At 37.5% G+C, this 196,272-nt stretch carries 208 protein-coding genes, 1 tRNA gene, 1 other RNA gene, 9 pseudogenes and 1 riboswitch (1 of these 220 only partly in view); of the genes and pseudogenes, 70 read left to right on the top strand and 149 right to left on the bottom strand.

Going from position 1 to position 196,272, the window contains the following annotated elements:
- Both CD039_RS12015 and CD039_RS02070 read right to left on the bottom strand, forming a co-directional pair.
- Positions 1-418: NAD(P)H-dependent flavin oxidoreductase (locus CD039_RS12015; RefSeq protein WP_420853092.1), on the bottom strand; the 418-nt coding region annotated here is incomplete at its 3' end.
- A 15-nt stretch (positions 419-433) separates the two neighbouring features.
- The gene (locus CD039_RS02070; RefSeq protein WP_103370921.1) at positions 434-1,459 is read right to left on the bottom strand and encodes a hemolysin family protein; all 1,026 of its coding nucleotides are present in this window, start codon (positions 1,457-1,459) and stop codon (positions 434-436) included.
- A 414-nt stretch (positions 1,460-1,873) separates the two neighbouring features.
- Between CD039_RS02070 and CD039_RS02065 the strand changes: the two genes are divergently transcribed.
- Positions 1,874-2,788 carry a hypothetical protein gene (locus CD039_RS02065; protein ID WP_103370920.1) on the top strand — a complete coding sequence of 305 codons (915 nt, stop codon included), beginning with the start codon at positions 1,874-1,876 and terminating at the stop codon, positions 2,786-2,788.
- Between the two features lie 77 nt (positions 2,789-2,865).
- Positions 2,866-3,678 (top strand): hypothetical protein, encoded by an 813-nt coding sequence (locus CD039_RS02060; RefSeq protein WP_103370919.1) that lies wholly within the window; start codon positions 2,866-2,868, stop codon positions 3,676-3,678.
- Between the two features lie 410 nt (positions 3,679-4,088).
- Here the strand turns inward: CD039_RS02060 and CD039_RS02055 are convergent, their stop codons facing one another.
- The 10 genes from CD039_RS02055 to CD039_RS02005 form a co-directional block, all read right to left on the bottom strand.
- A complete protein-coding gene (locus tag CD039_RS02055; protein WP_103370918.1) occupies positions 4,089-4,709 on the bottom strand; it encodes a hypothetical protein in 621 nt (206 codons plus the stop codon).
- Between the two features lie 18 nt (positions 4,710-4,727).
- Positions 4,728-5,606, bottom strand: coding sequence for a hypothetical protein (locus CD039_RS02050; RefSeq protein WP_103370917.1), 879 nt, complete (start codon positions 5,604-5,606; stop codon positions 4,728-4,730).
- A gap of 553 nt (positions 5,607-6,159) precedes the next feature.
- Positions 6,160-6,672: a hypothetical protein gene (locus CD039_RS02040; protein WP_103370915.1), complete on the bottom strand. Its 513-nt coding sequence runs from the start codon at positions 6,670-6,672 to the stop codon at positions 6,160-6,162.
- Between the two features lie 453 nt (positions 6,673-7,125).
- Entirely contained in the window at positions 7,126-8,430 is a 1,305-nt protein-coding gene (locus CD039_RS02035; RefSeq protein ID WP_103370914.1) for a hypothetical protein, read from the bottom strand.
- Positions 8,431-9,130: 700 nt separating this feature from the next.
- Positions 9,131-10,528, bottom strand: a complete 1,398-nt coding sequence (gene sufB / locus CD039_RS02030; RefSeq protein ID WP_002471464.1) for a Fe-S cluster assembly protein SufB — start codon at positions 10,526-10,528, stop codon at positions 9,131-9,133.
- Between the two features lie 145 nt (positions 10,529-10,673).
- Positions 10,674-11,120: a Fe-S cluster assembly sulfur transfer protein SufU gene (gene sufU, locus CD039_RS02025; protein ID WP_002471460.1), complete on the bottom strand. Its 447-nt coding sequence runs from the start codon at positions 11,118-11,120 to the stop codon at positions 10,674-10,676.
- Positions 11,110-12,348 (bottom strand): cysteine desulfurase, encoded by a 1,239-nt coding sequence (locus CD039_RS02020; protein ID WP_002471458.1) that lies wholly within the window; start codon positions 12,346-12,348, stop codon positions 11,110-11,112. The genes sufU and CD039_RS02020 overlap by 11 nt, the downstream gene beginning before the upstream one ends.
- A gap of 151 nt (positions 12,349-12,499) precedes the next feature.
- Positions 12,500-13,807 carry a Fe-S cluster assembly protein SufD gene (sufD, locus tag CD039_RS02015; protein ID WP_103370913.1) on the bottom strand — a complete coding sequence of 436 codons (1,308 nt, stop codon included), beginning with the start codon at positions 13,805-13,807 and terminating at the stop codon, positions 12,500-12,502.
- A gap of 69 nt (positions 13,808-13,876) precedes the next feature.
- Complete coding sequence (gene sufC, locus CD039_RS02010) at positions 13,877-14,638, bottom strand: Fe-S cluster assembly ATPase SufC (RefSeq protein ID WP_002471459.1); 762 nt, start codon at positions 14,636-14,638, stop codon at positions 13,877-13,879.
- A gap of 383 nt (positions 14,639-15,021) precedes the next feature.
- Positions 15,022-16,233 carry a Fic family protein gene (locus CD039_RS02005; protein WP_103370912.1) on the bottom strand — a complete coding sequence of 404 codons (1,212 nt, stop codon included), beginning with the start codon at positions 16,231-16,233 and terminating at the stop codon, positions 15,022-15,024.
- A 269-nt stretch (positions 16,234-16,502) separates the two neighbouring features.
- Between CD039_RS02005 and CD039_RS02000 the strand changes: the two genes are divergently transcribed.
- The 6 genes and pseudogenes from CD039_RS02000 (at position 16,503) to CD039_RS01975 (ending at position 19,993) form a co-directional block, all read left to right on the top strand.
- Positions 16,503-16,868: a DUF1433 domain-containing protein gene (locus CD039_RS02000; protein ID WP_103371585.1), complete on the top strand. Its 366-nt coding sequence runs from the start codon at positions 16,503-16,505 to the stop codon at positions 16,866-16,868.
- A 190-nt stretch (positions 16,869-17,058) separates the two neighbouring features.
- The gene (locus CD039_RS01995; RefSeq protein WP_103371584.1) at positions 17,059-17,421 is read left to right on the top strand and encodes a DUF1433 domain-containing protein; all 363 of its coding nucleotides are present in this window, start codon (positions 17,059-17,061) and stop codon (positions 17,419-17,421) included.
- Positions 17,422-17,746: 325 nt separating this feature from the next.
- Positions 17,747-18,184 carry a DUF1433 domain-containing protein gene (locus CD039_RS01990; RefSeq protein ID WP_167386219.1) on the top strand — a complete coding sequence of 146 codons (438 nt, stop codon included), beginning with the start codon at positions 17,747-17,749 and terminating at the stop codon, positions 18,182-18,184.
- A 146-nt stretch (positions 18,185-18,330) separates the two neighbouring features.
- Positions 18,331-18,768 (top strand): DUF1433 domain-containing protein, encoded by a 438-nt coding sequence (locus CD039_RS01985; RefSeq protein ID WP_313955602.1) that lies wholly within the window; start codon positions 18,331-18,333, stop codon positions 18,766-18,768.
- Positions 18,769-18,941: 173 nt separating this feature from the next.
- Positions 18,942-19,373, top strand: a pseudogene (locus tag CD039_RS01980) (DUF1433 domain-containing protein).
- A gap of 158 nt (positions 19,374-19,531) precedes the next feature.
- Positions 19,532-19,993 carry a DUF1433 domain-containing protein gene (locus CD039_RS01975; RefSeq protein ID WP_167386218.1) on the top strand — a complete coding sequence of 154 codons (462 nt, stop codon included), beginning with the start codon at positions 19,532-19,534 and terminating at the stop codon, positions 19,991-19,993.
- A gap of 97 nt (positions 19,994-20,090) precedes the next feature.
- Here the strand turns inward: CD039_RS01975 and CD039_RS01970 are convergent.
- The 7 genes and pseudogenes from CD039_RS01970 to CD039_RS01940 all read right to left on the bottom strand — a co-directional run bounded on the left by CD039_RS01970 (position 20,091) and on the right by CD039_RS01940 (position 25,036).
- Positions 20,091-20,897, bottom strand: a pseudogene (locus tag CD039_RS01970) (MetQ/NlpA family ABC transporter substrate-binding protein).
- A gap of 20 nt (positions 20,898-20,917) precedes the next feature.
- On the bottom strand, positions 20,918-21,613 hold the full coding sequence (locus CD039_RS01965) for a methionine ABC transporter permease (RefSeq protein ID WP_103370911.1): 696 nt from the start codon (positions 21,611-21,613) through the stop codon (positions 20,918-20,920).
- Positions 21,606-22,631: a methionine ABC transporter ATP-binding protein gene (locus CD039_RS01960; RefSeq protein WP_103370910.1), complete on the bottom strand. Its 1,026-nt coding sequence runs from the start codon at positions 22,629-22,631 to the stop codon at positions 21,606-21,608. Before CD039_RS01960 ends, CD039_RS01965 begins: the two co-directional genes overlap by 8 nt.
- Before the next feature lie 288 nt (positions 22,632-22,919).
- Positions 22,920-23,025, bottom strand: a riboswitch (SAM riboswitch).
- Positions 23,026-23,081: 56 nt separating this feature from the next.
- Positions 23,082-23,381, bottom strand: coding sequence for a thioredoxin family protein (locus CD039_RS01955; protein ID WP_103370909.1), 300 nt, complete (start codon positions 23,379-23,381; stop codon positions 23,082-23,084).
- Positions 23,378-23,770 (bottom strand): toprim domain-containing protein, encoded by a 393-nt coding sequence (locus CD039_RS01950; RefSeq protein WP_103370908.1) that lies wholly within the window; start codon positions 23,768-23,770, stop codon positions 23,378-23,380. The genes CD039_RS01955 and CD039_RS01950 overlap by 4 nt, the downstream gene beginning before the upstream one ends.
- Positions 23,771-24,105: 335 nt before the next feature.
- Positions 24,106-24,486 carry a glycine cleavage system protein GcvH gene (gene gcvH / locus CD039_RS01945; protein ID WP_002472285.1) on the bottom strand — a complete coding sequence of 127 codons (381 nt, stop codon included), beginning with the start codon at positions 24,484-24,486 and terminating at the stop codon, positions 24,106-24,108.
- Positions 24,487-24,679: 193 nt separating this feature from the next.
- On the bottom strand, positions 24,680-25,036 hold the full coding sequence (locus tag CD039_RS01940; RefSeq protein WP_002472298.1) for an arsenate reductase family protein: 357 nt from the start codon (positions 25,034-25,036) through the stop codon (positions 24,680-24,682).
- Positions 25,037-25,181: 145 nt separating this feature from the next.
- Here CD039_RS01940 and CD039_RS01935 point away from each other — a divergent pair, with 145 nt between their 5' ends.
- Positions 25,182-25,502: a thioredoxin family protein gene (locus tag CD039_RS01935; RefSeq protein WP_103370907.1), complete on the top strand. Its 321-nt coding sequence runs from the start codon at positions 25,182-25,184 to the stop codon at positions 25,500-25,502.
- 103 nt (positions 25,503-25,605) lie between these two features.
- Here the strand turns inward: CD039_RS01935 and CD039_RS01930 are convergent, their stop codons facing one another.
- Together CD039_RS01930 and aroD are read right to left on the bottom strand one after the other, a co-directional pair.
- A complete protein-coding gene (locus CD039_RS01930) occupies positions 25,606-26,145 on the bottom strand; it encodes a nitroreductase family protein (RefSeq protein ID WP_103370906.1) in 540 nt (179 codons plus the stop codon).
- A gap of 66 nt (positions 26,146-26,211) precedes the next feature.
- Positions 26,212-26,928 (bottom strand): type I 3-dehydroquinate dehydratase, encoded by a 717-nt coding sequence (aroD, locus tag CD039_RS01925; RefSeq protein ID WP_103370905.1) that lies wholly within the window; start codon positions 26,926-26,928, stop codon positions 26,212-26,214.
- Between the two features lie 222 nt (positions 26,929-27,150).
- Here aroD and CD039_RS01920 point away from each other — a divergent pair, with 222 nt between their 5' ends.
- The 4 genes from CD039_RS01920 (at position 27,151) to CD039_RS01905 (ending at position 29,372) form a co-directional block, all read left to right on the top strand.
- Positions 27,151-27,576: an organic hydroperoxide resistance protein gene (locus CD039_RS01920; RefSeq protein ID WP_002472288.1), complete on the top strand. Its 426-nt coding sequence runs from the start codon at positions 27,151-27,153 to the stop codon at positions 27,574-27,576.
- A 502-nt stretch (positions 27,577-28,078) separates the two neighbouring features.
- Positions 28,079-28,594, top strand: a complete 516-nt coding sequence (locus CD039_RS01915) for a GNAT family N-acetyltransferase (protein WP_103370904.1) — start codon at positions 28,079-28,081, stop codon at positions 28,592-28,594.
- Between the two features lie 131 nt (positions 28,595-28,725).
- On the top strand, positions 28,726-28,977 hold the full coding sequence (locus tag CD039_RS01910; RefSeq protein WP_103370903.1) for a hypothetical protein: 252 nt from the start codon (positions 28,726-28,728) through the stop codon (positions 28,975-28,977).
- A 164-nt stretch (positions 28,978-29,141) separates the two neighbouring features.
- Positions 29,142-29,372 (top strand): hypothetical protein, encoded by a 231-nt coding sequence (locus CD039_RS01905; protein WP_049406523.1) that lies wholly within the window; start codon positions 29,142-29,144, stop codon positions 29,370-29,372.
- A gap of 3 nt (positions 29,373-29,375) precedes the next feature.
- Here the strand turns inward: CD039_RS01905 and CD039_RS01900 are convergent, their stop codons facing one another.
- Together CD039_RS01900 and CD039_RS01895 are read right to left on the bottom strand one after the other, a co-directional pair.
- Positions 29,376-29,588, bottom strand: coding sequence for a YozE family protein (locus CD039_RS01900; protein WP_103370902.1), 213 nt, complete (start codon positions 29,586-29,588; stop codon positions 29,376-29,378).
- Between the two features lie 318 nt (positions 29,589-29,906).
- The gene (locus tag CD039_RS01895; RefSeq protein ID WP_103370901.1) at positions 29,907-30,113 is read right to left on the bottom strand and encodes a TM2 domain-containing protein; all 207 of its coding nucleotides are present in this window, start codon (positions 30,111-30,113) and stop codon (positions 29,907-29,909) included.
- A gap of 273 nt (positions 30,114-30,386) precedes the next feature.
- Here CD039_RS01895 and tsaT point away from each other — a divergent pair, with 273 nt between their 5' ends.
- From tsaT to CD039_RS01880, 4 genes are all read left to right on the top strand, one after another.
- Positions 30,387-30,578 carry a type II toxin-antitoxin system toxin TsaT gene (tsaT, locus tag CD039_RS01890; RefSeq protein WP_070503074.1) on the top strand — a complete coding sequence of 64 codons (192 nt, stop codon included), beginning with the start codon at positions 30,387-30,389 and terminating at the stop codon, positions 30,576-30,578.
- A gap of 32 nt (positions 30,579-30,610) precedes the next feature.
- Entirely contained in the window at positions 30,611-30,862 is a 252-nt protein-coding gene (locus CD039_RS01885; RefSeq protein ID WP_103370900.1) for a hypothetical protein, read from the top strand.
- 741 nt (positions 30,863-31,603) lie between these two features.
- Entirely contained in the window at positions 31,604-31,774 is a 171-nt protein-coding gene (locus CD039_RS11820) for a hypothetical protein (protein WP_167386217.1), read from the top strand.
- Positions 31,775-31,989: 215 nt separating this feature from the next.
- A complete protein-coding gene (locus CD039_RS01880; protein WP_103370899.1) occupies positions 31,990-32,733 on the top strand; it encodes a poly-gamma-glutamate hydrolase family protein in 744 nt (247 codons plus the stop codon).
- A 342-nt stretch (positions 32,734-33,075) separates the two neighbouring features.
- Here CD039_RS01880 and isaB read toward each other — a convergent pair whose 3' ends face one another.
- Positions 33,076-33,597 carry an immunodominant staphylococcal antigen IsaB family protein gene (isaB, locus tag CD039_RS01875; RefSeq protein WP_103370898.1) on the bottom strand — a complete coding sequence of 174 codons (522 nt, stop codon included), beginning with the start codon at positions 33,595-33,597 and terminating at the stop codon, positions 33,076-33,078.
- A 247-nt stretch (positions 33,598-33,844) separates the two neighbouring features.
- On the opposite strand from isaB, the gene CD039_RS01870 reads away from it, so the two are divergent.
- The 5 genes from CD039_RS01870 to guaC all read left to right on the top strand — a co-directional run bounded on the left by CD039_RS01870 (position 33,845) and on the right by guaC (position 37,658).
- Positions 33,845-34,546, top strand: a complete 702-nt coding sequence (locus CD039_RS01870; RefSeq protein WP_103370897.1) for an AzlC family ABC transporter permease — start codon at positions 33,845-33,847, stop codon at positions 34,544-34,546.
- Positions 34,543-34,869 (top strand): branched-chain amino acid transporter permease, encoded by a 327-nt coding sequence (locus CD039_RS01865; RefSeq protein ID WP_103370896.1) that lies wholly within the window; start codon positions 34,543-34,545, stop codon positions 34,867-34,869. The genes CD039_RS01870 and CD039_RS01865 overlap by 4 nt, the downstream gene beginning before the upstream one ends.
- Before the next feature lie 175 nt (positions 34,870-35,044).
- Positions 35,045-35,578, top strand: coding sequence for a hypothetical protein (locus CD039_RS01860; RefSeq protein ID WP_142384368.1), 534 nt, complete (start codon positions 35,045-35,047; stop codon positions 35,576-35,578).
- Positions 35,579-35,884: 306 nt separating this feature from the next.
- Positions 35,885-36,478 (top strand): hypothetical protein, encoded by a 594-nt coding sequence (locus tag CD039_RS01855; RefSeq protein ID WP_103370894.1) that lies wholly within the window; start codon positions 35,885-35,887, stop codon positions 36,476-36,478.
- Between the two features lie 199 nt (positions 36,479-36,677).
- Positions 36,678-37,658, top strand: a complete 981-nt coding sequence (gene guaC, locus CD039_RS01850; protein ID WP_103370893.1) for a GMP reductase — start codon at positions 36,678-36,680, stop codon at positions 37,656-37,658.
- A 139-nt stretch (positions 37,659-37,797) separates the two neighbouring features.
- On the opposite strand, the gene CD039_RS01845 is transcribed toward guaC, so the two are convergent.
- From CD039_RS01845 to CD039_RS01830, 3 genes are all read right to left on the bottom strand, one after another.
- Positions 37,798-38,169 (bottom strand): hypothetical protein, encoded by a 372-nt coding sequence (locus CD039_RS01845; protein ID WP_103370892.1) that lies wholly within the window; start codon positions 38,167-38,169, stop codon positions 37,798-37,800.
- Positions 38,170-38,538: 369 nt separating this feature from the next.
- Positions 38,539-38,967, bottom strand: coding sequence for a DUF2335 domain-containing protein (locus tag CD039_RS01835; protein WP_103370890.1), 429 nt, complete (start codon positions 38,965-38,967; stop codon positions 38,539-38,541).
- The gene (locus tag CD039_RS01830) at positions 38,957-39,172 is read right to left on the bottom strand and encodes a hypothetical protein (RefSeq protein WP_103370889.1); all 216 of its coding nucleotides are present in this window, start codon (positions 39,170-39,172) and stop codon (positions 38,957-38,959) included. The genes CD039_RS01835 and CD039_RS01830 overlap by 11 nt, the downstream gene beginning before the upstream one ends.
- 165 nt (positions 39,173-39,337) lie before the next feature.
- Between CD039_RS01830 and CD039_RS01825 the strand changes: the two genes are divergently transcribed.
- On the top strand, positions 39,338-39,664 hold the full coding sequence (locus tag CD039_RS01825) for a magnetosome magnetite crystal formation protein family (RefSeq protein WP_103370888.1): 327 nt from the start codon (positions 39,338-39,340) through the stop codon (positions 39,662-39,664).
- Positions 39,665-39,838: 174 nt separating this feature from the next.
- Positions 39,839-40,210, top strand: a complete 372-nt coding sequence (locus tag CD039_RS01820; protein ID WP_103370887.1) for a GIY-YIG nuclease family protein — start codon at positions 39,839-39,841, stop codon at positions 40,208-40,210.
- 1,359 nt (positions 40,211-41,569) lie between these two features.
- Here the strand turns inward: CD039_RS01820 and ssrA are convergent.
- From ssrA to CD039_RS01755, 12 genes are all read right to left on the bottom strand, one after another.
- Positions 41,570-41,930: a transfer-messenger RNA gene (gene ssrA / locus CD039_RS01810) on the bottom strand.
- Positions 41,931-42,123: 193 nt separating this feature from the next.
- The gene (smpB, locus tag CD039_RS01805) at positions 42,124-42,594 is read right to left on the bottom strand and encodes an SsrA-binding protein SmpB (RefSeq protein WP_103370885.1); all 471 of its coding nucleotides are present in this window, start codon (positions 42,592-42,594) and stop codon (positions 42,124-42,126) included.
- Between the two features lie 22 nt (positions 42,595-42,616).
- Entirely contained in the window at positions 42,617-44,995 is a 2,379-nt protein-coding gene (gene rnr, locus CD039_RS01800) for a ribonuclease R (RefSeq protein WP_103370884.1), read from the bottom strand.
- A gap of 43 nt (positions 44,996-45,038) precedes the next feature.
- A complete protein-coding gene (locus CD039_RS01795) occupies positions 45,039-45,785 on the bottom strand; it encodes an alpha/beta hydrolase (RefSeq protein WP_103370883.1) in 747 nt (248 codons plus the stop codon).
- Between the two features lie 182 nt (positions 45,786-45,967).
- Positions 45,968-46,201 (bottom strand): preprotein translocase subunit SecG, encoded by a 234-nt coding sequence (secG, locus tag CD039_RS01790; RefSeq protein ID WP_002472922.1) that lies wholly within the window; start codon positions 46,199-46,201, stop codon positions 45,968-45,970.
- 68 nt (positions 46,202-46,269) lie between these two features.
- Positions 46,270-46,731 carry a hypothetical protein gene (locus tag CD039_RS01785; RefSeq protein ID WP_103370882.1) on the bottom strand — a complete coding sequence of 154 codons (462 nt, stop codon included), beginning with the start codon at positions 46,729-46,731 and terminating at the stop codon, positions 46,270-46,272.
- Between the two features lie 210 nt (positions 46,732-46,941).
- Entirely contained in the window at positions 46,942-48,246 is a 1,305-nt protein-coding gene (gene eno / locus CD039_RS01780) for a surface-displayed alpha-enolase (protein WP_070503092.1), read from the bottom strand.
- Positions 48,247-48,398: 152 nt separating this feature from the next.
- Positions 48,399-49,916 carry a 2,3-bisphosphoglycerate-independent phosphoglycerate mutase gene (gene gpmI, locus CD039_RS01775; protein ID WP_103370881.1) on the bottom strand — a complete coding sequence of 506 codons (1,518 nt, stop codon included), beginning with the start codon at positions 49,914-49,916 and terminating at the stop codon, positions 48,399-48,401.
- A 1-nt stretch (position 49,917) separates the two neighbouring features.
- Positions 49,918-50,679 carry a triose-phosphate isomerase gene (gene tpiA / locus CD039_RS01770; protein ID WP_049408547.1) on the bottom strand — a complete coding sequence of 254 codons (762 nt, stop codon included), beginning with the start codon at positions 50,677-50,679 and terminating at the stop codon, positions 49,918-49,920.
- 56 nt (positions 50,680-50,735) lie between these two features.
- The gene (locus CD039_RS01765; RefSeq protein WP_002472906.1) at positions 50,736-51,926 is read right to left on the bottom strand and encodes a phosphoglycerate kinase; all 1,191 of its coding nucleotides are present in this window, start codon (positions 51,924-51,926) and stop codon (positions 50,736-50,738) included.
- Between the two features lie 132 nt (positions 51,927-52,058).
- Positions 52,059-53,066: a type I glyceraldehyde-3-phosphate dehydrogenase gene (gap, locus tag CD039_RS01760; RefSeq protein WP_049408544.1), complete on the bottom strand. Its 1,008-nt coding sequence runs from the start codon at positions 53,064-53,066 to the stop codon at positions 52,059-52,061.
- A gap of 63 nt (positions 53,067-53,129) precedes the next feature.
- Positions 53,130-54,146 carry a sugar-binding transcriptional regulator gene (locus CD039_RS01755; protein WP_103370880.1) on the bottom strand — a complete coding sequence of 339 codons (1,017 nt, stop codon included), beginning with the start codon at positions 54,144-54,146 and terminating at the stop codon, positions 53,130-53,132.
- Between the two features lie 283 nt (positions 54,147-54,429).
- Here CD039_RS01755 and CD039_RS01750 point away from each other — a divergent pair, with 283 nt between their 5' ends.
- From CD039_RS01750 to CD039_RS01740, 3 genes are all read left to right on the top strand, one after another.
- A complete protein-coding gene (locus CD039_RS01750; RefSeq protein ID WP_103370879.1) occupies positions 54,430-54,696 on the top strand; it encodes a hypothetical protein in 267 nt (88 codons plus the stop codon).
- Between the two features lie 54 nt (positions 54,697-54,750).
- Positions 54,751-55,275, top strand: coding sequence for a hypothetical protein (locus CD039_RS01745; RefSeq protein ID WP_103370878.1), 525 nt, complete (start codon positions 54,751-54,753; stop codon positions 55,273-55,275).
- Positions 55,276-55,346: 71 nt separating this feature from the next.
- A complete protein-coding gene (locus tag CD039_RS01740; protein WP_103370877.1) occupies positions 55,347-55,595 on the top strand; it encodes a hypothetical protein in 249 nt (82 codons plus the stop codon).
- Positions 55,596-55,631: 36 nt separating this feature from the next.
- Here the strand turns inward: CD039_RS01740 and clpP are convergent, their stop codons facing one another.
- Positions 55,632-56,216, bottom strand: coding sequence for an ATP-dependent Clp endopeptidase proteolytic subunit ClpP (gene clpP, locus CD039_RS01735; protein ID WP_002472926.1), 585 nt, complete (start codon positions 56,214-56,216; stop codon positions 55,632-55,634).
- A 155-nt stretch (positions 56,217-56,371) separates the two neighbouring features.
- Between clpP and CD039_RS01730 the strand changes: the two genes are divergently transcribed.
- The 4 genes and pseudogenes from CD039_RS01730 to CD039_RS12220 form a co-directional block, all read left to right on the top strand.
- Positions 56,372-56,443 (top strand) — tRNA-Arg (locus CD039_RS01730).
- A 715-nt stretch (positions 56,444-57,158) separates the two neighbouring features.
- Positions 57,159-57,332: a helix-turn-helix domain-containing protein gene (locus tag CD039_RS12230; RefSeq protein ID WP_390612066.1), complete on the top strand. Its 174-nt coding sequence runs from the start codon at positions 57,159-57,161 to the stop codon at positions 57,330-57,332.
- Positions 57,333-57,365: 33 nt separating this feature from the next.
- Complete coding sequence (locus CD039_RS12225) at positions 57,366-57,584, top strand: hypothetical protein (protein WP_390612065.1); 219 nt, start codon at positions 57,366-57,368, stop codon at positions 57,582-57,584.
- A pseudogene (locus CD039_RS12220) lies at positions 57,575-58,101 on the top strand (IS30 family transposase); the annotation flags it as partial. The gene CD039_RS12225 and the pseudogene CD039_RS12220, both read left to right, overlap by 10 nt.
- A 1,431-nt stretch (positions 58,102-59,532) precedes the next feature.
- Here the strand turns inward: CD039_RS12220 and CD039_RS01720 are convergent.
- Positions 59,533-59,715 carry a hypothetical protein gene (locus CD039_RS01720; RefSeq protein ID WP_103370876.1) on the bottom strand — a complete coding sequence of 61 codons (183 nt, stop codon included), beginning with the start codon at positions 59,713-59,715 and terminating at the stop codon, positions 59,533-59,535.
- A 216-nt stretch (positions 59,716-59,931) separates the two neighbouring features.
- Between CD039_RS01720 and CD039_RS01715 the strand changes: the two are divergent.
- Positions 59,932-61,247: pseudogene (locus tag CD039_RS01715) on the top strand (ISL3 family transposase).
- A 1,499-nt stretch (positions 61,248-62,746) separates the two neighbouring features.
- On the opposite strand, the gene CD039_RS01710 reads toward CD039_RS01715, so the two are convergent.
- Complete coding sequence (locus CD039_RS01710; protein WP_103370875.1) at positions 62,747-63,667, bottom strand: cation diffusion facilitator family transporter; 921 nt, start codon at positions 63,665-63,667, stop codon at positions 62,747-62,749.
- A gap of 209 nt (positions 63,668-63,876) precedes the next feature.
- On the opposite strand from CD039_RS01710, the gene CD039_RS12140 reads away from it, so the two are divergent.
- The 5 genes and pseudogenes from CD039_RS12140 to CD039_RS11990 form a co-directional block, all read left to right on the top strand.
- Positions 63,877-64,005, top strand: a complete 129-nt coding sequence (locus tag CD039_RS12140) for a hypothetical protein (protein WP_260843939.1) — start codon at positions 63,877-63,879, stop codon at positions 64,003-64,005.
- Between the two features lie 316 nt (positions 64,006-64,321).
- A pseudogene (locus CD039_RS12010) lies at positions 64,322-64,564 on the top strand (IS3 family transposase); the annotation flags it as partial.
- A gap of 955 nt (positions 64,565-65,519) precedes the next feature.
- The gene (locus tag CD039_RS12000) at positions 65,520-65,816 is read left to right on the top strand and encodes a hypothetical protein (protein WP_240595078.1); all 297 of its coding nucleotides are present in this window, start codon (positions 65,520-65,522) and stop codon (positions 65,814-65,816) included.
- Positions 65,817-65,834: 18 nt separating this feature from the next.
- On the top strand, positions 65,835-66,017 hold the full coding sequence (locus tag CD039_RS11995; protein WP_240595064.1) for a transposase: 183 nt from the start codon (positions 65,835-65,837) through the stop codon (positions 66,015-66,017).
- Between the two features lie 323 nt (positions 66,018-66,340).
- Positions 66,341-66,493 (top strand): annotated as a pseudogene (locus tag CD039_RS11990) (transposase); the annotation flags it as partial.
- Positions 66,494-66,618: 125 nt separating this feature from the next.
- On the opposite strand, the gene potE reads toward CD039_RS11990, so the two are convergent.
- Together potE and speC are read right to left on the bottom strand one after the other, a co-directional pair.
- Positions 66,619-67,944 (bottom strand): putrescine-ornithine antiporter, encoded by a 1,326-nt coding sequence (potE, locus tag CD039_RS01695; protein ID WP_103370874.1) that lies wholly within the window; start codon positions 67,942-67,944, stop codon positions 66,619-66,621.
- Positions 67,945-67,957: 13 nt separating this feature from the next.
- Positions 67,958-70,132: an ornithine decarboxylase gene (speC, locus tag CD039_RS01690; protein WP_103370873.1), complete on the bottom strand. Its 2,175-nt coding sequence runs from the start codon at positions 70,130-70,132 to the stop codon at positions 67,958-67,960.
- Between the two features lie 333 nt (positions 70,133-70,465).
- Between speC and CD039_RS12215 the strand changes: the two genes are divergently transcribed.
- The 4 genes from CD039_RS12215 to CD039_RS12205 all read left to right on the top strand — a co-directional run bounded on the left by CD039_RS12215 (position 70,466) and on the right by CD039_RS12205 (position 71,872).
- Positions 70,466-70,636: a helix-turn-helix domain-containing protein gene (locus CD039_RS12215; RefSeq protein WP_103370872.1), complete on the top strand. Its 171-nt coding sequence runs from the start codon at positions 70,466-70,468 to the stop codon at positions 70,634-70,636.
- Positions 70,614-70,916, top strand: a complete 303-nt coding sequence (locus tag CD039_RS11765; protein ID WP_142384367.1) for a hypothetical protein — start codon at positions 70,614-70,616, stop codon at positions 70,914-70,916. Before CD039_RS12215 ends, CD039_RS11765 begins: the two co-directional genes overlap by 23 nt.
- Entirely contained in the window at positions 70,826-71,236 is a 411-nt protein-coding gene (locus CD039_RS12210) for an IS30 family transposase (RefSeq protein ID WP_142384374.1), read from the top strand. Before CD039_RS11765 ends, CD039_RS12210 begins: the two co-directional genes overlap by 91 nt.
- Before the next feature lie 483 nt (positions 71,237-71,719).
- The gene (locus CD039_RS12205) at positions 71,720-71,872 is read left to right on the top strand and encodes an IS3 family transposase (protein WP_103370871.1); all 153 of its coding nucleotides are present in this window, start codon (positions 71,720-71,722) and stop codon (positions 71,870-71,872) included.
- A 567-nt stretch (positions 71,873-72,439) separates the two neighbouring features.
- On the opposite strand, the gene CD039_RS01675 is transcribed toward CD039_RS12205, so the two are convergent.
- From CD039_RS01675 to CD039_RS01485, 40 genes and pseudogenes are all read right to left on the bottom strand, one after another.
- On the bottom strand, positions 72,440-73,651 hold the full coding sequence (locus CD039_RS01675) for a phage tail tape measure protein (protein ID WP_240595027.1): 1,212 nt from the start codon (positions 73,649-73,651) through the stop codon (positions 72,440-72,442).
- 27 nt (positions 73,652-73,678) lie between these two features.
- Complete coding sequence (gene gpGT / locus CD039_RS01670; protein WP_167693666.1) at positions 73,679-73,831, bottom strand: phage tail assembly chaperone GT; 153 nt, start codon at positions 73,829-73,831, stop codon at positions 73,679-73,681.
- A gap of 32 nt (positions 73,832-73,863) precedes the next feature.
- Positions 73,864-74,226, bottom strand: a pseudogene (gpG, locus tag CD039_RS12175) (phage tail assembly chaperone G).
- Between the two features lie 69 nt (positions 74,227-74,295).
- Positions 74,296-74,775 carry an Ig-like domain-containing protein gene (locus CD039_RS01660; protein ID WP_103370870.1) on the bottom strand — a complete coding sequence of 160 codons (480 nt, stop codon included), beginning with the start codon at positions 74,773-74,775 and terminating at the stop codon, positions 74,296-74,298.
- An 88-nt stretch (positions 74,776-74,863) separates the two neighbouring features.
- On the bottom strand, positions 74,864-75,493 hold the full coding sequence (locus tag CD039_RS01655; protein ID WP_103370869.1) for a major tail protein: 630 nt from the start codon (positions 75,491-75,493) through the stop codon (positions 74,864-74,866).
- 12 nt (positions 75,494-75,505) lie between these two features.
- Entirely contained in the window at positions 75,506-75,901 is a 396-nt protein-coding gene (locus CD039_RS01650) for a hypothetical protein (RefSeq protein ID WP_390614221.1), read from the bottom strand.
- Between the two features lie 14 nt (positions 75,902-75,915).
- Complete coding sequence (locus tag CD039_RS01645) at positions 75,916-76,320, bottom strand: hypothetical protein (RefSeq protein ID WP_186303057.1); 405 nt, start codon at positions 76,318-76,320, stop codon at positions 75,916-75,918.
- A complete protein-coding gene (locus tag CD039_RS01640; RefSeq protein ID WP_070503116.1) occupies positions 76,317-76,646 on the bottom strand; it encodes a hypothetical protein in 330 nt (109 codons plus the stop codon). Before CD039_RS01640 ends, CD039_RS01645 begins: the two co-directional genes overlap by 4 nt.
- A complete protein-coding gene (locus tag CD039_RS01635) occupies positions 76,633-76,965 on the bottom strand; it encodes a head-tail connector protein (RefSeq protein ID WP_103370868.1) in 333 nt (110 codons plus the stop codon). The genes CD039_RS01640 and CD039_RS01635 overlap by 14 nt, the downstream gene beginning before the upstream one ends.
- Before the next feature lie 71 nt (positions 76,966-77,036).
- Positions 77,037-78,377 (bottom strand): phage major capsid protein, encoded by a 1,341-nt coding sequence (locus CD039_RS01630; RefSeq protein ID WP_103370867.1) that lies wholly within the window; start codon positions 78,375-78,377, stop codon positions 77,037-77,039.
- Positions 78,378-78,417: 40 nt separating this feature from the next.
- Positions 78,418-78,972 carry an HK97 family phage prohead protease gene (locus CD039_RS01625; protein ID WP_103370866.1) on the bottom strand — a complete coding sequence of 185 codons (555 nt, stop codon included), beginning with the start codon at positions 78,970-78,972 and terminating at the stop codon, positions 78,418-78,420.
- Positions 78,965-80,197: a phage portal protein gene (locus CD039_RS01620; protein ID WP_103370865.1), complete on the bottom strand. Its 1,233-nt coding sequence runs from the start codon at positions 80,195-80,197 to the stop codon at positions 78,965-78,967. The genes CD039_RS01625 and CD039_RS01620 overlap by 8 nt, the downstream gene beginning before the upstream one ends.
- The gene (locus CD039_RS01615; protein WP_103370864.1) at positions 80,197-80,388 is read right to left on the bottom strand and encodes a hypothetical protein; all 192 of its coding nucleotides are present in this window, start codon (positions 80,386-80,388) and stop codon (positions 80,197-80,199) included. Before CD039_RS01615 ends, CD039_RS01620 begins: the two co-directional genes overlap by 1 nt.
- Positions 80,389-80,401: 13 nt before the next feature.
- Positions 80,402-81,781 (bottom strand): terminase large subunit, encoded by a 1,380-nt coding sequence (locus CD039_RS01610; RefSeq protein WP_240595021.1) that lies wholly within the window; start codon positions 81,779-81,781, stop codon positions 80,402-80,404.
- Between the two features lie 175 nt (positions 81,782-81,956).
- Entirely contained in the window at positions 81,957-82,814 is an 858-nt protein-coding gene (locus CD039_RS01605; RefSeq protein ID WP_167386216.1) for a GIY-YIG nuclease family protein, read from the bottom strand.
- 70 nt (positions 82,815-82,884) lie between these two features.
- On the bottom strand, positions 82,885-83,316 hold the full coding sequence (locus CD039_RS01600; protein ID WP_103370862.1) for a terminase large subunit domain-containing protein: 432 nt from the start codon (positions 83,314-83,316) through the stop codon (positions 82,885-82,887).
- Complete coding sequence (locus CD039_RS01595; protein WP_103370861.1) at positions 83,309-83,779, bottom strand: phage terminase small subunit P27 family; 471 nt, start codon at positions 83,777-83,779, stop codon at positions 83,309-83,311. The genes CD039_RS01600 and CD039_RS01595 overlap by 8 nt, the downstream gene beginning before the upstream one ends.
- A 140-nt stretch (positions 83,780-83,919) precedes the next feature.
- A pseudogene (locus CD039_RS01590) lies at positions 83,920-84,288 on the bottom strand (HNH endonuclease).
- A 564-nt stretch (positions 84,289-84,852) separates the two neighbouring features.
- Positions 84,853-85,296 carry a DUF722 domain-containing protein gene (locus CD039_RS01585; RefSeq protein WP_103370860.1) on the bottom strand — a complete coding sequence of 148 codons (444 nt, stop codon included), beginning with the start codon at positions 85,294-85,296 and terminating at the stop codon, positions 84,853-84,855.
- Between the two features lie 197 nt (positions 85,297-85,493).
- Positions 85,494-85,670, bottom strand: coding sequence for a transcriptional activator RinB (rinB, locus tag CD039_RS11755; protein ID WP_240595019.1), 177 nt, complete (start codon positions 85,668-85,670; stop codon positions 85,494-85,496).
- The gene (locus tag CD039_RS01575; RefSeq protein WP_103370859.1) at positions 85,654-85,845 is read right to left on the bottom strand and encodes a DUF1381 domain-containing protein; all 192 of its coding nucleotides are present in this window, start codon (positions 85,843-85,845) and stop codon (positions 85,654-85,656) included. The genes rinB and CD039_RS01575 overlap by 17 nt, the downstream gene beginning before the upstream one ends.
- 36 nt (positions 85,846-85,881) lie before the next feature.
- Positions 85,882-86,307: a dUTP diphosphatase gene (gene dut, locus CD039_RS01570; protein ID WP_103370858.1), complete on the bottom strand. Its 426-nt coding sequence runs from the start codon at positions 86,305-86,307 to the stop codon at positions 85,882-85,884.
- Positions 86,300-86,551, bottom strand: a complete 252-nt coding sequence (locus CD039_RS01565; protein ID WP_103370857.1) for a hypothetical protein — start codon at positions 86,549-86,551, stop codon at positions 86,300-86,302. Before CD039_RS01565 ends, dut begins: the two co-directional genes overlap by 8 nt.
- Before the next feature lie 9 nt (positions 86,552-86,560).
- Positions 86,561-86,731, bottom strand: a complete 171-nt coding sequence (locus CD039_RS11815; protein ID WP_167386215.1) for a hypothetical protein — start codon at positions 86,729-86,731, stop codon at positions 86,561-86,563.
- Between the two features lie 6 nt (positions 86,732-86,737).
- The gene (locus tag CD039_RS12200; RefSeq protein ID WP_103370856.1) at positions 86,738-86,932 is read right to left on the bottom strand and encodes an SAV1978 family virulence-associated passenger protein; all 195 of its coding nucleotides are present in this window, start codon (positions 86,930-86,932) and stop codon (positions 86,738-86,740) included.
- Positions 86,932-87,423 carry a nucleoside 2-deoxyribosyltransferase gene (locus tag CD039_RS01555; protein ID WP_103370855.1) on the bottom strand — a complete coding sequence of 164 codons (492 nt, stop codon included), beginning with the start codon at positions 87,421-87,423 and terminating at the stop codon, positions 86,932-86,934. Before CD039_RS01555 ends, CD039_RS12200 begins: the two co-directional genes overlap by 1 nt.
- Complete coding sequence (locus CD039_RS01550) at positions 87,416-87,877, bottom strand: DUF3310 domain-containing protein (RefSeq protein ID WP_103370854.1); 462 nt, start codon at positions 87,875-87,877, stop codon at positions 87,416-87,418. Before CD039_RS01550 ends, CD039_RS01555 begins: the two co-directional genes overlap by 8 nt.
- Positions 87,877-88,296, bottom strand: coding sequence for an SA1788 family PVL leukocidin-associated protein (locus tag CD039_RS01545; RefSeq protein ID WP_103370853.1), 420 nt, complete (start codon positions 88,294-88,296; stop codon positions 87,877-87,879). Before CD039_RS01545 ends, CD039_RS01550 begins: the two co-directional genes overlap by 1 nt.
- A 10-nt stretch (positions 88,297-88,306) precedes the next feature.
- Complete coding sequence (locus tag CD039_RS01540; RefSeq protein ID WP_103370852.1) at positions 88,307-88,522, bottom strand: hypothetical protein; 216 nt, start codon at positions 88,520-88,522, stop codon at positions 88,307-88,309.
- Between the two features lies 1 nt (position 88,523).
- On the bottom strand, positions 88,524-88,925 hold the full coding sequence (locus CD039_RS01535) for a RusA family crossover junction endodeoxyribonuclease (protein ID WP_390612061.1): 402 nt from the start codon (positions 88,923-88,925) through the stop codon (positions 88,524-88,526).
- A gap of 8 nt (positions 88,926-88,933) precedes the next feature.
- Entirely contained in the window at positions 88,934-89,164 is a 231-nt protein-coding gene (locus CD039_RS01530; protein ID WP_103370851.1) for a DUF3269 family protein, read from the bottom strand.
- Complete coding sequence (locus CD039_RS01525) at positions 89,161-89,358, bottom strand: hypothetical protein (RefSeq protein ID WP_103370850.1); 198 nt, start codon at positions 89,356-89,358, stop codon at positions 89,161-89,163. Before CD039_RS01525 ends, CD039_RS01530 begins: the two co-directional genes overlap by 4 nt.
- Complete coding sequence (locus CD039_RS01520) at positions 89,355-90,581, bottom strand: DnaB helicase C-terminal domain-containing protein (protein ID WP_103370849.1); 1,227 nt, start codon at positions 90,579-90,581, stop codon at positions 89,355-89,357. Before CD039_RS01520 ends, CD039_RS01525 begins: the two co-directional genes overlap by 4 nt.
- Entirely contained in the window at positions 90,574-90,936 is a 363-nt protein-coding gene (locus tag CD039_RS01515; protein ID WP_103370848.1) for a replicative helicase loader/inhibitor, read from the bottom strand. The genes CD039_RS01520 and CD039_RS01515 overlap by 8 nt, the downstream gene beginning before the upstream one ends.
- A 5-nt stretch (positions 90,937-90,941) precedes the next feature.
- A complete protein-coding gene (locus tag CD039_RS01510) occupies positions 90,942-91,670 on the bottom strand; it encodes a conserved phage C-terminal domain-containing protein (protein ID WP_103370847.1) in 729 nt (242 codons plus the stop codon).
- Positions 91,657-92,340, bottom strand: a complete 684-nt coding sequence (locus CD039_RS01505) for a putative HNHc nuclease (protein WP_103370846.1) — start codon at positions 92,338-92,340, stop codon at positions 91,657-91,659. Before CD039_RS01505 ends, CD039_RS01510 begins: the two co-directional genes overlap by 14 nt.
- A gap of 11 nt (positions 92,341-92,351) precedes the next feature.
- Positions 92,352-92,762: a single-stranded DNA-binding protein gene (locus CD039_RS01500; RefSeq protein ID WP_103370845.1), complete on the bottom strand. Its 411-nt coding sequence runs from the start codon at positions 92,760-92,762 to the stop codon at positions 92,352-92,354.
- Positions 92,755-93,381 (bottom strand): Sak single strand annealing protein, encoded by a 627-nt coding sequence (locus CD039_RS01495; RefSeq protein WP_103371579.1) that lies wholly within the window; start codon positions 93,379-93,381, stop codon positions 92,755-92,757. The genes CD039_RS01500 and CD039_RS01495 overlap by 8 nt, the downstream gene beginning before the upstream one ends.
- 29 nt (positions 93,382-93,410) lie before the next feature.
- Entirely contained in the window at positions 93,411-93,632 is a 222-nt protein-coding gene (locus tag CD039_RS01490) for a DUF2483 family protein (RefSeq protein WP_103370844.1), read from the bottom strand.
- 262 nt (positions 93,633-93,894) lie between these two features.
- Positions 93,895-94,206 carry a DUF771 domain-containing protein gene (locus CD039_RS01485; RefSeq protein WP_049408574.1) on the bottom strand — a complete coding sequence of 104 codons (312 nt, stop codon included), beginning with the start codon at positions 94,204-94,206 and terminating at the stop codon, positions 93,895-93,897.
- A gap of 55 nt (positions 94,207-94,261) precedes the next feature.
- Here CD039_RS01485 and CD039_RS01480 point away from each other — a divergent pair, with 55 nt between their 5' ends.
- Positions 94,262-94,486 (top strand): hypothetical protein, encoded by a 225-nt coding sequence (locus tag CD039_RS01480; RefSeq protein WP_049408449.1) that lies wholly within the window; start codon positions 94,262-94,264, stop codon positions 94,484-94,486.
- Between the two features lie 13 nt (positions 94,487-94,499).
- Here the strand turns inward: CD039_RS01480 and CD039_RS01475 are convergent, their stop codons facing one another.
- Genes CD039_RS01475 through CD039_RS01465 form a run of 3 tightly spaced genes read right to left on the bottom strand, consistent with a single transcriptional unit; the run spans position 94,500 to position 95,796 of the window.
- Positions 94,500-94,799 carry a DUF2829 domain-containing protein gene (locus CD039_RS01475; RefSeq protein ID WP_240595017.1) on the bottom strand — a complete coding sequence of 100 codons (300 nt, stop codon included), beginning with the start codon at positions 94,797-94,799 and terminating at the stop codon, positions 94,500-94,502.
- A gap of 14 nt (positions 94,800-94,813) precedes the next feature.
- A complete protein-coding gene (locus CD039_RS01470) occupies positions 94,814-95,551 on the bottom strand; it encodes a phage antirepressor KilAC domain-containing protein (RefSeq protein WP_103370843.1) in 738 nt (245 codons plus the stop codon).
- Positions 95,552-95,604: 53 nt separating this feature from the next.
- Positions 95,605-95,796: a helix-turn-helix transcriptional regulator gene (locus CD039_RS01465; protein ID WP_070503145.1), complete on the bottom strand. Its 192-nt coding sequence runs from the start codon at positions 95,794-95,796 to the stop codon at positions 95,605-95,607.
- A 160-nt stretch (positions 95,797-95,956) separates the two neighbouring features.
- On the opposite strand from CD039_RS01465, the gene CD039_RS01460 reads away from it, so the two are divergent.
- From CD039_RS01460 to CD039_RS01430, 6 genes and pseudogenes are all read left to right on the top strand, one after another.
- Entirely contained in the window at positions 95,957-96,289 is a 333-nt protein-coding gene (locus CD039_RS01460; RefSeq protein WP_070503146.1) for a helix-turn-helix domain-containing protein, read from the top strand.
- Between the two features lie 12 nt (positions 96,290-96,301).
- Positions 96,302-96,766, top strand: coding sequence for an ImmA/IrrE family metallo-endopeptidase (locus CD039_RS01455; RefSeq protein ID WP_103370842.1), 465 nt, complete (start codon positions 96,302-96,304; stop codon positions 96,764-96,766).
- Between the two features lie 15 nt (positions 96,767-96,781).
- Positions 96,782-97,333 (top strand): annotated as a pseudogene (locus CD039_RS01450) (Ltp family lipoprotein).
- A gap of 97 nt (positions 97,334-97,430) precedes the next feature.
- Positions 97,431-98,003 (top strand): hypothetical protein, encoded by a 573-nt coding sequence (locus CD039_RS01445; RefSeq protein WP_070503149.1) that lies wholly within the window; start codon positions 97,431-97,433, stop codon positions 98,001-98,003.
- Positions 98,004-98,114: 111 nt separating this feature from the next.
- Complete coding sequence (locus tag CD039_RS01440) at positions 98,115-99,152, top strand: tyrosine-type recombinase/integrase (protein WP_103370841.1); 1,038 nt, start codon at positions 98,115-98,117, stop codon at positions 99,150-99,152.
- Between the two features lie 919 nt (positions 99,153-100,071).
- Entirely contained in the window at positions 100,072-100,989 is a 918-nt protein-coding gene (locus CD039_RS01430) for a hypothetical protein (RefSeq protein WP_103370839.1), read from the top strand.
- A gap of 138 nt (positions 100,990-101,127) precedes the next feature.
- Here the strand turns inward: CD039_RS01430 and CD039_RS01425 are convergent, their stop codons facing one another.
- Together CD039_RS01425 and CD039_RS11810 are read right to left on the bottom strand one after the other, a co-directional pair.
- Positions 101,128-102,024: a TIGR01777 family oxidoreductase gene (locus tag CD039_RS01425; RefSeq protein WP_103370838.1), complete on the bottom strand. Its 897-nt coding sequence runs from the start codon at positions 102,022-102,024 to the stop codon at positions 101,128-101,130.
- A gap of 155 nt (positions 102,025-102,179) precedes the next feature.
- Positions 102,180-102,344: a hypothetical protein gene (locus CD039_RS11810; RefSeq protein WP_167386214.1), complete on the bottom strand. Its 165-nt coding sequence runs from the start codon at positions 102,342-102,344 to the stop codon at positions 102,180-102,182.
- Between the two features lie 227 nt (positions 102,345-102,571).
- Here CD039_RS11810 and CD039_RS01420 point away from each other — a divergent pair, with 227 nt between their 5' ends.
- On the top strand, positions 102,572-103,411 hold the full coding sequence (locus CD039_RS01420; RefSeq protein ID WP_103370837.1) for a DUF4887 domain-containing protein: 840 nt from the start codon (positions 102,572-102,574) through the stop codon (positions 103,409-103,411).
- Positions 103,412-103,755: 344 nt separating this feature from the next.
- Here the strand turns inward: CD039_RS01420 and sdaAA are convergent, their stop codons facing one another.
- From sdaAA to CD039_RS01385, 6 genes are all read right to left on the bottom strand, one after another.
- Entirely contained in the window at positions 103,756-104,655 is a 900-nt protein-coding gene (gene sdaAA / locus CD039_RS01410) for an L-serine ammonia-lyase, iron-sulfur-dependent, subunit alpha (protein ID WP_002472928.1), read from the bottom strand.
- Between the two features lie 15 nt (positions 104,656-104,670).
- Complete coding sequence (locus CD039_RS01405; RefSeq protein WP_103370835.1) at positions 104,671-105,348, bottom strand: serine dehydratase beta chain; 678 nt, start codon at positions 105,346-105,348, stop codon at positions 104,671-104,673.
- Positions 105,349-105,365: 17 nt separating this feature from the next.
- Positions 105,366-106,400 carry a PTS sugar transporter subunit IIC gene (locus tag CD039_RS01400; RefSeq protein ID WP_002472907.1) on the bottom strand — a complete coding sequence of 345 codons (1,035 nt, stop codon included), beginning with the start codon at positions 106,398-106,400 and terminating at the stop codon, positions 105,366-105,368.
- Between the two features lie 356 nt (positions 106,401-106,756).
- Complete coding sequence (locus tag CD039_RS01395; RefSeq protein ID WP_103370834.1) at positions 106,757-106,957, bottom strand: hypothetical protein; 201 nt, start codon at positions 106,955-106,957, stop codon at positions 106,757-106,759.
- Between the two features lie 260 nt (positions 106,958-107,217).
- Complete coding sequence (locus CD039_RS01390; protein WP_103370833.1) at positions 107,218-108,858, bottom strand: alpha-keto acid decarboxylase family protein; 1,641 nt, start codon at positions 108,856-108,858, stop codon at positions 107,218-107,220.
- Positions 108,859-109,111: 253 nt separating this feature from the next.
- Entirely contained in the window at positions 109,112-109,588 is a 477-nt protein-coding gene (locus CD039_RS01385) for a MarR family winged helix-turn-helix transcriptional regulator (RefSeq protein WP_103370832.1), read from the bottom strand.
- 153 nt (positions 109,589-109,741) lie between these two features.
- Between CD039_RS01385 and CD039_RS01380 the strand changes: the two genes are divergently transcribed.
- Together CD039_RS01380 and CD039_RS01375 are read left to right on the top strand one after the other, a co-directional pair.
- Positions 109,742-110,314: a LysE family translocator gene (locus CD039_RS01380; RefSeq protein ID WP_103370831.1), complete on the top strand. Its 573-nt coding sequence runs from the start codon at positions 109,742-109,744 to the stop codon at positions 110,312-110,314.
- Between the two features lie 21 nt (positions 110,315-110,335).
- A complete protein-coding gene (locus tag CD039_RS01375; RefSeq protein WP_103371578.1) occupies positions 110,336-111,112 on the top strand; it encodes an AraC family transcriptional regulator in 777 nt (258 codons plus the stop codon).
- A gap of 130 nt (positions 111,113-111,242) precedes the next feature.
- Here CD039_RS01375 and whiA read toward each other — a convergent pair whose 3' ends face one another.
- The 18 genes from whiA to fakB1 form a co-directional block, all read right to left on the bottom strand.
- Positions 111,243-112,187 carry a DNA-binding protein WhiA gene (whiA, locus tag CD039_RS01370; protein WP_002472940.1) on the bottom strand — a complete coding sequence of 315 codons (945 nt, stop codon included), beginning with the start codon at positions 112,185-112,187 and terminating at the stop codon, positions 111,243-111,245.
- Positions 112,188-112,220: 33 nt separating this feature from the next.
- Entirely contained in the window at positions 112,221-113,222 is a 1,002-nt protein-coding gene (locus CD039_RS01365) for a gluconeogenesis factor YvcK family protein (RefSeq protein ID WP_103370830.1), read from the bottom strand.
- 2 nt (positions 113,223-113,224) lie between these two features.
- Positions 113,225-114,130, bottom strand: a complete 906-nt coding sequence (gene rapZ, locus CD039_RS01360) for an RNase adapter RapZ (RefSeq protein ID WP_002472923.1) — start codon at positions 114,128-114,130, stop codon at positions 113,225-113,227.
- Between the two features lie 357 nt (positions 114,131-114,487).
- The gene (gene trxB / locus CD039_RS01355; protein WP_103370829.1) at positions 114,488-115,432 is read right to left on the bottom strand and encodes a thioredoxin-disulfide reductase; all 945 of its coding nucleotides are present in this window, start codon (positions 115,430-115,432) and stop codon (positions 114,488-114,490) included.
- A 64-nt stretch (positions 115,433-115,496) separates the two neighbouring features.
- On the bottom strand, positions 115,497-116,933 hold the full coding sequence (locus CD039_RS01350; RefSeq protein WP_103370828.1) for a tetratricopeptide repeat protein: 1,437 nt from the start codon (positions 116,931-116,933) through the stop codon (positions 115,497-115,499).
- A gap of 20 nt (positions 116,934-116,953) precedes the next feature.
- Positions 116,954-117,433, bottom strand: a complete 480-nt coding sequence (locus tag CD039_RS01345; RefSeq protein ID WP_103370827.1) for an acyltransferase — start codon at positions 117,431-117,433, stop codon at positions 116,954-116,956.
- Positions 117,433-118,278, bottom strand: a complete 846-nt coding sequence (lgt, locus tag CD039_RS01340; RefSeq protein WP_103370826.1) for a prolipoprotein diacylglyceryl transferase — start codon at positions 118,276-118,278, stop codon at positions 117,433-117,435. The genes CD039_RS01345 and lgt overlap by 1 nt, the downstream gene beginning before the upstream one ends.
- Before the next feature lie 3 nt (positions 118,279-118,281).
- Complete coding sequence (hprK, locus tag CD039_RS01335) at positions 118,282-119,223, bottom strand: HPr(Ser) kinase/phosphatase (RefSeq protein ID WP_103370825.1); 942 nt, start codon at positions 119,221-119,223, stop codon at positions 118,282-118,284.
- A 477-nt stretch (positions 119,224-119,700) separates the two neighbouring features.
- Entirely contained in the window at positions 119,701-122,535 is a 2,835-nt protein-coding gene (gene uvrA / locus CD039_RS01330; RefSeq protein ID WP_103370824.1) for an excinuclease ABC subunit UvrA, read from the bottom strand.
- 5 nt (positions 122,536-122,540) lie between these two features.
- A complete protein-coding gene (uvrB, locus tag CD039_RS01325; protein WP_002472937.1) occupies positions 122,541-124,523 on the bottom strand; it encodes an excinuclease ABC subunit UvrB in 1,983 nt (660 codons plus the stop codon).
- Between the two features lie 260 nt (positions 124,524-124,783).
- Complete coding sequence (locus tag CD039_RS01320; RefSeq protein WP_103370823.1) at positions 124,784-125,017, bottom strand: CsbA family protein; 234 nt, start codon at positions 125,015-125,017, stop codon at positions 124,784-124,786.
- A gap of 337 nt (positions 125,018-125,354) precedes the next feature.
- Entirely contained in the window at positions 125,355-126,347 is a 993-nt protein-coding gene (locus CD039_RS01315; RefSeq protein WP_103370822.1) for a CHAP domain-containing protein, read from the bottom strand.
- A 463-nt stretch (positions 126,348-126,810) separates the two neighbouring features.
- Positions 126,811-127,924 (bottom strand): peptide chain release factor 2 gene (gene prfB, locus CD039_RS01310; RefSeq protein ID WP_103370821.1). Its coding sequence is split into 2 segments (ribosomal slippage): positions 126,811-127,851 and positions 127,853-127,924, totalling 1,113 coding nucleotides; the frame shifts between segments, so codons are not numbered across the junction.
- Positions 127,925-128,115: 191 nt separating this feature from the next.
- Complete coding sequence (gene secA / locus CD039_RS01305) at positions 128,116-130,647, bottom strand: preprotein translocase subunit SecA (RefSeq protein WP_103370820.1); 2,532 nt, start codon at positions 130,645-130,647, stop codon at positions 128,116-128,118.
- Positions 130,648-131,104: 457 nt separating this feature from the next.
- Positions 131,105-131,689, bottom strand: coding sequence for a ribosome hibernation-promoting factor, HPF/YfiA family (hpf, locus tag CD039_RS01300; RefSeq protein ID WP_103370819.1), 585 nt, complete (start codon positions 131,687-131,689; stop codon positions 131,105-131,107).
- Between the two features lie 66 nt (positions 131,690-131,755).
- Positions 131,756-132,442, bottom strand: coding sequence for a ComF family protein (locus tag CD039_RS01295; RefSeq protein ID WP_103370818.1), 687 nt, complete (start codon positions 132,440-132,442; stop codon positions 131,756-131,758).
- Complete coding sequence (locus CD039_RS01290; protein ID WP_103370817.1) at positions 132,435-133,757, bottom strand: DEAD/DEAH box helicase family protein; 1,323 nt, start codon at positions 133,755-133,757, stop codon at positions 132,435-132,437. Before CD039_RS01290 ends, CD039_RS01295 begins: the two co-directional genes overlap by 8 nt.
- 143 nt (positions 133,758-133,900) lie before the next feature.
- Positions 133,901-134,764 (bottom strand): fatty acid kinase binding subunit FakB1, encoded by an 864-nt coding sequence (fakB1, locus tag CD039_RS01285; protein ID WP_103370816.1) that lies wholly within the window; start codon positions 134,762-134,764, stop codon positions 133,901-133,903.
- A gap of 229 nt (positions 134,765-134,993) precedes the next feature.
- Between fakB1 and CD039_RS01280 the strand changes: the two genes are divergently transcribed.
- Positions 134,994-135,632, top strand: a complete 639-nt coding sequence (locus tag CD039_RS01280; protein ID WP_103370815.1) for a YigZ family protein — start codon at positions 134,994-134,996, stop codon at positions 135,630-135,632.
- A gap of 142 nt (positions 135,633-135,774) precedes the next feature.
- Here CD039_RS01280 and CD039_RS01275 read toward each other — a convergent pair whose 3' ends face one another.
- A complete protein-coding gene (locus tag CD039_RS01275; RefSeq protein WP_103370814.1) occupies positions 135,775-136,833 on the bottom strand; it encodes a glycosyltransferase family 4 protein in 1,059 nt (352 codons plus the stop codon).
- Between the two features lie 496 nt (positions 136,834-137,329).
- On the opposite strand from CD039_RS01275, the gene gdpS reads away from it, so the two are divergent.
- The 4 genes from gdpS (at position 137,330) to pepT (ending at position 141,542) form a co-directional block, all read left to right on the top strand.
- The gene (gene gdpS / locus CD039_RS01270) at positions 137,330-138,400 is read left to right on the top strand and encodes a GGDEF domain-containing protein GdpS (RefSeq protein ID WP_103370813.1); all 1,071 of its coding nucleotides are present in this window, start codon (positions 137,330-137,332) and stop codon (positions 138,398-138,400) included.
- Between the two features lie 276 nt (positions 138,401-138,676).
- Positions 138,677-139,441, top strand: a complete 765-nt coding sequence (locus CD039_RS01265; RefSeq protein ID WP_103370812.1) for a threonine/serine exporter family protein — start codon at positions 138,677-138,679, stop codon at positions 139,439-139,441.
- A gap of 21 nt (positions 139,442-139,462) precedes the next feature.
- Positions 139,463-139,957, top strand: coding sequence for a threonine/serine exporter family protein (locus CD039_RS01260; protein WP_040806453.1), 495 nt, complete (start codon positions 139,463-139,465; stop codon positions 139,955-139,957).
- 340 nt (positions 139,958-140,297) lie between these two features.
- Entirely contained in the window at positions 140,298-141,542 is a 1,245-nt protein-coding gene (pepT, locus tag CD039_RS01255) for a peptidase T (RefSeq protein WP_103370811.1), read from the top strand.
- Between the two features lie 99 nt (positions 141,543-141,641).
- Here pepT and CD039_RS01250 read toward each other — a convergent pair whose 3' ends face one another.
- The 3 genes from CD039_RS01250 to CD039_RS01240 all read right to left on the bottom strand — a co-directional run bounded on the left by CD039_RS01250 (position 141,642) and on the right by CD039_RS01240 (position 144,764).
- On the bottom strand, positions 141,642-142,763 hold the full coding sequence (locus CD039_RS01250; protein WP_103370810.1) for a glycerate kinase: 1,122 nt from the start codon (positions 142,761-142,763) through the stop codon (positions 141,642-141,644).
- 588 nt (positions 142,764-143,351) lie between these two features.
- Positions 143,352-143,672, bottom strand: a complete 321-nt coding sequence (gene ytxJ, locus CD039_RS01245) for a bacillithiol system redox-active protein YtxJ (protein WP_002471822.1) — start codon at positions 143,670-143,672, stop codon at positions 143,352-143,354.
- 207 nt (positions 143,673-143,879) lie between these two features.
- Positions 143,880-144,764, bottom strand: a complete 885-nt coding sequence (locus CD039_RS01240; protein ID WP_103370809.1) for an EMYY motif lipoprotein — start codon at positions 144,762-144,764, stop codon at positions 143,880-143,882.
- Between the two features lie 114 nt (positions 144,765-144,878).
- Between CD039_RS01240 and CD039_RS01235 the strand changes: the two genes are divergently transcribed.
- From CD039_RS01235 to CD039_RS01225, 3 genes are all read left to right on the top strand, one after another.
- Entirely contained in the window at positions 144,879-145,409 is a 531-nt protein-coding gene (locus CD039_RS01235) for a GrpB family protein (RefSeq protein ID WP_103370808.1), read from the top strand.
- Positions 145,410-145,587: 178 nt separating this feature from the next.
- Positions 145,588-146,514 carry a UDP-N-acetylmuramate dehydrogenase gene (gene murB, locus CD039_RS01230; protein ID WP_103370807.1) on the top strand — a complete coding sequence of 309 codons (927 nt, stop codon included), beginning with the start codon at positions 145,588-145,590 and terminating at the stop codon, positions 146,512-146,514.
- 31 nt (positions 146,515-146,545) lie between these two features.
- On the top strand, positions 146,546-146,860 hold the full coding sequence (locus CD039_RS01225; RefSeq protein ID WP_103370806.1) for a CHY zinc finger protein: 315 nt from the start codon (positions 146,546-146,548) through the stop codon (positions 146,858-146,860).
- Positions 146,861-147,127: 267 nt separating this feature from the next.
- Here the strand turns inward: CD039_RS01225 and CD039_RS01220 are convergent, their stop codons facing one another.
- The 7 genes from CD039_RS01220 to nrdI all read right to left on the bottom strand — a co-directional run bounded on the left by CD039_RS01220 (position 147,128) and on the right by nrdI (position 154,867).
- Positions 147,128-148,165, bottom strand: coding sequence for a ferrated catecholamine ABC transporter substrate-binding lipoprotein SstD (locus CD039_RS01220; protein ID WP_103370805.1), 1,038 nt, complete (start codon positions 148,163-148,165; stop codon positions 147,128-147,130).
- A 96-nt stretch (positions 148,166-148,261) separates the two neighbouring features.
- Positions 148,262-149,050 (bottom strand): iron ABC transporter ATP-binding protein, encoded by a 789-nt coding sequence (locus CD039_RS01215; RefSeq protein WP_103370804.1) that lies wholly within the window; start codon positions 149,048-149,050, stop codon positions 148,262-148,264.
- The gene (locus tag CD039_RS01210) at positions 149,047-150,006 is read right to left on the bottom strand and encodes an iron chelate uptake ABC transporter family permease subunit (protein ID WP_103370803.1); all 960 of its coding nucleotides are present in this window, start codon (positions 150,004-150,006) and stop codon (positions 149,047-149,049) included. The genes CD039_RS01215 and CD039_RS01210 overlap by 4 nt, the downstream gene beginning before the upstream one ends.
- On the bottom strand, positions 149,996-150,988 hold the full coding sequence (locus CD039_RS01205) for an ABC transporter permease (RefSeq protein ID WP_103370802.1): 993 nt from the start codon (positions 150,986-150,988) through the stop codon (positions 149,996-149,998). The genes CD039_RS01210 and CD039_RS01205 overlap by 11 nt, the downstream gene beginning before the upstream one ends.
- Before the next feature lie 300 nt (positions 150,989-151,288).
- Complete coding sequence (gene nrdF / locus CD039_RS01200; protein WP_002471780.1) at positions 151,289-152,263, bottom strand: class 1b ribonucleoside-diphosphate reductase subunit beta; 975 nt, start codon at positions 152,261-152,263, stop codon at positions 151,289-151,291.
- Positions 152,264-152,400: 137 nt separating this feature from the next.
- Positions 152,401-154,506 (bottom strand): class 1b ribonucleoside-diphosphate reductase subunit alpha, encoded by a 2,106-nt coding sequence (gene nrdE / locus CD039_RS01195; protein ID WP_103370801.1) that lies wholly within the window; start codon positions 154,504-154,506, stop codon positions 152,401-152,403.
- Complete coding sequence (gene nrdI, locus CD039_RS01190) at positions 154,469-154,867, bottom strand: class Ib ribonucleoside-diphosphate reductase assembly flavoprotein NrdI (RefSeq protein WP_002471823.1); 399 nt, start codon at positions 154,865-154,867, stop codon at positions 154,469-154,471. Before nrdI ends, nrdE begins: the two co-directional genes overlap by 38 nt.
- A gap of 696 nt (positions 154,868-155,563) precedes the next feature.
- Here nrdI and CD039_RS01185 point away from each other — a divergent pair.
- The 5 genes from CD039_RS01185 to CD039_RS01165 all read left to right on the top strand — a co-directional run bounded on the left by CD039_RS01185 (position 155,564) and on the right by CD039_RS01165 (position 161,660).
- Positions 155,564-156,439: a DMT family transporter gene (locus CD039_RS01185; protein ID WP_103370800.1), complete on the top strand. Its 876-nt coding sequence runs from the start codon at positions 155,564-155,566 to the stop codon at positions 156,437-156,439.
- A gap of 12 nt (positions 156,440-156,451) precedes the next feature.
- Positions 156,452-156,952: a preQ(1) synthase gene (gene queF, locus CD039_RS01180; protein ID WP_049408375.1), complete on the top strand. Its 501-nt coding sequence runs from the start codon at positions 156,452-156,454 to the stop codon at positions 156,950-156,952.
- Between the two features lie 245 nt (positions 156,953-157,197).
- Positions 157,198-158,712: a peptide MFS transporter gene (locus CD039_RS01175; protein WP_103370799.1), complete on the top strand. Its 1,515-nt coding sequence runs from the start codon at positions 157,198-157,200 to the stop codon at positions 158,710-158,712.
- Positions 158,713-159,059: 347 nt separating this feature from the next.
- A complete protein-coding gene (locus tag CD039_RS01170; RefSeq protein WP_103370798.1) occupies positions 159,060-160,568 on the top strand; it encodes a peptide MFS transporter in 1,509 nt (502 codons plus the stop codon).
- A gap of 177 nt (positions 160,569-160,745) precedes the next feature.
- Positions 160,746-161,660 carry a diacylglycerol/lipid kinase family protein gene (locus CD039_RS01165; RefSeq protein WP_103370797.1) on the top strand — a complete coding sequence of 305 codons (915 nt, stop codon included), beginning with the start codon at positions 160,746-160,748 and terminating at the stop codon, positions 161,658-161,660.
- A gap of 110 nt (positions 161,661-161,770) precedes the next feature.
- Here the strand turns inward: CD039_RS01165 and CD039_RS01160 are convergent, their stop codons facing one another.
- The 6 genes from CD039_RS01160 to CD039_RS01135 all read right to left on the bottom strand — a co-directional run bounded on the left by CD039_RS01160 (position 161,771) and on the right by CD039_RS01135 (position 170,337).
- The gene (locus tag CD039_RS01160) at positions 161,771-162,301 is read right to left on the bottom strand and encodes a 5' nucleotidase, NT5C type (protein ID WP_103370796.1); all 531 of its coding nucleotides are present in this window, start codon (positions 162,299-162,301) and stop codon (positions 161,771-161,773) included.
- Between the two features lie 266 nt (positions 162,302-162,567).
- Positions 162,568-163,629 (bottom strand): histidinol-phosphate transaminase, encoded by a 1,062-nt coding sequence (hisC, locus tag CD039_RS01155; RefSeq protein ID WP_103370795.1) that lies wholly within the window; start codon positions 163,627-163,629, stop codon positions 162,568-162,570.
- Between the two features lie 197 nt (positions 163,630-163,826).
- On the bottom strand, positions 163,827-165,341 hold the full coding sequence (locus tag CD039_RS01150) for an ABC transporter permease/substrate-binding protein (RefSeq protein ID WP_103370794.1): 1,515 nt from the start codon (positions 165,339-165,341) through the stop codon (positions 163,827-163,829).
- Positions 165,338-166,309, bottom strand: coding sequence for an ABC transporter ATP-binding protein (locus tag CD039_RS01145; protein WP_103370793.1), 972 nt, complete (start codon positions 166,307-166,309; stop codon positions 165,338-165,340). Before CD039_RS01145 ends, CD039_RS01150 begins: the two co-directional genes overlap by 4 nt.
- Positions 166,310-166,639: 330 nt before the next feature.
- The gene (gene recQ, locus CD039_RS01140) at positions 166,640-168,427 is read right to left on the bottom strand and encodes a DNA helicase RecQ (protein WP_103370792.1); all 1,788 of its coding nucleotides are present in this window, start codon (positions 168,425-168,427) and stop codon (positions 166,640-166,642) included.
- Positions 168,428-168,441: 14 nt separating this feature from the next.
- Positions 168,442-170,337: an ABC-F family ATP-binding cassette domain-containing protein gene (locus tag CD039_RS01135; protein WP_103370791.1), complete on the bottom strand. Its 1,896-nt coding sequence runs from the start codon at positions 170,335-170,337 to the stop codon at positions 168,442-168,444.
- A 226-nt stretch (positions 170,338-170,563) separates the two neighbouring features.
- Between CD039_RS01135 and CD039_RS11920 the strand changes: the two genes are divergently transcribed.
- A complete protein-coding gene (locus CD039_RS11920) occupies positions 170,564-171,103 on the top strand; it encodes a hypothetical protein (RefSeq protein ID WP_186303056.1) in 540 nt (179 codons plus the stop codon).
- Between the two features lie 268 nt (positions 171,104-171,371).
- Here CD039_RS11920 and CD039_RS01125 read toward each other — a convergent pair whose 3' ends face one another.
- The 9 genes from CD039_RS01125 to CD039_RS01080 all read right to left on the bottom strand — a co-directional run bounded on the left by CD039_RS01125 (position 171,372) and on the right by CD039_RS01080 (position 182,131).
- Entirely contained in the window at positions 171,372-173,120 is a 1,749-nt protein-coding gene (locus CD039_RS01125; protein ID WP_103370790.1) for an ABC transporter ATP-binding protein, read from the bottom strand.
- 27 nt (positions 173,121-173,147) lie between these two features.
- Entirely contained in the window at positions 173,148-174,902 is a 1,755-nt protein-coding gene (locus CD039_RS01120; RefSeq protein ID WP_103370789.1) for an ABC transporter ATP-binding protein, read from the bottom strand.
- 276 nt (positions 174,903-175,178) lie between these two features.
- Entirely contained in the window at positions 175,179-177,122 is a 1,944-nt protein-coding gene (gene ltaS, locus CD039_RS01110) for a polyglycerol-phosphate lipoteichoic acid synthase LtaS (RefSeq protein WP_103370787.1), read from the bottom strand.
- Between the two features lie 629 nt (positions 177,123-177,751).
- Positions 177,752-178,756: a 5-oxoprolinase subunit C family protein gene (locus CD039_RS01105; protein WP_103370786.1), complete on the bottom strand. Its 1,005-nt coding sequence runs from the start codon at positions 178,754-178,756 to the stop codon at positions 177,752-177,754.
- Positions 178,744-179,451, bottom strand: a complete 708-nt coding sequence (locus CD039_RS01100) for a 5-oxoprolinase subunit B family protein (protein WP_103370785.1) — start codon at positions 179,449-179,451, stop codon at positions 178,744-178,746. Before CD039_RS01100 ends, CD039_RS01105 begins: the two co-directional genes overlap by 13 nt.
- Before the next feature lie 22 nt (positions 179,452-179,473).
- Positions 179,474-179,680 (bottom strand): hypothetical protein, encoded by a 207-nt coding sequence (locus tag CD039_RS01095; protein WP_103370784.1) that lies wholly within the window; start codon positions 179,678-179,680, stop codon positions 179,474-179,476.
- 129 nt (positions 179,681-179,809) lie between these two features.
- Positions 179,810-180,418 (bottom strand): aminotransferase class IV, encoded by a 609-nt coding sequence (locus CD039_RS01090; protein ID WP_103370783.1) that lies wholly within the window; start codon positions 180,416-180,418, stop codon positions 179,810-179,812.
- Complete coding sequence (locus CD039_RS01085; RefSeq protein ID WP_103370782.1) at positions 180,418-181,560, bottom strand: chorismate-binding protein; 1,143 nt, start codon at positions 181,558-181,560, stop codon at positions 180,418-180,420. Before CD039_RS01085 ends, CD039_RS01090 begins: the two co-directional genes overlap by 1 nt.
- On the bottom strand, positions 181,544-182,131 hold the full coding sequence (locus tag CD039_RS01080) for an anthranilate synthase component II (protein WP_103370781.1): 588 nt from the start codon (positions 182,129-182,131) through the stop codon (positions 181,544-181,546). Before CD039_RS01080 ends, CD039_RS01085 begins: the two co-directional genes overlap by 17 nt.
- Positions 182,132-182,403: 272 nt before the next feature.
- On the opposite strand from CD039_RS01080, the gene queC reads away from it, so the two are divergent.
- The 5 genes from queC (at position 182,404) to CD039_RS01055 (ending at position 185,396) form a co-directional block, all read left to right on the top strand.
- Entirely contained in the window at positions 182,404-183,075 is a 672-nt protein-coding gene (gene queC, locus CD039_RS01075; RefSeq protein ID WP_103371577.1) for a 7-cyano-7-deazaguanine synthase QueC, read from the top strand.
- A gap of 1 nt (position 183,076) precedes the next feature.
- Positions 183,077-183,502 carry a 6-carboxytetrahydropterin synthase QueD gene (gene queD / locus CD039_RS01070; RefSeq protein ID WP_002471828.1) on the top strand — a complete coding sequence of 142 codons (426 nt, stop codon included), beginning with the start codon at positions 183,077-183,079 and terminating at the stop codon, positions 183,500-183,502.
- Positions 183,495-184,211, top strand: a complete 717-nt coding sequence (gene queE / locus CD039_RS01065) for a 7-carboxy-7-deazaguanine synthase QueE (RefSeq protein ID WP_103370780.1) — start codon at positions 183,495-183,497, stop codon at positions 184,209-184,211. Before queD ends, queE begins: the two co-directional genes overlap by 8 nt.
- Before the next feature lie 257 nt (positions 184,212-184,468).
- Entirely contained in the window at positions 184,469-185,065 is a 597-nt protein-coding gene (locus tag CD039_RS01060; RefSeq protein WP_103370779.1) for a hypothetical protein, read from the top strand.
- A 58-nt stretch (positions 185,066-185,123) separates the two neighbouring features.
- Entirely contained in the window at positions 185,124-185,396 is a 273-nt protein-coding gene (locus CD039_RS01055) for a GlsB/YeaQ/YmgE family stress response membrane protein (RefSeq protein WP_103370778.1), read from the top strand.
- 200 nt (positions 185,397-185,596) lie between these two features.
- On the opposite strand, the gene CD039_RS01050 is transcribed toward CD039_RS01055, so the two are convergent.
- From CD039_RS01050 to CD039_RS01010, 10 genes are all read right to left on the bottom strand, one after another.
- The gene (locus CD039_RS01050; RefSeq protein WP_103370777.1) at positions 185,597-186,643 is read right to left on the bottom strand and encodes a glycosyltransferase family 2 protein; all 1,047 of its coding nucleotides are present in this window, start codon (positions 186,641-186,643) and stop codon (positions 185,597-185,599) included.
- A 314-nt stretch (positions 186,644-186,957) separates the two neighbouring features.
- A complete protein-coding gene (locus CD039_RS01045; protein ID WP_103370776.1) occupies positions 186,958-187,797 on the bottom strand; it encodes an aldo/keto reductase in 840 nt (279 codons plus the stop codon).
- A 143-nt stretch (positions 187,798-187,940) separates the two neighbouring features.
- The gene (locus tag CD039_RS12135; protein WP_260843925.1) at positions 187,941-188,075 is read right to left on the bottom strand and encodes a hypothetical protein; all 135 of its coding nucleotides are present in this window, start codon (positions 188,073-188,075) and stop codon (positions 187,941-187,943) included.
- Between the two features lie 163 nt (positions 188,076-188,238).
- Complete coding sequence (locus CD039_RS01040; RefSeq protein WP_103370775.1) at positions 188,239-189,585, bottom strand: hemolysin family protein; 1,347 nt, start codon at positions 189,583-189,585, stop codon at positions 188,239-188,241.
- A gap of 210 nt (positions 189,586-189,795) precedes the next feature.
- On the bottom strand, positions 189,796-190,950 hold the full coding sequence (nagA, locus tag CD039_RS01035) for an N-acetylglucosamine-6-phosphate deacetylase (RefSeq protein ID WP_103370774.1): 1,155 nt from the start codon (positions 190,948-190,950) through the stop codon (positions 189,796-189,798).
- A gap of 194 nt (positions 190,951-191,144) precedes the next feature.
- Entirely contained in the window at positions 191,145-193,091 is a 1,947-nt protein-coding gene (locus CD039_RS01030; protein WP_103370773.1) for a PTS fructose transporter subunit IIABC, read from the bottom strand.
- A gap of 91 nt (positions 193,092-193,182) precedes the next feature.
- Positions 193,183-194,100, bottom strand: coding sequence for a 1-phosphofructokinase (pfkB, locus tag CD039_RS01025; RefSeq protein WP_103370772.1), 918 nt, complete (start codon positions 194,098-194,100; stop codon positions 193,183-193,185).
- Positions 194,097-194,855, bottom strand: a complete 759-nt coding sequence (locus CD039_RS01020) for a DeoR/GlpR family DNA-binding transcription regulator (RefSeq protein ID WP_103370771.1) — start codon at positions 194,853-194,855, stop codon at positions 194,097-194,099. Before CD039_RS01020 ends, pfkB begins: the two co-directional genes overlap by 4 nt.
- A gap of 387 nt (positions 194,856-195,242) precedes the next feature.
- Positions 195,243-195,728: a Cys-tRNA(Pro) deacylase gene (ybaK, locus tag CD039_RS01015; RefSeq protein WP_103370770.1), complete on the bottom strand. Its 486-nt coding sequence runs from the start codon at positions 195,726-195,728 to the stop codon at positions 195,243-195,245.
- 63 nt (positions 195,729-195,791) lie between these two features.
- Positions 195,792-196,272, bottom strand: the 3' portion of a protein-coding gene (locus tag CD039_RS01010) for a hypothetical protein (protein WP_103370769.1). The gene runs 215 nt beyond the window's last position; the window shows 481 of its 696 coding nt (coding positions 216-696); the start codon falls outside the window, past its right edge — the gene reads right to left on this strand; the stop codon is at positions 195,792-195,794.

The following is a 196,272-nucleotide window of genomic DNA, read 5'->3' as shown; positions in this document are numbered from 1 at the left end:
ACTGTGACGGGATACCGAATGTGAAAGCAACTACAGGCACTTGTTTATCAATCATTAACTCAATTGCGCCGTTGAAATTGCGTTCTTCTGCATTCATATCCACTTCAGGTTCACTCACTTGGTAACGTTCACGTAACGGCGCTAAATAATCTTGCATATCCTCAACTTCATCTGGATCATAAATCGCATCGGATGGTACAAATAAATTCACTGCGAACGGCAAATCCGTCAGTTCTTGAATTTCGATAATTTCTTTATTGAGTTGTTCCGGCGTCATATATCCTGCACCTATCATGCCTAACCCACCACTGTTGCTCACAGTAGCAACAAGTTCAGGTGTCGTACTCCCTGCCATGCCGGCTTGAATAATTGGATATTTGATTCCACATTGTTCAGTGATACGCGTTTGAAGTTTCATCATTACGCCTTCTTTCTATTTCTTCAATTTATGATAATCCTTAACATTTCGCTCTAATTTACGTTGTTCCTCTTCGTCCATCTCATCTTCAATTTCCATACCAAGCATATCTTCAATTAAATCTTCATGTGATAAGATCGCTTCAGTTCCACCGTATTCATCGAGAACGATAGCGAGATGTTTACGTGTGATAGTCATTTTACGCAAGGCCCACTCTGCTCGATTGTGCTCGTTAACAAATAGGGGTTGGGATGTATAGTCTAGCAACTGCTTATCTAAATTACGGCTCCACGCGAGCAAATACTTCGAGTGAAAGATGCCGACAATGTTGTCTATATCACCATCGTATACTGGATAGCGCGTATAGGGATGCGAAATTACCGTGTCGTAAACCTCTTCGTAACTCGCCTCTTTGGAAAAGGCTGTCACATTAATTCGCGGTGTCGTATTGATATCTGTAATCTTCAATTTCTCAAAGTCCATGACACCTTGAATACGATTCCTTTCCATCTCGTTAAAAGCACCTTCACTGCCCGCAATGGTCACCATCTGACGAATTTCTTCCTTAGAGTAATGTTGAGACGTCGTTTCTCCTCTTGAAAGCAAGCGATTGATACCATCTGTTAACGCGTTCAAGATCTTCGTTATTGGTTTGAAGATAATGACGAAAAACTGAATAGGTGTGAAGACCAATCGCGCAATACGATCAGGATATGTCGCCGCAACAGACTTCGGAATCACTTCAGAGATGATAATAATCGCCACCGTCGTCACCGCTGTCGCAATCCCTACATTGAGTCCGAGTCGCACAGCAAGTATCGTCACTAAGGTCGGCAGAATGATATTCGCGATATTATTCCCGATGAGAATCGTCGTTATAAATTCACTCGGTTTATTCAGCAAGTTGACAAGTTTCTGAGCTTTAGAGTCACCTTCGTTAGCAGCCGTCTGAATCTTCATGCGATTCGCTGCCGTTAATGCCGTTTCACTCCCCGAGAAGAAGAACGAGGCAAATAACAAGATGATAATCGATATAACCATAGATCTACAACCCCTTTATGTATGTCTAATTTGTTCAATCATCTTACGTTAATACTATAGGATAAATCATCTTCAAGTAAAATACCTTGAACCGCAAGGTAGCTATATTTTTAGTCTACCCTTTTACAATAGTGCTAGACTCAAAAACCGAATGCTTAATAGTTTGCTTCGTTAAAAGATGAGGTAATTTATAATAAATTTACTATTTCATTCATGAATAGGGTGTGATATCGTAACTTATGTCAGTGTGAATTGTGTGATGCATTGTGATAGTGGAGTCATTACATAAACATAACAGTGATTTTACTGAATATTCATATCTTATTATATAAAAGTGCATGCGAGCGCATCTCGTCTTAGCATAATTCTACAAGCATTGCACAACACATCGAAGAATTTACAGGAGGTTATATTATGAAGAAGTTACAGTTACTCGGTTCAACATTACTTTGCTCAACTCTATTACTCACAGGTTGTCAAAGTCACGAAGACAAAGTGAAGGAGGAGAAGAAACAAGAGGCGAAGAAGAAAGCTGATAAGAAGAAACAACAAAAAATCGAAAAAGACTATCGTGAGCACGCTAAAACGTTCTTTGAAGACATGTATACAGGTGCCCATCAAGTCAATATGCAACTCGATGATCCTGATAGTGATAAAAATGATTTCAAACGCCGTAAAGATGCATTGGAGAAAGATTATAAAAAATACAAAGACGGCATGGATAAATATCCGATTAAAGATAAGAAAAATAAACAAATCCATCAATTTATCACAGATATATATGAAATTGATAAGGCAAACCAAGACTACGAAGGTCAAGTACTCAATATTAAAGGATTAGATAACAAGATAGTTAGAAAATTACTGTGCCACGAATATTTCTATTATGATATGACGATGCTAATGCTTGGTGAAAAATACGAGAATCTTGAATTCGAAGATTTATTTGATAAAAGAACAGTGGATTATATTAATACAATTATTACTGATGGAGGTAATGACCCACAGAATACGCTAGCCACCTTCATCGCTCGTCAAGGTGAAGACAAGCAAGCTACGAAAGCCCAAATAAAAAAGCTACCAAAAATAGATTTAGATCGCTACAGTAAAATCGTTACTGAAAAAGATGATGAGACAAAGTCTGCAGATAGAACAAACAAAGCAATTGATACGGTCAACAAACGCCTCGATAAAGATTCTAAAATCAGTCACGTTAAAGGCAGTATCAATGCGCATTTTTATGATGTAATTAAAGCAGAGGATGAAATGTTTGAACATCAAGATGAATATAAAGAAAAATTGAAACAAGCAGAAGCGCAAAGTAAATAATCTGGTCAAAGTAATAAAGTGTATACATCTCTCAAAATTAATTATATAGATGAAAAGATTTTGAAAAGGAGAACATCATGAAAAAATACTTCAAATTAATTACTATTATTATATTTACTACTTCTATCTTACTAACTGGATGCCAAAGTTCTAAAAAACAAGAACACAAACCGGATTACCGAAGTACTGCTAAGAAGTTCATCGATCAGCTGTCTAATGAAGGTGAAAAGCATAAAGATAAAACCCCTTCATTCAAAGAAGTCGTCGCCATTCATAAAAAGCATCAGAAAAACCTTGAAAAATACTATAAAGAATATAAAAATAATGTAGATCCACAGGATTTGAAGAATAAAGATAATAAGAAGCTAGATCATTTGCTCACAGAAATCTACGAGGTTAATCATGACTTCACGATAAATGTGAATCAAGTGGGCAATGTCAAAGGTGTCGACGAACCAACTTACATGAAGCATATGACGCAACACTTATATTTGGCTGAAATACTATCTATGAATGTCGCTAAGGAATTAGAAGAATTCGACTATAATCCGCTACTAGGTAAAAAACATTCCGAAGCCTTAGAAGATTTAGTTAGAGAGGAAATGCCTACTGATAAACTTCCTCCTTACGTTGACATGCAAGGTCAAGATCATATGATACCTAAAGATCAGCGGGCTAAAATATCAAAAATTGACTTGAATAAGTATAAAGATTATACAAGTGAAAAATACAGAAAAAAAGTTCCGAAAGAAGTAATTAATGAAGTCATTGATAAGATAAATAAAAAGTTAGATGACGATATACAATTCAAGCACGTTGATGAGGATATGCCGGCAAGTGTTACAACTGCTTTATCCAAAGAACTCGACGCACTAGATGGATATCTATAAAATTATTTGCGCTTGCGTCAGTAAGTACGTAGAGCAATTCGTTTCACCCAGCAAATGAAACCCACAAATTGATAAAGATAAAGAGACTGGGACATTAATGCGAATTAACTTTTTATATAAATTAAAAGCAAGCTTAAACTAAATTTTTGAGTAAATTTTCAATGTGTACTCGAGACGCTTGATGGAACTAGACCACAACGAAAATCCATTCTTAGAGCTCTATGAGCGAAAAGAATTAGTTGAGTGTGGTCCCATAAGCAAGCGAGAGTTTTAACATTGAAAATTAATAAATTTTAATTTTGTCCCAGTCTCTTTTTTACTTTTGATTCTCGAGTTCAGTCTATCTTTCAGTAACTTCAATTACCTCCGAGCGTATGACTAAGCGCTTTTTACACGAGTGTGCCCACCTATTACTCTGGTTGCTCAGAAATTTTAATCTTATCCCTAACTTGATCTAAATCTTTCGCTTTATGATATTTATGCACGATGCGCTTCGTGTTAAATTTAATTCCGCCTTTATGCATATCTTCAAATTTGAACGGACTCTGACTACCAAATAAGATAATTTCTTTCTGACTCACTGCGATATATGAACGGTAAGGTCCCTTATTAGGTTGTACGACATACACTTTCATATTATCTGGCGTATGCTCGATATTAGCTTTGTGCAGTTGCAATTCAGAAATCGACTTATATTTATCCTTACCCTTTAATCCTTGATATTGCAACTCATATTTTCCTCGTTTCAACTCTTTCGCCGTAATCATATAACGATCGACGCGGCGTGCATGCAATGCCATTGCAACGAGTGCTTTATCATCGTAATCCGCATGACGATTTTCACTTTTACCATGAGATGTCGCATGATTATGCTGCGATGTATGATCCGACTTCGACTGTGATGTATGCTTCTCCGTCTTCTTAGTGTGAGAAGACGTGTCAGAATCCTCCTCACTTGAATGATTGAATCCGCAACCTGACAATATCGTCGCCGAAATCAGCCCACAACATACGAGTGTTCTCACTTTCATCTTCCCATCCCCTTTACTTTAAATTTCTTCTCCATCCTCATTATATTTCGTCACATTGCCATCTTCATCAATAATATACGAACCTCGCAAGTTTCCTGCTTTATCCGTATATGAGAAGCCCCAATTACCATCGTCAGTCTTTTCAGGCTCTTTGAAAATGTATTTATCGGTATCTAAGGCATGCCCCTCATAATCCTCTACTTTATCTATCACATTACTACGCGTCACTTTCGTATCGCTATCTGATGAATCATTATCTTTCGCTTTGTAATGACCATAGCCATCATTGCCATTCAGATTAGTGAACAACGCCGCATATTTATCAATTTGTGCTTGCGAAGGATGCTTCAGTTTATATACGTCACCGTTATTTAGAATACGTTGCGATTCCTTTCTACTATAATCATCGTCCATCCAACGGCGATCTTGGAAGTGACTCGGCACATTATAAACGGTTATCGTTCCATCATTGTTATTCGTATAATGGATGACTCCTCGTGCTCTAGGCGTAGCCACGATGAGCTGCATACCGTCTGGATAAGATGCGCTATCAACGTCATCGAACGGATTCATTTTATTACCGGAAACGTCGCTATGCATGAACTCAACAACATCAGATGGTCCAAATACTGTCAGCCACACTTTAGCATAATATTCGGCCGATTGTGTATTCTCTTGATGCGAACTTGAACTTGAGTTACTGTCGTCTTTCTTCTTCGCAAAGCGATGCACGTTCTTTTTCTCATGATGTTTCTCGTTGTGATGACTCTCGTGCTTCTCACTGTTAGTTGACTTCGAGCCATGTTGATCTTTACTATCTGAACTGTCACCGTTTCCACAAGCTGCAAGCAACAATGACGTGGCGAGGAGTCCAGACACAACATATTTTTTATTCATCTACTCATCTCTTTTCAGTAAAAGTATTATATATTCGTGGCCAAATCAAAGTATGATCCTTTGCGGTTATTATACTATATTTTCAGTAAAATGAATGCGTTTTATTTATGTTTCTTGAGTATGTAAAAAGGCCACGTTGCAAGTTTGGCAACGTGGCTAATTATCAATCTACTTTAGTAATGATTCACTAAATTCAGACCATGCTAATGAGATTTGCTCGAATTTATGAGGATAAAGTACTTTTAAATTATCTAAATTCGAATCAGTAAATAGACTATTAGAGTTTATAGTGTATGGTTTATGCGTCCTTACAAAACAATAATCTCGCGTGATATATCGCAGAGTAGGACACTCTATTTTACCTATACTTATATCAAATTTGTAATCGATATTCTTTTTATTTGAAACTGAAGATATTGGAAGAACGGTCAAATCTGTGTGAAAGTAATTTCTCTCTATAGCAATAATCAATATAGGACGTACTTTAAATCTTACTGATTTTGTCTTAACATCATAATAATGCATTCTAGATTTAACAACTGTATTCACTAACTTATTCGGTTGATAATTGAAAACCAAATTTCATCGTCTCCCAATCTACGTCTTCAAACTCATCGACATACATGTCATATAGATGATCATACATACGATTTGGATCAATGTCTGGATCATTAACTATGACTGGTATTGCACCATCAGCAATATCATAACTTTTTAAATAATAATCTGACTTGATAGTACGGCTTAAATCAGCTAAATATTCTACAGAATACATGCCATAAGTTTGAACTGTATGATCGATAATCTCTTTTGCAGAACTATCTTGACACGTACCTATTTGAGCGCCATCCTTTTCGAAGAAAGAAGCTAATATTGGAATCGCTGGTTCTTTATCCCCTTTTACTAAAGAAGGAGAATACAAAGGCTTATCCGTAATTTGATAACTTATAAATTGTGCTAAGAACGCAAAAATTTGTAACTTAGTAGAATCGTTGCCGAACTTAACGTTATGAGTATTTTCATAAGACTTGATAAGATACTTTGCAACTGCAAAAATATTTTCCATAGTCATTATCCTTTCTTGTTGTAATGTATCGTTGGTGCAAGCGTTTAGTAACATCCTATCTTATTCATATCAATCTCGAATTCACTTGAATCAATACTGTTCTACGTTTCGCCTAAACTATACTTTTCTATATCTTACACGCAGAGAGTAACTCTTGTCTATATAATTTATACGAAAACTTTAAATTGCTATCCTTTGTTAAAAAACTATGGAAATTTATTTCTTATTTTTAAACTTTGCAATTAAGGTTCCAATGCCTACTAGTATGAGAAAAGTGATAACCCAACTGACTATAGTAAAAATAACAATTTCTCTCCTTTCCTTTGGTGCTATTAGAATAAAATTCATTTCACGACTTATCAAATTATAATCAATAATCACTTCAAATTACTTAAAAAACCAAGTAAGCGATAGTAGCTTACTTGGTTAATCAAATACTCTTTTAATTTAGATTTATATTTCGTTTCCTTTCTCATCGTATTTAGTAACATTACCATTCCCATCTACTTTATATGACCCACGTAAAGTGCCAGCTTTATCAGTATAAGAGAAGCCCCAATTACCATCTTCAGTTTTCTCAGGTTCTTTATAAGTATATTTATCTGTATTGAGCTTATGTCCTTCATAATCTTCTACTTTATCAATTACATTATCACGGGTTACTTTACTTTCTCCCTTACTGCTTGATGAAGATGTTTGTGAACTAGAATCAGCCTTACCATCTTCGTCAAATTGTTTAGCTAAAACCTTTACATCTGGATCAGATGAGTTAACTAATTTATATACTTTACCATTATTTAAAATGCGTTCCGATTCACTTTTACTATAATCATCCTCCATCCAACGTTTATCTTGGAAATGACTAGGAACGGAGTACACAGTAATAGTACCATCATTGTTATTTGTGTAATACACTTGTCCTGCCGCAGTTACATCAGCAGATAAAAATTGCATGCCATCAGGAAACTTAGCAGTAGCATTTTTATTATATGGATTTAAAGGCTCTTCAGAAACATCTTTATGAGTAAGTCCTGAAACATTAGAATTCTTAATAACACTCATCCAAACTCGCGCATAAAATTCAGAGGTTTGAGTATTATTAGTATCTTCAGTTTGTTGTTGATTATTATCGGCTATATTAATCTTCTTCGCTACTTTATCTAGATTCTTTTCATCGCCATATTTTTTCTCTAAATCTTTAATTTTTAGTACTTTTCCTTGTTGTCTTACTTCATCGTAAGTAAAGGTACTTTGTGCACCAAATAGAATAATTTCTTTATCACTAACTCCAATGAGCGATACACCATCAGGTTTAGCTGGATCGGTTTTATAAAATGTAACGTTGTTAGGGGTATTAGTAACAGAACTAGAATCTTTTGTTAAAGTGAGATTAGAAACAGACTTAGTGTTACCACTGTTGCCACTTTGAGGAGCCTCATACTCTCCATCTAACAATTCTTTCGCAGTAATAGAATACTTATCTGCTTCTGGAGAGAACAACGCCATCGCAATATGTTGTTTTTTATCAAATTTCTGTTCTTGTTCCTTTGATTTGTGGGATTTTGAATTGTCATCATTAGAGTTTGAGGAGTGATTTTTAGATTTTGAACTATCATTTTTATGAGATTTCTTATCTTCCGTTTTGTGAGAAGATTCCTTTTTATCACTATGATGTTTAGAGCCATCGTCGCCCTGATTACATGCACCTAGTAGCAAAGTACTTCCTAATAATGCACTAACTAAATATCTCTTTTTCATAAATAGTGTCTCCTTTATAGCAAAGTTTAACTTGATGCTTAAATTATACTTAATTAGCAAGACACTATTTGTCCAATTGACTAAGGATTCTGCTCTACTTGCCATTCATTGAATTATTCCCTTTTCCACCTCAAAACAACGAAAACCCTGATGTCTCTTAGACCCCAGAGTTTGCCTACAAATTACTTTTCACTATTCTTTTTAAGAAGGTAGTTTAGATGTATTTTTCGAGCTATCATGATTAACAACGGTAAACTTAATATGAATAACGAGATGTACATTTTAAATGTCATAGTTGTTTATCTCCTTTGATTTATATATAGTTTAAGTGTAGGGAGGAGTCCTTAGGCTCCTGTTACTATTTTTCTTGGTTATCTTTTTGTTTTCTAGATAACCGAGATGCCAAATTCTTAGTTGTCTTATTAATGCTGGAATTATCATTATCTTAATTGTTAATGGTGGTTCCAGCATTTTTGTATCAAGTGGTTTATAGTGCCCCACCTCTATTCACTTGAAATGAGTATGCTTTTAAAAATCTATTATATGGTCAATAGTAAACGTTGATGCATACTTGGTGTGACCTCTTCCTCCAATAAATAAAAACAAAAAACCCCCCGATGCCTCGAGGGCACCAGGGTTATGAAATGGTATCATTCGAGATGAATCGACTATTAAAAGCCTTATATATTAATGGTTAAGATTAACCAATTGAGCCTTCCATTTCGAATTTGATAAGACGGTTCATTTCAACCGCATATTCCATTGGAAGTTCTTTAGTGAATGGTTCGATGAAGCCCATTACGATCATTTCAGTCGCTTCTTCTTCTGAAATACCACGGCTCATCAAGTAGAATAATTGTTCTTCTGATACTTTAGATACTTTCGCTTCGTGTTCTAATGAGATGTTATCGTTGAACACTTCGTTGTAAGGGATAGTATCTGAAGTAGATTCGTTATCTAGGATTAATGTGTCACATTCGATGTTTGAACGTGCACCTTTCGCTTTACGTCCGAAGTGAACGATACCGCGATAGATAACTTTACCGCCATTTTTAGAAATGGATTTAGAAACGATAGTTGAAGACGTATCTGGTGCTTTGTGAATCATCTTCGCACCTGCGTCTTGTACTTGTCCTTTACCTGCAAAGGCGATAGACAATGTACTACCTTTAGCACCACGACCGTTAAGCACACAGTTTGGATATTTCATCGTTAACTTAGAACCTAAGTTACCGTCTACCCATTCCATGTTACCGTTCTCGTGAACCATTGTACGTTTAGTTACTAAGTTATAAACGTTGTTGGCCCAGTTTTGGATTGTAGTATAACGTACGTGCGCATCTTTGTGTACGATGATTTCAACTACTGCTGAGTGAAGTGAGCTTGTAGTGTAAACTGGTGCTGTACAACCTTCAACGTAGTTTACTGACGCGCCTTCGTCAGCGATAATCAACGTACGTTCGAATTGACCCATGTTCTCAGAGTTAATACGGAAGTACGCTTGTAATGGTGTATCTAATTTTACGTTTTTAGGAACGTAAATGAATGATCCACCTGACCATACTGCTGAGTTTAATGCTGCGAATTTGTTGTCAGCAGCGGGTACTACTGATGCGAAGTATTCTTTGAATAAATCTTCGTGTTCTTTAAGCGCAGTGTCTGTATCTTTGAAGATGATACCTTTCTCTTCAAGTTCTTTCTCCATGTTGTGGTAAACAACTTCTGATTCATATTGTGCAGATACACCTGCTAAATATTTCTGTTCTGCTTCAGGGATACCTAATTTATCAAATGTACGTTTGATTTCTGCTGGTACCTCGTCCCAAGAACGTTGTGTACGTTCTGATGGCTTAACGTAGTACGTAATGTCATCGAAATCAAGTTCTGATAAATCGCCACCCCATTGTGGCATTGGCATCTTGTAGAACTGTTTCAATGCTTTAAGTCGGAAGTTAAGCATCCACTCAGGTTCTTCTTTCATATTTGAAATTTCTTTAACGACATTTTCAGTTAGACCACGTTCTGATCTAAAGATAGAAACGTCTTTCTCATGGAAACCATATTGGTATTCGCCAACATCAGGTGCTTTCTTAGCCATGATAATCACTCCTTCTATATTGTATCCACGACATTTACCTTGCGAGATCTATATCGAGATGCGATGCATCTATACTTTAATCTTGTTGTTACTTTCTAGTGTGAATGGAATATTACACATTGTCAACGGCTGTAGACCGTTGAATTTATTCTGTTTTACCTTCTTTTTCTACTGTTCCCTTTTCAAGTGCTTTCCATGCAAGAGTGGCACATTTGATTCGTGCTGGGAACTGAGAAACACCTTGTAATGCCTCGATGTCTCCCATCTCTTCAGTGATTTCGTAATCTTCACCGAGCATCATTTTAGTAAACTCTTGACTCATACGCATTGCATCTGCGAGAGATTGACCTTTGACAGCCTCAGTCATCATTGAAGCACTAGACATTGAGATTGAGCAACCCTCGCCATCAAATTTAGCATCTTTAATCACGCCATCTTCAATATCGAATGTGAGATGGATGCGATCCCCACAAGTTGGGTTATTCATATCTACAGTCATAGAGCCATCTTCTACAGTCCCTTTGTTACGCGGATTCTTGTAGTGATCCATGATAACTGAACGATATAATTGATCTAAATTGTTAAAATTCATATGAGAAAAACTCCTTCGTTTGCTTCAATGCGTGCACAAGTTGATCGACATCTTCTTTCGTATTATAAACGTAGAAGCTTGCACGTGCAGTTGAAGATTGACCTAACCATTTCATCAATGGTTGAGCACAATGGTGTCCGGCACGTACTGCTACACCTTCAGTATCTACTGCTGTAGCTACGTCATGAGGGTGGATGTCTGTAAAGTTAAAGGTAATCACGCCTGCGCGTCGTTCTTTCGGAGGTCCGTAGATTTCAAGACCTTCAATCGCATTCATTTGATCATACGCATACTCTGTTAATTCTTTCTCATGTGCTTGAATAGCGTCAAAGCCAAGCTTTTCAAGATAACGAACAGCTTCAGCTAAGCCAATTGCTTCAGCAATAAGTGGTGTACCTGCTTCGAATTTCGTTGGTAAATCCGCCCATGATGCATCGTATTTACTTACGAAGTCGATCATGTCGCCACCATATTCGATAGGTTCCATATCGAGTAACAAGTCTCTTTTACCATATAAGACACCGATACCTGTAGGGCCAAGCATCTTGTGACCACTGAAGCTGAAGAAATCAACATCTAAGTCTTGGACGTCGATGTCCATATGAGGTGTAGATTGCGCACCGTCAACGCTGATCACTGCATCATGTGCATGTGCAATTTCAGCGATGGCTTTCACGTCGTTAATCGTACCCAACACGTTAGAAACGTGCGTAATTGCTACGATCTTCGTACGATCAGTAATCGTATCTTCGACATCCTCAATCTTAACTTCACCTTCTGGCGTCATCGGAATGAATTTCAACTGTGCATTCTTACGCTTAGCGAGCTCTTGCCAAGGAACGATATTCGCATGGTGTTCCATTTCAGTGACTACGATTTCGTCACCTTCCTCGACATTCGCATCACCATAACTACGCGCCACTAAGTTAATAGCTGCTGTCGTACCTCGTGTGAAGACGATTTCTTCGAAGTATTGTGCATGGATAAAACGTCTTACCGTTTCACGAGCATTCTCGTAGCCGTCTGTCGCAAGTGCGCCTAAAGTATGCACACCACGATGCACATTGGAGTTATAACGTTGGTAGTAATCAGAAATGACATCGATGACTTGTGATGGCGTTTGACTTGTCGCACTTGTATCTAAATATGCTAAACGTTTGCCGTTCACTTGTTGATTTAATATCGGAAAGTCTTTAATAATTTCGTTCACATTTAATGTTTCGGCCATTCTATTCACAGACCTTTCTTCATAGAATCATTCATTGAACTAATGCTCACATCACCGAATCTAAGAGTGAACTTCAAAGTGAGAACTCAGCGACATGTCCTGACGAATATCATCTTGGCTTATCGTCGCTCAGTTTCACTCAGTTCAACGTTTATTTATTGACTTTAAGTTCAATTACTTCACGAAGTTGACGTTTAACGTCTTCAATTGGTAATTCACGTACAACTGGGTCTAAGAAACCATGAATAACAAGACGTTCTGCTTCATGACGTGAAATACCACGACTCATTAAATAGTACAATTGCTCAGGGTCTACACGACCTACTGACGCTGCGTGACCTGCTTCTACATCATCTTCGTCGATGAGTAAGATTGGGTTCGCGTCACCACGTGCTTTTTCAGAAAGCATTAAGACACGTGATTCTTGGTTCGCGATAGATTTCGTACCACCATGTTTGATGTGGCCTACACCGTTGAATACAGTAGATGCATTCTCGCGCATAACACCGTGTTTTAAAATGTAACCGTCTGTTTCTTGACCGTATTGAACAATCTTAGACGTTAAGTTCACTTTCTGACTACCTGTGCCGACAACTACTGATTTCAATTCACTAGTTGAACGGTCACCGATTAAGTTTGTAGTGTTGTCGATGATTTGACTACCATTGTTCATTAAACCAAGTGCCCAGTTGATTGACGCATCCGCTTCAGCATGACCACGACGGATGATATGACTTGTAAAGCCTTCATCTAAGTAGTCTACTGAACCGTAAGTGATATTTGAATTAGCGCCAGCAATCACTTCAGAAATAATGTTAACTTGGTTGTCATTACCTTCTGAGTTAGATAAATAGTTCTCAACGTAAGTTACTTCAGCGCTTTCTTCTGTAGCGATGATGACATGGTTGAAGAAACTTGCTTTTTCATCATCGTGAAGTACCACGTATTGAATAGGATGTTCTACTACTACGTTTTTAGGTACATATACGAATAATCCACCATTGATTAACGCTGTGTGTAATGCTGTGAGGCGGTGTTCGTCGACGTTTACCGCTTCAGTCATTAAATACTTTTTAACTAAATCAGGATGGTTAACGAGCGCTTCTGCTAAGCCTTCAACAATTACGCCATCGTTCTTAGCTGATTCTGAAAGACGAGTGAACGCTGTTGAGTTATTGTGCTGAATCACAAGGTTCTCAGAGCGATCTACGTCGATAATACGTTTGATAGAATCAGGAAACTCTTCTAAAGTCTCGTAAGCGCCACCTGTTGTTTCAAGTTGTTGGAAAGAGTCAAAGTCCCATCTCTTAATCTTAGTCTTGTCTGGTCTTGGCATTTCTAAAGTTTCTGTTAATTTCAACGCCTCTTTACGTAAATCAGTGAGCCATGAAGGTTCATTATGGGCTTGTGAATATTCAACAAGTTGCGCTTCAGAAATGTTTAAAGTTTCAGTCGTCATACTATATTTCCTCCCATTTGATGATATTCAGTTTGTCATCTCTCTTAAACAATAGACTTAAATTGAGTCTTATTCTGCAGCACCAAACTCTTCTTTAACCCATTCGTAACCTTCGTCTTCAAGACGTTTAGCAAGTTCAGGTCCACCTGTCTTAACGATCTTACCACCGTACATCACGTGTACTTGGTCTGGTGTAATGTAGTTTAATAGACGTTGGTAGTGAGTGATGATAAGTGAACCAAATTCGTCGCCGCGCATTTCGTTGATACCTTTAGATACAACTTTCAATGCGTCGATATCTAAACCTGAGTCGATTTCGTCAAGGATAGCGAATTTAGGTTGTAACATCATTAATTGAAGAATTTCGTTACGTTTCTTCTCACCGCCAGAGAAACCTTCGTTAAGGTAACGTTGCGCCATGTTAGGATCGATATCTAAGAATTCCATTTCTTTATCTAATTTTTTGATGAATTGCATCAAGTTGATTTCGTCGCCTTCTTCACGTTTCGCATTGATTGCTGATCTCATGAAGTCTGCATTCGTCACACCAGTGATTTCTGATGGATATTGCATAGCTAAGAATAAACCAGCTTTCGCACGTTCATCTACATCAAGTTCTAATACGTTCACGCCATCTAATAATACTTCACCTTGAGTCACTTCATATGTTGGGTGACCCATAATTGCTGAAGAAAGCGTAGATTTACCTGTACCGTTAGGTCCCATTACCGCATGAATTTCGCCAGCATTAATTGTTAAATTGACACCTTTTAAAATCTCTTTATCCTCAATAGACACATGTAGGTCTTTAATTTCTAATGTTGATGGCATACATATTCCCTCCGTAATATATAATCTGATTTCTTGACTAGTTTATAATAATTTTAATCTGTCGTCAAAATACTAAGCCTCTGTTTCACCCATTTATTATAACGCAGTTCCAAAGCAATATAAACCATTCGGCGCCTTAATTTAAAATTATTATTAAAAAGATAGGATTTTAAAATAGAAGTGGCGAAAAGTTGACAACTGATAAAACTATTGTTGGTGTTCTCAATGGCGTGGAGGGATTTTTGCGGAGGAAGAAGGATCGATGTTTTTAAGAAATTTCTTTTACCATGCTTTCTAATTCATAAATCTCACTACACAAAAAACGCAGAGCTTTCAATTTGAAATTACTAATAACATCAGATTGTAAATACTCTACGTTTAATTTAACTTAATAAGCTTTCTATAAATTCATCTTTAAGTTCATACACTACCGGATTGCTTTTCAACTTATTTAAATGTTCTTCAAAATCGTTGATTACTCGATCAACCTTCATTCTCGAAATGCGAGTAAACTCACTTAACTCTTTAAGTGTAATTCTCGTTAGCGGACTTCCAAATACTTTATCTTGTAAAAGTATATATAGCACTCGAGCTTCAGTTTTATTTGAAACCCGATCAGCTAATTTTTGTTCAAGTATACTAAGTAAACTTATATTTTCTTGGAATTTCTCTTTAATTTGCTCTTGTCCTTCAACTAAAAGATCTAACATATCGTTGATAAATTGCGTGAGTTCTCCCATATTGTAGAAATTAGACGTGTTTTCGAAAGCTTTATAATATTTATTTTTATAACGGTTAACTATTGAAGAAAAAGTTAAAGCAGTAAATGGATCAGAATGATTGTTCAATAGATGGGCAACGAGATATCTTCCTACCCGACCGTTACCATCATAAAATGGATGGAGATATTCAAACATAAAATGGCTCGCCATAATCTTTAATATTTCAGGAGCGTCGAAGTTATTAATAAATGATAATATACGCGTTAGATATTCATAAATTTCTGGTTCTTTATATTCATTACGATGTGTCCATTTTCCCTTACCTTGATTAAACACACCTATACCTTTATTTCTAAACATGTGACCATCAGGCATATCATCTTTCTTTATTTCATCAGAAACTAAATTATCGAATATTTTTCTAATATCGCTAACATGGGTTAACTCTGATTGCTGTTCTTGCATCAATAAATATTGGTTAACTAAGCCATTAAATCTATTGCGTTCACCGTTAAGTGCATCAGCGATTTCATTCTTAGTACTTTCAACGTTCTCAATTTCGTTAGTACTTTGTAGTTCTTCAATTAATAGTTGTTTAATAAAAGCTTTATTAGCAAAATCCGATGTATCCATCGCAAGTTGATTAATATCTTTAGATAAATTGTGAAATTGATCTAGTTTTTCTAGCAATAAACAATTTACAGAGAAGAATAAAGGATAGTTCCCTTGAGTAAGCTGCCTACCATCTTGAATAGGTTGTAGTTCAATATGAGTGATATATGTTGAACAACTATGTAATCGCCTTTGATACTCATTTTTCATGTTTTCTTTTCCGCACATATGAAATATTGGTTTTAAAGTTTTGTACTCCACGTTTTATTTCTCCTCCTTTTCTAGTAAACTTTTAAATTAGCGTAATTAATTATAATATAAAAATACAGATTAAAGCAGAGTAACTTAATATTGTCACCTTTCCAGATGTTAGATACATCTCTTCTGATATTTATCTTAAAATACTGTCTACTCATAATTTGTGATACCTAATATTTTTGCGAAATGAGGTATTGTCAATGTCAAAAAGAAAACTTTTCCTATACATATCATTAATTGTTATCGCCGTTCTTTTAATCTCAGGCTATATCTTGCACAAACATAAAAAAGATAAATATATTGAAACTCAAAAAGCGAGAATAGATTTATATTTTAAATATAATCTAAAAAACTATAAATCCATTCAAATAACTAAAGCAGAAAAACTTCCAATGGGCGCTGGATATTCATTACGTGGTTACGTAAATAATGATAAGCGGTATTATTTTAATGCTCATATTTCTACTACAGAATCATATCAATATAACGGTGATATAGCATACAGTCCGAAAACTTTGGGAAAATTATTTTATCATTCTGATCCTAAACACGAATTATATCCAAATGAAATTATTAAACGTGAACACTTGAATAAACAGGATTACGAAGCTGATCCGCCTATCATATGGGGTTTTTAATTATTTAAAACAAATAAGTTAAACGAAAGACGAAAATTAGACGGGAGGTAAACAGAGGTTTATCTCTCAGTCCATTTTATTAAATCTCCTAATAAGTTAGTAAAGCGAGGTACTAATTATGTCAAAAAGAAAGACTTTCCTTTACATAACATTAGCCACTATAGCCGCCCTTTTAATCACAGGCTATATCATGCACAAACACAAAAAAGATAAATATATTGAAACTCAAAAAGCTAGAATAGATTTGTATTTTAAGCATAATCTTAAAAATTACAATTCATTACAAATAACTAATACATACAAAAGTCCTATGGGAGGATATTTTATATCCGGCCATATTAATAATGATAAACGTTATTATTTTGATGCTCATATTTCATCAATCGAATCATATCAATTTAATGGCAATTTAGGTTTTAATCCAAAAACTTTAGAAAAGTTATTTTATCATCCCGATCCATCCAAGCAATTAAAACCAAATGAAATCATTAAACGTGAACACTTGAACAAACAAGATTATGAAGCTGACCCGCCAATCATTTGGGGATTTTAATTATTTCGTTTGTCAAAATAGGTATGTAGCATTGAACTTTCGTCCATATTAAGATAGGAATAAACTCCTTTTGTTTTGTGGTGATTATAAATTGAGTTTAACACAGTTGACCTTTTTGATTGTTTAGGTATCTAGCTTAATTTTACTATACGTATTATTTAAAGCTAATAAGCATAAATAACTAGTGAATTAGTTTTAACTAAAATGAGACTTTTAACACCTGAGTTAAATGAAAGACAAAAATTAGATTGGGAAGTAAACAGATGTTTACTTCTCGGTCCTTTTATTAAAGCAGCTAATAATTTGGTAAAGCGAGGCATTAATTATGAAGAACAGAAAAATATTACTTTACATATCATTAGTTGTTATCGTCACCCTTTTAATCACAGGCTACGTTATGCATAAACATAAAAAAGATAAATATATTGAGACACAAAAAGCGAGAATAGATTTATATTTTAAGCATAATCTTAAAAATTACAAATCTATTCAAATAACAAAAACAGAGAAAGCTCCAATGGGCGCTGGGTATTCTCTGCGCGGTCATATCAATAATAATAAACGCTATTATTTTATTGCGCGTATCGAAGAAGGAAGTCAATCACAATTTAATGGTGATATAGCTTATAATCCAAAAACTTTAGGAAAATTATTTTATCATTCTGATCCTAAGCGAGAATTAAAACCAAATAAAATTATTAAGCGTGAACACTTAAATAAGCATGATTATAAAGCTGATCCACCTATTATTTGGGGAATTTAATTGATGTCGCAGTTATAACCACTCCGATACTTTTAACATCTGAGTTAAATGGAAGACATAAAATAAGACTAGGAAATAAATATATATTTACTTCACAGTCCATTTTATTAAATCAACTAATAAGTTGGTAAAGCGAGGTACTACATATGTCAAAAAGAAAAATTTTCCTATACATATCATTAGTTGTTATCGTCGTCCTTTTAATCACAGACTATATCATGCATGAACACAAAAAAGATAAATATATTGAAACTCAAAAAGCTAGAATAGACTTATATTTTAAACACAATCTTAAAAATTATAAGTCCATCCAAATAACTAAAGCAGAAAAACTTCCAATGGGAGCTGGCTACTCAATAGAGGGTCACATCAATAAGGATAAACGTTATTATTTTAGCGCTGATATGACAGAAGGAGGTCAAACACAATTTAATGGTGATATAAGCTATAATCCAAAAACATTAGGAAAATTATTGATACATTCAGAGGCTAAAGACGAATTATACCCAAACGAAATTATTAAACGTGAACACTTGAACAAACAAGATTATGAAGCTGATCCCCCTATCATTTGGGGTTTTTAATTGTTTAAAACTAATAGTTCGAAAAATTCAGCGACTCAGTTTTAACTAAATAAACACTTTTAACAACTGAGTTAAATGAAAGACATGAAGTAAGACTGGGTAATAAATGTATGATAACTTTCTGGTCTACTTTATTAAGACACCTAATATTTCTGTAAGGCGAGGTACTACGTATGTCAAAAAGAAAACTTTTTCTTTTCATATCGCTAGGTGTTATAGCTGTCCTTTTAATAACAGGCTATATTTTACACAAAAAGAAAAAAGAGCATTTCATTCAAACACAAGAAAAACGGATAGATTTGTACTTTACACATAATCTTAAAGATTACAAATCAATGCAGATAACAAAGATTAAAAAAAAATCCAATGGGAGGTTATTTCATCGACGGATACGTTAATAACGATAAACGATATGATTTTAGTGCGCTAATATCAGCATCTGATTATCATCAATTTAATGGCGATATTAGCTATGACCATTATCTAGAAAGATTATTTTATTACGATGATCCTAAGAACGAAATAAAACCGAATGAAATCATAAAAAAGAGCACTTAAACAAAAAAGACTATGAAGAAGAACCACCACTCATTTGGTGGCTATAACTACATACTGCTTGAAGTAATCTGTGCATTTATTAAAAGTTTAGAGACATCATCAATATTTGCAAGAAGAGTAAAATTGATTAGGGAGTAAATATATGTTTATCCCTCCATTCTATTTATTACAAGTCTTAATATTCTAGTAAAGCGAGGCACTACATATGTCAAAAAGAAAACTTATCCTTTACATATCACTAATTGTTATCGTCGCCCTTTTAATCACAGGCTACATTTTGCATAAACACAAAAAGGATAAATATATTGAAACCCAAAAAGCGAGAATAGATTTGTATTTTAAATATAATCTTAAAAATTATAAGTCCATCCAAATAACTAAGGCTGAAAAACTCCCAATGGGAGCTGGCTACTCTATATATGGTCACATTAATAATGATAAACGTTATTATTTTAATGCTAGTACTTCTTCAACCGGATCATATCAGTTTAACGGTCATATAGGATTTAGTCCTAAAACTTTAGGAAAGTTATTTTATCATTCGGACCCTAAAGATGAATTAAAACCAAATGAAATCATTAAATGTAAACACTTGAATAAAGAAAATTATGAAGCTGATCCACCTATCTTCTGGGGATTTGAGTCACTTAAAGAATTAACTAAATGACTTTTTGAAAAACTAGATGAACTCGCCTCTCGTTTCACTTCCCTATTCAAAACGCTCCACACCTGCGATAGATGTGGAGCGCCTTTATGTCATTCAATTATTCTGCTGGTACAACTGCACCATCATATTTCTTATTAATATAATCTTTGACTTCTTTAGATTGTAAAGCTTTCACGAGTTCTTTCACTTTCTTATCATCTTTATGCCCTTTTTGAACCGCAATTAAGTTGGCGTAAGGATTGTTTTCTGCTTTTTCTAAAGCAATTGAATCTTTTTTCGGACTTAATTTTTGATCAATCGCAAAGTTAGAGTTAATGATAACTGCGTCAGCATCTTGATTTTGGTAAATTTTAGGAAGATACTCTGCTGCTTGTTGATGATTAAATTTCAAATCTTTCTTGTTCTCAGTGATATCTTTGAAAGTTGCATCTTGAATTTTAACGCCATCTTTCAATTTAATTAGTCCTTCGTCAACGAAGAATTTTAAGAATCGACCTTGTTCTGCTGGGTTGTTTGAAACGTAGATTGTTGCACCTTTTGGTAACTCTTTTAAGCTTTTATACTTTTTAGAGTACACAGCCATAGGTTCTAAGTGAACGTTACCTGCTGATTCGATTTTATACCCTTAGTCTTTACTTTCTTTATTCAAATATGGCGTATGTTGGAAGAAGTTCGCATCAATTTCACCTTTATCCAATAGCTTATTCGGCGTAGTATAGTCGTTAATTTCTTTAACTTTGAGTTTATAACCTTTTTTCTCTAAAATGGGTTGTGCTTTTTTCAGAATCTCAGCATGTGGCGCAGGAGATGCCCCTACTGTAATCGTCTTGTCATCTGACTTACCACATGCAGCAAGCGCAAGTGTTAATACTGCGATTAATGTAAATGTTAATAATTTTTTCATGTTGATTTCCCCTTTTTATATTATCTTTTATCAATTCTGTTAGTGAAAAAGTCACCGATATATTGAATGATAAATACTATGATTAAAATAAATACTGTTGAGACGAGGATGACGTCGTTCTGATTTCGCGTGAAACCTGTGAGATAGGCTAAGTTACCTAAACCACCAGCACCGATAACACCAGCAATCGCTGTCGAACCTACAAGTGCAATCGCCGTAACTGTAATACCAGATACCAAGGCTGGCATTGCTTCAGGTAAGAGCACTTTACGTATCACTGTCGTCGTGCTCGCACCCATGGACCAAGCCGCTTCGATAACCCCTTTATCGATCTCTTTAAAAGCAATCTCGACAAGTCGTGCATAGAATGGCGCTGCTCCAATAATTAACGCAGGCAATGCACCTGTTGGACCACTAATTGTGCCTAATACCAAACTTGTAAATGGTATCAAGATCAGAATAAGTATGATAAACGGTATCGCTCGGAACAAGTTAACAATAAACGAGATTATACTATAAAATACACGCGCGAATGGTGATTTACTTCTAGCTGAAATAAAGAGCAACACCCCAAGTATCAAGCCGAAAATAAAGGCAAAAATGGTTGATACGATTGTCATATAAAGTGTTTCATAGGTTGCGACCCAAACTTCAGACCAGTCGACATTCGGCATCGTAATCATCTCGTGGAGAATTTCATTCAGTGACTTACCCATGTCGAATCACCTCCACTGCTACATGTTGTCGACTCAAGCCGGCTTTGAATTCCTCAAATTGACTCTCAGAAACTTCTGTAAGGTGTAAGACGAGATAACCAAGCTCCCCTGATTTCGTCTGTTTCACACTACCTTCGAGAATATTGATATCAATATCCAATGTGCGTGTAATATATGAGACGATAGGTTCTGTCGTATTATCACCTGTAAAGTTTAAGCGAACGACGTAATCATCTGGAGCAATATGTATATATCGATCCACGGATTCATCGATTTCATCACTTAAGTCGTCTTTTACAAACCTGCGTGTGACTGCATGTTGCGGATTCTCAAAGACTTCAGTGACTTTACCTTGTTCGATGACTTTACCATCTTCCATTACAGCCACCTCATCACAAACACGACGAATCACCTGCATCTCGTGCGTGATAATCACGATAGTCAGATTTCTCTTCTTCTTAATTTCTAACAATAAATCAAGAATTTCATCTGTCGTTTGCGGGTCAAGCGCACTCGTCGCTTCGTCACACAACAGTACTGACGGTTCATTAGCTAACGCTCGAGCAATCCCTACACGCTGTTTCTGTCCTCCTGATAGCTCTGATGGATAGGCATTACCTCTGCCTTCTAATCCCACAAGTTCGACGAGCTCACGTGCATGATGACGTGCTTGTACTTTGCCCATTCCTGCTATCTCAAGAGGAAACATAATATTCTCTATTACCGTACGTGACCATAATAAATTGAAATGTTGGAAGACCATGCTGACATCTTGACGTTTACGTCGTAACATTGTCTTTGAAAGCTGCCCCATATTATCTCCATCGATAATCACGTCGCCCGATGTAGGTGTCTCTAAGTAATTGAGTAAGCGCACGAGCGTACTTTTACCTGCACCTGAGAAACCAATGACGCCAAAGATCGTGCCGGATGGAATCGTCAAATCAACGTGATCGACTGCCGTAACATCGTGTTTCTTAGTCTTATACCGCTTCACGAGCTGTTTAATTTCAATCACTGTAGTCCCTCCTCTAATATTCTTAATGTTGTAAATTAATGTTGCGTTGCCAGTTATCATCGCTGTTTCAATGGACTACTGCTTTCAGTTGATAAAAGTAGTGAGAGTATATAGCGCTCGAATATAAGCCGAATATATATTTCTAAATATTAGAAATATTGTGTTATTTATTAAGCGCGTTGTCTGCCAACTCAAAGTCTGCTCATCTTATACAACTCAAAGGAGTGTAGAATGTTAACCAATAAAAAAACTTTCTCTTATAAGAAAAAAGAGAAAGCATCCTACCTTCTCTCATCTTCAAAAGCCGTTAAGCTTTATGTGAATTGGCACCATTTCTGTAACAGACGGTTGCCGGGTTTCGTAGGGCACATCCCTCCACCACTCTTGATAAGAGCAATCGCAATATTAAGTTGTATTTATCCTACCACTATTCCTCATCCTCGTCAACTACTATTTTAAATTTTCTAACAAGTACGGAACAGATTGGAATGCGTATATGCGCTTAAGTTCTTGATCTTTCGACATAATCAATAGTACAGGCACGGATTGAATTTCAAATTTTTGAGCGAAATCTGGGTGTAAATTCAAATCAATCTTCGTTATCGGTAGCTGTACCATCTCATTTGCCACATCTAGCATTCGTTCTGATACTTTACACGTACCACACGTAGGTGTGTAGCCGAATATGAGGTGTTTATCGTGATGAACATTCTGTTTTGGATCAATGATTTCTTCTTTCTTCTGTATCATGTTAATAAACTTACCCTTTCAAACATTTGATCTATTTTTTCTTGTATCTTTTCATCTTCGTCTTTGACGTCAAAACCGTGACGTTCCAACACGCGCGCTAAATAGTCTTTGGGACAACGCGCAACTTCACGATATTGACGATCAATATAAATATGGTGACTTTCACTTAAATAATGCTTAAACCAACTTCTAATCTTACGTCCTTCGTCATCTGCATCCGCTAAGACGTAAATCGTTTGTCCTTCGTAGTCGTCAATAATTTGATCGACTTTATCTACACTCATCGTTCCATGTGTACAAATAATATGCAGAGGTTCATCGATGACTTCTTGCACACGCTGCTTGTCCGTCTTGCCTTCCACAATCATCACTTTGTTTACTACAGCCACATTCGTCACCTTCTTTAACAATGTTTGGGAAACGCTACTTAGTTTTTAACATATCTTGCACAAAGTAAACATTATTACAGCTCAGAGGACTTGCGAGTGAGACAGATATAGAAAAAGAGTAGAACGTCATCCACTATTCTCTCAAGAATTTGAATCGACATTCTACTCTCGCATCTACTCATTGAGTTGTTGCAGCCTCTAAATAGTTGAACACCAAGAAAGATAGTAAATGATATGCGTAAAACATAATTCTACATCCATGTTCAACTCAAGACGCAACAACTTAACATAGTTACTTTATAAGCAATTATGTACGTAACTCAACTTTCGTCGTATTATTCACCAATCATTTCTGAATAGTCGTCAGCTGACATTAAGTCGTCTAATTGGCTTTCATCGCTGATTTCAACTTTAACCATCCAAGCTTTTTCGTATGGAGATTCATTAACGAATTCTGGGCTGTCTTCTAACTCGTCATTAGTTTCTGTTACTTTACCAGCAACTGGTGCGTATAATTCTGAAACTGTCTTAACAGATTCAACACTACCAAATGTGTCGCCTACTTCGATTTCATCATCGACTTCTGGTAACTCAACAAAGACGATATCTCCTAATTCGTTCTGTGCATATTCAGTAATACCAATAGTAACTGTGTTTCCTTCAACCTTTACCCATTCATGGTCTTTAGAATACTTTAATTCACTCGGTACTGCCACGAGATCCCCTCCTATAAACTTTATTGTACATATTTATGATGCCATATAGATGCTTCACAAGCAAGATTTTCTATTAATCTTGTGAATATTTCCAAGGGCATGACATCGCATGAGATAAGTAATGAGACGCATAGTTATCGTCTCAGAAAGCGATTTCAAATCATCGTTTAATTATCGCCTAGTCGATTAACAATTAGTTAACCCATACATCTTGATATTGTTGTTCGTTAAATCCAACTGTGACTTTATCGTCCATGACTGCGAGCGGACGTTTGATCAACATACCGTCTGATGCTAAGAGTTCGAGCTTCTCGTCATAAGACAAGTCCTGTAACTTATCTTTCAAATTAAGTTCACGGTATTTCGCACCGTGCGTGTTAAAGAATTTATTGACATCTAAATCTGATGATTCCACAATTTCTTTAAGTTCAGAATATGTAGGTGTATGTTGTACAATATCAATAGGTTCGAAACTTACGCCATAATCCTGTAAGAACTTTGCAGCTTTTTTACAAGTTGTACAGTTTGAGTATTGGTAAAATCTAATCATGTATGAACCTCCTATTTTTATAATCTTTATTCCAATATATCAAATTTAAATGAGAAATGCTTTAATTTATAAGCCTAATTTTTTCTTTATAACCTCGATTCAGTTATAATATAATCACGATTTCAAGTAAAAGGAGAGCATAGACATGAAAGCAATTCATTCTACAGATGCATTTAACCAAGCGATTAATAGTGACAATCCTGTCATCGTGAAATTCGAGGCAGATTGGTGTCCAGATTGTAAAGCAATGGATATGTGGATTGACCCTATCGTTGAGAAATACAACGATTATGAATGGTACGTCGTTGACCGTGACGAACTTGAAGACGTAGTCACTGCTAACGATGTAATGGGTATTCCTAGCATTCTCGTATTCAAGAACGGCGAGAAGTTGAGTCACTTACATTCAGCGAATGCGAAATCTCCAGAACAAGTTGAAGATTTCTTAGCTGACACATTTAAATAAAATGTGTATCACATATATCTTTACCTAAAGTGACACAATATAAACAATGGCGAGTGAAAAGATGGGGTAACGCCCACTTTCACTCGCCATTTTATAATATCGATTAATATTCAGTGATTAAGTTCTTCATACGACGTTTACGGTGTGACACTCTATCTTCCATGTCAGTGAGATAAAGGAAACCAACTAAGTCTTCGCTATCTTTCACGCCTAACGTGTCTCTCACTTCAGGCATAAAGATGTACTGTGGAGACTTCCAGCAAGTACCGATGCCCGCTTCATGAAGCAATAACATTAAGTTCTGAGCGAAAGCACCAAATGCCATATAGTTTTCTAAATTCTGTTTCTGACGTGGATCTTTCTGAACGATTAATGCGAGCATACCACCTAAGTTTGTCACATTATCATAATGGTCTTTCTTCTTATCATCGTCGCCTTTAAATGCATATTGACCAATATCTTTACTCATTTGACCGAGTCGATCTTTCGAAATATGCACAACTCTCCAAGGCTCTCTCATCTTATGGTTAGGTGCATCTGTCGCACGTTCAATCGCTTGATATAAAGCATCGTCATCTATATGCATGTCACGTTTAAATTTCTTTCTACTTCTTCTATTTGCAATAGCTTCTTGTAGTTCCATAATTGATCGCCCTTCCGTAAGTGATAATCTTTTTCAATTATAGTGCAAGATATTTTTATTTTCAACTTAACGATAATCTTTCAGTACCCGTCGTAAGTCTTTAACCTGAACTTGACCAGGGGCTTGTGGCTCTTCTATACAACCGTAAGAAATACTTCCACCAAACACACCCGTGGCTAAACGTGAGACTTTACCTAAGTCACCCATCGCGATACCTATCACTTGTTCAGAAACAGTCACACTCGTATGATGCAACGCAGACATTAATGTTAGCACATCTTCTGGAGAGCGTGGCATCACTGCTACTTTGAGAATATCTCCGCCACATTGATGCATTTTATAATACAGGAAGCGTAGCGTCTCAAGGTTCGGTGTTTCTGTAAAGTTGTGATGTGAAATAATAACTTTCACTCGATGATGATGCGCTTCATTCACCAACATTTGTACGTCTGTTGGAGAAACATGCGCGTCAAACTCAATATCAATAAAGTCAGGTTGTTGTTTAGCGAGGGCACGAATAATCTGACCGTACTCTGTTTCTGATGCGTCGCCCTGTCCTCCTTGCCGAGTTGTGCGATATGTCACGAGCACTTCCTTCTCCGGCACTGCCTCACGCAATGTCTCCAACATTTGTTGGTAGGCTTCTTCATTGAAATCTGGCCACTGATCAATACGTAACTCAACAATATCAAAGTGAGCCTGTTCGTGTTGTAATTGTTGAGTTAACTTTCGATCTAGTTGATAGTCAGGTGCTATCGTTACGGCAATTTGAACTTCTTGCATAACGCCACGTCCTTATCATTGGAATTACGCTTATTATAACGCATCTACGTTTGTACACCAACGCGTAGACTCGTCGGCGCAACTGTGGTTAGGCGTTTGTTTATTGTAAAATAAGTTGAGCGAACAGAAAGCAGCTCAAATGCTTATGTGAATCGATTAATGATTAACAATGGAACTTTCAGGGTAGAAGATAACTATAATCAATTGAGGAGGTTATACAACATGGCAGTTAAATACGAAACAAAAGCAACAAACACTGGTGGACGTAACGGACACGTTCAAACAGATGATAAAGCAATAGATGTAGCGGTAATTCCTCCAGATCAAGCAGATGCTGAAAAAGGTACAAATCCTGAACAATTATTCGCAGCAGGTTATGCTTCATGCTTTAATGGTGCATTCGATTTAATCTTGAAACAAAACAAAGTAAGAGATGCAAAACCTGAAGTGACATTAACAGTACGTTTAGAAGATGACCCAGATGCTGAAAGTCCTAAATTAGGCGTAGACATTGATGCCAAAGTTAAGAACGTCTTATCACAGGAAGACGCTGAGAAATATTTACAAGAAGCACATGACTTCTGTCCATATTCTAAAGCAACACGTGGTAATATCGACGTAAACTTAAACGTGACAGTAGAAGACTAATCTTATAGAACGTTAATACCCTGTTCTTCACCTTTCGAAGGGAAGAACAGGGCTTTTTTCATTTCATCATCTTATGCTGGTTGTCTTGATGCACAATCTTACCGTTTATTCGTCTTCATCTTTCCGAGAAAGAATACTTAAACTCACACATAAGATTGTAAACGCAATAAGGACAAGCAGTATAAGCGAAACAATAATTATCATTAGTGCTTCCACTATACGCGCACCCCTCTTTAATATGTGAGCAACCTTTCTCATTATAGCACACTTTATTTTCGATTTAATCCGCACATTCAGAGTATTTTATCGCTATAACAAGTGTTAATAGTCGACGTTGATTTGTCATATAAGTTAATCTTAAAGTAAATGGATTCTTATTTTAAAAGTACATTTTTTCGATTATGTTACAAATTAACATTGCTACGCTAAATAAGTTGAATTATTATTAAACGTAGATACAATAGAGTTTAACACTAGATTTATTTCTTGTGAGGCGAGAACAATGAGTACGATTCATGAATTAAACCTTAATTATTTGGCTGACTATCAGCGCTTAGTTACTGAAGCAATACATAATGAACATTTCGTTTATGCGTGGGGATTGTACGACGAATCACACATCCCTCCCGACTATCTTGACCATCTTCTTTCTCAGGATAATCCAGTAGAAAAGGTCATTGGCTTGCACGTAGATGGGGAACTTGTTGGTGTAGCTACGCTCATCAACTCTCATGTCTATGGGTTAAGACATAAAGCAATCTTGCAGAATATGTGTGTGAAAATGATTGATCACTACGCATCCCAAGAACTTGCAGATGACTTGATGAAGTACATCATCCAATATTGCCAAGAGAGAGACATTGAAATTCTAATGACTTCAATTGCCTCAAATAATATTAGCGCTAAAATCTTCTATCGAAATTATAACTTTGAAACGTTAGGCGTCGAAAAACATGCCCGTAAACTCGGTACACGCTATATCGACGAACACTGGTTAGTAAGTGATATTAAAAAATAATGATATATAATTTAACCTTACTTAAATTATAAAGTATAACGTTCCTTGCAATTCAACGAGCGAAACCGTATGATTTGAGTATATTTAAACGTGCAGATTATGAGAAATACGAGCACAGAGAGGACAACATTATGAATAACAAGACAACTATTTTATCTTTATTTCTATCCTTATTAGCCCTTGTTTTTCCATTTTTAATCTTTGATGAAATCGTGACGACGCCGCTTCAAATTGTCATAGCATTATTGATATTAATTGCGATTTTTGCCATTAACTTTTATAGCGCGCTTCGCGGAGACAGAGCGATCAATGTCTTTGCGGCTATCGTCACATTAATCGCTCTATTCTTATTTACTATTCCTTTGTGGCGTTACATTTTCTAGCTTTGCACAAAGAGAAATTACCTATCGCAATAGGCACTTTCTCGATATTAAAATGTCGGAAAATTATTAATACTCACAACATAAATGTCCGTCACTGTTTAATACATTTATCAATGGGTATAACTAATTGACTAAGTCACAAACCCGAGGAGTGTAAATTAGAAATGAGAGAAGAAAAATGTTGTTACGTCAACCCTGAGAAAGTATCTCTCGATTGGGAATGCTTAGTCGTTAGCAGACGTGACATGATCTTAGATGGTTTACCTATCGAGCTCATCAACGCTTGGATGAACCGTCATTTACTCGAACCTTTTTCAATCCGCAATAATGAAATTAACTTTAAAACGCAAGATATCCGACATGCACTCGAAGTACAGAATTGGTATTACGAGTAAACGTTAAGCACAATTAATATCATCATAAATACTAATCGCACGCTTAGCATACTCTAACAAATCATGCTCTACGTACTTCGCATTGAAGTAGTTAAATAGCGAATGTGCACAAGTTTCATCAATTGGAAACTCGCTATCAGTGTGAACGTGATGTGCGATATAACCTAATGGGGTATCATCTTCAAGAAATCTATAAATGAATTCATAAAACGTCATAGTCATGCCCCTTTCTTGTACAATGAATCTACTAGTGTATATTTATCTTATCATCTATCATATCAGAGTTTATGAAATTGTCTATACGAGAATGCGCGGGCTGAATGATGAGAAGTGCTATACCCCTCATCATGATGCGATTAGTAAGAACTTTAAAATTTTGTGAATATTTCATTAAATTTAGTTTTACTTTAGTTATTTAGTTAAAATGAATGGCAGAACTTTATAATTCAACTTAAAAAGCACGTCTTTCCTAACTGTGTATTGACACAATTAAGGAAGACGTGGATTTGTGTATCAATATATATTCAATTCTTGCTAAACTAAGACGTTGCCATGTTCATCTGCTGGTTTAAATAAAGTAATGATAGCGCCAATAATCGCTAGGACGTGTGGCACTCCTGTCCAGAAGAATAATGCGAATAGAATGCCAACTCCAGGTTTACCTGCGTAGAATTTATGAATTCCAAACGAACCTAATAACACGGCAAGTAAAATATAAAGCCATTTATTTACTTCGTTCATCTTTCGCACCTCTTTCATATCTTTATTATACCTCTAGTATACGCCCCTTTTATCTTCACTACCACGGACTTAAGACCTATATATTCAATATGCTTACTTAATGTACATCATCGCTATCATCAATATCTTCTATTTTACGAAAAAATCTACAAAGATTTCATGAAACTGCCACATCTCATATAAGTGTCGACTCTATTGTGAAGAACGATTAAGTGGTACAATGTATTAATGTATTTCAAGTTACGTTACGTAGAATGAGTTGGAGGTGGAAGTATGTCCATTCACTATATATTTTTACTCACTGTATCAATTATCTTCCTAATTGCGGGAATTATCACTTTATCATTATATAAAGCTAAACACAGTCAAGAATCGAAAGAATCGCTCTTAGGGATCACCGTTATGTTATTCATCTTCGGTGTCGTCGGCACACTATTCGCATTAATCTTCGGCTGGCTTATTTAACAAACGGACATCATGGTTAGGAGGCACGCACTATGCAATTACGTTTCTATCCTGATTGGAAAGTCGATAATCAAAGTAAAAAGGAAATCGCAATTCAAGAAGACGATACTTCAGTATCTGTCATCAGTCCTATCAATAATTACGCTTTTGGTATCTTAGCTGAAGCACATTTCGTCGTGCAGAATCAGCAAATTGTCGATGTTAATATTGAACATCATAGTGAAGAGATCGAAATGACAGCAAATCAAGAAAGTCATATTATTATGATCAGAGATATAACATAACTCTAGCGTATAAAAATTTTAACAGTTAAGATTCCTAACTGTTAGTCCACTTTCTTGTAAAGCGCACTTAAGCACTCTAACTGTCGATGTAAGAAATATTCAACTACGCCAGGTTATCTCTCGTTACACTTTAGTTAAGATAAACAAAGGAGGTAATTCAAATGGCAGTAGCAAACATCATCGGCGGTATCATCAAATTAATCAAAACTTTAGTTGACACTTTCGCTAAAAAATAATTTGATACCTTAATACTTAGCACCCCTTCGTTGCAAGGGGTGTTTTTAACTGCTAACAGAGTACAAGGCTTTGTTAGCAGTTTTTTCGCATATGAAAAGACCCCTAATTAAAGGGGCCTTATACTATAACGGGAGTAATGAATCTTCTACATGCTCTGGGGCATGTAGAAAATTCATGTCCGTTATTTTCACATGCCCTAGAGCATGCAAAGCAATTATAAGATTTGCTTTCTTAAATTGCAAATACTTTTAAAATCATAAATAATTAACTCAGAATCCGAATTGCAAACCGAATCAATTTACAGTTACGCAGAAAAATCATACACTTTGGAAAAGATATTTAAGAAATTGGAGCGCTCTGATTAATGAAATATTTGCCCTAACTTAAATATAATTCGTGAAAAATGGGTAAAATAGTACTAAGGTATCTATTTCAAAGGTGCACGTAAACATCGTCAATTTAAATAGAGAACTTCCTTACATCAACACGTAAAGGAGGATGTTTATGATTTATGTAGCTATTATTATTACTATTCTCGGTATTATCTTTCTCAGCATGAGTAAGACGAAACCGAAATCACGTCAGTCCTTTCTTAGCTTAGGTGTCGTGTGCCTCATCATAGGCATCGTATCTTTAATCGGTTTACTCATTAATAAGCTCGTCACAGGCGCATAAAGACTTATCTATCGATCAACTCAACGAAATAGTATAAGTCTACGGATTGAGATTTATAGCATTCACTTTGCATATTAATCTCAATCCTTTTTTATTAACTCATCCGAGTATGGTTTGATTTTACAAATATTTAACTTTCATTTAACATATATAATTACTTAATCTGATGTTAATAAATTTAAGTTAAAATAATTATCAATATATTAGGAGACGTTATGAAAGAAAGATCATTTTCAAAACCTTTATATATATTTCTAACCTGTGTGGTATTATTTGGTTTATTACTCACAATCGTCTTTATTTACGCTTCACAACACAAGGCGAATTCCAGTTCTGATAAATATAAAAACTTTAAAGAATTAAAGAAAGATACGCGCGAGGGTAAAGATTGGAAGATTTCGTCTAAAAATACCTCGAGCGATACGATTGTTACCGCAATTCACGGTGGTGGCATCGAACCGGGTACGTCTGAAGTTGCGAAACAGATTTCTAAAAAAGGCGATTATAAATTATACGCTTTCGAAGCATTAATGAAATCAGGAAATCAAGATTTGCACATTACCTCTACACACTTCGACGAACCTATCCTACTGAAATTAATGAAGAAAAGCGATCATGCGGTCTCTATTCACGGCATGGGTGAAACTAAATCCGTCGTGTACATCGGAGGTAAAGATTTAAAATTACGTAATGCGATTAGAGATAATTTGAAAGATGAAGGCTTTAAAGTCGAAGAAAGTCCCGATTATTTAGAAGGCGATTCAAGTCAGAATGTCACTAATAAGAATGATGGGAATGCAGGCGTTCAGCTCGAACTTTCTTATGGCTTGCGTAAAACGTTCTTTAAACATGGTGATTTCGACCGTAATTCCCGGGAACAAACTTCTAACTATCGCCATAATCTATATCGATTCTCAGAAGCTGTAAGTAACGGTATTAAAGATGCGAAACAGAAGTAATATAAATCAATAAACGCTATCCAACCCGTAGATGACTATTGAAAGCATCTGCGGGTTAACTTACGTATATGAAACAAATAAGTGCGATTTCCCCCTATCCTTTTACCTATAGTGTAGTGGACAACTTCGCACGTATAATTCATGTGTATGACGTTAACGAAGTCAATAAACCAAAGTCCTCATCCACAAAGTCGTGGACCAAACTATGCAAAGTTCTTACTCTCAATAAAAAAGCTGAGCCACCCACACCAAAGTGAGCGCTCAGCCTTAAATAACAGTCCAGAAGTGATTTCAACGTAACAGTTCAGAAGTTAAATGAAATAGGAACTGAAATTAGCTCGATTAATCCGTAACAGGATCACCAATTAGAACATTAACCACATGGCCGTCTTCAACGTTAAATTGAATTGGATATTGACCTTTATCGTAGTAGTATAAACCATCGTCTGGTGTGCTACCACTGTGATAAAGCTGACCTAAATCTTGGCCATACGCTGCTTTCAATTGTTCAACTGTCACAGATGCGTCAGTTACATTAAAGCTTACACTGCGCGCAGACTTACCTTCCCCTACAGTTTGGATCACTTGATCATGTACTTTGTGTTGGTGGTAATCCGGCGTACTAATGTGCGTTGTCATATAGTAACCATTGAACATCATGCCGCCCCCATTTAAACCTTCAATAAATTGAGGACTTGTAAGGAAGCTTGCATCGTCACCTGCATTGCCTTCAAGCACGAATTTGGCTTGTGTTGCAGATGGTGTCGTCTCTGCGTGTGCGTCTGTTGCGTTAACTGCTACTGTTCCTAAACTTAGTGTCGCAATCGTAGATGCAGCTACCATTGCTTTCGTTAATTTCTTCATGAAATCACTCCTTTAATTTTGAAATAACATTATCAAATGTCATTACACTTTTATTATATAATCATTCAAATTTTTAATAAATATTTTTAACAAAATTTTACTATTTCTTATTATAATCTTAACATTTCTAAATATTCTCGCTCATTTTACCTCACTGCATAAAAGTAGAAAATTGCGTATTGCTAATGTTGTAAAATTCAGATAATATATATTTAATTATAATTATAGAAAGGAGACGGCGGTTGAGATGACACATTCACCTATCATGAAGACAGCGTTTATACATACGACCCCGATACTCGCTGGATTTAGTTTCCTAGGTATCGCTTACGTAATTTATATGCATTCTCTTGGCTTCGCACCTATCTTCGCTATCGTCATGAGTGCAGCTATCTTCGCTGGATCAATGGAATTTGTGGCAGGAAGTTTGCTCGTTGCTTCATTTAGCCCACTCAGTGCGTTAATCCTAACTTTGATGATCAATGCCCGTCATCTGTTCTACGGCATTTCTATGCTAGAAGAGTTTAAAAATGTGGGTAAAAAGAAATATTATCTCATCTTTGGTATGTGTGACGAGACGTTCGTCATTAATAAAACTGCTCAAGTTCCTAGTCATATTGACAAAGGTTGGTTTATGTTCTACGTCACGTTATTTAATCACTGTTACTGGGTGTTTGGCGCTACGATTGGTAGTATCGCTGCGGATTACATACACTTTAACACGCATGGGCTCGATTTCGTGATGACGGCGCTCTTCGTTGTGATCTTCCTGGATAACTGGCTCAAGGAATCCAGTCATCTCACTTCTATTATAGGTATCGGTGTATCATTGGCATGCCTCATCATCTTTGGACCTAAAGCCTTTATCTTACCAGCCATGATTGCGATGCTTGTCATCTTTATATTGATGAGAAAGCCGATTGAAAGAAAGGTAGGGACTACGTCATGACTTTATTTCAACAGATAATCACGATTGCTTTAATTGTCTTAGGCACGATGATTACGCGTTTCCTGCCCTTTTATATCTTTTCACCTAACAAACCTACACCTTCTTTCGTGAGATATTTAGGCAAAGCCTTACCCGCTGCTGTCTTTGGACTGCTTGTGGTTTATTCGTTCAAAGACGTCAACGTCTTAAAGTATAGTTTCGGCTTACCTGAACTCATCGCGACAGTTGTAATTATAGGTTTACATTTGGTTAAAAGAAGTATGTTACTCTCCATCGCTGGCGGAACGATTGTTTATATGCTGCTCGTTCAATTTGTCTTTTAGTTGAGGTAAAATTGGTACGATAATTTTTCCTAGTCTAAAATCTGAAAAATTGTGTTGCCAAAATAATTTTTAGAAAAATCTGCAATCTATCTATACAACTGATTCATTTTATTATAATATATATCATTATAGCCTGAGATATAGACAAGAACGGCAAATGACTATAGACATGATTATGAAGAAAACAGCAGGAATTTTATTAGCAAGCGCCCTACTACTCGGAGCTTGTGGTACAAGCGAGAAAGAACAACATGAAAAATATCAAAAGGCGTTACGTACATTCGTAGATAAGGATATGGATAACTTTAATAAATTCCAGAAAGACACAAGAACGCTAAAAAATTCGGAATTAGTTGAAGAACTATCTAAAACACGTAAATCTTTTGAAAAAGATCGAGATGAATTTGATAAATCTACAAAAAATATAGAAGGTACCAAAGATCAAGAGAAATTAGCTAAAAACTTTAGAAACCTCAACAAAGAAACTGATAAAATGCTAAAAAGCATGAAGAATAAAACACAGGAATTATCTGATGGTGACTTAACAGAACCAGAATACAGTAGAGAGATAATTGATATAACTAAAGATTACCAAGAGAAAGCTAAGCCTAAAGACGAAAATAAAATCGATAGTAAGAGTGTTAAGAAAATTCTAGGTGATGACGTTTATAAAAAAGCGGAAGATCTCGTTGATGAGTCTGAAAAATAAGCGACTCCAAAGTAAAATATAATTCGTAAAGAAAGCTCATATTATGATAACAATAAAGTTATTGTAATATGAGCTTAATTTTATCTTATCTTGTACTAACTTTCTCTATCATTTCATTTCTTTCCTAAATATTTTTTCACAAATTCATCTAAAACTCTTCTTAACTTTATGTTATTCTACTAATTGTTGTGCGAGTAAAATAAATACATAGTTTTTCAGTTATTTTTCAAATTTAGTGAATAAATCTTTAGCTCTTTATATTTTATTCTTACAACATATTACAAACATCTATAGGGGGAATTTCCATTGAGAAAATCGATTTCTGTCGTGTTAGCAAGTGCCCTATTACTTGGTGCTTGTGGTAACGATACGCATGATAAACAGGCTGATAATAAGGAGCATAGTAAGACTTCTACGTCGGACAAGAAGAAAGATAAAAAGCAGGATAAGAAAGAAGATCATAAAGAATATCTTGATGATTTAAGATATTTTGTTTCAAGCTATGCTGAATCAGCGCGTAGTTTCGGTAAACACGTGTCGCAGGTAGATGAAGATACTGATTTAGACTCATTTGCAGAACATTTCGATACGCTATCTGATCAACTCGATGAGAACTTAGACGACTTCAAGGAAGAGAAACATGATTACAAGCCTAATGATAAAGAGAAAAAGGTGGAAAATCATTTCACTGACGTGAGTAAAACATTAAGTAAAGAATCAAAAGATTTATCGCAAACATTGAAAGATTATAATGAAGATAAAGTTTCAGACGACAAAGCGGATGAACAATACGAAACTTTCATCAATAAAGTTAATAAATTGGCAGACAAAGAAGTAGATGAAGATGACTTTAGAGAAGTGTTAGGTGACAAAGTTTACGACTTAGCAGTAGATGAATAGATATTTAAGATAGTCGATTGCACTAGTGCATAAACACTCAGTCTCGCTTTTTCAACAACACAGATGACATATCATTCATAAAAAATTGGTTCATTATAGAAATAATTACCCGTACAATCACCAAATATCTTCCCTATTTACATACGCCAAGTTAACTAGTATTATGAATAAGCTGAATACTAATTAGGTGGTTATATATTTGAAAATTTTTGACTATGAAGATATCCAGTTAATTCCAAATAAATGTATTGTACAAAGTCGTTCTGAATGTGACACTTCTATTCAATTTGGGCCTCGTCGTTTCAAATTGCCAGTAGTGCCTGCGAATATGCAGACAGTTATGAACGAAGAACTCGCACAATGGTTCGCGGAGAATGATTACTTCTACATCATGCATCGTTTCGACGAAGCTGCGCGTATTCCTTTTATCAAAAAAATGCAAGAAGCGAACCTCTTCGCCTCAATTTCTGTAGGTGTGAAAGATCGTGAATTTGATTTTATCAAAACACTCGCTGAACAGAATTTAGTGCCTGAATATATCACAATCGATATCGCGCATGGCCACTCTGACTCAGTAATTAACATGATTCAACACATCAAACGTCACTTACCTGATGCTTTCGTTATCGCTGGTAACGTGGGTACGCCTGAGGGTGTGAGAGAGCTTGAGAACGCTGGTGCTGATGCAACGAAAGTCGGCATTGGTCCAGGTCGTGTATGTATTACGAAGATCAAGACTGGCTTTGGTACAGGCGGTTGGCAACTCGCTGCACTCAATCTTTGTAGTAAAGCTGCGCGTAAACCGTTAATTGCGGACGGAGGTATCCGTACACACGGCGACATCGCCAAGTCAATCCGCTTCGGTGCCTCTATGGTCATGATTGGTTCACTCTTCGCTGCGCATGAAGAATCACCTGGTGAAACAGTTGAAGAGAATGGTAAAATGTACAAAGAATACTTCGGTAGTGCTTCAGAATTCCAAAAAGGTGAGCACAAAAACGTTGAAGGTAAGAAAATGTTTGTTGAACATAAAGGTTCGTTGAAAGACACGTTAAACGAAATGCAACAAGACTTACAAAGTTCTATCTCCTATGCTGGAGGCAAAGACTTGAAGTCACTCACTACAGTCGATTACGTTATCGTACGTAATTCCATCTTTAACGGAGATCAAGATAGATAATATAAAGAGAACTGCACCTCGCTATGGGGTGCAGTTTTTAGTTTCATTTAAAGGGTTTGGAAGGCAAATTTAATATCTTACTGCGTTAATAAGTAATCATAAAAAGGCCCTAAACAGATTTACAATGTGAGTTATTTAATTAGTCTTCAACTTTAATACCATTACGTATCATGTCAGTTTGCAACTCATTAGCTAATTCACACAAACTAGGTATATAATGTGTCGCAAAGCCAATGATAATCTTGTTTTTCATAAAATCATTGATTTCGTGCTCACTTTTATTATATTTGTCTATAATTACTTTTAAATCTTGAGCATTCATATCATAACTATGTCGTTCACTCGTATAACGTAAAAACGCCGTGAAAACTTTGTCGAATGACTCCATACCATAGTCCATTTCCAGAAATAACAAACTAACTGAGTAAGTTTCTAATTGGTTGTTACCCATTTTCTCAGCTAATTCAGTGACAGATCTTTTCAGTAATCTAAATTCTTCCTCACTAACCACGCTTGAAGTCCCCTTTCAATATTTCTTTCTTATCAACTCTATACCCGATAAATTGAGATAATTTTAGGTGCTTTATTATGATATAAGGTTAACTAAAGGAAATCGAAATAGTGCTAAAAATAGGTCATAAATCTGATTACCAAAATGGGTACGAGAAAGCACAAATTGAAAGAAGAATACAAAACGAGTTAAAAGATAAACCTAAAGCTTTGAAATTATATAACTTTGGTAGAAGTAATTGGTATAAGTTCAATAAAGTATTGAATAGAAGAAGTAAGGAATTTGATGAAGGTTATTGAAAAGGACGAAATAAAAAGTAATACCAAAATCACTATCTAACTTATATGATATATATATGATATTGAATTTTTAATTCTTTTTAGGATTCAGTATTTCACCAGTAAAAATAATTACAATAGAAATTAAAGTTGCGCCTACAAAAGTACTACCTATTATAGGATGATTATTTAATACTAAATAAAAGCTGCCTAAACCAAATAATATAGCTAGTATAAAAGCTAGTATGAATCTAAAATAGAAACTTCTAGTAATATGCTTAAGAGTAATAACTTCCATTTTCCGTCTATGTTTAGACTCTTCAATACCGTTGTTAATTATTCTCTTAGCTGAACCAGGATCCAATTTATCATACCCTTCTAGTACTTTAGGATGCGGTATTGGTCCATTATACATTTCTAAAGTTGCAATCATTTCTTGATTTTCTTTTTCCTGTACAATGGCATGTTTCACGGTTTTCACTAGATCTAAATCATGAGTATTATTTTCTTTATTCGTCATAATTTTTTATAGCCTTTCTAATGTCGTTACCAATTTTCTCATAATCCCCTCTAATATTATTCCAATCCTCTGAAATATTCTTGTTATTGTTAAGGTAGCTATTAAGGGTTTCACGATAGTTATTAACTTCATAATGTGAGATACAATCTAAAAAACGGCTATAAATTTTACTGATGTTTTTATAAATTTTGCGTATTATAATCATGTTGTTCATCTCCTTTAACACATTATAAATCATCCCACCTTGAAAAGCTACTTTCATTATTAAGGTAGTATTACTCTAATACCAATTTATATAATAAGCTATCCTTACAAAAGTGTAAGTTCACTCGCCTTCCATATAAGTTATAATTAACGTGAGGTGATAATTATGGATAAACAAACTGAAAAAATTCTCGCATCACTAAGTTATTTCAGTGTATTCTTTGCACCATTTTTATTTCCATTAATCATTTGGATCGGATTAGAGAGACCCGTCTCAACACATGGTAAGCGTGCAATCCTTTATCACATCGCACCTTATCTATTTTTAATATTAGTTGTTATTGCAGTTGGACTTATGGGACTTTATGCGAAAACCTCCCTAATCATTGCAATTATACTTCTAATTATTGGTATTATCGGAATGGTATATTTCTTCATATACAACTTATATTGTGGCATCAAAGTACTACTTATGGATCAATTAAGAGAATAATTGTTATACAGTAAGGTGAGGCTGAATATAGTCTCATCTTTTTTCAAATCTAAAATACTTTCTATAATAATTTGAAATCCTCATATTATTTGTGTATATTTTATAAACAAAGATAACTCAATTTTCAAATTAAATATTATTAAAATTCGAAATATATATTAAGTAGGTGTATACATGTTTTATGAGGAAGAAAAGAATCTAAATGCTCAGTTTCAAAAAGTCAAAGACAACTTTTTCGAGACACTCAAAGAAAAAATGCCATTCTTTCATAAAGGAATGTGGTATTTATATGTCTTAAAGTTAGAATATGATTATATTTATGTTGGCATAACTAGTAATCCTCGTAAGAGAATAAAGAATCATTTCTTTGGGAATAGTGCCAAGATCACTCAAAAATTTATGCCTTTAGAAGTGTTGGATATCATAGAATGTAGACCGGTCAGAGCAGAACCTGAACAAATAGAAGATAATGTTACTGAACATTTATTTAATTCTTATGGCAGAGATAACGTTTTCGGTGGAAAGTATTGTAATACTAAAAAATAAGGGGCAGACAATAAATTGAATCTGCTCCTTATTAATAGCATATTGCCTCAACTAACAGAGGTTCGTAGTGCATTTAATTGTTACGTTTGCACACTAACGCCAAACGACAGACAGGCTTCTACCAGTTAGTTAAAACGTCAACCTTCCGTAAACGTTTCTGGTGCTATTCTTAATTAATTTTTATTTCTGCCATGAATAGCTCGGCCGAATCTCCAATATACTATCTGTATAAACTAACATTATAGATGGTATAACACTAGCAATATGAATTAATGATAGGTTCTTTAATTATTTACTATAGATTGGGAGCATAACTCTCTGTACTAATCTAGTTCATTTGTAGCTTTCTATAATTTCAATAATTCTATTAGAGTCTTTAACTATTGCTATTTTTTTATTATTTGGTTTGCAAATTGAGTGGTTAGACTTTTCTTGCATTTCAATTGTCTTAATTAAACTAGCAACTGACTTACTCGTAAATTGATACTCAGTTGTAAAACTCTTCGTTGCCATTTTTATCACATCTTTTCTGTAAATTCTAGGAGGTATTTATTTCTTCATTACCTACTTATATTAAGTTTATTATAGCCATCTGAGCTGACAGCTTCAATTCTTTTCTACATATTTACTATGAAGCCTTTTTCCTTTCTAATTGAAGTCCCCTTAACTTTTTACTATATGATCAACATGTACTTGCTCCCAAATAAAAAGTAGCCACAACCCGAATAGAGTCATGGCCAGATCGCTAAGTAAATCTTATTATAATCATTTAACAGAAGCAAGTTTTACTAATGCTTCGTAAACTTAAAACTAAAACAGACGAGGAACCTTTATAAAGTGGACAAACAAAAACTAGACACCCTCCAATGATATTGCCCAAATAAAGAACACCATTGTAACGGCACTCTAGAATTTAATCACAGTTGGCACATACTCGCACCTTTAGATGAAGATACACAGATTAAATCCAACGTTTAATAAATCATTTGTCTTCTCTCTTCATTCCATTTTTGACATCTTTAAATAACTCACTACTACCCAACCAATTGGAAATCGTCTCCATAACGAATGCTATAACCTTACCTATCAATTCCATATTTATGACCTCCATGGGCTTTTAGTTATCCTCTACCACGAATGAGATTAAATTAACAACTTAAGCATTTGTAGTAATTTATCTCATATTAAAATCTCAATTATAGACAACGAAAGCGGACAACGCCCAAGAAAGTTGTCCAAATCTTGACCAAAAATTTTAAAACGTATTTTCACGCATTTTCATCCAAAACAAAAAGAACACCGTCGTGACGGCGTTCTTAGTAATAAGTGGTAAATCAAATTTCACGTATTTTTACGTATGTATGGAGGCGGCGGGATTTGAACCCGCGTCCAGAGGTCCTGATACAAATCTTTCTACGTGTGTAGTCTATTCGAGAATTTCACATCATGCTAGGGAACAGACAACCAACATGATGCTAGTTTGATTGAATCTCCTCTAGGCAGACTTCAAACGGCAGTGCCTAGCGTATCCTATTAGGGTTGAATCGCGTTAACAACACATAGGAAATGCTGTTAGGCGATGCAGTGGCTATTACGCAGCTACTGCTAAATTATCGTTTGATTTGCCAGTTATTATTAACTGAATGTGTTGATGACGGAGACAGCCCTCCGACACGCTTAATAAGCTCGGGGGACCCCTGTCGAATCCAAGAACGCCCCCGTAATATTAAATTGGAAGACATGTACTTTCTGTTAAGCCAGAGACACATCACTCATCGTCATTACGCCGCTTCTCCACGTCACCAATCGACGCTACAACGCAACATCACGCGTCTCTCCTCTAAACAGAAAGCACATATTATCATATCAAACCACAATCGGTTTGGCAACAACTCTGATTGTGGTTCGTGCGCTTAATAACGCGCTTTAAGTGCTCTATCAACGTCACGTTTCATCGCTTTCTCTTTCAACGCTTGACGCTTATCATATTTCTTCTTACCTCGTGCGATACCGAGCAGCACTTTACAGTTACCGCGCTTTAAATAGAGCTTTAACGGAACGATAGAGTAGCCGACTTCACGTGTTTGTTCACCAATCTTATTTATTTCACGTTGGTGCAACAAGAGCTTACGCGAACGACGTGGATCATGGTTAAATTGGTTTCCTTCTTCATAAGGAGCGATATGCATATTCTGTAACCAAATTTCACCTTTCTTCACTTGCGCATAACTATCTTTCAAGTTTGCGCTTCCACGTCGAATCGATTTAATTTCAGTACCTTTTAATACAATGCCCGCTTCAATCGTACTTTCGATATTGAAATCGTGACGCGCTTTACGATTGACCGCTAGCGTACCGGGAGATGTTTTCTTCTTTTTCGCCATACTGTTTCACCTCTTCATTGCATTACTTTTTCTTCTTACGTGCTTTTTTCTTCACTTTCTTCGCTTTGTAAAAGGGCTTGTGGTTTGTGTTGCCTTTACCTTGTTTCTCTCTTCGACGTGCATTCTTACCTTTACGTTGCTTACGCTTTTTCTTTTTACCCTTATTATCTTTACCTTGGTCTAATGACTTACCTCTCGTCTTGGCCTGAATGGTCTTACCTCGCGCAGGTCTCTGAGTCGTTTGAGACTTCGGCAATGGCATACCGATGATTTGGAAATCAATCATGCGCTCATCGACATCGACGTTAATCACTTTCACTTTGACTGGATCACCAATTCTGAAGACTTTCGCTTGGCGTTCACCAATTAGTGCCATTTGACGTTCGTCGAAGTTGTAGTAATCGTCTGTCATGTTCGCAATGTGTACCATACCTTCAACTGTGTTTGGTAATTCAACAAACATACCAAAGTTGGCCACAGAGCTAATGATACCTTCGAATTCTTCGCCAATGTGTTGTACCATAAATTCGGCTTTCTTCAACTCATCAGTATCGCGTTCAGCTTCAATTGCACGACGTTCACGATCTGACGTATGCTCAGCGATTTCTGGCAAACGTTCTTTCCAATCGCGTAATTCCTCATCATCCATAGACTGCTCAATCAAGTATTTGCGTATTAAGCGATGGACGATCAAGTCTGGGTAACGACGGATTGGAGATGTGAAGTGCGTATAGTATTCAGCTGATAAACCGAAGTGTCCAAGGTTCGCATCATCATAACGCGCTTGTTGCATAGAGCGTAACATCATCGTTGAAATGACCATCTGTTCTGGCTTACCTTCTACCTCTTCTTGAATATCTTGAAGTGTTGAAGGATGGATATCTTCGCCAGTACCTCGAATCATGATTCCGAAATTAGTGATAAAGTCGAAGAATTGACGTAAACGGTCTGATTTCGGTTGTTCGTGAACACGATAAATAAATGGTAAATTCTGACGATCAAAGTGTTCCGCAATCGTTTCGTTTGCTGCTAACATAAATGATTCGATGAGACGCTCACCATCGCCACGGTGACGCACTTGAATATCTTTAGGAACACCATCTTCATCTACGAAGACTTTCGCTTCATCGATATCAAAGTCGATTTCACCACGGCGTTTTCGCATCGCAATCAATCGTTGGGACAAGTCTTTTGCCAAGTCCAACATTGGAACGAGTTCACGATATTGTTCACGTGTTTCTGGATCGTGATCGGTAATAATTTTATTCACATCGTCATAAGTCATACGGTAATCAGAATGGATGACGCTATCAAAGATCTCATGTTTCACGACATCGCCACGCTCATCGATTTCCATACGACAACTTAACGTCAGGCGGTCGACATTAGGATTCAACGAACAAATACCGTTACTTAAACGGTGTGGAATCATCGGAATCACGCGGTCTACGAGATACACGCTCGTCGCACGATCATATGCTTCATTACCAAGTTCAGAGCCTTCTGTCACGTAGTAACTTACATCGGCAATGCTAACTGTGAGCTGCGTATGACCGTTATCTAATTTCTTCACGGCAATCGCGTCGTCCAAGTCTTTCGCATCTGCACCGTCAATCGTAATCGTGAGCTCATCACGTAAATCACGACGACCTTTCATCTCATCTGCTTCAATCTCTTCCGGAACATGTTTCGCTTCCTCAAGCACTTCGTCAGGGAAGTCGATTTCGATTCCGTGTTGATAGATAATGGATAAGATATCTACGCCAGGGTCATTCTTATGCCCTAGTATCGCTGAAATTTGGCCTTCCGGATTATCTGTACTATCCGCATATTTCGTGATTTGCACGAGGACTTTATGGCCATCTACCGCACCGAGATGCGCACCTTTCGGGATAAAAATGTCTTGAGTGATACGTTTGTCATCAGGAATCACGAAACCAAAGTGACGCGCTTCGCTGAACGTACCCACGACTTGAGTCACATTGTGTTTCTCGATAGATTTCACTTCTCCTTCGAGTTTGCCACGATGCTCCCCTTTCGAATTGTGTAGTTCCACAAGCACAGTATCGCCGTCCAACGCGTAATTAATCTTAGTAGGTGGAATAAAGATATCATCCATATCCTTATCCTCAGGGCGCAGGAATGCAAACCCTCGTCTATTCTGACTTAACGTCCCTCTAATCAATTCGCCTTGTTTCGGTGTAGAGGCTTCTTTACGTTTATAGCGGTCAGTTCTTGTTCTTTCAACTAAACCTGATTGTTCTAATTCGACTAGAATCTTGATTAAATCTCTAAATGATTCAGCCGTATCTAGTCCCAGTTCATCTTGAAAGTCTGACACGGACATTGGTTCGTAGTCCGGTCGTTGAATAATATCTTCAATGGATTGCTTTAAATTCATCATGCCCCTCCTTTCCTATATTGTTGTATAATTACTTTCATTCTTATTCAGTCCAATCTAAAGATTCTAAGAAACGATAAACTTCTTCAAAGACCGCTTCTTTCTCTTTATCGATTGTAATGACATGACCTGAATTCGCATACCATTTTATATCTTTTTCATCTTCATCTGTATCAGTTTCGTTGTATATAATGTTTGCGGAATCCGGATTGATCATCTCGTCTTGTTCAGCTTGAATGACAAGTAACGGGTCTAATACTTCATCTACGTGCTCACGTATATCTTGAATTTGACCTTGAAGTTCTTTCAATGTCGAAGTCGGTTTGAAAGACTGCATCTCTTGGTCAATTGTCTGATCGTCTTTACCTTCGTACTGTTTAAACTGGCGTGCGTATTTTAACACACCATCAAACATAGATCCTTCTGTCTTAATATACATAGGAGAACACATGGTTACAATACCCTTTACATCTCTATTTAAGCTTAATTTAAGCGCATAGCAACCTCCGAGTGACAATCCAGCAACTGCAATTTCATCGTAGCCTTTATCTACGAGCTCATCATAAGCGTCGAGGACATCTTTAAACCATACATGCGGACTTGATTTCAGAATCTCTTCAGGTGGTGCCCCATGACCTTCATATTGCGGTACATAGCATGTATAGCCTTTCTTTTGAAGCATACGTCCAAGTTGTCTGACGTCTGCTGAACTTCCGGTGAAACCGTGAAGTAAGAGTACAGCTCTCTTTCCCTCTTCAAAGAAGAAAGGTTGCGGTAATTTAATATTCATGATTGATCTTTCCCTTCGTTTAAAAGCGTCGTAAGCAAGTGTTATCTCTGCCCGGTGCAATTTGTGCAACACGTTAACACTTACTCTCTATTGTAAAATAAAAAAGCCCGACTTTCACATCGTCGGACTCGGCCTCTATAAGGCTATACTCCTATAAGTACGCAAGCCATCTGTCGTATTACTTATAGGCCAAAGTAACTAATTGCAATCATAATCAAGAAGAATATGACTGATAGTATAATCGTTAATCTATGCAAGAATAAATCGACACCGCGTTGCTTTTGTTTACCAAATAACTGCTCAGCACCACCACTAATCGCGCCTGAAAGTCCATTACTTTTACCTTCTTGGAGTAACACAACAGTTACTAATGCAATACAATCTACAATTAATAGAACTATCATTAATGTATGCATACAAATTGTCCTCCGATCATTATATACGCAATGCATTATAGCACATGCGCTCTGATAATATCAATCCTCTAGCGATTAAAAGTACTCTTCCGTTTGATAGAGACGACGAGCATGTAAATCGCCAGCACGAGTGAAACAACCATCACAATTGTGAGTGGCGCAGTGGCAATCCATGACTTCGTCTCGTTAATCGCTCGATAGACCGCCCCAATATTGACTAAGGTATATAAAATGTTTGAGATGTAAACTGCGAACATAAACCACCACAGATAAGGATGACGGTACCAAATCGCTACGACACCGGCCAAGTAAGCAAGCACGTACATCACACCTGTGAAACGAAAGCTATTTAAGATAGTTCCGATACCGTTGTCGCCTGGTTTATGGCCTTGGTCTAACCACATTTGTTTCACAACACTCTCATCTAAGACGACAAATAGATGGATGGCGTATAAGATAGCCAGAATGACTGAGCTATAAGCAATCAGCTTACCGGTCTTTCTTTCCTTGAGACTTGAATTATCATTCATTTGGGTATCTATCCTCTCTATTATTATCAACGCTAATTATAACATTTTTGTGGACTGGGCGGTATCGTTATCTGGGTTATTGATAGTGCTGGAGGCGGGGGAAATTTGCTTATTTTTCAATGTTATGACTTTCGCTTGCTTATAAAAAGCCGGGGTTGACTAACAACCCCGGCTAAACTAAGCGCGTGAACTCATATATTGTGAGTTAAATTATTTTTCTAAGTTATAGAATGATTTAATGCCATCAAATTTAGCAGTTTCATAAAGTTCATCTTCAATACGTAATAATTGATTGTATTTTGCAATACGATCTGTTCTTGAAAGTGAACCTGTCTTAATTTGACCTGCATTTGTTGCAACTGCAATGTCAGCAATGGTAGTGTCTTCAGTTTCACCAGAACGGTGAGATACAACTGCAGTGTAGCCTGCTTTTTGAGCCATTTCAATCGCATCAAATGTTTCAGTTAATGTACCGATTTGGTTTACTTTGATTAAGATTGAGTTACCGATACCTTTTTCGATACCTTCAGCCAATTTCACTGTGTTAGTAACGAATAAGTCGTCACCTACTAATTGAACACGGTCACCGATGCGGTCAGTCAATACTTTCCAACCGTCCCAGTCATTTTCATCCATACCATCTTCAATAGAGATGATTGGATATTTGTTGATTAATTCTTCAAGGTAATCTACTTGTTCTTCTGCAGAACGTTTCGCACCATTTTCTCCTTCGAATTTAGTGTAGTCATATACACCATTTTCGTAGAATTCAGATGATGCGCAGTCAAAGCCTAAGTACACATCTTTACCTGGTTCTAAGTTAACAGCTTTGATTGCTTCCATGATTGTTTCAACTGCATCTTCAGTACCTTTGAATTTCGGAGCGAAACCACCTTCGTCACCTACTGCAGTTTCTAAACCACGATCTTTAAGAATTGCTTTAAGTTGGTGGAAGATTTCAGCACCCCAACGTAAAGATTCTTTAAATGATTCAGCACCTACAGGTAAAATCATAAATTCTTGGAAAGCAACCGGTGCATCTGAGTGAGAACCACCGTTAACAATGTTCATCATAGGTACTGGTAATTGTTTACCGTTAAATCCACCTAAGTATTTGTAAAGTGGTTGATCAGTGTATTCTGCTGCTGCACGTGCAACTGCGATAGATACACCAAGAATTGCATTCGCACCGAGTTTACCTTTGTTATCAGTGCCGTCTAATTGAATCATCATTTTATCGATAGATACTTGATCGATAACTGAGAATTCACCTTCAACGATTTCAGGTGCGATAACTTCGTTCACGTTCTCTACTGCTTTTTGAACACCTTTACCTGAGTAACGATTTTTATCGCCATCACGTAATTCAACTGCTTCGTGTTCACCTGTAGAAGCACCTGAAGGTACGAGTGCACGACCAAATGCGCCACTCTCAGTAAGAACTTCGACTTCAACAGTTGGGTTGCCGCGTGAGTCTAAGACTTCGCGAGCATATACATCAGTAATAATTGGCATGTGTATAATCTCCTTTGTCAGTGGTTTTCTAATTGTTCACTTACATTATAATCTCTATCTTCAGATTTATAAAATGTTTTAATCATTGCATAAGCATAGGCAAAAGGCACGTAAGGCTAAGATAAAAACGCACCTTTTACCACCTTGCCAATTTAATGATTAATCAGTGATTCACCCGTCATTTCTTCCGGTTGTTTCGCATTGAGTAAATCTAATAAAGTAGGTGCCAAGTCACCAAGACGACCTGTCTCTCTTAAAGTGACACCTTCTTTAGTAACAATGACTGGTACTGGGTTCGTCGTATGTGTAGTCATCGGTTCGTCATCGTCGGTTAAAACCATATCAGAGTTACCGTGGTCGGCTGTGATAATCGCATGACCACCCATGTCGATGATCTTGTCAACGACTTCGCCGAGACATTCGTCGACCGCTTCGATTGCTTTAATCGTCGGTTCAAGCATACCACTGTGCCCTACCATGTCAGGGTTAGCAAAGTTGAGTAGGATTAAATCTAAATCACCTTGATCCAACTCTTCTAACAGCGCATCTTTAACTTCGTACGCACTCATTTCTGGTTTCAAGTCGTATGTTGCAACTTTCGGTGAATCGATGAGACGACGACGTTCACCCTCGAATTCGTCATTACGTCCACCACTCATGAAGTACGTCACATGAGGGTATTTCTCAGTTTCAGCAATACGTAACTGTTTCAAGCCGTTATTCTGAGCAACTTCACCGATTGTGTTGTGTAAATCCACTTTTTCAAACACAATTTCAGCGTCAACATTGTCGTTGTATTTAGTAAAAGTCTCGTAGTAAAGATCTTTAACTTGTTCCACTTTAAAGCCATCAAATGCTTTGTCAGTGAAAATTTCAGAAAGTTGCGCTGCTCTGTCAGGGCGGAAGTTGTAAAAGATGACTGCATCGCCATCGTTCACACCATTGTTCTGTCCTTCGACGATAAACGGCTCAACGAATTCGTCTGTAACGTCATTCGCATAATTCGCTTCTACACCTTCTTTAGCAGAAGCATACGTTGGTCCGTCAAAGTTGCGAATCGCGTTGTACGCTTTCTCTTCACGATCCCAACGTTTATCGCGGTCCATCGCGTAATAACGACCAGAAACAGAAGCAAATTGACCTACGCCAATCTCTTTAAATTGACGCTCTGTCTCGTCGATATATGTGAGGGCCGATTTCTGGTCTACGTCACGACCATCTAGGAAAGCGTGAACGTAAACTTCGTCGACACCTTGTTGCTGAGCTAATTTAAGAATCGCAAATAAGTGCTTGTAGTGACTGTGTACACCACCATCAGATAGCAAACCAAACACGTGTAAAGCTGAGTCGTTCTTCTTCACGTGGTTGACCGCTTCGTTTAACACTTTATTATCGTAGAAATCGCCATCTTCAATAGATTTATTGATACGCGTTAAACTTTGATAAACAATACGTCCGGCACCAATGTTCATGTGGCCGACCTCAGAGTTACCCATTTGACCTTCAGGCAAGCCGACATCTAAACCGCTTGCCTCAATTTGTGTCGTTGGATATTGATTGTAGTAACGATCAAAGTTAGGTTTATGTGCTTGTTTCACTGCATTACCGTGTTCACTTTCACGGTTAGCGAAACCATCTAAGATGATGAGTGCTGTTGGTTGCTTAGCCATATTACTTCGCACCTTCTAACAATTTCATAAAGTCGTCTACTTTAAGTGACGCACCGCCAACTAAAGCGCCGTCGATGTCACTTTTACCCATATACTCTTCAATGTTATGAGGTTTCACACTGCCGCCGTATTGAATACGAACCGCTTCAGCAACATCTTTGCTAGAAAGATCCGCAAGTGTTTGACGCACGTGTGCACACATTTCATTGGCATCATCAGCGTTTGAAGATTTACCTGTACCAATTGCCCATACAGGTTCATAAGCGATAACAACTTCACGTAATTGGTCGTCAGATAAGCCTTCAACTGCTTTCTTAACTTGGTTACCTACAACTTCGTTCGCTTTACCACTTTCACGTTGTTCGTCTGATTCACCTACACAGATTATAGGCGTCATACCGTGGTTGAATACCGCATGTGCTTTCTTGTTCACTTCTTCATCTGTTTCATGGAAGATGTCACGGCGTTCTGAGTGGCCGATGACAACGTATTGTACGCCTAAGTCTGCTAATGCGACAGGAGATGTTTCACCTGTGAATGCACCGCTATCTTCGTAGTATGCGTTTTGCGCACCGATCTTCAATCCTTCAGCTTTACCTTCTTTAACTAAAGTGATTAAAGCGTCAAGTTGGATCGTTGGTGCACAAATCACAGATTCGACTTGGTCAGTATCTGGTAAAGTAGGTAGCTCATTGACGAAATCTTTCGCTTCTTGAACTGTCTTATTCATCTTCCAGTTACCTGCTATGATTGGTTTTCTCATTATTATCACTCCATTTGATCATTATCTTATTGGTAAAATGAGTTCAAATTAATATCTTATTTATCGTTAATTGCATCAATACCTGGTAAATCTTTACCCTCTAAGTATTCTAATGATGCACCGCCACCAGTTGAGATGTGGCTGAATTTGTCTCCGTAACCTAAAGAACTAGCTGCTGCAGCTGAGTCACCGCCACCGATAATTGTGTTCGCATCTTTCAACTCAGCAATCGCTTCGCAAACGCCAATCGTACCTTTAGCAAAGTTACTCAACTCGAATACACCCATAGGTCCGTTCCATACTACTGTATGTGCACCTTCGAGTTGTTGTTTGAATAATTCTACTGTCTTAGGTCCGATATCAAGCGCTTCTCTGTCTTCTGGAATGTCATCTACAGATACTTCTTGAATATCTGCATCGTTAGAGAATTCTGAAGCCGCTTTAACGTCTACAGGTAGCACGATTTGGTCACCTGATTTGTCGAGCAATTCTTTAGCGAAATCAATCTTGTCTTCTTCAAGTAGAGATTGACCGATTTCTTTACCTTGTGCTTTTAAGAATGTGTAAGCCATACCGCCGCCGATAAGTACCTTTTCAGCTATATTTAAAAGGTTTGTAATTACGTTGATCTTATCAGACACTTTAGCTCCACCGAGAATAGCGACTACAGGTTTGTCAGGGTTCTCAACGACTCCACCAATGTATTGGATTTCCTTGTCCATAAGGAATCCTGCAGCTGTTTCTAAGTTGGATGCGATACCTACGTTGGAAGCATGTTTACGGTGAGCTGTACCGAATGCGTCATTAACGAATACATCGCCTAAAGAAGCCCAATATTTACCGAGTTCTGGATCATTCTTAGACTCTTTCTTACCATCTAAATCTTCGAAACGAGTATTTTGAACGAGCAATACATCACCTTCGTTAAGGTCTTTGATAGCTTGTTCAAGTTTCTCACCACGTGTTTCAGGTACGAAAGTTACGTCTTGATCGAGTTTAGAAGATAAATCTTTAGCGATAGGTGCAAGCGTTAAACTTTCTTTGTCACTTTCTTCTTTCACTTTACCTAAATGAGAGAAGAGTACGACTTTACCACCTTCTTTGATGATATGTTTAATCGTTGGCAACGCTTGAACGATACGGTTGTCATCCGTAATTTCCCCATCTTTCATAGGTACGTTGAAATCAGCACGTACAAGTACAGTTTTGCCTTTCAAATCTAAGTCAGAAACAATTTTCTTTGCCATATGAACTTCCTCCTCTTAATGGAACATAAAGTAAAAATAAGCGGAGAAGCGCTTGTGCTCCCCGCTTACTCCTAAGCCTATTGCAATTCTATGATAGCACAAAGGCACGGCCTATTGTTGGTATTCTAGCAATTATTTACTTTGGCTTGCTAAGTGTTCTAAAGTACGTACTAATTGTGCAGTGTAAGACATTTCGTTATCGTACCAAGCTGCAACTTTAACTAATTGACGGTCACCTACTGTCATTACACGAGTTTGAGTTGCATCGAATAATGAACCGTAAGTCATACCTACTACGTCAGAAGAAACGATTTCGTCTTCAGTGTAACCGAATGATTCAGTTGAAGCGTTCTTCATTGCTTGGTTAACGTCTTCGATAGTTACATCTTTGTCTAATACAACTGTAAGTTCAGTTAATGAACCTGTAGCTACTGGTACACGTTGTGCACCACCGTCTAATTTACCGTCGATTTCAGGAATAACTAAACCGATTGCTTTTGCAGCACCTGTTGAGTTAGGAATGATGTTTTGAGCTGCTGCACGAGCACGGCGTTTGTCACCTTTTTTGTGTGGTGAGTCTTGAGTGTTTTGGTCACCAGTGTATGCGTGGATAGTAGTCATGAAACCTTCTACTAAACCGAATTCGTCGTTAAATACTTTCGCAACTGGTGCTAATGAGTTTGTAGTACATGAAGCACCTGAAACGATTTCTTCAGAACCATCTAAGATATCGTGGTTTGTGTTATAAACGATTGTTTTCATGTCACCTTTACCAGGTGCAGAAATTAATACTTTTTTAGCACCTGCGTCGATGTGAGCGTGTGCTTTTTCTTTTTCAGTGAATAAACCTGTACATTCAAGTACAACGTCGATGTCTAAGTCTTTCCAAGGTAATTTGCTTGGATCTGCTTCAGATAATGATTTCACTTCTTTACCATTTACGCGGAAACCACCATCAATTACTTCAACTTCGCTTGTGAAACGACCTTGCATAGTGTCGTATTTTAGAAGATGAGCAAGCATTTCGTCGTCAGTTAAATCGTTAACTGCAACAACATCGATGCCTTCTACATCTTGAATTCTTCTAAATGCTAAACGTCCGATTCTTCCAAAACCATTGATTGCTACTTTAACTGCCATAAATAATGGCCTCCTTTAAAATGATATTTTCAAAAAGTGATTGTCACTTTGTTGTAACCTTAATCATGAGCGTGTAATCATTTGGGCTGCACTTTCGTCTGTAATTAACACTGTGTTCTTCGGCGCGATTTCAAGATAAGCTTTAATCGCTTCACCTTTCGATTCGCCACCTGCTACAGCGTAGATATGCGATTTGGATTTCAAGTCTTCCAACTGTAATCCAATTGTCTTCACACGATGAACGACTTCTCCGTGTTCATCGAAGTAATACCCAAATGCTTCGCCTACAGCATTGTGATGTTGAAGTTTATTCACTACATCTTGAGAAGACTGGCGTCGTTCGGCCATCTTCAGCGCATCACCAATGCCGTGTATCGTAATGTCTGATTGCTTAATCTTGTCTAACGTTTGGATAACTGAAGGCTCTTCCATCAGCAAGTGATATGTCGATTCACTCACATTATCCGGGACATATAACGTCGTGTAGTCGCCTTTCGTTTGTTGCGCCATACTTGCTGCGATGGTATTGGCTTGATATCCTACATTCTCTCCTAAACCGCCTCGCGCTGGCACGAAGAATACTTTGTAATCTTGTTCGTGCATGGCGTTACTAACATATGCCATCGTTGAACCACCTGTGACGGAAACAACTGCACCGTCGTATAGAATCGATTCAACCATCTCACCAGCTTGTTTGGACATCTCAATCTTCACGGATTGTTCTTTATCCGAATTGCCCGGAATTACAAAGACATCTTGTATATCGTATTGTTCCTTGATGAGTTGGGCGAGCTGGTGATTGTCCGAGTAGGCATTGAAGTAATTACTCAATTGGCGAACCGTTTCTTCACCTTTCATCGTAATCTCCATGCCCGTCGGCTTGACTTTAATCAGCTCTTGCTGCTTTAAGGCGTTAGTTTCTGAACGTAAGACACGTTCTGTTATCCCCATGGATTCACTCAAACTACGTCTTCCAACTGGTTGTTTATGAGCAATAGTAGTGAGAATTGAGAATCGTCGGTACATCTTATCAACAAGTTCAGGAACGAGTCTTTGTTGCACTTTAATCAAATCTTGCACTACTATCCTCCTCCAATCATTCGACGTAGGTCAAAGTTTAACCCTAGGTTGACTTATTGCGTCCCTCGTGGGACAAAAAAATATTATCTTTACAGTTAGTATACTACTCCTGACATTTATAAAATGCAAGGAAAAGAATTATCTCGATTGCGTTAAAATTTCTTCTATCCTTTAAATACCCCAAAAGGTTATAAATAATCATATTTTACACATAAAAAGGGTTTCTAATACGCAAAAAAGGTTAGTAATGAAGTAAACTAATAAATGAGAAGGAAGTGAGCATATGGCTAACGATAATAAACACTATCAGGACCAGGAAGTGATTGAACCAGGAGATCGTCGCTATAAAGACGATGATTATTTCAGAAATCAACACGACCGGGACACACGTGACCCCTATTACAATGACGATATGGATGGCGGACGTCGCATCTACGTTCAACGTTATGGCGGTTGCGGTGGCACAGGGTGCATGAGTGGATGTTTATTCTCAATCATCATTTCAATTCTATTAACCTTTATACTCAATTTCTTCTTACATTTCATCTAAAAGGGCTGAAGATTTACATCGGATAAACAGCTCGTTGTAAAGGAGATTAGCAAATTGAAGAAACTCATATCACTCGCACTTGGAAGTATAATTGTACTGGCCGCATGTGGATCGCATCACGACGAGAAAAGTAGTGACGTTTCTCATCACAAGAAAGAGGAACACTCTAAGAAAAATGATAAAGCTAAAGAAAAGCATAAAAAGAAAGCTAAAGATGAGAATCAGAATAATAACGTGCAGGAGCAAGAGCAAGTGGCCAACACTCAAGTCGAACAGCAAAATCAACAAGTAACACAGAATCAACAAACTGCTCAAAACGCTCAAATTCAAGAACAATATAATGAAGATGACTATTATCCATTCGCTCCGGGACAAGAGTTGACAGAAGAAGAACAAGATCGTGCAATTGAAGCTTTTAACGCTTATGCGAAAAAACATGGACTAACTGATCTTCCTGCTGGTGATGCAATGTTCCCTATGCCTGGGACAGAAAAAGCTGCAGATCAGCCTTCAGCGCCTAAACCAGACCCATGGGTTCAAGATCAAATCGATTGGGCTAAATCTCAAGGATTAGAATAACTACTCATATAACCTTTAATCTCATTAATAATTTCTGTAGCATAGTAGACAAAAGAGATGGAGGTTGAGCTATGAATAAATACCCAAACCAACAGTCCCAGTCCCCACGAAATCTAGTGGCCATAACTTTAGCGTTAACACCAGTATGGCTCTTCTTCTACTATCAAATCATTGACGTAATTTTATTTAAAGACTCTATAGTGGCTAAAATATTAGCAGGATCTAGTGGAATTATAATTACTGGTATGCTCATCGCATATGCTATCGCTATAAGAAAGAAATTAAATGAAGAGAAACAACAGAATAAAGCCAAAAAATAGTGCCGACCCGCGAGTCGGCACTTTATTTATACTTTACTATTCTTCTGGTTGCATAACTTCATCGATTAAGCCATAGTCTTTCGCTTCATCTGCTGATAAGAAGTTATCGCGATCTGTATCTTTTTCGATTTGATCAATAGATTGACCAGTACGTTCTGCTAAGATTTTGTTTAATTTAGCACGTGTCTTCAAGATATGGTTAGCAGCGATTTCAATTTCAGTCGCTTGACCTTGCGCACCGCCGAGTGGTTGGTGAATCATTACTTCAGCGTTTGGTAATGCGTAACGTTTACCTTTCGCACCAGCTGCAAGTAAGAATGAGCCCATTGAAGCTGCCATACCTACACAGATAGTTTGAACATCTGGTTTGATATGTTGAATTGTGTCATAAATTGCGAAACCAGCTGACACGCTTCCACCTGGTGAGTTGATATATAAGTAGATATCTTTATCCGCATCTTGTGCTTGTAAGAATAATAATTGTGAAACGATTGAGTTTGCTACGTTATCGTCAATCGCAGAACCTAACATGATGATACGGTCTTTTAACAAACGTGAATAAATGTCATATGCGCGTTCGCCACGGTTTGTTGTTTCTATAACTGTAGGAATTAAATTCATTCGTAATTGCCTCCTTGATTCTAAATACTGTAATCATTTTAACCTAAAAGTCAAACATGGTCAAAAGTAATACACCTGCATGATTCAAGTTACTATTATTATATTGACCTATTCTCTCAACATTTGTAAACTAAGAGTGTCGCAAATTTAACTAACTCCTCGTAGTGTAATGGATAACACGTAAGATTCCGGTTCTTAAGATAGGGGTTCGATTCCCTTCGAGGAGATTTTTAGGTGTGAATTTAACACCTTTCGAAATAAAGAACCCCTTAACTACGGGGTTCTTTTAAATTAGTTTATTAACAATACACTATACAAAACGAATTTTCAGGGACTTTTTAGGGACTCAATCCCCTTTAAAATTGTGATTATTTTACGTTGTATTTAACTCATCTTAACATCTGCTAATGTATATTCTTATTTGTCAAATTCATCATCAAATCTATATACAAGTTACTTATTTTTAATTAGAAAAACAATATATTCAACATCCATTTCTTGTGGCATAATTTTATACATAAAATACATGTCGCCTTCTTTTAAAGTAATTACTAATGACTTATTATCTTGATAAATATCAATAACATCAGTTACCTATTTTCCATTTCATTCAACTCTATTTGGTAAGTGTAAAGTTTTCAGTAGTATCCAAACTCAAGTTACTTATTTTTCTTTCGCCACTTCTTAATGTTGTTGATTTAATATTTAATCGAATTCCTTTAATTCCTAATACTTTAACTTCTTTTAGGAATTCATTATGACGTTCCATAGCTTTAACCATTCTATCTTATACTGTTATAATACTTTGCATACATCTTTAACTTAAGACGAATCGTAATATTAAGTGCAACACCCCAAAAATTTCATAAAAAATGCCCATAATTGGCACTTTGTTGTAAGATGTTAATACACGACTAAAAACAAATACAAGGGAGTGCCAATATGAACTACTTACATCTTACTATATATGAACGTTCAAGTATAGAGACTCTAAGAAAAGAAAACTATTGTATGAGAGCTATCGCTAAGCGTTTAAGCCGTTCAGTGTCTACGATATCTCGTGAGATTAAGCGTAATATGACGGAAGAAGGCTATGCACCTCAAGCACAAACGTAATATAAAGCGAATAAAACGCGTTGTGGTCGTCCATTGAAAATAACGGAAACACTTTGCCAGTTCATTCAACATTATTTGAAGTTACACTGGTCTTCAGAACAAATCGTAGGTCACCTACTTACTGGCCAATTCTCTTTCAAATCCATCTATAGATGGATTAATTCTAACTTACTGAAGTTAGATATAGTGATTATCTTAGACAGAAAAGTAAGAGACAAAAACCTAAAGAAACAAGAGGTCGTTTCAATGTAAGCAAGACCATCTCACAACGTCCTAAAGAGATTAGAAAGCGTCAAGATTTTGGTCACTGGGAAGCTGATACAGTCGTTTCAAGTAGAGGAAAAAGTAAAGGTTGTATCGCTACTTTCGCTGAAAGAAAATCTCGATACTATTACTGTTGTCTTATTCCTGACCGTTCATTTCAATCTATGAAAAATACCATGTATCAGCCTATCTACGCCTTCTCTGAAAGCGCTGTAAAAACAATCACTGTTGATCGTAGAAAGAATTTTCGTGTTATAAAGATATTGAATACGAATTTAATATCGATATTTACTTTGCCGACCCTTATTCTGCACGGCAAAGAGGCATGAATGAAAACTCTAACGGTTTACTTAGAGAATTCTTCACTAAACGAACAGACTTAGCTAAAGTAACTCAAGAAGAATTAGACTATGCCTTGAACGCAATTAATCATAGACCTAGAAAGTGTCATAATTGGGACACTCCTTATGAAATATTAGATTTAGAAGTATTGCGCTTAAATTGACAATTCATCTTAAAAAAATAAACAAAGACTTTTAGGTGTTAAAAATCAAATGAATCAAATTTCCATCTGTACGGATAAGTAAAGCTTTACAGTTAACTGCTAAAACTGACTTTTGTGCAAGATAAACGTTACCTACGTTTTTATGTAACCTCCATTCGGGTACTCCAATTTCACTATTACTTTCTGTTTGTTTGAATTGTGACCATACTATTTTTTAGAGATTCTAAAAAATAATCTTTCACGTTTTCTACAGAATATGATCTTATCAAATTTCGTAAGCTTCCATGCTGCATTAAATAATAGCGTTTTACTCATTTGATCTCATTCCCTTTCATCATCTATCCAATTACATTATACATGCCATTTGTAATATATAATGTGATTTTATTTCGATGAAATTTTAGTGAAACTTATACTAAGGAAAATAATGATGAAGTTAAGAGTTAATAACAGTCTGTTAGGAATTCTAAATAATCTAGAAATTACAATCGAGCAATTATTGAATTTAGATATGTAGGTACATATAATTTAAACAAGTTCGAATATAGTGAGAACAATAATAGTGATGAAGTTATATTAGATAGCTTAGACTCAGAAAAGGCTGATTTTTTGGAGATAGTAGAAGAGCATTTTGAGTTAATAAAGAGTATAATATTGAGAGAATATTAATCAAGTAGTAGAAAAAACATTATTTGACTTTTTTGTCCTCTCACACCTCTGTACGTAGGGATCCGTATACAACGATTCAATATCTTGTGTAAGCGAACTTTGCAAGTTGGATTAGTGGTTCTATTCCCACTCATGTTTCTTTGTTGTAAGTGCACGATGACCTCGTGTATAGCTAATAATCACCAATACTTTTTACGATAATGTGTTATACATTTAGTCTCATCATGACTAAGTACAAACTTCGTGATTTTTGATATTTCATACTCTGCTTTTTCCATCGTTTAAGTATAAGTTGTCTGATACGAAGGTTTGACCACGATTGAATTACTCTGATAAAGCTTTTTATAAAGCCTCTTCCAAATTAATTTATCCATATACGTGTTACCTGGTTTATCTGTGTTCGAATTTCTACGAAGTTACCTGTTCTACTTCTACGAATTAACCATTTCAATTTACGCTTAAGATTCTTTAGTGGGTCTGAAACAATAAACACCATTGGCTTGGATCATTAGGCAACTCAAGAACTTTATACGTGATGTAGCATCTACTATTATCTTTATTTACAATCAGTTTTAATTATTTCTCAATAAATTGTGTTATATTTTCCATAATTTATTCTCCTACACATTTTGAGCGTGCACAAATGACGAACTTATCAGCATAGCGAATAAATTTATGAGTCTCCTTTTCGAGTTCTTTATCCATTGAATGTAAATAGATATTACAGAGTAAGAGGGGATATAACGTCTTCTTGTGGCGCACTTATCTTTCTGTGACTTCGCCAGATAGGTCAACGGTACCGACTTGTAAACCTCTACGGATAAATTTCGAGATGGCTTTATCTTGAATATGTCGTTCGAATAAATACATGAGTTTGTCGTGGTTCAACATATCAAAACATTGTTTTAAATCACAATTAATCGCATATTTGTATGTCTGATTCATAAAAATTTTCACTTTGGTTTAGTGCCGTTTCCATGCCTCTTTTTGGTTGGAAACCGTGTGAAGACTTGGAAAATTTTGGGTTCTATAATAAATTGGACTGGTGAAGTAAAAATGGATTTACTTCCCAGCCCCATTTTTTGTCTTTAATACAAAAATGGCGCATTTATCTCTATAATTATAAGTGGTCAAACAAATAAAAAAGGAGATAATGCGGCTATGTCTGATTGTATATCAAAAGTACTACAAATTAAAGATGAAAACTTCCCATTTGAAGATGATGTGGATGAAATCAAAGTTGAAGGACTTACTCATCTGGTATTCTACGGTAAACTCACTTATACGTCTGAACGCTGTGAAAACTGTGGCCAACCTAATGAGAAAAATTCAATCATTAAGAATGGCTTTAAGAAATCGGATATTAAAATTCTAAAGTCTCAGAAACACCAGCGTTGTTATCGCTGAAAAAGTAGCGATTTCACTGTCAGACGTGTGATAGTCACTTTACGGCGAAAACGCCTGAAATCAAGCCACATCATAATATTTCAAATCGACATTTTATGTCGATTATTCACAAAGCTACGGATACAAGTTCGATGAAAGTTATCGCGCGCTCATGTGCTGTATCGATTACCACCGTTTCGCGTTACATCAATGAGGCAGCGCAGTTTTTCCAACCTCGACCTTTTGATGCGCTGCCAGAACATCTAATGATGGATGAATATAGTAGCGTTAAGAATGTCGATGGCAAAATGAGTTTTATCTTTGCGGACGCGGTAACACATAGAATTGTTGATTTAACGCCTGATCGGCGCTTATTCGTCTTGAAAGATTATTTTACGCGTTATAGTTTAGATCAACGCAAAGCCGTTAAGACCGTCACAATTGATATGTACGAACCGTATATGTCTTTAATAAATGATATGTTTCCTAAGACTTATATCATCATCGATCGTTTCCATATTGTACAATCGCTCAATCGGGCTTTAAACATGGCTCGAGTCGAGTTAATGAATACCTTTAGAACAACCAATCGACCCCTTTATAATAAATTTAAGCGGTATTGGAGACTCATTTTAAAACCTAGCGAGCAACTGGACGCCATTCATTACGATAAACGAAAGTTATTTAAATCATTACAAAGTGCACAGAGTATGATTAACTACTTACTTGATGTAGATGAAAATTTTAAAGCAATGTATCTATTCGTACACGGCTTAGGCTTCGCCCTCAGAACAAACAACTATGAGCAGTTCTATCGAGTGATTAACAATACGGATACAACTTGTTTCAACCAAAAGTTAAAAACTGTAATTCGTACATTTAAAAAATATGAATCATCTATTAAAAACACCTTCACTTTTGAAACACTAACGAACGGACCTATTGAAGGCATCAATAATAAAACTAAAACACTCAAAAGAGTCGCTTATGGTTATAGAAACTGGAATAATATGCGCAATCGTTTAATCATCATTAATAAATTCTTCGCTTCTAAACCTAAAAAAGAGCTTAAGCGAAATCATATCGCTTAAGCTCGAATATAGGCTCACCAGTCCAATTTGACAAAGAGCCAAATTTTTGTCGCTTCCAAGTTCAATAATTTGTTTGATTACTTGTTGAATCACTCTATCACGCGCTACGGAAACACCTAAGATACGTTGTTCCCATTTGATTTCAGGAGGGCAACCTTAACCTTGTGAACTACTTGCTGCTTATAAATGCCTGCGAGCAGTTTTCTTCTTATGGCTTCTCCGTATTGAGCGAAATGGACTGTGAGTGAGCTCACTTTCATACCATCTGTACCAGGTGCTCCTTTATTTTACTGTATTCTCTTAATTATAGTTTCTATGTTGCTTGATCTTACAACAAGCTCCATCAAAGATGGAGAGTCACAATACATTTCTGTCATTTTACCTAAGATTTACTAAACGCACCTATACCCACTTTTTCGTTCCACTACTTATCTCTCCATAGGATGCTAAGTTTCATTATATTCTGTATGTCATAAATCTATAAGCTCCAATCTATACTTTGTATGAATATTGTTCGGTCCTTCAGTACATTTTCCCTACTATGAGCTTAGCTAACTTCTCATCATTCTTTGTTAATATGATAAAGTTATCGCTGGTGAGACCTTCCCGGGTAAGGTATAACCACTTCTCACTCATCTCACTACTGCATTTAATGTATAAAACTCGGGCGGTAGTGGATTTTGTTTTGTTAGGCAAACTTATATATTTTACACAATCTTGATATGAAGTTCCTGTTCGTTAGTGCGAGTGTTTGCGTACGACTTCCTTCATATTCCATCTCACGATGGACACCATTTTTTTCGCCAACAGTTCCTCCTGGCAATGTAACAGACTTTCACCGTCAAGTTGTTACATTGCCAGGAACGTCTAAAAAACACACCATACAACAAAAATAAGTTGTTTAGTGTGTTTGACCCTCACCAACTGTTATTGATAAGGTGTCTAAATATCTACAATAATACCAAGTTAAGATATAATTAAAAGGCCTGTCTCCTAAACAATATAGGGAAACAAACCTTTGAAATAGTATAATGCAACTTTTGGATTGCAGTATATGCTTCCTTATTCCTTGTCATGCATAAAAGAGCCATAAATCATCTCATCAACACTTTCTCTAAAAAGTGATAAAGACAATCGCCGTTTATAACGGTAAATAATTTTCTTGCTATAAATATATTGAGATTCCCCCTTCCGATTTTCACTGTACATAGCAAAAAGGAACAAATAAAAACTCAAATATTTACTTATAGATTTATTTACTTAAAACGAACTCAGATACAATTAAAATATACTTCGAATACTATTAATCATCACCCTAAAAAATATCTTAATATGAAACTACTTATGAAGTTATAGACTTAGAAGTGTTGTGCTTTAGTTGAGAATTCGTCTGAAATAAACAATTTTGTATTTTATTTCTTCATATCTCAACTACGAAAATGTCAAATAATAAATTATACTATATATTATTGTAATTACTCATCAGTTCGGTTAAAAACTTAATTGATTTGTCTGGTATAATAATCTTCAGTAAAGGATATATTCATCCATTTGTCATATTTTTTTAATGCATCATTGATTTCTTGTATTAATTCATTTCTATAAACATCTGCTTCTTGTATAGTTTTTATTTTCGATTTTGAATTCACTATATTTTGTAAATCTATATAAATCACCTGTCCCATCTTAGATATTCTAAGGTCTTCATCAGTAATCAAATACTTTGTATTTAATTGTTTAACAATATTAAATATCTCATATTGAACATCACCTGATGCAGACATAGAAAAAATTTCTTTAATATTATTAAAGAATAATCTTATAGGCATACTAATTAATATAGATCCTGCTAATAAAACCATTATAGGGTCTATATAGGGAACAAACCATTCATAATTCGTATATTTTAGAATATGCACAACAACAAATCCAAGAACTAAACCAAAACTAACTATGGTATCTAATAACCATTGAATCAACTCAGCATATATTAATTCTGAACGATTTCTTTTTCTGTAAAGAAGTATACATATAATACCACAGCCAACCGTTGAGAATATACCATAAAACAAGCCAATATCAGCGTCTATATCTCTTCCTCCTTGAATTATGGAATATACCGATGAAACTAGTGATAATATACATAGTAGAAACATTATTGATGAATTAAAAACTATTGTAAGTGGTTGAAAAATATATTTTCCAAATGGGAAAGTCTCCCTATTTGGTTTTTTTATTATTATTGAAGTGAAAAGTGATAGAGAAGCAATCATTAAACTAAGTATTGCGTACAAACCATCCAATAATACCATATCACTATTTGATATTATCCCAAGAAATATACCAATTACGGCAAATAAAAAAGCTCCAATAGTTGAAATTACCAAAACTCTGCTAACTTCATTATTGATTTTTTTCATAATTTATCCTGTCCTTTAATTAAATCACTACTATTAGTTTACATTTTTTTGAAATAAAAACAATCCCTTTTGATTTGTTAATTTTAGACTGATTCCATTTAGCTGGAATATTAAAAAAACTTTCGTTGAATTCAGTTAAAATATGTACTAAACTTAAGTACAACATTTGGGGTGCACATCAATATGAATCATACGGAGGTGTTTTTTCTATGCGCAGAGTGGCGTATTCAGTTGAAACTAAGTTTAAAGCAGTAAAGATGAAAGAAGAGGGTTATACAACTAAAGAAAGTATGTATGAATTAAATATCAAAAGTGCATATCAAATCTATACGTGGTAGGAATGGTATCGAAAATGTGAAACCTATCGGTTCAATCAACAAGTGGGCAAACAATACTCCTATTTTAAAGGGTTAGAAGAAATATCTGAACTGGAACAATTAAAGTTAAATTACAGAAGAAATCAAGCTAAAGTAGATATTAAAAAAGTACAAGGAAGTGGTACCTGAAATAGTCATAGAATTAGTGGAAGAGTTAAAGCACTAACACCCTGTGAAATTATTTTTGGAAATGTTGAACGTCCCTAAATCAACTTAACTACGGTTGGAAAAATAAGGAGAAAACTGAAAATACAACAGTTAAAAAATTTAAGGAATTTTACGAAGAAAAGACATTATCAGAAGTATGTCTCGCAAAGGTACACCTGCTGATAACGCTCCTATAGGATGTTTCCATTCCTCGCTAAAGTGTGAAACATTTTATCTCAACAATGAGTTAAATAACTCTAATTTCATTGTAAAGGATATTGTCGAAAAGTACATAGAAAACTATAATAATAATCGAATTCAACAAAAATTAGGCTACTTATCTCCTGTGCAATACAGTAAATTAGCAGCCTAATTCAAGTGTTTTTATGTGAGTCTCATATTAAGGGTGCAGTGCCAGAATTATACAATTAGATTAAGCTTTTGAAGTTCACTCGCATAGCACTCCAGATGAGTTTAACCGTCTAACTTTTCTCTAAGATAATTGTTAATATATCATTGAATAGTTTAAACCTTTCGACCTAAAATACCACTTAATCGCATATTTTTAGTTAATAAACGACGAATTATTTTATGTTGGATGTCACTTGTCCTCTTCCCTAGTGTAGCAAATTTATAGTCAAAATATACTGAAAACTGATTCTGAAGCTATCAAATTGTCTAGTTGAACTCCGAATCATTATCAACGGTTATAGATTTGAATATATGCCTCATGTATTGACAACGTTATCTTTAAAAGTTCGCAATTCCTTGATAAACAGATTATGTACTTTTTATTTTCGATAAGTAAAATTTTTTCAAAACGTGGCTTGTATATTTTAACAAGCACTGAGGGGGGGACACTTTTTTAACGGTTGGTGATGAAAATCACTAGCCGTTATTTTTATCTTTTTACACCAAAAAAACTCGAGTATCTCTATAATAGTAAGTACCTCAACAAACTAAAAAAGAGAGATATTGTGCCTATGTGTTATGATATATCAAATATCTTAGGAATTGAAGTGAAGAATTTAAGAATCACGAAAGATTTAGGACTGTGCTTTCATAAGCAGATACAATGTAAGTTTTATGAAGATAATTTATCTTATCATGTGGAACATTGTGATTTTTGTGGCAAACAAAATGTGAACCAAACCGTTATTAAGCACGACTCTCTTAAGACGAACGTTTATATGGGATTAGTGCTTGAACGCCCTGCGTATTTAGAGCTAAAGAAACAACGGTTTTATTGTAAAGCTTGTCAAAAGACGTATACATCGAAGACGCCTTATATACGTTCGTGTTGGCGAATCTCCACCGATGTTAAATTGGTGATTATCCAAAAGCTAGCTAAAGTACGATTTGAAAAGGATATTGCTTCGGATCACTTTGTTTCACCTTCAACTATTTATCGCCATCTTAAGTATTTAGGTACGGAAATCAAAACGAATCATAAGTTACCTCAGTATCTATCATTCGACGAATTTAAGTCAACGAATGATGTGACGAGTGCGATGAGCTTTATTTATTGTGGTGTCGTTAACCACGATGTGATTGAGATTTCACCTGATCCTCGTAGGTTTAAGCTAGAAGAACACTTTTTAAAGTTTTCTTCAGAAGAACGATGACGAGTGAAAGCTGTGACGATGGATACGTATACGTCGTACATCCGTTTAGTTGAAGACCTATTTCCTAACGTTGAAATCATTATCAATCTCTTTCATATCCTACAAGCCGTTAACAGAAAAATAAATCGGTGTCGTGTTAAGATAATGAATCAATTTAGAACAACTGAAAAGCCTAAGTACAATAAGCTTAAGCGCTCTTAGAAATATCTCTTAAAATCACCTATAGAGCTTGATCGCTTTTATTATGAATCTTACAGCCTGTTCAATTTATCGCTGAGTGAATACCCTCTCGTTCAATATTTAATAAACTTAGATGATTTATTACATGAAACTTATAATATAACATCGTGCATCAAATACTCGACGCATTAAGATTAAATGATATTTATCGATTAACTATATCCTTAACACTTCAAAATCTAAACCTGTTTCTAAGGGGTTAAAGCGCGTTATCAATACTTTAACTAGTTTTTACCGTATATATAAAAAATACAATTTATTATCCTTAACTAACGATTAGGCTCTTAAAAGGCATTAATAACAAAATAAAATTAATTAAGCGGTTATCTTACGGTTATAGAAACTTTGAAAACTTCAAAGCTAGAATACTTATTATTTTTAGGATGTTCGTAAGTAAATATAAAAAATGCACCAAACAACAAAAACAAGTTGCTTAGTGCGTTTGACCCTCACCAACCGTTATTGACAAAGAGCTAAAAATAAGACTGTGCCGTTTAAGACACAGTCTTATTGTCTTATAGCCCCCTATCATATTAGGTGAAGAGAAATTTCTATACTAGAATTAAATAGAATCATTTTTATTTACAGTATCGAAACGATGAGAAATAATACCGTATAATGTCCAACCAGCAAACGTTACAATTGCTCCGTAATAAACAGCTGTTCCTCCAGCTGAGTATATAGCATAGAGTGTATAAATACCGGCTATTAAGCCAATGATATTGATCCAATTCGCTCTTTTGGGTTTGACATTAACATTCGATTCTTTTTGCATGGTCTTGATACTTGCCATTGTTAACACGTATGGTATGGCGTTAGTTACCACTGCTAAATTCACCAAAATTGTAAATTGTTTAGATAGAGAAGGGCTTATTGTCATTAAGGATATCAATGTTTGAAGTATAGTAATAACTATCATTCCTACTAATGGCACACCATTTCCAATTGTTTTTGAAAAAACTTTAGGAAAATATCGTTCATCTGCTGATGTTCTAAACACTTCTGCAATAGTAAATTGCCATCCAACTAATGAACCAAAACAAGATATAATCATAAGAGCTATAACTATATTACCAACTGTCGGGGTAAACATTTGACTAAAAGCTAATCCGAATGGCGCATTTGAATGTGCTAACTCACGAATAGGAGAAATCCCTAATATTACATTTGTTGATATTATATACATAATAGCTGCACCAATTGTCCCTCCCATTACAGCTATAGGCACATTTTTCTTTGGATTTTCCACTGCATCACTATTTGCAGAAGCTGATTCCAATCCTAGAAATGCCCACAGGGTAATAGAGATAGACTTACTCATACCATCAAAGAAACTATAATTATGAGGATTCCACATCTTAGCAAAATTATGTCCACTAAAATAAAACCAACCAACTATGCATATAAATACTACTGGAAGAATAACCCCCCATACTGTAACTGAACTTATTTGACCTGTAATTCTTGGTCCTCCAAAGTTTAAAATCGTTGCTACCCATAACACTATAATAGTCCAAAATGCGGTTGCTAAAGGACTTATGCTCACATGAAATAGCTCCGCTGTATATCCAACTGCTGATATTGCTATCGCTGCATTTGCTATAACTAATGAAAGGCCATAAGTATAATTGGTCATAAATGCTCCAGCTTTACCAAACGAATATTCTGCATATCCGCCCATACCTCCACCTTTAGAGCTATATAATCCAGCTCTAGCAAAAATGAAAGCTAACAATACAGCTCCAATTGTGGTTGCTAACCATGATAAGATTGACATCGTCCCCACTTGCGCTAGGTTTGTAGGCAACATAATAATTCCAGACCCCATCATATTTACCGCTGTAACTATAGTTAATTGGGTCACACTCATTTTCTTTTTCTCAGCCATAATGTAACACCTTCTAATCCTTTAAAACATATCCATATGCTTTAACTTTATTTTCTTCGTTTTCAAAATATACTCCTTGAATTTCAGGAGCAAATCCTGGGAAAAGGTTTATACCTTCTTCTAAAATTTTGAAGTAAGACTGTGCAGTTTCACTCCATTTTTCACCTGGAACCACGCAGAAGATGCCAGGAGGGTAAGGTAGTGCTCCTTCTAAAGCAATTTCTCCTTCAATATTATCTAGATCCACTAATTTTGCGTTATTCTCTAATAAAGCAACATTAGCATCATAAGGAGTCATTACATACTCAGGTAAAAATTCTTTTTTGAACATTTTCTTTTGAAATTCTTTCGTATCTCTTTCTTTATAAAAGTCATGTAATTCTTGACAGAGCTCTCGAATTGTGTAACCTTCATAGCGTTCGTGGTTTTCTCTATATAATCTTGGTAAAACATTTTCTAATGGTGCATCTTCATCTATTAATGTTTCAAACTTAATCAATTTAGCGATTAAATTATTCATTTTTGCGTCATCTTCAGCAGGTGTCATTAAGAATAAAATCGAATTCAAATCATTCTTTTCTGGTATAATACCATTTTCTCTCAGGTAATTAGCTAATATTACTGCTGGAATTCCAAATTCCATATATGAATCATCTTCCGTATCAATACCAGGTGTTGTTAATAAAAATTTGTTTGGATCTATATAATATTGATCTCTCCCGTATCCTTCGAACCCATGCCATTTTTCTTCTGGGAGAAACTTCCAATAATCAAGGTTGCTAATTAATTCTTGTGTTTCGACATCTTCCCAATTTGAACCATTTGCTTTTTCAGGAATAAATGGTTTAATATATTTACATTCTTGTATTATTCGTTTTCGTGCTTTTATAGAAGTGGCTAGACAATCATTCCAAAGTTTTTCCCCTTGAACTCCTTCTTGCATTTTTGCGTTAATGTCTAAAGAAGCAAACATAGGGTAAAATGGTGAAGTAGATGCGTATTGCATATAGGCATTATTAAAACGTTTATGATTTATATATCGTTTTTGACCTTTGATATGACGATCTTTTTTATGAATTTGAGATGCTTGAGAAAAACCTGCTTGTTGCTTATGTGTGGATTGAACAACAAATATACCAGGATCGTTTTCATCAAGATCTAATAACAATGGTGAGGATTTTTTCATTAAAGGTATAAATTGTTCATAACCAACCCATGCAGAATCAAATAAAATATAATCACATAGATGTCCAATTTTATCTACAACTTGTCTAGCATTATATATTGTTCCATCATATGTTCCTAATTGGATAACAGCTAATCTAAACGGCCGATCCCATTTGGCTCTTTCAGGATCAATTTTCGCGATTTCTTTTCTTAGATAATCTTCATCAAAGTCTTGTTCATAGATTCCTCCTATAAAGCCATAAGAATCTCGATTGGTCTGCATATATACAGGTCGACCACCATCTTTTATAAGTGAAGAAATGTATACTGATTTATGATTATTTCTATCAAATAAAACTAAGTCGTCCGGCATTACTGCAGATGATATTGCAATATTATTTGAAGTAGTAGAACCATTCATAACAAAGTATGTTTTATCTGCGTTATAAACTTTAGCTGCATGCTTTTGAGCATCCATAGCAGGACCTTCATGGATAAGTAAATCTCCCAAATCAACATCAGCATTACAAATATCAGCTCTAAAAATATTTTCCCCAAAGAATTTATAGAATTGTTTACCTGCTGGATGTTTTTTAAAATATTGTCCCCCTTGGTGTCCTGGACAATCAAACTGAACATTTCCTCTATCAACATATTCTGCTAAAGTTTGGAAGAAGGGAGGCAGAACATTATCTTCATATTTTTGAACAGCATATTCAAGCTTTTTTGAATTATATTCTTTATTACTGTCACGTATGTCTATAATATAATCAATATTTTTGAGATCTATCTGTCTCTCAGGCATTTTATTACTAACAGCTTCATCATTTTTTATTATAAAAATAGGTATATCCAGTTTTTCTTCTTCGACTAACTCAATAAAAAATTGTTCGTAGTCCATTATAACTGCTGCTCCTAAATCTATTAAGTCAACGCTTTTATCATATATGGAAACCTCCTCTCTTTCTGTTGAAAAATGACTCCGCGCTTCATTTGACGTAGCTATTTTCAAAAACTTCATAAATAATTCCCCATTTCCTTAATGATTTCTTCTACACACTTAGTATAATACTTTTGATTTAAGATGTTAACTCTTATATGCTATTTTGTGATTTTTTCACTAATCATCAAACTCTATCGTAAAAATCATGTTTTTAGTACTAAATAAAATTATTTTTTCTTAAAAAGTATTTTATATTTGATTAATAACATTTTTATAAAGATACAATGTAATAATTTACGACGGTGGATTTTACTATTAAGTTAGCCACCTTAAAAATGTATACAAAAAACGCCATATGAATTTCATATTATTATTGAAGTTACCACACTAACAATAAGTGAATAAGTTCACATGACGCAGACTTATTATAACCCGAAGTCACGTAAAGGAACACATCTCTCTTATGGAGAAAGAGGAAAAATCAAAGCATTCCATTTTAGTGGTCTATCAAACAGAGAAATTGCGCGTCGTTTACCCTATGCCCCTCAAACAATGAATAATGAGATTCAACGAGGTCATTAAAAAGCAACAAAACCACAATGAAAAACAGTATGAATATGGCTCGGTCGACTATGAACCTGAACGTGCCCACTATCGCTATAAAGAAAAGCGTCTCAATTGCGGTCCTAAAGGAATTCGTGCTCATAATCCTGACTTTATCGAATGGGCTGACGAGAGAATATTGACAATCACTGATCGCCTGAAGCACTTATTTTATATGCAGAACGCAACGACACTTTCGAAGACGAACCGGTTCCTTGTACGACAACTTTATATACTTGGATCGATGAAGGTCAGTTAAAAACACGTAATATTTATCTTCAGGAGAAGTGTCGTCGACACTCTAAAAATAAGTCATGTCATCGCTCTCATCAACGTATATTTGGTAAGAGTATTGACGAACGACCTCAAGCGATTAAAACACGTAAAGAATTCGGTCATTGGGAAATTGATAAGGGTATTGGTTCTAAAGATAAATCAGAACCTGTCCTCTTAACACTTGTGGAACACAAGACACGATTTGAAAAACTCATACTTATTAAAAACAAGTGTGCTCAATCTGTAACTCAAGCTATCATGACCCTTCAGACACAGCTTAATCACTATATGATATATATATAAATCGATAACGGCTGATAATGGTCTGAGTTCAGCTTATTAACCTTACAGCTTAAAGGTCAGGTTTCAGTCTATTTCGCTCATCTGTTTGCCTCATGGAAAAGAGGAACAAGCGAGAACCAACATACAATGATTCGTCGCTTTTTACCGAAAGGTATGAGCTTAAGCGGCGTCACACCGTATGAAGTTAAGAAGATTCAATAATATATAAATGATTGCCCAAGAAAACCGTTGGATGGACAGACACCACATGAGCGATTTCTTGAAGAGCTTCATCATCTTGAATTAAAGAGATAACTTCTTTATGCCTTTTGACATGGAGCCTTTCGTCACAGTGTTTCTACCCAAAGGAAACAGAATGGAAAGCATTTGTTCATCAATAAGGTTACACTGTTCCTTCTCCATATAGAAGGTACGACATAAATAAAAATGACGACTTCGAAATAACATGGTTCATTAAGAATGAGTAACTAAGTTAAACTTGAAATTCACGACTTCTTCGTATTATTAAAACAAGAGATATTTTATAGAAAAACGTATGAATATTTCAAACAATTGGAAAGTACAATACATGAATATGTAAATTTCTATATTAATACGAGGATTAAAATAAAACTAAAAGGCCTGTCTTCTACGTGATATAGAAAACTAATCTTTAATATAGTATACTAAGTACAACTTTTGGAGTTCAGTACAAAAACATCTTAGTACTTTTTTGGGGATTTATGTCCCAGACTTATCTACTTAATAGTTTAGTGCCCACTTTAATACAATATATGTTCATTTAAGTAACACTTTACTTAAATGAACATATATTGTATCATGTAAACAGCTCATATTGGCACTCCCTTTGTATATTTTTTTGATTGTGTATTAATTTCTTACACCAAAGTGCCAATAATGAGCGTTTTTGGTTCTTTTTCCAAAATGAACTGATCATTCCTATGTCTGAGCTCAATTTATATTATTTCACTTGAGCTCATTTTAATTGGAAATTATCTTTTAAAGTATGAAATATAAATATTCCGCTCCATACTAAAAAAATTATTGAAACTATAGTATAAATTAACTTGTTAAGTATGACTTGAAACCTTTAAAGGTTCGACCAGTACTTTTCTTATTTTTAAGAGCATCAATACAAAACCACATTTCTTTTTACCTTACTTATTCTAGATACGGTAGTTACAATGAAAACTAAAACAAACTTCATGAATCCAAAAATCGATCCCTCATCAAATTTCCTACTGAATAACAGGATTTATTCGTAATAGCTTTAGTTAAGTCTTTGACACCACCAAAAAGTCCGTCTACCGCACGATCTAATTGGTCACCTGTTACTTTCGCACATTTTTTAGCACCAGGCGATTTCAATAAGTTTTCTAACTCATATAATCCACCTTTTGCTTTGTCGAATGAGCTACTTAAAAAGGCCTCACCATTTTGTCTAATATAGACTTTACTGTTTTGAATCATACCTTGCCAACTTTTAGCATAAGCACCTGCCATACCACCTGCGAAGTCATCCATAACATCCATAAACTCTTTGGCACTTACTTTACCTTCAGTAACCATGTTTAATTCTTCTGTTGCCAACTTACCTTGCCCTTGTACACGGTTGAAAATCATTGCCATATCACTAACTGGACGATTGGCGCCAACTGCGGCGTCACCAACTAACTTGATATAGTGTTCCAAGTCTTTACCTTGTTTAACACCTGCGGCTAAGGCACCTGCTGCAACGTCAGTACCTTCTGCCATTGTTGTCATTCCGCCTTTGATAGCGTGTGTTACTTGATCAGTAATCGTACCAACTTCTTTAGTTGAGTATCCTAAACCTTCCAATTTAGCTTTAGCCGTGTCTAAACCAACAAGACGGTCAAAACCAAGTTTAGCCGTAATACCTGCCATTGCAGTCCCTGCAACTAAAGCAGGTTTAATAATTTTACTGCTTAACGATTGCCCTACGTTAGTAATCTGATTACCTGCTTTTTGCATACCAGAGCCGACTTTATCCATCTTGTTTGCAAATATCCCCATGCCTGTATAATTCTCACGATAGACTTTATTGAGCTTGCTATATTCGGCTCTCATACGATTGACTGCATCGGCTTGCTTGTTATATTCAGTATGCAAGCGCACTGCTTTAGCACTATTAGCACCAGAAGCTTCTGACACTTCCTTATATTGCTTTTCTAGTTGCTTTAAGTTAGCAGTACCTGACTTTATACCTTTATCTAAGTCATTGAGACGTGTTTTATAAGATGACGCGGACTTTTCAGTGTATTTAAAATTGTTCGCAGATAACTTCATCGTTGAGTTCAAATCTCTGAATTCACGTTTAATGCCACTCAAAGATTTCGCAACGTTCATATCCTTTAAGGACAAGTCAATCTGCAAACCTTTAATTCTTTCAGCCATTAATCCACCTCCTTGCTTATAAAGTCATTACATGAACGCTTGAATCATGCTCTCACTTTCTTGCTCTTCTGGTTGTGTATTTTCTTCAACCAAGTCCATAAAAAGGGCGAAAGGCATATCAAGTATCTGATTAATATCCTTATCGCCCTCTTTCATCATGGTTAGCATGAGCTTTTTCATGTTTTGTTTATGTTCTTTCCAACTCACTGCCTTTAGATCATTTTTGCTAGTTGCTTTTTTCTCTCGTCGTCAATTTGACCTTCTGCAATAAAGCCAATTTGTTGTTGTAACTCTTCAACTGCATCTGGTGCGTGTAGACGGTCTAATAAGTCATCTTTAGTGAATTGTTTATCGTAAATATCAACAACCATATCTAACATTTCGTCCATTGCTTCTTTAGATTATTTATTTTCATCTTGACCACCGTCCATTAAATCAGATGCGTCGTAAATTTTACGGAATGAGATATGAGTAGGTGTAATAAACGTTTCTACCTTTGGATTACCGTTTGTATCTAATTTAACTTCGCCTTTATCGTCTAATTGAGCTAATTTAATAAAATTACGTTTTGCCATTACAAAAACTCCTTTGTTTTCTTCTTTTTATTTGCAAATAAAAAGAGGGCTTAACGCCCTCAAGTAGAATTATTCTTGTGACTCGTCTGAATCACTTTGTGGTTGGTTAACCGTTACTTTAGTTGTTGCTTTTTTATTACCATCTTCAGTAGTGACAGTAATGTTAGCTTGTCCAGGTGCTACACCTGTAACGTGGCCGTTTTGATTTACAGTCGCTACATCTTCATTAGATGAAGCTAAGCTAATAGATTTATTCGTGGCCGTAGAAGGTGTAACTGTAGCTTTTAATACACCTTCTTCGCCAACATTAAGTGACATCGTTGTTGGTTCAACTGTCACGCCACTTACTGCAATAGGTTTTGTTTTAAAACCAGGTACTTTCACTTTTTCAGACTCGCCATTTTCATTCTTACGAGTAACAGTATAAGTACCTGCTTTATAACTCGTGTTAGCATTTAAGCCATCAATCGTGACTGTTGCTTGACCGTCTGCGTATTCTGCGCTTTTAACAAGCTCATCACCTTTGTACACATTAAGTGTTTCTGCCATCTCTATTCACCTCGTTCAATTTTGCCCCTATTCTGCTGAAACGGTAGCAGATGCACTATCTGTCGTTACTTCAACATTTTGGGGTGCGTTAGGGTGTTTCTGTTTCTTCTGCAGTATCGTCAGAAGTATCTTCTGAATCGTCTTGTGCTTTGCCTCCAAAGATTGCAGACCAAATTGCATCTTTCATCACTGTTGAACCTTTAGCGTCATGTCCGATAAGCATAGATTTTTCATCTTCAAAGCCATCCACTTTAGCTTGCATGAACTCAGCTTTAGAAGAGTCAGAACTGAATTCTACACCATCTTCTTTTGTATTACCTTCAAGTTCAGGGAATGTGAATAAGCCTTTTGGTAAGCCTACGTATTCACGTGAACCATCTTCCATAGTTTTAGCAAACATTACGGCTACATATGGTGGTGTATCGTTACCAACTGCAACCATGCCATTTTCTGCTTGTTCTAAACCGAATAATGCTACACGGTCTTCTAAAGGCAATTTGTGGAAGTCTGCTTCAACTTCGATAGTTGAGTTAGACACTGCCATTTCTGCTACTTGGTTGTCACCGTAAGCTTTCTCAATGTCTTGATCTTTAGATACTGAAATCTTTTGCAAATATTTAATACGTTCTGGGTCTGATACCTTTTGTACGTCACCGCCATGAGTCATGTAGTAAAACTCAGTTAAACCAGTGAATGATCTGTAGTTCTTCTCTGCCATATATAAACACTCCTATAATTTGTAATATTGTTTACCTTCAAACCGTTTGGCTTGATGATAGATTTTAAAATCTTTGATGTACTCTGGCTTGATTGAGCTTGTCTCTCCAAAGCCAAGTACATCCCACATCATTCTTTGAATTTGGAATATAAGGTCATCTGCTAACAGACGACCATTGATTCCAGATTTTTGTTTAACGAATACATCTATTTGAAATAGATATTCGTAAGTCATATTGTCATCGTCCGCAAAGTCTTCGGGCTTTGGTGTGTCAATTGGATCAATAACAATACTTACATCTGTGATTTCTTGAGCGTTTGGATAATCATAGAATTTAATAGCGTTTTTATTGACGCTTTTCATAATCTTCTCGTTATCCAACATGAGCTTATAGATTCTCATCATCATATCTTCCAATCGACTCACCCCCTGCGTTTCAATTCGTCTTTAACGGTTCTGAAATAGACTTCACGTCCTTCACGCATTGCACGTTCAATCACACCTTTTCCTTTGGTGTTCACCCATTTACCTGAACGGTCGAAGTGGCCAAATTCATTTAAATGAATAATACGATAACGTTGCTTAGGACCTTGCCAGTGAATTTTAACGACTCTTACACCACCAATAGTCATTGGTTTAGAAATTGTCGTTTCTCTCACAGACTCTCCAGTGTCTTCAAAAACACGCATATTGTTTTTGATGATTTCAACGACTTTCTGTCCACCTTTTTTAAGCGCAACGTCTGTTATTCGTCTCATCGCAGTTTGACCATACTTCCGTTCTAAAGCGTTCTGTAGCTCTTTATAGCCTTTTAGAGTGACACTCATTGCTCTTCACCCACAATTTTGACGTAGCCTTTTGTTTTTGCAGGCGACACATTTTTGATATTAAAAAACAACCCTGCATACATACCGTTGTGAACTTCAAACACTTGATTCACAGTCGGTACGAATTGGGGTTGTGCATCTCTAATATTTAATGTGACAGAGCGTTTACTTACTTCTAAATTGTTAAGTTGTACGTCTTTTTGCGTTGGCTCATACATATCTGCAAAGCAACTGTAGACGTTTTGCAATTCGCCCATGCCCGCTTCTGGTCCTTCATCTAAATCGGTATAGAAACTTATACGATAATCTAAACTATTCAGGTTCAAGTAATCGTCTCCGTTTCCATTTCACTAAATCTGTTCTTAAAGTTTGGATAAGTGACATAGATGAAGCAGGTACGTCATAAGATTGTTCATTACTTGTGATTGAACGGTTGTCATTGTGATGCGCGACAATATTTAAAACTGCTAAATTAAACAATGCGTTATCTTCAAAAAATGCTTGGTCTTCATCTGCTAAAGATACGGCAGCCTTAACTTCATTAACTGCACTGGGTACATAAACGTTCATAATCAAGTCGTCGTCAAAGTCATGGTCTACACGTATCGCTTTTTTAACAGAATCTTTGTCGTTAATATCAAACAACTAATCACCCCTATTCTGCCGTAATAGATACAGACTTAGCGTTTGCATTAACTACGACATTTTGGGGCTTGTTAGGGCGTTTCAGTTGCTGCATCGTCTTCGAAAGTTACGAAGTAGCCTGCGTTAGCGTCGGCTTGTTTAACATCGAAACGGAATGCGCCCATAAGGTATTTACCGTAAATATCGTTGTCAATCCATTGCACTGAAATATCAGTACGGTCTGCGAATAATACGGCACGTTCTAAGTCACCAACGAACGCAACTGCATCGCCGTTTTGACCTAATAAGTCGTCACGTACTACTGTTACGTTCATGCCTAATACTGTGTTACCAGCAGTGTTGATAATGCTGTCTTGAAGTAAGTAGCGTCCGTTACCGTCTTTAAGCGTATCTAGTTTTTGGTAGAAGCTTTGCGTACAAACAATGCGACGGTTGTAACCAGGATCTAACTGAACGTTAGTAATTGCTTTTAAGTCATCAACGTTAGAAACAGTAGTAGGGTTGAATTGTTTTAATACGTCACCAATTTTTTCATTAAGTGTGTTTACTTTTTGCTCTTGGATATTGTCTTGAACGATTTGAGTTAAGTTAGCGATTGAGTCATCGAGTGCCTCTTGAGAAATTGGAATAGCACCACGATAAGTCGCTACTTCCCACGCAACCGTTTCGAACTTAGGTTTAGCGAGTTCTGGGTTTTTCTCGAGTTCTGCGACAGTGTGGAATTTGTCATCTGCACGTTTTAAGATAGGGTATTTACCAGAAGCAGTTGATACAGATGTTTTAGTAACTAATTCAGATAAATCTTGTACTGTTTTAACTTCCTTTTCAGGAATATACTTGATTTCCTCTGGAATTGTTACACCAACGTCATCTGATTTAACGTTGTCACGTTTAGCTCCTTTTGATTTCATGTACTCTTCAAAACCTTGAATTTTAAGGTCTTGTTCTGGGTTCTTTTGTAATTTTGCCATGCGTTTTCCTCCTTGTTTTTGTTTCTTTTTCTTCTCTTCTTCAAGTTCTTCTTCTGTAGGCTCCTCAACCTTTTCGATTGATTTGTCTTCATCAGATTCACTTTCAGAAGCATCGTCAGAGTCTTTTTCTTCGTCCTCTTTGACTTCTTTTGGCTGCTCCTGTTTAGGTGCATCCTTTACGTCTGATTCAGATTCAGTTGTGTCTTCAGATGTTGGTTTTTCTGGTTTTTCTTCAGCCACGTCTGATTCCTCCTCATCTTGATTTGGTGCAATTTCATCGATTTCTTTAGATAAAGACTCTAGTTCTTCTAAAGACTTTTTCTGTTCATCGATGTCTGCTTTGAGCTTACGTGCAGTCTCTAAATCGCCTTTATTAACTGCATCTTGTGCTTGGTTGATTAAGTCTTGAAGTTCTTTCTTCAAGTCGTTAAAGCCAGCCATTTAATCACTCCTTTTCTAAAATTGGGTATAAAAAATAGCCTTACGTGTCTAAACGAAGGCTGTCTAACTGTAATGAGATTTTCAGACTTTCCAATTCTTTAAAGCGTTCTAAAGATTTGGCACGTTGACCAACTTCGACTGATGTGTCTTTGTAAGCAGGGATAGTCACTACACTCACTTCAATGAGTTGGTCGATTTGATGAATGGTTTGCACGTATTCGCCGTCTTCATTCGACCACGTTCGTGCCGATTCATCATTAGGCAGTGTGTAAAAGAAACTGCACTGATTAACGTTACCTGCTTTAATATTTTCATAAATATCACGAGCATAACTTGTGTTAGGCAAGTGACATTTAAAGTAAAGTCCTTTGTCGTCAACCGTGAGTTCTAGCGTCTCTGCCTGGGTGCGTCCAATAACGTAGTTGAAATCGTTATTGATCAAACATTTGACATCACTGACATCTACCCCGTCTAACGCATTCGGCGAGACAATTTCTTTAAAACCACCTAAATCGTCACTCATTGTATTAAACAATATGGCGTATCCCTCAATGACCATGTCTTGTTGTCCAGTATCAACGTTACTGTTAGTCATTCTCATCACCCCCTTTAAGGGCGTCTATATCGCTATTTTGTTTGTTGATTTTAGCTTGTTGATAATCTTTAAGCGCAGATAATGGCGCACGGTTAAGGTCAACAAGTGGTTCGTCTCCGTTATCAATCGGTTGATAACCAAATGTACTACGTGCTTCATCAGTTGAGATAATCCCTTTACTATGCAATTCAGAAATACGATTCAATTGCAATTCAGGGTCAATATCAATCAAGCGTGATGAATCAAATTCTAATTCATAATCACTGCCAATTGTTTTGAATATCTTCGTCTCAAGCTCGGCGATCATCATCTTAAAGATAGGATCTAACGTACTTTGCAGATACTCTAAATTAGCTTGCGTGATAGATGTATTAACGGTTTCAATACCAAGTTTAGAAACAGGTAAACCAAATGCTTTAGCAACTTGTGATGTACTAAACTTGTAACTGTTTAAGAAGTTCAATACTTCAGTTGGAATTTGAAGTCGTGTGAATTCCATCGTGTCATCTAAAGCAACTAAACCACCGTTATTTGCTAACTGACTTTCAGAGAAGTTCTTTTTCAACTCTTTAAGTTGGTCATTATTAATCTGACCTTTTTTATACTTGAGTACCGATGTAGATGTTCCACCGTTGTCAAAGAAGTTTCGTAAGAACGACTTACTACCTTGTGATATACCAATCTCGTGCATTAGCGCATATAAAGGACTGTAGCCTGTATATCCGTCTAATGTGATGTATCTGAAGTGTAGTATATCATCGCCCGTTTTACGCTCTGCTTTGCCGTTAGCGTCTTCTGAAACGTTATACATCACTTCGCCATTCACTTCTTCCAATCCTACTAAATCATTGTGTAGGAAGTAGAAGCTTGTAGGGAAACCGTTTTTATCTCGCACGATCTCGACAAATGATTGACCGTTTAAAAGCATGTTAGCGATGATAATGAACTTAAAGTGCCAACCAGGTAACTGACCGTCTGGATTATCATTAAACAGTTTAAGAATGTCATCCATAACAACGTTCGATTCATGACCTTTAACCTTTAAACGTGTACTTGCAATGTCAGCAGAGATGATACGTGTTGCGGTAAAAACGTCACTATTACGTAAAGCATTAATACCTGTAAAACTTGCGTGCATCCCATGTTCTTGCCAATACAAGATACGTTCTAGGTCACGATTCATGCGTTGTTCTTTTGTGTTAAAGCCTAGATCAAGTAGCGGCATTATTTATCCCTCCTTTCTGCCGAAGAGTCATCGGTATAGAGTTGGTTAAGTAAATAAGCGACACCTACCAACACAACACCGATAAAGATGAAAGCAACGGGCTTCCAGAAGATAAATAAGCCATAAAAAATACTCGCAATCCCTAATATAAATACGATAGTGAGCAACAAGGCGTATAGTATTTTATTCACTTTATACACCTCCTTATATAAACAGTGGCATGTTAACGTCTGCATTCCACTCGTATTCACAAGCTTCTGCATAAGCAAATATCGTAGCCATGAGTGGATCTATCTTCTCACGATTCATGCGCTTTTCAATCATAACTGAATCGTTCGTATCTTTAGCGACCGCATTCTTAATAGCTATGTCTAATAATGGGTTGTAAGCATGTTTAATATCGCCATTGATTACGTTAAGTCTAAAGCTCATGTTCGGATTAGATAACGTTTGCGGTCCTTGTCTTATTTCAATTAAGTCATAATATAAGTGCCATTCCCTACGTTCTATTTCTGCCAGAACACCATGTATGGCATATGGGTCGTAACAGATTGCTTGTACTTCTAAATCGTATCTTTGAACGTAATCGTCGATATAATCAAGCACTTGATCTGTGTTAATGATGCCACTTGATAAGTCTGTAATCGTGCAATAACCGTCGTTAGCAAGTTGACGGTAGTCGATATAGTCACGCTCTATCTTGGCTTGTAGACCACCTTTAGTACCGACAAACGAATGACTATCCACGTAGTATTGTTGGTTGTCTTCGTCCATATGAATGAATGACACGGCAGTTAAGTCATCGGCTCTTGATAAATCTAAACCAATGTAAACTTTAGTACTGTTAATATCAAAGTCAGTTTCATTCTTTTTCCAGTCGTTAAAGTCAAGGTAAGACTCTTCTGATGCTTGCAACCAGTAGTTAAAGTTCTTAACTAAGATTTTAAACATCGAGCTTTTCTCTGTACCCTCTTTAACACGCTTTTCAAGAAACGATTCAATCTGTTCGCGTAAGTCATCCGACTCGTTAATTAATGGGTTAGACTTCGCCCACATCTTTTTGTCTTGCCATTCTTCTTCTGAATCTTGTTCAAAGATGATTGCTAGATACTCATCGTCTCTATACTCTTCGTGCAATATCTTTCTGGCATAAGGCAACTCATCAACATACATGGGCGCATTTAAGTTAAAGCCTGCCGTTGAGATGATAAAGATAAGTGATTGAAGTAAGTTCCCTTGCCCAGATTCGATAAGCTCTAACATCTCATCTGTCTTTGCAGCATGGTACTCGTCGATAACTGCCATAAACGGTTCGAAACCATCGATAGCCCCTGTCTCTCTTGAGAGCGGACGAATATACGAGCCATCTTTCGTGTGTGTTAATAATTCGCGTACTTTTTTTACGTCTTTTTTAAGTTCTGGCATTTTAGATACAAGATACATTAATTGTTTAGCTACCATATTAAATACAATACTTGCTTGAGATTTATCATTGGCAGCGCAGAATAATTGTCTACCTTCTCTTGGTTCTATATCGAATAAAAACGCATACAAGACTAGACCAGCTACTAAAATAGATTTCAAATTTGTTATCGTAAAGGTTTTTTATCCTCTACTTCTTACTGTCACCAGCAAGTTCGGCATATATTTTCATCTACAACTTTATTGTTTAGATGTCGGAGACTCGTGGGCACATTATATTCTGCGCTTTCTTACCAGCGCAGTTTCAGCACCTATGCTCTACAATACTCAAGTCGCTTTACTTCCTTGAGTTATCTCGGTATTGACTTCTAAATTGATTTTTATAAAATCGAGTATTAATGTTATTTTCATTTAAAATCTTGGACACAGTATTTCTTGAAATGCCCAATTTTTGTGATATTTTGTTTTGCGAAACTCCATTTAAATACATTGGTATTATTTTATTTAATGTATCTTTTTTGTTTTTTTCGTTGAGATTGGATAATTTATCTCTAAGATTCGGAGAAATTGCTTTGTAAGTTCTATTTTGGACAATTCCATATACTGTTTGCCTACTGCATCGATATTTTTTCATGGCATCTTTTACTGTCATGCCATTCAACATATCTACTATCAACTTCTCAACATCATCATTGCTAAGAACCGCATTAGGATTAGTTTCACCCCATTGTATTTGATTATCTTTTTTAGTTTTTTTAGTTTTCTCTATAGACGCAGATGACATCTTTTTACCTTTATTTTGTTCGCTAATTCTTTTTCTGTGTTCCTCAGAAATAATTCTATCTTTTTGAGATCTACTCATTTTCTCTCGAACACAATCTGGAAAACTTTTATTAGTAGTACCACCAATTAACAAGTTATATCCGTGTGCTCTGTCTAAAGAATTGTATTTCTTCATATAAAAGAGTTCTAGTTTGTCCAATTCGTTTATGTTGCATTCTTTTATAACCTTTATTTTAAAAGACGCTTCACCATATTTATTAAAAGCTTTTTGCAAATAATGATTTCTGTGGGCGCCTCTTCTTAAATAACTAAAATGCCCTGCTTTCCTTTTGCTATAATTAACAGTTTGCCCAACATAAACTTTTCCATTAACAACGTTTGTTATTTTATAAATACAAGATTTTCTATTCACTATAGCACCACCTCTTCTTTATTATATCAGAGGTTGCTCTAAATAGTTAGCGCTTTTAATTAGAAGTTTTCTACCGATTTTCCCCGATTACAAATAACCATTTCTGATTATTTAGGCAAATTTTACCATTTTTTCTAGCCATAGTTATATACGCTTTTCTAAAGCGTAAGTAGTCATTTTCATTGAACCACCCACGCACCATAGATACTATAAACCTTTGGAATAACCCTAGTTTATGCACTTTACCTTTGGTGTCTGGCAACATTTCCATAAACTTGATTACTTTATTGGCTCTCTTAGGCTTATAGACGTACGGGAATGTATCATCTGATGTTATCCTTTGAATGTCTTTTAAATGGCGTATACAGGCGTTCACAGTGTCCTCACAAGCGACATATGTGCCAGATAAAACCATAACGCAATATTTATACGCATCATCTTTATATTTTTCTGGTATATCAAGCAATTGCTCATACATATCAGGTATTTTCACGCTAGTCATCGGCATCAACTCCGAATTGGTCGTATACCGATTGCTTTTGTTCACTCTCTGACGGTACGACTAGACGCATACGACTATCAATCGTTAAGCCTAGCTTGTTACAGAGTGATTTAAGTTCTTTGTGACAATCCATATAAACCATATATGGACCTGAACGCACATTACGGTCAGGGTCGTAAGTACCTACTTCTTGCATTTGTTCATATGCTTTAGTTTGAATGCCTACAAGTTGGCAGTAGTTCTTAACTAGGGTTAAATCTAGGTTAGAAATCGGTAGTTGTTCAAGTAAAGGTACGATTCTTAACCACTCTTGTTGTCCGATGTCGTCTAAATCGTCGGGGATATCGGCTAATTCGATTGGATCATACGCATTTAAGCTATTTTCACGTTTAGCCGCTTCTTCTAGCTCGGCTTTCGTGCGATGCCCTTTCTTTGCAATGTTAAATTTGCTTGGTCTGCCCATTATAATCACCTCCGTTACGTTTTTGGGATAAAATTTATTGGGAAATTGGTCGTAAAAAAGGCCGGCTCGTTGAAATCGTTTTTAAAATGGCCACGGGGTTTTTCTTTGCCCCGCAAAAAATATTTTTCAAAAATAAAATTTTAAATTTTTTGTTGACCGTGAATTTTATTGTGGCAGCTAAAACACACTACCTCTAAATTATCCATATCCAGTCTTTTCGACCAATCCCGTTTCAATTCAACCTTATGGTGAACAATTAAATCTTTGTCATTTACAACACCATAAGCCAAGCACTGTTGACACAAGTAATTATCACGTAATAACACTTGTTTACGTAACTTACGCCACTGTGTGCTTTGGTAGAACGCTGTGTAATCCCTGTTGTACCTGTTGTACCTAACCTCTTGGTTATACCTTTGTGTATTGGCTTTCCTTTAGTCTTGTAGCTCGCTTTGACTATAAGTTCTGTTTCCTAAACGAATTTTTGGTTCTTTGAAACTCAAATTCATTTCAACTTCTTTCAATTAATTTTTGTTCTTTCATTTCTTAACAAAGAAACTCAAATCAATTTAAGAATAAAAGAAAAGACAAAACGAAATTCTAAAATAGAAAATCATTTTGTCTCTTCACATTTGCAAATCAATCATAAAACTTTATTTACATTTATCATTTGAATTCTCTCATTCTCTTTCAAACAATTCTTCACTTGATAATCTCAATTGAAATAACAAACAACTTCTAAATCAAATCGAATAAACAATTTGAAATAGAAGTTGTCATTAATACAGAAAGGAAATCATAGAATGAATCACTCAATACGAAACGATAATGTTGTTACGTTCAAAGACTGCAACATATCGATCGTAAGCTTAACCCTTTGGCTAGGTTCATAAGTGTGTACCTTAAACACTAGCCATTAATTGATATGGCTTACAATGAGGGGACTATCAAGTATGCCATGGATTAATAGCGCGTGCCTTTAACACGTGTGCTATCAATCCCTTATAGGCAAAAGCCTATACTACCATAATAAGCTATTGACAAGGCGCACATCTATAAACCGAAAAGTGCGGTCAAAAATCTATCCACCCAATACGCTTAGCTGTTTCTTGCATAACATTGTTACGTATTCTAATGACCGCGTATCTACTAATAATTTTGTCATCTTTACGTTGCTTAGTTAACTCATGAGCGATGTCTTCCCATTCATAGATAAGTTCATCTTTACCCCAATATCTATACTCAATGATTGCCTTTTGTTCAGATGTAGCTTTGTTATAGACATCTTCTACGGCTTTAATGGTCGCTTGTAGATTGCGATACTTATCATCTTTATGCAACTTGATAACTTCATTTTCAACCGGACTGCTAGGAAGATTAGGTTTTCCTCCACCAATATTTGTATCCTGAGGTTGATATAAAAGTTCATATCTCCTGTATGCAAGTTGAACTTTCAACTCATCAAATTTTCGAAAAAACTGTTCAAGCTTTGGAATATCTTCTTTTCCTAAGTTCATACGAATCCTCCGATATTTCATTGATTAATATGTTTTTCAATAGCATGACGTATATCTTTATCTGCAATCAACCGATTAAATATATAATGATGTCTATCAAGTTCATTACGCATTCTAATATTAGATAACAAGGTATATAATGCTACAAGCGCCATCACAATCGTTAATATTATCCACAAACTTATACACACCTTTCATTAAAGTAGTCCATCTTCTACATCATATTTCGTTCCGTTATCCATGATGTATCTATAAAGTTCGTTTAAGTCATCTTGATTGCTATCTGTAAAGTCTTTCGGCGGCCGCTCTACATCATCGTTAGATTGCAAACGTACGATTAAATCTGTGACTACATGTTTAGTTAATTCGTACATCACTATCATTCCTAACATTTTTAATGTTCTTTTTATTAAACTCATATATATTTTTCATCTCACTTTCATTCTCTACTTCTACTAATTCAAACGTCTCATTCTCTCTAGCTTTAACCACGTCTTTAAATACTTCTCCAGTGTCATGAGTGATTGTTTTAATTAGATATTGTGTCACTTCCCTAACACTTCCTTTATACGTTCCACTATATCTTTATTCTCCTGTGCTTCCGTATGCTCCTCTGTTACTTTCATTTTCAAACTCCTTAACTTCTTTGGGTGTAGGATATACAACTGGTGCTACAACTAACTGAGCTAGTCTTTCACCTTTTTCTACTGTGATGTCTTCATCGCCTATATTGTCTGTGATGATACCTATTTCTTTATGATACGTTTTATCTATAGTTCCTAATGCTACACGTAACTTCGTTTTAAGTGATTTGCCCGATCTAGGCCTTACTTGTCCCTCATACCCATAAGGCAGATTAATTGCTATATCTGTTTTAACTATTGTTGTTGTATGCGCCGGGATTGTGATTGTTTCAGATACATATAAATCCAAGCCAGAATCAAATTCGTTAGCTCGTGTTGGCATTGTTGCGTTCTCTGATAATAATTTAATTTCTAATGTGTTAGTCATTTACATCGTCCTCCAAATCGTCTATAAAATGTACTAAGCTGATATACCGCCACTCAGACGGATTAGCCTCAGCTTTAAATTTGATATGTTCTGCTAAAACTTGATACATTTGCTTATACTTTCTAAGTTCTTTAATATCCTTGATTAAACTGTTGCGCTCTTCTCTAAATTGATCACGTTGCTTTTTGACTTTCTTCAGTCGTGCGTCCATCACACTGACGTGAAATTGTGTTTCGCTATTCATCTTATTAAATTACTCCTCTTCGGCTTGCCATTCGCCGTACTCTAATGTTTCATGCTCTTCAGCGTCCGCATACATATCATCTTCTTTTACTAATCGAATTGCTTCTTCTTCACTTTCTGCCTCAACACCAAACACTTCTACTTTTTCAATGTTCTCTTGCCATACTGTATATTTCTTCATATTTATCTACTCCTCTATATTTAGATCTCTATCTACGCAAAATTGTTCAAACTCTTCCTTGTTGAACCGATACTTTAACCCGTGATACATCGTCCGGTAATGTCCACATACTTTATACAATCCATTGATAATATGAACATGTGCTACACGGTTTTTATCACTATTTATGAGATAGTGTTTATTTTTAAAGTAATCTATCATCATAACCACTCCTCATTAGAAATAAGTTCTTGGCAGATTTCTTCAAATGTTTGAATACCCCTGCCGTTCGTAATATCCAGTATCACTCCGTAAACGTACTGATTTATTGAGAACTCCGAACGATCTTGCTCTTTTAATACATGACCAGTACCTTGTCTAACATCAGTACACTGTACGTAGATGTCATATTTATCGTTATCTACATATTGCAGTAACCCGTGTACATAGCCCATTTCTGCTATCGTCCCTTGTGCATGGGACAAATAGTCAAAGATGAGTATATCGCTCTTGTAAATACCTGCTGTGTCGTTATAAACAATACGTTCTGCTAACCCTGTTTGGTTCGCATTCTGTTTGTCATTAATATCCTTGTCATCTTGAGGTGCATAAACTTTAAAACCCAAACGTTCAAGTTCTTTCTTTTCGAACTCTCGACGCATTTGTTGACCTAAAGAGAGCATGTCTCCGCCTAAGTACACTTGCTTACTCATCTGCTAGCACCTCTTTTAATCTACGTTGATATACACCGATTTTTTCAATATCTTCAACATCTTGATTCTTACGCGCAATTCTTGTGGCATATTTAATGATGTTGAATTTTAAAGCGCCTACCAATTCATCGTGAGTAAACTGTTGGCGACAGAATTCAATAACATCAATGCCATCAGTGCCTTGGTAGTGGTTAGGCACTTGATTCATTTGATGACGTTTGCGTTGTTGTAAGTCATTTGTTTTAATCAAATCGAAGTAGTCCGAATCGTTAATTTCTTCACGATAACCATTTTCAAATTCAATTACAGCTATATCAGTGGATAAAATACGATCTTCAAAGACTTCTAAAACTTTCGCCTTTAAACCTTTTAAAAGTCTTGGCTCTTCATTTAATCCGTAATACACAATCTTATCGTTTGGTTTTAACTCACTTATTTTTGCTTTCTTTAACATTAATTAACGCCCCACTTTCCAAACATTTGATTCCAAGTATTCTGGAACCAATAATCGTCTTTGATTTTGTGATAAGTCGCCATTTCTTGAGCAGACACGTTGCGTCGTTTAGTGATTCTTGCTAGCCGTTTCAATTTCGCTTCTCTTTCTTGCACTACTTTTCGTTTACGCTCTACTGCTTGCTCTTCTTTGTGTTCTTTCTCGTATTGCTCTGGATTTTGTTTATACTTAACAACACGTTTAAGATTGCGAATACCTTGCTTGAATTCATCCTTAATCTCTTTATGCGTCATTCCTGTATTGATTGCATCTTTATATACATCCACAGGGATGTAATAAGGTTTTGAGCCATCTGTTGTTAGATAGCACAAGCGACCTTTACTGTCTTTCTTTTTTGGTAAATTGATTGTTTTTCCCATGTTCTCACTCCTAATCAATATCTTTAATTTCGACATTATCTATATCCAAAAACTCCAGATCTTCGTACTCCATAAGTCTCGGTCTTTCCACAAACTTATAGAATATACGATCTATCTCGTCTTGAATTTCATCATCATAGTCATATGTTGATTTAGTAGTAACTGGCACATTGAGTTGTGCTTTGATATTCAGTTCAACTTTGACATTCGTTTCTTTATAATCCATGTCATCCCTCCACAACTTCTAGTTTTAAAATAATTCTTGGATTATCTGAGAATCGTTTAAAACTCTTTATCTCTACAATTTGACCATCGTCTTGCCACAAGTGTTTATTTGCAGCATCTAGGACCGTTTTCATTAAGTTATCAATGTCGGGCTTTTTGCCTTTGTATTGCCCTACCATTGCTTCTCGTTGTTTTTTAGACCATGACTTTAATGGCGGAAAGTAAAACTCAAGTTCAAGTTTTATAGGCTTATCAATCATCAACTTTGGTAATTGCCACTGGATGTCTTGTTTGTGGTCTTCATAGCTCTTTGGCATATACGTTCGAACATACTTGCCCATGCGTCTAAATCGTGGACGTGGCGAAGCTACAGGCTTATCTAGTTTGATTTCGATCGTTTCCACATCATCACCTACAAATCAAAGATAGTCGCTTGACTATTCAATTCTTCTTCAAGGTATAAATTATGGTTTGATTTAAATTTATTTAGCGCATTAGGTGTCATCATCTTGCTATCAACGTTCCAATAATGTTGTCCTGCTAGATTCTCTACGTAAAATTCACCGTCACCTAATTCAGTTACTCTAAACACTCTTTCACTTTCAGAAGTGAACAAATAATAGTGATTAATTTCTTCATTCATTCGACCCACTCCATTTCTTCATATATTCTTTCTTTATTCTTTTCATAGTCGTCAAAGGGTGTCAGACGTCCTTCGTCAAGCATTCTTTTAATTGCGTAACCTAACCTTAAAATCATTTCTTGTGCGCTTGTATAACCTTTAAATTCTTCTGTATATAGATGTCTTAAATGTTTTTGAAAGTCAACGATAATCATGTGAAAAACCTCTGTGTCTTTTTGTAATAATCGAATTTAATAACGCCTGTTTCTCCGTCTTTATTTTTAGCGATATTACATTCGAGTTCAGATTTATCATCATCAGTATCTTCTTGATCGTAATAGTCATCTCTATACAACATAAGTGCCATGCTTGCATCGGCTTCTATTCCACCCGACTCTTTCATATCCGATAACATAGGGCGTTTATCTACACGTGATTCAACACCACGACTTAGTTGTGATAACACAACGATAATTGCCCCTGTTTCGTTAGCAATGATTTTGAGTTCTCTTGAAATCTTTTCAATTGCTACACGACGATCTACTTTCGAATCTGTTTGCATAAGTTGCAAGTAATCAATAAATATTACTTGTGGACTCTCATCGCCTTTTAATGCCTGCGCTCTTATATCTTGTGGCGTAATGTTACTTTTATCTTGAATGTTCATACCGCTTTTCAAGATTTTATCTATCGCATCAGTTAGTTGTGTGAGTTCATCTGCAGTTAAATCACTTATTTGTTTAATGCGTTGTAGATCAATGCCAGATATTGTCGCTAAAAGTCTTTGTAAGACATTTTTTCCTGTTGTTTCAATACTGAAGAATGATGTTTGATAACCTTGTTGTGCTATATTCCATAGCATGTTAAGTGCAAAAGCAGTCTTGCCGACGCTGGGCCTTGCTGCGATAACAACTAACTGACTTGGTTCAAGACCGCCAATTTTATAATCCATAAGTCTGTACTTAGTCTTAACTGTCTGAACAGGCTTGTCGCTATATAAGTCATCTACAAATTCATAAGCGAATTGTTTAGTACCGTTTTCGGTATGATTAGTAATTTCGCTCAAGTCTTTAATGCTCTCAAATAGATTTTTAAAATTGGCATCTGTTTGAAAATCTTTGATTGATTCTTGCGTTTTGATTATTTGATAGTTTTGCAATAAATCTTGTTGATAACGTTCAAAAAAACCATAACCTATGAAGTCGGAATTATATAATTCTCCAATAACTTCTTTGTCTAAAAAGTCTTCATCGTTAATACATTTTTGATAAATGTCATGTAAATCTATCTTTCCAACTTCCATAATGTACTCTATAAAGTTTCGGAAACTTTGATATTGAAACATATAAGGTTTAACTCTTAACTTACTTAATAAGTCACTTTTTTGTAATAAACTAGCAACGACAGTGCTTTCTACTTCATATTGATTGTTAAGCATTGTCATCACCTCGATTGAACTCGGCTACTTTTTGTTTAAATGCTTCTAATGCTTGTTGTCGTTTCTTCTTATAATTTTCATCATTTTGCATTCTCCATCGATGTTCTTTTGTTTGTTGATCCAACTCATTTTCTTTTAGCATTTTAGGTTCTTTGCGTAAAATGTTTGGTATCTTTGGTGGATAAGGATTACCGTTTGTTATATAGTCTTTAGCTGCTTTTAGAGTTGGTTTGTAGTCACCTTCTTCTGAAAGCAAATCAATCCATATATTTAGTTTCTTTTCATCGAACTTTAATTCATAGATATTTCTTAAATAGTCAATTATTTGGAATGCTTGTTTTTTAGACATTGTCATAACAATCACTCTCCAAATAATTCTTTCATCTTAGAATCGAATATATCTGTATCAGCTTCATCTTGATTTACTACCTCTTGGTTAAGATACTTATCAAACTTGTTACCAAATAAAGTAGTAGGTTGTAAGTAACCTTTCATCTTGTCTACGTCTTTCCATTCATTTGTTTTAGTATCTATTACATTGATAAAGTCATCTAAGGTATAGCCTTCGTTAAATCTAGCTTTAATTAATCTTTGGTTAGCTTTTGATTTATGACTGAATCTTTTACCAGTCTTTTCGTTTAAATAATCAATGATTTTCTTGTAAGGGATGAAGTCGACTCTTCTATTATTCTTAGTTAAATCATTATTAGTTATATTATTATTAGTAGTTTGCCCTTTTCGGTTTTCCGTTTTTCCGTTTTCCGATAATCCGTTTTCCGATAATGGCATTTCGGTTGGTCTTTCGTAAACATGGTATTCATATCCAGAAAACACTCCAGAATCTTTTCGTTTTTGTATACGGTGTACATACTTACATTCCATCAATTCCTTGATGCCATTATTAATAGATTTTTGACCGTCGTTCATATGCTTAACTACTTCTGAAGTATAGATTTGCCAATCATCTGGTCGGCTTAGGAAGTAAAGTAAAATGCCTTTTGCTTTAGCACTCAAACGCTCGTCGAATATGAACATTTTATTTACTGTTACGAAATCACCACGCTCTTTTATAGTTCTAAAGGTCGCCATTATTGCTTTCTCCTTTCAACATTTTGTTAAGCCGATCATCGACTTTTACCCAATTGTTCTCTAAGTGGTATTTCTTATTGAAGCTATCCATGCCCATATCGTGCTGTTCCTTATGATGTCCTGAACATAATGCAAGTACCTTGTTGTTTAAGTGGCTTATCTTGTTTCTGTTACGTCCACGACCGACTGCATGATAATGAGCAAGTTCGCTTGACGGTTTACCGCATATAACGCAAGTTCTATTGACCGTTGACCAGTAAAGAAAGGCTTTATCTTCTTTCATGAGGTCGCTTGTTTTATAGTTAAGCGGAATATCGTTATAGAAAACCCAGTCTATAATGACCTCTATAACTTGTTTCGCTTGGCTTCTTGTGCAGCCACTCAATGAGAGGGTCATATCATAGCCGTAAAGGACTGATACATAATCCATGAACATATACCTCATATAGTCGCGCGGTTCGCCTGTGTGTGCCTCTATGTCGTTACATAAGGCAAATATCTTTTTGCGCTGTTTATCTGTAATTTTGTATGGGTCAATAGGCTTACATTCGACTTCGACATCAAGCCCGTTATCTAATATCATTAAGTCTTTGCTGCTTAACTCTACATTGCGGACAACGGCGCTGATTGTACCGTCGTCCTCTTGAATGTAGTGTGTAATTCGTTGCATTTAATCACATCCTAGAAAGGAAGTTCCGATTCTGAAATGTCGTCGTTAGCATTTGCAAACGGGTTATTGCCTGCTGGTGATTGTCCTCGTTGCTGTTGAGATTGTCCGTTTGATTGCCCTTTACTATCTAAAAACTCAACTCTATTCGCAATCACTCGCACTACTGAACGGTTGTTACCTTCTTTATCTTGGAATCTATCTTGTTTCAAGTTGCCTTCAATTAAGATTTTGCTACCTTTTCCACAATAGTTATTAAGTAGTTGTGCAGTTTTACCAAATGCTGCAATATCAAAGAACGAAGTATCATCTTTTTTGAATGGGTTGTCTACTGCTAATGAGAAGTTAGTTACTTGTGTTTGTCCTGCCGGTTTTAGTTCTAAATCTTTAGTGATACGTCCTGTTAAAATTGTTAAATTAGTCATTGTCATTCTCCTTATCTAATTGTTTTAGTCCCGCGTCTAGTTTTGTGTGTGCTTGCGCTATTTCTTTTTGTGATACTTTGTTAATGTTTTGAATACCTAACCAACGCATTGTTTTATCCAATGTTGCGTCTCTACCTTTTTCTTGTGATAGCGTTACAAACTGATTGATACGTTCTTCTAATTCTGTAATGTCGTTATCGCTGGCATCTGGTGCGTCCTCACCCAAATATAAATAGTTTCCTAAACCAAATTGAGCCGCACATTTTACCATTACTCTTTTCATACTTTTGTTTATGTCGAAAGTTGTAGCTGATCCTTTAGGAATTGCTTGATTTTTGTAATTTAATACTGGTAGCCACTCCCTTTTAGTAACGCCAAATAATGTGATTTCTACACAAACCATATAACCTTCTTCTGTCTTTAAATAAGGTACGAAAATGTCGTCACGGTCACTGTCTGTGTAAGGAAATTCTATAAATCTATGTTGAAAGTTTTCATCTAGTTTTGTTAATTCTTGTTGCACGTATGCCCAAGATAAATAATTTAATCCGTTTTTTTGTTCAACATGGTCATTGACATTTCGGCTGTTCAACTCATTGAATTTTTCTTTGAAGCTCATCATAATTTACCTCCATTACATTTTTCTGTTCAGTCATAAGCGACCTCCTCGTATTCATCTTTTTCAATATGCGTATGTTTAATAGCGACATGGTTTGTCATGTCTATACTTGCGTCTTCTATGCCATTAAATTCTCTAGCACGGTTAAATTTTGTCGAATAACTGATGTCGCCATTTCTGTCAGTTGGTTTATTAGTCACAAACAAATCAGTATCTTTACGTTTGATTAAATATGTTATCGTCTCTTTCAAGTTGATTACCTCCATAAGTTTGGGGTATAATTAATTTATGTTTACTTTCCAATTAGTTTTTTTGACTGTTTGCTAAGCGCGAGTTAGCATTCAGTCTTTTTTTATTTGTTCTATCCACACTCTCCAGAATGGGATTGCAATTAGTAATACGGATAAACTAATAACTAGTGTTGTAGCTAAATGTACTCTTAATAACACAAGTGCTAATGCAACGATAAACATTGTTAGGTATGCCAATAGATACTTCATTTCATCACCTCCTTTATTTGCTGTGTATTTCATTGAAATGTTCATCAATGAATTTATTCATCTTTCTTGCGTTGAATCTCCATCTGTTAAAACTTTCATCTGGATAGTGAGCTATGCCTTGTTTCTTCAAGACTTTTTCGAATTTAGGATTGAATAGTAATTTGTCTTTTATAGTGTCGTCAGACGACATCTTCAACTTCTTTTTCAAGTCTTTTAAGTCCCATACAGGATCCAAAGAGTAATTGAATAACTCTTCGTATTCTTCTTTTGCGATGAGTACGTGTGTGTCTGGAATTGGTACTGATACATTAAGTGTTTGTGGCATAGTAATCATTCCTTATTATTTTTTCTGCTATACTCCTTATGAGGAGGTAATATATATGTCAAAATATGAAGATATAGTTATCGAATCTGTTAATCATGTCCAATCCAAGTTCTTCACTCAAGAAGAAATTGATTCCAAGATGGATGAAATTACAGATTTTGATGGGAATGTCGATATAAACGCATTATTTAGTTATATAATCGAACTTAATACTAGTTATTCAGCAACCCTACTTGCTGATACGCTAGAGCGTTTATCCGACAACGGTTTACTCAAATAATTGTTCAAAGCGTCTACTGTTTTTTGGTAGGCGTTTGTTTGTTTTCTTGAATCTCTAAATCTACTTCTAATCCTTTGATTTTTTCTGTCATTGTTTTTTCTCCTACAACATGCCATTCATCAGATATTAAGTCCTCTGCCATTGGTTGCCATCTTTGCTTATAGGACTTCTTATCTGGGATGGTGTACAGCATTCCGTGGTACGCGTCGTTTGTGGGTAATATTTCTCCTCTTAAACCTTCATTTCTTAAATCTTTTCTATAAATAGATTTACCTTTTTCCATTGCTAACTTTGTTGCTTCTTGAATGTTCAATGTTTGCCCCTCCTTTATTCCGCTAAAAATTTGTTTATAAAGTATTGTTGACCTTTACCAGTGATTTTTGTTGTACGTGTGATTTGACTCGAACCGTCTGGATTGTTGATTGTGCGTTTCTTAATATCCATGATTTCTAAATCTGCGCTGCGTTGTGTAGGTAAGTTGTAATTCTCACCCTTTTGTTTTATGAGATAACCATTTTCTCTCATCCACTCGAACAGTCTGTTTTGCCCAATATTTACACCATTTTGTTTGAGTAGTTTAGCTAACTCGCCAATTAAAATTGAACTTTGACTGCCAACAACTGAATCTGCGAATAAAACTTTAGGTTTATCTTTTTCGATCTGTGCTTCAAGTTGCAACTTAGTTTCATTAGCAATCTTCAAAGCACGTTGCATTATCATTTCTGGACTGTTCCACGCTTTCTCTACTTGAATAAAATATTGTCGTGCTCTTTTACCTGGCTCACTTCTTTGTATCATTGCAATTTCTTTTGCAGTGTCTAGTGTGAGTGCGTGGTCAGTTATATTTTGATATCCACCTCGGGTAAGACAATTTTGGGTCACCCTTGTGTAATCGATATTTTCTTCAAAACCATATTCAGTCATTCTACTGAACCACTTTTTATATTCTGTTCTAATCTCTAGTGCTTCATGTAATTCACGACCACTTATTGCGATCTCTCCATTTTCTTTTTCATGAATGTTGAACATTTGGCCAATATCATTATTTGTTTGTAATTCGTTCAATTAATTAACCTCCTTTTAAAAGTTATTAAAAGTTATATAGATAGTAAAATTTTTTATACTTTAATTTGGTCAATTTCTACATCGTATAACTTTGCTAAAGCATAAACTGTAACATTGCTTAAATTAGTTTCTTCTTTTTCCCAATGTCCGACAGTTTTAGGATTTACTCCTAAAATATCCGCTACTTCTTGTTGCTTTAAATCTCTAATCAATCTCCACTTTCTAACTGTTAGTTGTTCTGGCATGTTGTTCACCTCTCTTTCACACGTATAACTTTATATTACTTTAAATTACTTGTCAACGGGTAAAGTTATATTTTTTCAATTAAAGTTATAAAAAGTATTGTAAAGTAATGTTAGTTGTGGTAAATTAATATTACATTAAGTAATATTAAAGGAGACAATTATGGAAAATAACAACGTTAGAAAAAAATTATCTGAAAACCTACAAGAACTTATGAAAGAAAGAAATATCGACCAAAAAGAACTTGCTGAAGCTATTGGAGTAACTCAACCTACGGTCTCAAATTGGATTCAACAAACTAAATATCCACGTATAAAAAGAATCCAACAACTTGCAGATTACTTTAATGTATCTAAATCAAGAATTACAGAAGGGAAAAAGGAAATACAACAAGATACACTTGCCGCACATTTAGACGGTGATTTTACAGAAGAAGAATTAGCTGAAATTAGAAAGTACGCTGAATTAGTAAGAAAAGCACATCGCAATAATTAAGGGGAGATTTCTGTGTCACTGTACGAGAATTTAGTTATTAAAAATAAGCATATTCCTATTGATGATGGAATTGCTTTAAAAGGGGGTTTTGAAGGTTTTTATGATAACGGTGTTATACTTATTGATAAAAATCTATCCGAAACACGCAAAGCCGAAGTGCTATACGAAGAACTCGCACATCATAAACTTACATACGGTAACATATTAGACCAATCTAAATGGATTAACCGCAAGTTTGAAAATTATGCTAAACGTCACGGATACGAGGCTGCACTACCCTTACGTATTATCGTTGAGGCATATCACTACGGTGTAAGTAACTTATATGAACTAGCTCAATATGTTCAATTAAGTGAAGAGCACGTATTAGAAATATTGGAACATTACAGAAATAAACATGGTATTCACATACATTATGGAACTTACTTAATTCAGTTTGAACCATTACGTGTGTTTAAATATAAAAATATTAATTAAGGGGGACATATTTAAATGTCTAAGAATGTTTCAAATTTAACAAATGAAGAATTGTTGGAAAGACAAATTCGACAATTCGAAGAGTACAAACAACAAGAAAAAGCTAAAAAGAAAAAAGGATGGCTTTTTGGTTGTGGTGGTTGTCTAGTCCTACTAATTCTTATAATTATTGGTATAACTGCTTGTACTGGAACTTTTGTTAATGAAGTAGATAAAAATATTAATAAAGAGAGTTCTGAAGTTAAATAAGATAAAAATGCTACTAAAGAACAAACTGCTGCATTAAACTCTGCTAAAACTTATGCAGATACAATGCATATGTCTAAAAATGGTATCTATCAGCAATTAACGTCTGATGCGGGGGACAAATTTTCTGAGGAAGATGCGCAGTACGCAGTAGATAACTTAAAAGCAGATTATAAGAAGAATGCTCTTGAAAGTGCTAAATCATATCAAGAAGACCAGAACATGTCGAAAGACTCAATTTATAATCAATTAATTTCTGATGCGGGGGATAAATTCACTGAAGAAGAGGCACAATATGCAGTGGATCATTTAGATAAATAAAACAATAAGGGTACTTAGTACCCTTTTACTTTACTCTATTACGATTGAGCCGTTGAGGATGTTTAAATATAAAAATAAAGAATAAGGAGAATGTAAAATGAAGAAGTTTTTAGTTTTGATTTTATCAAGTTTTTTAGTATTGGCAGCGTGTGGGCAAGAAGAACATAAAGATAAGGATAATAAGACGGAAACAAATAAGAAAGCAGAAAAGAAAGATAAACAAAAGAAAGCTGATAACAAGAAAGAAAAGAATGAGGAAAAATCTGCTACAGAAAAATCTACAAATCAAAACGAAACAGATAATAATCAATCCCAAAACTCACAGCCACAATCTCCTCAACAAAATCAAGAACAAACAAGTAACCAACAAACAAGCAATCAACAATCAAATCATTATTTAACTAAAAGTCAAATGCAACATAGACTAAAAAGTGGTCAAAGCGTAGATGGTATGGTTGATACAGATGGCGATACTTGGTACCAAGCGCCTGGTAACGGAGATGTGGTAGGCTACACTAAACCTGATGGCACAGTTTGTACTGTCGGAGGATGTAGGACACCCGAGGAGCTACAGCCACAACAAGATAAATCCAATAATGAAGAGTCTGAAGGTCATGAAGAAAAACAGAGAAGTGATTCTCAAGACAATAACCCCGATCAAAAGCAATAGAACTCCTCATCTACCGAAAAAAATCAGTTAATGAAAGTGAGAAAACACCAATAAGGGGAGTCGTTGTCGCTTCCCTTATTATTTTTTATCTTTTTTTAAGGGGGGGACAGTATGCGAACACGTTGTTATGATGGCAAAAAATGGCAATACGAATTCAAATACGAAGGGAAACGTTATCGAAAGAAAGGTTTTAAAACTAAACGTGAGGCGAATTCAGCAGGACTGGATAAATTGAATGAATTGCGTCAAGGATATAATTTCGATAGTGCCTTGACGTTAAAAGACTATTTTAGAAATTGGTGCGAAACTTATAAAGAACCCGTAGTGGCACCTACTACTTACCGTCATTATAAATTTACTTTACAACATTTAAAAAATCATAAAATAGGTAATATGAGGCTTACAGATTTAAACAGACAAGTATATCAAAAATTTATTAATGACTTTTCTAAAAATCACGCTAAGGAAACAATACGTAAAACTAATGGCGTAATTCGTTCTGCATTGAATGATGCTATATACGATGGATTGATTAATAAGAACCCCACTTATAAAGTGAATTACAAAGCAGGTAAAGAAACAAAAAAAGAAAGTGAAAAATATGTCACTATCTATGAGTATGAAGCGCTTAAAGAGCATTTCAAAAATTCTGATTCACGTTCAGGATTAGCTCTATATATCATGATTTGTACAGGTTGTCGTATTAGTGGAGTTAAGTATATGAAAGTGCAACATATAGATCAAATTAAAAATCAAATATACATTGACGAACATAAAACAGATTCATCGCCTAGATACGTTACTATCGCTAAAAAAGATATGCAACATATAGTTAGTGTTATTGACGATATGATTATTAGCTATGATGGTTATATATTTAAACATGGTGGCGTAATTCTAACTTCAAATGCTATTAATAAAGCTTTAAAAAAAGCGTGCATTAAATTAGGTATTACACCGATAACTTCACATGCTATACGACATACTCATTGTTCTTATTTACTAGCGAAAGGTATATCTATCTATTACATTTCCAAGCGATTAGGACATAAAAATATATCAATAACTACTTCAATATACTCTCATCTTTTAGAAGAGAAATTTGTTGAAGAAGATAATAAAGCAGTAGAAGCATTAAGTGAAATGTGATTTTTAGGGACCCGTTAGGGACTTCAAACCCTATAAACACCTTTGTTACAAGGTACGTAAGTTCCCTTCGAGGAGGTATCTATGTAAAAATGCGTAAAAATATATTTATCTCAAATGATTCAACCCCCGTATTAACGGGGGTTTTCTTATGTCTGTGCAAATACACAAAAATACGATTTAAAATTTTGGTCGAAAAACGAACAACATTTTGGCGTTTTTAAAATTACGTTATTCGCTTGTTGTCCGTCTATTATTTTATATTAAATCGAATGACGTAATTATAGAGTTTCTCTGCGTTAGCAAATGTTAAATTATCTAATTTATAGCGACCGTTTCTCAAATTAGAGATGCGACTCTGAGAAATACCTGTTTCTTTATAAATACGGTAGCCACTTATATCGCTTTCAAGGCGTTTTTTAATTGTTTCTCTTATAAGATTTACGTCCTTGTTATTGAAGTGATTCGTTAATCACTTGATAAAATCAGTATATGTGCCTATAATAATAACAACTGAAAAGGGTACCCCCGAATTTAATCGGGGCATATAGTAGATGATTACTTATCTTGGTTGTTTCTCCGGTCTAGTACACCGAAGTAAATGATTCTAAGTTGTTTGATGAGTGCTGATAGTCGTATTACTATTGCGATTACTAGCATTTTTATCTATGAGATGTAATTACACTTTGAAGCCGATATTATCAGTTCCTATGAGACTGATGATGTCGGTTTTTGTTTGTGTAAAATGAGAGTTTCATGGCTTCCTATCAAATATTTATCATCCTACCACCTGTTGTTTAAGTTGGTTAAATCCTATTCTTCTCACTTAATCTTTATACCCTCATTCTCAACAACTTACTATTAATGCTAAAATATAATTAATCGAACTATTAAAAATAATATTTTAGGAGGATGTATTATAATGCGAAAGTTATTGGCATTAACCTTAGCTGGTATATTCGTATTAGGAGCTTGTGGCGGAAATGACGATGATAAAAGTTCTTCCCAAAATAAGTCATACGAAAAAGAAGAAAAGGCGGATAAAAAAGAAAGTAATAATAAAGATACTAATAATAACCAATATGAAAATTCAGCTAACGACCAAAGTACTACAAACGAAAGAATTACTCCAGAGAAAGCTGAGCAGATTGCGTATAATAAATATAAATCAGTTTATCCTCGCGAATATTTTAAATATGATAGTGAACGTAGCAGTAATACACAATATAAAGTTTCTTTTCCTTGGAAAGATGCTACAGGATATCCAATACAAAGTTTAGCTATAATAGATAGTTCAAGTGGAGAAATTGTAACTGTCAAAAATGACAATAGTGAAGACGAAGAAAGAAAGCGAGCTGAAAATCATCTACGTACATCTCTCGTAGTGAATAAACTTGATGACGACATAATTAAGAAATACAAACCAAATGAATACAACAAGATTAAAAAGTATGCAAATCAACATCCTAATGCTTTTTCAGAAAAAGGAGGAATAGATAATCAACAAAAAGTAGATGAAATACTTGGCTATAACAACACTTCTAATTCTAAAAATGATGAGAAAAACACTAATAGTTCCAACGAAAATAAAAATAAATCAAACCCTAGTAACCAAGAGGAACCAAACAAAGCCCCAAACAACTCAGAGGACACTAATGATAAACAAAATAACAATAATGACACTACAGCTGAGGACGACGATAAAGAAAATAAAAATGAGCCGCCTAACTCCAATAAAGACACCCAAGAAGATTCCCAACAAGAAAACGCCAACCAAAATGACTCCCAACAAAGCGATTCTACTCAAGAAATTGAAAATAGCGCAGACGAGAATAACTAATACTCAAAACTAACCAATTTTAATTTTAAAACTTCCTCAATACAACACAAAGCTACTTCCCCACTAATCACAGGGAAGTAGCTTTTTTCACAACTAATATAGCGAATCGTCTCCGTTCAACCTACCGAATTTTACACTTTATCCTAATAAATCTTCTAGCGCTACTTTCAAGTTAGAATATTTAAAGTTAAAGCCGTGTGCTTGTAATTTATTCGGCAACACTTTTTGCGTATCTAACACAACCGTAGCCATTTGACCCATCACAACTTTCATCGCGATAGCAGGCACCCAAGTGTAGTGAGGACGATTCATCACACGACCTAGCGTATAGCCAAACAAGTTCTGACGTTCTGGCATCGGCGCGGTCATATTGAACACGCCCTCTGCACTATCATCCTCAATAACATGTAGCGCACCTCGTACAAGATCGTCGATGTGAATCCATGAATACCATTGACGACCAGAACCTAGTTTACCGCCTACAAAGTATTTATAAGGCATCGTCATGAGTGGCAGTGATCCACCTTGATCAGAAAGGATAATTCCGAAACGACCCATGATGACACGTGTACCTAACGCTTCAAATTTACGTGCATGACGCTCCCATTGATAAACGACGTCAGATAGGAAATCAAATGGTAACGTACGGTATTCTTCTGTATAAGTGTAATTCGTATCAGGTGGGTAGGCACCTACTGCACTCGCATTAAACAGCACATCAGGGCGTTGTTTGCGATTCGCAAATAGCTCATATAGCGCTTCAGTACTCTTCATACGACTGAGCATGATGGATTGTTTATTCTCTTTCGTCCAACGTTGCATCAAGCTCGCACCAGCAAGGTTAACTACGACATCAATGTCAGGTACTTGTTGCTCCCAACCGTCCTTAGACCAGTTAATATAGTCGATTTGTGCATCGTGACTCTCTTTATCTTGACGCGTGAGTATCGTAATGTGGTGGCCTTGTGCTTTCACGCGTTCTACAATCGCTGAACCGACCATTCCAGTTCCGCCGGTAAATAGGTAACGTTGCATAACAACACCTCTTTCATCTTTCTACTCATTATTTTATAATTCCCGTTCTTTATTATGGAAAACACTTCTGTTATGTAAGGTAAAAGTCAAACATCAACTCTAACGTCATTATACTCTACAACTTACTTTGAGTGATTGATATATGCGCTTCACTTTTAACCGAATAAATAATAGGCACTACCTGCAATGATGAGAATAATACCACCTATGAGGTACGGAACCCATTTATGACTCGGAGTTTCTTGTTCGTCATGTACTTTCATCATTTTACGTAAAGACTTACGTTGATTTTGGTCATGCTCTTCGAAAAATAACTTCAATTACTCACCTTCTCTATTATTTATTATCAGCAACTATTGATTTATACAAAGAAGTTGAAAGTCATCTTATGTTTAGCTTACTATTAAGTTAACTATATTAATATCTTTAAGAAATCAGTTTCATTAAATTTAGATGACAAATAGCTATATTAAGCAGATTTACGTTTAAGACGTAGCGCAACTGGCAATCTTGCTATTAGTAATTATACCAAAGCGGGGGAAAATGAATGTCGAATCGCCAACAACACAAAGACCAAAATCGTAATTTGACAAGAGAAACAAAGAAGAAAATGAGTACAGGTGCTAAGATAGTCAGCACTATTATCGTTTTACTTCTATTATGTGGCTTAGCCTTTGCGATTTTCGCCTTTGTTGATCATTCGAACAAAGGGCAAGAACGTTTGGCTGATAAGCACAAAGAAGAACAGCAGAAAGATAAAAAAGCGGACAAAGATGACTCAGATAAGAAAAAAGACAAAGATCACGACAGCAATAAAGACAAGGAAAAAAACAAACAAGATCAATCAGCTAACCAAAATGGTCAAGTACAAGACCAGCGAAATAACAACGCTCAAGCCAACTACAATAATGCACAACAGCAAACGCAACAAAGACAGCAACAACGCCAACCACAAGCTCAGCAAAATCAACAAGCCCGACAAAAAACAAATAATCCTAAACCTAAGAAATCAACTTCAGATAAAAATGACAAATCCCAAAAAGATTCAAATTCTAATAAAGACAATAATGCTTCAGATAATGCTCAACAAAAACAACAGGCTAATAAACAACAACAAAGACAACAGCAACCTAAATCTGATAACAGCAGTAGTCAAAATAACGGCAACTCTAACAACTCTAGCAATGCCAACAATTCAAACAATAACGGCTCAAGTCAAAACGGCGCACAACAGAATCAATCTCATGCACAAGATGCGCAAACAAGAGCTGCTCGTCGTCAAAACCAATTGTGGCAACAACATCAAAAAGAACAACAAGGTCAACAGAACCAACAGTCAAATTCTAATCGCAGCGCTCAAAACAATGACCAACAAGACAATTCATAATCGAAATGCGTCAGCACTCAAAAAAGCTGGTCCCCATACTTCAAAAGAAGAAATGAGGATCAGCTTCTCTTTTTGTTTAAATCTATCAAAAATCTTAAATAGTGATATAAAAACACAATAATTATACTTAACGAGAATGATTTGAAAAGTCGATTTGGCCACGTCCCCTCATGTGTCCAATACATTGTTATCATGCTGCTAATCACTAATAAGATACACAGAAATCCAAATTTAATAAACACCCCATCCACTCCCTTTAAGGATATTTTAGTGGATGGGGTGCAAATTTGCAATATTTTTTCTGAATATTATAACATTCTCTTACTTTGACTTTATCTTACTAATTAATGAGATTTACTTTTTTCTTCAGCTTCACCAAAGATTTTACGTTTAATTTCTTGACCTGTTGGTGTACCGGCTAAGCCACCCATACCAGTTTCACGAAGAGAAGAAGGTAAGTTACGACCAATTTTATCCATAGCTTCAATTACTTCGTCAACTGGGATACGACTTTCAACGCCAGCGAGTGCAAGGTCGGCAGAAATTAATGCGTTACCTGAACCGATTGCGTTACGCATAACACATGGAATCTCAACTAAGCCACCTACTGGGTCACATACAAGACCAAGTAAGTTACTGATTGCTAAGGCCATTGCGTGACCTGCTTGTTGTGGTGAGCCACCTGTAACTTGTGTTGCAGCTGCTGCCGCCATAGCTGATGCTGAACCTACTTCAGCTTGGCAACCACCTGTCGCACCTGCCACACTACCGTTATTAGCGATAACTTTACCTACAAGTGCTGAAGCAAATAGGAAGTCGATAAGTTGATCTTCAGTTAAGTCATGTGTTTTTTCAAGTTTAAAAATAACGCCTGGAATCGTACCTGACGAACCTGCTGTTGGTGTGGCACAGATAATACCCATCGCTGCGTTAACTTCGTTAGTTGCAACGGCACCTTTGACAGCGTCCATCATTTCATTGCCCGCTAATGCATGATTTTCTTCACGATATTTTTGGAGTTTAATAGCGTCTTGACCAGTGTAGCCCGTTACACTTTTAACGCCTTCTCCAGTAGTCCCTCTTTTTACGCCGTCACGCATAACTTCTAGGTTCGTCTTCATCTGTTCACGAACGTCCTCTCTAGAAGTTTCTTGTCTATCCATTTCTTGTTGAATCATCATTTCAGCGAATGTTGTTTGATGTTGTTCTGCATACTCTATTATTTCTTGCATCGTATCAAACATGTAAATACACCCTTTCTAATGTACGTATGAGAAGTTCAAGTTACTGTATTTGTCTCGCATTTGCTCTAGCAAGTCAGATTTCATATCTTTGTTGAGATGAAGTGCAAGTAAGCATCCATCTTTATGAATTGTCTTGATTTCTTCGTTAATGTCTACGTCTTTATCGATTAAATCGTTGATAAGGTGGTTGATTGATGCAATATCTGAATCCCCGTCAATAACTAAGATTGGTAAACCGTGATTCATTAAGATACATAATCCATTCACATGGATACTCTTAATCTTGATTGTTCCCCCACCGATTGAGATACCGTTGACCTCAACGTGACGATCACCAGCATCTGCTTTAAGCAATGCACAGTTAGGATGTTCACCTAAGCTGTGACCTGACTCTTCGATGATATCGACTTTGATACCATCTTTCTCAGCAATCTTTGTTGATTCTGGAATACGCTCGTCAAATGTTGTGAAACCAAGCGCACCACCAACGATTGCTAAGTCTGTACCATGTCCTTGGTGTGTAGCTGCAAATGATTCATAATAATGTACTTCTAAGTTCTCTGGTTCATGTTGTAAGACTTCTCTTAATGCGTTACCGATTTTGACTGCACCTGCTGTGTGTGAACTTGATGGACCAATCATCTTTGGTCCGATGATATCAAATGCACTTTTAAAATCTTGTGTGCGTGCCATAACGACATTACATCTCCTTAATTTGCTTGTTTATTTAATTTAGGCGTTTTGAAGTTGAGTTTAGACAAGTTAAGTTTTTTAATTAACTTACCAATGATAAGACTTAATATAATACTTACAACTGCAACGATTACTAACGTAATAACTATTTTAACAGGCTCGTTGAAGCCGAATAAAACGACAGGGCCTGCAATCGGTGTAGCCATACCTGGAGTGTTAAGAACCAACCCACTCACTGTAACAATAATTGCGTTGACTACGCCAATAATAGCGTTTGTACCATAGAGCTGAAGTGGATACTTCGCTATGATATCTATTTGTGTCAACGGTTCAATGGCAACGGCGAATGCTTTAGATGGGCCGCCAATCTTAAGCTCTTTGAAGAGCACGAAGTTGACGAAAGATGCACCCATACAAGTGATAGCACCAATCGCCATTGGTGTACTTGTCAATCCAAGCAATGTTGCTAATACCATTGAACTTAGTGGTGTCATACCCGTTACTGGAATAATTAATCCAAGGATGACAGCTAATGCGTAAGGGTTGTTCTGACCTACTGCAGTAACCGCACTACCGATTTGATGTAGTACAGCAATTACTCCTGGGCTAATGAGCTTAGCAATTCCGTAAGCAATTGCCGGTGCGAGTAAGATAACTACAATTAAATCTAATCCTTCTGGTACTTTCTTCTGAATATATTTCAATCCAAACGCAACTAAATACGCTGCTATGAACGCAGGTAATAATTGGAAGTCCTTAAGTACTAAACCTACGATAACAGCAAAAACTGGTGATATGCCTAAGTTTAAGCAAGTTAGAATACCAACTGCGACACCAGTTAAACTCCCAGCTAAATCACCAATATCCTTTAAGAATGTAATATGAAAGATTTCACCTAATGCATAACTAAGAAACGCTTGTGGTAGCATTGTCGAACAAGCAGCTCCCGAGAGTGCTTGTAATCCTTCTTTACCAAATGGCGCAAAGTTTAAAAATAATGTCATCGCCAATAGTACGACAAGCAACGTTCCTATCCCTAAAACGATATCCATTTCCCATAACCTCTTTTCCAAAAGTAATATAATATTGCTTTGTATTATATTAATCTCTCATTGCATATATATTCTATTATTTTAAGAAAGCACTTACAACAGTAAATGTTTATAATTGTTGTCAATATTGTGAAGTTTTTCACAAGTAATTTTAAAATCCTTTTATGGCGCCTTTTAAAGACATAAAATAGTTATTGACTTTCAAAAAAATAAAGGTATACACACTTAATATTATGTACTTTTATAAATTGTGACAGAATTTTAAACAAAAATAAAAACGCCGAGAAAACTAATAGTTAAGCTACTCGACGCTATTACAAAACGTTGCGTATTCAAAATATTCTTTATACATACCTTTAGAAGAAAGGAATAATTTCGGTTGCCTTAATAATATCTGCAGTGAAGAAATATTGCTTACCCTCACCTGTATAAGCTGGTGTGAGAATTAAATTCGCTTTCGCACTATATAGCCACTCAGGATGCAAGCCACTATTTAAGATCTCTTGAAACTCCTGAAATTCTTTCTGCCAATCGATATGAATATCTGTCTGCTTCACTTTGTCCCTCCTCTTATCACACTTAAGTTATAGAGGATTCATCTATTTAAACTCCCGTTAATGTTTAATGTAATGTGGTGTCAAAGCAAACCATCTTCGTAAGTATTATGAGATGTCTTAACTATAACACGAACATACATTCGTATAAAGAAGTGTGCGCAATATAATACCCCACTACAACGATTGCATTCTCAGCAATGTGTAGCGGGGTACAGTTGCTCTTTATTGAATTATCGCTAAGGCAGTACTATTCATTCTACTTAGCCATTTTGGTTCGCAAAGACTTTACCTAATTTAATTAATTTCTCTGGTGCATCGTCAATATTCATTTTAACTTCTACAAGGTGCATACGATCTGAATGTTCATCAATTTGATTTAATGCATCTTGTAATTGCTTACTTGTATCCACTTTATGAGTCATTACTTGATCTTTGCCACCGAAAACTTCAGGCAACATTGTGTAATTCCATTGTGTAATATCATTGTATGGTGCACGTTCACCATGAATTTTACGCTCAACTGTATAACCATCGTTGTTGATAACGAATAACACAGGTTTAATGTCTTCACGCATCATGACAGCAATATCTTGTACTGTAAGTTGTAAAGCACCTTCACCTACGAGCAGTACGTTGCGACGTTCTTTGTTAGCAATTTGTGAGCCTAACGTTGCTGGTAAAGTATAGCCGATTGAACCCCAAAGTGGTTGGCCAATGTACATGTTATTTGAACTTAAGCCTAAGTTGTATGAACCAAAGAATGATGTCCCTTGATCTGCGAGAAGTACGTCATCTTCTTTGATAAACTGCTGTAACATCGCGAAATATTGTTTTTGTGTTAAAGCGTCATCTGAAACTTGCACTTCTTCAGATGGACGTTCGTATTGAGGATAATCAAGATCAAATTGAACATCGATATCTTTCAATTGATGTACTAAATCGATAAGATGCGCATCTTGACTTGTTGTCTCTCCTGCTTGGAAATTGCGGTGATTAATTGTGATGACATCGTCTAAATCGAATTCGTAGCTAAAGCCAGCTGTTGCTGAGTCAGTGAGTTTACCCCCGATATTGAGGATGCAGTCACTATTATCTACATATTTTTTAATTTGTTCTTCAGCCACTTGGCCGTCATACATGCCGATATAGTAAGGATTTTCCTCGTTAAATGCCCCTTTACCTAGAGAAAGTTGCGCTACAGGAATGTGCGTTTGGTTAACGAATTGTTCTAACGCATCGTGCAAGTTGAAACTGTTGATCTCATGACCAGTGAGTATGACCGGTTGTTTCGCTTCTTTCAAGTGACTTTGAACCGCTTCGACAAGATCTGAAACGTCGCTATCTTGATGTCGAGGGTGTTTAAACGTTTCTGTTACTTCGATTTCTTCTCCTGCGACATCAATTGGTAAGTGGATGTGCACAGGACGTTTCTCCGTCCAAGCTGCAGTCAGGATACGTGGAATTTCTGTTTGTGCGTTCTCTGGCGTAATATACGCTTCAGAAGTTGTAATCGGTTCGTACATTTGACGGTAGTCATCAAAGCTACCTTCACCTAATGAGTGGTGTAAATAAGCACCCGCTTGCTCTGCAGAACGCGTTGGAGCGCCTGTGATTTGAACGACTGGTACACGTTCAGCGTATGCACCTGCAATGCCGTTAACCGCACTCAATTCACCTACACCAAACGTTGTAACCATCGCACTCATTCCGTGCATGCGAGCATAACCGTCAGCAGCATAGCTTGCGTTCAGCTCATTTGTGTTACCTACCCATTTCATATCGTCTCTTTCAGTAATATCATCTAAGAATGTAAGGTTGAAATCTCCTGGAACACCAAAGATTGTTTCGACACCAAATTCACTAATACAGTCCATTAAATATTGTCCTACACGTCTTTTCATTTCCATTTCTCCTTTGCGATTGATTACTTCTAGGATAAATCGGTCTATATTAAAGGTCAATTAAGTTGACCTATTTGCGTAAAAATTTTTCTATCGTACGTCACTTTGTATGGCGACATTTTACGATACTAGTCTCTTTTTACCCTCTTAAAAGTCTTTTCAATCTCAAATATTGGGGCGGAAATTTGAAAATGATCGTTACGAATATAAAGAGGGTAATGCAGAAGAAAAAAAGGCACTTTAGTGGTGGCCTTTATTCTTCATTGATTTCGTGGTCAGATTCGTGTTGATTTTTTAAATGTTTAATTTCTTTATAACCAGAACGATAAGATGCAAATTCTTCCATAATCGCATACCAGTCTGTACCCACACGTTCTTGAATTTCGCTAAATAAATCATTTTGCGCTTTATTCAATTCTTTGACGAGCTTTGTCCCTTCTTCTGTAGGGTACAAACGCTTCACACGACGATCTTTACTAGATTGTTGTTCTTGAATTAAGCCTTTATCTTTTAATTTTTTCAACGTCGCATGACTCCCCTGTTTTGATATTTCAAGGCTTTTTAATAAATTCTTCACTGTAATACCTGGGACCTTTTCAATAAAGAACAAAAAGCGATGATGTTGGCGACTCAAACCATACGCTTCGATAATTTCATCTGCCGTATTTATAAATGTCTTATAGGCAAAGTAGAACAATAAATTCTCATAATCATTATTACTTGAAGCCATAATGCATACTATCCTTCCTCATTTCATTCCATTCAATATCTCAATATTCTTACAAATATCTAGTTAGCTTATTGCGCAATTTTGTACTATCAGAGCCATTGTAACATGCTTTATACTTGAGCAACACTTCAGCTTACAAAGGGGGATTGTGGGATGAATATCTTGTCATTTGTCTTCTATACCTTTCTCGTCACGGGGACGCCGGGTCCCACGAATCTAGATATATTGAACACCATTAAGTCACAAGGTCGTCGTGCAGGCATTCAATATACATATGGCGCTTCACTCGCATTCTTCACTTTACTCGTTCTATCAGCGCTAATTAACAGCTTGTTTGCTCAGTATTTGCCTCCAGTGATGACAGTCATGAAAGTCATCGGTAGCTTATACATGCTATACTTAGTTTACTTATTATTTAAATCTCACGGTAGCGATGAGCCAACAAACAAAGGGAGCTTTAAATCAGGTTATTTATTACAATTTTTAAACCCTAAAGTCATCACTTTTTCACTTACGGTACTCCCATCCTTTGTACTCGGCACCTATCACACATTTCCGATGATTAGCTTATTTATTATTATCATTACACTTATAGGTGTCTTCTCTTTCGGTTTGTGGGTAGTATTTGGCGCTTTGCTTCAACGCTTTCTACAGCGCCACGAGATGGCAGTTACAATTGTGATGGCAGTATTTCTCATTTATGCTGCTGTAATCGTGTGGCTTTGATATGAGGGGCGATGGTTGAAGATGAATCATTTTAAGTATAAAAATGCAGTTGGGATAACTGCGATGCATGCATATTTAGATGACTTTCGATATAAGAAACATGCACACCAAGAATATGCTATGGGCGTGACATTGCGTGGGCTGCAATCCTATCATTTAGGTGGTACGCATCACCTTTCTCACACGAGTGGTGTGATGTTATTTAACCCTGAAGAAACACATGATGGCCAATCGTATGATGCTCAAGGTTTAGAATACATTATGTTATATATCAAGCCTGCGATGCTGAGAGAAGCATTGGGTAGGACCACAAATGTGAAGTTTACGACTCCAATCATTTACAATCCTCGTGTTTCAGATCGCATCATTAAGTTGTGGCAAGCAATATTTTATGACCATTCTGAAGCCGAGTGTCATGAACGGTTTGTAGATTTAATAGATCAGTTTCCTAGACAAGCGATATCTTCGTCTTCAAGAGCTGATAACGCGAAGACAAAGTTAGCCATAGAAATGATTAAACAACATTATAATGAGAAGTTGAATTTGGAGCAGTTGAGCCAAGCTTTAGAAATGTCTAAATATCAGTTTATCCGTTTCTTTAAAAAACAGACCGGCTTAACTCCGCATCAGTATTATATTAATTACAAAGTTGAACGTGCTAAGCAAATTATCGAGACGTATAAAGATGTGTATTGGGCCATTGCTGAATGCAACTTCGTGGATCTTACTCATTTAAATAAATGTTTCAAGTATTGTTATGGCGTCACAGCCTATCAGTTCATGTCAAAATTAAGGTAATACAGGAAATTTCATCAATAACTTAAGCGCTTTTCAAATAATCAAAGTTGAAAAGCGCTTTTTATCTATCTGCATATTTATTAGCTATGAGCAGGTGACTTCTTGCGTTTGACCACTACCTGCCCTCTATCTACATCTCAATCGTTTCGCCACTACGAATCTTATCTGCAAGTTCATTTAACTTACGCAAACGGTGGTTAACGCCGGACTTAGATATTTTACCTGAAGACACCATTTCGCCTAATTCTTTCAATGAAATCTCTTGATGTTGTACACGTAATTTCGCAATTTCTCTCAAACGATCCGGCAAATTGTCTAAGCCAATTTCTTGGTCGATGAGCTGTATGCTTTCAACCTGCTTCATCGCTGCACTCACAGTTTTATTGAGATTAGCCGTTTCACAATTGACGAGGCGGTTCACCGAATTACGCATATCTCGTACGATACGCACATCTTCAAATTTCAATAACGCTTGATAGCCACCGATTAGACTGAGGAAGTCTGAAATTTTCTCCGCTTCTTTCAAGTAGACGATGCTACCTTTCTTACGCTCGAGATATTTAGCATTAAGTCCATAGTGGTTCATTAATTTCACTAAGCCTTCTGAATGTGTCTCATATTGTGAAAAGATTTCCAAATGATAAGAGGACGTTTCAGGGTTATTGACGGAACCTCCTGCCAGAAATGCTCCACGTAAATAACTTCGGCACATTTCGTCGTCATCGGTCATCGCTGAATCTATTTCATGCATAAACATACCATCACGCAAGATGCACAAGTCATCGAGGATTTTCTTCGCTAACATTTTAATTCGACAAATATAGATGTTATTTTTCTTTAATTTCATCTTTTTACGCACGAGGATTTCGACTTCTACGTTAAAGACCTTTTTAATTAACGAGTAAATTCGGCGCGCAGTTGTCGCATTCTCCGTTTGTACATCAATGATAAATTGTTGATTAGAAAGGGAGAGTGCACCGTTCATACGAATCAACGCGCTCAGTTCTGCTCTTGCATTCGCTTCATCGACTTCAATTCTCGTTAATTCATTTTTCATATCAGATGCAAAACTCATCGTTATGACAACCTTTCTAATCTACGTATTCACTTAATGATTTCTGCGATTTTTATCCCTTTTAAACTCAATCGTACTTGTCTCACGCAGAGCAATTTCGTAAATCATCTTCGACAATACTTTCGTATTATGACGCACGTAATGCTCTGACGAAATTTCAACAAGATCTTCACTTGAGAATACTTCGACGCCTGCCGCTTCTAACTTCTCAATATCACAAGTGACAGGCTCAGCGTTCTCTTTACCGTACCGTTCAAGCACCTCATCGTTGTAGGTTTGAGCACCACAAATCATATAGCTGATGAAATTTTGGCCTACGTGGTCATGAATCGCTTGTAAGTGATCCATCGCTGTGTAATGCGTCGTCTCACCTGATTGTGTCATCACATTAGCGACATACAATTTGGGCGCATAACTGTCTACGAGCGCTTCAGAAATACCTTTGACACAAAGATTGGAAATCACACTCGTATAAAGTGAGCCTGGCCCAAGAACGATAAGATCCGCTTCTTCAATCGCTTCAATGGCTTCACTCATTGGTTCTACATCTTCAGGCTCTAAGAACACACGTTTAATGCGTTTATTCTTCTTCGGAATATTAGACTCTCCGTAAACGACCTCACCATCATCCATTTCAGCATTCAAGCTCACACTTGAATTGGTAGACGGAATCACTTGCCCTTTAATGTTTAAAATCTTACTCAATTCTTTCACTGCATGTCCGAAATCATCTGTGATGTTCGTCATAGCAGCGATGAGCAAGTTACCTAACGAGTGCCCTTCAACTTGATCTTCTTCAAAGCGATATTGGAAGAGCTGTTCGAGTACAGGTTCCGTTTCACTTAAGGCAGAAATGACGTTACGAATATCTCCGGGCGCAGGAATATCCATTTCGCTTCGAATCTTCCCGGTACTTCCGCCGTCATCTGCCACTGTTACAATTGTCGTGATATCTATAGGAAATTGCTTAAGCCCACGCGCGAGCACTGATAATCCAGTCCCGCCGCCGATAAGCACGAGTTTGATTCGTTTCATTATTATTCGCCACTTTCAATATGTGCATCGCGATGTTGCACATATACATGATAATCAAAGCTTTCTTTCAATTCTGAGCCGATTCTTTTCGCTAAAGCGACAGAGCGGTGCTGACCACCTGTACAACCTATCGCAATAACAAGCTGAGATTTACCTTCTTTCTTATAACCTGGAATCATAAATTTCAATAAATCCATGAGTTTGTTATAGAAAATTTCTGTTTCTTTCCATTTCATCACATATTGATAAACACTATCATCTTCACCTGTTAAAGGTCTCAACGATTCAACGTAGTACGGGTTAGGTAAGAAACGCACATCAAAGACGAGATCTGCATCAATTTGAATCCCATGCTTAAAGCCAAAGCTCGTTACGTTAATACTAAAAGGCTCATATTTATTAGAAGTGAAATAGTCATTAATGCGTTTCTTCAATTCTTTCGTTGTTAGATGTGTCGTATCAATCGTGTAGTTCGCTAAACTTTTAATTTCTGACAATAGTTTACGTTCTTCATCGATTGCTTCTACTAATGAGCGTTGACCTTGATCATTCAATGGATGTGCACGTCGAGATTCTTTATAACGTGAAATGAGTTTCTCATTCGTCGCTTCTAAGAACATTAAATCTACGATAACGTCATTACGACTTTTAATTTGATCAATTTCTTTAATCAAGGATTTAAATAACTCTTTACCTCTCAAGTCGATAGCAATAGCGACTTTCTGTAACGATGGATTCCCTTGTTCCATCAATTCCACAAATTTCGGTAAGAGTATTGGCGGTAAATTATCGACACAGAAATAGCCGATATCTTCTAATGTTTGTATCACAAATGATTTACCTGCCCCTGATAATCCAGTTACGACTAACAGTTCACTTTTCACAATATCTTTATCATCTCGTTGCATTTCTCAATCCACCATCCGTTGCTTAATGTTATGTTGTTGCTACTTTGTTTCACGTTCTCTTTATTTCAACGTCTTCACTGCTTAACCGCAAGTCAACTATGTAAATGTCCCATTATCTTAAGCTACATTTTAGAGCTGTGCTCACGATTAAGAACGTTTATCTCTCCACCATATTTTACATGAAAAGTCATACATATCACAATGTTAAGTTTAGTGATTGAACTGAATATACTACGGACAATACTAATGCCGCATTGATGGTCTCTAAGCTTTATACGCCGCTATTATGTATAGAAAAGAGATTCATAGAGGGTCAGAACACCCTCGATATGAATCTCTCGGAAGATAGAAACTCAATTAACCTTCAAGTTTCTCTTTCACTTGTTCGATATAGGCATTGGCACTTTGCGCTGCGATACTGCCGTCACCTGTAGCAGTAACGATTTGACGTAAACCTTTGTCACGTACATCACCAGCAGCATAAATACCAGGGATAGATGTGCTCATATCGTCGTTTGTAACGATATAGCCAGTCTCATTTGTAATGCCCAGATCTTCGAATGGTGCTGTTAATGGTTTCATACCGATATAGATGAATACACCATCAGCATCCACTGTTTGTTCTGAACCATCTTTAGTGGATTCAAGTGTAAGTGAGCCAACTTTGCCATCTTTTTCATTAATCGTCTTCAATGTGTGACTCCAAATGAAATCAACTTTGTCATTTTTGAATGCGCGATCTTGTAAGATTTTTTGAGCACGTAATTCGTCACGACGGTGTACAATCGTTACGCTATCTGCGAATTTAGTAAGGAAAGTACCTTCTTCGACAGCTGAGTCACCGCCACCGATAACGTAAAGTTTCTTACCTTTGAAGAATGCACCGTCACATACGGCACAGTAACTTACACCTCTACCGCCGAGTTCTTGTTCACCAGGGACACCGATTTTCTTGTATTCTGCACCAGTGGAAATAATCACAGCGTAGGCTGTAATTTCTTTGTTACCTAAATTAATTACTTTATAGTCACCTTTGTCTTCAATTGACTTGATGTCGCCATATTGATATTCAGCGCCAAATTTCTTCGCGTGTTCAAACATTTTAGTAGAAAGGTCTGGCCCTGTGACAAAGTCAAAGCCAGGGAAGTTCTCAACCTCTTCTGTATTTGCCATCTGACCGCCTGGCATACCTCTTTCAATCATTACTGTACTTAAATCTGCACGAGAAGCATAAACTGCTGCTGTCATACCTGCAGGACCTGCGCCTACAATTGCAACATCGAAATCCACTTGTTCAGTCATCTACATTGCCTCCTAGTTATTTATCATCAAGCGCATTATATAACACGCCCTATCTTTGTAAAAATTATATGCTCATGAATATATCTATCGCTTTATCGAGACGATAATACGTTAAATCAAACCAATCACATAGCTGTTTCTTCGTCATTTTCAGTCCTTCTGAACTGAAATATAAATAGATAGTTGCAGCTACAAACGGTTCTACCTCAGGCAACTCGTCATAAGTATCGATAATCGTTTCAGCTAAATCAATCCATCTGATAAACACGTCTTGATATTGTCGCAATGACGGCTGCTCGTATATAGCTTGTAAGCCTCGGTGGATAAAGTCCAATTTATTCAGCTTCAAATCTTGAATGAGGTAAGTGAGATAAAGTTTCTCATAATCATTCATACTTTCAAGAATCTTCCAGATTTCTTCTGTCAATAGAATCTCTCGACCTTTCAATTGATTGAGCAAGAAAATACCGTAAATACGATAATGATCATCGTCATCTAACAATAATGGTAAGATTTGAGTATTAAATTGTTCTTTACTCTTCTCTATCATCCAAGGTGGATAACCGCTATCTACTTGAGAGACTTCACGCAATTTATTCCAATAGTACTCACTATCCTCAATATTTCCTAGGAAATAATTGTTATAGCTCAACGCGTGATACATCTGTAAAGATAGGAATTTTCCTTTCTTATATAAAGGTACGAGTAATTTCTGAGAAGCCTCGTATTGTTTCAAATAGCTCAAGACGATACCGAGTTTAAATGACTCATCGTCATTCATAGGCACGACTTTACTGAGCAATTTCAAATAGCGTTGATACTTCTCTGTCTCGTTCATATTATGCAACAACAACGTATAGTGACAAAGCGCATGCACATCCGTATTGTCTTCCGCAAGTAGCGCTTCGAACATCGTTTTAGCTGTCTCATATTCATTCATATACAAATAGCACATAGCTAAGAGATTTTTTACGATGCGATGTTGTTGGATATCTTCAGCTTGTCTATAAATGAAATCATGAGCCGCTTCCATACGTCCCTGCGAGAATAAATATTGGAAGATGAGTTGAGTAGAGAATAATTGCGCTTCCTTTTCCAAGTTCTCTGGTGCATGATAAGAGACTTCAAACATGGACTCTAACTCTTTTTGATAATCTTTATTGCCAGAGATAATGACGTAATTGATTCCAAATAGGAATGCTTTATTCGGTTCATTTAAAGTAATATTTAATTGGCTTAATTCATAATAGCTCTCTTCAACATGAGCACCTTCCGCGATTTGTTCGAAGTAGAGCGCTTCAGCCTTTTTGCCTAAACCTAATTTCGTCAATGACGTAGCGTATTTGGTCAGTACTTGAAAGTCTTGAGGTGACGCTTCTAGCACTTTTTGAAAATACGTTGCCGCTTTTTTAAAATCTTGTTGCGCAAAACGATGCTCAGCCATATTACGATAGAAACTTTCATCTCTCTTCATTGGAATCACATTGTTACGTTGTGCCATGGGGTCACCTCCTTTAATCTTTAGTCTTTAATGATTTGCATTGGGTTCCCTTTTACTAAAGCGCCATCAGGAACATCTTTACTCACGACAGTTCCTGCAGCGACTTGAACATTTGATCCAATATGAATACCAGGTAGTATTATAACATTCGCACCTATCAATGTATTGTCACCAATATTCACCTGACCTTTACGATGTGCCTGAACCGTAAATTCATGAGTCAGAATGGTCGTGTTATAACCGATGACACAATTCTCGCCTATCGTTATCAATTCAGGATAGAGTAGATCAGGTACGACTTTGAAAGCAAACGCGGTATGTTCACCAATCGTCATGTTTAACAAATGAATATATACCCAGCGCTTAAGCTTTAAACTGGGTATATAACGTGTTAACTCTATGATAAGCGTATTCTTAAATAAACGGCTGCGTTGCACAAAGCGATACAGTTGCCAAAGTGGGTTTACACCCTTCACTTTATGTTCCTTTAACTTACGCACTAACGCTCACCTGCTCGTTGATTTGGCCAAGGTAAAGGCTTAGCTTCTTTAAAACGTTGTGGTTTAAACTTCACGTGTCTAATGATAATGATGACAATACCTACGATAACGAGAACGATAGACATCAGTTGAGCGATACGAATATGACTCGTCAACATTAAGCTGTCTGTACGTAAGCCTTCCACGAAGAAACGACCAATAGAATACCAAATGAGATATAAAGCAAACGTATCTCCAATTCTCAAATGTTTACGTAAGCTAAGTAAGATGATAAAACCAAAAACGTCCCAAACTGATTCATATAAAAATGTTGGATGATAATAAACACCATTAATATACATATTATCAATAATAAAGTCAGGAATATGTAAATGCTCTAAGAATGAACGTGACACTGGTCCACCATGCGCCTCATGATTCATAAAGTTACCCCAACGTCCAATACCTTGAGCAAGTATCATACTTGGCGCAGCGATATCTCCCATTTGAAACGGATTAATATTTTTACGCTTACAGATAAAAATACCAGTGATGAAGCCACCGATAATCCCACCGTGAATGGCGATACCTCCGTGCCAAATCTTCGGTATTTCCGCTGGATGTTGCGCATAATATGGAAATTGGAAAATGACAAAGTATATCCGAGCGACAATAAATCCTATGATCGCACTCCAAAAGAGAATATCTACGAGTACTTCTTTATCAAACCCAACACGTTGAAGTGTACGTTGCGCTATAAAATAACCTAATAATATACCACAAGCAATGATAATACCGTACCATCGCACCGCAATAGGTCCTAATTGAAAGGCAACGGGATCGATGTAATTCAAAGTTAAATTCATGCCTTAGTTCTCCTTGTCCTGTTCTTTCTGGCTATTTCTAAGTATTTCAGCATTTAAACGGTCATTAAATTCTTCCGCTGTATTAATGCCCATGACATTGAGACGATAATTCATCGCTGCTACTTCAATGATGACCGCGACATTCCTACCTGGTCGCACTGGAATGGTCTTCTTAGTAATTTCTGTTTCTAATATTCTCAACGTTTCTTCATTAAGACCCACACGGTCATACAATTTATCTTCATGCCAATTTTCTAAATGAATATTTAAACGTATACGCTTTTCCGTAAGAATTGAACCTGCGCCAAAGAGTGTCATCACATTGATGATGCCTAACCCTCGAATTTCAAGTAAATGTTCAATGAGCTTAGGCGGCTTTCCGATAAGTTCGTCTTTAGTAATTTCACGAATTTCTACGTTGTCATCTGCCACGAGACGATGACCACGTTTGATAAGTTCTAGGGCAGTTTCACTTTTACCAATACCTGAATTACCTGTGATCAAGACTCCAACTCCGTAAACGTCGACGAGCACTCCATGTATAGATGTCGTCTTGGCGAGTTCGTGTTCAAGAAAGGTTGTGAGTCGACTCATAAGCTGTGTTGTAGCTACTGAGGACATAATGAGAGGCGTATCGAGTTCTTCAGCTGCTTGATACAACTCTTGAGGTGGCTCAAGATCGCGAGTCACGATAATAGCAGGTGTTTCAGGACGACATAATTTCCGCATACGCCCTTGTCTCTCTTCGTCCGGCAACAAATTATAGAACGATAACTCTGTCGTTCCGAGCAGTTGAATGCGGTCCGAAGCATAGTGAGAGAAATAACCTGCCATTTCAAGCCCTGGTCTTGATATATCTGTATTCATAATCTTCTTATTTAGTCCCTTTTCTCCAGCCACGAGTTTCAGTTCAAAGCGTTCAATAATACTTTTCGTAGTTAACATCCGTACACCTCTATCACTCTTAGTACTTTTCAAGTCAGCTAATGCTGATTGATGTAAAAGTCACTACATTCATTTCATTCTATCATTATTTCACTACAAAAGTGAATTGCTCTAATCATTGTCATAAAATAGTAACCTTGAGAATGACGCAGAAAGATGTCATTTCGTAGTGCTGACTCTACGTTGAGATGAGAGGCCAGAAAACAAAGCGCCTTCTCGAAATCAGTCAGTTACTGCGCTTATTTTTATGACGTGTTCTTATAAATAATACAGAACAGATGCTTATCTATCATAGTGAATTGTAATATGCATACACTCATTACACCATACTACTTTAGTTTCATGATATCAAAAAGCATGAGTTAAACACATTAAAAATTAATTAGAGAAGCAGGAAATAAGACATGAGATATAACGATACAAAAAGGCATTCTCACTTTCTAAATAACTCAAGAAAATGAGAATGCCAATTTCTATCTAATGGCGTGTATCTCTTTCTAATACAGGTTTCAAGTATTGACCTGTGTAACTTTCTTTAACTTCAGCTACCTCTTCTGGTGTGCCTGTCGCAACGATAGTACCGCCACCATCGCCACCTTCAGGACCTAAATCAATGAGATAGTCTGCTTTCTTAATAACATCTAAGTTATGTTCGATAATCACCACAGTATCTCCATTATCAACAAGCTTATTGAGCACATTCAATAGGCGACGAATATCATCGACGTGAAGCCCTGTTGTCGGCTCGTCTAAAATATAGATAGAACGACCTGTAGAACGTTTGTGAAGTTCAGAGGCGAGTTTAACACGTTGCGCTTCACCACCTGAAAGTGTCGTCGCAGGTTGACCTAACTTCACATAACCTAGACCTACGTCTACCAATGTCTTCAACTTGCGATGAATTTTCGGTACATTTTCAAAGAAATGTGTCGCTTCTTCGGCAGTCATCGCAAGTACATCTGCGATATTCTTGCCTTTATAAGTCACTTCTAATGTTTCGCGATTATAGCGTTTGCCATCGCAAACTTCACAAGGCACATACACATCTGGTAAGAAGTGCATTTCAATCTTGATGATTCCATCACCTTTACATGATTCGCAACGTCCACCTTTAACATTGAAACTGAAACGACCTTTAGAATAGCCTCTAATTTTCGCTTCATTCGTCTGAGCGAAGATATCACGTATATCATCGAAGACACCCGTATAAGTCGCTGGGTTAGAACGTGGGGTACGTCCGATTGGAGATTGGTCGATATCGATGACTTTATCGAGTTGATCTAATCCATCAATACCATCGTTATCCCCGGGTTTTACTTTCGAATTATTAATTTCTTTCGACAATGTCTTGTAGAGGACTTCGTTGACTAACGAGCTTTTACCGGAACCTGAAACACCTGTAACCACCGTCATTGTAGATAGCGGTAAGTCTACGTTGACGTCTTTCAAGTTATTGCTTCGTGCACCTTTGATATGAAGCTTTCTATCGGTAATTTCACGTCGATGTTCAGGAACTTCTATTAATTTCTGACCACTCAAGTACTGACCTGTAAGTGATGATTTCTTTCTCATTACTTGTTTAGGCGTACCACTCGCAATGATTTCTCCGCCATGTTCACCAGCACCAGGACCGACATCGATAAGATAATCTGCTGCACGCATAGTATCATCATCGTGTTCAACTACGATTAACGTATTACCTAAATCACGCATCTCTTTCAATGTATTGATGAGACGGTCGTTATCGCGTTGATGCAAACCAATTGAAGGTTCGTCAAGCACATAGAGCACACCGGTCAATCTTGAACCGATCTGAGTAGCTAAGCGAATACGTTGTGCTTCACCACCTGATAATGTACCTGCTGAACGGTCCAATGTAAGGTATTCAAGCCCCACATTATACAAGAATTTCAAGCGTGAGTATATTTCTTTAAGAATTTGATCTGCAATGGTGCGGTCTTGGCTAGAAAGTTCAAGATTATCGTAATAATTTAATGCTTCTCCTATAGAATAAGCCACGACATCGCCAATATTTTTATTTCCAACATAAACAGAGAGTGCTTCACGACTCAATCGTTTACCATGACAAGTTTGACATGTAAGCTGCGTCATATATTTACTCATCATCTCACGTGTGTATTCTGAAGGTGATTCATGATAACGGCGGTTAACATTATGAACGACACCTTCAAATTCCATCGTTCTTTTACGTTTCTGTCCGTTTCTTTGACGGAACATAAATTCAATCTTCTTACCTTTAGAACCATACATTAATATATCTTTTTGACGTTGTGTAAGCTTCTTGTACGGTTTATCCATATCAATTTTATAAACTTCACACACACGTTTAAGCAATGTTGGATAGAAATCAGAGCTAGTTGGTTCCCAAGGTAGAATAGCACCTTCGTTCAACGACTTGTTCGGGTCAGGCACGACTAAATCTAAATCTACACGTAAGATTTGACCTAAACCATCACATGTCGGGCAAGCACCAAACGGGCTGTTGAAACTAAACATACGAGGCTCTAGTTCACCTATAGAAAAACCACAAATTGGACACGCATGGTTCTCTGAGAATTTCATCTCTTCGTCACCGATAACGTCAACTATGAGTGTACCTTCTGAAAGTTGAAGCGCCGTTTCAATAGAATCTGCAAGGCGTGTTTCGATGCCTGGCTTAACTACTAATCGATCGACGACAACGTCAATCGAATGATTCTTGTTCTTATCCAATTCAGGCACTTCATTCACATCTGTAATTTCACCATCAACACGTACGCGAACATAACCTTTCTTACTAATATCGTCGATGAGCTTTTCATGTGAACCTTTACGATGAGATACGACAGGTGCTAAAAGTTGAATCTTCGTACGTTCTTCTAAATCGAGAATACGATCTGTCATTTGTTGCACCGTTTGAGATTCGATTTCTATACCATGGTTAGGACAATATGGCTTACCTACACGTGCATATAACAGACGAATATAGTCATAAATTTCCGTTACTGTTGCAACAGTAGAACGAGGGTTCTTACTTGTCGTCTTCTGATCGATAGATATCGCTGGAGATAACCCTTCGATACTATCGACATCTGGCTTGTCCATCTGACCTAAGAACTGACGTGCGTATGCACTGAGTGATTCTACATAACGTCTTTGTCCTTCAGCATAAATCGTATCAAAAGCAAGTGATGATTTACCTGAACCTGATAAGCCTGTCATTACGACAAGCTTATTCTTAGGTATTTCGATATCTACACCTTTTAAGTTGTGTGCTCTTGCTCCTCTAATTGAAATGGATGGTTGTTTCATTCATGTCACCCTTCTGCTTTTAATTCAAATAACATATCACGAAGTTCGGTTGCTTTCTCGAAGTCAAGGTCTTTCGCTGCTTGTTTCATTTCTTTTTCTATATTATCAATTGTTTTTTCACGCTCTTTCTTAGACATCTTCTTAGGCACTTCGGTTTGTTTCTTCTCGTTCGTGTCGTCGTTCTCCACCGTCGCGCTAATGACATCGTGAATCTTCTTATTAATTGTAGTTGGCGTGATATTATGTTCTTCATTGAATTTCATTTGAATCTCACGACGACGTTGCGTTTCATCTATGGCATGCTGCATAGAATCTGTAATCTTATCGCCGTACATAATTACTTCCCCTTCGCTATTACGCGCTGCACGTCCAATAGTTTGGACGAGAGAACGTTCCGAACGAAGGAAGCCTTCTTTATCCGCATCGAGAATCACTACGAGAGAAACTTCCGGTATATCAAGTCCCTCTCTCAATAAGTTAATTCCTACGATAACATCATACGTACCCATACGTAAGTCACGAATCGTTTCTATACGCTCGAGTGTCTTAATTTCTGAGTGTAAGTAATTGACTTTGATTCCCGCTTCTTTCATGTAGGTCGTTAAATCTTCACTCATCTTCTTAGTTAACGTCGTAACTAGGACACGCTCATTTCGCTCGATACGTGTGTGGATTTCACTGAGCAAGTCATCAATTTGATTCTCAGTTGGACGGACGTCAATTTTAGGATCCAATAATCCTGTTGGACGGATGATTTGTTCAACCATCTCGTCGGTATGTTCCATTTCATACGGACCAGGCGTAGCTGAGACATAAACGAGTTGATTCGTTTTCTCTTCAAACTCTTCAAATTTGAGTGGGCGGTTATCCATTGCACTTGGTAAACGGAAACCGTGGTCGACTAGTACTTGTTTACGCGCACGGTCACCATTATACATTCCGCGAATTTGAGGTAACGTTACGTGAGATTCATCAATCATTACTAACCAATCGTCACCAAAGTAATCCAATAACGTATATGGTGTGGAACCTAACGGACGTAATGTTAAGTGCACAGAATAGTTCTCTATGCCTGAACAGAAGCCCATTTCTCTCATCATCTCTAAGTCATAGTTCGTACGTTGCTCGAGGCGTTGTGCTTCCAACAGTTTATTCTCAGAACGTAATTCTTCTAAACGTTCTTCAAGTTCCTTCTCGATGCGTTGAATTGCCACTTTCATCTTCTCATCACGAGTAACGAAGTGGGAAGCCGGGAAGATCGCAAAGTGTTCTCTATCTCTGAGCACTTCACCTGTTAGATAGTTAACCTCACGGATACGATCAATCTCATCACCGAAGAATTCCACACGGATACACATTTCTTCTCTAGATGCTGGGAAGATTTCAACAACGTCCCCTCTTACTCTAAAAGTACCGCGTTGGAAATCAATGTCATTACGTGTATATTGAACGTCAACAAGTTTACGTAGTAGTTCACTACGATCCATTTCCATACCCACTCGAATACTTACTACTAAGTCACGGTATTCTTTCGGGTTACCTAAACCATAAATACAGCTGACGCTGGCAATAATGATTACATCGTCTCTTTCAAACAATGCACTCGTAGCAGAGTGACGTAATTGGTCGATTTCATCGTTAATAGAAGCATCTTTCTCAATAAATGTGTCAGTTGAAGGCACATACGCTTCTGGTTGATAATAATCGTAGTAACTCACGAAATACTCTACTCTATTTTCAGGGAAAAATTCTTTAAACTCACTGTAGAGTTGACCCGCCAATGTCTTGTTATGGGCAATAATTAAAGTAGGTTTGCCTACTTCTTTAATAACGTTACTCATCGTAAAGGTCTTACCTGTACCTGTGGCACCAAGTAAGGTTTGATGACGTTTGCCTGCTTTAACGCCATCTGCAATCTTTTTAATTGCTTGAGGTTGATCCCCTTGTGGTTCAAATTCGGAAGATAACTTAAATGGATGGTGCTCCATATAACATACACTCCTATTGATTAATCGCTTGTAATTGTCATCTATGATACTTCTTATTTCTATTCGCCCGTTATACTTATCTATATTTTAACAGATTCATCACACGAAGTCCAAACGTTTGTTCGCTTATTATCAACTTATTTTATAGCATAAAAAAACAAACATAGTTACTTATCTATGTTTGCCTATTTTAGAAATTTTAAACCTGTAGGACTAGTGTCTAGCTGCCTATATAATAAGAAGAGAAAGTATATTTACAGTCACTCATCATCTTGATGTTTATGAAACTGTAATTGATCGATAATAAGATAGCCTGCCGCTAGTGAAACGACATCTATAAATATAATCCACTCATTGTGAAAGAATCCTTTCCACACAGAGACGCCAATCAATATCAACGTCAATAATGTACCGACCCATTTGCTGCGTGTGAGCACACTGAATAGCACGATAAGTATGCACGGAAAGAATGCTGCCATGAAATACCAAATCAATTCGATTCACCCATTTCTCTTCTTTAAAATACTTACTCTAGTTGAACTCACTATCATGATTGTCTTTCGACTTCATACTTCAACTTCACTCACTATTTATGTACGACATTCTTAGATAAGTGGTTACCTAAATTATGCAAGTTTTAGCGTTATTTTTCAAAGCATTTTATAAGAGAATTTGAAATTTATTGTCGTAGCTAATAAGGACTTTAAATCATCGAATGAATAATCGAATTGTACTGGCCTGCTACTCATTTCTCCCCCATTACAAAAACACGCCAACCCCTACTTCGAAAATAGGAATTGGCGCGTCTATGATTATTATAAAATCTATATCCTAGTGGATGTAGCTGTATTGACCTGGGTTTGTAACTGTGCGGTATGATTTCTTACCGAAACCGCCGTTCCAGTTCATTTCAGAAACGAGGATTGAACCATCATTGTTCTTTCTTTCAACGACACCTACGTGACCATAGCTACCTGCTGTTGTTTGGAAGACTGCGCCAACTTCTGGTGTACGGTTTACAGTGTAACCATTACGTTGTGCTGCATTTGCCCAGTTGTTCGCATTGCCCCAATAGTTACCGATACCGCGACCTAATTGTTGACGGCGTTCAAATGCGTAATAAGTACAGTAACCCCAGCTGTATGAGTTGGCTGCATTTGAAGCTGCTGGATGATGTACTGTTGCAGGTGCAGAGTAATGTTGTGACGCTTGAGACGCTTTAGTTGTCGTTGTGTAACTTTGTGGTGCTGTTGGTGCATAAGATTGTGTGTACGATGCTGGTGATGACGTTTGTCCTGTTGTAGGTGCTGCTTGAGTTGCTGGTGCTTGTGTTACAGCTCCTGTATTAGCACCGTATGATGCTGACGATTGAGTAGCGTTGTATGATGCATAGTTAGTGGCTGGCGCATAAGTCCTACCACCTTGGCTATATGCTTGATATAAGTTATATAAATGCGCAGAACCCTTTTCGGAAATCGCAAGTAAATCGCCTGGGTGAATTACATCACCTAAATAAGGGTTTAATTGATAAAGTTGTTCTACCGTTAAGTTATGAGTTTCTGCGATACCTTGAATTGAATCGCCGGCTTTCACTTCGTAAATATCTACATCAGGAATGATAAGATCTGTTCCTGCATTCACTGAATTACTATTTATATTATTAAGAGATTTAAGTTCGTTTGAATTAGTCGCAAATGTTGAAGCTATATCAGATAATTGTGCATCATCTTTCACAGTGTGAACTTGATCTGCAGAGGCAACGCCATGAATTCCGAAAAATAAAGCTGCTGATGAGACTGCTGATAATGTAATCATTTTCTTCATAATTAGTTCAATCCTTCGCTGTAATTATTTTGTTAAACTTACTATATCACAATTCTGAGTGGTAATATTATATGTCATCATTATGTAATATAAAAGTGAAATAATTACGCACTTTCGTCATCGAAACACTTATCTAAACGCCCCTTATCCCAGTAGTATCAAAGGATTAACCTACTTTAATAAAATACCTTCAATTCAGCTTTGTAACACAACTACATGAAGATTTCATTTAGTTATCACTCTAAAAATGTATACTTACAATATAATACTACTCAATTTTAGCTTCTCAAAATCGACAATATCGCTTATTACTACCCCTTTTTCTTACGCTAATCCCTTATAGCTATAACTAACAAAACCTAAACGAAACCCAACTGTCACCTTTTCAAAAGAACCACCACACAAAAAGAGCAGGCAGAAGCGACTCAATCACTTCCTGCCCACTCACGATATAACTACAATATTATGATTCTTGATCAATTTGACTACGTAAATATGCTTCGATAAACGGACCGATATCGCCGTCCATCACTGCATCAACCTTACCTGTTTCAGTATTAGTGCGATGGTCTTTCACCATAGAATATGGATGGAAGACATACGAACGGATTTGACTACCCCAACCAATCTCTTTCTGTTCACCACGAATTTCTGCCATCTCTTGCTCTTGTTCTTCTAACTTAAGTTGATACAACTTCGCTTTTAACATCTTCATCGCTGCTTCACGGTTCTTAATTTGTGAACGCTCATTCTGGTTGTTCACTACAATACCTGTAGGATGGTGTGTAATACGGATAGCTGATTCCGTCTTGTTAATGTGCTGACCTCCTGCACCAGAAGCGCGGAACGTATCTACAGAGATATCATCTGGATTAATCTCAATCTCAATTTCATTGTTATCAAACTCTGGAATAACGTCACATGATGCAAATGATGTGTGACGACGACCTGAAGAGTCAAATGGTGAAATTCTCACGAGACGATGCACACCTTTTTCAGCCTTCAAATAACCATAGGCATTATGACCTTTAATGATAAGTGTCACGCTCTTGACGCCCGCTTCATCACCTGGAAGATAGTCCGCCACTTCAACTTTGAACCCTTTCTGCTCGCAGTAACGTTGATACATGCGCAACAGCATGCTCGTCCAATCTTGAGATTCAGTACCGCCTGCACCTGGATGAAGCTCTAAGATAGCGTTGTTAGCATCATATGGGCCATCGAGCAGTAGCTGAAGTTCAAAGGTATCTAATTTGCTTTGATAATCCTCAACATCTGACTCTAAATCTTGTTTCATATCCTCATCATATTCTTCAGCTAACAATTCACGTGTGGCATCCATATCCTCGAGTGTGGTTTCTAAATCTCGGAAACCGTTAACAACTGATTTCAAAGCATTATTCTTATCAATAATCTCTTGTGCTTTGTTCTGATCATCCCAGAATGATGGATCTGCCATCATCTCTTCATATTCCTGGATGTTTGTCTCTTTCTCTTCTAGGTCAAAGAGACCCCCTAATTTGATCGAGTTTCGCCGCATAGGCATCGATATTACGTTTGATTTCGGATAATTCCATTCCTATCTCTCCTCATTCACAATTGCTTTTTCATTCATTTTAACATATATCTTCACTAGGCTGAGTCTTGATTGATAAGCGCGTCCATTGTTAACACACTTATGAGTAAAAAGATCTCAACATTAACGGTGGCATAAACACCCCGCTTAACGTTGAGACCTCCCACAAATTAGCATAGGCTTTCATTCGCTTTAAGCACCATGACAATTTTTATATTTCTTACCACTACCACAAGGGCAAGGATCATTACGTCCCACTTCCTCACCTTTAACGTAAGGTTGTGGTTTCACTTTCTCTTTACCATCTTCAGCATTCACATGTTCTGCTTTACCTAGGTCTTTCGTTTTTTCACGTTCAACATCATCTTCAACGGTAATCACTGATTTCAAGATATACTTGCTGACATCTTCTTCAATTGCAGTCATCATGTCGTCAAAGAGTTGATGGCCTTCGTTTTGATAGTCACGAAGTGGATTCTGTTGACCATAAGAACGGAGATGGATACCTTGACGTAATTGATCCATCGTATCGATATGATCTGTCCAGTGCGCATCGATAGAACGTAGTAAAATCATGCGTTCGAACTCATTGAACTGTTCGCCAATCTTAGAACGTTGACTTTCTAATACTTTTTCAATCTTAGCCCAAACGACTTCAAAGATATCTTCGTTGTCTTTACCGCGAATATCTTCGACTTTCAAGTCGCCTTCGCTTAAGAACACATCATCCACATAATTGATGAATGGTTCGTAATCTGGATCGTCCTCTTCTTCGTTAATATAATAACGAATCGCTGTTTCAAGCGTAGAACGCAACATACCTTGTACAAGTTCGTCACTGGATTCACTATCGATAATATTATTACGTTCACCATAAATAATTTCACGTTGTTTACGTAACACGTCGTCATATTCAAGAATACGTTTACGCGCATCGAAGTTGTTACCTTCGACACGTTTCTGAGCAGATTCTACTGCACGTGAAACCATACGAGATTCAATTGGTGTGGAATCGTCCATACCTAAGCGGTTCATCATTTTTTGTAAACGATCTGAACCGAAACGCACCATCAATTCGTCTTGAAGTGATAAGTAGAAACGACTGTCACCTTTGTCACCTTGACGTCCAGAACGACCACGTAATTGGTCATCGATTCGGCGAGATTCGTGACGTTCGGTACCAATTACCGCAAGACCGCCAAGTTCTTCGACGCCTTCACCTAGTTTGATGTCTGTACCACGACCAGCCATGTTCGTCGCGATTGTAACGGCACCTTTTTGACCTGCTTTAGAAACGATGTCTGCTTCGCGTTCGTGGTTCTTCGCGTTAAGTACGTCATGACGTACGCCACGTTTCTTCAAGAGGTTAGAGATATATTCACTGGTTTCAACCGCTACAGTACCTAAGAGAATCGGTTGACCTTTCTTATGTTTCTCGATGACATCTTCTACTACTGCATCGAATTTACCTTTTTGACTAATATAGATAAGGTCTGGTTTGTCGACACGTTGTACCGGTCTATTCGTTGGGATTTGAGTAACTGTCATATTGTAAATGTTACGGAACTCTTCCTCTTCCGTCTTCGCTGTACCGGTCATACCTGACAATTTATTGTACATACGGAAGTAGTTCTGGAATGTGATAGACGCCATCGTCTTAGATTCATTCTGAATTTGTACGCCTTCTTTCGCTTCAATCGCTTGGTGAAGACCTTCAGAGAAACGACGTCCTGGCATAGTACGTCCAGTAAATTGGTCTACGATGAGCACTTCGCCCTCGTGTACCATGTAGTCAACATCACGTTGAAGTGTCACGTGAGCACGTAATGCCGTGTTAATATGACTAATAATTTCTACGTTTTTTACATCGTAAAGGTTATCGATCTTGAACATGCGTTCAGCTTTATCGATACCTTGTTCAGTTAGCTGTACTGATTTTGTTTTCTTGTCATAGTTATAGTCTTCTTCATTTTTCAACATTTTAGCGAACACATTAGCCTGCGTATAGAGTGAAGTTGATTTCTCCGCTTCTCCTGAGATAATGAGCGGTGTACGAGCCTCGTCAATTAGAATAGAGTCGACCTCGTCAATGATAGCGAAGTGAAGTGGGCGCATAACACGTTCTTCTGCATAGTTCACCATGTTGTCTCTCAAGTAATCGAAACCGAGCTCGTTGTTCGTACTGTAAGTGATATCAGATGCATACGCTTCACGCTTCTCTTCTGTTGATTTGCTGTTTAAGTTCAAGCCTACAGTCAAACCTAAGAAGTTATAGAGCTCTGCCATCTCTTCACTTTGAACACTAGATAAATATTCGTTGACAGTGATAACGTGCACACCACGACCTGCTAAGGCGTTGAGGTAAGTCGGCATAGTAGCTGTCAACGTCTTACCTTCACCAGTTCTCATCTCTGCAATGTCACCTTTGTGGATAGCAATACCGCCCATGACTTGGACACGATAAGGGGACATATTGAAGACACGTTTCGCACCTTCACGAACGAGTGCGTAGGCTTCTGGTAAGATATCATCTAACATCTTATTCTGTTTCTTCACATCTTCTTCAGCATGTAATTTCTCTTGAAATGCTTTCGTCTTCTCTTTGATTTCGTCATCAGTTAATAGCGATATATCTTCTTCTAAAGCAAGCACTTTATCAGCGATTTTGCCTAAGCGCTTAACTTCCTTCTTATTACCATCAGCTAATTTTGATAAAAAACCCATTCTGTTCGCTCCTTTAGCTTTAATAACATCTAAGCTTACAACAATTTATCTTATCATTTTTCCGAGTAAAATTGTACTCTCGTACCCCGTAGCACACGATTAATTGTTAATATTATATATCTGTAAGTAAACAACCGTTATTTCTTTTAAAATTTCTTACTGAAACATCTCTCATACTTAGCACTTGAGACCAACATATAACCTAAAATTGTATGGTGATGATGATTCACTCGTATGATCAATACCACCTTACTTATAACATTTCACTTTAACTTCACACAACAAAAGCGCGTCTCTGATCATTTCATTTAAGAAATCATCGACGCGCTCTTTAATATTTATGATATTGTTAACAATTAATGACTCTCGCCACATTTATTAATTATTACTTTATTTACTGACTTGAAAGTCGAGTACTTCTTCTCATCTCATGTCGAGGTTAAACCAGAGTCGTTAATTATTCTTCAGTCGTTTCAATTAAGCCGTATTTACCGTTCTTACGTTTATAAACGATACTAGTTCCTTCAGTGTCTCTATCTCTAAAGACGAAGAAATCGTGACCTAATAGATTCATTTGTAACACTGCTTCCTCAGCGTCCATCGGTTTCAAACTGAACTGTTTAGAACGGATGATTTCAATTTCGTCTTCGTCATCGTCCTTACCCGCTTCAGTATTGTAAGTCGCTTTGATTTCTTGATCATCAGGCAGTGCCGCAAAGACATCTTGAATACCATGATCTCTGTTCTTTCTGTTCACACGTGTTTTATACTTTCTGACCTGTCTTTCAAGTTTGCTAGTGATTAAATCAATGCCTGCATACAAGTCATCATGGCGTTCTTCAGCTCTTAAAGTCACATTCTTAAGTGGAATTGTCACTTCAATCTTAGTCGCTGAATTATGATACGTCTTCACTTTAACGTGTGCTGTTGCATTCGGAACGTTATTGAAATAGCGTTCTAACTTACCGATCTTCTCCTCGATGTAGTTGCGAATCGCATCAGTAATAGTGAGGTTCTCTCCATGAATTTCAAATCTAATCATTGCAATCGACTCCTTTAAAACCTCTATTTATATATTGTTCCTTACTTATATATTACCACGTTCACCCTACCGTGCAAACGTTAACACTCCTAATTTTCTGATTTTTCTAACATAAAGTTGTGCGCCTGCATTGTGGACGGTCAAACCTGTTGTGTAGATATCATCTACCAATAATATAGATTTGTTCGCAATATTAATTTCACTGTTAAAGGTAAAAGGATTGGCAGAACGCGCTCGCTTCATTTTACCCAAAGCGGACTGCTTCGGACGAATCCGTGTTTCTAACATCTCAGTGTAATGGACATGCATCTGATCTAACACGACTTTCACTGGATTAAATGTCCGTCCGCGATCACGTTCGACCGGTGAAGGAATGGGAACGATGTAATCAAACTGCTCTTGAGGAAGACGCACTTTCGAAGCAATCACCTCAGCCAACGCTACGTCCTTGAGAAACTTGTACTGATGAATAGTTTCACGCACCATCCCCTTATACTGATAGGTACAATACAACTGATCGATGAGACGATACGATTGCTCTAGAAAAGCACAGTCGAGACACGTGATTTCATCTTCTGCTAGCACTTTGAGACATCTTTGACAGCGTCTTACATCTGAAGTGTCGTCTTTGGTCAGACACATATCCTCCCATTGTTGCTCACATGACGGGCAAATTAAAGGCGTTGCTTTATAGAAATTGAGGATGTGAAGCGGTTCGTGAAACTGAGCGTGACACTGCATGCATCTACTCATGAATCCACCCTCTTTCCAAAGCGAGACGATTCATCGCACGGATATCCCGACGCGCCCTCAACATCTCTCCGGTAATACCTTCATGTAAAAACAACACACGCCCGGTTGGCGCTTCTTTCTTACGCCCTACCCGTCCTGCAATTTGAACTAGTGCTGCTTTCTTGAACGTATGGCTGTTCACGACTATGACATCGAGTTGCGCCATCGTAAATCCTCGTTCAAGAATGGTCGTGGTAAACACAATTCGGTGGTGTCCCTCTCGTAACGCTTGAACTTTATCATGACGTAACGCATCTTCACTATGGACAAAGATTAAATCCGGAAACGCTTGCCGATAGTGAGCATATGCTTGAACCATCGTCTCAATATGATTGAAGAAGACGAGTGTATAACGCTGCTTATCGACTTGTTCTTGAAATAGATGCATGAGTTTGAGTTGGCGACGTCGTGGTTTTAATTTAAAAAGCTGAAATTGTGGAACAGGAAGTGGATGTTGATGAAAACGCGCAGGCAACCTAACGATATGCGTCTCATCAAAGTTTCGTAATAAATCGTTTGGCGGTGTAGCAGTCATATAAATAATAGCATGGCGTTCTTTACACGCAGCATGTAACGCTTGCGTCAAAGTCGGGTCCCCTGCAAGAGGAAATGCGTCGACTTCATCGACAAAGACCACATCGAAATGTGCTTTAAAACGATACAATTGATGTACTGTCGCAATAACAAAGTGGCCCTCTCCATGTTGTGTTTGGCCTTGGTACAAGACGTCAATAGTTTCAGTCGTAAAAGCATCTTTCAAGCGATAGCTAATTTCGATGACAACATCCACGCGTGGAGATACTACTGCAACATTGTCGCCACGTCTCCGTGCAAGTTGAATCGCTTCAAAGATCATCTCTGTCTTCCCTGCTCCTGTCACTGCATATAATAATAAATCTTTATATTCTGTTACTGCGGCAACAATCTCTCTCGAAGCGTACGTCTGTTGAGCCGAGAGTTCGAAAGGCAAGTGATAGTCCGCTTCACTTTCAAACTGTTCTGAAGCAATCTGATAAATCGGATTGATGTTGTCCATACGACCAAGTTGGATACAATTACGGCAATAGCATATCTCTGTATCAAGCATTTTAGAATAATAAGTGTAAAATAACTGAGCATCTGTATTACCACATTGCTGGCATAAATCGCCTTGTTGATCGCGCGTCACGCCAGTAGAGGTCTGGCTAACCGTCTCTGTCGTTATTACATCTAAGTTGTCAATTAATCTTCCGTAGTATTTAATATCGTAACCTCCTATAAAAAAAGAATGCGCCAAGAGCACGCTTAAGAAGCATGACTACAGTTACAGTCAATTTATCATTATTGAGAGACATCCAAGCCTTTTACTCAAAAAACTGACCTTACAGTTAACCATACACTTCTTAATATATACTCTGACACATTCCATAATGATTCGTCTTAATGATCTCTAATAATTCGTGGCATATAACCGAATCCAATACCACCTGAACCAAGGTGCGCTGCGATTACAGGTCCAAAGTTAGAATAGATAATGTGCGCATCCGGTCTTTGACGTTTCGCTTCCTCGTACATCCACTCTGCATCTTCTTCGATATCACCGCCGATGACATAGAGTGTTAAGACATCATAATCTTCAACACGAGCAAGCACTTTCTTCACGATGGCTTTTAATGCACGTTTCTTCGTACGTACTTTCTCTTCAGGTACGATGAGACCGTCTTCAAATTTCAAGACAGGCTTCATTTTCAACAAATTACCTAACCATGCTTGTGCCCCTGTAATACGTCCACTCTTCTGAAGATTCTTCAAATCATCCACCATGAGAATCGCACCTGTCTCTTCGCGAATAGCAACTAATTCGTCGATAATCGCATCAGGTTCATATCCCTCTTCAATCATTTCAATCGCTCTTAAAGCGTAGCCACCTTCAACCATGGCTGCAAGTTTCGTATCAAATGGATGAACGTTAATTCCGTCCACCATGTCTCCAGCTTGCTTTACAGTTTGGTAACAGCCACTTATACCCGTGGAAATACATATAGCAATAACATCGGTATAGCCCTCATCACGTAAATTCTCAATACGCTTGATAAACTCTCCAATTGCTGGCTGACTCGTTGTAGGGATGGTCTTTTCACTATGCATACGTTCGTAGAATTCCTTAGCGAAAAGTGTGTCCCCTTCTATAAAATTCTCACCGTTTTCAAATGTAACACTTAACGGTGCAATCTCGATGTGATATTTATCTATAAGATCTTGTGGGAGATAGCTGGTTGAGTCTGACAGTACAGCAATCTTCATCTTAATCCTCCTAAATTATACTTAGCACAATCATACCTTATTTTTCACTAAAAGAAAATTGCTTTTTACATTTAATCTCATCTACCGTTCAGTGTATAATAAAAGGTATTACGACTTTAAATAGTGTGCGTGAAGCTAAGCTGTGCTTAGTCAGCCCGTGATAGAGCGCATTTCCTACTCGACGCTCGGTGTCATTCACGCAAAGAGAAACGAAGGATGTGACGACAGAATGGACGCCATCATAACAGTTAAAAATGAACATACGATTGAAAATGTTATTAATAAATCAAGATTTATCGCTCACATTAAACCTGTGGAAACAGAACAAGAAGCGAAAGACTTTATCGCTCAGAAGAAGAAAGAACATCACGAGGCGACCCACAACTGCTCTGCCTATACTGTGGGCGACCAAATGAACATTCAGAAAGCAAATGATGACGGTGAACCAAGTGGTACAGCCGGTGTACCCATGCTAGAAATATTAAAGAAATTAGATACACATAATGTTTGTGTCGTCGTAACACGTTATTTCGGCGGAATTAAATTAGGTGGCGGTGGCCTCATTCGTGCATACAGTGGTGCTGTGCGCGACGTCATTTATGATGCAGGACGTGTTGAGCTACGCAGCGCACTCCCGACGACGGTGACTATCGGCTATGATCTTACTGGCAAACTTGAATACGAACTGGATTCTACGCCTTACATGTTGCGCGATACGACGTATACTGATAAAGTAAGCTATCAAATTGATGTCGTTGAAGCGGATTACGACGACTATGTTGAATTTCTCAATCGAGTAACTGCCGGTCAGTATACCTTAGAGACGGGCGAACCTATGCGCTTGCCGTTTGATATTGAGACTAATTAAACGTAATGAGATGACGAAAGCCACTCCCTGATTAATGCAGCGGAGTGGCTTATTATTAGTTGTAAAATGTTTATTGTAAATATATCACTGAGCTTTAAACCCTAATGATGCGCTTGGCTACAGAGAAATTCTCTTTAAAAATTCACTCTCCTCGATGTTTACGCTCTCTCTGTTCAATTAATTTCAACAACGGACGGTAGTCATCATCAATCAATCCAGTAAATTCTACAATCAATTCAATCGTAATCACGATGAGGATCAACATCATGAGCACGCCCCATGGTTGTGATAAGTATAGAATAATACTAGATAGACTAAACATAAGCGCAATGGAGTAGATCAGCATTACGGTTTGGCGATGCGAATAACCAAGTTGTAATAACTTATGATGTAAATGGGATTTGTCTGCTTGCATAATATGTTGCCCTTTCTTCACACGACGTATCATTGCAAACAACGTATCGATAAATGGTACTGCAAGGATGACAATCGGGAAGAATAGCGATACAAAGGTAATATTTTTAAAACCTAAAAGAGATAAGAAACCGACGATAAAGCCAATCAGCAATGCGCCACTGTCTCCAAGGAAAATCTTGGCTGGATGGAAATTGAATACTAAAAATCCAAGTAATGTACCGAAAAGTACGCTACAAATCATAATAATAAAGATATTTCCTTGTAAAATCGCGATAAAACCAATCGTTAACAAGGCAATCGCTGAGACGCCTGAAGCCAATCCGTCTAAACCGTCAATTAAATTAATTGCGTTCGTAATCGCGATAATCCAAATTACAGTAATAGGCACGCTCAAAATACCAAAATGAATCGTTGGTCCAATAGGTAACGAGATGAAATCAATCGTCACACCGTAGAAGACTACGACGAGCGCGGCCACAATTTGTCCTGCTAATTTCACAAGTGGTTTCAAATCATAAATATCGTCAATTAAACCGACGAGATAAATAATGACTGCACCAATAATGAGCGGTTTCACTTCCGTTTCGATAGGATGTCCTAACCAAATCCCGATGAGAAATGAAAAGAGTATGACTGTTCCACCTAGCACTGAGACAGGTTTCTTATGTATCTTGCGATAATTGGGTTTATCTACAATTCCTAATCTATAAGATATCTTAATAATAATAGGCGTTATAATTAAACTGACTATCATAGTGAATAATACGAGCAATAATGTATACATCAGTTCACCTTCAAATATTTAAATTTCGTAAGGTTGGTGAAAGAAAGTCTAACATGTGAGGTCATTAGTAAAATAACTTACACATAGACTTAACTTACCCTTTACTTTCATTTTACTTTACTATGCTACAATATGTCACTTGAAGATATAATAACGCATATACTTTTGATAAGACAATCCATATCATAGAAGATTGTTAATTTAATCTTGGAATTATAAGTTGTTGGGAGTAATTATAAATCATTTACACTAAAACAACTGCTCGACCGCTCACCTGCAATTTACTCAAAAGAGAGCCCTCTACTTTTACTCAAAAGCGATATCCCCCACATTCACTCAAACGCTTTGAACAATTTCGCCTACTACATACGCCATCTCGAACTCCATCCTCCTATCCAAACAAACGATAAATACCGCCCGAATCTGAGGAACTAAATGACAAAAAGTAGAATTTCACTTACAATAACAAAGGAGATTTAAAAGGAGCGAACCAGTCATGTTTGAAGCTATCATTTACAACATTGCAGTTACTGTTGCAGGAATCTACTTATTCCATCGCTTACAGTATTCTGAGAATAAAAATATGGTGTTCTCGCAAGTGTATGTGGCCATCCTAATGACCATCATTGCGCTACTCTTAGCTGTCAATCCGATACCATTGATGAATCGATACGAACTCTATCTCACGTTCGTACCGCTACTCTTCCTCGGTCGTTATACGAATATGTTCTTTACCGTCAGCTCAGCCGTAGTGGTATCCATCGTCAGTATACTCGTCTTTCACTACGACTATATCGGCAGCATTACACTTATCGTTATTGCGGTCATCGTCAGCGCTATCGGACCTTTCTTGAAGCAAAGTGATTTCGCTTCAATTCAAATTCTTAATTTAATCACTCTCGTCTTATTACTTATTCTAGCGTTGATCAGCCCTTACTACGAGTTAGTAAAATTAATGTTCTTAGTGCCATTATCTTTCGTCTTAACAATCACGGCATCTTTGACTTTCTTAGATATTTGGCATTTCTTCTCTCTCGTCAATCGTTATGAAAATGAAGATCAACTCGACTACCTCACAGGTTTGGGTAATGTTAAAGAATTCGACCGTCACCTCAACGAGACGTCACGTCTTGCCGATGAGCATCAAGAAGGTCTAGGTCTACTGCTCATCGATATCGATGGCTTTAAAGATGTTAACGATGATTACTCTCACCAAGCCGGAGATGCGGTGTTACGTCAGATGGCACAACTACTCATCAATTATGTGCCCGAACATATCAAGATCTTTCGAAATGGCGGCGAAGAATTCTCTATCGTGTTGCGTAACTATTCACTCGATCAATGTGTGAAACTAGGCGAAAGTATCCGTAAAGGCGTGGAACAATCGTCCTTCCACTTACCTGATAAAGAAGTCATTAAACTTTCTGTATCTATCGGCGTAGGCTATTTAACGCGCGAAGATTACAAATCACAACGCAAAGTCTTTAAAGATGCAGATGATATGTTACATGTTGCGAAAAAAGAAGGACGAAACCAAGTCATGTTTAACCCAATTATCAAGGTTTAGTCTCACACTTTTCTGGTAATAACTAACTAGTCATTATTAATATTTAAGCTTGCCCATTGGGGTGTGACTAGCGCACGTTAACGTGTGGCTAGTCTCATCCCTTTTTTAAGGTGCAGCACAGAAATCCCCAACCCTAAAGTACTGCACGTGCATTATTTTTAAGCGCACATTTTAGAAAAATGAAAAATTGATTACAACTCAAAAAATATATTGAAAGAAGACCGTCCAAGCTGTAAACTTTCAATAGCTCTATTGTGGTGAATAGGAGGCGCACTTATGTCAGAATCAATTACAATCATCGACGAAGATAAGGTCATCGATCTCGTGCTCGTAGCCGGACGGATATTGCTAGAGAGCGGTGCTGAAACTTATCGAATAGAAGATACGATGAACCGCATGGCTGCCAGCTACGGTTTAAAGGATACATATAGTTTCGTGACGTCGACAGCGATCATCTTCTCGTTAAATAATCGTACTAACACGCGTTTAATCCGCATTCGAGAACGAACAACAGATTTAGAGAAGATCGCTTTAGTTAACAATATTTCTCGTAAAATTGCAGCGCACAAATTAACAATCGATGAAGCGAAATCAGAACTCGTACATCTACATCATATGTCTTTACAATTTACGACAGTATTGAAATTCTTCGCTGTTGCTATCGCATGTGGCTTCTTCCTATTTATGTTTGGAGGCGTAGCGCATGACTTTATTTACGCAGTCATTGCCGGCGCTGGTGCATTCCTTACATTTGAATGGATTCAGAAATTTATCCAAATTAAATTCTTCTCTGAATTCATCAGTGCAGCTGTGGTTATCTTAATTGCCGCAACGGTAACGCATCTCGGTTGGGCATACAATCAGAACACGATTACCATCGCTGGTGTCATGCCGTTGGTGCCTGGGATTCTGATCACCAATGCGATTCGTGACTTGATGGCCGGCGAGCTTATCGCGGGGATGTCCCGTGGAGTCGAAGCTGCCCTAACGTCATTTGCGATTGGCGCAGGCGTTGCCATCGTATTATTAATCTTTTATTAAGGAGAGACGCAGACATTGAGTATTTTTGTGTATATCTTTCACTTTATTATCAGTTTCTTAGCTACTATCCTATTCTCAATCTTATTTAATGCGCCGCGGCGTCTACTCTTAGCCTGTGGTTTCGTTGGTGCCATGGGTTGGATTATTTATAAACTGACGTTAGATGCAGAGCTAGGTAAAGTTATGGCCGCCTTTCTCGGTAGTTTCATCTTGGCTTTGATGAGTCACATTATGAGCCGTCATTATAAAAGACCTGTCATCATCTTCATCGTGCCCGGCATCATTCCTCTTGTCCCTGGAGGATTGGCGTACGAAGCTACACGCTTCCTCGTGTCTAACGAATACACACACGCCGTTAATACATTTTTAGAGGTTACACTGATTTCCGGTGCCATCGCATTCGGCATTCTGTGTGCCGAAATCGTTTATCACCTTTATATACGCATTAAGCAATACTTTGGGCGTATTAAAGGGAAGACCTATCGTAAAAGTTATAATATGAATAACCGTGCTTAAATGATTAACATTTTATCCAGAAATGATTGAACGCTAACGTCAATTTCCATTCTTTATTGTCTTTTCTTTCCTTTTCAGTTTGGTAAAAGGACAACGGCATTAAATAGAATGAGGAATTGGCGTTTTTCTGTTTGTACATGCGTATTTTGGGCCTACAGGAACACAATTCTTCATACGACAACATTATTTCGAGCACGCACTGACTTCTTTTAACACTCCCTACCGTACTAGCCTTTTACAAACCTCAAACAACTTCGCGTAAAAAGGATACAATCACAGATTTCTGTCTTTCTCACCCACACACGTTATAATAGGTATACAAGAAAAGGGGTTGATAGAAATGAAACAACAATTAATCGAGCGTTTAAAGACCTATGCTCAAATCGATACACAATCAAATCCTGATTCAGATACGACACCTTCTACAGACAAACAGTGGGATTTACTCAAACTCTTAGAACGTACATTAACAGATATGGGACTCGAAACAGACATGGATGAGAATGGCTACCTCTTTGCGACACTCAATAGCAATGTCGATGCTGAGGTACCTACAGTCGGCTTTCTCGCTCATGTTGATACCTCACCTGATTTCAATGCGAGCAATGTCCACCCTCAAATCATCGAAGCGTACGACGGTCAGCCTATTCAGCTTGGCAATACAGATCGCGTGTTAAGTCAAGATGTCTTCCCTGGAATGAAACAAGTGGAAGGCCATACATTGATGGTAACTGATGGGACTTCACTCCTTGGCGCTGATGATAAAGCAGGGGTAGTCGAAATTGTTGAAGCCATGCGCTATCTCACAGAGCATCCTGAGATTAAACACGGCCGCATCCGAATTGGTTTCACTCCTGACGAAGAAATCGGACGTGGTCCACACAAATTTGATGTTGACCGCTTCGATGCGGATTTCGCCTATACGATGGATGGCAGTGAGTATGGGGAGCTGCAATATGAAAGCTTTAATGCGGCAGGTGCAATGGTGACATGTCATGGTGTGAATGTTCATCCTGGTTCTGCTAAAAATGCGATGGTTAACGCCTTATTACTCGCACAGCAGTTTAATCAATTGCTTCCGCAAGATGAAGTGCCTGAACGCACTGAAGGTTACGAAGGTTTCTATCATCTCATGCAGTTGAATGGTGATGTTGAAGAGGCGAAGTTACAATACATTATTCGTGATCATGATCGCGACACATTTGAATCACGTAAGACGAAATTGCTCGAAATTCGCGACGATATTAATAGTCATTACGCTAACGACCCTGTTGAAGTAGACATTGAGGATCAGTACTACAATATGGGCGACAAGATTCAAGCCGTACCTCATGTGATCGACATTCCGAAACGCGTCTTTGAACGTTTAGATATCACGCCGAATACTGAACCGATTCGTGGCGGCACTGATGGTAGTCAACTGTCTTTCAAAGGACTTCCGACACCAAATATTTTCACAGGTTGCGCCAACTTCCACGGTCCGTTTGAATACGCTTCAATCGATATCATGGAACAAGCTGTGAAAGTCATCGTGGGAATTGCGGAAGAAGTTGCGAAGTCACAAGATACGACAACGACTGATTAATTGTCGACTTTTTATTTCGGTAAAATGATTTTTAGCCCATATGAAAAAGGCCTTAAACTTGAGTGTCCTCACTCACCGTTTAAGGCCTTTATTTATATGTTATTGATCATTTAAAGTGGTTTGTAGTAATTTAATAGCTTGAACTGTATAGTGACGAATTTGAATACCCATTTTAAAATCAGTGTAAGACTTCGGCATCTCAATAAAGGTATTGAACATCGCTGTGACGCCGAGCGACTCGAAGTGCTCGAACTTGTCCGGCGTAGCGCAAATCGCAATCGATGGCTTATCATACTTCGTCGCGAGCTCAGCAATACGTTGAGTTGTCGTCTCTAACACATGGTCGCGTTCGTTCACTCCTTCACCGAACAGAATCAAGTCGGCTTGTTCAATTAAACTTTCCAAGTGTGTAATTTGGTCGACGAGCTCATGGCTTGTCATAATTTCCGCTTCGAACATTTCACTGAGCAATGCTGCAATGCCGCCACCAGCACCCCCACGTAGGACAGGTCCCAAAGTGAGCCGTTCTTCACTCTTCAATATTTCACTAAAGTACCAGACTAAATTGTCGATTTCTGCTGCTTTCTCACGCGTTAAACCATAAGCTTCATATGTCTGCATAATTTCACTGTGACGTCCGTAGAGCTTACTGTCGAAGTCAGACATAACTTGGATACGCGCACTTTGTAAGCCTGAATGTAAATCCGAGAAGTCAACTTTACGGATGTACTTCAACACACGTGGGCCTTCAGTTACATCGATAGGTTGCGCTTCGTCATCGTAGAAACGTGCGCCTAAAGCCTGTAACATACCTGCCCCACCATCAAAGCTATCTAAACCACCGAGGGAGATAACTAAGTGTTCAGCACCATGATTTAAGGCGTCTGCAATCACTTCTCCCATACCATAACTTGTGCGAGCTTCGATTGATTTCTCACCTTTTAAGAATAAATTACCTTCAATGACTGCCATGCCCTTTTCAGTAATTCCATATAAAGCTTCAACGGGATTCATATCTGCATCATGTACATTAAGGCGGTATTTCGTTCCTGATTGCCATAAAAATACTGAATCTGTAAGTTCATGACGTCCATTAAATAACGGAACTTGTACAATATCAGCAGAGTCGATTTGACTTGCGACCGCTTCTTCTACATATCTATTCGCCTGGTAACTTGAAATAATACCATTAAATTCGTCCATGGCTACTAATACTTTCATTCTGTCACCTCATCTATTTCTTACTCATTACTTACTGTTTGAAAATTAATTGTTGATACTTAAATATCTGTATTATAGATTTTCTTTCTGTTCTTTTCTGAATTTAGTACATTTAGAACAAATAATATAGAGTGTGAAAATCCATACTTAAAGTTAATCACATGTATTTTCAATGTAGACTCGAGACGCTTGATGGATCTAGACCACAATGAAAATCCATTCTTTGAGCGAAAAGAATTAGTTGAGTGTGGTCCTACGCAGTTGCTGACTGAATTCGAGAAGGCTAACGCTTTCTCGAACTCTAGTCAGCTTTACGGGGGAAGTACTACGAAATCATAGATTTCTGTACTTCTCCCAAGCAAGCGAGAGTCACAACATTGAAAATTAAATATACTTAATTTTGCTAAAGATTCATCGAATTGTTCAATACTCTATTATACATGTCCTGTGTCACGATTTCATGAAATAAGAAATGGGAGCAGAACGATGCCCGTAACTTACGTTTACACGAGACAACTTCTACTCCCTACCGTCACTGTTGAGAAAGTTATAATAACCTTACTCTAAACGTGACACATGCTTGATTCTTTATTCTTCAGCTTTAGCTAATGTTGCTACGTTAATATCATCGTGACTCGCATGCCACTTCACTTTGCCATCTACAAAGTAGAAAGCTTGTGGTGATTCATGCTTCACGCCTGTTTGCTCTTCGATATAATCAGATAAATTTCTTTCTTGTTGAACGATTAAATAATAACCGTCCATGTCCCTTTCATATAAGAATTTGTTGAACTGATCATATGCATTCGCAGAAATCGGACATGTCTCACTGTGTTTCAGTATATAGACATAACGATTCTCCTCTAGCACTTGTTCAAACTGGTCAATCGAACTCAGCTTTATAGCCATTCTATTCACCTCTAAGATAATTTAGCGAGCAGACGTCTTACTTTATCGAAATTGAGATGAGATTAATACACGATGTTACATCGATCTTTCGTCTACTCTTCGTTATGATAAATAATTTCCTATGTCAATGTTTCCAATTATACACAATTACCTTTTTGTTGTTAACCGTTTATTATAAATTAATATGACTTTGGATTGACAAAGCAACTAAGATTTAAGTTGATTTAATTCCTTATCAAAGGCTTTGTCCTCGTTCTCTAGATCTTTACCCTCTTTCGGTAAGTTCTGAATGTCAATCTTTGCTAAACGTTGCGTTATGCCCATCGTATCTTGACGTGTTTCATAATAGTTCTGTAAGCTATAGTACATTTCTATCGCATTTTTACGCGCTTCATTCACATTTGAATCTGTAATCGTCGTTTGATTAAGATCTTTAATTTGTTTATCAATGAGCGGCATAATATGCTCTTCAATTGCTTTTTCCCCTTTTTTAGGATTCTGGTCGTTGATGTGATTTTCTGCAGTATTTTTGAGTTCCTTGTTATTATTTTCTACTTTTTTCGTAAAAGTTTCAACATCTTGTTTGCTGCCATTCTTGTTTGCTTTGTCGACGTTATCTTCCATAAGTGAGCGTTTTTTCTCAAATAATTTCGTGTAATCAAGGATATCTTCATTTGCTTTGACTGATTGATTACATAAATCGACGAATGTTTTGAGATCTTTCACTTTCTGTTTTTTCTGTTTCACACCTTGCAGATACGTTTGTTTAAGATGTTTAACTTTAGAAGACTCGGCTGGCAACTTTTTCGCGGATTTCTCATATGCTTTCATCTGGGGCATCAGCTTACTGTTGATGTCAGTCTGAAGCTCATTGAATTCTTTCTTATTCTTATCTGTCATTTGCTGTTCTTTAAGTTGATCAATTTGTTTCAAGTCCAGATGATTCAACGTCTGTTTCATTTTTGCTTCTTTTTGCTGCGTTTGATCGAGATGTTTTTCAAATTTCGCTAAGTCTTTAGGTTCATTGTTTTTACAACCTGCGACTAAAAGTGTTAAAACGATTAGAGTAAGTAAACAACTAATTTTCTTCATTTTTGCACTCCTATCATTTCGTATTATACATAAACACGATTACAATGAAAATAATGCACACTTTATCTATAATAAAATTCAGCTTATCATGATGAACAAAGGAGGTCGCTCACCGTGTATTCGGCAATTCAACCTTTTATTAAAGAAGATGCAGAACAACACTTCAAATCTGAATATGAAGAATTACGAGAACTGCTCTTTAATTTATTAGATTCACCCGTGAAGTCCACCCATCATATTGGTGGCACGAGTCATTTTAACTATCCAACTGAACCTATACTCGATATCTTGGTCGGTGTAGATAACTTACACGATATCACAGCTTTAGATGAAAAGCGTCTAAATTATGCAGGTTTCTATCGCTTACACCATCCGTATAAAAAGAAAGTGGTCATGGCGAAGTTCAATAATTTGATCGACCTCAAACAAGAAGTGCGCTTGCATATCATTCAAAGAGATACACCCCTCTTTAAGCAATATCTTGAAATGGACGAAGCTTTAACTCATAAGGACGAAATCGCTCAACAATTCAGTGATAAAAAGTCACAAATTCTTAAACATGTGGAGCGAATTAGCGATTATGAGCAACGTAAACAGCAAGCGTTAGATAAGATTTATAAGAAGTATGTAGCTCATTCAAAGTAATGAAATAACATGGATGAAACGCCATTGCTGTAATAAGCACTTGATTTAGAAATCGTTATCTCATGTGATAAGTTGAGGTAAAGTCATCGTTCACATTATTGTTAATCGCAAATCGATTCGAGAGTTGCTATAATGGGAGTAATGACTGTTAAAGAGAATATGGAAAGGATGTTCAGAGTTGCTTAAAGATGACATCTTAACGAAATTGAAGGAGATTGTGCCTACCGAAATTATTCGAGTAGACGAACCATTGAAGCGCTATACATATACCGAAACGGGAGGAGAAGCTGACTTCTACCTTTCACCGACGACGAGCGAACAGGTTCAACAAATTGTCCGTTTCGCATACGAGAATGATATCCCTGTTACTTATTTAGGTAATGGCTCCAATATTATCATACGCGAAGGCGGTATTCGTGGTATCGTATTGAGCCTATTATCACTCGATTATATCGATGTTTCAGATTCCTCTATCATTGCGGGTAGTGGTGCAGCCATTATCGATGTCTCACGTACTGCGCGAGACCATGTGTTGACTGGTTTAGAGTTTGCATGTGGTATACCAGGATCCATCGGCGGTGCTGTATTTATGAATGCAGGCGCGTACGGTGGTGAAGTGAAGGACTGTATCGATTATGCTCTATGTGTGAATGAAAAAGGTGAATTGCTCACTTATACGAATAACGAACTCGAACTGGATTACCGCAATAGTATCGTTCAAGAGAATCACCTCGTTGTGGTCGAAGCGGCTTTTACTCTCACACCTGGAGACCTCGACGATATTCAAGCTAAAATGGATGACCTCACAGAACGACGTGAATCGAAACAACCTCTTGAACACCCTTCCTGTGGTAGTGTATTCCAGCGCCCACCAGGTCACTTTGCTGGTAAGCTCATTCAAGACTCAGATCTTCAAGGACATCGCATCGGTGGCGTTGAAGTTTCTAAAAAACATGCTGGTTTCATGGTCAATGTTGATGGAGGCTCTGCTACGGATTACGAGGATTTAATCCACCATGTGCAAAATGTAGTTAAAGAGAAATTCGATGTTGATTTACATCCCGAAGTAAGAATCATTGGCGAACATCCTCAAGAACGACATTAAATATGACTAAGTAATTGAGGTAAGTAGTATTATGGTTAAAGTTTATGGAGATACAGTAGATAATGAAACGCGCTGCAAACATTATCATGCGCCAGTAGATATCATCGCAATTAAGTTTAAATGCTGCAATAAATATTATCCTTGTTACAAGTGTCACGAAGAGCATGAACAACACCAAGTGAAACGTTGGAGTGAAGATGAGTTTAACACTGAGGCTGTTCTATGCGGAGTATGTAAACGTCATCTCACTATTAATGAATATATGATGACAGAAACTTGTCCTTATTGTGATGCACACTTTAATACGCGATGTATGTTTCATTATCATCATTACTTCGAAGTATAGAAAAGGTCGAGCAAGAGCGTGTTTAACGCACCTCTTCTCGACCTTTTTTTATGGGAGTGAGACAGAAATCTACTTGATTTCGTAGTCTCACCCCCGCAAGGGTGTCTAGTACTTGAGACAGTGCTAGCTATCTCAAGTACAGACAGCTACTGCGATGAGCAATAGTTAATATCTTTACCAACTATAAAGTTCTCTCTAAATGAGTTTACTTTACATCTATAGCTAATTCTCATCTAATTCTTTAATTATGTCCTAGACGCTACATCATTATTTTAAAGCTTTTTCTAATTCTTCAATTTGTTTAAGCGCTGTTGTAGATGTAGAACCACTTGAGAAGTACCATAATTTAGGATCTAATTCATAAACTTGATCTTCTTTATTCGCTTTCACATCTTTAAGCACATCGTTGTTGAGTGCTTTCTTAGCTGTAGCTTTACCACCAATCGCTTGTCCACGGTCCATCGCAAAGATGATACTTGGATTTTTCTCATTGATGTATTCGTTACTTACGTTTTGACCATGTGTACTTGCTTTGACATCTTTATCTGCTGGAGTGAAACCTAATGTATCAAATATTAAGCTTCCGAAACGTGCTTTCGGACCAAATGTAGAAAGTTCTCCTTCGTTAACGAGTAAGAACATTGATTTGTCATCTTTCATGTCTTTTGTATGTTTTTTAACATCTGCTACTTTGTCGTCTAATTTTTTGTTAAGTTTCTTAGCTTCGTCTTCTTTATCGTAGATTTTTCCGATATTTAATGTGTTGTCTTTCAATGATTGAAGCTCGTTATTATCATCTGCACCTACGTAAACGATTTTCGCATCTGGAGCTGCTTTCTTGAATTCATCTAAGTTTTGTTGTGAAGCTGCACGACCAGAAATATAGATGACATCAGGTTTGGCTTCAGCGACTTTATCGAAGTTGATTTCTTTAAGGTTACCAGTGTTGATGTATTTGTCATCTTTAAATTCTTTTAAGAAATCAGGTAAGGTTTTACCACCTTCACCTTTAGGTACACCTTTCACTTTATCTTCTAAGCCAAGTTCCTTAATTGTATCCAACGCACCATAGTCAAGCACAACTGCACGTTTAGGATTCTTCGGTACTGACACTTTATCATCCACTTTCTTAGCGTCACTACCGTCTTTCTTATCGCCTCTCGCTTCAAACTGATTATGAATCGTTACAGTGTCTTTGTCGCCCTTACTGCTACTGTCTTTACCTTTATTACTATCACCTTGGTTACCACATGCAGCAAGAACAAACATTAAACTAATTAATAGAAATATAGTAAACTTCTTCATTGATATCCTCCATTTATTCTTCCCAAATTATATGCCGCGTTCCCCCATAGCGTTAACTTTGTAGCGACACATCACTCCTTTCAATGCATCGTCGACTTATGACTCTGCTTGTGCTGATGCTTCTAGCTCGTCGTAGTAAATACAAATGCGTTGAGATTCAATTTCTTCCACTTTCACTGGCATATCATAGAGTTGGCTCAATGTCTCCGCCTGTACGACTTGGTCTTTCGCATCTGAGATAAAAGTCTGTCCATCTTTAATCGCGATGATATGATCCGAATAACAAGACGCGAAGTTAATATCATGTATCACAACCACAATTGTCTTGTTGTAATGATGTGCAAGGTGACGCAGAATTTGCATAATTTGCACCGCGTGTTTCATGTCTAAATTATTCAGTGGCTCGTCTAACAAGATATACTCGGTATCTTGCGCAATTGTCATCGCAACATATGCACGCTGACGTTGACCACCTGATAAAGTCTTAATGTAGCGATCTTTAATTTCTGTCAAATTAAGCAGTGATAAAGCTTCTTGAATCTTCACTTTATCTTCCTTCTTGAGTCGCCCTTTTGAGTATGGGAACCGTCCAAACTGTACGAGTTGTTCCACGGTGATGTTAAGTTCAGTGATGTTTGTCTGTTTTAAAATGGACAACTTCTTCGCTAATTCATTACTCTTGTAGTCATCTATAGCATGTTCGTCTATAGTAATCGTCCCTTGATCATAATCTGTCAGACGTGTAATGGCTGAAAGTAACGTACTTTTACCTGCACCATTAGGACCTATAATCGTCGTCAACTTGCCTTTATGAATATTCACGTTGATATCTTGTAGAATCGGTCGCTGCTCAATCGTTTTAGTTAAATTATTTACACTGATCACACCGTATTTCTCCTTTTAACTAATAAGTAAATGAAGTAAAGTCCACCAATTAAATCAATCACGATACTGACTTGAGTAGTCGCATCAAAGATATGTTCCATCACACTTTGAGCGAGAAATAAACTGATCCAACTCAAGCACAATGTGGCTGGGAAAATATATTTATGCTCATATGTGCGCATTAATTCGTGGGCAATATTTACCGTCATTAATCCTAAGAAAGCGATAGGACCTACTAACGCTGTCGAAAGTGACACGAGAACCGCAACCATAATCAGTAATGTACGTGTCATCCACTGATAAGGTACGCCAAGATTAATCGCTTGTGCGCGCCCAAGTAATAAGACGTCTAAATATGGGATGAGACAGAATGTCAGTCCGATAAGAATAAGTAAGATAATCGCCGACAAAGTCATTAAACGCGGATTTGCTGCGTTAAAGTTCGCAAACATCGCACTTTGTACTGCCAAGAAATCTTCCGGGTCAATGATGAGTTCTAAGAAGCTTGTAATACTTCTGAAGAACGTACCCATAATGATCCCGACGAGTAAGATGAAATACACGGAAACATTTTTCAGACGAAAGATACCTTGGAATAATATGAGTGCGAAGCTTATCATCGCTAATACGGTAATCCCAAAGTTGAGATAAATATTCGTATTCAATAATGACTGCGCACCAAATATAAAAACTAATAAGACTTTAACAAACATGTAGACTGCATCTAAACCCATAATAGAGGGTGTGAGTAAGCGGTTCGTCGTGATGGCTTGGAAGATAACGACAGAAGCAGCAATTGCGCCACCGACGATGAACATTAATATCAACTTCTTCATTCGAGCAGGCAATTGATAATGGATGATGTCGAAATTGAGTCCAAGAAATAAATACAACGCACCACTTAGTATAACGACTGCTATCAGTATCGCTAATTTGAGATTCAGTTTAATTCGCATAGTGACGGCGTCCTTTCAATAGCATAATGAGGAAGATGACCGTACCAAACACACCGATTGTTAAACCGATATTGATTTCGTATGGATAGACGACGAGACGTCCGATAATATCTGAGAACAACACAAATATCGCTCCGAGCATCGCTGTTTGAGGTAGCGCATGTTTCAAATGATCCCCTCTAAAGATGGCTACAATATTAGGGACGATGAGCCCTAGGAATGGCAATGTTCCTACGGTTACGACGACTAGCGCAGTAATTGTGGCTGTGATAAACAAACCAATATGAATGATGCGCTCATAATTCACACCGAGATTGTTACTGAAATCCTTGCCCATACCCGCTATCGTAAAATGATTCGCAAATATGTAAGTCAGTATGAGAAGCGGGATACTAAGATAAAGAATTTCATAACGTCCACTCGTAATAATGGCAAAGTTGCCATTGAGCCAGTTACCTACACTTTGAACGGTATTCGTTTGCAGAGCCATGAACGTAGTGAAACTTGAAACGATTCCACCAAGCATAATTCCCATCAAAGGTACAAAGATGACTTCTTTAAAGCGAATCAGTTGGATGAGTTTCACAAAGAGAAATGTTCCACCGATGCTGAGCAAGACCGCAAATGCGAGCTTAATGAGTATATTCTCTTGCGGGAACCAAATCATCGCAATCAAGATACCAAGCTTAGCCCAATCCATCGTACCTGCAGTAGTTGGACTCACAAATTTATTCTGCATCATTTGTTGCATAATCAGACCTGCTAACGCTAACGTGCTTCCACTAATAAGAATACTTATCGTACGTGGAATTCGACTCGTTAGGATGATATGAAGTTGTGTTTGTGATAAATGTCCAAGATCTGACAGAGGTATTTGCTTAACACCGATAAGTAGGGATAACAGTGTTAATAAGATGAGAAGTAGGAATAAAGTGAATCGATTAATAATCCCTCGTAACAATAGTCTACATTCCTTTGTCATAGATTAAAAAGCGATAATGATAATCGTTATCACTAAGCATAAATCTAGTTTATCATGAAATATAGATATTTCAATAGCCTACGATAAAATTATAGCGAAATCGTATAGATAGAGTATATTTACAACTAAATATATTATGATAGATAGTTTTTTATGAAGAATGTCTTACAACAATTCTTTTTCGAATAAAAGTAGATAGTGAAAATAATTATTAGAAGGCAAAAATAAGTAAGAAAAAGAGCAAGGCATTTCAATTGTGGTGCCCTGCTCCTAAAATAGTGTGATCAAGATAATGCATGACTATTTTTCATCATCAAATATGAAATCTTCATCTTGTAATGCTTCTACGTTAAGTGCAAGTGTGTAACCATCACCTTTAACTGAGAAGAAGTCATGGTTTTTAGTTGAAGTGTCTAGCGCGTTCTCAATAATTGGATTGAATTCGCGTTCTTCAAAGTAAGGTTCAAAACCTAGGTTAGATAATGCTTTATTACCGTTATAACGCACATAGTTAAGAACGTCATCTGTTAATCCAATGTCATCATATAATTTGTGAGTATAAGACACTTCATTTTTATATAAATCTTCGAGCAAACGATACATTTCTTGATCTGCTTTTTGCTTTTCACTCTCAGAAAGTTCATTACGTAGATGTTGCGCATCTAATCCAGTAAACACACCGTGGATTGACTCGTCGAGTAATATTTTGCGGATAATTTCACCAGATGTCGTCATCTTACCTTGTCCTGCTAAATATAGTGGATAATAGAAACCAGAATAGAATAAGAACGTTTCTAAGAATACACTTGAAACACGCGCAATATATTGATCGTAAATTGATGCTTCTTTACCCCACAATTTGTGATAGTTACCTACGATAACATCTGCTTTATACTTAAGATGGGGTTCTTCAATAACCCACGTATCAAGAAGATAGTTCGTTTCGCTAGATGGTAACAGCGTTGTAAAGATATGAGAGTAGCTCTTTGCATGAATTTGCTCCATCATTGCCATAAATGAATATACTGCTTTTTTACGTAAATCAGTTGTGTGCATCATGACGAGTGGCATACCGTCGTCAGCTTGATGCGTATCTAGACCAGTTAAACCTGCAAGCGCATATTTGAAGGCGTTCTTTTCTTCATCTGTTAATGTTTTCCAACTTGCAATATCTTTGGAAACTTTAAATTCTGTTTCCACCCACATTTGCGAAATGTTTTGGCGCCAGAACATGTTGGTCATATCTTCTTGCGTATTCCAATTGACTGCTTTCATGTGTTTAACGTCTCCAATCTCATTTGAATATTATATGTATGATTAAGTAGGAAAGATGAACACTATGCCAAGATTAATGTCCATCCTCTCCTACTTAATCCACTTTATGCTTGAGAACAATACGTACTACTTAATGCTTAAACTGAGCAGCTTGTACACTCTTCTACACTTAATAGTTTGTTACGTGTGTAGTAAAGTGATTTGAGCCCTTTATGATGGGCATAAACATATAAACGTGACAATTCACGTGTAGATACTTCAGAGTTAACATAAAGAATCGTTGAAATACCTTGGTCAACGTGAGTTTGAATTGTTGAAATTAAATCGATTAATTTCATTTGATCCGTATTAAACGCTGACTTGTAAAACCACATTGTTTCTGGTGATAAGAATGGCATAGGGTAGAATGTTTCTGAGTTGCCATAAGTACGACGTTCAATTTGGTCAACGATAGGCATTACAGATGGTGTCGCATTCTGTACATAAGAAATACTTTGTGTAGGTGCGATAGCAAGACGATAAGCATGGTATAGACCATGTTCTTCAACTTGTGCTTGTAATGCTTTCCAATCTTCAGGAGTAGGAATATCTAATCCTTCGAATAAACGTTTCACTTTCTCATATTTCGGTTCGAATGTTTGTGAAGTGTAGAATTCGAAGTACTTACCATTCGCATAATCAGATTTATCAAAGTCCTTGAAGATTGTTTGACGTTCTTTAGCAATTTCCATAGAACGTTGAATCGAATAATAGTTCAACATCATAAAGAAGATATTAGCGAAATCTTTCGCCTCTTCTGATTCATAACCAATCTTATTCTTAGCAAGGTAACCGTGAAGGTTCATCGCACCTAAACCTACTGAATGAAGCTCACTATTCGCTTTCTTAACACCTGGTGCGTTTTGAATGTTAGCTTCATCACTAACAAATGTTAAAGCATCCATACCTGTAGCTACAGAATCTCTAAACTTACCTGATTCCATAACATTAACGATGTTTAAAGAACCTAAGTTACAAGAGATATCTCTCTTAATATCATCTTCCACGCCATAGTCATTGATAATAGATGTTTCTTGAAGTTGGAAGATTTCTGTACAAAGGTTGCTCATCTTAATTTGGCCAATATTAGAGTTAGGGTGTACTTTATTGGCATTATCTTTGAACATCAAGTAAGGATAGCCAGATTGTAATTGTGTTTGCGCAATAAGGTTTAACATTTCACGCGCATCTTTTTTCTTCTTATCAACATTAGGGTTAGCAACGAGATCATCGTAATATTCGTCTAAATTTAAGTCATCTAATGTTACACCATATTCCTTGTAAACTGTGTGCGGTGCGAACATGTAGAAGTCTTTACCTTCTTTAGCTAAATCAAAGAACTTAGAAGGCACGATGAGTCCAGTTGAAATTGTTGATAGACGAAGGTCTTCGTCAGCGTTAACTTTCTTCGTATCTAAGAACTCTTCAACATCATAGTGGAAGATATTGAGATAAACTGCACCTGCACCTGGACGTTGACCGAGTTGGTCAGCATAGCTAAAGCCACCTTCAAGTGATTTCGCGACAGGTAACACACCTTTTGCTACGCCTTTAATACCTTTAATTGCCTCACCACGCGCACGTAATTTAGATAAGTTGATAGCGACACCGCCACCAATCTTACTCAACTGCTTAGCTGTAGAGTCGATAAAGTTAATGGAGTTTAAGCTATCATCCACTTCTAATAAGAAACAAGATACAAGCTCGCCACGACGTGCACGACCTGCGTTTAAGAACGTTGGTGTAGCAGGTTGATAACGTTGCTCAACCATACCTGAGATAAAACGTTTCGCTAAGTCAACATCACCATCTGCTAAGTAAAGTGAAACGATGGCCACGTGTTGATTATAATCTTCAAGAATATTCTTTTTGTCATTCGTCTTCAAAGCATAGTCTTTATAGAATTTACTTGCTGACATATAGCTTGCAAATTGGAAATTAATGTTTTTCGCATAATTTGTCACATCAACAAGTTGGTCTTCTGTATATTTCTCGAAAACATTGAAATAGAAGTCATTGTCTACGAGATAATGTAAGCGTTCAATTTCACTATCGAAATAGATGGTCTTGTCATGAATCTCTTGTAGATAGACTTCTAAAGCTTCTTGGTCTTTCTCTAAGTTGAAGAATCCATTGTCTTTCCTCTTCGTCACTTCATTGTTTAATTCAATATGATTGTATCTTTTCTCGTCCATAGTCTTCATTAACCTGTCCCACCTTAACTTTAAATTCCTCAACATCACTGTTTGTTCCTTGAACTTCGAATTTCATTAGCAATGGCACTTGATAGTCTTCAGAAATGGTAATACCAGCTTTAGCGAAATTCTGTCCCCAATTTCGATTACCGCTTGCTGCTACCGCTTCTAAATGTTCACTGTTGTGATTCAAGAATGACTGCACCGGCTCAGGCACCTCTCCGAAACCGATTGTTCCAGTGACCAATATATAGGGCTCATCTATACGATCTGTACAGTTATCTTGAGTGATTTCTAAAGTATCTTCGAGTTCCGTACGCTGTATGAAACGTCTCACATTTCCTGTAAATGAGAAATAGACCACTTTCATTGGCTCACCTTCTTTCTAGTTATGTATATCATTCAGGTGTTCGCCTAAACGACTGTCATTCTTATTTCTTATCTTGGGTTGTCCATTGCATTTCTACCACAACATATAGTGTTAATAACCTAGCAAGTGACCATGTAATTTAGCATCTATTTGATAGCGTTACCCTATTTCAAGGGATAAATCACGTCTTCTATGTGTTAAATTACTTCTTTATAGTCATTTTATTAAAATGGCCATTTCGCCACAAAACACAACATGTTGTGTTTGTTTTTAAGAATTCGTACTACATTATGTGTTTCATTATACATAACTGTTATTCCATTTTAAAGAGATACTCACATGTCAGTTTGATGTCAATTTTGTATCAATTTATATAAATCGCACCACCACACGCTTTTAATCTCAAAAAATGAAACGAAAAAATTTTATTTCGTAAACCAAAGGGTTTTTGGTTGCATTTTCATAAAAACCGTGTAACTACGGTGCCGCTTAAGGTAGAGCAATTCGACGTTTTCAGTGAGTTACCATACATTTTAAAAGATATAGAATAACCCCCTAGTGTATACTCAACTTAAATCGAACGTTTGTTCGTATTTCTATATTATCCTACTCCTGAAATTTTTGCAACCCTCATTACATGAATATTTTTTTATGCTAAGATAGATACGTTAAATTTATATGAATGAGGCGATATCAGTGAATCCTAAAGTGAAAGGTATTATAGCGATTCTGATTTCCGCAATTGGCTTTAGTTTCATGACTGTATTCTTCAGGCTTGCTGGAGATTTACCCGTCTTCCAGAAGTCTCTTGCGCGAAACCTTGTCGCTATGTTTATCCCTTTATTTTTCCTATACAAATATAAACAGCCCCTATTTGGTAAGTTGAGTAGTCAACCTCTACTCATTGCTCGTTCTGCTCTAGGGCTCACAGGTGTACTATTCAACATTTATGCCATCGACCATATGATCTTAAGTGATGCTGATACGTTAATGAAACTGAATCCATTCTGGACGATCTTGCTCAGTCTCTTCTTCCTACGTGAGAAGATCTTTAAGTATCAGATTATCGCAATGATCGTCGCAATCGCAGGAATGCTCTTCGTCGTGAAACCTGAATTCTCTTCTGCGATGATTCCTAGTTTAATTGGTTTAATGTCTGGTATCTTCGCGGCGAGTGCTTACACATGTGTGCGTGCATTGAGTACAAGAGAAGCGCCATACACGATTGTGTTCTACTTCTCATTCTTCTCAATCATTGTACTGATTCCATTCACGATATTTACTTACGAACCGATGTCATGGCTTCAAATGCTCTATCTCTTAGGTGCAGGTCTAAGTGCTGCTGTAGGTCAAATTGGTATCACTCTCGCGTACAGCTTTGCACCTGCGAAAGACATTTCGATCTTTACTTACGCATCAATTATCTTTACTGCACTATTCGGCTTTATCCTGTTCGGCGAGTCACCAGACTTCTATGCGATGTTAGGTTACGTTATCATTATTGGTGCAAGTTATTACATGTTTGAAAAGGCACGTCGACAACCACGTAAATCTCAAACGAATTCAAATTAAAGGAGTATGATTATGGCTCAAGGACGCAATCAAGAAGAACTTGAAGATATCACGTTATTAGGTAACCAGAATAATCAATACGATTTCGACTATCGCCCTGATGTATTAGAAACCTTCGACAATAAACATCAAGGTAGAGATTATTTCGTGAAGTTCAACTGTCCAGAATTCACTTCACTCTGTCCTATTACAGGTCAACCTGATTTCGCGACAATCTATATCTCTTATATCCCTGATGTTAAAATGGTCGAATCCAAATCATTGAAACTTTATTTATTCAGCTTCCGCAATCACGGGGACTTCCACGAAGACTGCATGAATATTATCATGAATGATCTCATCGACTTAATGGATCCACACTATATTGAAGTTTGGGGCAAATTCACGCCACGTGGCGGTATTTCAATCGACCCTTATACAAACTACGGTCGCCCTAATACGAAATATGAACGCATGGCAGAACATCGTTTAATGAATCATGATTTATATCCTGAGAAAGTCGATAACCGTTAATTTCATATCTACGAGTTACATCCCATCAGTTCCTAACTTCATAAAGGAATTGGTGGGATGTTCTATTATCGCTCATTATCGCCCTCTTTTTTTAATCCCCCATCATCTCACCTGCAAATTTCCTAAAACATTCATAATTCACTAAAAAATTAACACATTTATTACGATAGTTGTTGTAATTTTCGCAAAATAGTATTACGATAAAGTTTACTTTAAGACTTAAACAATATAAAAGAGGGATGCTTATGAACAGAGCACAACACACACGCGAAGAAATCCTTAACAGTACGCCACGCAAAGGTTTCTTCGGACATCCAAAGGGGTTAAGCACACTCTTCTTAACCGAATTCTGGGAACGCTTTAGTTACTATGGAATGAAAGCAATTCTCGTCTATTACCTTTATTATAGTGTCGCTAAAGGTGGGTTCGGTTTAGACGAAGGTGTGGCTCTTCAAATCGTTTCCATTTACGGAACGTTGATTTACATGAGTGGCATTATCGGGGGATGGATTGCCGATCGTATTACCGGTACGCAACACGCAGTCTTTTACGGTGGATTCTTGATTATGATTGGTCATATTCTGCTATCTCTACCGAACAATTTAACGATGGTCATGATTGCGTTATTATTCCTCATTTGTGGAACAGGGTTACTAAAACCTAACATTTCAACGACTGTCGGTGAGCTATATGCTCAGAACGATGCGCGTAGAGATGCTGCATTCACTATCTTCTACATGGGTATTAACTCTGGTGCGTTACTTTCACCACTCGTAACAGGTTACATACAGACACGCTTTAACTTCCATTTAGGTTTCCTAGTTGCAGCAATTGGTATGTTCTGTGGTTTAATTATCTATGTCGTGACACGTAAAAAGTATTTAGGATTAGCCGGTTTATCAACGCCGAATCCTTTAACGAAACAAGAGATTAAGAAGACGTCAATTTATACAGGCGTAGTCATTATTTTAATTGCGATTTATCTCATCATTTTACAAGTCAATGACGCGCTCACTTTACAGAACTTCAGCTTATTTATAACGTTATTAGGCGTCATCCTACCGATTGTGATAATCGTTAACATGCTCGTCAGCAAGGATGTGACGAAAGTAGAACGTTCTCGCGTCTTAAGTTATGTACCGTTATTTATCACTGCCGTTGCGTTCTGGATGATTCAAGAACAAGGCTCTACTGTTCTAGCAAGCTTTGCTGACAACAAGACGCAACTTGATTTAGGTAAAGCGACAAACGGTCTCATTCACTTCCATGTACCAGCAGCTTGGTTACAGTCGTTTAACCCTATCTTTATCGTCGCTTTAGCACCGGTCTTTGCTGCACTGTGGGTGAAATTAGGAAAGTTCAATCCACCAACAGTACATAAATTCGCAATTGGCACGATCATAGCTGGATTATCATTTATCATAATGTATATTCCGCTTGCAGGGCCACACAATTTAATTAACCCATTATGGTTGATACTGAGCTATTTACTTATAACGATTGGAGAGCTATGTATTTCTCCGGTAGGTTTATCTACAACGACGAAGCTCTCACCAGTTAGCTTTACAGCGCGTATGATGAGCTTGTGGTTACTCGCCGATGCCACAGCTCAAGGTCTTAACGCGCAACTTGTAGTGGTTTATACGAAGATTTCTCAAATGGACTATTTCCTCTATTCAGGAATCGTCGCTATCGCAATCGGTGTCTTACTCTTCCTTCTCTCTCCTTTAGTTAAAAAAGGAATGAAAGGTGTATTCTAAGCGAACTAGTAGAAATCACATTATAAATAAGGATTTAATTAATCTAACTCCAAGAACCTATAAATGAACGTAACTCGACATTTATAGGTTCTTCTTTTAATCTCATCATTCCTAGCATTTCAATTCAAAGATACCAATTTTAACCATCTTGAATTCATTTTCTTGCGTCGAAGATGCGATGAACATCAGGACTACTCCCTCTTATTCTACTCTAATTAACCTCATTCATATATAAATTTCACAATTTTACCAATATTATTATTTTATGAATATTATTGAAACAATGAATTAATAAGAGTAGAATTTATTTAATACTCTTTTTAAAGGGGAGAAAGGATGGGAATGTTATGACAGAAACGAAGAATCATGAACAAGCAGTTCAAACGATTCCTCAGAAAGGGTTCTTTGGTCATCCAAAAGGGCTGGGTGTACTCTTCTTCGTAGAATTCTGGGAGCGTTTCAGCTATTACGGCATGCGCGCCCTACTTATCTTCTACATGTACTACTCCATTAAAAACGGTGGCTTAAACATGGACGAAGGTACTGCCCAATCGATCATGTCCGTGTATGGAGCACTCATCTATATGACCTCTATATTAGGGGGATGGGTTGCCGATCGACTCACAGGTACACGTTCTGCCACATTAATTGGTGCAGTCCTTATTATTATCGGGCATATTTGTTTAGGCTTACCCTTTGGTATGGCAGGATTGTTCTCATCAATGTTCTTTATCATTGTGGGGTCTGGTTTAATGAAACCAAATATTTCTAACATCGTAGGTCGTTTATATCCTGAAAATGATAAACGTATCGATTCTGGTTTCGTTATCTTCTATATGTCAGTGAATAGCGGTGCATTAGTCGCGCCACTTATTCTTAACCAATTTATCGATAACGGTAATTTCCACTTCGGATTCTTAATTGCTGCATTTGGTATGGCACTAGCACTCGTATGGTATTTACTCTTTAATCGTAAGAATTTAGGACAAGTGGGAATGCAACCTTCAAATCCGTTAACGAAAGCAGAACGTAAAAAATACAGTTTAATTTTCGGATTAATTATCGCAATAATTATAATATTGTTAATTGTGACTGGCTTAACAGGCACGCTTTCATTTGGTCTTGTAAGTACGGCAGTATTAATCTTAGGTGTAGCTTTACCGATTGTGTATTTTACTATTATGATTCGCAGCAAAGAAGTTACAGACGTTGAACGTTCACGCGTTATCTCATTTATACCGCTCTTTATACTTGGTGTGATCTTCTGGGCGATTCAAGAACAAGGTGCCAACGTCTTGAATCTATACGCGCTGAAATATACTGATATGCAGTTGAATCTCTTTGGTTGGACAACCGAATTTGGTAAAGCTTATTTCCAATCTATTAACCCATTATTTATCGTCCTACTCGCAGGTCTGGTATCTGTCATCTGGATGAAGATGGGTTCTAAACAACCAAGTATGGCAGTGAAGTTCGTTCTAGGTGCTTCACTCGCAGGTCTATCTTACTTCCTAGTCGCTGGTGTAGACTACGCGACAGGTGGACATGCTCAAATCAGCGTGAACTGGGTTATTATTTCATATATTGTATGTGTGATCGGGGAGTTATGTCTATCTCCTACTGGTAACAGTGCAGCCGTTAAGCTCGCGCCGAAAGCTTTCAACGCTCAAATGATGAGTGTATGGTTGTTGACGAATGCGACAGGTCAAGCACTGAACGGTTCACTCGTACGTTTAATCAAACCTTTAGGCTATGCTAACTACTTCATCTTTATAGGTGCTATCGCTCTAGTCGTCAGCCTGATCACATTAGCTTTCGTACCGAAGATTAATAAAGGTATGCGAGGCATTAAATAAAGTAACCTTTCAACTTCTTATGGGTAGCAGAGTTATGATAAAGTAGAAAGCAAGTATGATTTGATGAGACACACTCAATATTCAACTCGGACGTTATTGGTTAAAATGGTAAAGCAGAATAGCGCAATATTACGTCCGAGTTTCTACCCAAGAATACAAAGAAATGCGGTGAAATATTTGTCTAGACAATACAATCATGGCGTGCTCTTTTACCACGAGTATTCAGGTCTCAACGATATTTATGGTGGTATTGGTACAGTGGCACAATACTTATCTCAAATGTGTAAACACCTTTCGATCCAACTGAGCGAAGAGGAAGGTAATATTATCGATTACTGTGGAGCCATTAAAGCTCAAGACTACGGCTCAGATATTGATATATTATTTATCCTCGGCGGAGATGGTACCGTTAACGAGCTCGTCAATGGCGTGATGACGCATCAACTTGATATCCCTATTGCCATCATTCCAGGCGGGACGTTTAATGATTTTACTAAAACGCTCAACCTCGACGGAGATTATACTAAGGCGAGTGAGCAACTGCTCGAGGCACGTCCTCAACGCTATGACGTGATCAAGGTCAACGGTCAATACGCGCTTAACTTCGTCGGTATGGGGCTGATTGTGCAGAACGCGAAGAATGTTCAGTCAGGAAATAAAGATATCTTCGGTCGTTTGAGTTATATCGGCTCTACGGTTAAAACACTCGTCAATCCTGTGAAATTCAACTATCACATCGCTGTCGACGGTGAAGAAACGCAAGGACAAACGTCGATGCTCGTTATTGCGAACGGACCTTACATCGGTGGTAATCGTATTCCGTTGACAGATCTATCGCCAAGCGACGGCTTCCTTAACACCTTTGTGTTTAAACATAGTAAGATGAGTGTCTTTAACGATATCTTCAAGAAACGTGACAGCATGAATTGGAACCGCGTCACGAAAGGCATTACGCATCTTCAAGGTCGCAAATTTAGGATTACGACGGATAAGCACCTCGATGTTGATATGGACGGCGAGATTGCTTTATCGACGCCACTGGAAATCGAAGTCGTACCACAAGCCATTGAAATCTTAACTCTACCTAATTAATTGTTTAAAATTAAATCACCTCGTAACTTTAAAAAGCTCCCTTGTACGTCACTCAGACGCATAAGGGAGCTTGTATATGAATAGGTTTATTTTTCACCCAAAGTAATTCATTATTTTAAAAAGTACTCAGCAACGTCTTTCCATCCGCTCACTCGAGTGAAACGATCTTCAGACGCATTGTGCGGTGCTGTGAACATAATTGGTTTGCCCTCGAAGATTTCTAACTGTCTAGGATTATCGTCAATTAAATAATCTGCTTTAACGATATTTTTACGACCACAAAAGACAAAATGTTGTGGATCTAAAAATGGGAAATACGTGCGTAACCATTCGTATTTCTCACGAAATGACGTTGGAACGTCCATCGCCGCTGTAGCGATATACACATCGTAATGCTCGTTCAACTCTCTCACGACTTCCTGCGCATTGTCCATCACATCTAAATTAAGGAAAAAGCCAGGTTCGCGGAGTATTTCAGGCAATAAACCATCATGTTCAGGAATGACATGCTTTAATTTCTGTCCGTCCAACATGCCGTAAGTAATCCCTAAGTTTAAACGTTCGTTTACAGTGTTCATCATCGCACCGAGCGTATCTGCAAGTACTTCGTCCATATCAATTGCAATAGATTCTCTTGTCATAACATCATTTCTTCCTTTCTGTTCACCCTCGATTATAGCAAAGATAATAGAGAAATGGGAGAAAGACAGAAATTAGAATAATTTCGTCGTCTTTCCCCCGCGAGGATGATTAGCATGGTCAATAGCTGCTAAGCCATTGGGCATGCAATCAGCTACCGCGTAGTTTTAAAGTTAGAAAAATACAGTCCGTAGTATATTGAATAGTTAAATACAAAAACATAGACAGCAATCTATTTGATTGCGTCGTCTTGCCCCCACAAGGCTATTTACTCGTCATACTCAAATTGACGCAACACTTCGATCATTCGATCGTTCTGTTCTAGGAAACCGATCGTAATACGTACGCCATTCGGAAATTCCCGCGTAATACATCCTGCTGATAAGAGTTGCTTAAAGAGTTCGTGTGGATGTGATGTGCGTACAAAGACGAAGTTCGTTTGGCTTGGATAGAAGTGGCGACTTTCTGGAATTTGAAAGAACTTATCTCTTTCGTGTGCGTTACGTTCTCGAATTTGCGCTAAATAGTCTTGGTCCTTACAAGCAGCGACAGCCGCGTGTTCTGACAAACGCCCTACGTTAAACGGCGGACGGATAATGTTGTACTTTTTAACCGCTTCGGAATTCGCAACTACATAGCCAATACGCATACCAGCTAAACCATAGGCTTTTGAAAAAGTACGAAGTAAAAATGCATTATCAAATTCTTCTTGTAACGCTAACGTATCCGGGAAGTCTTCAGCAGTCACAAACTCGAAGTAAGCTTCATCGATCATCACAGGAATATGGTTAGGAACACGAGATAAGAAATTGCGTAACTCCTCGTGTGTGAAATAAGTACCTGTCGGGTTGTTTGGATTACAGAGCCAGATGAGTTTCGTATCGTCATCCACTGCTTGCAGAATACCTTCCAAGTCGAATTGACCTTCTCGCAAAGGAACTTGGATTACAGTAGCTGCTTCAACGATCGCGTTATGGTAATACTGTCCAAAGGTCATCTCACTCGTCACAATCTTGTCTCCTGGCGTTAAGACAGCACGAGAAATCATGAGAATCACTTCGTCCAAACCAGCACCAAATAAGATGCGGTCAGCGTCGATGTTCAGATGTTGACTCAACACTTCTCTAAGTGTCGGAGAACCTGTTTCTGGATAATAGAAGAGCTCATCTAAATGTTCTGAGATAGCGTCTTTCACTTTAGGTGACGGTCCATACAAATTCTCATTTGATGCTAACTTGTACAGTTCACCTTCTAAACCATATTTCTCCTTTAAACCTCTCGGAGAAAGGCCTGGTTCATATGCTGAGAGTTGATTGATTTGTTCTTTCATAGTGGTCCTCCTTTATTTGTCTGAAATTTCAAAAGTTAATCACTATTATACGCGCTCCCCTAGCAGAACACAATATAATCCGTTTATTCCTTTAAATAGGTATAGAATCACCAGACATGAGGTATCTCACCGCAATAAAAGAGTAGGACGATCAAATCAACTTGATTTTCGTCCTACTCTTATCACTACTTCACTCATTATTTTATTAAATGATGCTGTTCTAAATAATGTTTAGCAACATCATACGGATCTTTCTTCTTCACAGTAACTTGATAGTTCATTTCTTGCATGTCTTCATCTGAAATCTTACCAGCGAGTTTATTTAAAGGTTTCTTCACTTCTGGATGTTCTTTAATATATTTCTCTTTGAACATCGGTGCACCTTGATATGGTGGGAAGACATTTTTATCATCTTTCAACACTTTCATATGATACTGTTTCAATTCTGCATCTGTAGAGTATGCATCAATGAGATTGATGTCACCTTTCTTCACAGCTTGATAACGCAATTTCGGTTCCATCGTCTTGACGTTATCGAAGTGTAAGTCGTAAGCCTTTTTAACTGCTGGATAACCATCGCCACGATCATTGAACTCTAACGTAAATCCTGGTTTGATTTGATCTTTAACCTTCTCTAAGTCGCCAATCGTCTCAATGTGATGTTTCTTAGCGAAGTCTTCTTTCACAGCCAAAGCATAAGTATTGTTATACTTCATCGGTTTCAACATCGTCATATCATATTTCTTCTCTAGACTCTGTTTCGTTTGTTGATAGACTTTCGGCTCCTCTTTCGACTTCAGATCTTCTTTCGTCAATTCGCCTAAGACAGTTCCAGTGAATTCTAAATAACCATCGATATCGTCCGATTTCAAGGCGTTGAAGAGGAAGGACGTCTTGCCCATGCCGTCTTTCACTTGTACAGTGTCGTCGGTTTCGTCTTCGATCAGAATTTTATACATATTAGTGATAATAGACGGTTCTGAACCTAATTTACCTGCAATCGTGATATGTTCGCCTTTATTAGTTAGCAGGGGAGCGATAATCGCAATCAATAAGACGATGACGATTGCCGCTAGTGACAACATCAATTTCTTGTATGATAACTTCTGCATGAAACGCAACACTAAATCAAAGATAATTGCGAGCAAGGCGGCTGGAATCGCACCAATCAATATCAGTGCTGAATCGTTGCGGTCAATACCAAGTAGGATGAGATCCCCTAAACCGCCAGCACCGATTAAAGCAGCAAGTGTCGCTGTACCGATGATTAAGACCATCGCCGTGCGAATACCTGCCATGATGACGGGCATCGCCATTGGTAACTCTACTTTACGCAAACGACGCCATGGCTTCATACCAATCCCTTTCGCTGCTTCGACAAGGGATTGATCGACTTCGGCAATTCCTGTGTATGTATTACGTAATATTGGAAGTAAAGCATACACAACGAGTGCAATGACAGCTGGTACTTGACCGATCCCAAAGAGTGGAATCATCAACCCGAGTAATGCGAGTGAAGGTATCGTTTGTAAGACCGCTGCGATATTCATAACGACTTCTGAGAGCCGTTTCGTCTTCGTTAGCAGAATTCCTAAAGGAACGCCAATTAATGCTGCAATGAGCAACGCAATAAAGGATAGTTGAATATGTTCGAGTATTGTTGAAAGCAGTTGTCCTTTACGATCCGAGAACGTTTGGATTAATTCATTCATGCGTGCTCACCTGCCTGTTCTTGTGAATGCGATAAGTAATTAAATACCGCTTCACGCGTTAATAACGCATCTTGTGCATGTTGCTGGTCTTTAACTATCACTGCTTCGTGGGTAGCCAATGCTTGATACACTTCATTGATACGCTGTTCACTATCGAAAGTAGGATAACTTTCGAGATGATTATCATGCGCATCGATGTGATGCTCAGATGTCACTAAATCTCCTAATTTCACCCACTCAGTTTGCTTAATTTGATCACCCATAAACTGTCTGACAAAGTCATTCTTCGGTGCATCGATAAACGATTGAGGCGTTCCAATTTGTTCAATATGTCCTTCATTTAACAGACAAATACGATCGCCTAATTTCATCGCTTCGTGAATATCATGCGTCACAAAGACGATCGTCTTTTTAATCTTAGACTGCAAATCGAGTAAATCTTCTTGTAGTTTCTCTCTACTAATTGGATCAAGCGCACTAAAGGGCTCGTCCATTAATATCACAGGTGGGTCAGCTGCTAAAGCACGCACGACACCAATACGTTGACGTTGTCCCCCAGACAGTTCGTCAGGTTTACGCATTTTATATTGCTCTGGATCCATATTCACCATTTCCAACAGCTCATCTACACGCGCATCAATATCTTTCTCTTTCCATTTCTTCATCTGAGGCACTTGCGCAATATTCTCTTTCACCGTCATATGTGGAAAGAGTGCGATTTGTTGCAGAACATAACCGATGTCCCAACGCATTTCATACACGGGATAATCGCTAATCGGTTGATTGTTGAAATAAATATAGCCTTCTGATAACGGTATCAAACGATTGATCATCTTTAATGTTGTCGTCTTACCACAACCAGAAGGTCCAATAAGTACGAAGAACTCGCCTTCGTCAATGTTGAAACTCACATCATCTACAGCTACTTTATTACCATAACGTTTACTTACATTCTGAAATTCAATCAAGATATCACCTTTATTTCTCTCGGTCTCTTCTTCTGGGTTGTAATAACCACAGGTTCATCTATACTCATTCCCTTTTTTACAGAGTTTAAAGACGATTTCAGAATTATTTTTACTGGTAAAATAAATTTTTTAGATGAGCAGCTTTATTTGCATTACTATATTGAAAAAAGCGCCACTTCAATAACTCAGCATGAAATGGCGCTTACGCATTAATAAACTGTCATTCTATTATATTGTCAAATCGCCGACGTTTTAGCATCACGTAACAGTTACCAAATCGAGACTTTGATTAAAATAATACTATCTCATTTTCAATACTTGATCTCTCGCTCACACATGAGAGCTACTTGCTTTGTAATCGCGAATCGCTTCGATAAATTTCGGACAATAGTGTTTCAATTTATAACTTCCTACACCTGAAATCGCAATCATCTCTTGTTTCGATTCTGGTTGGCGTTTCGCAAATTCTTCTAATGTGAAATCGTTAAAGATACTTGTGGGCGCAATATTTAATTTCTCACTCAACTGCTTACGCACTTCGACTAATTGATCAAAGAGATATTCATCGACGTTATCTACAGTATTAATTAAGACTTTCTCATCCGCTTTCTGTTTGAATGGCGTTGTCATAATCGTCACTCGACCATGTAACAAATCTCTGACTGATGGATCGCAAACGAGCTTCCCATTATATTCGTTAAGATAGCCTTGAAAGCGCAATTCATCGATGAGATGTGCTAATTCAGTGGTCGTATAGTTCTTCATCAGACCATGTGTCGTTAACTGATTATAGCCATAACGTTGAATATAATCTGTAGCTTCACCACGCAACACTTGAATGAGCACACTATGACTTTCTTGTTGATTCAATCGTGCGATACAACTAATAATCATTTGTGCCTCACGTGTCATATCATGTTCTCTCTTCATTTCAAGACAGTTACTACACTTACCACAAGCTGTTAACCGCTCATTCGGTTCGAAATAGTACACAATCGTCGCTTCTAAACAACGTGTCGTTTTGGTATACTGAATCATTTTAGTGAGCTTTTTACGCATTTTATCCTTATATTCCTCATCAGCATTAGAGGAACCGATAAAGTAACGATGTAGACCTACATCTTGTTCGCCATAGAGCAGAATACATTCACTCTCTAGCCCATCACGCCCTGCACGTCCTGCCTCTTGGTAATACGACTCGATGTCTCCTGGCATGTTGTAGTGGATAACGTAACGCACATTTGATTTATCTATCCCCATACCAAAGGCATTCGTAGCTACGACGACATTAACGCGATCATAAACAAAGTCATTCTGTGCCGCTTCACGCTCTTCAGTCGTCAATCCAGCATGGTAAATGGCGCTCTTCACATTATTATGAATTAACGTCTCATGGAGTTCTTCAACCACTCGCCGGGTCGAACAGTAAATAATGCCTGCTTCTTTCTTATGTTCCCGACAGTATTTGACCACAAACTGGCGTCGTTGATAAGTTCGATTGATTTTAAAATGAAGGTTAGGCCGTATGGGGCTTGTCTTTACGAGATTCGGTTGTTCAATATGAAGTGCGTGCATGATATCTTTCTGAACCTCGGTAGTGGCAGTGGCTGTTAAAGCGATGAAGACGAAATCTTGCGGTAACTGGAAGACTTTAGTGATGACCTCACGATAGCTAGGACGAAAATCATGTCCCCACTTAGAAATACAGTGTGCTTCATCAAAAGCAACGAGTGGTATCTTCAACCGTGAGAGTAGACGAGTAAAACGAGGGTTCTGAAAGCGTTCGGGCGCAACATACAAGAATTTCAGACGACCTTGTATCAGGGCCTGGTCAATCTCTCGTTGCTCAGGGTCACTGAGACTACTATTTAAATAAGCAGCCTCAATACCCATAGCTTGCAACTGGTCGACTTGGTCTTTCATTAACGAGATGAGGGGACTAATGACAATCGTTGTCCCTTCAAGCATCAATCCCGGAACTTGATAACATAAAGATTTACCTCCGCCTGTCGGTAAGACCCCTAAGACATTGTGATGTTCAATCACCCGGGAAATAATTTCAGCTTGGCCGGGTCTAAAGGTTTGATAACCGAAATAATGTGCTAACGTTGCTTCCATATTTAAACTCCTCATTATCCTTGTTGTTTTTCTTCTAATTCGCCCCACCGCTCTAAATCTGCTTCATACGTCTCATTTAGAGCCGCCTGTTCTTCATTTAGTGCTTTAACTTTCTCGTAATCTGCGCTTGCTTCTACCATCTCTTCTTCAATTTCAGCAAGTCGTTCTTCTGTCTCATCAATACGCTCTAAGAGCATTTCATATTCTCTCTTCTCTTTATATGACAACGTCTTACGTTGACGGGGTTGTGACTGTGTTGAAGTAGCTGATGCTGAAGCCTGCCCTTGTTTAGAAGCTTCGGCCGCTAACTTATCTTGTTGTTTCTTATATTGCTCATAATCCTCAAAGGTACCGAGAATACGCTCGATTTGTCCATCATGTACGTACCAATATTCTTGAGCGACTTTATTTAAGAAATAGCGATCGTGGCTCACAGTAATGACCGAACCGCCGAAATTCGCGATGTAGTCTTCTAAAATCGTAAGCGTTTCGGTATCCAAATCATTGGTCGGCTCGTCCAAAAGCAATACATTCGGCTGATGTACGAGTAACTTCAATAAGTACAAACGTTTCTGTTCTCCACCAGATAATTTATATAACTTTTTACCATGCGTATTACTAGGGAAGAGGAATCTCTCAAGCAGTTGCGTGACAGAGACTGAAGTACCGTCTTGCTCTTTCGCCACTTCACTTTCCTCTCTCAAATAGTCAATCATGCGAATATCTCGATCTACACGTTCTTCCGTTTGTTTAAAGTATGCAATCTTGACCGTCTGACCAATCTTAACTGTGCCTGTGTAATCTGTATCCTCACCGCAAAGGATGTTCAACAACGTCGTCTTCCCTGCGCCATTCGGACCCACGATACCAATTTGTTGGCCATTCTGAACAATTTGTGTAAAATGCGCAAATAGCGTCTTACCATTGATAGCTTTCGTGACATCTTCAAGCTCGATAACCTGCTTACCTAAACGTGACGAAGCTAAGTTAAGTGACGCTTTCTCTTTCTGATGGTGATTCTTCACATCTTGTTCTAGCTCTTTAAAACGATCTTTACGCGCTTGTTGTTTCGTCGTACGGGCACGCACACCTGCACGCATCCATGCTAACTCTTGTTTATATAACGATTTCTGTTTCTCCTGCTGCTTCTGTTCCTGCATTTCATTCTCAGCACGCATCGCAATATAATCTTCATAGTTACCTGGATAACCTTGTAACTTACCACGGTCTAACTCGATGATACGGGTAGACACTTCGTTTAAGAAATAGCGATCATGTGTGACGAAGAGCACTGTATGTGGATATTGTTTCACGTAATTAATCAACCAATTGATGGATTCAAAGTCCAAGTGGTTAGTCGGTTCGTCTAACAATAACAAGTCAGGTTGTTCAATGAGCGTCTTAGCGAGTCCTACACGCTTCTGCTGACCTCCAGATAGGTCTTTCACTTGTTTTGATGTTTCAGTAATTCCTAATTTAGAGAGGATGGTCTTAATTTCAGCACTATAATCCCAAGCTTCATATGCGTCCATTTGTTCCTGCGCACGCATCATCGCCTTAAAATCATCGTCTGATTGCGTTTCAGAATAATGTTGGACAGCTTGTTCGTATTCACGAATCACCTGAAGTGTTGGCGTATTCGTTGCTAACACTGCTTCGAAGACCGTTATCGATTCATTAAAGACTTGTTTCTGAGAAGAATAACGAATGCGATAGTTATTCGGATGTGATATCTCAGCTTGATAATCATCATCGATACCTGCGATGACTTTGAGAAGTGAACTTTTACCAGTTCCATTAATACCTACGAGTCCGATGCGCTCACCTTCTGAGATTGAAAGGTTGAGATCGTCGAAGATCACCTTATCTGCATAGGACTTGTTTAAATGTTCAATCTTATAAGCTTCCATGAATCAACACCCTTTATTCTTACCATTCTGATAAATTGTCAGTTCTATCTATTATACACCTTTTAGAAGTTGAATGATACACGCATAAAATAATCAGTTAGCGTAGATTAGACAAGTAATTCGAGAAGAGTCTCGCGACACATTGAGTCTCGAATGAAATACTTTAAAGCATGGTGAAATCTTTTTTATAATATAAATAAGAGATAAATGAAAGGAGACGAAATGAGTGGGAATCCTATTATTAGTCATCATAGTGGCAGCAGTCGGCTTTGCCATGTATCAGCGTCGTAAAAGGAAGGAAGCCGAAGAATTAAACAGACAGAATTGGGACTACATCGATGCCAACGAAGTCGACCAACGCATGAAAGAGAAAGGTTATAGTGAACAGGAACGACGTCAACGTTTCGATTATGCTCGTCAACACAATTTAATTGGTAATAACAATATGATGAGCATGTTGATGTTTACGATGTTGATGAGTACTGCTTTCAGTGTAGGTTTACCTCTTGCTGAGAATATCGCCTATGCGAAAGAAGAGAATGACGATCATGATAATGACGACGACCATGATTCAGATGATCACGATGATGATAGTCACGATGACCATGATTCTGACGACCACAATGATGGCGATCATGGTTCAGGTGATGACTCCGGTAGTACAGATGGAGACCAAAGTGATGATGGTGGTCTCTTTGGAGGCGATGACGGCGGTCTCTTCGGAGGAGGAGATTTCGGCGACTTTGGAGACTTCGGTGACTTCTAATTTATTGTAGTACGGTTCGGTACGGTAGAAATCGTTACAGTGAATGTGGTTGTGAAATGAAATCCCCTTCAATATTTATAACTTTGTTTTCTATATGAAGTAAAGCCTAGGATAGCTCGCAGATATGATGGTTCTGCGTATCCTAGGCTTTTTTGTATTTAAAATTTTTCAATCTTATTTTGAGTCAAAATAAGAGAATAAACGAGCGACCTGTATGAATAAATTACTTTTTGCACGTGAGAAGCTATGAACTGTAATGATATAAGAATTAGGCCTCTCCTGATTCAATCTTCCAGCTTTCAGATTGATCACGAATACTTAGAAAGTCTCGGTAGATACCATGTTCTTGTATTAGTTCTTGATGCGTTCCTCGTTGTACAATTTGCCCTTCATCTAAGACGATGATTTGATCCGCATTCTTGATAGTATTAATCTTGTGCGCGATAGTAATCATCGTCTTTCCTTCACTCAAATGATCAATGGCACTTTGAATTAAGTGCTCGTTCTCTGGGTCAATGCTTGCTGTAGCCTCGTCAAAGATGATAATAGGCGCATCTTTCAATATCGCTCTTGCGATGGAGATACGTTGTTTTTCTCCTCCTGAAAGATTATTCCCTTTCTCATTAATCACTGTTTGATACCCTTTAGGTAAAGACATAATAAAGTCGTGACACTGTGCCTGTTTAGCCGCTTCGATAATTTCACTTTTAGTCGCATCAGGCTTACCAAAGAGAATATTATTATATATCGTATCGTTAAACAGATACACTTTCTGAAATACTGTACTTATTTGCGACATTAATGAGGGAAGTGTCATTTCACGAATATCGATTCCACCCACCTTAATATTACCCTTGTCGATGTCATAGAAGCGCATCAATAAATTACATAATGTCGTCTTCCCACTACCTGAAGGTCCGATGATTGCGAGAGAGGTGCCTGGTTGAACTTCTAAAGTCACATCATTAATTACCTTTTTATTGGAAAATGAGAACTCAACATGATCAAACTCAATTCTATGTTGTTGTACAGCAATTTCATGTCCACCTTCATCTAGAGTAGGTGCCTCTTTAATTTGTTGTAAATCTTCTAGAGTAACCGCAATCATTTCTAATACATGAGCAGCACTATTAATGTGTTCAATACTTTCAAAAATGATAAATGAGAAGATAGAAAGCATAATTAACGTCGATAAATCAATATGGCCATTAAAATACAATATGACAGCACAAACTACAATGAATACCGAAATGACTTTCAAACTTAGCAGATGAAGTAAATTAAACGGTGTATATTGCAATTCCACTTTAGTGTTTACACGCTTACTGTTATCTACCGCTGCGTAGAAACTTTTTAAACTTGTATCTTCCTTTGCGAAAGTTTTAATTACCTTAATACCTCGAATCATTTCAATAACTTTTTCAATCAATTGATTTTGTTGCTGATGATATAAAGGTGCATTTTTCTTACTCGTTCTTTCTAATAAATAGATACTTATCAGCGATAAGATAACGCCCGATAAAGCAACAAGTGCTACTTGCACAGATATAGTTAACAATGAAAGTATTAGTACAGTAATAAGTATGTACCCATTAATGACAATATCTATCATTTTCATCGTATAATTTTCAAGAAAAGTTAAATCTGTGGTAACGGTCGTAGTTAAATTATTGGTCGTTTGGTCATCGAAATACCCCAATTTAACCCCTTTCAACTTTTCACCGATCTTCAAACGTTCATCTGCTGTCATTTCATACGCAATACTTTCATGTAATCTACTCTTTGCATATGTCATTACAAAACGACCAGCAACGAGAAAGACCATCGCCAAAAAGACATTGAAAATATCTTTATTGCTAATCGTTTCTTGTGACATGATTCGCGCAAATACTTGGGCAGCTAAAAAGATGGGTAACGCAATAAGAATTGAATTGACAAATGATATCATAAATCCTGCAATCATTCTCCCCTTATATGGTGCCATCCAGTGTAGTATACGAAATGTAATTCTAAACATTTGTGAGCTCCTTTCATGGTGGCCTAGTTACGAAGACACTCCCCAATTTCTCGAATCGATATGTGTTTGCCACATGTGATGGTATAGCCCTTTCTGTTCGATTAACGCTTTATGTGTGCCTTTCTCAAGCAGTTGTTTCTCTCCTATAACGAGAATCTGATCTGCGTTTTTAATCGTTGAGAGTCGATGTGCAATAACTATAAGTGTCTTATTCTTCGTTAAACTCGCTATCGCTTGTTGAATTTGCTGTTCGCTACCTGGATCTATATAAGCTGTAGCTTCATCAAGAATGACGATGGGGGCATCTTTTAACAACATTCGCGCAATCGTCACACGTTGCTTCTCTCCACCCGACAATTTATCACCAACCGAACCTACTACCGTGTCGTATCCTTCTGGTAACACGCTAATGAAATCATGACAATAAGCTAACTTCGCTGCATGGATGACTTCTTCATCTGTAGCTTCAGGTTTACCTAATTTGATATTATCTTTAAAGCTTAAATTGAGTAGAAAGTTGTCTTGATCAACGAACCCAATGAGCTCATTAAGATCTTTAGGTGAAATATCTTTAATGTTTACACCACCAATGTAAATATCACCACGTGTCGTATCCCAAAAGCGTAATAGCAATTTCGCGACTGTTGATTTACCACTACCTGAAGGCCCTACGAGTGCTGTATAAGTCCGTTCAGGTATTTCAAAAGAAAGGTGGTTAAATATCAAATCTTGTTCAGTATTATGATATGAGAAACCCACATCTTTAAAAATAATATCATTAGTCTGAGGAAGGCTTGGTTGTTTAGATTCTGGCAATTCATCTATCTCTAAAATAGTTGTTACATCTAATATAGCGTATTGTATAGATTTAATTTGATTAATATAATTAGTAAAGTTTCGAATAGGTGCAACTACACCGAGAGATAGCACTAAACAAAGAAAAAACTGTGCGTTATTAAGTTGATGTACTGAAACCAAATACATTCCCATAGGTAAGACGCCTACAAAGGTCGAAGGTAGTAAGCTTAAGCATAAACTCATGTATCCCCATGTATCTCGAAACCAATTGAGTGTATGCGTTTTGTAATTATGTACAGCATCTCTATACTTTTGATAAGACGTTTGGGACTGATTAAAGGTCTTAATAACTTCAATCCCTTCAATATATTCAACAATAGAACTATTCATATAGTTACTTGATTTCACCTGGCTATCATAGGTTGCATCGAATCCAGACATCAGCCGTTGAAATGCGAATAGTGATAGAGGCAGTGTAATTAATAGCGCGAGCGCTATTCTCCAATCAATGACGATCATAGAAATAAATATCGCTAATGATAGAAGAAGATTACCAATGACTTCAGGTATCAAATGAGCAAGTGGCAATTCAATCTTTTCAACCTTATCTACAAACAAACTTTTGAGTTCTCCAATACTTTTACTTTCAATCACACCTAGAGGTAAACGCATCAGTTTCTGGGCGAGTCTTACTCTAATTTGACTTAAAATGTGATAAGCAGAAACATGTGATAGTACAGTTGAAGCTCCAAAGCTGACTATTTGTATAATATACGCACTAACCGCAATCACAATGTAGATTTCAATCTCGTTAAAACTTCGTGCACCTTCAATAATCTGCAATATTAAGCGATAAATCGCCCAATAAGGAATTAGACCAGCAAAGACACTTAAAATAGATAGTAATGTAGAGAAGAGTAACCTTAATTGACTCCCCTTACTAAATTCCAATAAGCTACTCATCCAATGTCGATGATTATCCATACAATGATCGCTCCTTTCTGAGATGTCCTCTCTTACATATAAATGACGAAAAATCTATTTCACTTTGAACGTGTAGGTTCAGCATGTTTAAGTTAACTATATAATAATTGATAACGATTATCAATATCACGTTAAGATATTTATATTTCTCGACTGCTTGAATCTCTAAGTTTAACGTTAACTCCTTCCTCCCCCCTTCTAAACCCAAACAACACAAAGCAAGCCCTCCAACAATTGAAAATCAACTGTTGAAGGGCTTAGCACCTATATCATATATTATTTTTTCTTCTCTTTACCTTCTGGACCTGACTTATAGTTGTAATCTGATGGCTTAATCTTGTCGAAATCTGGATTGTCGTAGAATCTGAACAAGTCACCATTTAAGACGTTGTCACTCATTTCAAGATCTTTAACCGTTTGGTTCTTACGTTTGTCGAAGTCTTTCGGTTTCTTAGTTAACGGCTTGTTATCTTTATTAGAATAAATACGACCATTCACGTATTTATAATCTTTCGTAACGAAGTCACCATTTCTGAATGGCACAGTATCGTTATGATCTTTAGATAACATATCTGTACCCATCATGAGGTAGTTATCTGTTTTAATGCCTAGTAAGTGTAAAAACGTTGGCATAACGTCTTGTTGTCCAGCATACGTATGGTCAACTGTTCCTTCTTTACCAGGAATCTTCAACCAGAAACCTGTACGGTTCAAGTCAGTGAATTTCGCTGGAGTAATCTTTTCACCTAACAGTTTTTCCATCGCATTATTATGGTTTTCAGAAATACCATAGTGGTCACCGTAAATCATGATAACAGAATCTTTGTAAACACCTTTTTTCTTGAGATCATTAATAAATTGTTCTAATGATTGGTCAAGATAGTGAGCTGTTTGAATGTAACCATCTACAGTGGAATCACCTGTATTTGGTTTATCGATAGACGCATCTTGTTCTTTTAACGTAAATGGATAATGGTTCGTCAACGTAATTAAATGCGTATAGAACGGTTCGTTTTCTTTAGAAATGTAATCGGCTGACTTTTTAAAGAATGGCTTATCTTTCAAGCCTAAGTTCTCTAAATTATCTTCAGACATATCGTAGTACGTTGCATCATAGAACTTATCGATACCAAAGTGTTTATAAATTTGGTCACGGTTCCAGAATGTTTTGTAGTCCCCGTGCATTACACTTGTAGTATAGCCTTGTTTCTGATGGAGAATAGCCGGTAACGACTGATACGTATTGTCACCTTTCAGTGAGTACGCTGAACCTTGTGGTAAGCCGTACAAGCTGTTATCCATAGTGAACTCAGAGTCTGATGTCTTACCTTGACCTGTTTGGTGGAAGAAGTTTGGATAATATCTGAAATCCTCGTTTCCTGTCGATAATTTATTGATAAATGGTGTAACTTCTTGACCATTGACTTTCTTATTCACTAAGAATGTTTGGAAACTCTCTAAGTGAATCTTGATAATATTTTTCTTCTTCGCAGCACCATAGTACTCTGGGTTAGGTTTCGTATTCTTCTGTTTCGTATAGTTTAATACTTTCGTCAAGTCGTCTTCATTAGCTAACGCTTTCTGTTGGTTGTTCTGAATCGTCTTCACGCCATCATAAACTGTGAAGTTATACGGTCCTAAATATTTTACTAAATATTTGTGGTCGAATGTACGTGTTAATAATTCAGGACGGTTAGATTCTGCAAAAGCTAAGTTTAAGAAGAATAGTGCAACAGCAGCTGCCATTACAACAGGCACGAACTTTTTACTAAATGCGCGTTTATCTAACCATTTATGTTTAAAAATTAAAATAAAAAGGTAAACGATAATATCGATAAAGTAAACAAAGTCATACCATTGGAATGAAGCGCCTACTGCGCCACCCATAGAATCGACGTTACTGACTTGGTTTAACGTACTAAATGTTAAAAAGTCAGAGAAGAATCTAAAGTAAACGACGTTCGCGTATAATAGGAAAGTCAACAAGAACCCGCCTATAAAGATAAACCAGTACGCTTTCTTACCTTTGAAGAATAAGAAGATACTAAGTATTAACGCGATTAAACTATATGGATTCATTAATAATATTAAATTCTGTACTAATCCTTTCACACCTAAAGAAAAATCAACATAGTATGAAAAGTATGTTTTCAACGTAATTGTGAGTACGGTTAATAGAAAAAACGCAAAAAGAGACAATTTCTTTTTGTGCAGGCTCATGTTTGTTCCCCCGATTATTTAGATCTGAATATGTAGGTTAATCCATTTCCCTTACATACCATCTTTATACTAGTTCGTCATTATTATCCAAAAGCCCGATAAGGCAAGTACAAGATATTCAATGCATATACAGTTGATGGTCGAGTAACCATTCAAATGATGCCATCTTATACTTTTATTTCATTTACAACTTCGAGTTTTCAGAAATAGCCTAAAACTCTCTCATTTTCTTATAAAACGTTATAGGTGTCGCTTATCTTCACATAGCCATAAGCGACAACATTGACGTGTTTTCACTAAATTTTTTCAATTCATCATTCTCTTCGTATCACTTGATTGATAATCCAATCGAGTCCAAAGAGATAGTTCAGTTTAATAATATATAGCAAATTATAGCAAATATCAAGTAAAAAGTGACTTTTACAAGCTACCCTACTCAATCCAAAAGTGCGACATACCAAGGATGACGCGTGATCGACCTTCTTACCTAAAAAACATAGGATTACTAAATTATAGTCCGTTTCCTATCATAAATCATCAGACTTTAGGCCGAAGTCACACTCAACTCTACCTCAGTCTTAAAGTACGCGAACTTCGACTTCGCCAATCCAAACCATCCTCATGTGTGCCTATTTCAACATTTCTAATTGCATGCGATATTCAATAGCATGAAACAACTGGTTGAGCCAGTTACTATATTTCACGAGGTTCTTCTCAGCTGTTTGAACGTCGATAAATTGGAACTTCAGACGCGTGCCCTGATGTTTCTGAGCTAATTTCGACAAGTGATAGCTCGCAATTGTACCAATTTGCGGATAACTGCCCAACGTAAAGTGATCGTTGAGCAAGATAACCGGTGTCCCATCGCGTTTCACTTGAATCGTACCTCGCTTCACTGATTGATGACGCGGCATGTCATCATAGAATGCCTGAACAGGCGTACCTTCGACCAGCATTCCGATACGATTGGCTTTGCTTGTCACCTTGTACTCGCTCGTCGTGAAACGTGTCAGCATCTCTTGTTCGAAATCTTCCGTCCCCTTATTCGGAATCACATGGAAGACATCCGAGATATAGTTGAAAGACAGCGCATAACCATCGACACCCCAATCCGCTTGATGTGTCTCTGCTAAATTCTCAAAGAGTTTATGATGGCGTTCGGTATAATCGCGTTTCATATTGATTTCATCACCTTTACGTAACGCACGACCGTGATGACCACCAATTTGCGCTTTAAAGTCCGTTGATGTCGAACCGAGCCAGTCGTCTAACTCGAAACCGCCACCGATTGCAAGATATAAGCGAGAGGTATGACGCGTTTCAGTAAAATGTAAGACGTCACCCTTATCGACGAGATACAGTTTATTAGGATAAATTTCCATATGTTGCGTAGCCGCTTTGAAATTGCCACCACAAATCGCAATTAACGTTGGTTCAGTGAAACGAATACTCGCCATTTGATTGGTCATTTCTAACGTTGCTTCACCTTTATCATTGGCGACGAGGCGATTCGCGATTTCATGTGCAAGTGTATCCATTGCACCACCTGGTATCACACCATTATGTTCGTAACCCTGTCTCCCAAAGTCTTGAAAGTTAGAGAACAGGCCTGGCTCTTCAATTATGATTGACATGGTTGATACCCTCCTAGTTCAACATCTTCTGGTCTTTGTGCTTTAAATTGCACACTATCCCCTAGTTTTAGACTCGTAAAGTCGCTTTTCGAAGGATCAAAGAGGCGCAGTGGCGTATAGCCAATGACTAACCAATCACCGTACGTATCCGTTGTAGTAATGCCCGTCTTTTTACCTTCAATAATGACTGAACCTGCTGGAATAAAGGACTTCTTCTTACCTGTATAGTTCACGTATAACGACTCGTCCATACCCGTGAGATAGGGAAATCCAGGTGAGTAGCCCATCATCGAAACGAAATAGGTTGGCGCAGTGTGACGTTCGATAAACGTATCTTCGTCTATTTGGTAATCCTTTACGAGTTCACTCAAATCTGGCCCATACTGTCCACCATAAATGACTGGAATTTCATTAATGACATCATCATGATTCTCATACTTAATTTCTAATTGAATCGATTCAAGTAATTCTTTCATATATAAATAAGGCGAAGCAATATCATAATGTTTAATCATATCTCGCGCATCATAACAAATCATCATGTCCGATTCGGTCGGTACAATTTCAGTGATAAACGGATAATTTCGCGACAATAAATACTTTCTTAAAGCGAGTAAATCTTCCGTTAAATCTTTCGAGACTTCCTTCTCAATTGAAACGACAATCGCTTGGTCTCCTTGACTATATATCTTCATTTGCTCACCTCATTATTAATTATCACTCATGGTAAAATAGGCCTAAACCTCGCACGATGAACTTCACAATTTCTTTCACTAGGTAATAAATGACGACGCTCTCTAGTACGAGCATCACTACGATAATTAGTTGTTGCATTACGAACGATAGATGTCTTTGATAACGCTTAATAACATAATACGTTAACCCTGCAATAAGAACAGCGCACAGCAACCAGATGATGATCATTCTCTCGCCTCATTTATTCTATAATCATGTTCTACTATTAAAAAGTGTACACCTAACTTTGATTCATATCAGATTCAACACTTCTGTAAAAACTAACGTAATTCAAGTCATCTTTATTCTTACACTATTTTATAGATGAATGTCGACCTCAGCAACCTCTCGCAAACTATTAATCATATACACCTTGACGCGTTGTGCTCGAAGTTTCTCAATCAATTCCTCTTTCTGATAGTCTTTTATCTGCAATTGTCCGGAGGCTAAAAGTTCTCGACGCTTGCATCCTTTCAACAAATCATTCTCATCCGCTGGCGTGTACCATTCACCCGCTTCTTCAATGACGACATTACCGATATCAAATTCTAATATTTTACCATCTGAACGGTAGAGTAGAATCAAATCCGTTTGATGATCGTGTGCGAGATGGCGCCGATCTGTCGTTTTGTGCATCACCACTGATGTATCGACAGATGACTGACTGAGCTGAAATTGTGCACTAAAACGAGATTTAGTCGGTAATTCTGCAATTTCTGAAGTCACTTCTCCTTGGTCGTTCACTAGCACTTTCAACCGCCATACGCCATTAGGATAGTGGCTCTTCAGACCTTCGATTTCTTCCTGCCACTCGTTCGCATCGAATTGAAAGTTCAAATCCTCGCATGCTTGTGACAATCTTTCATAATGATAACGCAGACGTGGAATCTTGCCTTCTTCTAAACGCATCGTTTCAAATAATTGCATTATAATTGCTCCAATATCTTCGTTTTATCCTTAAACTCTTGAACCTCTTGAACAGGGTCTGAATCAATCGTAATACCAGCACCTACACCATAACGTGCTTGATCATCCACATATTCTACCGTACGAATTGGGACATTAAAGATACTTTGACCGCTCGGTAACATCAGGCCTAGCGTACCACAATAGATATAGCGTGGCGTTTGTTCTAAGTCAGCGATGTAACGCATCGTGTTAAGCTTTGGTGCGCCTGTAATCGAGCCACATGGAAAGAGCGCTTCAAAGATACTATTTAATGACGTTTCAGCTGCTACTTGGCCAGTCACCATTGATGTCATTTGATAGACCGTTTCGTATGCTTCAATCGCAAATAAATGATGCACACCGACAGTGCCTGTCTGGGCAATGCGTGCAATATCATTTCTCAACAAATCGACAATCATCACATTCTCAGCTTGATCTTTCTTCGATTGGGTCAATTGTTGATAGTTCTCGTGATCTTCCGCTTCATCTATAGAACGCGGTGCCGTCCCTTTCATCGGCTTACTCACAATCGTATTATGCTGTCCGCCAAAGCTCCCTTTTTGGAAAAAGAGCTCCGGTGAGAATGACGCAACTTGAACTTCGTCAGTATCGAAGAGCGCCGCATAATTTCCATGCCCTTTCGCTAACAAAGCATAATACAAATCTGCAATAGGCTGACGAATCGTATCAGTTAAGCGGGTCGTATAATTAACTTGATACGTATTTCCTTCGACAATCGCCTCTTGTACACGTTGAATATGGTCTTGCATCGTTTCGTCACTCAACTGAAACGTGAACTGCTGGTGAGGTTCATGCGGTGCGGTCTCAAACTCCCCTTCGTAATATTGAATGCTATCAAAGATATAAGCAGCCGCGTAGACATAGTCTTCTGGCGGCGTCACTGTCGTCATCTCAGGGTTAAATGCACGTGCCGATTCGTAAGGTAGATAGAGTGCGACGTAATAGCCTCTCTTCTGCATGTATTCTGCAAAGCGCACCACTTCTTGCACTTCTGAAAGTTGCATCGCGATACGCTTCGTCACATACTGTTCAAGCGACGCATGGTGCGTTTCAAAGTCATCTGGGTTCACGTAATAGCGGTAGTTAAATTGGATTTGCATGACGTTCTCCTACCTTTTCTAAAAATAGCTGAATTTGCGCACGACCGTTCTCACTCAAAATGGACTCTGGATGATATTGCACGCCGTAAATCGGGAGCGATTGATGCATCACTCCCATTGGAATACCATCCTCATTCGTCGCGCACACGTTCAACGGTTCGGTTACATTGCCTGCCATTAACGAGTGATAACGCATCACATGAAAGCCTTGGTTTAACTGTTCAAACAGCCCTTCACCATTATGCGTAATCGCTGTCGTGTGACCATGCACAGGACGGTCACTATGTATGATTCGACCACCGTAGTAAGCAATCATCAATTGAAACCCTAAACATACACCGAGAATAGGTATATCTCTTTCGTAACGACGAAAAATGTCATAGAGTTGCGGATAGTCTTCAGGTCGACCCGGTCCAGGTGAAATAATCAACCCAGTTGGATTAAGCGATTCGAGTCGTTCGACATTTGCTTCACTACTATTGACGACTTGAATTGAAGTCCCTAATTGTTGTTGAATTAAATCTACTAAATTATATGTAAATGAATCTTGATTATCGATCATGACCAGCATATATGTGCCTTCTTTCCATCCCCATAATTAATTCACTTACCTTTATTATCACAAATCTGTCCTTGATTTTACAATACAAATATATTATTCTTGTGAACGAACATAGCGCATATTAACACCAATTAAACAATATGAATACTTACAGAGGTTCCTAGCTTATAACCCTCTATAAAAAACTAGACCCGTGATAACACGTCTATCTTTTTTATAGAGATAGGCGTTTTTTTATGAGGTCATAAGTGGGAACGCAAATCAAAGGAGCGACTTACGTAATGACTGAACAAACTTTAGACAAAGAGAAAGCCATTGTCGTGTTTAGCGGTGGCCAAGATAGTACGACGTGCCTGTTCTGGGCTCAGAAACATTTCGAACATGTCGAATTGGTCACTTTCCAGTATGGACAACGTCACGACAAAGAAATTGAAGTGGCTGAAGCGATTGCGAAAGAACAAGGACTTAAACACCATGTACTCGATATGTCCTTGTTATCACAACTCACACCTAACGCACTCACACGACACGATATGGATATTGAACAAGAAGGCGATGAGATGCCAAATACATTTGTTCCAGCACGCAACTTGCTCTTCTTGTCCTTTGCCGGCGCCCTCGCTTATCAACTCAATGCAAAGAATATCATTACCGGCGTATGCGAAACGGACTTCTCTGGCTATCCGGATTGCCGAGATAGCTTTATCAAATCAATGAATGTCACACTTAGCTTATCTATGGATAAAGATTTCGTTATTCACACACCTCTGATGTGGTTAGATAAAAAAGAAACATGGGCCTTAAGCGACGAACTTGGTGTCTTAGACTATATTCGTCACAACACACTGACTTGTTACAACGGTATCATCGGAGAAGGATGCGGCACTTGTCCAGCATGTCAACTTCGTGCACGTGGCTTAAATGCCTATCTTGAAGAAAAAGGAGAGAAATAAGATGTTCCAACAAATGTATCCTTCAATCAATCACAAATATTCATTTGAACTCAATAAAGACTTCAATTTCTCCGCAGCACATTATATTCCGAGTGAAGATGCAGGCAAATGTATGCGTACACACGGCCATACGTATTTCGTCAACTTAACCATTGTTGGAGACGAGTTAGATCACAACGGCTTTTTAGTCAATTTTAGTGAATTAAAGCAATTGGTACACGGACAGTTTGACCATCATTTATTAAACGACCTTCCAGCGTTTGAAGGTACAAGTCCTTCTACTGAAATTGTGGCTCAAACAGTCTACGAAATGGTTCAAGAACATCTCGACCAACGCGACAACCAACCGAAATGTGCGCAAGTCTTCGTGAGAGAAACGCCTACAAGTTACGTCCGTTATATTGCGAAGGAGTTCCGTCATGGCTAAGATTCCAGTATTAGAAATATTCGGTCCTACGATTCAAGGTGAAGGTAAAGTCATTGGACGTAAGACGATGTTCGTCCGTACTGCCGGGTGTGACTATCGCTGTGACTGGTGTGACTCTAGTTTCACTTGGGATGGCAGTGCGAAAGATGAAATTCGCATGATGACAGCTGAAGAAGTCTATGAGGAGTTAAAGGAAGTCGGTGGCGATTACTTCAATCACGTCACGATTAGTGGCGGTAACCCAGCATTGATCAAAGCGATTCAAGATCTCGTCGACCTCTTTCAAGAGAAAGGCATTTACACTGCACTCGAAACGCAAGGCAGTAAGTATCAACCATGGATGCGTCAAATCGATGACTTAACGATTAGTCCGAAACCGCCAAGTTCAATGATGAAGCCGAATCTTCCACTACTGGATGAGGTCATCGAGCAATGTGTACACGACACACTCAACTTGAAAGTCGTTATCTTTGAAGAAGCTGATTTCGACTTTGCGAAGATGATTCACCATCGTTACCCATCTATCCCATTCTACCTCCAAGTGGGTAACCCTTATCTTGAAGGTGAACACGTGGACAATCATACTGAGAAGCTGCTTTCGCTATATGAACATCTCGTCGATCGCGTGATGAAGAGTAGCGAGATGAATGATGTATATGTCTTGCCTCAACTCCACACGCTGCTATGGAGTAATACGAAAGGTGTGTAAGACTTTTACCCTTGGACTTTATGTAAATGATAAAGATAGGGGCGGAAATTTGATCTGTTCATTCAAGCCAATATTAAAAAGCATACGCTTCGTTAACCGATAGGAAGTGAGACGTGTTAGCAATACAGCTACCGTCTCACTCCTTTCATGTTAGAATAACGATACGATACTTAATATAGCTTTAGACGTTTTCAAATGCTTAAAGCGACGTTAATTGATATAATGTTGCAATAAAGTCTTAAAGATAGGAGAACACCATGCTGATACCAATCATAGTCGACATAGTTGCAGTGTTCATCATCGTATTTGCTGATTTATATAGACAACACTACAAGAAATTAAATTTCAATACGATTATTATTTCGATGGCTGTGACTGGCTTAATCAATTTATTATTTATAAATAAATACAACTTTATCACTATAACGACAGTGGCTATGCTGTTGATATGGGCTATACTTCAATTCTATGTTGATAGAAAGAATGGCCATGCGCTCATACATACACAACGCTTCATTGCGATTATCTTCGCGTTCGTCATGAGCTTATCCACGCTCCTTATTTATAAGATGAGTGAAGCGTCATATTACATGTCGTTACCTTACTTAGCACCTGCTGTCTTTCTTATCGGCGGGATTGTTCTCTTCGTAAGTACATTTCAATATTCAGAGCGCAAGAAAGTGAAACCGATTCATCAACTTTCCTATCCAATGACTGTAGGCGAAATCATCATGGTTCTCTCCTTTGCGGTGATGACCATCTTAACTCCTTTCTGGTATGTGCTACTCATTATCAACTTATTATTCTGCGTATTTATTGTATGGTCGAAATTATTTTTTTCTAAAAATGATTAATCCCAAAACTTTATGGGTATAATGTACCAGCACAACGTAGAAAAGGAGGTAACGAATTATGTTAAGTTTCATTGTTATGTTAATTGTTGGTGGTATTATCGGTTGGCTAGCAGGTCTTATCGTAGGTAAAGATATCCCTGGTGGTATCATTGGTAATATCATCGCTGGTATTGTAGGTTCATTCTTAGGTCAATGGATCTTTGGTTTATTTGGCGCTAAAAACTTCGGACCACATCCAGGTGGTGTCCACATTATTCCAGCGTTAATTGGTACTATCGTATTAGTATTAATTGTTTCATTTATCGTTGGTAAATTACGCGGTAAAAAATAACAATCGATAATCAACCCTTGTTGTTACCATTTTTTGGGACAATGATGATGACTTTATGTCGTGATCAACTAATAAAATGTTAACTTCAAGGGGATGAGGGCTAGAGGGCTATACATAGTGTTCTAGTCCTTTTTTATGTACGAAGGCGCCCCTCTCTGCTGCAAATTAACAGTATGAGAGGGGCGCCCTTTTATTCTGTATTACACATGAGAATTCTCTTTCTTCTCATGTGTCGTCTTTTCCTGAGTATGACTTTTACCATTCAACATCTCTTGCACCGCTTGCGCCTGCAAATCCTCAGAGTGCGGCTCATTTAAATTGGAAGCCTGTACGATGTACTTCGGCCGCTTCTTCACCTCATAGTAAATTCGTCCGATATATTCACCTACAATACCGATGGAGATGAGTTGAATGCCGCCAATGAGTAATATTGCCGCGATTGTTGAGAAATAACCCGGCGTTTCTATGCCGTGAACCATAATACTAATTAAGATATAAATGATATACAGCAAACTTAAACCGAAGACGATGAGACCGAGATATATCATGGCGCGTAACGGTTTATTGTTAAAGGAAATCAAACCGTCAATGCCATAATTTAATAATTTACTAAAGGACCATTTCGACTCACCATCTTCGCGTTCAACATTCTCGTACGTAAACACTTGAGTATGGTAGCCAATCCATGCGTAGAGTCCTTTAGAGAAACGATTCGTCTCGTCCAGTTGTGTTAGCGAAATTACTGCGCGTTGACTCAACAAACGGAAATCACCGACACCGTCCTCAAGACGAATATCTTCCACGAAACGGTTAATCATTCTATAATACAATTTCGTGAGCCACTTACGCGATTTGTTCTCTCCACAACGATTACGTTTCGCTATCACCTGATCATAGCCGTCCATATAACCTTGAATCATCTTCGGTATCAAATGAGGAGGATGCTGTAAATCCGCATCGATCATGACAACTGCATCACAATCTGTACTGTGCTGATAACCTGCAATCATCGCTGATTCCTTACCGAAGTTGCGACTAAACGAAATAAATTTCACGTGTGCATCTGTAGTCGCTGTCTCTTGGATATAGCTCATCGTACTATCTTTACTTCCATCATCTATAAAAAGTAAGTCATAATCGTAATGCTGGCGCAGACTATCTGCTTCTAATATTTCTGTCAGCTTTTCATAGGTTTTTAATATAACTTCACCCTCGTTATAACAAGGTACAATGACTCTTACTTTCATCTATTTAACACCTTTCACCCGTGGTTAACATTACTTTATCAAGTTTAGAATTTCATTGACGACTCAAAAGTCACAGTTTTACAAAAACTTAAAGTTGAGTTAATAACCACGTTACATACCGATTTAATTATTGCAGAAATCAACTGATTTTAAAAGAAAAACTTGTTAATAAACAATATACTTTGTTTAGGTTATGAGTTTAATGATGAAAAGCTATCATCTACATAAACAGTACAAGTGCTACAAAAATTCCACCAAAACAGGTCTAATAAACCTATTTGGTGGAATTATTTGCTTTAAACTCTATTAAATTCTTATTTCAACGTACCGATGCGAACTTCATCTGGATCTTTACCTTGTCGCGCACCTTGATCTAAACTATCAATTTCAGCAATATCAGTAAGTTCTAAGTTGAAATCAAGGATATCGAAGTTCTCACGAATACGTTCAGGCGTTTTAGATTTCGGTATAATAATGCGATTGTGCGCTAAGTGCCAACGAAGCACGATTTGAGCTGGCGTCTTACCGTAGCGTTCTGCAATATTCACAACAGTTGGATGATCTAACAAGCCGCGATTACGCATTAATGGCATCCACGCAGTTACCGCAATGTCATGTTTGTCACAGAAATCTTGTGTTTCTTGTTGATTGAAATATGGATGACACTCAATTTGGTTTACAGCTGGCGTGACATCCGTTTCAGCCATTAAACGTTCCAAGTGATGTGGCTTGAAGTTACATACACCAATCGCACGAATTTTACCGTCATGATAAAGTTGCTCTAACGCTTTGTAACTTTCAATAAACAGTTCGTCCGCTTCACACGGCCAGTGAATGAGATACAAATCTAAATAATCCGTACCTAAATTCTCCAATGATTTCTCAAAGTAAGTTAACGTCTGCTCATAGCCTTGGTAATCATTCCACAATTTGGATGTGATAAAGAGGTCTTCGCGATCGACACCTGACTGCTTAAGGGCGCGACCCAACGCTTGTTCATTTCCGTAAAAGTACGCTGTATCGAAGGCACGATAACCTGTTTCAATCGCAGTCTCTACTGCCGTCTCCATTTCTTCGTCAGTAATCTTATAAACACCGAGACCAATCTTTGGCATTGGATAACCATTGTTTAAGTAATAAGTATCTTGTACCATACGCTCTCTCCTCACTTTCATTCTCAACTTAATTTTGCCATGTTCATCTTTAGAATGACAAGAAAGTGCTTTGCATTTTCTGTGGAGGCGACGTTTTTCGTTGTGATAACAGCCAGCGATGATCACTTTACTTTTTGGAATACTTATTCTCTACATACGCTTTCATCTTCTCCACTCTTTTTTGGTACGCTAGCTTCTTCATTTTCTCGTTGTAGTTTCGCGAGTTCTTCTCGTTCTTCTGCTGTAAGTGCAGTGTCGCTTTGGAAATGATTTTTCATTGGTAAAAGGCTTCTCTTTCGAATATTTTAATTCAGCAATCCACCTTACGATTTTATTTAATCTTAACCCATCTGCTAAAAAAGCTCGAGTCAGAACGCTAATTCCAACTCGAGCCTTCACTTACGTCATCGATTCAAACTTTTGACGCTGACATCATCCATTCTATTGATGATCGTCCTCTTCTTCGTCTTCATCTGTATGACGTGTTTCATTGTATTCATATTTTAAAATAACATTAATGATTTGATGATTATCGATTTCTGAAATAATCCAACGATCAAATATCGTATCGACATAATCGTTCTGTTGTAAGTTAGTATTGTGTGCTTGTAACCAACCACCAATTGTGTCGATATCCTCTGAATCTTCGAATTCAATACCGAATTGATCTTGAATATCATCTAATAGCACACGTCCGTTGATTTGGAACGTGTCATCGTTAATTTTAACAATATCGTTAACCTCGTCGTTATCGAACTCATCTCGAATTTCGCCGACAATCTCTTCTAGGATATCTTCCATCGTTAAGATACCTGCCGTACCGCCATACTCGTCGATAATCAGACTCATATGTACGTGTTCACGCTGCATGCGGATTAACGCGTCGCTAATGCGTGTCGTTTCGGAAATCATCGGGAGTTCGTGAATATAGTTACTAATGCGAATCGCTTCACCAGAGGCGTACTCTGTAAGAAATTCTTTAACGTTGATAAAGCCTTTCACATGGTCTTTGTCGCCATCTTCCGTGATTGGATAACGTGTAAATTGGTGTTCTTTAATCGTCTCAAGCAACTCTTCAACATTGAAAGGTTCGTTCAACGTCGTCACTTGAGTACGCGGAACCATAATATCTTTGGCGTGACGTTCATCAAATGAGAAGATATTTTGCATATAAGCGAGCTCAGTTTGATTGATTTCGCCGCCATTATAACTATTATTAATGATAATCTTAATTTCTTCTTCTGACATCGCATCATTATCTGCATCTGGGTCTACGCCCATGATTCGAATGATTAAACGAGCTGAACCGTTCATCAACCAGATGAGTGGTTTCATAATCATACCGAAATAGTACAGTGGGCGTGAGTAGACGAGCGCAAGTTTCTCTGTATGTTGAATCGCGATAGACTTCGGCGCAAGCTCACCTAATACAACATGCAAGTAAGTCACTAAGATAAACGCGATGATAAATGCCAACGTCGTCTGTACAGGTTCAGGCATTGGGAAGAGGTTAAAGAGCGGGCTGAGGAGCTTCTTAAAAGTCGGTTCCCCTAGCCAACCTAATCCTAAAGATGTCACCGTAATACCAAGCTGGCAGGCAGACAGATAATAATCTAAATTGTGAATCATCTTACGGACAACTTTCGCACTGCCGTTACCTTCTGCTGCTAATTGTTCAATTCGTGTAGACCTTACTTTCACTAGCGCAAACTCAGAACCTACAAAGACAGTAGTTAATGCAATTAACAGAATAAAAATAATTAAACTGATTATGGTCGTTGTTTCCAATTAATTCCCCTAATTTAGGGATTCACCTCCAAATTGATCAGTGCCACAATGTGGTTTCCATAAGCCTAGATAACGTGTATAACTATGATATTGATTCAACGTTAAATCCTTCCCATTGTAGCACCTCCCTAAAAAAGACGTATTGTATCCATAATAGCATATTTCTAATCAAATTTAATAGTATATCACATTAAAAAGTTGGCTTTTACACTAGAATGCGTGAAGCTCGCCACCTTTAATCGTCGCGATGACTTCAGTATGCGCACCTGTAATCACGATATCTGCATCTTTTCCTACTACAAGGCTTCCTTTACAGTCATCTACACCTAACGCACGTGCTTGGTTCAAACTCGTTACACGCCATAATTCTTCAAGACGCGCACCTGTAAATTGCTTCAGGTTCTCTAAACCGTCATTCATGCGCAGAATACTTCCAGCAAGCGAACCACTCGCTAAGCGCGCTTCAGAACCTTTAACATAAACATTCTGTCCACCTAAATCGTATTCTCCTTCAGGCATACCTTTTGCACGCATCGCATCTGTGATGAGATAGAAATGCTCGTTACCTTTCTGTTTGTACGCAATCGCTACAGCTGCTGGATGTGAATGCACACCGTCAACGATAATTTCTGTAGCGAGATGATCATTCGTCCAAGCAGCGCCAAAGACACCAGGGTTTCGATGTTCAAACGGCGTCGCTGCATTATAAAGGTGCGTAATATGTTTCGCACCGTGTTCAACCGCTTCATTCGCCTCATCAAACGTCGCTACTGTATGGCCCATTGAGAAGATAATCTCATCATGTAATGCTTCTAACGTTTCATGTGCACCTTCCACTTCAGGGGCGAACGTAATAATCTTAATCAATTGATTCGCAACATCTTGGAAATGGCGAATCTTCTCTACCGACGGGCGTTGCACATAGGCTGGATTCTGCGCCCCAACTTTATGTTCGGAAATAAATGGCCCTTCCAAATGTACACCTAAGATTTCTGCTTCTTCTGTAGAAGATTGTTTATCTTTATAAGTAGCAATCGTACGAAGTGCACGTTCGACGTTCTCATCTGATTGCGTCATCGTCGTCGCTAGGAAACTTGTCGTACCTTCACTCAAGAGATTCTGGGCTAAATGTTGTAAGCCTTCTTCTGAAGCGTCCATGGCATCCTTTCCATACCCACCATGAATATGGATGTCGATGAAGCCAGGTAGGATATCTTGACCTTGCGCGTCATACGTCTTCAGATCACCTGTATAGTCTCCTGCTGTAATTTCTGCTATCTTGCCATCTTTGACTACTAAGTAGCCGTGGTCGATCACTTTCTCTTCTGTAAAAATTCTGCCGTTAGTAATGACATATTCCATAATTTGACCTTCTTTGTATTTAGAGTAGTAACTTTATTTTACAATAACATCGCAGACGACGCATCTCTCTAATTAAAAAGACCTGCATCGCCAATTATTTCGCACAATGCAGGTCTCGTAACATCTTCAATTACTTTCAATACTTACTATTATTTTACAAAATCTATTTGCCTTTAAAAATTCACTTATTACGTTAACTATTCGTCCATAGCTTGGGAAGCTTGAACTTCATCTTCAGAGAGTTTCGGTTTAATAATACCGTAGATAATCGCGCTGACTAACGCACCGACAACAATAGCTAAGAGTGTTTGAAGTGAGTGACTGAAGTCTGTACCAAATACGACAAAGATACCGCCGTGTGGTGCTCGAATTGCTGAACCGAGTCCTAAAGCAATCGCACCACCGATACCTGAACCAATCATCATTGATGGAATGACACGAATCGGGTCAGCTGCCGCAAACGGAATCGCACCTTCAGTGATGAAGGAGAATCCCATCACATAGTTCGGAACGATAGAACCGCGCTGTGCTTTCGTAAATTTCTTACGAAAGATGAGCATTGCTGTCGCAAGTGCAATCGGTGGCACCATACCGCCGACCATTGCTGCAGTGATTGGTGCTGTATTTCCTTCGATTAACGCTGCTGTCGCAAAGACGTACGCTGCTTTATTGAATGGACCACCCATGTCAATCGCCATCATTGCGCCGACGACGAGACCGAGAATCATTGCGTTAGCACCAGATAAACTATTTAAACCATGAAGTAACAAGTGGTTGAGCCAAGCTGCTGGCGGGTTTACCACATAAATCAACGCTAAGCCTGTAATCGTTACAGATAAGATTGGATAAATCAATGTTGGTTTCAAACCTTCAAGCGCTTGTGGAATACGACTGAAGAGTTTCTTGATACCTTCAGTTAAGTAACCCGCTAAGAAACCAGCAATGATACCGCCGATAAATCCTGAATCACCAGAGACAGCAAGCATACCACCGACTAAACCAGCTGCGAATCCAGGTTTATCTGCAATACTACGCGCGATGTAACCAGATAAGATCGGAATGATCAGCGCAAACGCACTATTTTTACCAATGTTCCATAACTGCTCTGCAAACGGAATGTATTCCTTACTCTTAGGATCAAAAGAGTTCGTACCCATGAGAAAGACGATAGCCATCAAGATACCACCAGCAATAACGAGTGGTAACATGTTAGATACACCGTTCATCAAGTGTTTATAAATCGTCTTACCGACACCTTGTTTCTCGTTCGTACCGCCGCTAGTGTTCTTACTATCTCCACGCGCCACAAACGGTTGACGTGATGTATCTTGTGCCATGTTAATTAACTCTTCAGGACGTTTAATAGCGTCAGCTACTGGAACTTCTACGACATTCTTGCCGTCAAAGCGATCTGTTTCAACATGCACATCTGCTGCGACAATAATTCCAGTTGCTTTCTCGATATCCTCGCGTGTGAGTCGATTCTTCACACCACCAGAACCATTCGTTTCCACCTTAATGTTGACGTCCATCTTGCCTGCTTGTTTCTTCAAGGCGTCACGTGCCATATACGTATGTGCGATACCTGTTGGACAAGCAGTGACTGCGAGGATATACGGTTTCTCTTCTTCGCCTGCAGGAGCACCACTTGCATCTTCTGCAACTTCATCAGTTTCCTCGTCAGTGGCTTCGTCATCTGCTTTATTAATGATACTCAATACTTCTTCAGGTGAGTTCGCCGCAAGCAGTTCTGCACGTACTTGGTCATCCATGAGTATGCCAGATAATTTCGCTAAAGCGTCTAAATGAGTTTGAGCGCCGCCAGCGGGTGCTGCAATCATAAAGAAGAGGTGCGCAGGTTGCATATCTAAACTTTGATAATCAACACCTGCTTGGGATTTACCGAAAGCAATCGCAGGCTGTTCTACTGCTTCTACTTTCGCGTGAGGAATGGCAATACCTTCTCCAATTCCTGTAGTACTTTGTGCTTCGCGGTCAAAGATTGCTTGTTGATACGCTGCTTTGTCATTCAATTTCCCTGCTTGGTCGAGCTGATCAACCAATTCGTTAATCACACCGTCTTTGTCTGAAGCTGATAATTCCATAGCAATGGTGTCTTTCGTTAATAATTCGGTAATTCTCATCTTGTTCACTCCCAACAATGATTGTTCTATTTCAATATTCGTATTCCTCTTTGCTGTGTGCGTTCATCTCAAATACTCTGTGGCGATATAATTACGCGTCAATGCTAGTGATTTGTACTTGTTGTCGAATGCGATCGATACTAGCCTTTTCCGCTAAATCATCATTAAAGGCGGTAGCAGTACCTGCCGCAACGGCTTGCGCGAAAGCCGCTTCAATAGCTTGACCTTGGTCTAATCCTGCCACCATTCCGGCAACTGTGCTATCTCCTGAACCCACTGTGTTAACGACTTGTCCAGTCGGCACTTGCGCTTTCAAACGTCTTTCAGCATCCATGTAGATTGCGCCATCCCCTCCTAGAGAAATAATGACAGATTGTGCACCTTTCTCGAGGATGTGTTGACCACAGCGTACTACGTCTTCATCAGATTGAATGGTCGTGTCAAACATCATTTCCAGTTCATCTTTATTCGGTTTGATGAAGAGTGGATGGTAATCCAACACCGATTCCACGAGCGCTTTTTCAGCATCGACCACAAATTGTGCCCCTGTATGACTTAAGATTTCGACAATTTGTCGATAAGCATCTCTAGGCAAACTTTTCGGCATACTACCTGCAATCACGACCGTATCCTGCTCAGTCGTTTCACGCATTTGTTGTAAAAGGGCTTCAAATTGCGCTTCAGTCACTTGCGGTCCTGGCGCATTAATTTCAGTTTCCGAACCTGTCTTCAGCTTAATATTAATACGCGTATCTTCTGACGTTTCGATAAAACGCGCTTCAATACCTTGTCTTTCTAATTGTTCGCTTATAAATTGACCTGAGAAACCACCCGCAAAGCCAAGTGCTGTTGTGGGCGTATTCAACGTTTGTAGCACACGCGAAACGTTGATGCCCTTTCCGCCTGCAAACTTCTGCGTCGAAGTTGCGCGATTCAGTCCTTCAAGTTGAAAGTCTTCTGTATAGACGACATAGTCAATAGAAGGATTGAGTGTCACCGTGTAAATCATGATAAACCTCCTATCAAATGATACTGTTGAGCATATGACTGAAACGCGTGTAACGCTGTTATTTGTTCAGAAACGATGACCGAAACTGAGGAAGTTGTCGGTACCGTCGCGAAGTAAACTTTGTCATATTTCGTATAATCAGCTAGAACGTAGGTGTGAAAGCTAAAGTCAATAGCATAAGACTTAATCAATGCCTCTTGTTCATCAGGCGTCGTTAAGCCGTGATGGAGATCTAAACCGTTGATACCGATAAAAGCTTTGTCAAAGCGATATTTCTTCAACGTTTCCAATGCATTAACGCCTACAGTAGCTAACGTCGTCGCTTTAACTTCGCCACCTAACGTTAACGTCTTAAAACCATATTTCAGCAGCTCTTCCACGTGTGTTAACCCATTAGTCACCACAGTCACATTATTAGCTTTAATAAATGGAATCATCTCAAGTGTCGTGGAACCAGCATCGAGGAAGATACAGTCATTATCTTCAACATATTCTGCTGCTTGACGCGCAATCTCTTGTTTCTCTTGTAAATTACGTGTACGTTTGTCTGCGAGTTTCGCCTCTGTCACCACAGATTGGTTCAATGCTGCGCCACCGTGGACACGTGAAAGCTTACCCATCTGTTGCAATTTGGACAGATCTCGTCGTACTGTCGACGCACTACTACCAGTATGATCAACCAATTCTTGCAAGGTTAAGAATTCTTTATTTCTCAATTCAGATAAAATCATTTCATGACGTTTCTCACTGATCATCGCTCATCCACCTCATTTCACCTTTATTATAATGTCATCGCTTTCATAATTCAATCATTTTTAACCAAATTCGTTCAAAAACAATCATTATATGCGCAAAAACGTTCCAAAATCTGTCAAAATTCGTATAAAAAAGTGGGAGTGAGACAGAAATCTACTTGATTTCGTAGTCTCACCCCCGCAAGGATGTCTAGTACTTGAGACAGTGCTAGCTATCTCAAGTACAGACAGCTACTGCGAAGAGCAATAGTTAATATCTTTATCAACTATAAAGTTCTCTCTAAATGAGTTTACTTTACATCTATAGCTAATTCTTTAATTATGTCCTAGACTCTAATTTCTTCCTATATTATATGCGTTCAAATCTTCGAACGACATGTTCTGCTTCTAAATCACACTTTGTGTTATATCGGCATATTGACCTTCAACGACTGTGATTAAGTCTTGTGGCGCTACTTTAATTTGTGTGCCCCGCTCGCCACCGCTAATGTAGATATAAGATAGTAAAGTCGCTGTTTCATCTAGCGTAGTAGGAAATAATCGTTTCATTCCTACTGGGGAACATCCTCCTCGTATATATCCAGTCACTTGTTTCAAGTCGCGCATCGGCATGAGGTTCAATTTCTTTTCGTGAACCGCCTTGGCAGCTGCTTTCAAGTCTAATGTCTCAGTTACAGGGATAACAAAGACGTAATGCTCATGATCCGCATTCTCTAATACGAGTGTCTTAAAGACATGTTCTGGATCTTCTCCTAAGCTATGCGCAATCGTTTCACCATCTTGATGGGAATCCTCAACTTCATAGTAATTGACTTCAAAGTCCACGCCTTCGCGCTCTAACATTCGCATCGCATTCGTCTTTTTACGTTTCATACAGGCCCTCTCCTTTCTTTCATTAAAAAATACAAACAAGCGCAAGAACTTGTCTGTATTAATTCAAATCGTAGGCTCAACAATAGCTTGACCTTGTGGTGTTATGCTTACTTTGTACTCCAGATGCTTTGTTGGTTGTACGAATATATAATGCCAGCCTGACGCATCATGGTCTTTCTTCCTATATCTATCCAAATCGTGATTGTACGTTTGTGCTGCGGTTCGCGCTATGACATCCGCTTCACTCTCATCAATTTGAACGTGACGTATCTGGGGTCGCATTTGAACATCATCATAGGGATGAACATGCAAGCGTTGATCGACAGTTACTCGCTGATAGATATTAGGATGCTGACAATCTACAAAGGTTAACATGTAGTATGGCTCACCCTTAGAAGTTTGTGCAAGTGTATAGTGATGATAACGACTCTCTGCGTGAACGCGTTTCAGGTATGCAGCAGCTGCTTGACGTGCACGTTGTAACGTAGGAAGTTGAGATGACTTACTTTGATTCACGGGGAAATCAGTCGACGACGTCTGCGCG

The organism is Staphylococcus argensis (assembly GCF_002902305.1).
GTDB lineage: Bacteria > Bacillota > Bacilli > Staphylococcales > Staphylococcaceae > Staphylococcus > Staphylococcus argensis.
Note: the sequence above shows the minus strand (reverse complement) of the source record. Positions and strands in the feature narration are given on the sequence as shown.

Bases quoted from the DNA above. Each gene is read 5' to 3' on its own strand.
- CD039_RS01585 (WP_103370860.1), bottom strand. From the start codon at position 85,296: ATGAACTTAGGAAAAGAAGATATTCCAAAGCTTGAACAGTTTTTTCGA.
- CD039_RS02020 (WP_002471458.1), bottom strand. From the start codon at position 12,348: ATGGCCGAAACATTAAATGTGAACGAAATTATTAAAGACTTTCCGATA.
- CD039_RS01315 (WP_103370822.1), bottom strand. From the start codon at position 126,347: ATGAAGAAAATGATTACATTATCAGCAGTCTCATCAGCAGCTTTATTT.
- CD039_RS01820 (WP_103370887.1), top strand. From the start codon at position 39,839: ATGTTTTATGAGGAAGAAAAGAATCTAAATGCTCAGTTTCAAAAAGTC.
- CD039_RS01080 (WP_103370781.1), bottom strand. From the start codon at position 182,131: ATGCTGGTCATGATCGATAATCAAGATTCATTTACATATAATTTAGTA.
- CD039_RS01555 (WP_103370855.1), bottom strand. From the start codon at position 87,423: ATGAGTAAGCAAGTGTACTTAGGCGGAGACATGCTCTCTTTAGGTCAA.
- CD039_RS01625 (WP_103370866.1), bottom strand. From the start codon at position 78,972: ATGACTAACAGTAACGTTGATACTGGACAACAAGACATGGTCATTGAG.
- tsaT (WP_070503074.1), top strand. From the start codon at position 30,387: ATGTCCATTCACTATATATTTTTACTCACTGTATCAATTATCTTCCTA.
- CD039_RS02055 (WP_103370918.1), bottom strand. From the start codon at position 4,709: ATGAAAGTGAGAACACTCGTATGTTGTGGGCTGATTTCGGCGACGATA.
- dut (WP_103370858.1), bottom strand. From the start codon at position 86,307: ATGACTAACACATTAGAAATTAAATTATTATCAGAGAACGCAACAATG.
- CD039_RS01250 (WP_103370810.1), bottom strand. From the start codon at position 142,763: ATGAAAGTATTAGTAGCCATGGACGAATTTAATGGTATTATTTCAAGT.
- CD039_RS01440 (WP_103370841.1), top strand. From the start codon at position 98,115: ATGCGAACACGTTGTTATGATGGCAAAAAATGGCAATACGAATTCAAA.
- CD039_RS01380 (WP_103370831.1), top strand. From the start codon at position 109,742: ATGAATATCTTGTCATTTGTCTTCTATACCTTTCTCGTCACGGGGACG.
- CD039_RS01675 (WP_240595027.1), bottom strand. From the start codon at position 73,651: ATGGCTGAAAGAATTAAAGGTTTGCAGATTGACTTGTCCTTAAAGGAT.
- clpP (WP_002472926.1), bottom strand. From the start codon at position 56,216: ATGAATTTAATTCCTACAGTTATAGAAACAACAAACCGTGGCGAACGC.
- CD039_RS01460 (WP_070503146.1), top strand. From the start codon at position 95,957: ATGGAAAATAACAACGTTAGAAAAAAATTATCTGAAAACCTACAAGAA.
- CD039_RS01055 (WP_103370778.1), top strand. From the start codon at position 185,124: ATGTTAAGTTTCATTGTTATGTTAATTGTTGGTGGTATTATCGGTTGG.
- CD039_RS01045 (WP_103370776.1), bottom strand. From the start codon at position 187,797: ATGGTACAAGATACTTATTACTTAAACAATGGTTATCCAATGCCAAAG.
- sufB (WP_002471464.1), bottom strand. From the start codon at position 10,528: ATGGCTAAGAAAGCACCTGATGTTGGCGAATACCAATATGGTTTCCAT.
- CD039_RS01390 (WP_103370833.1), bottom strand. From the start codon at position 108,858: ATGAAAAGACGTGTAGGACAATATTTAATGGACTGTATTAGTGAATTT.
- secA (WP_103370820.1), bottom strand. From the start codon at position 130,647: ATGGGTTTTTTATCAAAATTAGCTGATGGTAATAAGAAGGAAGTTAAG.
- CD039_RS01985 (WP_313955602.1), top strand. From the start codon at position 18,331: ATGTCAAAAAGAAAAATTTTCCTATACATATCATTAGTTGTTATCGTC.
- CD039_RS01430 (WP_103370839.1), top strand. From the start codon at position 100,072: ATGCGAAAGTTATTGGCATTAACCTTAGCTGGTATATTCGTATTAGGA.
- CD039_RS01485 (WP_049408574.1), bottom strand. From the start codon at position 94,206: ATGCCACAAACACTTAATGTATCAGTACCAATTCCAGACACACACGTA.
- CD039_RS01405 (WP_103370835.1), bottom strand. From the start codon at position 105,348: ATGGCACGCACACAAGATTTTAAAAGTGCATTTGATATCATCGGACCA.
- CD039_RS02040 (WP_103370915.1), bottom strand. From the start codon at position 6,672: ATGGAAAATATTTTTGCAGTTGCAAAGTATCTTATCAAGTCTTATGAA.
- CD039_RS11765 (WP_142384367.1), top strand. From the start codon at position 70,614: ATGAGATTCAACGAGGTCATTAAAAAGCAACAAAACCACAATGAAAAA.
- CD039_RS01740 (WP_103370877.1), top strand. From the start codon at position 55,347: ATGAATAAATACCCAAACCAACAGTCCCAGTCCCCACGAAATCTAGTG.
- CD039_RS01175 (WP_103370799.1), top strand. From the start codon at position 157,198: ATGAACAGAGCACAACACACACGCGAAGAAATCCTTAACAGTACGCCA.
- CD039_RS01835 (WP_103370890.1), bottom strand. From the start codon at position 38,967: ATGACGAATAAAGAAAATAATACTCATGATTTAGATCTAGTGAAAACC.
- ltaS (WP_103370787.1), bottom strand. From the start codon at position 177,122: ATGAGCCTGCACAAAAAGAAATTGTCTCTTTTTGCGTTTTTTCTATTA.
- CD039_RS11815 (WP_167386215.1), bottom strand. From the start codon at position 86,731: ATGAAGAAATATACAGTATGGCAAGAGAACATTGAAAAAGTAGAAGTG.
- rinB (WP_240595019.1), bottom strand. From the start codon at position 85,670: ATGTACGAATTAACTAAACATGTAGTCACAGATTTAATCGTACGTTTG.
- CD039_RS11820 (WP_167386217.1), top strand. From the start codon at position 31,604: ATGATTTATGTAGCTATTATTATTACTATTCTCGGTATTATCTTTCTC.
- CD039_RS01900 (WP_103370902.1), bottom strand. From the start codon at position 29,588: ATGACGTTTTATGAATTCATTTATAGATTTCTTGAAGATGATACCCCA.
- CD039_RS02065 (WP_103370920.1), top strand. From the start codon at position 1,874: ATGAAGAAGTTACAGTTACTCGGTTCAACATTACTTTGCTCAACTCTA.
- CD039_RS01295 (WP_103370818.1), bottom strand. From the start codon at position 132,442: ATGAGTAGATGCATGCAGTGTCACGCTCAGTTTCACGAACCGCTTCAC.
- CD039_RS01990 (WP_167386219.1), top strand. From the start codon at position 17,747: ATGAAGAACAGAAAAATATTACTTTACATATCATTAGTTGTTATCGTC.
- CD039_RS12200 (WP_103370856.1), bottom strand. From the start codon at position 86,932: ATGATAGATTACTTTAAAAATAAACACTATCTCATAAATAGTGATAAA.
- uvrA (WP_103370824.1), bottom strand. From the start codon at position 122,535: ATGAAACAACCATCCATTTCAATTAGAGGAGCAAGAGCACACAACTTA.
- CD039_RS01920 (WP_002472288.1), top strand. From the start codon at position 27,151: ATGGCAGTTAAATACGAAACAAAAGCAACAAACACTGGTGGACGTAAC.
- CD039_RS01955 (WP_103370909.1), bottom strand. From the start codon at position 23,381: ATGATACAGAAGAAAGAAGAAATCATTGATCCAAAACAGAATGTTCAT.
- nrdI (WP_002471823.1), bottom strand. From the start codon at position 154,867: ATGAAAGTGGTCTATTTCTCATTTACAGGAAATGTGAGACGTTTCATA.
- CD039_RS01660 (WP_103370870.1), bottom strand. From the start codon at position 74,775: ATGGCAGAAACACTTAATGTGTACAAAGGTGATGAGCTTGTTAAAAGC.
- CD039_RS12140 (WP_260843939.1), top strand. From the start codon at position 63,877: ATGCGCAGAGTGGCGTATTCAGTTGAAACTAAGTTTAAAGCAGTAAAG.
- CD039_RS01170 (WP_103370798.1), top strand. From the start codon at position 159,060: ATGACAGAAACGAAGAATCATGAACAAGCAGTTCAAACGATTCCTCAG.
- rnr (WP_103370884.1), bottom strand. From the start codon at position 44,995: ATGAATTTAAAGCAATCCATTGAAGATATTATTCAACGACCGGACTAC.
- queE (WP_103370780.1), top strand. From the start codon at position 183,495: ATGGCTAAGATTCCAGTATTAGAAATATTCGGTCCTACGATTCAAGGT.
- CD039_RS01750 (WP_103370879.1), top strand. From the start codon at position 54,430: ATGGCTAACGATAATAAACACTATCAGGACCAGGAAGTGATTGAACCA.
- CD039_RS01240 (WP_103370809.1), bottom strand. From the start codon at position 144,764: ATGAAGAAAATTAGTTGTTTACTTACTCTAATCGTTTTAACACTTTTA.
- CD039_RS01125 (WP_103370790.1), bottom strand. From the start codon at position 173,120: ATGTTTAGAATTACATTTCGTATACTACACTGGATGGCACCATATAAG.
- recQ (WP_103370792.1), bottom strand. From the start codon at position 168,427: ATGGAAGCAACGTTAGCACATTATTTCGGTTATCAAACCTTTAGACCC.
- sdaAA (WP_002472928.1), bottom strand. From the start codon at position 104,655: ATGTTTGATACGATGCAAGAAATAATAGAGTATGCAGAACAACATCAA.
- CD039_RS01150 (WP_103370794.1), bottom strand. From the start codon at position 165,341: ATGAATGAATTAATCCAAACGTTCTCGGATCGTAAAGGACAACTGCTT.
- CD039_RS01030 (WP_103370773.1), bottom strand. From the start codon at position 193,091: ATGAGAATTACCGAATTATTAACGAAAGACACCATTGCTATGGAATTA.
- nrdF (WP_002471780.1), bottom strand. From the start codon at position 152,263: ATGAAAGCAGTCAATTGGAATACGCAAGAAGATATGACCAACATGTTC.
- CD039_RS01785 (WP_103370882.1), bottom strand. From the start codon at position 46,731: ATGAATGATAATTCAAGTCTCAAGGAAAGAAAGACCGGTAAGCTGATT.
- CD039_RS01895 (WP_103370901.1), bottom strand. From the start codon at position 30,113: ATGAACGAAGTAAATAAATGGCTTTATATTTTACTTGCCGTGTTATTA.
- CD039_RS01865 (WP_103370896.1), top strand. From the start codon at position 34,543: ATGACTTTATTTCAACAGATAATCACGATTGCTTTAATTGTCTTAGGC.
- CD039_RS02035 (WP_103370914.1), bottom strand. From the start codon at position 8,430: ATGAAAAAGAGATATTTAGTTAGTGCATTATTAGGAAGTACTTTGCTA.
- CD039_RS02050 (WP_103370917.1), bottom strand. From the start codon at position 5,606: ATGAATAAAAAATATGTTGTGTCTGGACTCCTCGCCACGTCATTGTTG.
- CD039_RS01420 (WP_103370837.1), top strand. From the start codon at position 102,572: ATGTCGAATCGCCAACAACACAAAGACCAAAATCGTAATTTGACAAGA.
- pfkB (WP_103370772.1), bottom strand. From the start codon at position 194,100: ATGATTTACACGGTGACACTCAATCCTTCTATTGACTATGTCGTCTAT.
- CD039_RS01880 (WP_103370899.1), top strand. From the start codon at position 31,990: ATGAAAGAAAGATCATTTTCAAAACCTTTATATATATTTCTAACCTGT.
- CD039_RS01445 (WP_070503149.1), top strand. From the start codon at position 97,431: ATGAAGAAGTTTTTAGTTTTGATTTTATCAAGTTTTTTAGTATTGGCA.
- CD039_RS01210 (WP_103370803.1), bottom strand. From the start codon at position 150,006: ATGCGAATTAAACTGAATCTCAAATTAGCGATACTGATAGCAGTCGTT.
- CD039_RS01120 (WP_103370789.1), bottom strand. From the start codon at position 174,902: ATGGATAATCATCGACATTGGATGAGTAGCTTATTGGAATTTAGTAAG.
- CD039_RS01160 (WP_103370796.1), bottom strand. From the start codon at position 162,301: ATGACAAGAGAATCTATTGCAATTGATATGGACGAAGTACTTGCAGAT.
- CD039_RS01365 (WP_103370830.1), bottom strand. From the start codon at position 113,222: ATGAAACGAATCAAACTCGTGCTTATCGGCGGCGGGACTGGATTATCA.
- CD039_RS01830 (WP_103370889.1), bottom strand. From the start codon at position 39,172: ATGATTATAATACGCAAAATTTATAAAAACATCAGTAAAATTTATAGC.
- eno (WP_070503092.1), bottom strand. From the start codon at position 48,246: ATGCCAATTATTACTGATGTATATGCTCGCGAAGTCTTAGACTCACGC.
- CD039_RS01995 (WP_103371584.1), top strand. From the start codon at position 17,059: ATGCACAAACACAAAAAAGATAAATATATTGAAACTCAAAAAGCTAGA.
- CD039_RS01530 (WP_103370851.1), bottom strand. From the start codon at position 89,164: ATGAATGAAGAAATTAATCACTATTATTTGTTCACTTCTGAAAGTGAA.
- ytxJ (WP_002471822.1), bottom strand. From the start codon at position 143,672: ATGGCTATAAAGCTGAGTTCGATTGACCAGTTTGAACAAGTGCTAGAG.
- gdpS (WP_103370813.1), top strand. From the start codon at position 137,330: ATGTTTGAAGCTATCATTTACAACATTGCAGTTACTGTTGCAGGAATC.
- CD039_RS01860 (WP_142384368.1), top strand. From the start codon at position 35,045: ATGAAGAAAACAGCAGGAATTTTATTAGCAAGCGCCCTACTACTCGGA.
- smpB (WP_103370885.1), bottom strand. From the start codon at position 42,594: ATGGCGAAAAAGAAGAAAACATCTCCCGGTACGCTAGCGGTCAATCGT.
- queC (WP_103371577.1), top strand. From the start codon at position 182,404: ATGACTGAACAAACTTTAGACAAAGAGAAAGCCATTGTCGTGTTTAGC.
- CD039_RS01515 (WP_103370848.1), bottom strand. From the start codon at position 90,936: ATGACAATGTCTAAAAAACAAGCATTCCAAATAATTGACTATTTAAGA.
- CD039_RS01385 (WP_103370832.1), bottom strand. From the start codon at position 109,588: ATGGCTTCAAGTAATAATGATTATGAGAATTTATTGTTCTACTTTGCC.
- CD039_RS01940 (WP_002472298.1), bottom strand. From the start codon at position 25,036: ATGATTAGATTTTACCAATACTCAAACTGTACAACTTGTAAAAAAGCT.
- fakB1 (WP_103370816.1), bottom strand. From the start codon at position 134,764: ATGAAGATTGCTGTACTGTCAGACTCAACCAGCTATCTCCCACAAGAT.
- CD039_RS12230 (WP_390612066.1), top strand. From the start codon at position 57,159: ATGAACTACTTACATCTTACTATATATGAACGTTCAAGTATAGAGACT.
- CD039_RS01765 (WP_002472906.1), bottom strand. From the start codon at position 51,926: ATGGCAAAGAAAATTGTTTCTGACTTAGATTTGAAAGGCAAAACTGTA.
- CD039_RS01500 (WP_103370845.1), bottom strand. From the start codon at position 92,762: ATGACTAATTTAACAATTTTAACAGGACGTATCACTAAAGATTTAGAA.
- uvrB (WP_002472937.1), bottom strand. From the start codon at position 124,523: ATGGAGCACCATCCATTTAAGTTATCTTCCGAATTTGAACCACAAGGG.
- tpiA (WP_049408547.1), bottom strand. From the start codon at position 50,679: ATGAGAAAACCAATCATAGCAGGTAACTGGAAGATGAATAAGACAGTT.
- hisC (WP_103370795.1), bottom strand. From the start codon at position 163,629: ATGAAAGAACAAATCAATCAACTCTCAGCATATGAACCAGGCCTTTCT.
- CD039_RS12135 (WP_260843925.1), bottom strand. From the start codon at position 188,075: ATGAAAAATCATTTCCAAAGCGACACTGCACTTACAGCAGAAGAACGA.
- sufC (WP_002471459.1), bottom strand. From the start codon at position 14,638: ATGCCATCAACATTAGAAATTAAAGACCTACATGTGTCTATTGAGGAT.
- CD039_RS01090 (WP_103370783.1), bottom strand. From the start codon at position 180,418: ATGCAATTATTTGAAACGATGCGTTTAGAAGAAGGCAAGATTCCACGT.
- CD039_RS01085 (WP_103370782.1), bottom strand. From the start codon at position 181,560: ATGCAAATCCAATTTAACTACCGCTATTACGTGAACCCAGATGACTTT.
- CD039_RS01275 (WP_103370814.1), bottom strand. From the start codon at position 136,833: ATGTATACATTATTGCTCGTATTATTCACTATGATAGTCAGTTTAATT.
- gpmI (WP_103370881.1), bottom strand. From the start codon at position 49,916: ATGGCTAAGCAACCAACAGCACTCATCATCTTAGATGGTTTCGCTAAC.
- CD039_RS01965 (WP_103370911.1), bottom strand. From the start codon at position 21,613: ATGGGTAAGTCACTGAATGAAATTCTCCACGAGATGATTACGATGCCG.
- speC (WP_103370873.1), bottom strand. From the start codon at position 70,132: ATGAAGTTTTTGAAAATAGCTACGTCAAATGAAGCGCGGAGTCATTTT.
- CD039_RS01565 (WP_103370857.1), bottom strand. From the start codon at position 86,551: ATGAATAGCGAAACACAATTTCACGTCAGTGTGATGGACGCACGACTG.
- lgt (WP_103370826.1), bottom strand. From the start codon at position 118,278: ATGAATTTAACTTTGAATTACATCGATCCCGTTGCCTTTCAATTAGGA.
- CD039_RS01905 (WP_049406523.1), top strand. From the start codon at position 29,142: ATGAGAGAAGAAAAATGTTGTTACGTCAACCCTGAGAAAGTATCTCTC.
- CD039_RS01220 (WP_103370805.1), bottom strand. From the start codon at position 148,165: ATGAAGAAGTTTACTATATTTCTATTAATTAGTTTAATGTTTGTTCTT.
- CD039_RS01100 (WP_103370785.1), bottom strand. From the start codon at position 179,451: ATGAAGATATATAGTCAAGGAGACCAAGCGATTGTCGTTTCAATTGAG.
- CD039_RS01480 (WP_049408449.1), top strand. From the start codon at position 94,262: ATGTCAAAATATGAAGATATAGTTATCGAATCTGTTAATCATGTCCAA.
- trxB (WP_103370829.1), bottom strand. From the start codon at position 115,432: ATGACTGAACAAGTGGATTTCGATGTTGCAATTGTAGGCGCAGGTCCT.
- CD039_RS12215 (WP_103370872.1), top strand. From the start codon at position 70,466: ATGACGCAGACTTATTATAACCCGAAGTCACGTAAAGGAACACATCTC.
- secG (WP_002472922.1), bottom strand. From the start codon at position 46,201: ATGCATACATTAATGATAGTTCTATTAATTGTAGATTGTATTGCATTA.
- CD039_RS01020 (WP_103370771.1), bottom strand. From the start codon at position 194,855: ATGATCAGTGAGAAACGTCATGAAATGATTTTATCTGAATTGAGAAAT.
- CD039_RS01520 (WP_103370849.1), bottom strand. From the start codon at position 90,581: ATGCTTAACAATCAATATGAAGTAGAAAGCACTGTCGTTGCTAGTTTA.
- CD039_RS01655 (WP_103370869.1), bottom strand. From the start codon at position 75,493: ATGGCAGAGAAGAACTACAGATCATTCACTGGTTTAACTGAGTTTTAC.
- aroD (WP_103370905.1), bottom strand. From the start codon at position 26,928: ATGCAAGAAGTTCAAATTGCCGTAACGATAGCACCTGACTATCAACTA.
- CD039_RS02060 (WP_103370919.1), top strand. From the start codon at position 2,866: ATGAAAAAATACTTCAAATTAATTACTATTATTATATTTACTACTTCT.
- CD039_RS01595 (WP_103370861.1), bottom strand. From the start codon at position 83,779: ATGGGCAGACCAAGCAAATTTAACATTGCAAAGAAAGGGCATCGCACG.
- CD039_RS01495 (WP_103371579.1), bottom strand. From the start codon at position 93,381: ATGAGCTTCAAAGAAAAATTCAATGAGTTGAACAGCCGAAATGTCAAT.
- hpf (WP_103370819.1), bottom strand. From the start codon at position 131,689: ATGATTAGATTTGAAATTCATGGAGAGAACCTCACTATTACTGATGCG.
- CD039_RS01630 (WP_103370867.1), bottom strand. From the start codon at position 78,377: ATGGCTGGCTTTAACGACTTGAAGAAAGAACTTCAAGACTTAATCAAC.
- CD039_RS01350 (WP_103370828.1), bottom strand. From the start codon at position 116,933: ATGGCACAACGTAACAATGTGATTCCAATGAAGAGAGATGAAAGTTTC.
- CD039_RS01545 (WP_103370853.1), bottom strand. From the start codon at position 88,296: ATGGGAAAAACAATCAATTTACCAAAAAAGAAAGACAGTAAAGGTCGC.
- CD039_RS01795 (WP_103370883.1), bottom strand. From the start codon at position 45,785: ATGAATATTAAATTACCGCAACCTTTCTTCTTTGAAGAGGGAAAGAGA.
- CD039_RS01930 (WP_103370906.1), bottom strand. From the start codon at position 26,145: ATGGAACTACAAGAAGCTATTGCAAATAGAAGAAGTAGAAAGAAATTT.
- CD039_RS01885 (WP_103370900.1), top strand. From the start codon at position 30,611: ATGCAATTACGTTTCTATCCTGATTGGAAAGTCGATAATCAAAGTAAA.
- queF (WP_049408375.1), top strand. From the start codon at position 156,452: ATGGCTCAAGGACGCAATCAAGAAGAACTTGAAGATATCACGTTATTA.
- CD039_RS01645 (WP_186303057.1), bottom strand. From the start codon at position 76,320: ATGAGTGTCACTCTAAAAGGCTATAAAGAGCTACAGAACGCTTTAGAA.
- CD039_RS01505 (WP_103370846.1), bottom strand. From the start codon at position 92,340: ATGCAACGAATTACACACTACATTCAAGAGGACGACGGTACAATCAGC.
- CD039_RS01620 (WP_103370865.1), bottom strand. From the start codon at position 80,197: ATGCCGCTACTTGATCTAGGCTTTAACACAAAAGAACAACGCATGAAT.
- gap (WP_049408544.1), bottom strand. From the start codon at position 53,066: ATGGCAGTTAAAGTAGCAATCAATGGTTTTGGAAGAATCGGACGTTTA.
- CD039_RS01910 (WP_103370903.1), top strand. From the start codon at position 28,726: ATGAATAACAAGACAACTATTTTATCTTTATTTCTATCCTTATTAGCC.
- CD039_RS02070 (WP_103370921.1), bottom strand. From the start codon at position 1,459: ATGGTTATATCGATTATCATCTTGTTATTTGCCTCGTTCTTCTTCTCG.
- CD039_RS01135 (WP_103370791.1), bottom strand. From the start codon at position 170,337: ATGGAAGCTTATAAGATTGAACATTTAAACAAGTCCTATGCAGATAAG.
- CD039_RS11995 (WP_240595064.1), top strand. From the start codon at position 65,835: ATGGATACGTATACGTCGTACATCCGTTTAGTTGAAGACCTATTTCCT.
- sufD (WP_103370913.1), bottom strand. From the start codon at position 13,807: ATGACGACTGAAACTTTAAACATTTCTGAAGCGCAACTTGTTGAATAT.
- isaB (WP_103370898.1), bottom strand. From the start codon at position 33,597: ATGAAGAAATTAACGAAAGCAATGGTAGCTGCATCTACGATTGCGACA.
- CD039_RS01710 (WP_103370875.1), bottom strand. From the start codon at position 63,667: ATGAAAAAAATCAATAATGAAGTTAGCAGAGTTTTGGTAATTTCAACT.
- CD039_RS01375 (WP_103371578.1), top strand. From the start codon at position 110,336: ATGAATCATTTTAAGTATAAAAATGCAGTTGGGATAACTGCGATGCAT.
- CD039_RS01225 (WP_103370806.1), top strand. From the start codon at position 146,546: ATGGTTAAAGTTTATGGAGATACAGTAGATAATGAAACGCGCTGCAAA.
- CD039_RS01205 (WP_103370802.1), bottom strand. From the start codon at position 150,988: ATGACAAAGGAATGTAGACTATTGTTACGAGGGATTATTAATCGATTC.
- sufU (WP_002471460.1), bottom strand. From the start codon at position 11,120: ATGAATTTTAACAATTTAGATCAATTATATCGTTCAGTTATCATGGAT.
- CD039_RS01400 (WP_002472907.1), bottom strand. From the start codon at position 106,400: ATGGATATCGTTTTAGGGATAGGAACGTTGCTTGTCGTACTATTGGCG.
- whiA (WP_002472940.1), bottom strand. From the start codon at position 112,187: ATGAGTTTTGCATCTGATATGAAAAATGAATTAACGAGAATTGAAGTC.
- CD039_RS01720 (WP_103370876.1), bottom strand. From the start codon at position 59,715: ATGAATCAGACATACAAATATGCGATTAATTGTGATTTAAAACAATGT.
- CD039_RS01550 (WP_103370854.1), bottom strand. From the start codon at position 87,877: ATGTTAAAGAAAGCAAAAATAAGTGAGTTAAAACCAAACGATAAGATT.
- CD039_RS01935 (WP_103370907.1), top strand. From the start codon at position 25,182: ATGAAAGCAATTCATTCTACAGATGCATTTAACCAAGCGATTAATAGT.
- CD039_RS01600 (WP_103370862.1), bottom strand. From the start codon at position 83,316: ATGACTAGCGTGAAAATACCTGATATGTATGAGCAATTGCTTGATATA.
- CD039_RS01105 (WP_103370786.1), bottom strand. From the start codon at position 178,756: ATGTCAATCATAATTGAAGAGCCAGGCCTGTTCTCTAACTTTCAAGAC.
- CD039_RS01870 (WP_103370897.1), top strand. From the start codon at position 33,845: ATGACACATTCACCTATCATGAAGACAGCGTTTATACATACGACCCCG.
- CD039_RS01540 (WP_103370852.1), bottom strand. From the start codon at position 88,522: ATGGATTATAAAGAAACGAATGTCAAAGTTGAACTGAATATCAAAGCA.
- CD039_RS01975 (WP_167386218.1), top strand. From the start codon at position 19,532: ATGTCAAAAAGAAAACTTATCCTTTACATATCACTAATTGTTATCGTC.
- rapZ (WP_002472923.1), bottom strand. From the start codon at position 114,130: ATGCAACGAGATGATAAAGATATTGTGAAAAGTGAACTGTTAGTCGTA.
- potE (WP_103370874.1), bottom strand. From the start codon at position 67,944: ATGGCTGAGAAAAAGAAAATGAGTGTGACCCAATTAACTATAGTTACA.
- CD039_RS01825 (WP_103370888.1), top strand. From the start codon at position 39,338: ATGGATAAACAAACTGAAAAAATTCTCGCATCACTAAGTTATTTCAGT.
- ybaK (WP_103370770.1), bottom strand. From the start codon at position 195,728: ATGAAACGTAAAAAGACGAATGCGATGCGAATGTTAGAGCGCGAAGGC.
- pepT (WP_103370811.1), top strand. From the start codon at position 140,298: ATGAAACAACAATTAATCGAGCGTTTAAAGACCTATGCTCAAATCGAT.
- CD039_RS01425 (WP_103370838.1), bottom strand. From the start codon at position 102,024: ATGCAACGTTACCTATTTACCGGCGGAACTGGAATGGTCGGTTCAGCG.
- CD039_RS01510 (WP_103370847.1), bottom strand. From the start codon at position 91,670: ATGGCGACCTTTAGAACTATAAAAGAGCGTGGTGATTTCGTAACAGTA.
- queD (WP_002471828.1), top strand. From the start codon at position 183,077: ATGTTCCAACAAATGTATCCTTCAATCAATCACAAATATTCATTTGAA.
- CD039_RS01915 (WP_103370904.1), top strand. From the start codon at position 28,079: ATGAGTACGATTCATGAATTAAACCTTAATTATTTGGCTGACTATCAG.
- hprK (WP_103370825.1), bottom strand. From the start codon at position 119,223: ATGTTAACTACGAAAAGTATTATTGAACGCTTTGAACTGAAACTCGTG.
- CD039_RS01650 (WP_390614221.1), bottom strand. From the start codon at position 75,901: ATGATGATGAGAATCTATAAGCTCATGTTGGATAACGAGAAGATTATG.
- CD039_RS01095 (WP_103370784.1), bottom strand. From the start codon at position 179,680: ATGATCATCATCTGGTTGCTGTGCGCTGTTCTTATTGCAGGGTTAACG.
- CD039_RS01465 (WP_070503145.1), bottom strand. From the start codon at position 95,796: ATGCCAGAACAACTAACAGTTAGAAAGTGGAGATTGATTAGAGATTTA.
- nrdE (WP_103370801.1), bottom strand. From the start codon at position 154,506: ATGAAGACTATGGACGAGAAAAGATACAATCATATTGAATTAAACAAT.
- CD039_RS01525 (WP_103370850.1), bottom strand. From the start codon at position 89,358: ATGATTATCGTTGACTTTCAAAAACATTTAAGACATCTATATACAGAA.
- CD039_RS01050 (WP_103370777.1), bottom strand. From the start codon at position 186,643: ATGAAAGTAAGAGTCATTGTACCTTGTTATAACGAGGGTGAAGTTATA.
- CD039_RS01265 (WP_103370812.1), top strand. From the start codon at position 138,677: ATGTCAGAATCAATTACAATCATCGACGAAGATAAGGTCATCGATCTC.
- gpGT (WP_167693666.1), bottom strand. From the start codon at position 73,831: ATGAAAAAGCTCATGCTAACCATGATGAAAGAGGGCGATAAGGATATT.
- CD039_RS01060 (WP_103370779.1), top strand. From the start codon at position 184,469: ATGCTGATACCAATCATAGTCGACATAGTTGCAGTGTTCATCATCGTA.
- CD039_RS01280 (WP_103370815.1), top strand. From the start codon at position 134,994: ATGGACGCCATCATAACAGTTAAAAATGAACATACGATTGAAAATGTT.